Raw genomic sequence first — 230,686 nt, forward strand, 5'->3', positions numbered from 1 at the left:
CCGGGAATTGCTTCTTTAATTTAAAAGCAATTTCCAGCTGTTTTTCTATGCTGTCAGAATCTAAAAACTTAAAGCTAGAATAAATCAGTTTCAGACTGAACTGAGGATCTGACTGACGCATTTGCTTTACAATATCCTGCAGATCTGTAATGGATTTTTCCAATGGATATTTTCCATGCTCAAAATCATAAAGTTCATCAAAAACATACCTGATCTCCACATGCTGCACATGATCTTTGGCCAAATCCTGAAACCCTTTCAGATAATATTCCTTAAAGAAAGGGCGATAAGGTAATAGCAGGTTGATCCGTTGGAAACGCTTTTCAAATTCAATCCAATAATTGTTATAGGAACAAAGATTATCACGTTTCAAAAGGAGAAGTTCATGCAGTTTCTTTTCAAAACCGGCATCTGAATTCAGCTTTTGATCAAGACTGACAAATCCTGCCGGAACTTTTCCGTTTTCAAAAAAGCCCAGTTGCCCAAAAATAAATTTATCACTGTCTTTTTGATCATATACATAGCATTCTTTATATTTTCTAGCCGTTGCTATCAGCCATTCGGCATTAGCCAGACCGCCACTGTGTGTATGCAGCAGGCCACCTTTGGGCATTGTCTGAATAATTTTAAACAGCTTACTGGATTCTATTAATGGCTTTATTTCATTAAAAGAACTGTTATATAAAGGAATCTGCTGTTTTTCAGTTTCACTCAGAAACTGTTTTCTTATCTGGAATAATTTTTTGTCTAAAGCAATCTCGGCATCAGATAATTTTACATCGGCATCAAAGGCCATGGCTGCATTTTCTCTCTCCAGCGATGTCCAGTTCTCCTGATAAGTGGATTTTTCAGCCACTTTAGTTTGGGCTCCCAACAGAGGAAACCCCAACATTAATATATAGGTAAGGTATTTTCTCATAATAATAGTAACCTGCATTATGACAAAAAAGACTTTGCCAATACAGTATTCAAAAATATAATTATTTTTTTTGTAAAAGAGTTTCGATCTGAAAAAAAACAAATGATCAACCTTTTAACGACATATTTTTCATCTTCATAATCCTTCCCTCGCTCCGGTGTGAGGAGTATGAGTGGATAGTGGGATAAGGCTCCCTGAAAAGAAATCGGGCGTAAAATACACAAAAAGTCTACAAAAACAATAGACTTTATGTGTTAAATATTATTCATCAGCTAAAATGATTCTTTTTTGATTTGACATTCATATTTTTAAATCAAAATAACAATCTGTTTTTCAATACATTAAGATCAAATCAAGATCATTTATTCAATTACCCTACTTAATTAGTAGACTAATATGATTTTTCTCATACTTTCTTTTAACAAAGTTTTATGAATTATTAGATAATTTTGACCCAGTTAAAAAAATAAAACTCTATTCTCATGAATAAGAATGACTTTAATTCTTACCTATACACTATCATGGCTATAGTTTCTGTTCAACATAAGGGTTGTACAGGAAAAGGCCTTTCACAGCACAATATTACTTCTAAGAGCATGTGCTTTGAATCTATGATGTGTAAAATGATGATGCCATAAATTCCTGAAGAAATATGCACATTATTGTAGGAATTAAAGCCCGATAAGCTCAAAGCCGATTTAATCCGGGTACACCTCCTCTATTTTAACATTTTCTTTCTGACACCTCCTTACAAAAGGGAGGCAGGGATCTCTTTTTTTCCTAAACGGAAGATAAAGCGTACTACACACATTCAATTTTTTTAAACCTAAGATTAATATAATGAGAAAAAAACAATGCAAACTTGGTGTATTGGCCGTACTCTTATTCGCTGAATATGGCTTTGCACAGAAAAAAGACAGTCTTTCGCAGGAGACTTCCATCAAAGAGGTGGTGGTAGTTGCCTTCGGAAAGCAAAAAAAGGAAGAAATTACAGGATCGGTACAGTCATTAAAGGCAAAAGATCTGGGGAATCTTCAAAACGGAAACGTTCTTCAGGGAATTGGTGGTAAAGTTGCCGGTGTACAGGTAATTTCTTCAGGTCAGCCGGGTTCTCAGCCTACGATAAGAATGAGAGGTATTGGTTCTATCAATGCATCCAGTGATCCTTTAATTGTATTGGACGGGATTCCCTACAGCGGTGACCTGAACAGTATTTCTTCAGCAGATATTGAGAGTATTTCCTTTCTGGAAGATGCTTCTTCCAATGCTTTATATGGCTCAAGAGGAGCCAATGGAGTCATCATCGTGAATACCAAAAGAGGAAAAAACAAAAAACTGAGTGTTGATATTGATGTAAAAACCGGGGTTAACTTCAGGTCTATTGAGGATTACTCAGTATATACTTCACCACAGGAATATTATACTGCCTACTATAACAGAGGAAGAATCGGGGAAATTGCAAAATCACTGCAACCAGGTGCTATTCCTTCCGGGAATACTCCTCATGCAGCAGGAATCACTGCTCTGAACGGACTGGGATATAATGTTTACAATGTTCCCTTTAATGAACTCATAGCACAGGACGGCTCTTTTAATTCTAAAGCTAAACTACTTTATCAGGATAATTGGAAAAAACTACTTTTTAAACCTGCTCTCAGAAGAGAAGCTACTGTGGGGATTAACGCCAGTGGGGATCAGGTAAAATCATATACTTCTTTAAATTATCTGGATGATAAGGGATATCTTATTTCATCCGGTTTTGAAAGATTCGGAGTCAGATCCAATGTGGACTACTCTATCACTCCAAAGTTGAAATTAACAACGGCGCTTTCTTATACATACAGCAAGCAGAACTTCGGAGAAACGGGAGGTTTTTCCAATCCATTTCAGTTTGCCAGAAATATAGCTCCTTTTTATCCGGTTTTTCTTAGAAACGATAACTACCAACAGCTCTATGATAACCACGGAAATGCTTTATATGATTATGGTGACGGACAAGGCCCTAATGGCTCTACAAGATCCTACGCTGTTTTTGAGAATCCAGTGGGAAATCTTCAACAGGATAAATCTCAAAGGGTCAGTAATATCACCAATGCCAATCTGGGATTAAATTATGAAATCATCAAAGGATTGGATTTCACTTACAATTTCGGGGCTTATCTTGAAAATTTAAAAAACCTTCAGTTCGGGAATACACTGGGGGGAACGTCTTCATCTGTGGGTGGAACAATTTCTCATGAATCTATATTTAATTATACGCTGAATCATCAGCAATTGCTTACCTACCAGAAGAAATTTGATAAACACAACTTCAATATTCTTGTTGGTCATGAACTGAATAAAACGAAGAACGAAGGATTTTCAGGAACCAAACAACAGCTTTTATTACCGGATTCATCATCTTTTGATAATGCCGTAAAGATCACAGAACTGTCAGGAAACGGATATGAATATGCTGTAGAAGGTTATTTCTCAAGATTACTGTACAACTATGACAATAAGTATTTCTTTAACGCGAATGTTCGTAGAGATGGTTCTTCAGTCTTCGCTCCGGAAAGCAGATGGGGTACATTTTACGGATTAGGAGCTGCATGGAATGTTGCCAAGGAAGATTTCCTTAAAGACAACAGCATCATTAATGCTTTGAAGTTAAAAGCTTCTTACGGACAACAGGGCAATGACAACATCCTTCTGAATAACACTACAAGAGATTACTACGCTTATCAGGACATCTACGGAATCAATGATTTTGGTGATGGAAAACCTGTACTTTCTCTGAAGAAACAAGGAAACAGAGACTTAAAATGGGAAACATCCAAAAACCTGAATGCCGGTTTTGAAATTGCTTTGTTCAGTAACAGAGTGAATCTGAATGCGGATTATTTTGAACGAAAGGTATCGGATATGATCTATACTCTTCCACTGCCTATATCCAATTCTGGTTCCTATGTGAAATATGGAAATATCGGAGATATGTACAACAAAGGAGTTCAGGCTAACATTAGTGTAGATATTCTCCGTACAGATGACGTTCAGTGGAATTTCTATGCCAATGCTACCCATTATAAAAACAAGATTACAAAATTGCCTGCCGAACAAAGAGCTACAGGACTGGTTTCAGGATTGTTTATCTTAACTGAGGGTGGTGACCGATATAATTATTATCTGAAAGAATTTGCAGGAGTAAATCCTGTAAACGGTGATGCATTATGGTATAAAAATTCTATTGACCCAGCCACTCAGCAAGTTGTAAAAACAGTTACAAATAATTTTAAGGAAGCCAGTGATTACAACACAGGAAAATCTGCTATCCCTAAAGTATATGGTGGATTTGGAACAGATATTACCTATAAAAGGCTCAATCTTTCTCTTAATTTCGCTTATCAGTTTGGCGGATACGGGTATGACAACATCTACAGAAGTTTATTCCACTCTGATGCTTATGCTTCCAATTATTCAACGGATCTTGATAAGACATGGACTCCGGAAAATCCCAATGCTGATTTACCGCGTGTAGATCTTACTTCGACCAGTCAGAATGAAAATTCTACACTTTATCTGATCAAATCCGATTATATCAGTCTTCAGGATGTGACTTTATCCTATCAGCTATCTGAAACTTTCATAAAACAGATTGGTTTATCAGCATTAAAGATTTATGCTACAGGAAACAACCTGTACTTATGGTCCAAAAGAAAGGGATATGATCCGAGAGCTGCATTAACAGGGGTATCTGATGCCTATAAATACTCTTTACTATCCAGTGTTTCACTTGGTTTTAAACTAACATTTTAAAAGAAATTATGAAAGCAATAAAATACTTTATATCAGCTTTAGCCGTAGGTCTTATCACAACCGGCTGTGCTAATGATCTCAATACATTACCGGAGGGTGATATTTCCGGTGAGCAGCTGAATGATGATCAGTCGAAGCCGGAAAAGATCCTTGGCGGAATTTACCTTGATCTTCGCAGTAATGGTGCCGGAGGAAACATCTCATCTCATTCAGATTTCGGTATTATGGGAATAAAGGCAGGTGCCGATTTAATGTCTAATGATGTGATCCAGGCAAAAAATCAGCATTTGGGAATGTTTTATAATTATGAAGCTACCAATGCGAGTAATTTGGCTTCAGAAATCGTATGGACCACTTTTTATGCAAGAATATTCATTATCAATAAGCTTCTTAATGACTTGAAAGATGATACAAACCCTAAGAACAAAGCTATTAAAGGACAGCTGCTTGCCCTAAGAGCTTATTCTTATTTTCATCTGATTCGCTTTTATGCTAAAGATTTTAAAAGCCATCCATCTGACCTTGGCCTTCCATTAGTTCTTACTACTAATAATCCCAGCCAGGGACTTTCAAGATCAACGATAGCAGAAGTCTATGCTCAGATTGGTCAGGACATTGAAGAATCTATTGTTCTTTTGGAAAGTTTTGCCCGCCCATCCAGAGCTCAGATCGATCAAAGAACCGCTAAAGCCATCGCGGCTGATATATTCCTGCAAACAGGAGATTATACAAAAGCCGGAAAATATGCTGCAGACAGTAAGCAAGGTATTGCCCTGATGACAGAAAACGATTATACCACGACTGGATTTTCCAATCTCAGTAATCCTGAGGTAATCTGGGGATTCCATAATACGATTTCTACGATGAGTACCGGAAACTATTATGCGTCTTTCTTCTCTATGTTTGATAATACCAATGAAGGGTATGCAGGAGCTGCTCAGATCTATAAGCTTATTGATAAGCGTCTGTATGAAGCGATTCCTGATACAGATTACCGTAAAAAAGTATTCAACGGCAGCCAGCCTTCCAAATATAGCTTTAACGGGAAAACAAAAAATTATCCTGCCTATGTAAGCTGGAAGTTTAAAGACCCTAGCATGTTTGAAGGAGATTATATCTACATCAGAGCTTCTTCATTGTATTATATTGAAGCTGAAGCCCTGGCAAGACAAGGCAGAGAAGCTGAAGCCAGACAAGTTTTGTTCGAAATCGCATCCAAAAGAGATAACGCCTATGTCCTTTCCACAAAAACAGGACCTGAACTGATCAATGAAATTATTATGCAAAAAAGAATTGAACTGTGGGGCGAAGGATATGCATGGTTTGATATGAAGAGATTAAATACTCCGTTGGAAAGAGTATACACCGGAACAAACCACACCTTTGGAAGGTTTAACCTGACAACAGATAAATTCATATTCCAGATTCCGAATAAAGAGATTAATAATAACCCACAAATCAAACAGAACTAGCAGACAGAACACAGCAAAAAACAATTTTAATATATTTCAAGTGAGGCATCGTTTATTTTAGACGGTGCCTTTTTATTGTATATTCAGAATTATTTGAATCACCAAATCTCCTCAAAAGAAAAGACAGATTTGCAGAACATTTTTTATCAAACTTTTTATTGAAATTCATAGTTGCTTTTAATTGTAAATGATGTTACCTGCTGATGCATTATACAGAGAAACTATTCATTTACTTTTCTGTAATAAATTTATACCTGACGACCAGAATATCAAGAATTCCGACACAGAGATAATAGATTCCCCCTGCCAGCATACTTGCCGGGAGATCGGAATACAACGTATGAAAAGATAATGATACCAGTAAAATGAAAAACCAAAGGATCAGCTTTGCAGAAAAAACCCCGGCAACCCTGGAGATCATCTCATCATCCTTTACTATTTTGGACTGAACCAGACACTGCACGAGCGTAATCAGGTATCCGTAAAGCAGTTCTTTCTCTTTCATTAAATCAAAGAACCAAAAATAAAGAACAGGCATAGCAGCCACTAACAGCCAAACCAAAAGTTTCAGAAAAAACCCGGCTTTAAACTCTTTTGTAAGAATAAGTGTTGAAATAATGAACAAAGGAAAAACAAAAAACACTGAATACAGCATATATTTATAAGTCAAAAGCAACTCTGTTTTCACTTCATCTGAAATCCAGAACATCCGGAAATATAAAACTGACAGGTAAAATGAATTCAGCCCAAAAGCAATTGGCAATACTCTGTGTTTCATAGAAAATGGTTTATCAGCCTGTTTATAATGATCATTAATTTTTCCTTTTTCAGTGATGGACAATTTATAAAAAAAGTATGAATCTGCTGCAAAATTTACAACAGCTTCTCATCAAAGAAATAGCACCATTTATTTTAAATGATGCTATTCATACAATTTGATGACCAATAGAATTAATCTTTTCTTCTTATTTATCTTTTTCCAGTTCCTGAAGCTTACGTTTCATCAGCTTATTTCCTCTGTCTGGGTGTCAAGAATATTTTTTTGCAGCTTTATCAATTCCGGATCGGTGAGCTTTGCTCCCTCAGACATCATCAGAGCGGCTGCATGGTGGGGAATCATTCCTTTTACAAACTGCTCGTCTCCAACACTTACCTGTTTTCTGATCCCAATCCACGAAAAAATGCCAATTATAAGTGCTATAATAACAATAAACCAGTTGAGCTTGGAATTGGTGTACATTTTTTTCATAATCCATATCTCAATCAACAGCATTACAGACACCATTAATGAAGTCATGTATTGAGATTTGGAATAAGGTTCCGCAGGTTGTCTATCATCGCAAACATCATCAGATACATCGTGATGAACATGGCCAGCGCCATCAATACAAAACGCCCCTACATTGAGTATTTTTGAACATCCTGTAATTCATTCAAATGTTGATTATAAAAATACAAACATATGTTTAATGGATCTTATGCTTACAATCATAAAGCTTATGAATGCTAAACGGGTATTATTCCTAAAAATTATGTGTGAAAGAATGAAAGTTTATATTTAATATACCTTTGGTTCAATTTCTTATTACACAGAAATAGTTTGTTCCCCCAAGAAAACACATCACGAGTCTTATTAATTAAAAATATTGCACAGATCAAAAAACGGATAAATGAAATCCATATATTTGGAGATCAAAAATCTATTTAATAACCATTTGAATAAATGAAATCAAAGAAAATTATTCTTACTCCATTCTTTGTATTTTTAAGCCTGACGCTTTTTTCACAGAATACATCCGGTCTGCAATTAAAAAAAACTCTTGAATCTATCATTACCAATAAAAAGGCAGATATAGGAGTGGCCGTTTTAGCCACAGACTCCCCAAAAAAAGAGATTGTCGAGATCAACGGGAACAAACTGTTCCCTATGTTAAGTACCTTTAAGTTTCATATTGCCTTAGCTATTCTTAATAAGGTAGAAAAAGGTGACCTTTCCTTACAGCAAAAAATTTACATTAAGAAAGAAGAGCTTCTGGAAGATACCTATAGTCCTTTTAAAGAAAAATATCCGGAGGGAAACATGGAACTTACTTTAGAAGAGTGTATAAAATGGATGGTTGCACAAAGTGATAATAATTTAACAGATATCCTTCTCAGACTGATTGGAGGGCCTGAGTATGTTGAAAGATTCCTTAATAGTAAGGATGTGATCATTAAAAACGATGAAGAAGGCATGCACAAAGATTGGGATTCTCAATTTATCAATAAAACAACTCCTAATGAGACCATCAGGCTATTAGGCCAGTTCTATAATGGAAAAATATTGAATAAGGAACTTACAAAGTGGCTGTATACCACTATGCTGGGTAATGTTTCAGGGGCTAAAAGACTTAAAGGCCATCTTCCAAAAGAGGTTAAAACAGCCCATCGTACTGGAACCTCATTTACCAATAAAGCAGGGATGACAGGGGCTATCAATGATTTTGGAATCATTGAACTTTCAGATAAAAAAAGAATCTATATTGCTGTTTTTGTACATGATACTTATGAAACATTTGAAAATTCAGAAGCCATTATTGCAGCTATTGCCAAAGCAGCTTATGACCACTACAACAAAAAATAAACCTATGATCAAAACGAAATTACTTTTCATTTTTGCAGCCTTCACATTACAGTCTGTTTCTGTAAAAGCACAAAAAGTAACTCCGTATTCAAAAAAGATCGACAGTATCATAACGGCTTCTACTCCACTGACATTTAATGGAGTGGTTTTGGTTACTCAAAACGGAAAAACAAAATATCTGAAAGCCAATGGATATAAAGATGTTGAAAAAAAAGTGGCTTTAAAAACCGATGATCAGTTTGAAATCATGTCGAATTCAAAACAGGTTACCGCTGTTTTAATTTTACAGGCTGCTGAACAGGGTAAACTTGATCTTCAGACTCCGATAAAAAAATATCTGCCTTCACTTACCCAGCCATGGGCAGATACCATAACAGTCCATCATCTTCTGAATCATACTCATGGGATTACCGATCTTGATAAACCGACAGCTTTTAAAGCGGGCTCACAGTTTAAATACGGAAACCTTTCTTATATTCTTTTGGGTGAAATTCTTCAAAACACAACTGGTAAAACCTTTACAGACCAGGCTGATTCTCTTTTCAAAAAGCTGAATATGAAGAAGACATTTGTATATAACAGTAAAAATAACCAGGCATTGGTTCCAGGCTACAGAAGCGATAATAACCAATTTGAAAAGGTCGAAAATTCCTTTTTAAATGATGATATCGTATCTGCGGCCGGAGTTATTTCCACCGTAGAAGATCTTGCAAAATGGGATCAGGCATTGTTCAAGGGAAAACTGCTTTCCTCAACATTTCAAAAGCTGATACTGACTCCTTCTACATCATCTCAACATAATGTTTTCGGGAAAGAGAATATGGGATTTGGATATAATATCAGATTCATCAGGGAAGCCGGGCTCGATTACTATGCTGTGACTGGCCTTGGAGATGGATTTACCTGTCTTAATGTATACTTCCCGTCTACAGATATGAGCCTGATCATTCTTGAAAATCAGATGCCCAGAAACAGTGAACATTGGAGTTTTCAGGAAGCTGCCATCAAGAATGCTGTACTGAAAAGTATTACTTCAAAATAGTTTTGCTTCACAATAATACTGAATCTATAAAAAGCGGTCTCTCTTATGAAAGCCGCTTTTTGTTTTCCTCTCGCAGATCCAACTAACAGAGCAGTTACTGTTGCTCAAAGAGCTGTAAAATCTACAGGAAATATTCGTTGAAGTCCTAAGAACTTTACTTACTCTTCCGATAAAAAATAGGGCCTGTCTCCTGAAAAATTTTTAGCATTCAATAAATCATTCAATTTTTTTGAAATCACCTTAACCTGTATTTCTGCAGTCCCGATCAGGCTTATATAATATTCAAATGCTTTTGCGACCTCTTTTGAACCTGTGGCCTCCTGTTTTATGCCATAAAGCTCTTCAGGAATACTGATTAAAATTCTTATAATTTCGTTACTGTTAGTCATTGTAACTCCGAATGTAGAGGCAATTCCTACAACATCATCTTTTGTTTGTGCTATTTCGGGAGCTCCTATCGCAATAATATCTGCATTAGGATATTTTGATTGTATAGATCTGAATATGGATTGAATTGTTTTCTTATCTGAACGTTCTCTGCCAACCATCCAGGCATCTGTTCTGCTTCCATCCTGATTTGTCACTAATTTAAACGTCGGAAAATCAATCGTCCCGATTCTAGCGGCTATTCGGCTTACTTGATCCGCATTCACTAATTCATACTGACGGTAATTATACTTTTCCTGTCCTACTTTAAATGATTCGGAAGAAGATAATGTCTGTATCCCTTTTACCTGACACAAATCTTCCGCCAGTTGAATAGGGTTCAGCAGATTAATATTGATATCCGGTTTGAAATATTCAGGAATACTGATGGATACTCCCAATCCGGAAACATCAGCAGGTTTTATCATCTCCAGCACCCTCTTTTTCTCATTCTTCAGGATTTCCGTTTCTTTAATATAGCTTGCTTTATCTGTTCTGACAAGGTTAAGTGAGAAGCGGTTATCTTTGGAAGCCGTTCCGATATAATAAAATTTAATCTTCAGCTGATCTCCTTCTACCCTTACATCATATACGCTGTCTAATAATTTCCCACCGTCTTTCAATCTGCATCCGGTGAGAGATTTTAATTCAGAAACCTTTATTTTTTTCTCATAAGGATAAGTAAAAACCAGAGAATCATCATTTTTAGAAAGATGAATCCGCATTTCTGCAATCATTTCCATATACGCCAATGTTACTCCATGAAACGGCTCTTTGCTTTCCTTCGTGACCTCCTGCCCTTTCCAATAGGATTCTTTTCCCTGCCCGTTGCAGGAAATTACAAACATCAGAATACCCAGCAGTGATATTATTTTTTTCATAGAGTAAGAAGTTAACTTTTAACGTATTAAATCTATCAATTTATTTCAACTGCAAAAATATTATCATTTACTTTTTTGTATCTTTTCAAAATATAGCTGGAAAAATGGGAATATTATTACTTGTTTTTATATTCATTGCACTGGGTATTTTCTTTATATCCAGATTAAATGTTTCAAGGCTTCAAAAAACAATCTGGTCTGTACTGCTCTTTATTATCACCTTCTCTCTAATTGCCTGTTTCTTTATTCAGGGGTTTGAAAGAGGAAGAAATCCCAGACCTGCAACAGAAAGACTTATGCAGCCTGTAAAGTAAATACATCATTTTATTTTCCTGATTTTAAAATCCTTTGCTTAATATCAGCAAAAGGCTTTTCAATAACAATCCTATACAGCAAACTTCCAATAAGACATCCGGACAAACAAACAATCAGGCATACCATATCCGAAGTTTCAAGGTTGAACTGTTCAAAAACAGCCTGAATCATATGAATAATTCCTTTATGGGAAAGATAGACTGCATACGACAAAGCTGCCAGTTCAGCAGTAATACCGGATCTCCATCCTGAAAGAAATGATGATTCTGAAACAGCAGCCATAACCATCAACCCATAGCTTATCGCTACCAATGTAAACCCCAATACAGAAGCAATTTCTGAAGCCTGTTCATTACAAACCCAAAATGTAAAACCCAATAACAGTACTCCTGCAAGAAAAAGTTTGTTTCCATTGTGGTGAACCATTCTTTTAAAACCGGATGAATACTGCATCAGATAACTGATAAGTATGCCTATACTGAGACCATCCAATCTTGTATAGGTAGGATAATATATTTTCATATACCATGAACGCCAGAATTCCAGAGCACTATGATCCATTCCGGCAATAGAAACATTCCAGATGATAAGCCGGAGGATTAGAGAAAATATAATAAAAGATACAATCAAAACAGCAAAATATCTGAATAGCTTCGAAGGCATTATCATTAAAAGAAACAAGGGAAGAATAAAGTAAAACTGTTCTTCGATACATAATGACCAGGCATGGGAAAATGTTCCCTGATCAATCACATCCAGTCCGTAATTCTGTGTGAACGTCACAAACTTCCATAAAGGCGGCAAAACCTCCCGTTCTCTGAAAAAAGGAATGCTAAAATAGAGAAAAAGAGTAAAGAAATAAGCCGGAATAATCCTGAAAAAACGTTTCATATAAAATGTTTTTAAACAAATTGCCCCCTTATTCCCCATCTCTTTAAACAGTTGTCCTGAGATCAGGAAACCGCTTAATACAAAGAAGAGATCAACTCCGGTCCAGCCAAATTTCCCAATAGTGTCAATCCATTCCGGATGCTTAAATGCCCGGTAATGAAAGAGTAAAACCAGTACAATAGCCAATGCTCTCAGATGATCCAATCCGTAAAGCCTTTCTGAACGCTCTGTTGTCATATTTTTTTAATGCAAATCTTGTTAAAATCAGGAATACGTTTAAGCCGTATATTCAGAAACCCAGAATTACGGTACCAATCACACAATAAGCTGTCTGCCCTTTAAATGATATTGTTTATCCTTATTTTATCAGATTTCACATTAGTTCTGCCAGACGTATCTTAAGTTTTTTTATTTTTGACGATGATGAGGATCGGAACAACCAGCTACAACCGGCAAAATATATACTTCCAGCTATTTTTCTGGATCGCTTTGTTTTTGTTTGGAATAGCAAGAACTTATGACGATTACAACGGTGAAATGTTTAAGCAGTTGGTGATGTATAATTTTTGTCATTGGATCTTTCAGATACTGGGAGCCAATTTTATTTATTATGGACTGATCCGGCGTTTTTATGACCAGAAAAAATATGTTGAATTTTCTTTGTACCTTATTCTAAGCCTTTATATTATTTCTGTAATCAACAGGCTCTTTATTGTTTACCTTGCAGAACCCTTTTTTACCAACGAAGCTAAAGACAGTTTTATCAGCATTGTTACCGATATCCGGTATCTTTTGTTCCATTATACATTTCCGATTATCAGTGGGGCTTTTATCTTTATTTCAATCATGTTCTTTATGCGGTATAAAGATGAAAAAGCAAATGCCCTTCAACTGAAAAAAGAAAAGACCGAACTAGAACTGAAATCACTCAAATCTCAGCTTAATCCACATTTTCTGTTTAACACCCTGAACAATATCTATTCGCTTTCTATCAGTAATTCAGAGAAAACCTCCCAATCTATCAGCCAGCTCTCTGATATCCTGGATTATATTCTTTACAAAGGACAGAAAAAATGGATTTCGGTTGCAGAAGAACTTAGTATTATTGATGATTATATTGCCCTGGAGAGCCTTCGTTATCATGATGAAAGATTAAAAATCACCAGAAATATTACACTGAATTCTGCCAGTGCTATTCCACCATTGTTATATCTTACACTGGTTGAAAATGCTTTTAAACATGGAGCTAGTGGAAGCTCAGATCAAACAGAAATAAAGATAAATCTGGAAACCACTGAAAAGCATTCTGTTTTCAGTGTTGAAAATACCTTTAGAAAGATTTCTCATCCTAATGAAAAAGGAATTGGTCTTAAGAACATTAAAAGACAGCTGGAACATTATTATCATGGAAACTTCACCTTCCGTATCTCACAGGAAAACAATACTTTTACCATTGAAATAACCACTCCATCACACTATGATTAACTGTATTATTGTAGATGACGAACCATTAGCAGCCACATTACTGGAAAATCATATTTCCAAAATCGATCATCTGAAACTGACAGGAAAAGCAGAGAATGCTCTTGAAGCCTATAAACTCCTTCAGAATCAGCCGGTAGACCTTATGTTTCTGGATATTCAGATGCCTCACTTCAATGGAATTGATTTTTTGAAATCACTCTCTCAAAAACCTAAAACCGTATTTACAACGGCTTATAGAGATTTTGCAATTGAAGGATTTGAACTGGAAGCCGTAGATTACCTTTTGAAACCTATCACTTTTGAGCGATTTTTCAGATCTGTAGAACGGGTACTGAGGCATGTCAATCCTCCAAAAGAGGATTTCATCCTGTTTAAAACCGAAGGAATGTATCGGAAAATTTCCCTTGCAGATATTGCTTATATTGAAAGCCAGGGAAATGATATCAAAGTAACTTTATCTACAACTGAAAATTTTATTTCAAAAAGTAAGATCACAGATCTGGAATCTACTCTTGCATCCAAGGGGTTTATAAGAATTCACAGGTCCTTCATTATCAATACAGAATTCGTTACCGCTTTCAACAATAACGAAGTGCATCTTGGTGACTATAAAGTCCCTGTAGGAAGAAGTTACAAAATTGAATTTGATACTTTTATAACGATTATTTCTAAACGCTCCATTAATAAATAGAAAAATCTATCTTTTCATAACCCACAAAGGATTAATTGATTACCTTTAACTGAAGATAGATATGATATGCTTTTGAAGTATATTCAATTATAAACCTCTCCATATGAAACATAGATTCTTTGTTCCGTTACTTTTAATCATATTATCCTGTTTACCATGTACAAGCTTTCTTTCACAATCAAAGGGCTACACACCGGTCTCTCAGGAATTATATACTACCATAATGAAGAGAGACAGTATCCTTTTTAGTGCAGCCAATTCAGGAAATATTGAAAAACTAAAAACTTTTTTCACTAAAGATCTTGAGTTTTTCCATGATGTCGGCGGTTTGGCAAACTATGAGGAAACTATTGATAACTTCGATAGAGTAGCCAAAAACTATGCATATACCCGAAGAGTTTTAGTTCCAGGATCTATGGAGGTATATCCTATCAAAGACTATGGAGCCATACAAACAGGAACCCATCAGTTCTGCCGTTTGGAAAATGGGTCCTTAATTAATTGTGGAACATTCAAATTCGTTCATATCTGGAAGCAAACTCCTGATGGCTGGAAAATTTCAAGAGTTGTAAGCTATGGGCATTAAATTGATTATTTTTTTCCCACTCTTAATTTACCCACTAAATATCAATGAATTACCACAGTAAAAAAGACTTCCTTGATTAATTTTAACGTTTCATAGATCACCCACTCAAAATAAATCTAAAACACTGAAAATCAACAAATTAAAACAGGATTAAACCAATACAAAATGGATAACATTCTTCTATCATCCCGTATGGATATTAAAAAAAAGTATTACTTTTGTCTCAACGAATAAAATTGTTTTTTAGCCGTTTTATTTGTAAGTTTATGTGCACCAATATCTAAAACATTAAAATTTCATTCTATGAGAAAAATAATTCTACTTATTACATGTATGTTCGGTATTTCAGTTTTCTCTCAGATTAAAGTGTTGAAAAATGAAAGTTTGGTGGAAATCGGCAAAGACAACTCTGTTGGTTTATATAAAAAAGAAGACAAGTTTACAGTCAATTATCAGGATCTGAATACCAGCAACCTGAATACAATCCGCGCTTTTTCATTCCAAAATCTGAATGGAGACGTTTCAGGACTTTATAAACTGATTTTAGATGGCTTTATCTCTCCACCTGAAGAAAATATCGTATTGGAACTTCCCAACGATATCATCGAACTTCATTATGAGAAAAACTATGGCCAGCCCACTGTACAGTTTATCCAATACATCAACAAAAACAGAAAGTATGTGGGTAAATCACAGTTTTTAACTCAGAAGCAGGTTGAAAAAGTATTCGGAAGAACAAACGGTAAATATACCATGTATGATAAGCCTGCCGGTACTAACCAGGATATGATGAGAAAAGGAGGAGCAAGTACAGCTTCCGGCACAACTCCGGCTTCCGGTGCAAAGAAAAAAGCAAAAAAATAATTATAATTTATAAATATTGCGAAACTCATTCCATCGAATGAGTTTTTTTATTTTATTTTTGCAGAAAGACATTAAAAATTATGCCGCTTCAGATAAATAATTTAACCAAAAAATTTGGTGAACAGACTGCCTTAAACAATATCAACATATCTATTGATAAAAACGAGATCATCGGTCTTCTGGGGCCTAATGGTGCCGGAAAATCAACCCTGATGAAATCTATCGTTGGCGCATTGAGGATTGATGAAGGTCAGATTATTTTTAATGGACTGAACATTTCTGAACATGAGATCGAAAGCAAGAAAAAAATAGGGTTTCTCCCGGAAAACAATCCGCTTTATCTGGAGATGTATGTAAAAGAATACCTTCAGTTTATTGCCAATATCCATAAAATCCCTGCATCTAAAGTAGATGAAGTCATCGAACTGGTAGGCATTACTCCTGAAAAATCAAAAAGAATCAGCCAACTTTCAAAAGGATACAAACAGCGTGTAGGATTAGCCCAGGCTATTATTCACCAACCTGACCTATTAATTCTTGATGAACCTACCAACGGACTGGATCCTAACCAGATTCTTGAAATAAGAAATGTAATCAAGGAAATCGGGCAACAGAAAACCGTTCTGCTCTCTACACACATCATGCAGGAGGTAGAAGCGCTTTGTTCCAGAGTAATTCTTATCCATAAAGGGAATATTCTGCAGGATTGTCCTATTGATGAGTTTAAAGGGAAATTTGACAGCCTGGAAGAGGCTTTTGCAAGCTATACCGCTGTTACCAAATAAAGATACCGATTCAGAAAAGTACCATAGAAACACTTTTATTAGATATAGATTTCTGCGGAATGATAAAGTATATATTGTACTTGTCATTCCATAGGAACCCAAACTATATTATTCTAAAATATAAGAAAGACGATATATTCATCCGGTCCGGAGAGGTGGATTCAAGAGTTATAAATTTTTGGACACAAGTGGTTTTACAATTCCTAAAAGTACAATCAACAACTTAAAAATTCTCTCCTCATCAAAAAACAATGGCTTTATATTTGATGGTGTTTGAGAAGTTAACCAATAACCATTACAAAATGATTAAGTACTTCTTATTAGGAGCTTTCTCTTTAGCTCAATTTTCTTTTGTCTATGCTAAAGAAACTCCGGATATTCCAAAAAACAGAATAGTTTCACATACTGCTTTTCAGCAGGTGCCTAAAACCGTTATCATTAAGACTAAAAAATTTAAGATCAGAATTGATAAGCAACCTAATGGCAACTATCTGTATCAATCCTGGAACGCCAATGCAAAGATTACAGCTAAACCCAGTATGATCATCAGTGACGGAGAACTGATTCCTGATGGCAGTGGTGGCAATTATTATTTCAATTTTAATAACCAAGGGCACAGTTATCAGGTCTGGAGAAACTATCTGACCGATTCTGCCAAGAAAGCACCTTATACTCTGGTAGTCTATGATACGAATGATAATGAAATCGTACGTCAGGATGCACAGATAGTTAAGAATTAATATAATTTTTTGGACAGGAAGCTGGAAGGAGAAGGCTGGTATTCAGTTTTTTTTTTAAGTCTGAAGTTTATTTCTTCCTGCTTCCTTTTTTTATGTAATGCTAAGTTCCGGCCTGTTTCAGCTCTGTCAGAAAACGACTGCCGTCATAGCTTTCTTTAGCGGCTTGATATCCGATATCAAAAATCTGCTCTAACCGATCTTTTCCACGTTCAAAAGTTCCGTAAGCTGCTAGTTTCTGAGAAGAAATAAACCAGTCACAGTAATCAAATTTAACCTTTTCGATCCTGTAGGAAAGGAGATCATATGAGCGGGAAACAATGGCTTTGATTGAATTCAGGTCTTTAATTTTAGCTTCATTGGGTGGGGAAACAAAAACTCCGATCAGTTTATCACAATCGTCTCTGATGATATCTGCCGGAAAATTGTTCAGGACTCCGCCATCACAATACATTTCATCCCCGATGATATATGGAGTGGTAATTCCAGGAATAGAACAGGAAGCAATGATAGCATCTACAATCTCAAAATCTTTATCAAAGATTTTCTGAGTTCCGCCCACCAGTTCTGTTGCCACAATTTTCACGTCAATATCCAGATCACCCAATTTCATCTCATGAAAAATGGGTTTAAGATAATTTCTGAAAATAACTGAGGAAACCAATCCCGGCTGATTGAATGCAAAATGTTTCCAGTTGAAAAAATATACGGAATTAAAAAATTCCAGAATTTCTTCCGGAGTTTTTCCTATAGCATGAAGACATCCTACGATAGACCCTGCACTACAGCAGGAAAGGATATCTGTTTCTATATTTTTTTCTTTCAAGAATTTCAATACTCCTGCATGCGCAATTCCTTTGGTACCGCCGCCTGACAAAACAAGTCCTACTTTCTCAAAATTCATTGAATAAATGTAAGAAAACAGGTTGATATAATCAGGTTAATTTTTATAAATATGCTTATTTTAAAATTATTTTAACATAAAACTATTAAATAGTGAGTAAGATATTATCTGGATACTCCTAAATATAGGCAATTAAAAACCTAACAAAAAATGAAGGCAAAACAAAAAATTGCTAATAAAAATTATTTTCTTCATCGTTAATTATAAAAAAAGCTCAGATTACTCTGAGCTTTCTTTATATAAATTTCTGTATATCAAATTAAATGTGGATCACTTCTCCGTAAGCTGCTGCTGCTGCTTCCATGATCGCTTCAGAAACTGTTGGGTGCGGGTGGATTGATTTGATGATCTCGTGACCTGTAGTTTCCAATTTTCTAGCTACTACAGCTTCAGCAACCATATCAGTTACTCCTTCACCAATCATATGACATCCTAACCACTCACCATATTTAGCATCAAAGATTACTTTGATAAATCCGTCTGTATTTCCGTTAGCAGTAGCTTTACCACTTGCAGAAAGAGGGAATTTACCTACTTTGATTTCATATCCTTTTTCTTTAGCCTGCTTTTCAGTAAGACCTACAGAAGCTACTTCAGGGTGGCAGTAAGTACATCCAGGGATATTGCCATAGTCGATTTTCTCAACGTGCATTCCTTTGATTTTCTCAACACAAGTGATTCCTTCTGCAGATGCAACGTGAGCAAGAGCCTGAGTTGGGATAATATCACCGATTGCATAGTAACCAGGTACTGAAGTTTCATACCATTCGTTTACTAAAACTCTACCTTTATCTGTCTGGATACCTACTTCTTCTAAACCGATGTTCTCGATGTTAGCAGCGATACCTACAGCAGATAATAATACATCAGCTTCAAGGGTAATGTTTCCGTTAGCAGTCTTAACGTTAGCTTTTACTCCTTCACCAGTTGTATCTACACTTTCTACAGAAGCGTTTGTCATAATTTCGATTCCTGATTTTTTCAGAGATTTCTCTAAGTGTTTAGAAATTTCTTCATCTTCTACAGGAACGATGTTTGGCATAAATTCAACAACAGTTACTTTAGTTCCCATTGTATTATAGAAATCAGCAAATTCTACTCCGATAGCTCCAGAACCTACAACGATCATAGATTTTGGCTGCTCAGGAAGAGATAATGCCTGTCTGTATCCGATTACTTTTTTACCATCCTGCGGTAAGTTTGGTAATTCTCTTGAACGAGCTCCTGTAGCAATGATAATGTTGTTAGCAGTATATTCTACTACTTTACCGTCTTTATCTGTTACAGAAACCTTTTTACCTTTCTGTACTTTTGCAGTACCAAGAATTACGTCAATCTTGTTCTTTTTCATCAAGAACTCGATTCCTTTGCTCATTTTGCTGGCAACGCCACGGCTTCTCTGAATCACATTCGGGAATTCGAAGCTTGCTTCTACTTTATTTAATCCGTAGTCTTCAGCATGGTTGATATAATGAAAAACCTGAGCAGATTTCAATAAAGCTTTTGTTGGAATACATCCCCAGTTAAGGCAAATTCCTCCTAAGTTTTCTTTTTCGATAATTGCGGTTTTGAAACCCAATTGTGCTGCTCTGATTGCAGTAACATATCCACCAGGACCACTTCCAATGACAATAATATCGTAATTCATTACTTTAAAAATTTTTATGCGAATTTAAGGAAAAATATTGGATGTTTCACGTTTCCTCCAATTGATCTTAAAATGCACCAATAAGCCATTTTCGTTTAATTTTAAACAAAAAAAGAGAACACTAAAAGCATTCTCTTTCAACAAAAATTATTTTAAACTACAAACTTCGTAAAATTTCCTCTATAAAATTTTACGTATCAAATTTTAATAAGTGCAAGAAATCCGTATTATTTTACTTGTTTAAGCAATCGTTTTTCTGTCTGATATCTTTTATTTAAAGCCTTCATCTGATCCCTTTTCATCTGTTTGGTCGCTAAAGGATGATTCAGTATCAGTTTCTTTTCTGTATTGTATTTTTTATCCAGTTCTTTCATCTTAAGACTGACCAATTCATTTTTTGAAGGGTGTGGTGGTGCCGGCGGATGTTTCTGACCGAAAACATTCATCGATAAACCAAATACTAACAGGGTTGAAATCAATAACTTTTTCATGATGCTTATATTTTTGAATGAATTCAATCACTTACTCAAATTCATTCAGGTTTACATTTTAATCTTACATATATCGTACCAATATTTTCTTCTAAAAAGCAGTATATCTATAGCTTAACAATATTTTTCCTGTTTGAATCTATTCTAAGTAAAATGACAAAATATTATCATTACTCTAAAAATATCGAAATAGAAAATTATACAACAACAAAAAACAATTTAATCAATAAAAACAAAAACAACACACTATCAATTAGTTACAAATAAAAGAAGAACGAATGTAAAAATTACAAAATATCACAGTGTAGAGATTTATGTTAAATAACATTAAAATTCATTAACAAAAAAACACAAATGTAATTATTTTCTATATTTTTGTAAAAACATTTAAAAAAATCAACATGAAAAAATACATTTTACTTTTTTTATTTGGAGCTGCAGTATTAAATGCACAGGTTGGCATCAATACCCCAAATGCCAATAGTACTTTAGCTGTTAACGGATCTTTAAGAGCAGGTTATAAAGAAGTGTCGGTAACGAGTTACGCTGTTCTGGCTACAGACCATTATATTACTTACAATGGATCAGCTAATACAACATTTACCCTTCCCGTTATTGGAACCGGAACAGCAAGTTATACCGGAAGAATTTACAAGATCAAAAATATTTCTTCTTCTACGATTACGCTTCAGGCTTCCAGCGGCAATACTCTTAGAATTGACAATACTCCGGTTGCTTCATTTGTTATTCCTGTAGGGGCTTATGCTGAAGTAGTGAACAATGGTAATACTACAGGCGGAACATGGGATTTGTCTTTCACAGTTCTTCCTAAGCCAAGTAATGTGGAGATTTATGGGGCGCAGCTTACCATACCTCCTCATAGTGGGTCAAGTGCACCGATTGCAGACTGGACAAACCACACCAATACATCCTTTGATACAGGAACAGGAGCTGATGCTTGGTGGATTATCAGCAAATCCTCTGTAAGTTCTGCATTTGGTGCAACTAATGCTACTACGGGCTATACGAACAGTAGCAGAATGACTCTTGTATATGAATATCAGGGCGCATCATTCAACGTAAACAATATGTATCCTATCCTTACAGCAGGGAATAATTCAAGTTATCCTGATGTATTTACAGCATCCTTTGTAAGTCTTGCCAATGTAGGTGGAAAAACCAGGCTTACAGTATCTGTGGCTCGTGTAGATTTTATGGGAACTAACGCAGGGAATAGCAGTAACTGGGCTGGTACATTCCTGTTGAATGTTTTGTTAGCAAGAAAATATTAAAATTATGGCACAGGCAATTGTAAAACCAATGGTTTGCCTTCCAAAATTTCTACTCCTTCAATGATATCATTGAAGGAGTTTTTGTTTTTGAGTCATAAATTCTGTCTGAAAATCATTGATCTTAAGTCACTGGTTGTGAAGTTTTTTATACCTTTAATGACCATTTAGCCACCATTCAAAAAAAATCTATGAAAAAAAATACACTCACCAGAGACAGCCTTTGGATGAAGGAGCCTGAAGATCATGATTTTCCTGCAGCTGCAGATTATCTGGAACTTCTTTTTCCCCCTGATGAAGTTCGGAAAATTGTAGAAAAATTAAAAGAAGCAACAACTGTTACCAAAAAATCTAAGGATATTCTCAGAGCCAGCAAACTTGCTCTGCTTCCGGATACCAATATCCATGTTAAGGAGAACCTGAAAAAGGTAGAAAAGAATAAAAAGCTCTCTCCTATTCTGCTGGTAAGAGGAGAACATGAACTGATCATTGCTGACGGTTATCACCGCTTATGCTGCAGCTATTATCTGACAGAGGATCTGGAAGTTCCCTGCAGGCTTGTGTAGACTTACTCTGTCACTAAAATTTATAACTTCAGCAAATTAAGGATTGCTTCGTCAAAGGTTGGATAAGAGAAGTGAAATCCACTTTCCATTAACTTTTGGGGATAAACGTTACGGCTTTTCAATAAGAGTTCGGTTTCTGTATTCAGGAATACAGAGGCAATTTCTAACTGCCAGACGGGTGCATTCAATCCAAATGGTGCTTTGAATTGTTTTCTCAGTTTTTTCATCATGGCTTCATTGGATAATGGGGCGGGTGCTGTTATGTTTACCGCTCCATCCCTATTTTCATTTTGAATGATCCAATCTACAGCCTTACAAAAATCTTCAATATGAATCCAGCTTACCATTTGATTTCCTTTTCCCTGTTTTCCGCCCAAGCCTAGCTTTGTAATCATTTTTAGTTTTGGAAATGCACCTCCATTATTTCCCAATACAATAGAAGTACGGAGCGCCACTTTTCTTATTCCACTATTTTTGGTTTTAAAAAATTCTTCTTCCCAGCTTTTGCAGATATTCATTGAAAAATCATCGCCAATAATTCCGTTTTCTTCTGTATTTAAATGTTTTTCTGAATGTACATAGATCGTTGCAGAGCTTGCATTGAGCCAGATTTTAGGTTTTAGGATACAATGATCAATAGCTTCCTGTAATACTCTTGTACTCTCGATTCTTGAATTATAAATTTCTGCTCTGTTCTTTTCATGGTAACGGCAATCAACAGATTTCCCTGTAAGATTGATGAGTACATCTGCCTGCTCAAGAGTCTTTCTCCACTCTCCTATTGTTTTAGCATCCCAATAGATTTCGTTTTTACGTTTAGGATTGCGGGTAAGGATATAGACCTGATCTCCTTTTCCCGTAAAATATTTTTCTAAATTTTTCCCGAGGAATCCTGTTCCTGCTGCTATGATTATTTTCATTTTTATATTTTAAAGATTCATTAGGTGTATTGATACAAGTTACAAATTATTGAAAATCATTATTTTTCAAATAATATATCTCTTGGTTTTTACCTGGATTTCAGAACCTTCTGCCAACATCACTGAAATAGGTTCTTTATTATTAAGACATTTAAAATCACTTCCATACATCTTCTGAAAATCAATTTCCAACTGATAGTCTCTCACCTGATAACAATCCCATTTGGGGTGGCAGACTTCATATTCTGAGGTTTTATTTTCTTTCCTGGTAAAACCGTAATAATGTTCTGTAATGAATTCAAATTCTGAATCAGTTTCCATAGGCTGTGCCTTGTTCTCTGCTGTAATCTGAATAGAATGCCAAATTTTGTCTTTCCATGAATATCGGATCAGCAATTCATCTTCTTTATGATGAATCAGATTTTTCATCGGCAGGGTATGATAGTTTTCCTTGTAGAGAGAATTCGCTACAAAACTTAAGGCTGGCTTCGGAACAATCTCCTTAATAAAGACAACTCCTCTTTTCCACTCTCCATTTTCGTATTTCTTTACATAGAATCTGAGATTTACCTCTTCAAAATTTCGGTGAAAAGGAATAGGCAAGCCCAGTAATTTTGTATTTAAAAACATAAAACCGACAACACTTACATAACATTTACCTTTATAAAAATCCAGTTCCGTACCTTTCGGAAGGTATTTTAATAGTATATCCGGATTTATTTCGTAATTGATGATGGCTAACTTTCGCCATTCTGCTTTTAAAAAATTCATGATGGTGTTTTCTTGTTTGATTAATTTGTTTGTATTACTGTCTGTGTTTTGATTCTGCAATCGTTTTAATTAGTCGGTTTCTTTCCATCAGAAATTTTTTGAGGTAATTTCTGAGGAAAAGCTTATTGAATATTTTTCCTATTATTCCCAGTGGAGATTCGAAATCAAAGATATCTGTCATCATTGTTTTATCATTTACTATTTTAAAAATATGCTGATGATGTAGGGATTTGAAAGCACCTTTCTGCATTTCATCGGTAAACTGATTGGGTTTTTCCATACTGATGATCTTTGTGGTAAGGGTTTGGTACACTCCCAAATGTTTTGCTCTCCAGGTTACGGTTTCATTTTCTTCAATCAGACCGGATGTGCGACCTGCTATTGCTTTTTCGTGGGTTCTTGAGGTTGACTGCTGGTGTAAATCTATATTTCTTGCTAAATCAAAAACAGTTTGAATATCAGCTTCAATAAGGGTTTCTAAATAAATTCTTGACATATCAATAATTTTTAAATGGTGGTCAAAATGATGATGGTCAGTGCCGTTAATCTGAACAACATCCATGAAATAGTAGGAAAGTAATTCAGTTTTAAAATTCTGCATCTTCTCAAATGTTCAATAAACATGATGAATACTACAACTCCGAAATAGATGAGATAGAAAACCGACGTAAAACTGACAAGCAAAGCCGGAATTAAGAGCAAGGTTCCCAGTAAGGAAACGGTCATCATATTTCCAAGGTAGTCCCAAATCTTATCTTTTAAATAGCTTTTTAAAAATAAGGTTTGCCAAAGGATCTGACCTAAGCATACGGTTAATTCTCTTAAGAGATTCGGCGTTAGATTGACACCAAGCTTTCCTGAATATAAACTTAAAATATACGCTGAAAATATGGCCACAAAAGCGATATAAGACAATCTGTATTTCAGATTAAAAGTCGGAACACATGACTTTTCTGTATAATCATTTTTGGATGGAATGATCTGTTTACGGTTATAGGATACAAAGGAATATAACTTCCTAAAGAACCAATAAAGAGGTTGCAATTTTGCAATCTTTACTAATAACGGAAATGAATTTCCAATGATCAGCAACAGGCTATCCAGGCCATAAATCACTTTATTATTTTCATGGTCTACCAGAGCAATCTCGTTTTTTGCCCGGTGAAAATCCACCTGAATTTTGTTTCTATCTGACATCTCCGTAAAGGCTTCTCTTCCATTTTCATCTAGCATACCACATTTTGTAAACCCTCTGGAATAGATACTGCACATGGGACATTCATTATCGTAGATGAGGGTATGATTTTTGAGTGTTTTCATGATATTTATTTTAAAGATTTATACAGATTATGGCTTTCAAAAACATATAATAATGCCATAAAAGGGCTGTAGAAAAATGCTGCTATTACAATACATCTGGGAATAGCTGTAATTTTATAATCAATCCCACTTGTTCTCAGTATTAATATTATTACTATAGAAATCCACACAGGCAGTATTACCATTCCATAGATCAGAAAGAGCGGTGATATTTTGACTTTAAGAAAAATTTTAACTAGAAAACTTACTAACTGAGGGAGCCCTACAATAAAGTAAAAGAATATCCATCCGTTCCAACCTTTAATGATCGTAACAAGAACTCCGGTTATCATGAAGAATATCTGTATATAAACGTCATATTTTATAAACTTTTTCATCGTGTTTTATTTTAAAGGTTAAGAAAATCTCCCCGGGTTCGTTTGTGTTTTGATCTGAAAGTAAGATACATCCAGATCCTAAAGATCAATGTTTTCATTTTTAATCTGGTTTTCTTTATTTAATGCGTGTTTACGGCCTTTCAGGAATAATAGTAAGTTTAAAAGCATCATTATTCCAAGATAAATGGAGAAACCGCCAATCTTTTTGCTCAGGGCAACCACTAATCTTTCAATACTTTCAATTTGAAAAAACTCGATAATACATAATGCAAAACCTATATTCAGAAGGTAAAAACCAATCTTAAAAAGGGAATTTGTTGCCATAGCGATGTCTTTTTTCTGATGAAAAATATCAATCATAAATGCTTTTGAATTTTTGAACAGAAACTGTGATACCAAAACTGTAAGGCTTATTACAATAGGTAAATAGATCATGTAAACTGAAAAATTATACGTGGTAGTTAAAACTGTAAGTGCCATAATAGTATTATTTAAATGTTAGTTTTTTTCTCAAAAAATACAAGGTGAAAATATTCGTATAATGCAATCCACATAAGATTAAGATAATTCCCCCAATGCGTACAGCAGTTATTTTTATCATCTCTTCTATATTGTCTATTCTTTCCCAGTTTGTAAGGCTTATAGCGATATAACCTAAATTCAACAGATAATAACATCCAAGAAGAATTCTATTAATAGTCAGGCAGAGATTTTCATCATGAAGCAAATATTTTAAATAGTCTTTTCCTGCCTCATAACATCTTCTTCCTACGTCAATCGTAATATAGGAACTGATGCTAAGGAAAATCAGATATGAAATAATATTGAACATTTTAAAAATATTATATTTTCAATAATTTTTGAAAGCTTAATTGAAATAAAAAAGGATCTTCATCCCTTTCTATTTTATTTCAACAGGTTGGTAATTTTGCCTACCAGCCAGTGATCATCACTTTTAATCGCCAGATCCATAATATTATTGATCTTACCGGTTACAGAGCTGAAATCATCCATTAACTTGATGAATTCCTTTGCTTCCTCCGAATCGTTATCTTCAATATTCCTTAATTCTTCCAGAAAAGAAATGACCGGCTCAATCTCTCTTTTTCTTCTTTCTTTGGTGATTTGTTTGAAAAGATACCATACATCTTTCTCCGCAACGAAGTATTCTTTACGATCTCCTTTTATAAATTCTTTTCTTACAATGCCCCAGTCTATCAAAGCACGAAGGTTCATATTGGCGTTCCCTCTTGAAATTTCCAGTTCTTGCATCACCTCATCGGTAGACAATGGTTTACCACTCGCCAAAAGCAATGCATGCACCTGTGCCATCGTTCTGTTGATTCCCCAGTTGGTTGCAAAAGTTCCCCAGGTCTGAATGTATTTTTCTTTGGCTTCTGAAAGTTGCATTTTGTCTGTACTTTAAATTTCTGATACAAATGTAATTATATTTTTTGAATTTTCAATAATTATTGAAAATAAAATATAAAAAACCGCCTCACATTACTTAACAAACTGTTTTACAGTGTAGTTTTATTTCTAAGCATTAAATTTTCAGAAATGCTTAGAAGTAAAAATCCGCTTCATAAAGAATGAAACGGATTTTAAGATCAAAGTAAAGATCATTGAATAAATTAAAAATCTATCCCTTAGTAAATATATTATTGCTTAATTGCTTTATAGCTTTCAACCAATCTTATAAATTCTGCTCTGTACCCTTCTGTATCTATACTTCTTCCCTCTTTTGCCAGGTTTCCAATCTCTTTCAGATCTTTATTTTTAATGAATTTAGACTCTCTTAAAACCAACCCGAACCATGCCACAGAAGAAGCAAATTTAAAATCCGGACTTACTTTTGATTCAGATAAAGACTCTTTTTCAATAACTTTGGTTATTTCCTGACTTTTATCTTCATTCGGTTTTTTATAACGAAATTTAACAGTTGCCAATTCATTGTCGAAGTTTTTTGCACTAGAAGAAGATGAATATTTCAGTTTTGTATCTTTTGGAAGAAACTCAGACTGCGCGCCAATCGGTATAATCTCGTATAAAGCAGTAACGGTATGCCCGCTTCCTAATTCTCCAGCATCTATTTTATCATCTATAAAATCTTCATTCCTTAACTTTCTGTTTTCATACCCAATCAAACGGTAAGACTGTACAAATTCCGGATTAAACTCTATCTGGATCTTTACATCTTTTGCTATAGTGTATATACTTCCTGCAAACTCACGCCCCAAAAATTTATTGGCTTCCTGCATATTATCAATATAGGCGTAATTTCCATTACCCTTGTCTGCCAAGGTCTCCATTTTATTGTCTTTATAATTCCCCATTCCATACCCTAAGCAGGTAAGAAAAATTCCAGTTTTTCTTTTTTCTTCAATCAACGTCTCAAGTCCTCCTGTAGAAGATACTCCCACGTTAAAATCACCATCTGTTGCCAATACTACTCTATTATTTCCATCTTTTATAAAGTTTTCCTGGGCTAGTTTGTAAGCAAGTTCAATTCCCTGTCCGCCTGCTGTACTTCCACCTGCCTGAAGATTATCTAAGGCTTTAATGATTTGGGCTTTTTCTCCGGCTGAAGTAGAGGGTAATACTACTCCTGCACTTCCCGCATATACCACAATTCCTACTTTGTCCTGAGGCCGTAACTGATCCAATAAAACTTTAAGAGAGGATTTTAATAATGGTAATTTATTGGCTTCATCCATAGATCCTGAAACATCAATCAGAAAAACGATGTTGGATGCAGGCAAGTCATCCATCGGAATATTTTCTCCCTGTAATCCTATTTTAAGTAATTTATGTTTAGAATTCCATGGAGCGTTTCCATATTCAGTATTAATAGAAAATGGCTGGTTCTTTTGAGGCTGTGGATAATCATATTTAAAATAATTGAGCATTTCTTCTACTCTTACTGCATCTTTATCTACTTTATCTCCATAATTAATCATTCTCCTGATATTGGAATAAGAGGCATTGTCTACATCTATAGAAAAAGTTGATAATGGCTGCTTCTTTGTTAATTCGAATGGATTTTCCACTAATTTGCCATATTCTTCATCATTATAATTAACAGGCTTTAGGGTCTTTGTGCCAGGCTTTTTAATTTCTTTTATTACAGCATGAGTATTGTAGGCCTTTTGGGGAGCAGTATACGGTCTTCGACCTGTTGAAGATACTACTTCAGATGCTATCAAACTTTTAGGTTTTGGGCATCCATTATATTCTGGTGCTCCCGGAACAGTAGGACATGCATCATCTTTATCCAGAACTCCATCTCCATCTGTATCAGGCCATGGGCAGCCATTATTCTCAGGAGGTCCAATTACAGTTGGGCAGGCATCATCTTTATCAATGACTCCGTCCCCATCAGCATCAGGCCACGGACAGCCATTATTTTCAATTGGCCCTGCCACATTCGGACAAGCATCCTCTTTATCAGTCATTCCATCTCCATCAGTATCAGGACAGCCCTTAAATTCAGCTAACCCTGCTATTTCAGGACATTGATCTTCCTTATTAGGAATACCATCCTGATCTTTATCTTTTCTGATACTGTATGTTTTGTTTTCTTTTGACGGGTCCGAAGCCTGTTGAGTTTTACAGCTTAGCAATAAAGAAAATCCTAATATGGTTATAATCGTTTTTTTCATGTGTTATCAATTTCTGTGGGAAATTATTAAAATTATTTCAAATGGAGAGGAGTAAAGGCTGGAAGATGGGAAGAGGGAGGTTACTTTAAGGTTGGATGAACATTGGAAGTCATAAAAGTCACTTTAAAAAGTGGCAAATAAACATAATAGTCATTCTTTATGATCTCCATAACTTCCAGCCCTCTGCCTCTCCTTCTACGGCAGAACTTCAGCCTTTATTCCCTGGTTCCAGTATTTTGCTTCCGGCATATAATAGAGGTATACATTGCTTGATTTTCCTGTATAGGTTCCTGCAAATTCTACTTTCAGATCAAGGTTGATGGTTTTCGTTTCTTCTGCACCGAAATGCTCCCAATACAATACCAGATAATTATCAAAAATCTCATAATAAGAAATCTGTTTTTTATCTATTAAATCCTTCATTAAAGCACTTTGCAGAGTCAGTCCTGCAGGAATACCAATTTTAGCAACGGTCATCGGTAACTGATTATTTATTTTATTTTTAATTGTAATGGTCATCCGACTGGTTTCTCCTACCCTGGAATTTTCAGACTTTAATTTTGTATCCATCATTAAAGGTATATCAACATTTTTCGGAGCCTGTAAGGTATAATATTGATATTCTAAGTTATAGAAGAGTCCTGCTTGTGCCGGGTAACTGATACTGATCTTATTATTTCCGGTTTTATAAGCTGATGAAACGTTTATACCGGATGATACTGATGCATTATTTACTTTAATAACAGGAACATCATTGCTATATAGTTGTTCGTTTTTTATAAAAACCTGAGACAGGGCCTGCAGTGCCAGACTTGTTGCCTGAGTAGAACCAAATCCATAAACTCCATTATAGCTCATCAGCATATCTGCTACTTTTACAATGGCTTTCTGATTATGCTTTTCATCTTTCTGAAGCGCCATTATATACAGGGAAAGTGCTTCTGCATCAGCAGAAATTCCTCCGGAGCCGGTAAAGGTTGTTTCAGCTTTAAATTTCAGATCTTCAAATTGCTTATTTAAAGTAAATACCAAAGTATCATATTCTTTAGATTTTCCGAGATTAGCAGATATATTTGCCAGTAAAGCTAATTGATATGCGTCGTTTTTCAATAAAGCTCTGTTCAGCAATACCTGGTAGGAATCCTCAATTTCTGTTTTAAAACCTAACTTAGACAATGCATAGAGAACATACATATTTCTGGACCAGTAGTATTCTGAATATGTTGCTGATTTTGATTCGTAAAATTTCCTTACTTCAAAAAGTCCGTTTCCGCTTTTCTTTGATAAAATAAATGATGAAAGTTCCTGGATCAATTTAGGATCTACAGCGATATGCTTTTTAAGATCTGTAAACTCCAGTAAGGCAAATGCAGAAAGAGATACATCTGATTCAGTGGTGTTAAAATATCCTACTCCACCATCTTTATTTTTATAGCTCAGCATTTTCTGAAAGCCTTTTTTCAGGTTTCTGATGACCAGACTTTCTGTAGAGCTGTCTATCCTTTGGCTTGATTTTAAATAATCCAGGATAAAAATATTGGGATACACCGTTGAAGAAAGCTGTTCAAAGCATCCGTGAGGTTCCTTCTTCAGCCTTTCAAGATCATTAAACATCTTCAGTGCTGTATTTTCAAAAAGATTATAAGATGAAAACAGACTGCCATTGATATATTCAGGAATATCCAACTGAATTTCCTGTGCTTTATTATCTATTACGGAAAACTGATGCAGAAATCCTTTTTCTTCAACTTTAAAAGGTAGAATCATTGTTTCCCTGAAATCTCCTGATCTTATAATGAACTGAATATTTGAATTCACAACCTCATCAGTTTGTATTTTAGCATATAATCTCCCCGACTCCAGCGGCTTTAAAGTAATCAGGCTGTCAGAAGAAATGAGTTTTACGTGATTAGGAACAATAACATCCATAGTCATTTTCCTGATCTCCTTTGAATTGTTTTTAATCACCACAGGAATAAGCATTTCATCTGTTCTTGTCAGATACTGTGGAATCTTAGCATCAATGGAGATCAGACTTTGCGCTGCATACGTGGTTTCATCTCTTCCTATAAGTCCGGAAGCTGAAATACCTTCTGTTATTGCTCTGAATGTGGAAGTGGCATCAGAATTATAAAACTCTATTTTTGCTTTTCCGTTTTTATCTGTTTCTACTACAGGATTCCAGTAAAGCGCTTCTCTATAATCAAATCTATAAGGAGTATTAGTTGTTTTATATTCGGGATAAGCAAAATGTTTACTTTCAGAATAATGGGTAAGAGCTGTACTAGGAATAGTCATCACTGCAAAATAAGACTGAGGGGTAATATCAAACTTATTCTGGGTAGTACTACCAGTATAAGAATTAATAATAACGACACCATTAGCAGCTCTGCTCCCATAAATAGCAGTTGCTGCGGCATCTTTAAGTACAGTGATACTGTTAGCATCGTTTGGATTAATTGCTGTATTAAAATTTTCTACCGGAACTCCGTCTACCACAAACAAAGGGCTTTTGTTTGGGATGGAAGAGGCTCCTCTGATTACTATATTTCCTTTCTGCTGGTCTCCTGCCGGGATAACGTACAATCCTGCTACTTTTCCCTGCAATACTGATCCATAATTAGAATCTTTAATTTCAGAATTGGCTGTAATGCTTACTGAGGAAGTATTTGTCTTTTTATTCATTGTTGTTCCATATCCTACAAGAATAACTTCTTCAATGTTCTTATTACTTTTACTGCCATCAGATGAAATAAAATCTTCAGGCCTTACGGATTGTGTTACAGGTGTTGTCTTTTTCGGTGTTTCTTTGATTTCAGACTCCTTTATGATCTCTTCTACGTCTATATTCTTTAATTTTTGCTCAGCCAGCGGATTAATCTCCAGTTTATAGGCCAAAACTCTGATCTTTACTTTATGTCTTGGTTTAAGGGATTTTGCAATGACTCTGTATGAAGCGCTGTATTTCATTCCTGAAAAATAAAACTTTCCGTTTTCTGCTGTTGTTTGCTTAAGAATCTGCATATCATTTATTTCGACCAGAAAAACATCGGCTTTTACGGGATTTTTATTCTCATCTTCTACCACACCGTATATGGTACCTTTCTTTTCCGGAAGGTACTTATATTTACCTGTTTTAATAATCTCCGGAATGGGTTCAAAATACCGGTATCCGTTGGTCAGCATCACAAGATCCAGACTTTTATCTGCTTTTTCTTCTTTTGTGTCGAAATAAAACTGAGGCTTTTCAATCTTTCCTTTCAGTTCAGAATCCATCAGGAGCCATGAAATGATATGGTTCTGTTTATCATCAGCATAAGTCCAAAGTTTATCATCCACAACACTTATTGCCAGGTTCGCCGGTATAGGATTATTGTACCTGTTGGTAGTTTCAATATTCAGGACTACTTTTTCTCTGGGCTGGTAGTAATCTTTCACAGACTTTACCTTTATATTCAGCTGCTGATCTTTATTGGTAAAAACAATACGTTCTGCAATGGGAACATTATTTTCAAACAGTGTAAACCGACAGATTCCAACCGGGAAGTTTTTTTCCGGCAGTTCAAATAGGCTGATCCCGTTTTTCAAAGAGAGCTCTTTGCTGTATATTTCTTTTTCACGGAAAAAGCCTTTCAAAATGATATCCCTTTCCTGGGTGGAAGCTGTTTTAAATGAAAGCTTTTCATTTTCTTTTTTGATATTCAGCACCAACCCTTCATTTTTAGGGACTGGCAGATGATAAATCCGGGTAATTTTTTCCGGCTTTACTACTTTTGCATAGTACGTTTCTCCTGTTTTCGGGGTGAAAAGGAAGCTTCCCATTCCGAAATTATACGCGGAAACTTCAGTTATTTTTTCATCTCTCTGATTGTAAATATTCAAAACTGCGTCTACAGGTTTTTCATATTCATCCAGTATTTTAAAAGCAATATTCTGCTCTACTCCACTGATAAAAGTTCCTCCTTCCGGCAAAAATTTCACATCCAGATGATTCAGAACAATAGGAATATTCCGGGAAATAGATTCTGTAAACCCATCAAAATTCACTTTGATATTCAAAAGGGCATCAGAGGATTTCAAAATCTGCGGTAGCCTGAACTTCAAAAGTTTTTTTCCTTCTTTATCTGTTGCAAGTTTGCCTTCTGTAACAGTCTCTCCGTTATGGGTCACCACATAATCAGCTTCATAAAAAGGAATGGGCAAGTTACCCAGGCTTCTCATAGAAAAATCAGCAGTTACCTCATCGCCTGGACCATATCCTTTCTTAGGAAAATCAAGCTTCATTAAAATTCTCGGAGATACTATTTTCTGCAGGGTAATTTCTTTTTCAAAGGCATTTTTTCCTTCTTCATTCTGCATCCAGTTGGTGTAGGCTCTGATCTTGTAAATACCCCCCTTCATGTCATTAGCAAAGAAAAAATACCCCTCCGCATAGCCATTGTTCACTTCATATTTTGATTTTGTAAGGACACTTCCTGCGGGATCTATAATTTCCCAATTGACCACTTTACTGTCCTCAGCCGGAAGGTTATTTTTTCCCTGTACTACATATATTTTAAAATACATTTCCTCTCCCGGTTTATAGAAAATATGGTTGGTCTGTATATACGTTTTTTCTTTTCCAAAATCCGGAAATGTGTTCTGTGCCTTCAGAAATACGGAGGAAAACAACAGGGTCAGCAGTATGATATATGATGTAAATTTAAAATTCATGGGTTAAAATTTGAATGAAACAATACAGCCAAATGTTTTAAAAGACGGAAGATTAAAGAAATCCAGCCCTCTTCCATTATTGGTATCATAGAAATTCTGATTGGGATCTACTCCTTTATTAGCCTGCCAAAGCATTATATTATTTACATAGAAGGTAAGTTTCACAGACCGCTGACTATCATTCAGTGGGAAATAGGTAGATAGTGAAATATTATTGATCCTTATATGATCTGCTTTCTGAACATAATTCTCTGCGACGCCGAGATATCCATATCTCGACCATCTGTTCTCCTGGACATTTTGAGAAGGATTATAAAAATCAACAGGAGTCTGATTGCTATTACCATTAGCTAATACTCCCTGAAAAACATAATTTTTAATATTCCGTTCTTCTCCTGAGTCATAGGAACGTCCATAATAATCCAAAACAGCCTGAGTTCCATTCCAGATCTGACCGCCTTTTTTCCATTCCCAATTGATATCCAGAGTCCATCTGTTATAGGTTAAGTTATGATTGAATTTCATAACAAAATCAGGAGTTGGATCCGCAATGATCTTCATACCATCAGCTTTTTCAGGAAAACCTGAATCATCAATAATCAACTGTCCATCGGCATTCCTTTCAAAATAACTTCCCATTACTGCTCCTAGAACTTGCCCTTCCGTCAAAGTTTTATAAACATCCTGAAATCCAGCGACAGCACTGTTGTTATAACTTGGTATCACACGATCCACAATATCTTTATATTTGAAAAACGACACTCTGTTTGTAGTCAAAAAATCACGTCCCAGATAAAGTCTTTCGTAGGCAAAATTAACTTCATACCCGCTATAGGTATGATCTGCCATATTTTTTAGCTTTAGCTGGTTGTTCTCAAATACCGGAAAAATATCATTTTCGCTTTTTCTGTTAAAATATTCCCCTTCAAGACTAATGTTATATCCATAATTTATCCTCCCACCTATTTTCCATTCTTTTGTATTGATATTGGATAAACCTTTGAAGCCTTCAACTTCATGTACGGGAAAATATCTATAATAATTTTCTGCCTTCAGTAAAGTAGTAGCATAGGAAGCATAAGATCTGGTAATTTCAGGTTCTGAACTCAGATGGCTGTAGCTTCCTGAAACTTTAAAATCATAATTATCCCAGTCAAAAATATCTCTAAACCGAAGATACCCCGTGGCTTTTGGAAGCCAATAGCTGTTTTTAGCGGATGTATTGGAGATATAAAATGAATTTCCAAGATTAAAATCACCCTCAAAATCACCAGACTGGATTTCCATATTATAATTAAAAATATAATCCTGAGAGGTTCTTTGATAGGTATACTTTTTATCTACCAGGCTATTGTAAACATCAGATTTTATATCATTCAGAATAAAATTAAGACTAAAAACATTCTTAAATCTATACTCCCCCAATTGATACTTCCCCTGAATATTAGAATGGTACAATCTGTTATTTTGTTCTCTTTCATTCGTTATCCCGTCCTTGAAACCATTAGTAGATGGCAGATATTGATCCCGGTTCCAAAGGAAATTATTCTCGTAAGACTGAACGATATTGAGTTTAAAATCCCCAAATGCTTTATCTGCACTAAAACCCAATTGTCTCTGACGACTCTGGTAACGGTACTTTTCATCCTGTACGAAAAGGAATTCAGGATTATCAGCATACTGGCTGTAGCTTCGTTGATTTCCATTATCCAAAAAGGTCTGCTGAGCATTCGAAAATGAAATGGGAGTCAATAGGGAATTTTGATAGGCTCTATTAAAAAGTCCAATTCTATTGGTATTGGTGGCTTTGTCTTCTTCATAATTAAATGAAAACTTCACCAGATATCCACCCAGATCTGTAGTCAGCTTTGCTTTGATAGCATTGTTAAGATTAAACTGATCGATAAAGTACAATTGATTTTTCTGCTGTTTCAGATCCAGTGAGAGACGAAACCGGTCTTTATATCCCTGTCTTATCACCGTATTGATGTTAAGCTGATTATTGTAGCCAAACATAGTTTTAAACAGACTGTTATTATAAGCTTTTGCCTGCTTAAATCCTCCTGCTGACGGAACCAGTCTGCCATTCTCATCATACTGATAAGGCTGACCATCAAAAGCCAATGTAGAAATATCCGGTCCGAAACTGAACATTTCATTGGTTTCAGGACCGTTCCATATCAGGTTTCCCCCATTTGATCTTCCCTGTACGTATTTGCTTTGAGTAGCAGGAAGGGCGTTATGGCTTTTCACATCCAAAGAAGTACTAAAGTTACCATTCAACAGCAATGTCCAAGTGCTTTGATCCTTCAGAATATAAGTACTATCTTTTTTCTGTTTCAGCTTTCTTACCCTGCTAAAATATCTGTCAGAAATAATCTTTAGATTGGTTTGTACATTATCTATGCTGAAATTATTTTTCCCAGAAATTAAACTGTCATAAGCCTTACTGTAAATCTCCTGCACATATTTTTTCTCTACCTGCTCCTCCATAATCTTTTTCAGTTCTTTGAGTTCAAAAGATCTAACTACAGCCCTGTTTTTCCCCTGATTCCACACTAAGGTATCATAAGGCTTAGCTGCAATGACAGCTGTTCCTTCAGCATCTGTCAGTTCGTAGATACCATTATTTTTATTGTATACTTTTAAGAAATTCTGTGGTTTATCTTTATGATTTAAAAATTTTCCCGAATAATATAGGCTTGAATCCTGTGCCTTCAGTACCGTAACAGTAAGCGGCAACAGCAGCAGTAAATAGTTTTTTCTCATCTTCATGGTAATAGGTACTAAAATAAAGAAAAAGAAATTTCCGGGGAAATTCCTTTTTACAAATTATTTTTGAATTGTTTTATAACTCTCTATCAATCTTATAAACTCTGACCGATAGCCTTCTTCATCTTTATTTTTACCCTGTTTGGCCAGATTTTCAATATCAGAAAGATCTTTTTTCGTGATCAGCCCGGAGTTTCTCACCACTAAACCAAACCAGGCCACTGAAGAGGCAAATTTAAAATCCGGACTGGCAGAAGATATTCTGTCATCAACGTTTTTAACAATTTGACTGATTTCACGGCTGGTATCTCCATCCGGTCTTTTATATCTGAATTTTATAGTAGCCAGCTCATCACCAAATTCTTTTGAAGATCTACTATTGGTGTACTTCAGATCATTTTCTTTGGGAATAAAGTCTGATTTTACATCTGCAGGAATTATCTCGTACAAAGCTGTAACGGTATGTCCGCTTCCCAATTCTCCAGCATCTATCTTATCGTTGACAAAGTCCTCATTTTTCAGTTTTCTATTCTCATAACCAATAAGGCGGTATGATTTTACATATTCCGGGTTAAATTCAATCTGGATTTTCACATCTTTGGCTATGGCATACATACTTCCTGCAAATTCTTTCCCCAGAAACTTATTGGCTTCCTGCATATTATCAATATAGGCGTAATTTCCATTTCCTTTATCTGCAAGAGTTTCCAGGGTATTGTCTTTATAATTCCCCATTCCGAAACCTAAACAGGTCAGGAAAACACCGGATTTTCTTTTATCTTCAATCAATGTTTTAAGATCTGAGGTGGAAGATATTCCTACGTTGAAATCACCATCTGTTGCAATAATAACACGGTTGTTACCCTCTTTTACAAAATTTTCCTGTGCCAATTTATAAGCCAGTTCAATTCCTGCTCCTCCTGCTGTACTTCCTCCTGCCTGAAGATGATCCAGTGCCTCAATAATTTTATCCTTTTCGAATGCAGATGTAGGAGGTAAAACCATTCCTGCACTACCCGCATACACTACGATTCCTACTTTATCTACAGGCCTCAGCTGATTCAGCAGAACCTTGAAGGAAGACTTCAATAATGGCAATTTATTTTCAGCATCCATTGAACCCGAAACATCAATAAGAAAAACGAGGTTTGAAGCAGGTAACTGATCCATCGGAAGATTTTTTCCCTGAAGTCCTATTCTAAGCAACTTGTGCTTCGGATTCCATGGGGAGTCATTGTATTCGGTATTTATTGAAAAAGGTTCCCCATTTTTAGGTTGTGGATAGTCATATTTAAAATAGTTGACCATTTCTTCGATTCTTACTGCATTTTTATCAACCACCTGTCCATTATTAACCATCCTTCTTACATTGGAATACGAGGCATTATCAACATCAATTGAAAAAGTAGATAAGGGTTGGCTGTGGGTCAGTTCAAAAGGATTTTCAACAAAGGCATCATAACTTTCATCATAATGAGTAACTGGTGAAATCTGTTTTTGTTTATCAATTTCTTTCTGAAGTTTCTTCAATTTTCTTTTTTCCTTTCCTGAAAGACTTTTCGTAGTCACCACAATCACTCCATTGGCAGCCTTATTTCCATACATTGCTACAGCTGAATTCCCTTTTAAAACATTCATACTTTCAATTTTGTTTGGATCTAAACTTTTGAACACTTCCTCTTCCGCCACTACTCCATTAATAACATACAATGCTTTATTCTCTGCTGTAACAGATGATATTCCTCTGATCATGATCTTATTCTCATTAAGATACCCCACACTATTGTTATTCATTATATTGTTCCCCTGATTTCTTACCGATCCACTTCCGGAAGCAGTGATTTGTAACCCTTGGACAGTTCCCTGCAATGAAGAATAAACCGTAGACTGCGGCAAACTATTTAAAGTTGTAGTTGTAATTGTATTTGAAGAAGACACCGATTTTTCAATCCTTTTAATCCCTAATGCTGTGACAACAATTTCCTCAATTTCCTTAGTGGACTCACTAGTATCTTTCTTTTTAATAAAATTAATATCCGTTTGATGACCTGCTTTTCTACTACTAAATATAGCATCGTTTTTGTCCTTCTCCGATTGATATTCAGAAATTACCGGTTGATGTATCTGATCAGAAGACTTAGCAGGTTCAGGTGTTACATTGGCAGCCAGTTTTTCTATTGGTTTAACAGTATTTTTCTCTTTTTTGATATTATTTGTTATTGTACTGTCTATTTTTGCAATATCCGTTTTGCTTACCGGACCTCTTAAATTTGTATCCTCTGCGATTACAGGTTTAAAGGAGTCCACGGATTCTTTTTTATTCATGAAGTAAAAAGCCCCCATGCTAATCACCAGACTTGCAGCGATACTATAAGGCAGCCAAAGAGGAATCATTCTCTTTTTTTCTTTTTTCAGATCCAGTTTTTCTTCAACTTTTGTCCATACTTTTTCAAAACCAGGAAAAACCGTTGGTTCTTCTGAAAGCCTGGAAGCTTCATTGAATTGTTGATCTATATGATTATTTTCCATTGTTGTAAAAGTTTAAATGTTTTGATTCACCAAAAGTTCCTGAAGTTTTTTTCTTGCAAAATTGAGCTGGGATTTTGAGGTTCCTTCACTGATAGAAAGCATGGAAGCTATTTCTTTATGCGGATATCCTTCAATCACAAAAAGATTAAAAATAGCCCTGCAACCTTCAGGAAGAAAGCTCAGCAGGTTCAGAATGTCTTTTTCGAAGGAAAGATGTTCCTCAGATCCTTTTGAAGGTTCCACCAGGGTTTCTTCCAGGGAAATAAAAAGAGCTTTATCAGTTCTTAATTTCTGAAGGCATTCATTCACCGCAATTTTTTTAGCCCATGCTTCAAAGGTATCGGGGTTCTGGAGCTGGCTGATCTTCGTAAAAATCTTATAGAAGGTATCAGCCAATACTTCTTCTATATCTTCATCGTTTTTCAAATAGCGTCTGCAGACAGAGTACAGCCTGCCCGCCATTTTCTCGTAAATCTGCCGCTGTGCATTGCGGCTGTTACGCTGGCATTCCAATAATAATTCTCGTTCCATAGTCAGGAGTTATATTAGTATAGATGCAGGAACTTTAGCTGGGGTTGGAAACATGATCAACTTTTTTGGAGGTAAAAAGGTAAATTATCTTATTTACGTTCTATTTCTGTATTATTTTTAATTTCAAATTTAACTTTTCCCTTTGTAACAAATCTCTATTATTAACGACTATTAATGTAAATAATCTTTTTATAGTAATGAAAAATGCCAAAATTGCATCATTACTTTTTGTTTTGTCTGCAGGAAGTATGATGTTTGCCCAAGATGACTTAATCAATAAGTTAAAAAACAACCACTCACAAAATGCTAATTTTCAGTTTACAACGTTAAAAGACGTTGGAGCTACTTCTGTAAAGAACCAGGGTTCGTCAGGAACCTGCTGGAGCTACTCAGGAAACTCTTTCCTTGAATCTGAAATGCAGAGAATGGGCAAAAAACCTGTAGATCTTGCTGAAATCTTTACAGCCAGAAACTCTTATCATGATAAAGCGAAGTTATATGTTTTAAATAACGGTGCGATCAGCTGGGGTGACGGTGGAGAACTTCACGATGTAATCAATATGTACAAAAAGTACGGAGCTGTTCCACAGGATGTTTATTCAGGATTAAAAGCCGGACAGACGACCAACAATTTCAAGGAAATGCAGGGAAAATTAAAGCCGGTTCTTGACAGCCTTGTTCAGGCTTCTTCTAAAGGAAAGCTTACGGACAACTGGATGGATTCTGTAGATACTATTCTTGATGAATATTTAGGAAAAGTACCTGCGAACTTCACGTATGAAGGGAAGAACTACACCCCTAAAACTTTTGCTTCAGAAGTAGTGGGAATCAATGCTGAGGATTATGTAGAATTATCTTCTTACAAAGATTATCCTTACTACCAGAAATTTGTAGTTCCGATTCCTGATAACTGGAGCCACGATTCTGACTGGAATGTTCCGATGAAAGATCTTACAACAATCATCGATAATGCTGTAACAAAAGGATATTCTGTAGGTTGGGCTACTGATGTTTCCGAGCCTTATTTCTCTTATAAAAATGGAGTGGCTTATGTTCCGGACATGGAATTAGGTCAGATTACTGCAGAGAACAAACAGACTTTGTTTACAGAGCCTAAAAAGGATAAGGCCATCACTGAGGATATGCGTCAGAAAGCACTTAACAATCTTTCTACAACGGATGACCACGGTATGCATATCGTAGGATTGGCAAAAGACCAGACCGGTAAGGAATATTATATGGTGAAGAACTCTTGGGGAGTAACGAATGACTTCGCAGGATATCTTTATGTAACAAGACCTTATGTTGAATATAAATCGACTGCTATTTTGGTTCACAAAAAAGCAATTCCAAAGAATATCTTAAAGCAGTTGAAACCTACTAAAAACATTGGTTTATAAGAAATCACTTCTGTCATTTTGATATGACGGTTTTAGATATTTAAATCTGTTAAAAAACGCGCTCCCATCATGATGGGAGTGCGTTTATCTTTTATCTATCTAAGGATTATTTTTCAGTTATATGACGATAATAATCTACCAATGAATATATTTTAGGTTGAGAACCTGCTTTATAATCAATGACCAGCCATTTATCTTCAGATTTATTTTTATCAAATACATAATTTTCTTTGGGAAAACCGATGATTCTATAACCTGTATAAATGGTTGCAGGCGCAGCTTCAAATATTTCTGCTGAATAATAATTAGCATCATCAGCAATGGTATAGAAATTATCTTCCCCCTGTCTTTTTTTAATTTCGTCTATCTCCTCTTCATCAGGTCCCAGCAGTAATATCGTCGATTTTGTAATAACAGTATCTGCCTTTGTTTTCTGATGCTGATCCGACGTTTGCTCAGCAGGTTTATCTTCTCCTTTTGTACATGAGTATATACTCATTAGCACTGCAAAAGAGAATATTCCTACCCATTTAACGGCTTTCATTTTTAATAACATAATTTCAGTTTTTCTTTATCTTTACTTCTCTTGCCTGATCAGGGTTCATAAAATCATACAGGACAATCTTTTTGCCTTCTCTTTTCAATCTGAAAAAATGATCTTCACAGACATTTTCATCTCCGGCATACCTCAGTTCTGCTTCATCTTTATTACCTTTGATGCTGTAAGTTCCTATACAAAGAAGAGTATTTCCATCAACGGTAACTTCATTTTTAGATATGGAAATTTCAAAGCAAGTCACTGACTTGAATTCATCAGATCTTTCATCCGGCTTACAATAGCCGTATACTCCTTCCCATTCAGCATAGAGATTGAAAGGAATTGCTTTCTGTTCTGTTACTTCTTTGCGAAGTGAATCCAGGGCTGCTTTTTCCTGTTCCAGAATATGGCTATCCATAACTTTGGATTCGGATTTTATTGTTTCCTGTTTGCAGGAAAGAAACAGAAACGCTATTGTGGGTAATAAATATTTATATGACACAGTGCTTTTTTAAAGTCCTTATTGTAAGGATAAATAGATTGGCAAAGAAAAGAAAAAATGAAACAACAAATATGAATTTATATTTATTTCACAACTTAAAGAAAAACCTTGCGGTATTCATAAAAAATATTACATTTGCAACCATCAACAAATTATTACCTATGAAAAATTTAAGAAAATTAGCAAAAGTAGAGTTAAAAAAAATTAATGGTGGAAATGCTCCGAACTGTCCTCCGGATACCACTCCTTGTTTATATTTTTCTGACGGACGTGCCCGCTGGAGATGTATTTTAGTGACTGAGGAATGTGATTAATTCATTCTGTATTTCTCACAAAACAAAATCAGTTCAATACTAATCAACACATTACACTATGAAAAATTTAAAAAAATTAGCAAAATCAGAATTAAAGAAAATCAATGGAGGAAATGCTCCTGTCTGCGAGCCTGGAGCAAGACCTTGCCGTTATAAGGCAGAAAATGGACATCCGGCCTACTGGAGCTGTGTAGGAGATGAATATGCATGTTGATTTTATGAAATATAATAAAACCGGCTTTCAGAAGATTCTGAAAGCCGGTTTCTTTAATAAATAGGTGAAATTAAATATAAAATAAAGTGAATTATGATGATTAATATGAATAGTGAACCATTAATTTTGCTTCGCAAGTGAATAAAATATGCTGTTAAAAAATTGACAGCGAAGCTTATTAACTATCCACCATACTTATTAAAATAATACGCTCATACTTTCTGCTGTAAAGTCCAGAATTTCTTCTGTATTTCCGTCTTTGATCTTCTTTACCCACTGGTAATCCTGTAAGATAGCACGCCCTACTGCCACAAGATCAAATTCTTCATTGTCTAACCTTCTTATCAGTTCTGTAAGATCAGTTTTTTCCGTTCCCTGTCCTGCAAATGCATTCATGAAATCTCCGTTTAGGCCTACAGAACCTACAGTAATTGTTGGTTGCCCTGTAATCTTTTTTGCCCAGCCTGCAAAGTTCAAATCTGATCCATCAAATTCCGGTTCCCAGAAACGGCGTTGTGAGCAATGGAAAATATCTACTCCGGCTTCTTTTAGCGGTAATAGCCAATCTTCCATTTCGTTGGGAGTAAGGGCTAATTTGGTTTTATAATCCTGCTGCTTCCATTGAGATAGGCGAAGAATTATTGTAAAATCCTCTCCCACTGCCAATCTTATGGCTTTCACCACTTCAATGGCAAATCTGCTTCTTTCCTTTAAGGTCTTACCACCATACTCGTCTGTTCTTGTATTGGTTACTTCCCAGAAAAACTGATCGATAAGATAGCCATGTGCTCCATGAATTTCAAGACAGTCGAAGCCAAGATCTTTCGCTGATTTTGCAGAAGCAGCAAACTGTGCAATAGTATCCTGAATATCTTCAATGGTCATTGTAGATACTTTTTCCATTGGCAATAGCGGATAATCTTCAGACATTCTGGTATCTCCTACATGCCAGATCTGAGGTCCCATTTTACCGCCATTCTGATGTACGGTATCGATTACGTTTTTCCAGCCGCTCAAAGCTTCACTTCCATAAAAATCCGGAATATTCTGCACGTTTTTCGATGCAGGTCTGTTGATAACAGTTCCTTCTGAAAGAATCAGTCCTACTTCTGAAGCGGCTCTTCTTCCATAATAATCAGCTATTTTTTGCGTAGGAACTCCATTGTCGGATTGTGCTCTGGTCATTGGAGCCATTACGATTCTATTTTTAAGCTGTAAATTTTTGTATTGAAACGGTTTAAATAATGATGATGTACTCATATTTAAAATCTTGTTTTATAATTGTTACACAAAGTAACTAATAATAGTTCGTTTTTGTATCTTTCATTAAAAAAATAGTGGTAACTTCGCAGTAACTTACATTAGTAACATTAAAGTAACGTATGAAAAAGAATGAATTAATGCAGTACAGCTGTCCTTTAGGTAAAGCAATGGCTGCTTTGGGAAGCAAATGGAAACCAATTATTGTATTGGTAATTAAAGACCGAAAGCTACGTTTTGGAGAACTTGCTGTGCGTATTAATGTGATCTCCAGAAAGGTATTGACTGATCAGCTGCGTGAAATGGAAACTGATGGTTTGGTGATTCGTGAAGAGTTTAAAGAACTTCCTCCAAGAGTAGAATATTCGCTTACCGAAAAAGGGTTAGCCCTATTACCTATTTTATATCTTTTGGAAGAATGGGAAGCGAAATATCAGGTGAAAGGAACCTATTCGGAAGACTGTATCGAATTGATTCAAGAAAAGAAAAATACCGTTAAGATTTAAACAGGCAGCTATATTTCAATAACCTTAGTCTTTGTACTGTACTCTTTCCGATATTTATTATAAGCAGAATAGCACAGCAACATTCTTCCATCATTCATGATAAGAGTCTTATTCAGATAAATTTTATGGGTATCTAGATCCCGAAGTGGCTGCAGATCGTGTTTCTTAAAGCTTCTGATTTTCCGTGAAGAGAAAATAACAAGATCATTTGAATGATTAAAACGGGCTGCTTTTATAAAACCTTTATATTCTGTATTTAATAGGACCTCTATTCCGTTGTCTGTGGATTTCAGCACGATCAGGTTTCTGCGGAAACTCAATATAACCTCTCCCAAAGCGTTGATATCCTGAATAATATAATGATCATTTTTTAAAAGAAATTTTGTGATACTTCCTTTTTTAATATCAACTACAAAAAGTCTGTCATTTATTTTCCCTGAAAATATATTCTCACAACAAACATAGTTATGTAAATAAGGTATTTCAATATTTTCACCGTTGGTAATATCCTGTATGAGAATCTCTTTAACTGTTTCTCCTGTATAAGAATGAAGAACTATTTTTAATTGATCATTTCCTGTATAAGTATTTTGGGTAATATTCCTACATTGCCATTTTTGCTGGAAAGAAACAAAGTATTCACCATATATCCAAAGGGTCTGAATCAAATATTCTCTCAGATGATTGTCATCATATTTCAGTTTTTTCTGATCAATACGACGTTGCAGATGAAGTCTGAACATATCCGGAGGGGCAACCACATTAATATTTTCAGATTTTAAGAAATTAATAGTTTCTTCACTCATTGAGTTAATAAAAATTCTATTACCGTCAAGTTTCTGCAAAAACCGTATTGAATTAACTGCTATTATATTTTCCCAGTCATCCAGATCAATACTTCTTATGTATCCCTTAAAATCGGTTACAATGATTCTATATTTATCGTGATGATACAGATTGTTCACTAAAACAAACTTGTCATCTACATCTATGATACTATAAATGTATTTATTTTCATCAAAAACACTTATTTCCATATAATAATGTCAGTTATGGGAGAATTAGAAGCATTGATGGTACTTCAATGATTCAGTATATTAATATTTACATTCAGTCTTTCCGTACAATCAGCATATTAGCAAAAGGAGTTATCTTTTTATTTCTGATTATTTTCAGTCCGGAGGGAGCAATAGAACTTTTCCATTGTTTCCAGCTTAAAAAATGGAATGCTCCGATATTAAAGAAAATAAAATTGGTAGTATCTCTGAACTGTTCTGAAATAATAATTATGCCTCCTTTCTTTAAAATCCTTTTAGCCTCTTTAAAAAACAAAACTCTTTTTTCATGATCTAAAATTTCGTGAAGGGCTGTCACTGCGAGAATTACATCTTGAGAATGATCATCAAAAGGCAACTTATCAGGAGATATTTTAATTTCTTTAGGGTTGGGAGGAAACATCTTTTTTGATACTTCAATACCACTTTCGTGCTCATGGCGGTTTCCGTAAATATCACAGACTGTTAAGTCCAAATGAGGGTATTTTTCCTCTAACCTCAGGGACAGTGGATCAAAACTGGCGTGAATGAGAACAGCATTTTCAATTTTACTCCAATCTATATCTTCTTTTGAATCATTCAGCTCATAAAGATCAGAAGTATCATAAAGGATATAAGAGGCCAAAAGAGACGCAATGATATTCAAAATAATAAGAACACCCCATACCCTCAAAAACACAGCAAAAACAGCTGAATCAAGCTGAAATGACAGTATAAAAAGAAAAAGTGACACCCCTATTCCCAGCAGGATCTTTTTATAATTGAAAAGAATGACTAATTTGGTAATTTTCATGATAATTTCTGATGTTCCTTACTTCAAATATACAAATTCCAGTCCCGGTATTTTCATCACCTACTTTCAAAAAGGTTAGTATAGCACGAAAAAGTAAGTATATAGTTTCTCAACTATTTCTAATGCAAATTTGCAGAAAATATTTCATTATGAATTACAAAGAAATAGCAAAAGAAACCATTGGTTACCTGTATAAAGCCCACTCCAGCATCCGAAAGTCTGGTATTGATGAAAAACTGATTGCACTGGCAGAATTACGTGTATCTCAAATCAATGGCTGCGCTTACTGCTGCAGTTATCATGCTAAAGAACTTCTTAATTTTGGCTTTGAACAGGATATCATTAACCGATTACCAGGCTGGAGACATACCCAAGTTTTTGATGTAAAGCAGAAGCTTGTTTTGAGCTGGGCAGAAGCCGTAACTTATAACAATAATGACTGGCAAGAAGCCAGGGAAAAAATATTTCAGCATTTTACAGAAAGAGAAATTATTGAACTGACATCGAGTATTACTTTAATGAATACTTTGAATAAGCTGCGCATTACTTTGGCTGAAGAGGATTAAACTGAAAAACAAATTAACAAGAGGTATCAATTATTAATTCAAGGTCATATTTACAGCATCAAAACAAAAAAACCGCTTTCAGATAATGAAAGCGGTTTAATTTATCTTTAATCCTAATTAGAATATCGCAGGATATTTCTGAGGATTGGTTTCATTAAACATAGCGTAGATCTTTTCTACCATATCGTCTGTAGACGGCTTACTGAAATAATCACCATCACTTGCATATGCTGGTCTGTGATCATTTGCAGAGATCGTCAACGGATCTGAATCCAGGTATCTGAAAGCTTTCTGCTTTTCTAAGATCTGCTGTAGGATAAATCCTGTAGTTCCACCTTCAACATCTTCATCGATTACTACTAACCTGTTAGTTTTCTTAACACTTTCAGCAATCTCGTGAGATAAATCAAAAGGAATTAACGACTGGATATCGATCACTTCTGCAGAGATTCCTAATTTTTCTAACTCGTTAGCTGCTTCTGTTACAATTCTCCATGTAGAACCGTAAGTTACCAGAGTAACGTCTTTACCTTCTTTCGTTACTTCAATTTTACCTACAGGAACACTGAATTCTCCTAAGTTATCTGGTTGCTTTTCTTTTAATCTGTATCCGTTCAGGCATTCTACGATAATCGCAGGTTCGTCCGCCTGAAGCATTGTATTGTAGAATCCGGCAGCTTTAGTAAGGTTTCTTGGTACCAATACTAAAATACCTTTTGAAAGGTTAAGAATTCCCGCCATCGGAGAACCTGAATGCCAGATTCCTTCCAATCTGTGACCTCTAGTTCTGATGATTAGTGGAGCCTTCTGACCACCTTTGGTTCTGTAATGTACTGTTGCGAGATCATCACTCATTCCCTGTAAACAGTAAAGAACATAGTCTAAGTACTGAATTTCAGCGATTGGTCTTAAACCTCTCATTGCCATACCAATTCCCTGTCCAAGAATGGTAGCTTCACGAATTCCTGTATCAGCGATACGTAATGCTCCGTATTTCTCCTGCATCCCTTCCAATCCCTGATTTACGTCACCGATGTTTCCGGTATCTTCCCCAAAGATTAGGGTTTCAGGATATTTTTCAAAGATTTTATCAAAATTATTTCTGATCACTACTCTTCCGTCAACGTCTTCAGAGCTGTCTGAGTAAACAGGCTTAATTTCCTGGATGTTTTCAGCCTTCCATTCAGACTGAGAATATAAGTGAGATGAATAATTGTCTTTTTCAATTTCAGACACTTCATTGTACTTCTGCATCAATTGATTTCTTTCAGCAGAGTTGGTTCCTCTTGTTGCCAGTAACGTTTTTCTTGCTAAATGGAATACATCTTTCTTAGCTTTTGAAACCAATTTATTGAAGTGAGTAAGTGCTGCTTCTACTTCAGCATTCTGACCTTTAATATTTTCTACCAAAGGAACAACAGACTGAATTAATTCTTTGATGGCAGTCTGGTAGCTATCCCAAGCTGTTTTTTGCCCTGCTTTAGCTGTTTTTTTAGCATCTTCATCAATCGCTTCCAATTCTTCAGCAGTTGCAATTACTTCTTCTTTTCCATCAATTTCGATAGAATAGTTCAGAATCCACTCTTTGAATTTCACCAATCCGTCAAACTCAGCTTCCCAGGCTAAACGCTCTTCGTTTTTATATCTTTCGTGAGATCCTGATGTAGAGTGCCCTTGAGGCTGGGTAACATCTACCACATGTACTACTACAGGAACACTTTCTGTTCTCGCAAAATGCTCTGCTTTAGCATAAGCATCCAATAATGCTGCATAATCCCAAGCTTTCACCTGAATGATTTCACAACCTTGATTTTCTCCTTCTTTTCTTTGGAAACCGCTTAGCATTTCACTGATATCAGCTTTTGCTCTCTGGTTTTTGGTAGGAACTGAAATTCCATATCCGTCATCCCAGATTGATACGATCATAGGAACCTGAAGTGCACATGCAGCGTTCAGTGTTTCCCAGAAGTGACCTTCAGCGGTAGAAGCATCACCAATTGTTCCGAAAGCAATCTCATTTCCTTCTCTTGAAAACTTCTCAGAACCGTCAAATTTTACATTTTTATATATAGTAGAAGCTTGAGCCAATCCTAATAGTCTTGGCATTTGTCCTGCTGTAGGTGAAATATCCGAAGAAATATTCTTCTGTGCTGTTAAATCTTTCCAGCTTCCGTCTTCATTTAAACTTCTTGTTGCAAAGTGTCCGTTCATCTGTCTTCCTGCTGAAGCCGGCTCTCTTTCTACGCTTGTATCCGCGTACATCTGTGCAAAGAAACTTTCTGCCGTTAAAGCATTTATTGCCAATGCAAAAGTCTGATCTCTATAATACCCTGAACGGAAGTCTCCATTTCTGAAAACCTTCGCCATTGCAAGCTGAGGAAGTTCCTTACCATCCCCAAAAATTCCGAATTTAGCTTTTCCGGTAAGTACTTCTCTCCTTCCGAGATAAGACATTTCACGAGAAATCCTCCCTAACCTGTAGTCTTCAAGTATCTGATTTTTAAAATCTTGAAAGGATATTTGCTGTGTTTCAATATAGGTTGTTTGCATAGCTAAGTAAAAAAGTTTTTGTTCTTCAAGTATTCCGCTAATATACACTTTTTAAATTAATTTTAATTTTTATTAATCTTTTTTAAAAATTTGATAATAAAAAAAATTGTGCTTTATTTTGAAAAAAATTGTAAAGATGGAAAAAAAATCACCCCACATTCTGAATGCATCGAGCAATCTTCTAGGGTTTTCATTGATTATTATTACTTCTCTGAAAATCGCTAAGATCAGTCACAATACATATTTAGACGAATTTGCAGGCTTTGCCTGTATTCTTTTTGCCTGTAGCTGCTTCTTTTCCTTTCTGGCCATCAGAACGGGAAATAAAAAGAGGGAATACACGTTTGAGAGTATTGCGGATTATTTATTTTTAATCGCTTTATTTTGTATAGTTCTAGCTGTTATTATTGTAACTATGAAAATAATTTAATTAATATTATCCTATTAATCGCTTTAAAAACTATTTAAAATTACAGATTAAACAAATAAATATTAAAATTAACAAATAAAAAATACTTAAATAAACAAATAAATCACAAATGAGTGAAATATTTGTTCGTTCGCTGTCATAGTTGTAATTTTACCCTTACATATCTCAAAAAAAAAACAGATGAAAATTAAATTATTGGCGGTGGTAAATGCTTTGGCATTTCCTATGTTTACAATCGCACAGGTAGGGATAAACACGAGTAATCCCCTAGCTGCATTCCACGTTGATGCAGCAAAAGATAATCCAACAACCGGAATCCCTTCCGTATTGCAACAGGCTAATGATTTTGTTGTAACGGGAACAGGAAATATGGGCATTGGAACTACTGTACCTACGGACAAACTGGATATTAGTTCAGGAAATGTTAGAATTCGAAATATTAACTCAAATATTGGGGTAGGAGGAAATGACAGAGTTGTGGTAGCTGATGCAAACGGAGTACTAAAGACCATTAATTTTACAGATTATTCGTTATTTCATGCCCGTCTTACAGCCAGTCAAAATCTTACGACTATTTCTATTACCACATTACTGTTTTCTACTCCATTAGCAACTTCGCCATTTTATTCCTATAATACAAGTACGGGAATTTTGACGTTCAACCAGCCGGGAAACTACCTGATTACCCTGCAAGCCAGTTTCTCAAATGCGGCAGCCGGAACCCAGCTACTTCTGGGAATACGTCCTGTTCCTGATGCCAATTATCTGGGAAGGGGAAGTCATTATAATGCTACAGCAACTTCCGGAACCGTAGGAGAACTTATGAATTATAGCACCATGCTGGTCATTCCTACTGCCGGTTATCAAATCCGTTTTACAGCCGCACCAAATCAAAACTGTACAGTTCTTGCGACAGAAACCGGAAGTACCGGAAGCGGAAATGTAACCAATGTAACAATTCAGAAAATTTAAAAGAAAAAATCGGAATGCTTATAGTATTCCGATTTTTATTATGTTTTATTCTTAAAATTTCCTTTCAATAACATAGCTCAGCATACTATGTAAAGAGCTTCGCACTTCAGAGTCTGGAAATTCATTAAGAATATCTTTGGCTTTTTGCAGGAAGTCTTTCATCACAGTGATCGAGTATTCCAATCCACCGGAATTTTTAACGAACTCAATAAGTTCTTTTACTCTCTTGGGATTGTTATTATAGCGCTTGATGGTATCGAAATAGTATTTTCTGTCCTTTTCATTTGCTATTTTCAGGGTATGAATTAAAGGCAGGGTCATTTTCTGTTCTTTAATATCAATTCCTACCGGCTTACCGATTACATTGGAGCTTAAATAATCAAAAAGGTCATCTTTGATCTGGAACGCCATTCCTGTATAAGTACCGAAGTCCTGCATTTTCTTGGCCAGCACTTCATCCGTACTGTTAGACAATACTCCAATCTCACAGCAGGCAGCTATTAAAGTGGCTGTTTTCTGACGGATAATTTCGTAATAAACATCTTCTGTAATATCCAGTTTTCTGGCTTTCTCCAATTGAAGAAGCTCACCCTCAGACATTTCTCGGATTGTTCTAGAAATCACTCCCAATAGATCATAATCTTTATGGTCTGTAGATAATAATACTGATTTTGACAGCAGATAATCCCCTACCAAAACAGCAATTTTATTCTTCCATAACGCATTAATAGAAAAGAAATTACGACGTTTAAAACTTTCATCCACCACATCATCATGTACCAAAGTAGCCGTATGAATCAGCTCAATCATGGAGGCTCCACGATAGGTTTTTTCGGTAACATTTCCTACCAGCTTGGCACAAAGAAAGACAAACATAGGACGCATCTGCTTTCCTTTGGTAGTAACAATAAAACGGGTTACTTTATCCAATAAAGCCACTTTACTCTGCATTGATTCATAAAACTTCTGTTCAAAAAGCTTCATTTCATCATTGATCGGTCGTTTAATTTCTTCTACTGTATTTGCCAAAATCTGCGAATGCTGGGTGAATAATCATTAATTCTCACAAAGATAATTTTTTTCGCTCAATTTTAAGCGAAAATTAATCTCTGAGTTGGTCTTTTGGGATAAAATAAAGAGAAGGCTTGGTCTTTCCCAATGGAGATTTAAATTTTTCTCCTGAAATAGAAATCCCTGTTTCGTCTACTGCGATCCCTTCAATCTGCCCTACAGATAAAGCACTTCCTAAATAATAGTGTTTCGGGCTTTCTTTAAAAAATATTCCCGGTTCAGTTTCTGTAAAAACATCCAAAAACACTTCTGTTTTCTTACTGTACCCTACCAAATAAAGCTTTTTATCAAAGTAGGCAGCATCGGTTACCATAAAATTGGTTTTATAGCTTTCTGCCTTTACAGCATCCTGTTTTTCATTTTTTTCAGGATCAATGACATAATGGACTGTTGATTTTGACACCCATTCTTTGGTAAAGACATGAAGCTTTCCATGAGCATACACCATCGCTTCTGCATCAAAATCTGTCTTAAAATAGCTCGATATATAATCAGTCTGCTCAGGATAATGGAATTTAATTTCCTTTACCTGATTATTTTGCAGACTATCTCCCTGAAAAGGAACTTTATAAATGGTAAGATGCCTTCTGCTCCCGTCATTGTTCCCAAAATCACCAATATAAAAATGATCACCATCATTTGTAAGCGCTTCCCAATCCGTATTTCTGGCATTTACCTTTAAGGTTTTCACCACTTCTCCTGAGGTTTTATTGATTTCAAACAATTCCGGAGCATTTCCGCTGTCATTAAAAGTGTACAGCTTTCCATTAAAAAAATTCAGTCCGGAAGTCTCCTGGATCTTATTATCCAAATAATTGATTCTATACTTTTTAATTTTCAGGAAATCTGTCTGTTGAGAAAATGCTGTTTGAAAGGCAAGAAAAGCCAATAGCAGAAGTGTTCTTTTCATAAGGACAAAATTATGGGTTTTATCTTTAACCTGAAAGTTCCACTCTACTAAAATCATTCGAATACTTTCTAAAAAATGGGCAACACTCAGTTTTTCTTGTGTTGCCCTGTTTTATATTTTATATCAGAATAATATCAACTTTATTATACTGTTAATTTAGAATTGTCTATAACAAAAATACTGTTAACGACCGTTCCTTCTGACAATAGTACAGGATCAGCGGAATTGATAGGATTTCCGTTCATATCGGTTAATGTACACCAACTTCCTGTTGCATCTACAACTCCCTTTACTAAGTATCTGCTTAGAGATTTTGAGATCACTGCATCACAGATAGTCTGTGAGTTAGAAGCTGCTCCGTTTACTTTAAAAGCGATTGGATATCCGTCAAAAGATGTTGTGGAGCCTATCCTTAATTCAGCGTTGACAGTCAGATGATTTTTTGATGAACTTATATTACTTTTAAAACTTCCATCTTCAAGAGATACACCACTTAATGACATATTGTTATATTGAAAACTAAAATCACCAGAAATAACAGCCCTATTATTGTTATCCGAGTAAAATGACTTGATATTGCTTACCTTTAGGTCTAGTATTTTGCCTTGTTGTGATTTAACGTTTCCGTAGCAACTAATATCAAAACCAAAATTGTTTTTATATTCAAAAGAATTATTTAAAATGTGAATCATTCCTAAATCCATAATTTTACCCCAGTAAAACACGCATCCAATATCCAAATTGACACCAGAGTTATTGTTGATAAAAATACGATCCATACCGTTAATCTGATTTTCATCACAAATACCTGAAAAGAAAGAACATGGTTTATCATAAGATTCATTTATAAGTGTATTGTTTTCAACAAAAACATTAGATGGTGCTTTTTTAGCATTGATTCTTATCAATTGCTTTACTTCATCTTTTACCTTTCTATTGGTTATAGTTCCTACATTAGATTTTATAAAGACATTCTCTATATCAACCGGAAAAGAAGAATCACCTTCTAAATTTCCGTTGTAAAAATCAACAAAAACACAACCCAAACTAAATACGTTATCATGGATATAAATATTTTGGATCTTATCCTCAGAATTATTAATACCTACCCAAAGTCCCTGATAATAGTTTTCAATCGTATTATTGAAAAAATTCTGATTGCTTCCATGTACTTCATAAGCTACCCTTCCCCCTACAGGTTCAGGCATAACATCATTGTAAAAAGTATTGTTATAACAGTTAACATCTGTTGCCCATCCGAAAATAGAAGAATGATCTGTTGAATCTAAACCATTATTTTTAAATAGGTTATTCCGGATAATCCAATTTCTCCCTAATTTTACTCCCACTTTATTGGACTGGCACATTGAAATACAAGTTACCCCTGCTGTATTAATAAAACTACAATTTTCAATCAAAACGTTATCTGCCCCGCAGGCAACTCCATCTTTTGTTCCTGAAAAGCCAAAATGAAACTGAGTCAGCAGACTATACATGATCTCACAAACTTCTTCTCCTTTTTCATTCTTCCGATATGTCACTATCTTTGGGGTAATTAAGTTGTTCAAACCATTCATATCCAGAACTAGTCCAGACATGCTGATGTCATGTAAAAAATCATTGGAAAAAAACATTCTTATAGCTTTGGGTGCCGCTTCAGAAGAAATCCCATCTTTTAATTTTAAAACGGCTCCATCTGAAAAAACATCCATATTACTTTGTATAAGCATTCCAACATGGATATCAGGTGAACCAACAGTTGACTCATCAAATGTTAATATCTGCGGATCAATCATGTAAAAATGATCCGTTTTAGGAATAAAAAGTCTCATTTTCAATCTCGATGTTACTTCTATCGCATAATTGATTATTAGAGAATCATTATTAATTCCATCCCCTTTAGCGCCAAACTGTTTCACGTTAACATATTCCCCGGAAATATAATTGCTTAAAACATACCATTCACTTCCTTTTGCCCTAAAAATGACACCATCATCAATTATAGATCCTGCTCCGGTATATTTTACATAATTGACATTTTCCTTAGTATAGCTATCAACAAGTTGTACTAAATTATCAGCAGGATAATTACTTCCTTGTAAAAAAAAATCTTCAGTATAAATCATAATAATAAATTGTTAAATTTTGGTAACCAACCGGCTGGCATTATTTCCTTAACCAGCTCTGATTACAAATTTAAATTGCTGCCACGACAAAAGTTGTCGTATAAAAAATCTATAATTAAATTACTATGTTCTGGTCTTCAAATTCCCTATAAATAAAAAGACGGACTAAAAGCCCGTCTTTCTTTATAGATTTCTATTGATAATTAAGCAGATTTCTGCTGCTCCTGATTCTTTGCCTGCTCTTTTTGTGTCTGCTTGGCAAAGTATTCTTTCTGATATTGTCTTACTGTTTTCCCGGTTCCGTCATGTCTCCATCCCGGTGAGTTGAAAATATAATTGATCCTGTCTGTAAATGTTAATCCTGGCTGCTTAAGGTCTTTCCAAATTTTTCTCCATTCATAGAAGAGTACTGTATCAGGCCTGTTGTCAGGCATTTTTGGATAGATTCCATATTTTACAGGAATATTCGGGTCCTCTTTCTGGAAGGTTCCAAATATTTTATCCCAGATAATGAGACACATTCCCATGTTTTTATCCAGATACTTTATATTACAGGCATGGTGTACACGGTGGTGAGAAGGGGTTACCAGAATATATTCTAAGAATCCCATACTTTTTACCGTCTGTGTGTGCACCCATGTTCCATATACCTGACCAATAGCATAAGCTACCATAATATGCCACGGATTGAACCCTAAGAATGCCAGTGGTGAAAAATATAAGTATCTGTAAAGCGGCTGTAAAACCGGGCTTCTGAAACCGGTTGTAAGGTTGAAAAATTCTGAACTATGGTGTGTAATGTGAACTGCCCAGAATGCTCTGGAACGGTGATCCACATAATGCAGGACATAGTAAGCAAAATCTGTAATTATAAAGCAGGCCAGCAAATACCAGATGCTAAGATCCCATGAAAGAAGTTTGTGGTTGTAAAAGAAAAACATTACCCCCATTGCAAACGCCTTCATAATCAGGTCAAGACCAAAGTTCATCAAAGCAAGATAAACATTTGTAGCAAGGTCTTTTCCACTGTATAACTTCGCCTCCGAAACGTGGCTGTAAATCATCTCAGCTAAAATAACAGTGGCGTGCAAAGGAATTGACCACGCATATACATTTTCTAGCCCATTCTCGCTCATAAAATACTCCATCATCACAAAATAATTTTATGCAAAGGTAGGATTTTAGGCGATGATTTAAGAAAATTTTAAGATTTTTTCAGGAAAATTTTAATCAGCATTTTTATTGGCTAATTGCCCACAGGCAGCATCAATATCCCCTCCACGGCTTCTTCTTACCATTACAGTTATGCCAGCATTTTCAAGCTGACGGATATAATTTTCTTCAGCCTGCTTGTTACATTGGTCATATTTTCCGTCCCCGATTGGGTTGTATTGAATAAGGTTTACTTTTGAAGGAACCTGCTTACAGTATTTGATTAAAGCTTTGATATCCTCGTCACCGTCATTAATTCCTTTCCATACACAGTATTCGAAAGTGATTACTGAACCCGTTTTCTGATACCAGTACTGAAGTGCCTCCATAATATCCGTTAACGGGAATTTATCTGAGAAAGGCATAATTTCATTACGCTTTGCTTCAATCGCTGAGTGAAGAGAAAGTGCTAATTTCACACGCAATTCATCATCAGCAAGCATTTTGATCATCTTTGGAATTCCTGACGTAGAAACAGTGATTCTTCTTGGAGACATTCCTAATCCTTCCGGTTGGGTAATCTTTCTGATGGCTTCCACTACGTTTTTGTAGTTCATCATTGGTTCTCCCATTCCCATGAATACGATATTGGAAAGCGGTCTGTCAAAATACATTCTGCTTTGGCTGTCAATAAGGGCAACCTGGTCTACAATTTCCGCCACTTCAAGGTTTCTCATCCTTTTCAGTTTTGCAGTAGCACAGAATTCGCAGTTTAATGAGCAGCCTACCTGTGAAGAGACACAGGCTGTTGTTCTTGTTTCTGTTGGAATAAGAACAGATTCTACCAATAATCCATCATGAAGTTTCACTCCGTTTTTGATAGTCCCGTCGGTACTTTTCTGAAGAAGATCTACGGAAACAGGATTAATGGTATATTCTTCTGAAATTTTTTCACGAAGAGATTTCGAAAGATTCGTCATTTCATCAATCGAATGGAGGTTTTTACTCCATAGCCAGTCATAGACCTGTTTCGCACGAAACGGCTTCTCCCCTAAAGATACAAAGTATTCTTTAAGCTGGTCTAGTGATAATATACGGATATCTTTCATTGTAAGGTTGTAGATTTTAGGCTTTAGGTCGCAGGTAACTCCTACCTGCAACCTATTACCTAATATCTTTTTATAGAATTAACATTGCGTCACCGTAAGAATAGAACTTGTACTTTTCTTTTACAGCTTCTTCATAAGCCTGCATGATGAAATCTCTTCCAGCAAATGCAGCAATCATCATAATCAATGTAGACTTCGGTGTGTGGAAGTTCGTGATCATTGAATTAGCCACTCCGAAATCGTGAGGTGGATAAATGAATTTATTCGTCCAACCGTTGAAAGCGGAGATTTTTTTGTTTGAAGAAACAGAAGTTTCCAATGCTCTCATGGTAGTAGTTCCTACTGCACAAACTCTTCTGTGAGATTCTACTGCCTTGTTGATGATATCAGCATTTTTTTCGTCAATGATGATCTCTTCAGATTCCATTTTGTGCTTAGAAAGATCTTCTACCTCAATTGGGTTAAAAGTTCCCAATCCTACGTGAAGTGTAACTTCAGCAAAATCGATTCCTTTAATCTCTAATCTTTTCATTAAATGCTTAGAGAAGTGAAGACCTGCTGTAGGGGCAGCTACTGCTCCTTCTATTTTAGCATAAATCGTCTGATATCTTTCTGCATCTTCCGGTTCTACTGCTCTTTTGATATATTTTGGAAGTGGAGTTTCTCCTAATTCCTTCAATTTCGTTCTGAATTCATCGTAAGAACCATCGAATAAGAATCTTAATGTTCTTCCTCTTGATGTAGTATTATCAATAACCTCAGCTACCAAAGACTCATCTTCTGTGAAGAATAATTTGTTACCAATTCTGATTTTTCTTGCCGGATCTACCAAAACATCCCAAACTCTTGTTTCCTTATCAAGCTCTCTTAAAAGGAAAACTTCAATTTTAGCACCTGTTTTTTCTTTATTTCCATAAAGACGAGCAGGGAAAACCTTAGTATTGTTGAAGATAAATAAATCTTTCTCATCAAAATAATCCACTACATCTTTGAATAATTTGTGCTCGATAGTTTGTGTTTTTCTATCAAGAACCATTAATCTAGCTTCGTCTCTGTGCTCTGATGGGTGTTCTGCCAATAATTCCGCAGGAAGATCAAAATTAAAATCTGATGTTTTCATTTTTTAAATTACGGTTTAAAAATTATTGAAATTACAAGGTGTAATTTTCGGAGTGCAAATATACGACATTGAATACCCCTTTGTCAAGTATTATTTTCAATCAAATGTAAAACCGTGATTAGATGGGAGTTTTTCTAGTAAAAAAAGTTTATTTTAGTCAAAAATAAAATAGATTAATGGAATCCGTTAACAAAATTCACTTTCTGAACAGCCCTTATCCTAATGGGCACCAACTTACAGCATTTATCTGGAGAGGGAGAATTGACGAAGATGAATCTGTTTGGTTTGATTTTCATTTAAAATCTGAAAATTATTATGCAGAAGAAGAGGAAGAAGAGAATAATGATGACTTCGATGAGAGTGAAAATGAAGATATCTCCAGTTGGGATTCCAAAATAGTATGGGACAATTACCTAGCCTGTACACTGTCATCAATCTATTGGGGTGAAGGAGGCGGAATCAGAATTGATAATTCGGGTGAAAAAATAGATCTGGACAAGGTGATTCAAAATGATCTGTATACCAATGATCTTCCCTCTGAAAATGATTTTGATGAAGATGATCTTGCTTTTGGTATTTATCTGCTTGGCCACGACAGCTGTGCCAATCATAGAATAAAGTTTTCAAAAAAGGAGAACCATTCATATGATATTGAATGGACCGGTAAAATTGCTTTAACTTATTCCGGTGATGATGAGTTTTCCCATGAGTTTACAGCATCTATTAAAAATGCAGAATTTGATGGCTTTCATTATCCTAAAACCTGGTCTGTAGAAAAAGCAACCGAAGTATTTCAATCCAAACTTGCTTATTTTGAAGACTATGAGTTTGTAGATCTTAATCCTAAAAGCAATAAGCGAGAATATAAATTAAATAAAATCAACAAATAACATTAGAACAAATCTAAAAACTATCCAATATGAGCAAATATTCAATTGAAGCATTTATCAATGAAACAAAAGAGAATCCACAGAAAAGGGACTATTTTGAACTGGAAACCAAGCACCTTTTAGAAATTAATCTTAACAATCAGGCAGTATGGACTAAAAAAGGAAGCATGGTGAGCTACGTGGGAAATATTAATTTTGAAAGACAGGGGATGCTGGCCGGCGGTATCGGAAATCTTCTGAAAAAAGCCATCAGTGGAGAAGGAAGCAAACTGATGAAAGCTGAAGGAACCGGAAAATTATACGTTGCAGATTCTGGTAAGAAAGTTCGTATTCTTTACCTGAATAATGAATCGGTTTGTGTGAACGGTAATGATGTTCTGGCTCATGAACAAAGTGTAAAAAGTGATATTACCATGCTGAAAAGTATTGCTGGAATGATGTCCGGAGGTCTTTTCCAGGTAAAACTTTCAGGAACAGGCCATATTGCAATTACCACTCATGGTGATCCTTTAACCCTGCTTGTAACTCCTGACACTCCGGTTTTCACAGATCCGAATGCTACCGTTGCCTGGTCCGGAAACCTGAGCCCGGAACTGAAGACCAACGTTTCATTTAAAAGCCTTATCGGAAGAGGAAGTGGTGAAGAATTCCAGATGAAATTTTCAGGACACGGATGGGTTTTGATTCAGCCTTATGAAGAAGTATATTTTATGGAAAAATAAAAAACTTAAGCTTGGGCAATTTTTGTAATTTAGTACTAACTAAAATAAAAGCAGATGAATAACCTGATCAAATTAGTTTTTGTACTGTTTATATTTCCAAATACAATTATTGCCCAAGTCTCAAAGAAATCTTATCAATATAATATAGACCTTCTTCACCTGTCCGGTGACGAAGTTAAAGTTTCTTTTACGCCACCCAAAAACAATCTTAAACAAGGAAAATTCATTATTCCCAAGCTAGTTCCCGGCTTTTATCAACCTATGAATTTCGGGCAGTATGTTTCAAATCTTGTTGCCACTGATAAAAACGGAAAAAAAGTTACCATCGAACGTCTGGATCAAAACAGCTGGATGGTACATGATCTTAAGCATGTCAGCTCAATATCATATCAGGTAGCTGATGGCTGGGATTCTTTAGAAAAAGACAGTCATGAGGCCAAATCTGCCGGAAGTATGTTTAATAAAGACAGTGTTTTTGTCATCAACTATAATTCGTTAGTGGGGTATTTTCAAGAAATGCAGGATATTCCTTATCAGATTAAAGTTACAAAAAATAAAGATTTTTATGCTTCTTCTGCCTTAGATTACAAACAGAAGGACCAAAACACAGATGTTGTCTGGGCAAAAGATTACCGTCAATTGGTAGATTCTCCGGTTTTATACTGTATTCCCGATACAACCTCGTTAAAAATCGGACATACTGAGGTTCTCGTATCATTTTACAATAAAAAAGAACGACATTATTCCAAAAAAATAGCACTTGAAATTGAAAGTATTTTAAAGAATCAGCAAGCTTATCTGGGTGGAACTTTACCGGTAAACAAATATGCTTTTTTGATTTATTACGAGGATTCAAATGAAAAGGGATTTATGGGAGACGGACTGGAGCATTCACAATCAACAGTCTGCCTGTACTATTCCGGAAGTATGGATTATCTCTCCAATGCCTTAAACAGAGTGGCTTCCCACGAGTTTTTCCATATTGTTACTCCTCTTAATATTCACTCGGAGGAAATTCAGCATTATGATTTTCTGAACCCTTCAATGTCTCAGCATCTGTGGCTCTATGAAGGAATGACGGAGTACGCCACCATTCATATGCCCATAAAACAAAAAATGATAAGCCTGGAGGATTTCGAAAAAAGCCTGGAAGAAAAAATACAAGGGATGCAGGAATTTGACAATAAACTATCCTTTACAGAGATCAGTAAAAATGCGATGGAGAGACAGGATCAGTATATGAACTTTTACCAAAAAGGACCATTACTGGGAATGTGCCTGGATATCAGATTAAGAGAACTTTCCGGAGGAAAAACCGGCACTCAGAATCTGATGCTGGAGCTGATGAAAAAATATGGATCCGGTAAGTATTTTAATGACCTTGATTTATTTGATGAAATTACAAAATTGACTTTCCCGGAAATACGTACATTTTTCAGTGATTATATTGAAGGTACACAGCCCGTTCCTTTGAAAGAATATCTGGCAAAAGTTGGTTTTACTTATGATGAAAATACTGGAAAAATAAGTCTTTTGCCCAATCCTGATTCAAAACAAATAGCTTTAAGGAAAGCCTGGATTGGCCAGTAACTTTGATTAAAATTATCCTTACCTCAATATCCATAATAAAATTGTTACTATGAAAATAAAACTTTCAGGATTGTTTATGATCATGATTCATTTTGCTTATCCGCAAGTACAGAAGGTGGAACAAGTGATTCATTCATGCATAAAAAAAGATAATTTCAACGGTGCCGTCTTAGTTGCTCAAAATGGCAAGACCGAATTACTTACTTATACAGGTTTATCCAACAGGCATTATAATATTCCATTTTCAGATGAAACCCGGTTTCATATTTTCTCTCTCACCAAAACATTTACTGCAGTATTGATTATGCAGCTTTATGAAAAAGGGAAAATTAATCTGGACGCCCCTATTTCCACTTATTATCCGGAATATAAAGGCGAAGCTGCAAAAAAAGCAACTATAAGAAATCTTCTTACTTACAGCAGTGGCCGTGAAAACAAGGATATCAGTTCCCCGGAACTCATTCATGAGGCTTATGACAACACCATCTGGAACCTGGATGATTTCATTACCACTTTTCTTTCTGAAAAACTGATAGATGTACCCGGAACAAAGTTCAGTTATAACAATGGTGATTTTATACTATTGGGAAAGATCATTGAGAAAATATATCATCAACCTTTTGAAGAGGTATTAAAAGAACAGATCTTAGTTCCTCTCAAAATGGAGAACACCGGATTTCTTCATCACAATGATATCATTCAAAACATAGATGAAGGGTATTCAGCTGATCCTTCTGATCCATTTGCTCTTCACACGCCTACCAATACTTATATTGATAATTTCTACTCTGCCGGAGCTATGTATTCTACTCCTAAAGACCTTCTTATTTTTGATCAGGCCGTATTTAATCATAAGCTGTTTAATAAGGCTACATTGGAGACTATGCTTACACCGGATAAAAAACTTGAAGATACTGCACTTGGTTTTTGGGTTTATCCTAAAAAATTCGGAACGGTTAATACGTTATTTGCAGAACGTCAGGGAGAAGGTTACGGACACAGTGCCAATTGGGTACATCTGGTTGATAAAAATCTTAGTATTATCATATTATCCAATACCAAAGACATCAAATACCTGAATAAAATGAGAGAAAGATTAATTACAGCTTATTATGGGCAATGATTTTTGTGAAATTTGATCTTAATAATGAAGTAAGACTTGAAGATAATAGATGGATAGATAATAGACGGATAGATGATAGACTGAGAAATGTAAGCATTTAACTTCTTACACCTACATCCCGAAACCCACACACTCCAAAACTCTCAAACCCTCAAACCTAACAACTCCCACTCCATCGCCGTTTGCAAAAGTTTTAATATATTTAGAAAAAAAATAAATGGACAATAGCACTTCCCGCAGAAATTTTATCAAAACAGCAGCTTTGGCAAGTTTTGGTGCATTGGTTGTACCCAATTCCTTATTTGCCTATTCAAGTGATTTTAAAACAGATAAGAAAGTCCGTGTAGGATTTATTGGTGTAGGACTTCGTGGTCAGGAACATGTGAAACTATTGGCCAAACGCAGTGATGTAGAAATCGTTGCTTTTGCTGATCCTGATAAAAGAATGCTGGCAGCCTCTCAAAAGATATTAAAAGAAAACAATAAAGCAGCAGCTCAGGAGTTTTCCAACGGCGAGTATGATTACCGAAATCTTTTAAAATTGAAAACGATAGATGCTGTAGTCATTGCAACTCCATGGGAATGGCATCTTCCTCAAGGGGTAGAAGCCATGCGTGCTAAAAAGATTGTAGGGATGGAAGTTTCCGGAGCGATAAAGCTTCAGGACTGCTGGGAATTTGTGAAAGTATATGAGGAAACAAAAGTTCCTATTTTCATGATGGAAAATGTATGCTACCGAAGAGATGTGATGGCTATTCTGAATATGGTCCGTAAGGGGATGTTTGGAGAATTGGTTCACGGAAGAGGTGGTTATCAGCATGACCTGAGAGGCGTACTTTTCAATGATGGGGTTACTCCTTACAATTCAGGAGCTGAGTTTGGTGAAAAAGGCTTCAGTGAGGCTAAATGGAGAACAGAACATTATGTAAAACGCAATGGAGAGCTGTACCCTACCCATGGATTAGGCCCAATTGCCATGATGATGGACATCAACCGTGGAAACCGTTTAACGAGACTTTCTTCATTCTCATCCAAATCTGTAGGACTGCATAAATATATTACAGAACATGCAAAAGGTGGAGAAAATCACCCGAATGCTAAAGTAAAGTTCAATCAGGGAGATGTTGTGACCACACAAATTGCCTGTGAAAACGGAGAAACCATTCTTTTAACCCATGATACCAGCCTACAGAGACCTTATGACCTTGGATTCCGTGTACAGGGAACTGAGGGATTATGGCAGGACTTTGGTTGGGGAGATTTCAACCAGGGACACATTTATTTTGAAAAAACAATGAATCACACCCACCGTTGGGATAACACGGAAAAGTGGATGAAAGAATATGATCATCCGATGTGGAAGAAATTTGAAAGCACTGCTGCAGGAGCAGGACATGGAGGAATGGACTTCTTTGTGATGAATACTTTTATTGAATGTATCAAACGAAATATAGAATTCCCAATGGATGTTTATGATCTGGCCTTATGGTATTCGATCACACCATTGAGTGAAGAGTCTATTGCTAAAGGAGGTCAGGCAGTTGATATTCCTGATTTCACCAACGGTAAATGGAAAACCCGTAAACCTGTATTCGGAATGACTGATGAATTCTAAGAAAACATTACTCATCCTGGCAGGTGGATTAGGAAGCCGTTACAAAGGACTTAAGCAAGTGGATGGAATACTTGACAATGGTTCTCCCATTCTGGAGTATTCTGTCTATGATGCTCTGGCAGCCGATTTTTCCAAAGTGGTTATTATCGTTAACCGATTGATTCCTCAAAGTTATATTGAGCGCCTCAATGCAGTTTCTGAAGCCAAAGGTTTTGAACTCCATTGGGTATATCAGGAAATGGATAGTATTTCTATCTCTGATTTTGATTATTCAGAACGTCAAAAGCCTTGGGGAACGGGACATGCTGTGCTTTGTGCTAAAGATGTTATTCAGGAACCTTTTGTTATGATTAATGCAGATGATTTCTATGGAAAAGAGGTTTATCAACTGACCGCAGAAGGATTCGCACCCTATATCTCAGAAACAAAGTTTGGGCTGGCCGCTTATCCTGTGGATACAACATTAAGCGGTAACGGAACTGTTGCAAGAGGAATCTGTACATTAGACTCAGAAAATTATCTGGTTCATGTGGAAGAGCAAACTTCAATACAAAAGATAAATGACACTATTATTTATACTGAAAATGGGGGAAATATAGAAATAGCACCAGACACCTTGGTTTCCATGAATTTTTTCATTTTTCATCCCAGTATTTTTAATTCGTTAGAGAAATATTTTTATGATTTTATCGCATCAAAACCTGGATCTACTCAGGAATTTTATATTCCTTCTGCTGTTCAGAGAATGATTGATGAAAAAAAGGTAAAAGTAATGGTAAAAGCATCCCCTTCTCAGTGGATGGGTGTAACCTATGCTGATGATAAAAACAATATTAAGGACTTTCTGATGTCAGAAATTCAAAAGAACAGATACCCGGAAGATTTATGGAAATAAACGATATCGTGATGCAGTTCATCGGTACAGAGAATTACAATCTTTCCCCTATTACAGATGGACTGATTAATACAACTTATCTTTTGGAAGATAGGGACCGGAATGAAAAGTTTATTCTGCAAAAGATCAATCATCATGTCTTCAGACAGCCGGAAGTTATTGTCAACAATCATTTAATGATTAATGAACTTCTCAGGTCCAATAATTATCAATTTCAAATTATAGAACCTATTCCTTCTCTTACCCATAAACTTCTGGTAAAAGATGCAAATGATGAACCATGGCGGATGCTAAGCTTTGTAGAAAACAGCATTACCTTTCTTACCGCTCCATCTTTACAGACGGCTTTTGAGGCAGCTAAAACCTTCAGTTATTTCCTTAGTATTGTAAATACTGAAAAGCTGCCAGCTATTGAAGACACTCTTCCTAATTTCCTCAATTTCGAAAAAAGAATTGCAGATTATAAAAAGGCATTAGAAAATGCAGCTCCACAGTTAAAGGAAAATGCAAAGGCTGAAATAGAAATCACCAACCAGCTTATTTCCTTACCTGATCAATGGATAGAAATGGAGAAAACCAATCAGATTCCTAAAAGAATCATCCATGCTGATGTAAAAATCAGCAATATCCTCTTTGATCAAAATCATCTTCCGTTAGCTGTAATCGATCTGGATACCATGATGATTTCCACTATTTTATATGATTTCGGAACGATGATTCAGTCCTATACCAATACAACCCATGAAGATGACGGAAGTGCTAAAAACAATTTCAATCCTGAAATGTATAAGGTTGTAAAAGAAGGATTTCTTTTCTATCTAAAGGAAAAACTGACTCAGGAAGAGGCTTCTCACCTTGATTATGCTGCACAAGTCGCCATTTATATTCAGGAGGTTCGTTTTTTAACTGATTACCTCAATGGAAGTGTTTATTATTCTACGAAATATCCTGACCATAATCTGGACAGAACGAGAAATCAACTGGAATTACTGAAAGGCTTGAGAGCTTATTTGGAATGTTAATTTTATTCTTTTCTTACTAAAAAAGTAAAATACAATATTGAGATTCCCTGCGGAATGACAAACAGAGCATTTTAGTCATTCATACACTTTGTCATTCCGTAGAAATCTCTGTTTTATCAGGTAAATATAATATAGTTTCACAAAAAAATTAGAAGCACTTTTCCCTTCTATAATGCTCAGCCTCTCCCACTCAAAAACTCCAGAACCTTCTTCCATTCTTCAAACTTCTTTTCAAAGGAAATGGTATGAAGCGGACTTGTGGATGGCATTAATAAAATGGGAAGCTTATAGTTTTTTCCTAAAAGCTTCTGCAAGTTTTTATACGATTTCCCACCGTTACAGAAGATGGCTTTCACATTCGGATACCCTTCCAGCAGTTCAGCAATCTGATTGGCTTCTTCGTTTTTAATCTCTGAATCCAGACTCCCTTTTCTTTCACAGGAATCGATGACATCCCAAAGGGCAATGTGATGTTTCTTTAAGGTTTCAATTCTTTTGGAATAATCTTCGGTAAATTCTTCATTCAGCAATTCAAGGATGATTTTCCAGAATTTGTTTTGCGGATGGGCATAATACTGCTGCATTTCCAGGGATTTTACTCCAGGAATAGAACCCAGAATTAAAATTTCAGACTGATCATCAATGAGTGGTGGGAAAGAAGAAATACGGTTTTGCATATTCAAATATATACATTTTGGCTAAAGCCGTTGGAATTAACCATTATCAATAAAGCGGGCTTCTATTGATTTTTTCATTATTAAAAAAGCCGGAAAAACCGGCTGTTAAATATTTTTACACCATTACTGAAGGAGATCTGCTTTTGCATTTCGTTTTACTGGTGGAGTCAGAAGACCTATAAATTGAACATCATCTTTCAGTTTATACTGTGGTCCTACAAAATAAGATTTGGCCTCACCGTCATTATAGCCCATATATTTTAACCATGCTACAGAAATACCCGCAAATTCATTCTTTGCAATATCCATCGTTGGACTGAAATGGGTGGCTGTAGTGGCTGTAGCCGACCAGGCTGGTACATTTTTAATCAAATTACTTTGCCAAAGATTTGGCCAGGTATCTGCCGGAACTACAAAATCCAGTCTTCCTGTAAGCGTAAAAGTGGGAACTCTCACTGTTGACCCTATAGCCACAGGCCCCGGCTCAATAGGTAAAGCAGCTACAATTTTCAGATCAGGATCAATCAGTTTCACAGCCGTTTCTGAAATACTGGATGTTAAAAGAGTAGCTCCTCCTCCTGCAGAATGACCTGCAATAATCATTTTTGAGAGGTCTGCTTTTCCGAAAAGGGGAGATTGTGGATCTTTGTTTAATTTAGCAACATTAGCCGCTCCCAAAATATGCATATCCGGCATACTATTGATAAAATTGGAAGAGATCACAACAATAAAACCATAGCTCGCCCATAATCTGACCATCTGGTCATAATTCCCCTGACTGGAAAGAATACCGCCTACAAAATTGACAACGGGAAGCTTATTCATATTTGCAATATCTGACGGATAATAAACAGCGGTAGAAATTGGACTTTCGAAACCATACGGAAAATTGTTACTGCATTTAATACTCTGATCCAATATCCCTATCGTCTGTAAGATAGGAATCACAAGACCTGCAAGCTGATTACAGTCTCCTACAACAGCATTCGTACTTACCTGATGAGGCCCAGGCTTTCCATATTGGATATTGGCAGTGCCTTTGGAAGGGAAAAGGACAGATTTATCTGCTGAAACTTCACTGATCTTTCCGGCTGGATCACTTTTAAACACTTCCTCTTCTCTTTGGCAGGAAGCCATAAGTAAAGAGATCAATACTGTAGTTACAATACTTTTTTTCATATTTTTTTGGATTTAAATTCAATGTATTGATTTTAAACACCAACGGAACAATCTTTTCAAATATAAAGAAAAAAGAAACGCATTATGTTTTATTTATTATGGGTTTCATAATGAGTTCATTACTATAATCATTTGCCAATCAGGCATAAAAAAAACGGAACAAGTCCGTTTTTTTATATTGAGAAATAATTCTGTATTACAAGGTTTCCTTTAACCAGTCAAAGAATTCTCTCTGCCATACCAATCCGTTTTGTGGATGAAGTACCCAGTGGTTTTCATTCGGGAAGTAAACCATTTTAGATTTTAATCCTCTTAATTTTGCTGCCTGGAAGGCTTCCTGCCCCTGCTCATAAGGTACACGGAAATCAATTCCTCCCTGAATGATCATGATTGGCTTGTTCCATTTTTCTACGAAGTTGCTTGGATTGAACTCTGTATATGCTTTTGGCAATGGTTTTTCCCATGGAGAACCAAGATCCCAGTTCGCAAACCAAAGTTCTTCAGTCGTCAGATACCATGATTTCATATCGAATAATCCGTCATGAGCAATGAATGTTTTGAATCTGTTTTCGTGGATTCCAGCCAGCATAAATACACTGTATCCCCCATAACTTGCTCCAACCGCTCCAACTCTTTCCCCATCTACATACGGTAATGTTTTGGCATAATCTGTAGCTGCAAGATAATCTCTCATTGGTTGTCCACCCCAGTCTCTTGAGATGTCTTCATTCCATTTTGTTCCCCAGCCCGGCATACCTCTTCTGTTTGGAGCTACTACGATATAATCGTTGGCTGTCATCAGGGCAAAGTTCCATCTTACGCTGAAATATTGTGTTAATGCAGATTGTGGTCCTCCCTGACAGTATACCAGTGTCGGATATTTTTTATTGGGATCAAAGTTCGGTGGATAGTGGAACCATACGCCCATTTCTTTACCATCCGAAGTTTTTACCATTTTAAGTTCAGATTTTCCTTGTGCTAGCTTAGCATAGGTATCTTTATTTGCTTCAGTAACCTGCTTCATTTCCCCGTTTTTAAGGTTTACAGAGAATAATTCTGTAGCATGGTTTACATCTGTTCTTCCTACTAATACTGAAGTTTTGTTGTCTGTGAAAATTTCATTCACATCAAAATCTCCTTTGGTGATCTGCTGTACTTTTGCAGACTTTGAATCTAAAGAGAACAACTGTTTTGTACCTCTGTAAGCCGCTGTGAAATAGATTGTTTTTGAATCTGCACCCCAAAGTACATCTCCGGAAACGCTGTCATCCCAACCTGCTGTAAGGTTTGTAGTCTTTCCTGATTTCCAGTCCAGGATTTTCACATCATTTTTATCCGCTTCATATCCGTCTCTGGCCATACTCTGCCAGATCAAAGATTTCCCATCCGGGCTGAATTTTGGATTGACATCATATCCTTTGTTTGATTCTGTAAGGTTTTTAGTAGTTCCTGTAGCTAAATCATAAGCAAAGATATCTGTATTGGTACTGGTAGAGTACTCTTTACCGCTTTTCGGTTTGGTAACATATAAAAGCTGTGCAGAATCCGGGCTCCATACAAAGTCTTCGGCACCTCCGAAAGGTCTTTGAGGAGAATCCCATGTTTTTCCTTCCAATAAATCTTTAGCTGCTTCTACTTTATCTGAAGTATTCACTACAAATACGTGGTTGTATTTCCCTTCGTTGAAATAATCCCAGTGTCTGTGGTTTAGGTCTGTATATACCTGAGCGGTAGTTTTAGGAGTATCACTGTATTTGTCTTTCCCCATTAATTTTTCTACCAAAACCTGCTTACTGAAAGCAATTCTCTTCCCATCAGGAGAAATAACGATATTGTCAGCCTCTCCAATGGTATAGAATTCTGCCCATGTTTTCCCGGCGTCTTTTGAAAGATAAATTTTATCTCCTTCCTGAGCATAGATCCCGTTTTTATCCCACTGGATTAATGCTTTTTTACCGAAATCGATTTTGGAAGCCTGGTGATTAAGAACATTCAGAAAGTAGTTCTCGTTTTTTGTTTTTTCTGTTTTCAGATCTACCTGTCCTACTTTATAAATAAGGGATGCCTGATCCGGTGAAATTGCCTGTACTCCTACTTTTTTCAAAGTCCAAAGAATTTCAGGCGTCATTAATTGTTGTGCATTCATTAAAAGCGGAGCTGCCAGAGCCAGCAGACTGTACTTAAGTTTCATATGTTCATTCTTTTTTAGCAGATCTAAGAAACCATAGTGATTTCATCAAATCCTTTCATTAAATTCAAAGATTCCCAAAGTTAGTATTTAAAATAAAAATTAACGAAAGAATTAACATTAAAATTGAAGCTTTAAAACAAAATATTGAAAAGCAGAGAAGGTTGATCACAAAATAAAGAGTACTTCACTCCAGTCCCTAAAACATTCTTTCTTTCAAACCCAATAAAAAAGTCCGTCAGCATAACACCAACGGACTTTTCAATTTTTATTTTTATCGATTAATCTCCATCAGAGAACATTGAGTTCGCCAGAGATGTCACGATTGATAGTAATATACTGAAGATAAATGCCCACCAGAAGCCGTCTACCACCATACTGTCTATAAAATAATCAGCAATCAGGATAATACCTGCATTAATCACCAATGCAAAGAATCCTAACGTAAGAATGGTAAGCGGAAGCCCGAACAGGCTTAAAATAGGCTTTACAAATATGTTTAAAACTCCAAGTACAATGGCAAAGATAATTGCTGTAGAAAAACCTTCAAACTGTACTCCCGGTAAAATTTTAGTCAAAAGATACGCCACTATTGCTGTGACGAACAAACGGATAATTAAGTTCATTTCGTTATTTTTTAATAGTTATGGGGTGTAAGGAGCAAAAGCCATTCCATTTTTGGGAATAAAATTTCTTTAAACCCTTTATTCAGGGAAGATTTTACTCAATCGCTTCAAAAAATATGTTATTTAATCTTCATCATGGTTACTAATGAAGTCGCTACGTGGCTTTCTGATCCCGAGCCTTCATTCTGAACATAGATTTCTACTCTGATGACGCTGATCTTGGAACCTCCTTTAATAACATAAGCTTTTGAAACCAACGCATCTCCCATGGCCGGGCGAAGATAGTTCACTTTTAATTCAACCGTCACCACATAACAGTCTTCCGGATAATGGCTCACTGCAGCATACCCTGCGGAAACATCTACCAGGGAAGCAATCATCGCCCCATTGAACATTCCTGCTTTTCTGGTCATCATTTCCATTTTGGGAATTTTAATGGAAACAAAGTCCGTTTCAACTTCCAATAGTTCTGCTTTATAGAATTTCAGGGTTTCCGAACGGCCGAAGCTATCGGTCATGAGTTTCTTTTTCTCTGGGATCATGAATTTTATTTTAAACAAAGATAAGAGATTGTTGTACTCAGCCATGGATACACGGATAATTTTCACCAGATTAATCTACTGTATTCATTCACATCTTTCAACAGAAAAGAAAACAGCCACTTCAACATTGAAGAAGTGACTGTTTCTGAGTTTCAAACTCTATTTAAACGAACGATAACTTTCCTTCTACTCCTGATTCTTTCATATGATGATCTTCTTTAATCATATCTGCTGCTTTTTCGCCGATCATGATAGTAGGAGCATTGGTATTTCCGGAAACTACATCCGGCATGATGGAAGCATCTGCTACACGAAGACCTTTTATTCCATATACTCTTAATCTTGGATCAACCACAGAAAGGCTGTCTATTCCCATTTTACAGGTTCCCGTCATGTGATGATAAGTGGAGCATGATTTTTTGATATAATCTATCACTTCTTCTTTTGTTTTCCCTTCACCTGGATAGATTTCGCCATCATTCCATTCTTTCATTGCTTCTGTACGGCCCATTTCACGGCAAATTTCCACACATTTATACAGCGCTTCCAAATCAGATTCTTCGGATAAATATCTTGGATTGATTTCCAGCGGTGAAGCCGGATCTGAAGCTGTTAATTTGATATACCCCTTACTCTGAGGTCTGATAAATCCAGCACAGAATGTGAATGCATTTTCGGGACCTGTAAATCCTGGACTGTAATAAGGAAGCCCCATAAATAAAGGTTGTAAATCAGGGAAAACCATTTCTTCTTTACTTTTCCAGAAAAGCTGTGCTTCCAATAAGTTGGCTTGGGGTGCTGGAATTTCTTTTTTCGCTTTAAAAATAACACTTGTCAAAAGATGATCCTGAAGGTTTTTCCCTACTCCTTTCAGGTCTTTTATCACTGAAATCCCCACAGATTCCAGTTCTTCTTTATCCCCAATTCCGGAAATCATCAGAAGTTTCGCAGATTCTATAGTTCCGCAGGATACAATCACTTCTTTGCCTGCTCTGACTTCTAATAATTCTCCATTCTTTACATACTGAACCCCTACACATTGATCTCCTTCAAAAATTAGCTTCTGAGCTAGCGCATCTGTTTGTATATGCAGATTGGAACGTGATGAGACAGGATCTAAAAATGCTTTGGCAGTAGAACATCTTTTACCATCCTTACCTACACTAAGGTGATTCAGACCCGCACCCCAAATTTCCTTGTTAAAGTCATCTGTCAATGGATATCCTAATTCTTTACATGCTTCAATAGCACTTGCTGAAATGGCATTCGGACGCTTAATACTGCTTACAAAAAGGGGACCTTCTCCTCCATGCATATCATCCTCTCCATCTTCATGAGTCTCGGATTTCTTAAAGTAAGGCAGAATGCTTTCCCAGTCCCAGCCCACACATCCATTATAAGCCCAATGATCATAATCCTGCTGATGCCCTCTGATATAGATCATCCCATTGATGGAGCTTGAACCTCCTAATGTTTTTCCACGAGGCCAATATCGTGTATTTCCGCCCGCATTTTCCTGAGCAACGGTATGATAAGCCCAATCTCTTTCAGTATTCCATATGGCTGGCCAGCCGGCTTGTTCCTGTACTTCATTAACTTTATCATCCGGTCCTGCTTCTAACAGGAGAACACTTATATTATTATTTTCACTTAATCTGTTGGCAATAACAGCTCCTGCAGAGCCAGACCCAACTATTATAAAATCGTATTTCATAAGTTTTAATTTAAGATGTTTGCTTTTTGATACTGATTACTTTAGGTGTGGTTACTGCTTTCAACCCTTCGATACCGAATTCTACACCATACCCGGATTGTTTTGCACCGCCAAAAGGAACGAACGGATGAATAGCTCCATGTTGATTGATCCAAACGGTTCCTGCCTCCAACTGTACAGCTACTTTTTCTGCCTCATCAGAATTATCACTCCATACTGAAGCACCCAGTCCGTTTTCTGAATTGTTAGCTTTCCAGATAGCTTCTTCCACTGTTTTATATTTAATAATAGGTAAGACAGGTCCAAACTGTTCTTCGTCAACAATTCTATCACCGTTATCAACATTTCCGATAAGGGTTACGGGAATAAAGTATCCTTTCAGATCAGGCTTTTGTCCTTTGAATAGAAATTCTGCTCCAGTATTTTCAGCATCATGAATCAGATCCTGAATTTTATCGTATTGCATTTTATTCTGTATAGGTCCCAGGACAACAGTTTCATCAGCTCCGTTCCCCATTGGAATATTCGAGGAATATCCAGCCAAAGCCTGAACTACTTTTTCGTAATCATCTTCATGTACATATAATCTTTTCAAACAGGCACAGGTTTGTCCCATATTCAGAAAAGCGCCCCAGAAAATGTTTTCTATGTGTTTGGCAACATCTAAGCCAGGTAAAATGATTCCGGCATCATTTCCACCACATTCCAGTGTCAGACGTGCCATATTGTTAGCAGAAGCTTCAATGACTTTTTTTCCTGTTGCAATGGAGCCTGTAAACATAATTTTTCCTATTTCCGGATGGCCTGTAAGATAAGCTCCTACTTCTCCTTTTCCTGTAACTACCTGCAAAATATCCTCAGGAAGTACACTATTGATTACTTTTATCATCTCCAGGCTACAGAAAGTTGTATATTCTGAAGGTTTCATGACAACAGCATTTCCCATTCTCAATGATGGAATAATCTGCCAGATAGCAATCATTAATGGCCAGTTCCAGGGGGCAATTGCAGCAACCACTCCAATCGGACTTCTGTACAGGATATCTTTTCTGGTTTCATCTTCAAAGACTATTTCTTCAGGCAGATCCAGTGATGCCGGCACTTGGGTCCAACCAACACAAGCCTGCATTTCAAAATGAGCACCCGGCCCGTTAAGTGGCTTTCCCTGTTCTTTGGTAATCCATTCTGCAAGATGTTTTGAATGAGCCTGCAAAGCTTCTGCTACTTTCAATAAAATTTCTTTTCTTTCAGCATCGGGTCTTGCTGCCCATAATTTTTGGGCTTTTTTTGCTTTCACAATGATAGCGTCTATTTCTTCACTGGATGTATTTTCTACTTTGCCAATAACCTCTAATGTAGAGGGATTCAGAGATAAAAAATCAGTATTTAGCGTGTTGTTTTCTTTTTCTAACGATGTTCTTTCCATTATTTTAAATATTTTGTATTTTACACAATTCGAAAATGACGAAAACATGATGTAATTCATTTACCTATTCTCTATTTTTTTTAACCTAAACTCTATCTTATGGAAAAGATCGAAGAAAGAACCGTTTTCAGCATTCCTTTTGGTGAACTGAATGTATTTGAAACGAATGTAGTGTGCCATGATTTTCCTTTCTTTTTTGAAAAGCCTGTCATCACCCTTATGCTGAGTGGCAATAAAATCATCCGAAGTGAGGAGGAAACTTTTGAGTTTAATGAAAGAAGTGTATTCATTCCACCCTGCAACAAAGAATTGAGTATTGACATCCATCCTGTTTTCCGGGAACCTACCAAATGCCTGGTCTTGAATATAGAACAGGAATATATCGACAGCGTTTTCCATGAAGTTATTGAAAACTGGCACCCTGACTGGGACAGAACAGGAATCATGATGAAGGAAAATACTGTGAAAAAGTTTGTAAGCTCTGATGAATCTTTATGGAGATGCCTCACCAATCTTTACAACAGAAGAGTGGATGAAAGTATTTATAATACGTCAGATTTTCTTTTGAGTTTAAGCCTTAAGGAATTGATTTACGAACTGATGAAAACCAACGCAAAGCATATCCTGCTCCATTCTGATAAGACAGATGATCCACAAAACGGACTTCAGGAAGTGGTTTATTTTATCAAACACAACTACAGAGAACCCATTACCATAAAGAAACTGTCAACCTTAGCAGGAATGAGTGAAGCCAATCTGTTTAAAAAGTTTAAGCATTCTTACCACTGTACTCCGGTGGAATATATTATTCAGTTAAGGATAGAACATGCCAAACAGCTCTTGATCAACAATCCGGAAATCGGAATTAAAAATATATGTTTTGAATCCGGATTTAATACCCTGGAATATTTTTACAGAAAGTTTACCCAGATCACCGGAAAATCTCCGAAGAAGTTTACCATAAATTAATACCTTTGAGAGCTGAATATTACTTTATAAGGTAGCGCGTTTGACTGGCAGTCAAAAGGTCACGGGTTCGAATCCCGTATTCTCCACTGAGTAGATTTGAAAAGTCTTCAAAACTGTACTGTAGGTGTATCTTTGTTACCTATTAATAACAGATAATTATTGTGTTTGTTATATTCCATACTAAATCTATATCTCAAATATCAGTACCAACTAATCTAAGCCTGATATTATAATAAATACTGATTATAATGAAAATAATTTTCTGTTTTTTATATATATAATTGTAAAAAAATAACTTTATGGAGGATTTTAAAATTGAACCCTTTTTGCATAGTGAAAACAGTCCTCATTTTATCACAACAAAAGGAATATCTGATCTTCTATTGACCAGACCTACTCAACTTTTTCAGCCACATAAAATATTATTTAACTGTATTCATCTTTTTTGTGAAGGTGAAGGAACAATTAATATTGATTTTAAAACAATAAACATTAAGGAAAAACATATTTTATTTGTCTCCCCGAATCAAATCTGCCAATTTGATACTCCTGTTAATTATAAAAGCAGGATAATGATTTTTACTGAAGATTTTCTTTGCAAGAACAGTACTCAAACTCAATTTTATAGTGAAACCAGTTTGTTTAATGATCCCTTGAATTTACGATATTTCGATTTAGAAGATAGATTTGAAGAAGTATTAGCTCTATTCAATTATATAAAAAATGAATTGGCCAGACCATACAGAGATGTACAGAGCACTATATTAAATAACTATTTGTTTAACATACTCCTGATTGCGGAGGAGATATCCATAAATTCTAAAATTAACCTTGACTTTTGTGGAGACAAACTGCTGGTTGCTAGATTTAAATCACTGGTAAATAAAAATCTAGATCGACATTTAAGTCTTGACAACTATTGTGATGAATTGAATATAACTCTCCGAACACTTCAGAAAGCTTTTCTTAAAGCGGAAAAGGAAACCCCAAAACAGTGGTTAATTAACAGGATGATATTAGAAATTAAAAGAAATCTGATGTACAATCAATTAAATGTCAGTGAGATTTCTTACAATTTGGGATTCAAAGAGCTTACCAATTTTACTAAATTTTTTAAGTCAAAAACAGGGGTAACTCCAACCCAATTTAGGAAGTCCATAGAAAAATAGTTTTTATCAAATGAACCTCATCTGATTAGCTATTCATTTTGGTGTTTAGCTATACAACCGAAAAGTACAGTAAATTCAATGCAGTATGAACACATCCAGAAGAAGCTTATTCTATTCAGAATATGATCTAATTGTTTGAAATCTAATTGTGAAAATATGCCACGTGAAAATATGCCACGTGAAATTTTCTGGAATTTAAAGGTTATTAATTTTGTCAGATTTCACACCCGAACAAGTGTTAAACCTGATCATCCCTTGTTAACGAAAACCTGTTGGGGAATTTATTATCATTTTTTTACGCTTTTCTATCATAATATGTGTAGTAATATATCTAATTTTGCGACTCGAAATAATTTTTTTTCATCATTTGTGTTTTTATCTCCGGCTCTCCCGGAGATTTTGTTTTTTTGGAAATGGTAAATGGATTAGGAGTATCATGAACTACTCCTCTTCAAAAATTTAGATTTTCTTTGAATTCACCTATCCGAAAAAGAGTAAATTATTACTTCTCCAATTGATATATTGGAGAAAGTTGTTGGGGTAAAGTTATATGACCTTATTAGTGTAATGATTAGCCAAGCTGTACCTGGAAATCATCAGGTAAAGAAAGAACCCCTTCTGTAAGTCCTTCCGGATGAGCGCTAAAACCTTTCAGTTTAGAAGTTTTCCCTTTTAAAACAAGATCTAACAGCTGTTTATCAGATATTTTTTTTCCGAAGATTTCAAAAGTGATTTTAAACCCACAATTTTTGAAATCAGAACACCCTACAGCTGTTTTCCCTTTGATGAGATTATGTTCCTTACATTTCGGGCACTTGGTTTCTTCCCAGGACTGGAGTTCTTTTTTCTGTGCAGGCTCTCTTTTTTTCTTTTCCTTCACCTCTTCTTTTTCTTCATCCTGAAGGGTAATGACCTTTCCTTTTCCGTAAACTACTTTATCAGTAAGTTCTGTTACCATCTGGATGAGTTCTTCTTTGAAAAGGTTGGCTTCATACTCCCCTTTTTCAATTCTACGAAGTTTAGATTCCCATTCACCTGTCAGTTCCGGGCTCTTTAGAAGCTCATCTTCAATGGTATCGATCAGCTGAATTCCTGTTTGAGTGGCAATCAGATTTTTCCGCTTTTTTTCAATGTATTTTCTTTTGAACAGCGTTTCGATGATGTTCGCACGGGTAGATGGTCTTCCGATCCCGTTATTCTTCAGCATTTCACGCAGTTCTTCATCTTCAACCTGTTTTCCGGCTGTTTCCATTGCTCTCAGCAATGTTGCTTCCGTATAAGGCTTTGGAGGAGTTGTTTTCCCCTGGTGAATCATTGGGTCGTGAGGTCCGGTTTCCCCTGCTACAAACTCAGGAATGGTTTGTTCTTCTTCTTTCTCTTTTTCTTTATCAGTAGATTCTTCTTTCGGTTCTTTTGCATAAACGGCTCTCCATCCCGGTTCCAGAATCTGTCTTCCGCTCGTTTTGAAAGGAATAGTTCCTACTTTACCTTCAACCAATGTATTGGAAATTTTACATTCAGGATAGAAAACAGCAATGAAGCGTTTCGCGATCAGATCATAGATCAGTTTTTCTTCCCTGCTCAGATTTTGAGAAGGGGGAACTTCCGTAGGAATGATCGCATGGTGATCGGTTACTTTGGTATCATCAAATACTGCTTTTGATTTTGGAATCGGGGCTTCCAGTAATGGAGCAATCAATTCCTGATACGGATACATTTTTCTGAGAATCCCTTCTATTTTCGGATATAAACTATCTGATAAATACGTGGTATCAACACGCGGATAGGTTACATGCTTCTTTTCGTAAAGGCTCTGAACATAGTTCAATGTATTTTCTGCAGAATACCCATATTTTTTATTGGCCTCAACCTGTAATCCTGTTAAGTCAAAAAGCCTTGGATTCTTTTCTTTTCCTTCTTTTATTTCGAAAGAAACAATTTCAAACGGATTTACTTTAAGATATTCCAGTCCTTTTTCTGCGCGTTCTAATGTCTTTAAACGATCAATTGCAGCATTGAAAACCACATCACGGTATTTGGTTTTCAGTTCCCAATATTCTTCTGTGGTAAAGGCATCAATTTCTTTTTGACGCTGAACCAGCATCGCTAATGTAGGAGTCTGTACCCTTCCAATGGAAAGAACGGCTTTATTTCCGCCAAATTTCTTGGTAAAAAGTCTTGTTGCATTGATTCCCAATAACCAGTCTCCTATTGCTCTTGCATTTCCTGCCAGATAAAGATTTTTATAATCTTCTGCCGGCTTAAGGCTTGAAAATCCTTCTTTGATGGCATCTTCCGTCAATGAGGAAATCCATAAACGCTGAACAGGCTTGTTGCATTTTGCTTTTTGCAGTACCCAACGTTGTATGAGTTCACCTTCTTGCCCGGCATCCCCACAGTTAATGACCTCATCACATTCTTCCACCAATCTTTCAATCACTTTAAACTGATTTTCAACGCCTTTATTCGGGATCAGCTTTATTCCAAAACTGCTTGGAATAATCGGTAGTGAAAATAAATTCCAGGATTTGAATTGTGGACCGTAATCGTGAGGTTCCTTAAGGGTACAAAGATGCCCGAACGTCCATGTTACGCAATAGCCGTTCCCTTCCATATAGCCCTGTTTAGATGCGGTAGCACCTAATACTTTGGCGATATCTCTGGCAACACTTGGTTTTTCGGCAATACATAATTTCATGAACTCAGGTTTATTGAAGGAGGCAAAAATCGGGATTTTTTTTGACTTTCACTAATTAAAAAAATTAAACCCCGGAACCTCTGAACATCAAAGTGTTTCAATTTTTCAGCCGGTCAGTTGTATTAAAGCCCACTTCTTCCTTGTACAATATTTGCCCCTGTTTCCATTCCCTTTCTTTTATAGCTCTTCCCTACTTTTTGCTTTTATCAGTTTCATAATTTATATTATCAACCCCCATTTTTCATATTTACACAATTCACAAAAAACTCAATTTATTTTATCTTTTTTACAACATAAAAAACCAACAAATTCAATTAAAAATGAATTAAAAAATAAAAATTAAAGTTTTAACAATATTAAAATCAAAAAAATATCAATTTTAAAACACTGAAAACAAGTGATATAAAACATTAACAACAATTTAATATTCAAAAACCCTACTTTTTTAGTGGACTAATAAAATTTATATTATATATTTGCAAACGTATTCAGGAAATAAAATAAAATGAGCACAAAAACAAGAAATACCGCAACCAATAAATACATCATTAAAAACATGATGAAGGATATGTGTATGCATGTGCATCAAGAATACTGTGGGTGACCTTACTTTTAATATGACATACTTTCAAAGGCCCTACCGAGTTGTAGGGCCTTTTTTATTTAAAAAACCAAAACATTAAAAAAATAAAAATGAGCAATTCTAAAAACAAATGGCTGGTTCCATTGGCATTTACAAACATCTATGTAATATGGGGGATTACGTTTTTAGCTATTTCATTTGGCTTGAAAGGTTTTCCGCCGTTCATTCTTTCGGGATTGAGATTTCTGGTAGCAGGGATTCTGATGATCGGATATCTCCTGTCTAAAGGAGAAAAAGCAAACTCACTGATCAACTGGAAGAAGAACGCGATCACCGGAGTTCTTATCCTTACCGGAGGAACAGGTCTTGTAGCCTGGGGGGAACAATATGTAACAGCTTCTGAAGCTGCAATTTCTATAGCAACAGGACCCTTCTGGTTCATTGCCATCGACAGAAAAAACTGGAAATATTATTTCTCGGATAAGTTTATTCCAATAGGATTAGCCATTGGTTTTGTAGGATTGATCTTTTTCTTAAAAGGAAGTGTAAATTCAACGGCTGTACATGCCGCTGCTGATCCCCAACTTCGTATTACTGCTTTTGTCGTATTAGGATTAAGCTCTATTGCATGGGTTTTAGGATCTTTATATTCCAAGAAAAATCCGGCTTCACAATCTACATTTATGAATATTGCCCAACAACTTATTGTAGCCGGAATAGCCGCTTTTCTTATTGCTTTATTCAGAGGGGAATGGAATGATTTTTCGGTCTCAAACGTCCCTGTATCCGCATGGGCAGGTGTTCTGTTTTTGATCTTCTTTGGATCTATAGTCGCTTATTTGTCGTACATTTGGCTGCTGTCTGTGAAGCCTGCTGCGTTGGTAAGTACCCATACCTATATTAACCCTATTATTACGGTTATTGCGGGATGGGTTGTAGCCAATCAAAGTATCAATGGAGGCCAGTTATATGGTTTGGCAATCATATTGCTGGGAGTATTGCTGACCAATGTTACCAAATATTTCAAGCTTTCAAAACGATCTAAGGTGAAAATCAGAAGAGTTAAAAGATTTTTTAACAGGGCAGGTAGTAGACGCTATCAGCCAATTTAAACAGTATACAACATCAGAATGATAGAAATCAAAAACATATCAAAAACATTTTACCAGAAGAAACAGGCCTTTAAGGCATTGGATCAGGTGAGCCTCAATATAGATAAAGGAGATATCGTAGGAATCATAGGATTCTCCGGTGCAGGAAAAAGTACACTGATCCGTACAGTTAATCTCCTGGAAAGGCCAGATGAAGGGCAGGTAATTATTAATGGAAAGAATTTTACCCAATTAAGCTCAAAGCAGCTTGCTGAAGAGCGTAAGAAAATAGGAATGATCTTCCAGCATTTTAACCTTCTTTCTTCAAGAACCGTTTTTGATAATATAGCACTTCCGTTGGAACTGGATCACAGCAGCAAAGATCAAATCCATAAAAAGGTCAACGAATTACTGAAAACTGTAGGCCTTGAAGATAAAGCCAATGATTATCCAAGAAGTCTTTCGGGAGGACAAAAGCAGAGGGTAGCTATTGCAAGGGCACTGGCCAATGATCCTCACCTCCTCCTTTGCGATGAAGCAACCAGTGCGCTGGATCCGGTAACCACTCAATCTATTTTACAGTTGCTAAAGGATATTAACCTGAGATTAGGAATTACCATCCTTCTGATTACCCACGAAATGGAAGTGATTAAATCGGTTTGTAACCATGTTGCTGTGATAGACAAAGGAAAACTATTAGCTAAAGGAACTTTAAGTGAGATCATTTCAAACCGGGAAAATCCGGTGATCCAACAATTTATAAATTCAGATGTCATGACCCTGCCACAGGAACTCAATAACAGACTACAAAAAGAACCACAGGATGGTTTATTTCCGCTGGTCGAAATAGAACTTAACGAAAACATAAGTGTTGAACAGATTCTTTCAGCACTATATAACGAGCATAAAATCCCTTACAAACTTTTGAAAGCGGATGTAGAATATTTTGGGAATTCTAATTTTGGTAAACTACTTTTGCAACTTCAAGGAGAGGCTGAGGAAAACCAAAAAGCCATCTATTATTTTAATCAGAATAAAATTCAAAATACAGTAAAAGGATATGCTTAGTGATGCAGTACTTGCCCTTTTGGCAAAAGGAACCTGGGAAACGGTTTATATGACATTTGTGTCAGGATTTTTTGGTTTTGTTCTGGGACTTCCGGTTGGTATTCTGTTATTTTTAACAAGAAAAGGACAACTGCTGGAAAATGCAGTATATTATAGAACGTTATCCATTATTGTAAATATTTTCCGTGCCATTCCGTTCATTATTTTAATTGTTTGGATGATTCCTTTTACAAGGATTTTGGCAGGAACATCTATTGGAGTGAATGCAGCTCTGGTTCCGTTAAGCGTTGGAGCAGCACCGTTTATTGCAAGATTGGTAGAAAACAGCCTTATTGAAGTTCCTCATGGATTAATAGAAACTGCGAGAGCATTGGGAGCTTCTCCTTTGCAGATTATCAGAAAGGTTTTACTTCCGGAAGCGCTTCCTTCATTAATCAATAATGCTGCGATCACTTTAATTACACTGGTGGGTTATTCTGCAATGGGTGGAGCTGTAGGAGCAGGTGGTCTTGGTCAGGTTGGTTACCAATATGGATATATTGGTTATGATATTGTCATTATGAATACGGTATTGGTATTACTTGTGCTTTTGGTATTTATCATCCAGTTTATGGGAGATAGATTATCTAAGAAATTTGACCATAGATAAGTTTGAGGGTTTTAGAGTTTTAGAGCAAGAGAGATAATTTTGATTTTGTGATTTTACTGTTGGAACTTCTTTACAATTTAAAAAGAATAGAATGAAAAAAATAAAGATTTTAGGTTTAATCACTGCTGGAATATTACTTTTCAGTGCCTGTTCGGGAAGAAAAGATGATCCGAATTTTATCAGAGTTGGAATTACCTACGGACCGGAACAGGAAGTGGCTGAAGTCGCTAAAAAGGTAGCAAAGGAAAAGTATAATCTTGAAGTAGAACTTATTCCTTTCAATGATTATGTTGTTCCCAATGAAGCTCTGATGAACGGAGATATTGATGCCAATGCTTTTCAGCATGCTCCTTATTTAGCTGAACAGTCAAAACAAAGAGGATATAATCTTGCTATTGTAGGAAATACATTTGTCTATCCTATCATAGCTTATTCAAAGAAGATCCAAAATCTTAGTCAGTTGCAGAATGAGAGCACTATTGTTATTCCCAATGATCCTACCAATGGTGGGCGTTCTTTACTTCTATTGCAAAAAAATGGTTTGCTGAAACTAAGAGCAGGAGTTGGATTACTTCCAAAGGTTACCGACATCACAGAAAATCCGAAACAGTTGAAAATTATGGAAATTGAAGGGGCACAAATCCCAAGGGTTTTGGATGACAGAGATGTTGTAGTAGGAATTATCAATAATAACTTTGCAGCACAGGCCGGATTGGATTCGGAAAAGCAAGGGATATTTAAAGAAGATAAAGATTCTCCTTACGTTAACCTTGTCGTGACAAGACAGGATAATAAGAATAGTCAGAAGGTAAAAAACTTTGTTAAAGCTTATCAATCGGACGAAGTGGAAAAGAAAGCCCTTGAAGTGTTTAAAGGAGGAGCCGTAAAAGGATGGTAATGCGGTTCAGGATGCGAAGTTCAGGGTTTATAGTTTAAGGTTGTTATCCTTTCACTAATCATTGACAATTCACTTACGAAGCAATATTGACTATTGACCTCAAATCTCACATTACCCAGCCTATCCGCCTATAATCTCTTTCCCTTCTAAAAAAATTCTGTCAGCAATTTTGTAGGCAGTTTTTTTATGCTTTAAAATTTATTTTCTCAATTTGAGATAATATAAAAATTTTGTTTATTTTTGCTTCAATCCAATAATAAGGCAATATGTTAAAGAAAACCGCCATTGTAAGTTTATTCACCTTTATTTCTGTTTCTTATATGGCCCAGAACACTACTCCCGTTTATTTAGATGAATCGAAACCTGTAGAACAGCGTATTCAGGATGCTCTTTCCAGAATGACGCTGGAAGAGAAAGTAGCCATGCTTCACGCACAGTCAAAATTCAGTTCTCCTGGTGTTCCAAGATTAGGAATTCCTGAATTCTGGACGACTGACGGACCTCATGGGGTACGTCCTGAAGTAATGTGGGACGAATGGGATCAGGCCGGATGGACCAACGACTCCATTATCGCCTACCCTGCCCTAACCGCTTTATCTGCTACCTGGAATAAGAAAATGTCCTGGAACTATGGTAAAGCTTTGGGAGAAGAAGCCCGTTACAGAAAAAAAGATATTCTGCTGGGACCTGGTGTCAATATTTACAGAACTCCTCTGAATGGAAGAAATTTTGAATACATGGGTGAAGATCCTTATCTGACCTCAAAAATGGTGGTCCCTTACATCAAAGGGGTACAATCTAATGGTGTGGCAACTTCTGTAAAACATTTTGCTCTGAATAATCAGGAAATGTTCCGCCATACCAGTAATGTAAATGTGGATGACAGAACATTATATGAAATCTACCTTCCGCCTTTCAAAGCAGCAGTGACCGAAGGAGACTCCTGGACGATTATGGGTGCTTACGACTTGTATAAAGGTCAATATGCCAGCCAGAATCAATATCTTTTAAATGATATTCTAAAGAAAGAATGGAATTATAAAGGGGTAGTAGTTTCTGACTGGGGCGCTGTTAACAATACCGAACAGGCCATCCATAACGGATTAGATCTTGAGTTTGGTTCATGGACGAATGGTCTTTCTGCCGGAACCAAAAATGCCTATGATAATTATTATCTGGCAAAACCTTATCTGGATCTGATTAAAGCACGAAAAGTGGGAACTCAAGAATTAGATGACAAAGTAACCCGTTTACTTCGCCTTGCTTATAAAACCACCATGAATAGGAATAAACCTTTCGGGAATATCGCTTCTGAAGAGCATAAAGCTATAGCCAAGGAAATTGGAGAAGAAGGAATTGTTCTGTTAAAAAATCAGGGGAATGTACTTCCTATTGACATCAACAAGGCCAAGAAAATTGCAGTTATTGGTGAAAATGCCATTAAAATCATGACCGTTGGTGGTGGTTCATCTTCATTAAAAGTAAAATATGAAACCCTTCCTTTAGACGGGATAAAATCAAGATTTGGAAAACAGTCCGATGTCCAGTATGCCAGAGGATATGTAGGAGATATTGGTGGTGAATACAATGGGGTAAAATCCGGGCAGGACTTAAAAGATACCCGTTCTGAAGCTGAACTTCTAAATGAAGCTGTAGCATTAGCCAAAAAATCTGACTATGTAATTTTTGTTGGCGGACTGAATAAAGCAGACTTTCAGGACAGTGAAGGAAACGACAGAAAAAGCTATGGATTGCCATATAATCAGGATAATGTAATTGCTGCTTTAGCCAAAGCAAATAAAAACCTGGCTGTAGTTTTAGTTTCGGGAAATGCTGTTGCCATGCCTTGGATTAAAGAAGTTCCAACTGTTTTACAGTCGTGGTATTTAGGTTCTGAAGCTGGAAATTCCATCGCTTCTATTTTAGCTGGTGATGCCAACCCATCAGGAAAGCTTCCGTTTACCTTCCCTGTAAAGCTTGAAGATAATTCAGCACATCAGCTTGGAGAATATCCCGGTCAGAAAGATGAATTGGCTGCAGGAAAAGGAAAAGATCAGAAAAACCCGATCAATATCACTTACAACGAAGGCATATTGGTAGGATACCGTTGGCATGATACCAAAAACATCAAACCTCTTTTCAGCTTCGGACATGGATTAAGTTATACCACTTTTGAGTTTGGAAAAGCTACAGCAGATAAAAACACCCTATCACTAAACGATACCATCACTTTTACGGTAACGGTTAAAAATACAGGAAAGAAAGCCGGAGCAGAAGTTGCCCAGCTTTACATCAGTGATTCAAAATCATCTGTTCCACGTCCTGCCAAAGAATTGAAAGGCTTTGAAAAGGTGTATTTAAATCCTGGAGAGCAAAAAGATGTGACTTTCACCATTGACAAATCTGCTTTAAGTTTCTTTGATGCTCAGAAGCACGACTGGGTAGCTGAACCTGGAGATTTTGAAGCTCAAATCGGAAATTCTTCAGATGCTATTAAAACGAAGGTGAAGTTTACACTGAAGTAACCTTACTTATATATTTCTAAAACGAATGCCCGACTAAACTCGGGCATTTTTTATATCAAATTTTAATGTATTTTCTTGAAACTATTTACGAATAAAACTTAGCTCACTCCCCATAATAGTATATGTCAGAGTAGTTTTTGTGACTTTATATTCACAACAAGAAAAATCGTCTCCCACTTCATTCACACAAAGTTTTCCGTTTTCCATTTTCCATTTTGTTTTTTTGCTAGCACGCCCTTGTTTGCTAATCATTACACCACCAGGAGCAAATGTCTTTGTTAAATCATTTTCAACTTTCTGGCCATCTATTTTATGGATTTTCCAGGTACCTTCAATACCGCTACCTGTATTATTTTCAGCTAAATGAATGGAGTTTTCAGTCATTACGTCAGATGGTTTCTGACCGAATAGAGCAGCTGTCCCTAAAATTAATCCAGCTGCAACAATAAAGCTTAATGTTGTTTTTTTCATGGTTATTTTTCACAAACTTAAGTATATGTAATGATATAGCCAAGAAAAATCATACCCTGTCATCAATAAAAAAACAGATTCCAAAACTGAAACCTGCTTTTATATTGAACTAACTTTTTTTATTTTGCACCTCCTGCATTTTTCTCAACATCTGTTTTGGTATTTTCTTTCACCTTCTGGTTTCCGAAACGCTTTACAAAAGTAATATTCACTCCATACCAATCCCATAATTCATATCTTCTCACTGTTCCGCCCTGATTGTAAGTGATGTCATCAGAATAAGGTCTTTTAAAGATATTCATCAGCTGTATACTGGCTTCCATCTGGGTTTTAGGAAATATTTTTGTAATGGAAATATTGTGGAATACGTTGGTATTATTGGCTTGAGTATTTCCATTATTCTGATTGGAGATTTCCATCCAGGCACTCAGGTTAATATTTTTATTGAAAAGGTTCGTATAAGAAAGATTGGCAGAACCACCCCAATAATTGATATATGCTCTTCCTCCGATATCATTCTTCAAATTGAAATCATGATTATCAATATAATACCAACCGAATCCAACATTCAGATTCAGCTTATTTTTAAGAAAATTCTGATTGGTATTGGCAAAAATATAATATTTCTCAACTTTCCCATTGAAATTTCCAGGGAAAGATACATTTCTTCCTCCTTCGCTGGAATAAGTGGTCCAGTAATCCTGATTGGTATGCATATATCTTGCAGAAATAAAATACTTTTTCAGGATTCCAAACTTCAGATAAAGCCTGTCATTAGGATTAGGATTCAGGTCCATATTTCCTCTGGAATAGGTTCCGTCAATAGATGGAGTTAAAAAAGGATTGAATTCCGAATACCAGGGTCTCCATATTTTGCGGTCGTAGGTAAGACTCAGATCATATTTATCTGAAAAATTATATTTCAGCAATAAATTAGGAAGAAAAGTACCATAGCCGTCTTTTCTTTCGGTTCCTGCTACATCTTGCCTTACTTTAAAATCAATATATTCATATCGAAGCCCTATCCTGGTTTCCAATTTCTTGAAAAATGTTTTGCTATAGTTGGCATATGCAGAAGTAATATTATCCTCATAATGGAATTTATCCCTTGTCGAGAGCCCTGCATATTCAGAAGTTCCCAAACTGTATCCATAAAGGTTATTAGGAATTACATGATTGTTGAATTCCGTTTTTGCCCCTACTTCAATCGTTCCCCAGGATTTACCTAATGGCTGGGTATAATCTACTTTCAGATAATAATTACGCATCTGTCCATTATTTATTGATCCTATTTCTTTAATATTCGGATCGTTCAATATTGTTTTATTGATGAGTTCATTATTATTATTTCCGGAATAATTGGTTCCTAGATTAATGTCCAGAATTCTGTTTTTTTCTTTATCGTAATATTTATAAAAAGCATTCGTGCCCAGATTACGGTAAAAAGTATTCGCATTTTGAGCCTGATGATAATCAACAAAATCCTTTTTCAGATTATTATATTCTCTCCCCTCTGTATCTGATGAGGATAAACCCCTGCTTTGATAATATTCAAGAACAAGCCCTATATTATTTTTATCATTAAGCTCAAATTCGGAAGTAGAGGAAAGGGATGGCGTTTCACTTCTGGATATGGTTTGATAGTTTAAATCTCTATTCAGCTTGTTGTCCGCATAAAACACAATATTACTGGACCCTTTTTGTACATAATTATTATTAGAATAACTTCCAATCAGGGTTTGCGTAAATTTCTTCTTATGATAATTGAGGTTGAAATTGGAATATTGAGAATTCTTTGTACTATGTCTGTTACTTAATGAGATACTCCCTTTTAATCCTTCATCATCACGTTTCTTCAACACAATATTGATAACAGAACCGGAAGCTTCATATCTTGAAGACGGACTTGTAATCACTTCAATCTTCAGTAGATTATCTGCCGGAATCGTTTTAAGATATTCCTTCAATTCCTTTCCTGTAAACACTGATTTTCGGTCATTGATATAAACTGTCACCGTCTGACCTTCGGCTTTTACGGCATCATTATTATCAATACTTACCAGAGGGGTCATTCTCAGAACATCCCAAGTTGTATTTCCTGCTACAATAGCGCTGTTGGCCACATTAAAAACAGTTCGGTCTACTTTAGACTCTACGGTTGGTTTTCTTGCCACAATGGTAACTGCCTCTATCTCTTTTGCATTTCCCTTTGCAGTATCCTTAGCAACCGGATCTGGGGCCTGTGTCTGAGCCAACGCCAGAGAACCTGTTAATGCTGCTATAGAAAGTAATATTCTTTTCATGTGAAATCTTAGTTTTATCTATAAGACCACTATACTCTAGCATTTGTTACATCAAAAAAATTAGAGAACGAAATAAACCACTAGTTTTTAACAGTTTACAAAACTCAATTTTGAAAATAATTTAAAAAAATAACAGTTATTAAGACAAAACAAACAATTAAAAACCCTTATTAATAATATATAGTCAAAAAAATTAGAATTGCGATAATTTCCATTAACCAAACTTTAACATATATATATTCATTTTACCCATAAAAAAAGCCCGGATCTCACCCGGGCCGCTAGCAATAGCAAATTTACAAGGATTAAAAAATAAAAAATATGCTAGTTTATTGTTTCAAAATAATGGATCATGCCCACTTCCGGCAGATGATGCTGATCTTCATTAAAACCAGCTTCCTGATTATTGGTATTTTCTAAAAAAGAATTACTGAATAAAGCATAGGAAGGTTTTTCTGCCCAGCCATTTTTCAACAACTGATGGGCTTCTACAATCGGTTTGCCATACAGTTTTCTGAAGTTTCCGATATTATATTGCGAAAAGACACCATAATGAACGATAAATTTCAAAGACAAATCTATCGTAGTGCTTAAGCTCTTACTCAATTCTTTTATTTTTCTGTTGAATGCATTACGCATTTTCCAAAGCATCTTTGAAATATTCTGATAAGACGGATTTTCATCATACCGATAAAATAAAATGGCATCGCCTTCAATTTCAGAAATTTCAAAATACTGATCATTCATATCAATCAGCGTAGATAGTAGTTGTCTTACAATATATTCTCCTGTATAAAGTTTAGTATTGAACACAAATTCGGTAAATCCGCTGAAATCCGGAATTAAAATGATTCCCTCCTGTATATTTGTATCCTTCATAATGATTTTAGATTAAAAACCTGCTGCATCATTAAAGACGAAGCAGGTTTCATTTTACTTTATTGCCATCCACCTCCTACAGAGCGGTACAGCGCTGTGATTGCATTCAATCGTTGAGCTTTCAGAGAAGCCAGTTCCAATTCAGCATTAAGCTTATTGGTTTGGGTCATAATCACCTCTACATACGTTGCCGAATTGTATTTAAATAATACATCTGCCTTTTTTACAGCTTCATTAGATTTTACTACTAATCCTTCAGCAATTTTCTGCTGTTCTTCCAGCTTCTGAATCTGCACCAATGCATCGGAAACCTCTCCTACCGCACTTAAAACAGACTGTTTAAAGCTTATTTCAGCCTGATCTGCCAATACTTTAGACTGTTCGTACTGGGTTTTCAACTGTTTACCATTCAAAATAGGCTGAGCAATAGCTCCTGCAGCCATTCCGAAAAGAGATCCCGGAATACTGAACCATTTGCTGATCTGAAAAGCATTTACTCCGCCCTGAGCTGTAATATTCAATGACGGATACATACTCATTCTGGCCACATGAATAGCTGCAGCACTCTTTCTTACTTCCAGCTCTGCTGTTTTTACATCAGGTCTGTAGCTTAATAATTCTGACGGAATTCCCGCTGAAATATGATCCGGAGACTGAACAGTATTCAGACTTGAGCTTCTTTCAATTTTCCCAGGCATAGAGCCGGTTAACAGGCTTAAAGCATTTTCTTGCGTAGCTACAGAACTTTCAATAGCCGGAATTGTTTTCAGGATCTGATCCTTTACAATTTCCTGCTGTTGAACTGCTAAAGCCGTAATCAATCCTAGCTCCTGCTGTTTCACTAAAAACTTCAGGGTATTACCAGCATAGGTGAGATTAGATTTTGTGATTTCCAACTGAGTATCCAGCATCAGAAGATTGTAATACCCCTGAACTACAGCAGCCACCACTTGTGTTTTTACCGCTTTTGCTGCTTCCTGGGTTTTAAGATAATCAGCCAACGCCTGCTCCTTTCTTCCTTTGATCTTCCCCCAGATATCAGCTTCCCACGAAAAATTGAGTGCTGTAGTATAGTCTTCCGTATACCTTTTCCCTGTAAACTGTCTGCCCATCATTCCGTTCATACTATTGTCTGAAGCACGGTTGATACTGCCGTTTGCAGTAGCATTGATGGTAGGAACATTCCCCCATTTGCTTTGCGTATATGCTAATGAAGCAAATTCTATCTGCTTTAAAGCTACCTGAAGATCATTATTCTGAATCATCGCTTTATCAATCAATCCTACTAAAACCGGATCTTTGAAAAAGTCTTTGTAACCGATTTTTGCGATGTTTTCATTCTGCTCAACCACGATACTGTCAGCTCTGAAAGCTTCAGGCATCTTCACTTCAGGCTGTTCATACTTTTGAACCCCACAAGAAACTGCTGTTCCTGAAATGAATGCGATATATGCTATATTTTTAATTTTCATTGTTAAAATCATTTGAATTAATATTCCCAATCCGCATCTGTTACCACTTTTCCGTTGATTTTTTCATGCAAAGCCTGGAACATCACGAAAAGTACCGGAACTAAAAAAATTCCTAAGATTGTTCCGAAAAGCATCCCTGAAATAGCAGCATATCCAATGGAATGGTTACCCATTGCAGACGGACCTACTACAAAAATCAATGGAAGCAATCCGGTAATGAATGCCAAAGAGGTCATCAGAATCGGACGTAAACGCGCTTTTGCTCCTTCTACTGCTGAAGCAATAAGGCTTTTTCCCGCTCTTCGTCTCTGAATGGCAAATTCCACAATCAGAATACCATTCTTTGCCAGAAGCCCGATCAACATGACCAGAGCAATCTGAACATAAATATTATTAGACAATTCTGCGAAAGTAATTCCCACAAAAACTCCAGACAACCCTACCGGAATAGCAATCAGTACAGCAAATGGAAGAATATAACTTTCATATTGTGCTGATAAAAGGAAGAATACAAACACAATACACAACCCGAAAATCATCACTGATTGCGAACTGGACCCTGCTTCTTCACGGCTCATCCCTTTATAATCATAGGTATATCCCGGTGGAAGTACCTGCTTGCTTACTTCTTCCACAGCAGCCATTGCCTGACCAGTACTATAACCCGGAGCTGCCATTACTGTTAAATTGGATGAATTGAAAAGATTGAAACGGTCTACCACCTCAGCTCCTGTTGTCTGTTTTAAGCTCACCAAAGTATTGATAGGAACCATTTGTCCAAGATTATTTTTAACGAAAACACCATTCAGAGATTCTTTATCCTGTCTCATTTCCGGAGTAGACTGCACCAAAACTCTGTAATATTTTCCGAATCTGTTGAAATCTGAAGCCTGAATACTTCCATAATATCCCTGCATCACTCCCAATACATCAGAAACATTCACACCAAGCTGAGCCGATTTCACTTCATCTACAAGCACTTCAAACTGAGGATAGGTAACATCAAAAGTGGTAAATGCTACTGCCACTTCCGGTCTCTGCATCAAAGCACCCATCATTCCGTAGGAAATATTTCCAAGGTTCTGAAGTTCTCCATTGGTACGGTCCTGAAGCACAAGCTCCATACCACTCGTATTCCCGAAACCATCAACCGTTGGCGTATTGATCACAAGGAAATTCGCTCTTTTATCCTTAGAAAGCATTCCCTGTGTCTGCCCGATAATATCATTGATATTGTCGACCGCACCTCTTTTTCCTGAGTTTTTTAATTTAACAAAGATAGAAGCTGCTGAAGAAGACATTGAACCACTGAATAAGTTGAGCCCATCTACTGAAATCACTTTATCTACCGCCGGATTTTTCATCAAAAGATCTTCCGTATCAGAAACCACCTTGGAGGTTCTGTCTTTAGAAGCTCCCGGAGCCAGATTAGCAGTTACAATGATAAAACTCTGATCTTCATCAGGAATAAATCCTTTTGGAGTTGTCATAGACATCCACGCAAACAATCCTCCAAAAGCAACAATCATTGCCACTGCAATCCATTTTTTCTTTAAAAGGAATAATACCGCTTTTCCGTAACGGAATGTCAGCTTATTGAAACTAGCATTAAACCCAGCAAAAAACCGGTCTTTAAAATTCATTTTTTCATGAGCACCTCCATGATGCTGTTTCAGGAATAACGCACACAAAGCCGGACTCAAAGTCAATGCATTGATCGCAGAAATCACAATGGCAATGGCTAACGTTAAGGCAAACTGCTGATAGAATAATCCTGTGGAACCACTCATAAATGCCACCGGAACGAATACCGCAGACATAATCAGGGTAATAGAAACAATTGCTCCTGTAATCTCACTCATCGCCGACATGGTTGCTGCCCTTGGGTTCAGTTTTTTATGCTCCATTTTAGCATGAACTGCTTCCACCACAACAATTGCATCATCTACCACAATACCAATCGCGAGCACTAAGGCAAACAATGTCAGGATATTAATTGAGAATCCAAAGATTTTCATGAAGAAGAATGTTCCTACAATCGAAACCGGTACTGCAATAGCCGGGATTAATGTTGATCTAAAATCCTGAAGGAAAATATATACTACGATGAACACAAGAATAAATGCTTCTATCAAGGTATGAATTACCTGTTCTATAGACTGATCCAAAGCTTCTTTGGTAGCATACGGAATTTCGTAAGCCATTCCTGCGGGAAATGATTTCTCCAGTTCCTTCATTCTTTCCTGAAGAGCAATCTGCACTTCATTCGCATTTGATCCGGCCATCTGGAAGATCGCCATCGTTACGGAAGCCTTCTTATTAAAATTAGAAGAAACCGTATAGCTGTAGGCTCCAAATTCTACTTTGGCAACATCTTTCAGTTTTAAAACAGAACCGTCGCTTAACGCTTTAATGGTAATATTTTCATACTGTTCCGGCTCTGTAAATTTCCCTTTATATCGAAGGACATATTCCATCACTTCTTTACTTCTCTCTCCTAATCTTCCGGGTGCTGCTTCAAGGTTTTGGGTCTGAATCGCACGGGAAACATCGGATGGAGTAAGATTATAGGAAGCAAGCCTATTCGGATCAAGCCAAACACGCATAGAGTAATCTTTATTACCATATACCATAGCATCTCCCACTCCTTTTACCCTTTTCAGTTCCGGTACAATATTGATTTTCGCATAGTTCTCAAGAAAAAGATCATTCATAGAACCATCTTTACTCGTCAGGGAAACCATCGCAATCATACTGTTCTGCCTCTTCACAGTGGTAATTCCGGCCTGGATCACCTCAGCAGGAAGCTGGTTCGTTACCTGTGCTACCCTATTCTGAACGTTGATGGCTGCCTGATCAGGATCTGTTCCCAATTTAAAGATAACAGTAATACTTAATGTCCCGTCATTACTTGCTGTAGAAGTAATGTAATCCATATTTTCCACTCCATTGATGGCATTTTCCAATGGCGGAGCCACAGATCTTGCAATCGTTTCAGCATTAGCTCCGGGATATGCTGCCGTTACCATTACAGTAGGTGGTGCAATGTCTGGAAATTTTGTAATCGGCAGACTGACCATACCGACGATCCCGAGAATAACAAGCAACACGGATATAACCGTGGCCAGTACGGGTCTTTTTATAATTTTCTTTAACATGATTTCTTCTTACGATTTTTTCTGTTGAGCATTTTTCTTTTGTGCCACGACAGGCGTTCCCGGCTGCAGTCTGTCGAAACCGGAAACGATGTACTGATCTCCAGCTTTCAGGCCTTTGGAAACGATGAAATGATCCCCCGTTTTTCCATTCACTTCTACCGGAAGCATTTCTGCTTTTCCATTTTTGATTGTGAATACAAAAACTTTATCCTGAATCGTTCTGGTAGAAGCGATCGGAAGTAATACAACATTGCTGTAAAACTGATCTAATAAGATCTTCCCGGTATTTCCGCTTCTCAAAAGATGATTCGGATTATTGAATTTTGCTCTTAAGGTAATAGAACCCGTAGTTTTGTTAAACTGCCCTTCAACGGCATCTATCCTTCCTGTTTCAGCGTACTTTTCACCCCCGGAAAGCAATAGAGATACTGCCGGAGTATTTTTAATAACCTCCTCAATGCTGCTTCCTACATATTGTTTCTGGAAATTATTAAAGTCATTTTCACTCAAACTGAAATACGTATATACCTGATGAATATCAGACAAAAGGGTAATGGGCTCCTGATTGCCAGGGGTCATCAAACTTCCCAAACGATAGTTGAATCTTCCGATAAATCCACTTACCGGAGCTTTAATTGTAGAAAAATTAAGATTGATCTTTGCAGATTCAATAGAAGATGTTGTTTGGCTTACCGCTCCTCTTGCCGCATTATAAGCTGCTTCTGCTTCTTTCACCTGGATTTCGGAAACCATTTTATTTTTGAAAAGTTCCTTTTTCCTGTCCAGATCAATTTTAGAACTGGAAAGATTTGCCTGTGCCGTAATCAGTGCTGCCTGTGCACTTTTCATCTGCTCAGCGAATATCTTATCTTCAATTTTGAACAATGGCTGGCCCGCTCTTACATAATCTCCTTCATCTACAAAAATTTTACTTAGGTATCCTGTTACCTGAGGTCTGATCTCTACATTGGAAACTCCTTCAACTGCTGCTGCATATTCTCTGGAGACAGAAGCATCTCCTTGTTTTACTATTTCTACAGGAAGTTCTGGTGCCTGTTGCTGATAAGCTTGGTTTTGGTTACTTTTCTTACATCCCGTCAAAGCGATGAGCGCAAGAAAAAGCATTGTCGATTTTTGAACAAAAAATCTTTGCATAACTATAGTCATTTAAATTTTCGCCACAAAATTCGAACGAAAAAAATTCAATAGATTTATTCAAAAAACTCCTTGTTTTGTCAAAAAGACTCCTTATTTTAAAAAACATGAGATATATCATTCATAGACAAATTAAATAATATATTTTTAAAATTTAAATCAAAAAAAGGCCTTATTTTATCAAAAAGACACCTAAAACACAACTAATTGATTATCAATACAAATCATCTTTCCTGTATTCTAATGGAGCTCTCCCAGTGTGCTTTTTGAAAAATTTACTGAAAGACGCCTGATCTGAGAACCTAAGCTTTGCAGCCACTTCATTCACGTTAAGATTTGGGTTCTTGAGCAATAACCTTGCTTCTACCGCCAATACCTGATGAATAATATCCCGTGGCGTTTTAAACATGGTTTTATTGATAACTTTGGTAAGATACTTCCGACTGATAAACAACTTGTCTGCATAGAACTGAACATTATGTTCCTCTTTGAAATGCTCCTGAACAAGTTTAAAAAAACTGGTAGTAAGTTCATCTTCACGAGGAGTCACCGAATGTGGTTTTTCTATTTTTTTGAAATAATTATCAATCTCATAAATAACCAGCGAGAAGTGATGCCAGATCATTTCATTAAAATAATAATTATCTTTCTCTTTGTTATTCAGCATCTTTAATTCATCAAAATAGAACTGTAACCTTTTGTAAAGCTCCGGTTCATTCCTTACGATATGGGTAGGATCTGACGACAAACTCTTCAGTACATTATTGGATTTATAGTTAAAACCAGCCTCAGAAATAAAATCCAACGAAAAGAAAATATATTTAGCATTATAATCAATAGCAATATTATCTACCCAGAAAGTCTCAGCCATAGGACAAAAAACAATATCTCCTTTATAGACCATGTAATTTTTATCATCCAGTCTAAAACCTACACTTCCTTCCTGTACAAGAAAAATACAGAAATAATCTGAACGGTATGGGATATTAGGCTTTATGATATAATTCGCCCGGTCAATTTCCATAACAACAAACTCTTTGACTCTGAGATCAAATTCTACCTGCTGTAATAATTCATCAAAAGCCAATTGTGAAACAAAATCAGGTTTCTGGAGAAGTTCTTTATGGGATTTTTTAGCCATAGGAAATGGGTTATGAGGTACGAAGGTAGTGAAAAGAGGGAAAAAAGCAAAGGGCACAAGAATGCTGGAAAAACAAGAAAGCCAGCGGGTAAATCCCATCTTTAGCCTATTTGATAAACCCAGCCTTCCCCATATTATATTTCCACAATTAGTTCTTTCTCATAACCATTGTACTTTTCATCAATATAACCATGAGGGTTACAAATCACTTCTGTTTTCCCAATACTATATCTGCAGGGTGTGTGAATATGACCATGAATCCAGTATAATGGCTGATATTCAAGAATTACGTCTTCCAGGCTGGAAGCATAAGCTGAAGTTAATGGATCTTCTTTATAATGTTCCGGTACAGACTGAATACTGGGAGCATGGTGAGTAACAACAATATTTTTAAGCTCTTTTGAAACTTCAAGACTCTCCCGCAGCCATACTTTTGAAAGCTGATGAATTTTGAAAGTGTCTATGGTTCTCATTTTTGAATAAGATGGATCGCGTCTGATTTTTTTATAATCATTCATCTTCGGCTGACAGATCATTCCATATTTCACAGGGTTTCCAAAGATGGAAAAATCGGTCCATAAGGTAGTTCCATGAAAACGGACACCTTCAATATCCACAAAAGAATTTTCGAGTACAAAAACATTGGAACCTTCTGCTTCATCTTTTATTTTATGAAGAGTCTTCGGATATGAGCCTTTATAATATTCATGGTTTCCCAGAATATAAATCACCGGCTTACCAGGAATTGTTTCTTTAATCCATTCAATTCCTTTAGTTCCCAAATTAACATCACCAGCCAAAACAATAACATCTGCATTATCAAAACATAATTCAGTTCGTCCAAATTCCTGATGAAGATCACTAATGATTTGTATTTTCATGATGCAAAAGTAATAAAGAAGAGCGGAATCTTGAAAAAAACCATTGCAGCTTATTCTTAAAAAGAAAAAAGGAACCAATGCCTAAACACCGATTCCTTACTCATATAGTTTGTGTAATTTTAAGGCCGCTTATGATGAAACAGCCATTTCCGCCTGTTTCACTTTTAAGCTTTTCAATATAAAATAGAATAACATTCCAAGGGCTAAAAGAGCATAGCTAACCAGTACAATCAAATTCAGGCTTCCAACCGCAAATTCTGAAGGAAAAACCTGACTCATTAAAGTCATGAACGACAGCCCGATCCCAGCTCCAAGGAAGTAACTTGTAGAACTCAAACTTGATGCCAATCCGTAGTTGGAAGGCTCAACATCCTGAATTCCCATCACAGAAAGTGCTGTAAAACAGAACGTCATTCCTATTCCCGAAATACACGCAGCTCCTAATAGAACCATCGCTAACGGATGCCCTGCATACACTGAAATTAACAACAGTAATCCACCAGCCAGCATAAAACCCCATCCTAATACGCCCATTTGAGATGAACTCAACCGTTTGGAAACATGAGGCAGTACAAACTTAGCTGTTAAAGCCGATAGAACACTAAACGGAACCAACATTAACCCTGCTGAAGCCGCACTATAGCTCATATCTTTCTGAAGCATTAATGAAATCAGGAATAAAAACCCGATGAAAAATGCTCCCAGCATGAAGAAAGCTGCATTGGAAACAACCAATGAACCATGTCTGAATAATTTCAGGTCAAATAAGGGCTCTGCAACAGTTCTCAATCTGAAGAATACCATCACTAAAAGCAATACTGCAACTATTAATGAACCTATTACAAGAAAAGGCTGTTCTTTAATATGAACCAATTCATGGGTTCCGTATGTTAAACTCAAAAGCCCTACAACCATTAAAATCCCGGAAATAAGATCTGTTTTTTGTGCAGTTTCATTTTTCTCATCTGTTGGTAAATAATAATAGGATAAGATTAACGTAATTAAAAGAATTGGAACATTAATAAGGAAAACCCAATGCCAGCTCAGGTAGGTACTGATAATCCCACCCACGGAAAGACCACTTCCTGAACCAATTGCAGCAAAAGAACTGAAAATTCCAATCGCACGATTTCTTTCCTGTTCTTCCCTGAAAGTATTAGTTACAATAGACAATGCTGCCGGCATCACAAGCGCTGCTCCCAATCCCTGCAGAGCACGGAATATAGCCAGCATATTGAAGCTTTCTGAAAGACCTGCCCCCAATGAGGTCAGCATAAAAATCAGTGCTCCCAATAAGAATATTTTCTTTCTTCCAATCTGATCGGAAAGTTTCCCTCCAATAATCAGAAAGCCACCAAAAAACAATACATACAGCGTCTGCAACCACTGAACGGTTCCCGCACTGATGTTAAACTGTTCCTGAATAGAAGGAATGGTTAAATTAATAATTGCAATATCCAAAGCCTCCACAAAAGTTCCCACCGATGCTAAAATTAATATTAAATTTTTCCTTGTATCCATATATTCAAATTTCCTGCAAAATTAAAATTAACAGAACGTAATTAAAAATTTTACATTAAATTTGGAACAATAAAACTAAATAAACATAATAAAAAGAACAAAACAACTGAAACAAAGAAATTAACCCTATAAAACAGAACAAATGCCAACAGAAAATTATACTCCCGATGAAAAAGACCTTTCGATTCTGCGAATTCTCCAGAAAGATGCGAAGATGAGCATCCGTGATATTTCCGCCAGGATCAACCTCAGCCCCACTCCTACTCATGAGCGTATTAAACGTATGGAAAAACTAGGGATCATCAAGGAATATACGACTGTAGTAGACCGTAAAAAAGTGAATAAAGGAATGATGGTTATCTGTATGATTGCCTTGAATCTCCACAATAAAAAAACGGCTGGCAAATTCATTGAAGAAGTCGGTAAACTCAAAGAAGTGGTCGAGTTTTACAACATCAGTGGGGATTTTGATTTTATGCTAAAAATTCTGGCACCGAATATGGATGAGTTTCATGAGTTTTTTATTAATAAACTATCGGAAATTGAGGGAATCGGTCAGACGAAAAGTATATTTGTGATGAGCAGCATTAAAGAAAGCGCTCAGATTTTATAAGATATTCCCAAAAAGCCATAAGATGAATTCTCATTAAAATTATTTTCAATTTCATAGGTAAAATACACTTCCACCAGCACAACCAACCGATAAAACACTGATATTCACATATTTTAAAAATCCACAAAACTTATTATTCTTCAATAATTAATGTCTCTATCAACCAAGTAGGTATTGGATCATTGTTTATTTTTCACTACTTTAGTAGTTTAAATTTATCTGCATGGATAGATTTATTAAGCAACAAAAAGATGATGAACATTACATTTATTAATTCAGGCTACTGCAATAAGTGGTCCGGTATACCATTACCGATCAATCTATATAATAGGTATCCGTACGGTTTTACAACAACTAAAACTGAAATGACAGACTTCTGAAAAACACAACAATGAAACTTTCAGAAAAAAGTATTGAGACTGAAATTGTGAAATAATTTCATCATTAGACAAATGAGTATAAAATCACAGAATTCATGAACAGCATAAGTGATACCCCTTTCAAAAGTCACAGAATGTATTTATATCTTTTTATTGCAATCTCCTTGTGTAGCTGCAGTAAAAAGATCAATATTCCTGAAATAGACAACGCACTGCTGCAAAAAAATGAAAAATTAAGACTTGAAGGAAAAGACAGGGAACTTATCATTCTGAATACTGAAATCATCAGACAATCAAAGGAAGGCGGCTACCCAAAAGGAGAAGCTTTAGGCTATATTAACCTGGCCAATACTTATGGGATGATGGGAAGTTACAAAACCAGCCATGAATACCTGAAGTCTGCGAACAACATTATCACCCGTCTTCATGACAATTTTCTTTACGCTAAACTCTACCACGAATATGGCCAGATCAATTATGTTACAGGATTAGTAAATACAGCCTTAAGCTATAATGCAAAAGCTATTTATTATGGTAAAAAACTGAACGAAAAAAGCTGGCTGCTGGGAAATATGTATGAGCAAAGAGCCGATTTTATTGCTGCCATGGATAAAGATTCAGCATTGATCTATCGCCACAAAGGCTTCAACATAGATCCTTCTGCTCTTAATGCTTCCCTGATTGGTTATCATCATTTACAGCAAACCAAAAACCTAGATTCAGCCACTATTTATATTGACAAAGGACTATCACTTCTTAAAAGTTCTGAATATGGAACGGTAAGACAAGGCATCATCTATTCTTTTTATGCTGATCTTCTTTCTGAAAAAAAGGAATATGAAAAAGCATTAGATTTTTATAAAAAATCATCAGATATTTTAGTTAAAACAAAAAGAATCAACAAATTACCGAGCCTCTACCGCCAGATCAGCTTTGTTTACCAAAACCTCAACAACAGGAAAATGGAAGAAGCTTACGCTTTGAAAGCGGAGGAATTGGACCAGAAACTGAAAATATCCGGAAATGAAGCCATTGATCTCTCTCTGAGCGAGGTAATTGAACAAAAAAATAAGGATCAAATTAATCTTATCTTTATTTCCATTGGTGTGTTTATTCTCATCGCAGGAACAATTTTATTTTTACTGATCAGAAACAGGAGACATCAGAAAGAGAGTAAAAGTTCTGAAAAATCAAATACGATAGCTTATCCTTCTAAAGAAAGAATTTCAAAAGAAGATTTCACAGAATTATTGGACCTGGCGAAGGGTAATGATCTTAAATTCATCAAGAGATTTGAGGAGATCAACCCAGGCCTGTTTCAGAATATTTTAAAGATTAACCCACAGCTTACCAAATCAGAGTTGTCTTTGTGTGCAATGATATGGCTCGGCTTTTCCTCAAAAGACATTGCTGATTTCACTTTTATACAACACAGATCTGTACAGACTAAAAAAGGCAGGCTCAGAAAAAAACTTAATATTTCTTCCGAAACAGATCTTTACAGCTTTTTCACGTCCTTATAGTAATGAAAATTTTACTCAACAGGGAGTCTTTATAAAACTTTAAAACATTTCAATTAACAGATATCTGTTCAGATTAAGAAAATCCTGTTCCAGGCAAGTTCAAAACCGGGAGACAGAACCAAGTGATGAAGTTAAAAATGACAATCACATATATTTTGCTCTTTTTAAAAAGCCATTTTTATTATCCCAGTTCCAATATTTAATTTCAGGTCCTTATCCGAACTCAGGCCAATAAGAATCTATAATTCATAAAAATTCCACCCTCTTTTAATAATATTCACTACATAACATATAGTATAAAATTTACACTGTAAGGATATTTTTTATTAAAAACAAACAATACTTAAGTAAGAAAAACGGTCTTTTCAATAAAAAAAACTAAAATTTATTTTACAAAAAACAACACCTATATCTTTATTTATTAAAACTTATTTAACTGAAAATCAAATTATTGAACTATAAGTAGTACCCATAGTGTAGCTGTGTCGTATGCTGTTTTTTGGAAATGTTTACCATTATTGAATATGTTTGTCATGTTAAAAATATAAACCTTTAATTTTTTTAAACACTCCACAAAAAGAATACACATAAATTATTTACAGAATCTTAAGAATAATTATAAAACCCTCCCCTCTGCAACCACTTTAAATTTAATCTAATAAAAAGTATTAAGAACAACACAAATGATAAACACAAATGATGAAAATCCAGAGGGGTGTTTTTTTAATAAACTAAACAAATAATATAAGCTAAAAACACAAACAAAAAAAAGAGGCCTATTAACACAACATTCTATGATGAAACAATATCTCACAATACTATAAAAACATTTATAGAAAACTGAGACTATTACAATCTATATTATTTGTTTAACTGAGAGATTACACTTTAAAACTGTAATCTCTTTTTTAATATACGCCTAAAAAAAGCAGCAGTATATCTCAATATACCACTGCTTCAATATCCATTATAAACTTATTTAAACCGGTTTCCCGGAAAATTATCTTATTTCTTATTGTAAGGTTATTTCCAGTAATTCCAGACTGAACCATCAAATACGGCGAGTGTTTTACTGGATGTGTCATAACATATCATTCCAGGATATGGATTCTTTACATTACTATGAGGAGTTGCAATCTGAGGAAGAATCATTGCTTTATCCGGAGACTCCAATACCAATACTCCGTCTGCAGTACTGGTTGTCGCTCCAATAATAACCCCCTTCCCAAGCTCTGCAGAATTATTTACAACAATGGCGCTTGAGCTTCCTGCATCAGATAAAAGCTTCCATGTATCATTTTCGTAAACCTTTATTTTATTGTCAGTTATATCAAAAACAAATGTTCCATTTACCAGAGATCCGGTTGGAAGACCAGAAATTGCCGGAAGGATCAATCCTTTTGTATTTCCGGATATATTATTGAAATCCAGGACCGTACTATTTCCGTCTACAGCTTGCTTTCCAATTGCTACCTGAGCAACAGAAAGGTTAAAAACAACAAGGGCGGCTGCTATGCTTATATTTTTTATGTTTTTCATCCTTTTATTAATTTTTAGATTAATCATTACAGCTTCTTACTACACATTTCCATTCTGTACCGTTATACAACTTCACACATTTATCCAGAAGATCGTATACGAGCATCCCCTCTTTTGGATCTGCAATAGCATCTCCTGACTGTGGAGTCTGGCTCACATGCTGAACTCTGGTAATAACGAAGCCTTTATCTTTTGCTTCCATTGCAAGAAAACCGTTAGGAATATTTTCCGGCCATTCACTCTTTTTTTGCTGAACGGTAATTCCGAATTTCGTAAACCCATCAGGTGTTCCTGTTGCTCCCGGTTTTGTACAAAAAGCATCCATATCATCAATAATGGTAGGTGCATTACCACAAGTTGATTTATCATCAGACAATCCTTTTGGCCAAAGAGATGGACATGTAGCAGAAGTAGCATTAGGACCACAGAAACTTGCATTCCCCATACCAAGCCCTACCACGTTTCCCATAGCAATAGCAACAATTTGGCTGTCATTACTGATTACAGCTGCGCCACCACCACCACTTACATCAGCTTTCGCAATACAATAAGCTTTACCGGTAGGAATTCCAATATATCTAACAGATGGATATGTTGTAGACTGTTGGGTAAATGTTCCACAAATCTCTACAACACTGTTTGTCCCCATGTCTATGGTAGAGGTTGATCCCGGGAAAGCGCCAAAAAAAGTAGGATCTTCCTGAACGACTGATCCAACAAGAGACAGGAATGATTTGGTTCCTAATTTAATTCTTGAATCCTTCTGAGAATTAAATGCTCCAACTGTAACGGTACCTGTAGATTTCACACTTGCACCATCACCAATCTCCAGAACTCCACTCACCTGAATACTATTAGATTGTAACTGACCAGACTGAACAATAAGTGTTGCTCCATATGGAATGCTGATATTGGTTACTACATTAAGATTCCCATTAAGACAGTAAGTAGTCCCGCTTACCATTGTCTGCCCAGTATAAGGTGTACACGTTTGGGCATAAGTTACACCATAGAAGGCTATCATTAATAAAAAAATCAATTTTTTATTAAAACCTAAAAAAATTAAATTATTCATATATCTTCATCCTAAATTAACAAATTATTCATATTTTAATGACAAATATGTGTTTTTTTTACATCATCGAATCCCTACTCAACAATTAACATACCAAACATCATTATTATTTTAAATAATAATAGAATACTGTGAGAAATTTATTCTTATTAAAAATATTTCTTTATAGTATTTAATTTTGAAATAAAAACAACTTATTAGTAAACAAAGATTTACATAAATCAAAACTACATATATTTAAAAATTCAATATTATCGTATGTATATATTGATTTATGATCTCCAAAAAAGCAAATCCAAGAAAACATAAAACAATATGTATCAATATTGTACGATTTGGAATACTTTCTCAATACATTGATGCAGATTCTTTCTACATCCCTTAAATACTCCAGATTTTTGATGCTCAGACAACGGAAAATGATATAATAAAATTTATCTATTAAAATAGTTATGATTTGTATAAACATAGCCTTTTTTTCACCTCCTAATATGCGGACATTGTCTCTGAAAACTATAGTAACAGGATTCCTATAGCTATAACTTCCACTAATTTAAAATGCACAGCAACTGCGTTCTCTATATTTAAAAAAATCCAGAGGGGAGCGTGAATATTTCTGAACCTTCTCATTCCAATAGGAAGTATAGACAATACATATAGCCTCTCTATAAAATTTGTATTAAAAAGCTTAAATTTGCACCATGAATAACGATACTATTTGTGCACTGGCTACAGCCAATGGAATAGGTGCTTTAGGCATTATCAGAGTTTCCGGAAATGATGTTTTACCCATTGTTCAGAAAAGTTTTCCTGCAAAAAAACTGGAGAAACAGAAATCTCATACCATCCATTACGGTTATTTTATGGATGGTGAAGAAGCTATTGATGAAATCATGCTATCCATTTTTTTGGCTCCGAAAAGTTTTACTACTGAAAACTCAGTAGAAATTGCTTTCCACGGTTCACCTCATATCGGAAAACGTATTCTCGAAACTTTGATTAAAAACGGCGCAAGAATGGCAAAAGCCGGAGAGTTCACTCTTCGTGCATTTATCAATGGAAGAATTGATCTTTCTCAGGCAGAAGCGATTGCTGATGTGATTGCGTCTGAAAATGAAGCTTCCAGAAAAGTAGCCATTAACCAGCTAAAGGGAGGAATTACTAATGAAATATCGTTATTGAGAACAGATCTTCTGAACTTTGTATCATTGATAGAACTGGAACTGGATTTTGCTGAGGAAGACGTAGAATTCGCAGACAGAACTGCATTAAGCGGTCTATTGGATAAAATTGAATTAAAATTAAATTCCCTTATTGAAAGTTTCCAGTATGGAAATGCAATCAAAAATGGTACTGCCGTTGCTATTATCGGAAAACCCAATGCAGGAAAATCTACTCTACTCAATGCTTTATTGAAGGAAGAGAGAGCTATCGTCAGCAATATTGCAGGAACAACCAGAGATACAATTGAAGAAGTACTTCATATCAAAGGACACGCTTTCCGTCTTATTGATACTGCCGGACTTCGTGACACGGTGGATGAAATTGAAGCAATTGGGGTAAAAAAGGCTAAGGAAAAGGTTGAAAACGCTAACATTCTGGTTTATCTGACAGATGCAGCTACCGAAAGTTTTTCCGAAGATATTGAAATGATACAATCTTTATTGAGGGAAGATTTAAAGCTCATCATTTGTGCTACAAAAATTGATGAAGTCACTCCTACAAAATATGAAGGTGTTGAAGATATTTTCAGAAATGCAATTACCCAAGAATTTGATTTTATAAAGATCTCAGCGGTTGAAAATCAGAATATTCAGGATCTTAAAAATGAATTATCATCGTATGTTGAACATTTAAAAACTGAAGAAAGCAATGTTGTGATTACCAACCAGCGTCACTTTGAAGCTTTACGAAAGTCACTGGATGCAGTACATCAGGTAAAAGAAGCTATTACTTTCCGAATTTCTACGGAGCTTTTAGCATATGAATTAAGAAATGCCCTGGAGCACCTTGGAACCATTTCTGGTGAAGTCACAAATGACGAAATACTAGGTAATATCTTCTCGAAATTCTGTATTGGAAAATAACCAAGTTATTAAAAATCAATTAAATACAAAGTAAACTATTAAACAAAGCGCTGTTTTTGCAGTGCTTTGTTTATTTAATAGAAGAAAATCAATATTATATTACAAATAGATTAGATTAGCCATCCAGTAAAATCCGTTTAACTCCAAATCTGTTATTTTACATCCCACGAAATACTTTGGCAAACCCTAACTCAAAACCCTCTAATTTAACACCCTCTTCCTCCTTTCTATGGATATCAAAGTCTTCCCATAATGTAATACTTCCCCCATTTATCATTCTGCTATTTTTTAAGGAGCCGACTGTTTCATTCTTATTACCACTAACAACCATAACCAATTGAACTCCAGAAGACAATATTCCTAACAGCGCCTTTCCTATATCTCCAAGTGAACCTTTGAGGGCAATTTTCATACTTTTTCAATTTTAATTTGAAGGAATAACTTTTTATTAAAGACAATGATATTCTCACAATCTTTTGTTATTCAATTTATTTCACAAATCAATACAGAAAATAAATGATAGATATACTCAAGAGGAAACATCATCTTATACATAGCCAAAAGTTAGAAACGTTTTATTTACAGCCACAACGTTTTATTATACAGAATTATCAGGGCAGTTAAAACATACACAAATAGTAGAATCAATCATTTTCGACAAATTCCCTGATGTAAAAATATTCCTTATTTTATAAAAAAAATATACCATTACTCTCTGTTTGACCAATTAAATAATAAGCAAACTACAACTCATGGTGTAGGCAATCAATTCTGATGATGTCTTGGTATTGGTTTTCTTTCTGAGATTACTTTTATGATTCTCTACCGTATGATAAGAAATGAAAAGTTTTTCTGCTATTTCAGGGGTATTGAGTCCCTGTGCCATAAGCTTCAGAATTTCTTTTTCCCTTTTGGTAATGGCAGGCTTATCTACCTCTACTTTCTCATGAACATACTGATCAACATGCTTGAAGTACTGTACTTCATCATTCGTAAAATCTATTACGGAAAGCAGCGGCCGATTCTGAATCTGAAAATGAGAAAGATCATAAACCATCACTAACGAGGATTCTACCTCAAAATTCTGATTAACACGTTGCTGTGGTGAATGCAACAATATCCAACGATACTCACCCTCCCTATCAATCATTCTTCCATAATAATTAAACCGGACCCCGGTTTTTCCGGATTTCAAAAAATTCTGACGCATCGTTGCACCAAAAATAAGAGCTCCCATAATGTGGATTTTATCTTCCGGATGAAAAAGATTAATAAAAAAATCGGTATCCGAATTAAGCCATTCTTTTTTGCTGTAAGGAGTAAATTTTTCTATGTTATCACTAATAATCTCTGTCCGCATTTTTGTATTGTTAGTGATGAACCAAAAATAAGGACCTATCGCAAAACTTCCTGCAGTCTTAATAGCACCTGTAAAGTAGCCTTCATAGTCTTCAGGTAATTCACCATTTTTTGAAAAATATTCATAAAACTCATCAACTTCTACTGGAAAAATCTTTTTTTTCATAATATGATTAAATAAAACATAAAGAATAATCAAATTTGTTTTTATATTCTCATATTCCAAAACCATACCAATGAAAATTGATAATAAATAAAATCAACGTAAATCCATAAAAGAACTCAACCAAATAAACACCTGATTTATAAACAATTAAAAGAAGCGATCATATCAGTAAAAGATTATATCTGATTACAAAAGCAATTAAAGCAGAGGATGTCTTAGTTCCTGTTTTTTTCCTGAGATTGCTTTTATGGTTTTCCACTGTAGAATAAGAAATAAAAAGTTTTTTTGCTATTTCCGGAGTTGTAAAGCCTTGTGATATCAGTCTCAAAATCTCTTTTTCACGTTTGGTAATATAAGGTACCTCCAGTTCCATTTCATTCTTTTCAATACTGTTATTCTTCCCTTTGTAGTACTGGGTTTCTTTAATATCAGGAGTAATGATTGATATCAGGGGTAATTGTTCAAACTTAAAGTTCTGAAGATCAAAAATAACATTCAATGTGCTATCAATCTGATCATATTGGTTAATGCAAAGCTGTGGACTTTGAAGCAATATCCATCGATAATCATTATCCTTGTTAAGCATCCTGCCATAAATGTTTACTGTAGTGGCATTTCGGGTATCTTCATCAATCCCAAAATACTTATCAACTGCAAATTCAAATGCAGCCAATAAAAAACTTCGATCTTCCGGATGAAATAAATTTATGAAGAAATCAAATTCAGAAGAAATCCAATCACTTTTTGGAAAGGGTGTGAAGTCACCAATATTATCACTCACCAATTGGGTTTTCTGCTCCCTGTTACTTATGATGATCCAAAAAAAGGGAGATATAGCAAAACGGCGGATATTTTCTATAGTATTAGAATACAAACCAAGGTAGTCTATATTTTCAGTAGAATTTGTCTTTAATTTGAGAAATTTGTTAGAAGTTATCGTATTTAACTTATCCATAAAGTGGGCTTGTGTTTTTGCAATAATAACTAAAGTAATAGAACATTATTACTCCACTGAATGAAAATGATGGATATCCACTATATTCATATAAATCCCTTACAATAAGCTTTATTCATCATATATCAACAAGGTAATTGATTGAAAAACGAAGCTTTCAAAGAGTTAAAATAATGGATATCTACTATATGTATTCACCCTGGTCCTAATTAACTTTGCCACCATCAACATCGCATAGATGATTTGAAAAGTAATCAACATCAAAAAAACACATATCAATCCAAGATGAAAAAAACAGTAATTCAAACAGGAACCATATCATTCAGAAGCTATAATCCTAAAGATTGATTTAGCATACGGACAAACATTATAACCCATTCAAGTTATTATAGACAATCAAATTTTTTATCCCCCAAAAAAACACAATAGATAATAGATTATCTGCTCTTAAAGACATAATCATAAACTGGTCTGTGATATACTAAATGGGTTATTCTTTCAAATATTCCATCACTTCGCTGAACTTAAACTCATTCATTAATAATGGATTTCAAAAACATACATATAGGACAGATGATAAAGGAAAGGGTATCAGAATCTGATATTGATATTCTCCGTATCTGTAAATTCTTTACTACTTCAGAACATGAGATTGAGAAAATGTATTCTTTCAAAAGCATTGACTCAGAAGTATTATTGAGGTGGTGCAAACTCCTGGATTATGATTTCTTTAGAATCTATTCCCAGCATCTTATTTTATATTCTCCGATGATACCCAGCCAATATTCCAGGGAATCTGCATTACCAAGATTTAAAAAAAACATTTATACAAAAGAAATAATATGTTTCATCATCAATATGATAGAAGTAGGGGAAAAAACCAAGACTCAGGTTATTGAAGAGTACAGGATACCCAAAACTACTTTACACAGATGGATCAGCAAATATAAGCCCTGATTTTTTAAGCTTCAATATAGTAACGAAAAACACAAAGACATCATGATCAATACAGAACCCAATTATATCAAAATATTTTCAGACATCATTTCAAAGAGGTTTCCTCAAAAATTATCCCATTGTCAACATTTCTTACAAAAGGAAAGATTATCCTCATTGGATATCATTACCCTCAACAGTATTTTATTTTCCGAATCGGATACGAATAATGATCACAAATCCTATGATAAGGAAAGTATTGCAGAAATATTAAACTATCAAAAAAAGACCAAAATGAACAACTCTGAGGTCGCCTCAATTTTTAAAATAAGTAGAAATACCTTGGCAATATGGAAGAAAACAATGGTAAAGAAATAGCCATAAAATATTACAATTATTGACAAAAATAACGGACTCCTATAATTTTCTACAATGAATAATAAAAACCACTACTTCCATGATGAAAATCAAAACATCCAAATATCAGAAGGTGAACTTCCAGGAAAAACATTGGATGAATTATATGATTTTTTAGGAAATTATGAAATGCAAAAGATACACCCGAATGAATGTATTTTTATTATTAAAAAATATTTTTGGGGAATAGTAAGTCTAAAACTACATCTCTACCTTAGTGAAGGTGTCGTACTCAGCTATTGCATCAAGTATTGATGATTTTCCCATAAAAATCTATTCTTCCTTTAGTTTTTTACAAGTTAATACATACCTTTTTCCATCAATTTTATATCCAACCGACGATCCGGCTGGATTTTTTTATTACCGAATATAAGAATCTGTTTATTTTTCAATTTGAATATATCTACATGTAAATCAACTATATATAATCACAGCCAGTAAAATAAAGTATTCTTAGCTTACATTTTATATACATGCAGAAATTAATCGTTTAAACACCCATTAAAACCAGCAATTCTTAACTCATCTTTATTTCTAATAACAATATAAGTACTTTTATATATAAAAGTACTTATATTTGAATAAGCTTTAATTGTTATGAATAACTTATTCCGTTTTTTTTCCACCTCTTTATGTTTAGTTTTATCCAATTGGGTATACACACAAACCTTAATAAAAGGGAAAGTAACTGATAAAAGTAGTATTCCGCTTACTGGTGTTAATGTTTTTATCAAAGGAACAATTGAAGGTACCTCAACCAACGATAAAGGAGAATTCAATATGACGACCAATCTTACTGGTGATACTATCATTATTTTCCGACATATTTCAATGCAAGAATTGCAATTGCCGATAGATATCCAAAGAGACTTAACTGAGCTTTCTGTTCAAATGGAAGTAAAAGCAACCGAACTTGAAGGAGTTGTCATAACGACAGGTAATTTCAGTGTGGGCGACAAAAACAAAGCGACGGTAATGAATACTATGGATGTGGAAACCACTGCCGGAGCAGATGGAGACATTACAGGTGCTTTACGTACCTTGCCCGGTACACAGCAAGTAGGTGAAAGTGGCCAATTGTTTGTACGGGGTGGTAGTGGTGACGAGACCAAGATTACAATTGACGGGTTGGATATTCCCAATCCATTCTTTTCGGGTATTCCCGATGTGGCACAGCGAAACCGTTTTTCACCACATCTTTTCAAGGGTATTGTGTTCAATACAGGCGGGTACTCTGCCCAATATGGTGGTGCATTATCTTCGGTACTAGCTTTGGAAACCAAAGACCATCCGTCAAAACCATCAACGGTTATTGCACTGATTCCCTATGGTGTGCAAGTAGGCCACGATTTTTTGAGTAAAAAACAAGACATGTCAGGTGATATTGATGTGGGATATTCCAACTTCGCCCCATACTATAAGGTAATTCCTCAAAAAACAGATTGGTTGAAAGCCCCTGAAAGCGGAACGATAACAGCCAACTTCCGTAAAAACACAAGTGGAAATGGTATGATAAAATGGTATGGCTACGGAAATTTGTTACAGCAGTCCATCAACTATCCCGATGTGGAACAGCAGGGCAAGCCATTTCCATATGAAGTAAAAAATGCCAGCTTTATATCTTTACTGACTTATACAAGAGATTTTTCTGATCAATGGAAAATGTATGCCGGTTATGGATTTAATTTCAATCGGGACGATATTGTTCAACAAAGTATTGCTACCAGAGCAAACTCATTTCAACATCAATTAAGAATGTCTCTCACCGGGAGGCTTAACAACTGGGCGAAGCTACATATTGGCATGGAAGGCTTTCATTTTAATACTTCTACTGACAGCTTACAAATAGAACAATTTTCAAAATTCAGAGACAACGAAATAGCCTTATGGATGGAAACTGATTTAAACATCAATCACAATTTCATCATCCGTCCGGGAATACGAACAGAACATAGCGAAGCTATAGGTACTTCTATTTTTTTACCACGTTTATCAATGGCTTATCGTATAAACCAACACAGTCAGATAAATCTTTCGGTAGGAAAATATGCGCAAAAACCCAACTATTTTTTCATCGCTGAAAATCCAGAGTTGACATATACTAAAGCTACCCATTACATCGCCAATTTTCAATATGGAAGTCAGAAGCGAATTTTCCGGGCAGAAGCTTATTATAAAGATTATCATAAATTGTTGACAACGGTACCGTACGCTGAAAACAAGGGCAACGGCTATGCAGGTGGCATAGATCTTTTTTGGAGAGACAGCAAATCGCTTAAAGGTTTTGATTATTGGGTTTCCTATACCTGGTTACAGACAGAAAGGAAATTTATGGATTATCCTGTCATGGCAAGACCAACCTTTGGATCTCCACATACGGCTCATTTTGTAGCGAAATATTTTTTTGAACAGATAGGTCTTTTCGCAGGAAGTTCGTATTCTGTTGCAGCTGGCCGTCCATATTACAACCCCAATAACCCGAATTTTTTGGGAGACAAAACACCCGTTTATCACAACCTCAATTTTAATATCGCTTTGTTGCGCAAGTGGGGGAACTCTTTTAATACGTTTGTGTTTGCGGTGAACAATCTTTTGGGAAACGAGCAGATTTTTAATTACCGGTACGCCACAGACGGCAGCTTTCGAGCACCGATAAGTCTACCATACAAACGCAGCTTTATGTTAGGCTGGTTTATTAGTATTGGTAAAGATCGGTCGGGAGAAATTTTAGAACAATTACCATAATTTATAAAAATGTAACAACATGATTAAAAAAACAATTTTTACAACAATTTTATTTTTTGGCTTAACCATGACATACAGCCAAAGTACCTATGACGGAATAATGACTGAACGCATTATCGAATTGGACTCCGCACAATCGCACAATACCCTACGACGTATTGCCAACGATTTTGAACGTATTGCCCTGGCAGACGAGACTAATTGGTTGGCACATTATTATACTGCTTATGCCTACCTACAGATGGCGTACACAGCACAGAGTGAGCAGGTTGATGGATATTGCAATCAGGCAGAAAATCACCTGAAAAATGCTGAGAAAATCCACCCGAAAAATTCAGAAATTTATGCACTGTATGCCTATCTTTACGGTGCAAAGGTAAACGTTGACCCTATGGCAAGAGGTGCCGAAATGGGTAAGAAAAGTGCCAGCTATATAAATCTTTCCATAAAAGCAAACCCTGAAAACCCACGCCCGTACCTACTGCGTGCCATGGGTATTTATTATACACCCAAAGCTTTTGGAGGCGGTCCCGAAAAAGCCATTCCTTATTTGGAAAAAGCACTGGAAAAATACAAAGTCTTTACGCCTGCATTCACCAATGCACCACAATGGGGAAAATCCCTTACAGAACAATTGTTGAGTACAAGTATTAAAAGTAAGTAGATGATTTTGTAAATTTGACAATTATTCTATCAAAACCAACGTAGTATCTTGATAAAGCAAAAAAAAAGGAAGCTATATATTCAAAAAAAACTATGGAAAAAAACATAAAGAACGAAGCAGAGGACAAAATAAATTTTATATATCAAGTAATCAATCAAATTAGTAATGCTGAGCGCAAAAGTGGTTTTCATTATATTGTTTGGGGTACTGCAATTGCTTTGGCAATGATGGTTCATTATTTACTTCTTGTTAGCTTAAAATCACATATAGCCACCTATTCCTGGATTGCTATTACGGCTATTGCAACGGTATTGTCTTTAATATATTTCTTAAATGAACGAAGAAATTTACAAACAGAAAGCAACGAGAAAAGGATCACTCAGACCATTTCCGTTGTATTCCATTTCTTTTTATTTTTACTACTTATCGTGATTCAGCAAACAGGAATACCTGCTGTGCCTATAATATTCATGGTATATGGAACCTGGCTGTTGATTACAGGAAGTATTATTAAGTTCCGCCCTTTTACCTGGGGTGGAATTTTAAATTGGGTAATGGCATTAAGTGCTATTTATATTCCACTACCTTATCAGCTTCTTTTGGGCACTCTGGTTTGCCTGCTAAGTTATGCACTACCAGGTTATTTACTGATCAGGAGAACTACTGCAAATGCTTAAAGAACTTGACCCATTGCTACATAATTCGCAATTGCGATTAGGCATCGTTTCCATTCTCATCACCGTGCAGGAAGCGGAGTTTGGATATTTGTGTGCACAAACCAAAGCAAGCGAAGGAAATTTGAGTATTCAGTTAAAGAAATTAAAAGAAGCGGGTTACATAGATATCATTAAAGGTTACAAAGGAAACTTCCCATTAACTACCTGTAAAATATCTGAATTAGGTGTGCAAAAATTTAAAGATTATATCAATGCTCTAAAAAGTTATATTGATTTTAAAGGGGATTGAGTTCATTAAAAAATGCTATGAATTCTGTTTTGAAGGATCAATGAAGAGGGAGGAAATTGTGGTAAAAAAACATATTCTTTCAAAAGCATTGACTCAGAAGTATTATTGAGGTGGTGCAAACTTCTGGATTATGATTTCTTTAGAATCTATTCCCAGCATCTTATTTTATATCCTCCGATGATACCCAGCCAATATTATATGATTTTTTAGGAAATTATTAAATGCAAAAGATACACCCAAATGAATGTATTTTTATTATTAAAAAATATTTTTGGGGAATAGTGAGTCTAAAACTACATCTCTACCTTAGTGAAGGTGTCGTACTCAGCTATTGCATCAAGCATTGACACCCTTACCTGAAATAGAGAAAATTTTATATTGTTATTTGTTAAGCAAAAAAATATCCGGAATAATTCCGGATATTTTCATGAGGACTCAAGGATTGATATTCCTTCCCGTAATACTTAATGCAGACCTGCAGCTATCTACTCTTACATTAGATAATTAAGCTATTGGATGGAGCCAGCCATACAATATTCACATCACATCCACAGAAAGTAGCGGATGTTCTTTAAGACATCCAAATAATCTAACAAAACAGTCATCACTACTTCGAATATTGCTAACAGTAGTACCCGATATTAAAATCGGGCATTTTTCTGCAAAATTTAGCTGATACATTTAAGTATATCATCTTTTTTATTGACAAACCGGTAAATCTCGTTCACCCTATTCTTCTGATCCTGTCATTGTTTTCCTATCAGATCATTATTTGAATCGATAGCCAATACTCAGTCCGAATTTTGTAACCACATTATGATCTGTTTTGCCTGCATTGAACAAAAGTTTTCCGTACCCTGCGTTGGCTTCAAAAACAAATCCTTTTTTTGTAACCAGCTTCCAGCCAAGACCAGCACCAAGCGCAACATCATAAACATCTTTATTTTCAGTGAATGCCAGATGGTCTGCTGAGTATATTTTTTTCCCATCAATGGAAGTAAACATTCCAAATCCTTCAACAAAAAAACCGGAAGCATATTTTTTTCCAAAATAATATCTGTAATATGGGGAGATATTGTAATTCATATCCTTTTCTTTTGTATGATCATAAACAATAAATGAAGAAATCCCCAGTGATGAATTTTTGTTTAAATGTCGTTCATAACCTACTTCAACGGCACCCGATAACGGAGAAATTAGATTCAGTTTAATTTCATTGTTTTTCTGATAAGGATCTACATCAGTTTCACTTTGAGCATAGACAGAATAAAAAGCAAACAAAATGATGAGTAGTGAAAAGTTTTTTTTCATAAAAATTTAATTTGAATTATTTAAATGCAAACTTCAAATAATTCAAATTACAACAGGTTTCAAAAGCTTAAAAATGTATAAAATGGTACTTATTTGCTGGTATTCTTATATTCATTTGGGGTCTGACCAGTCACTTTTTTAAAGGCTTTATAGAAAGTCGTTTTTGAAGTAAACCCAGCCTCCAGCCCCATGGTCAACAAAGTATAGTTTTCATATTCCGAATCTGATATCATCTGCTTGACGGCTTCCACCCGATATTGATTGATGTAATGAGCGAAGTTGTCCCCAGTTATTGTGTTGACAATTTGTGAAACATATCCTGCACTTATACCTAATTTTTCAGCTACTTTTTCTCTGTTTAATGTACTGTCGGTATAAATGTGCTGATCTTTGCAAAGAAGTTCCAGTTTTTGGAAATAAAGATTATCCGCCGTGATAGATTCCTTATATTCCTGTGGGATACTTGTGCTATTTTGTACAATTTGCAAATCAGTAGACGGAATAACTGAATCTTGATTTAAAAAATTGTGGACAGCATCCCTGTTTTTAGCAAGCTTATATTTGTAAATGCCTACATAAGCTGTCCAATGAATGATGAATGTTGCAAATAAAGCCAAGGCACTCATCGTAGAAGAAATGTCATAGTCAAAAAGTAAGCCGGCCAGAGCGGTAATAAGCCAGACTAATAGAACTGAAGATACCATTGTTAATAAGGCAAGTATCCATTTTTTTTCCTGCGAATCTTTTAAATGTCTTATCATGAAATAACAATAAACCGGCAGGAATGGGATAAAGGTAACGGCTAAAAAAAGTTGAATCAAACCAAGTATCTGGATGATAGTGTTGCCTGATTCAGAAAAAGTATAAATTCCCGCAACATGGTCAAGATCGTTTATAATGTTAAGGACAGCGGAATAAGCAAATGGAATAAAACACAGATAATTTCTTTGTTTGCTTTTTCCAGTATGATCAATCCTGTTCATAATAAACAGGAACATGAAAGCCGGTATCAGAAATACCCACTCTATGTTGTCCAGAATACGTAGAAGAGGATAGGATATTAATACCTTTTGTATATCAAAAACATGATTCAGTAATTTAATGGAAATTGTAAATAGTAAGTAAGCTAAATATTTATTTGAATTGCTGTTGAATAAGGAAGATTTTAAAATAACGAAACCTAAAACTATTCCCTGGAAGATAGCAATATTTAAAAGTGTTGTATAAATCAATTTTTTATAAAAGTTGTTTTAAAAATTTGTTTTTGAATACCATGACAATTCTTACAAAGATAAGCTTTATAAGAATCTTCCCATTCAATAATAAAACTTTCCAACTCTTTCAAATTAAAATGAACCAGTTTATTGCTCTTTTAAAATTTACTCTGAAAAGAATGGTGAAGATATTTATAAAAACAATGCAATTCTCCAATTGATTTGTCTATTCGACCCTAAAAATCCGTTTCTTTTTCTTTACTACGGAAGTCATCAATTGTTTGGGTAAATCAGATCATTGAGTCAGAGATGAGGCACTAAAAAAGTAAGTCAGACCACCTCATAATATTACCTGAGAAAGCTTTTTATGAAATATTAGATTGGTTTTTTAATTCTTATACAGCAACAATCAAAAAAAAACATTTTATAAATGCAATGCAAATGTACGATAAAATGACTGTCCAATAATTAATTTAATAAATTGATTATCAAAAACATATTCGTAAATTAGAGCTATAAACTGAATTGTTTGCCTGTGCGGATGATTTTTAAAATTTAATCCTATGCAAACATCATTTCCTATACCCCACCCCCATTCTCAACCTTCAGACCTCAAATCAGATCAACAGGTAAGAATTGCTTATTTTATAATGATACATCATAAACCTGATGTATTTAAAGAAATGTTTCAGAAGATTTACACGAAAGATCAGTTTTATCTTATTCATATTGACCGGAAAGCCAAAGTAGAATTAACCGAAGAAATACAATTATATCTAGTGCATTTTCCTAATGTCTATATTTTAGAAAGTATGAACATAGTATCCGGAGGGTTCAGTATGATCCAGGCTGAACTTAATGCAATGGAATATCTTTTGAATGCAAACCAGCATTGGGATTATTTTATCAATTTAAGTGGTGAAGATTATCCTCTCAAGTCACAAAATACCATACGTAATTTTCTTACGATCAATAATGGAAAAAACTATCTTTTTTATTATGATCAGAAATTTTACAGACCGGATACACTTCAAAGGATACAAAATCATTTTACAGAGCTCACCCATAAAATCTCATCATTAATTTATAAAAGAGAATTTATGAAAGGAGTTACACCTTATATCGGTGGGAAATGGTTTATTCTTACAAGAGAAACATGTGTCTTTCTGACCCATAATAAGAGGGTGATGGATTTTGAAGATTATTACCTTCATACTCTTTTACCAGCTGAATCATTTTTCCAGACTGTTCTTCTCAATACAGTTTTTAATGATATTATTGTGAATGATGATAAAAGAGCTGTTATTGAAAGTCCCTTTTTTAATAAGGAGCAATACGCTGATAATTTTATTGAAATTTTAAAATCTTCTAATCATCTTTTCATCAGACAAGTAAATGATAAAACAAATAAAAATATTCTAAAATATATAAATGACAATTATCTCCTTCCTCTACGGGAAGTTGACGAGATTGAAAGAGAACTCAGAAGAAATAACCGTCAAAATAATTGATAATACCACATAATTATACACCTCATCAGTTCCCAAAATTCACAAAATGGGGCACCTCTGTAGCAAAACTGTTCATTGGCAGAAGGTTGTTTCGGTTGCTGTTAAAATCAAAAACCGAATTATTATCAAAAGGAACACGCGGATAATAGGTGAAAGAAATCTGAATCCTGTTGAATACCAAAAACGGATTATTAATTAAAACTCCCACTCCTATTTTGGTGTTCGCCTTGGTTTTCAGGAGTTTATCATCAGGCATACCCAGCCACCCTACTGCCATTGTCAAATAGGGACTGAAATGAAAATTCTTCCATGTTTTGTTGATAAACATTTGAAGCTGATACCTTAAAACCATTTTTTTAGTTCCGATATAATCTGAATTGTAAACAGGAAACTCATCGGATGAAGAAAGGGTAATCCTGTCTTTGTAAGAATAATTATGCTGTGGATTTCCTAATGCGACAGTTGGTGAAAAGAAATGCCTTACTTTAGCAAACTTCCAATCCATAAGGTTCGTAAAATAAGTTCCATCCACCCGGAAGGACTCGCGGTTTTGACTGTCTTCATTAAAAAATCTTCCAAACTGGGCTTTAAGAGTAAAATATCCCAATTTTGTAAAGCTTCCATAAGATGCTGAAATTCCTACGTAAGGATTCATTTCTTTGTTTCTTGACAAGCCACCTGCAATTACACTTACAGAGTTTCCATAAGCGATATCCTCCGGCAGATCATACTGGAAAATATTCTTCTGAACGGAGAATCTTCTGTTGATAAGCCCCACAGACATCAGAAAGCTGTTGTAAGAGCTGAAATATTTATACTGATCAATCCCGGGACTATCTTTATACTGGTAATTCTGAAAGCGTCCTATAACAGCAATATTACTGGCAACTTTTTCGCTGGCATCAGATGAAACCGGTATCTGATAACCTCCCCATACATCCTGACTATAGACTTTGATCTGAACTTCCGGATATGCAGTATCTGTTCCTATCGGAAGCAAAACATTCCTCATAAAATACTCAAATGTAAAACCACCTGCCCATTTCGTTAAAGGGGAAAAGAAATCTCTTCTGACATTGAAATTGATTCTTTCATTTCTAAAAAAATCCCGCTCTCCCAGAATTTGAGCATTGATATAAGAACCCAAAAGATTATAAGCTGTATAGCTTCCTAAAACATAATCCTGCTTTTCTTTGGAATCATTTCTGTAAAGGAAATCAAAGGTATGCCCTAAGCCCAATACATTTTCTTCGGTTACTCCCAAACCAATCTTACTCCCCGAATAACTGACTCTTGGCTTTAAACTCCAGGAATCAAGTACTTTGACAACAACATCAATAGAATCTTTACCGGAAGTATCATCGGAAACGCTGATATTTACCCTATTGATAAAAGGCATTGTCCTCAACAAACGTTCGGATTCATAAAGTTTCTGGGCATTATATTCTTCTCCTTCCTTAAAAAGTAAATAGTTATTAACAGTAGAAATTCTTGTCGTGGAATGAAGATGATCTGCCAGCCAATCATACCATTTCAGTTTTTCCTTCTCATCCTGGGAACCATATCCAAAAGGGTCAATGGTTTCTACTCTGATATTTCTGATATACCTTTTATTATAAGCCTCCTGGGGAAGTTTTTCAATTCTGGATTTCACAGAGGTAGAATCTGCCTCCCTACGGAATATGAAACGATGAAGAAATTTAGTGACTTTTCTTTTATCTGAAAACTCTTCTATTTTATAATAAAGCGAATCTTTTTTCTCCTGTGCATTTAAAAAGAAAAAACCACTTAAAAAGAAAATTAAAGTTACAATCGATCTAGTCATTAGTCATCAAATTCAATACAGTTTGTAGCGTTAATTTACAGGTCAACAGACCGTAAATACGGGATAATATCTTTAAAGGTACTACTTTTTAAACGAAAAGTCAAACTATAATCTACAGTAATAAATGATCAAAATAATTTAGCAAATCAAAAGCAGGCGATATTCACCCTCATTTTCAACAGGAGCTCTATGTACACAGGGTAAAACTTTTTGTTTCGGATGATCTACTGCCAATCGCCAAAGATGTCCCAATCCCAGATTGGTAGGCTCTGCATTGCGTTTAGCCTGATAATGCAGATCGAAGAAACAGTCTTTCAGAAAGTCTTCAAACCCCTCCTCAGGACCATCATGTAATTCCTTAAGCTTTTTCCGTATCTCAGGATCCTGTATTTTTTGTATGGCCTGTTCATTGGGTAAAACATCACTTGCAGCACCATAATAAGTGCATAAAAAAGTATCTGTTCCAATGGGTGAACGATCTACATGATATGAATATACATCCGTTGATATAAAATCAAATTCTTCGTCCCGCTCATAATTTTTAAGCAAATTAAGAGAAGGTAAAGCCCCGAAATCAGTTAATAACTGTAAATCATTAAGGATAATTTCCCTGGCAACATTTCCCTTTTCTGAAAGCTGTAACGTCAAAAGATCTTCGGCAGAAACCTCTGTAATATTCTCTTTTAACTGAAGCTTAGAAACAATTTCTTTAAAATCTCCGCCTAAATTTCTGTACCAGCACATGGCATTGACAGTTCCCTGAAAATCGGTATTGACTAGTTCGGAGAAAGTAGAAACTATTCCTATTTGATTGTTTTCAGAAAATGGATCGTTCATATTTTGGGATAAACAGTTTTGCAGTTTATGCTTTGCAAAAATAAGGAATAGCTTTTATTATGAATCCTGTTCCCCATAAACTCTTAAAAACACTTTATAAAAAATGTTTCGGTTTTTTTCCCTGTGCCGCATTTTCTACGATCTCATCAATACGTTTCTTCCGGGTTTCCGGCCGCTTGGCAAGAACAATCCACTGAAGCATCATCTTTTTCATAGATTTACTTAAACTTTGGAAATATTCTTCAGAACCTGTGTAGTTTTTAAAAGCTTTACTTAAGTCTTCCGGCACCATCAGATCTTCCACTGTATCAAGGATTGTCCAGGAGTTATTTTCCTTTGCAATTCTTATACTCTCATAGCCAGCTTCCGTCATCAGCTGATCATCAATTAACTTCTGTACTTTTTCTTTATTAATTCTGGACCATGTACTATTCTTTTTCCGTTTGCTGAACAGTTGTTTGAATGACCCTTCATCAATGGTTTTTCTCGTACTGTCTATCCAACCGAAGCAAAGTGCCTCTTCCACCAGTTCACTCCAACCCACGACAGGTAATCCTGACTTCCTGGTATTGCAAATAACCCAGACTGATGGCCGGGACTGATGAAATTCGGCCAGCCACTGTCGCCAATCTTCTCTTGTACTGATATGGATATCCTGTCTTTTGTCGGGTTCCTTCATCCTTATTTTTTTGAAATTAAAACTGTATTGTTATACACGAAAATACGCAATATCTGGCAGTTAAACCTATTGATTAAAGTCTGACATTAAAGGATGATATCATTTTACGCTTTTCCGTAAAACAGAGAATAAAAAGAAACGTAAATTTGGTGCCTGAAGTTCAAACTTTGACTTCGCTTCCAGTAGTTCCGAAAGTAGCAGATCCGGAAACATGATAATTTCAAGACCAAATAAGAATAAAGGTGTATTATAAGGAAAAGAAAAAATATTATTTTAAAATTGATACAGAAAACAGTGAAGGTGTTGAAGTCTTTGTCGGACAAAATGCAGGCACTCAATTAAATAATGACATTCTGAATGCAAAGGCGGAAGTATTGATCATTTCTCCTTATATAGACGAGGTAAAGCTGGATGATCTTATTATGCTGAAGAACAGGAATATTAATGTGAGATTAGCATTCAGTGATCTGAGACCTGAACAATCCGGAAACATATTGCGAAAACTTATCCATCAGAACCGGGTGACAGATGTAAAGAAAAAAGAAAAAAGGGAAAGTCTAAAAAATTTATTCTTCCTTTCTTCTATTGTATTGTTTTGCCTGGGAATCTTTGCCCTCATCTATTTCGGGATCCATCTTGTTGATGACCTTACCAATTCGAATAATTTCGTTGCGCTTTTGGTTGCGGTTGCTTCCCTGTATGGATTTTTCAGATGCTGGGAAAAGAAAACTGAAGTGGAAAAAATGGAGATCTATACCTATCATTATTCTGAAAATCTGAATTTCAAATACATTCGAAATAATCGTTATGACAATAAGTTTCTGCATTCAAAGATTTATGTGATTGATAGAAAAGTGGCTTATCTCGGATCATTGAATTATACTAAGAGCGGATTTACTTCTAATTTTGAATCCCGGATCAGAATTACACAACGCGAAAAGGTAAATGAGCTTGTTCGCTTTGTTCATGATATTTTTGAAGATAATGTGAACCTGAAAAAACATGAGCTTTTCTATCTTGGAAAAAAAGTATACAGTGAAGATATGTATTAATATTCATCCATAAAAAACAGTGGTATTGATGAATACCACTGTAATACTAAAGACCTGTACAAACCGTATTACCGGCATATTTTTATCAATTATTTCCAATAATTCCAGACTGATCCATCAAATATGGCTAATGATTTGCTGGTAAAACCATAGCAGCTCATTCCCGGATATAGCCTTTTAACGTTCGTATGAGGAGTCGTTATCTGGGGAAGAATCATCGCTTTACCAAGGGATTCCAGAATCAATTGCTACCTGGGCAAATGAAACATTAAAGTCAATAATCAATTAAATTAATCATTGGAGCTTCTTTGTATACAATTTTACATTTCTGTCATTCTGACGAAGGAAGAATCTAAACTATATATGAAATTTTTCCTTCGTCGGAAGGACAAAACAAATGCTTTATCCAAAATTGTATAGAGCTACCATCATTAAAACCAGTAATCATCATTTATTTTAAACGGTATTATAGATTTAATTCAGTGATCACATGGCATAAAAAAACAGTGCCCTCCGAGGAGAGCACTGCTTATTGAATGAAGTATGGATTAATTTTTAATCAATTTGCCTTGCAGCGAGGTTTCTCCCGCTTGTACAATGACAATATAAGTACTTTGCAACCAGTGTGAGATGTCTACATTGATCTCTCCTGAAGCTGCTTTAAGTTCTTTCTGGAATTTAATATTACCCATAGTATCAAAAACCTTGATCTGTGTTGCCAATAATTTCTCATTGCCTGTATTATAGGAAACTTTCACTATTTCCTTCGCAGGATTCGGTGCCAGCTTCAGAGAAGAAGCCGTAGTAAGGCTCAGGCCTTTTCCTGTTTTGTCTGAAATAGATTTACCTATAACATGTGGCTCAGCAACAAACTTACAATCGTCTTGTCCTAAGAATAAAATTGCATCATTTCCTCCAGGATAACTAGCATTTGGATAGAACATCAATGGATTGGCATTCATATCATATGTTCCTCCTGCCGGAATCGTAATCATAGATGGGAAATAAGTTCCATATCCATAAAGACTTGAAACGTTAAGCATCACCGGAAGGCTTCCGCTGTTGTATATAGTTCCATGAACATTATAATGATCTCCTGCCCATTTGAAAGATTCGATTTTGACATCAAAGTTACATTGTGTTTCTATACCACAATCTTTCCCTGGATAATAATTCATTGCTCCTGAATAATATCTGCAATACATTCCGCCTGCAGTCTGATCAATTCTCAGTCTGTAAGTTCCCGGAGTATCCCCAAAGCTAAATGAATCAATGAAGGTATTGCTTCCGCTTTGCAGATTAACTCCAAATCTCTCCCATTGATGATAGTCAAAGGTTCCTTTTGGCCCAAGAATACGACGATATTTATCTCTACAGTAACTGTAACAACCTGTAGGGAATACCCACATCAGACTTTCGATACTCATTGGTACATCTATCTGAGCATATACTTTACAGCCACTTGGTGCAGTGTAGAATACTCTATACATTCCGCCTTCATCTACTGTAATGGTTTGTCCACTCATTCCATTACTCCAGTTGTATTCTCCATTTGCAGGTCCGGATACTGTAAGTTGAATTTTGTAAGGCTGGCAACCAACCTGAGTATATGTTACTGTAGGAACTGCCGGTGGATTGCTCACTGTAACAACAAAATCTTTATATCCTGAACAATCTGTAGTTCCTGGTACACGAGCTTCCAGAGTGAAGGTATAAGTACCTGCCGATAATCCGCTTACAGTATAGGCAACTGGCTGAGCAGTAAGCCATCCTGCAGATAAAGGAACTCCATTTCTCTTCCATCTGTACTCCAGAGTATTGTCTGTTAAAATACCTTTAAGTACTCCATAGCTATTCTGACAGATGTTTGCTTGTCCTGATATATTTACATACGGCGGCTTTTTAAATGCAACACCTACCGCTTTAACACTCATTACATTAGTAGTACAACCGTCTGCTGAAATCAATACCGGCCAGTAACTTCCTGATTGTGTCGGTATAAAGTTCATTGAGTTAGGAGCTCCCGGCACCTGAACATTTCCATTCATCCAGATATAACCTGAAGGTACCGTACCTGAAGGTACAAATGAAATAAGCGGTGAGCTTCCTTCACATGCAACGGCATTGGGAGGGGTAAGATTTCCATCTAAATTAGCTGCATAAACCGTAATATTACGTACAATAGAATTATACTCACAACCCTGCGGAGTCTTAATCATTAAGCTTACACTCTTAGGTCCGGCAGTATTGAATGTTACATTCATATTCTGTTGTGAAGTCACAAAAGCTGTTCCGTCAAAAGACCATGTATAGATATTTCCAGGAGTGTATGAACTAGGTGAAAGAGTAATCACCTCTCCTTTACATGCTTTAAATGGAAGTAAGAAATTCGTACTTGGAACAGGTGCCAACGTGATCGTTTTCGTGATCGTACATGCCGGCAATGACGGCTGTGATGGGATAGACATCTTCATGGTAAAGGTATAAGTACCCGGCGCCAAATTATTATAAGTAGCTGTCTGGCCCACCTGATCTGGCTGTCCTGCCATACTGAATCTATATTCTATAGAACTAGCAGGATTAACTTCAAATATTGTAGATGAATTATATAAAGTAACATTATATCCGTTCCCACTACAAACCTGACCAATATTGAATTTAGGCTCATATAGTTTTCGAACTTCAAAACTTGTTGAATACCAACATGAACCATATCTTAAACGTACACTTACAATGTGTGCACCGGCAAGATTAGTTTGGAAAGTAGCCGTAGGCTGTCCCTGAGGGCTTACCAGCGTCAGCACGTTATTAGTCACCCACTGGATTTCATCCGGAGCAACACTTACATTTAAATTATTTACAGTAATTGTATTACAACCAGTCCATTTTGGAGTAAAACTCACCATAGGAGGCGTTGTACAGTTACTAGCTGTTGGACAAGAATTGATTACTTTGATCTCCTGTGAATATACATAACACTCATTAACATCCTTAGCTCTTACCTGATAGGTTCCTGCAAGACCTGTTCCTGATAAAGTATATGCATTGGTATTAAATCCTGGTAATGCAACACCATTTTTAAACCATTGCCACTCTACAATATTCGTAAGACCTGTAGAGCTGTTAGCTGTAAGGGTATAAGGCTGTAAAGGAAAGTCATCACAAACCATAAGATTATATACCGGAGAAACTGTAATAATTGTTTCAGGAAGAATGATAAAGCTCGCACTTGCTGTTGGCTTATATGCACATCCATTGGTTCCGCTATAAGTTACCGTTACGATCTGATTAACATTTCCACCTGTAGCATTCTGAATGTACCCATTATTTGGGAAATCATATACTCCAGACGGATTGAATGTTGTGGTATAGGTATCTCCATTGGCAAAAGTAAATGTTACATTTGTTGCTGAAGTAATCACTCCCTGATTAACAGTAAAATGAAGATTCGAACCTAAGCACACTTTTCCAACGTTCGTAAAGTTGACTACCGGAAGAGCTAGTTTACTTATAGGCATTATTATTATCTTTTTCTGCCCACATACAACAACTTCCAGTTTCAGGTTAGTTGAATATACACTACCAGCAACCTCGTTGATGTTTACAGTGATCGAAGAAGTCCCCTGCCCGGATATAACACTTCCGAAATTAGGAGTATCAAAACTCCATTCCATAGAATCAGGAACAATACCACCTAAATTAGCTGAAAAATTTTGTGTACTGCTTGGGCAGAAAGGTCCTGAATTCTGATAAATATAAACCTTATCAATATTCATCGGTTTTATCGCCAATGAAAGTGGTTTAGACAGACAAGCTGCAGTGCCTTCCGTCCTGTAAGCAACCGATACTGAGTATGAAGATGCTCCAGGATTAAAAATAACAGTAGCACTGTTACCGGCATTACTTCCCTGAATGGTACCATTTGTAACACTCCATACCGGAATAACCCCAGGTTGCACTGGTGATGAAAGTGAATATACGTAAGGCTTATTTGGGCATACTACAATATCCCCCGTAATAGGCCCTCTTGGGGGTCTTGGAATACTTACCACCCTAATCAATATTGGATTACTTTCACATCCACCTCTGATTGCTGTAATCACATAATTTCCTGGTGTTAAAAAAGGATAATCAAGAGGAGCAGTAGTGGGTTGTGGCGACGTATGTACTGTGTCACCATTTAAAGTAACATTCCAGATAACAGGAACATTAGGTGAAGCCGTAAATGTCTGTGGTGTTCCCACACAGATTTCCTCTTTCCCTCCTGATATTGTTACAGGAGCTTCTACAACAATCGTTTTTTGTGCAGTACCCCCACATAGCAATAAAGTATTTGTATATGAAGCCGTAAGTGTATAAGTACCCGGCACACTTCCAGTGAAAAGAACTTCATTTCTTTGCTGGTTATACGTCAGCTGACCTGGTCCAGGTCCTGTTACATCCCAATCAATATGGGTAGTAGGCCACTGCGGAAGTGAATAGGTGTATTGCTTTCCTGAGCATACTATTGATTCTCCTTTAATTCTTGCTGTTTTTAAAATCACAGGAATCTTAACAGTAGTCCATACCGGGCAGCCACATTCAGATCTATACATCACATAGCCAAAACCGTCTTCAGGATCTACACTGTCCCATTTTACTTCGATTTCGTTTTCTGAGATATTCTGCCAAGATCCTCCAATCACTTTCCATTCTCCTTTGCAGCCATTCTTCACGCTGTACCTTTCAGCACTACCTTCACACACCACTGAAGCACAGCTGATCTGTACTGGTGGGGCTTCTGCTATTTCTAATTTTTGATAGGTCGTTTCTGAGCATCCACATTTGTTGGTTACCGTTAAAGAAACAGTAACTCCTCCACCCTGAGTATAGGTATGAGAAGGTTCAAAAGCTGTAGATGTTGTTCCGTCCCCAAAATCCCAGAAATAATTAACAATATCAGTACCGCCATTTGCATGGGATAAATTGTCAAAATGAACCTCAGTATTTTTACATACGATGTCTTTCAGGTTAACGAGAGTGAATTCTGCAGTAGGCTTATTTATTTTCTCAATGCAGATGTTTTGGGTTTCAGTAGTTCCATTCGTAAATGTAATAGTTGCCTGTAAAGAACCTGACCCCGCATTTCCCCATAAAATTTCAGCTTCAATATTGGCTCCTCCTGAAGTAGTTTGTAACACTCCTCCAGTAGGTATCCATGCTACAAAACTGATGTTTGAGCCATGAGCTGTATATTTCACTTTACTGCCTTCACAGACCCGGACACATGCGCCGGAATCAATGTCAGAAGCTCCGACGAGATTTTCTCCGGATCCTTTTTCGCCCCGGACGATTTGGCATCCCACCTGGGAATCCCAGGTAATATGACTTAATGATTGTGCTTGTAGCCCCCAAGGCACCAGGAGCCAACATAGCAGGAGCCATCTGAAGATGTGCTGCCTACTAAAGTAAGTAGTGTTTTTCATGGTTAATAAAAATGTATTAATTTTCATTTGGAAATTAATGAAAATTTTAACACTAAAATCATTTATTAGTGAAAAATATTACATTTACACACGCTAAAAATCAATAATATTCCGGAATTACTGATCAAAACTTAATTCATGACCGATAATTATTTAGAGAAAAATTAATTTATTTTCATTTTAAAAGCATTAAAAATGAATTTTTCACTGATTTTATTAATATTTAAAAGTAAAAAATTAACCAAAAACCAATATCAATATGTATTAATTACATCAATAAAGAAAAAAACCATAAAATAAAACACATATTTTAAACACACTTAAACTAATGACAACGGTGTAAAACCGCATATAGTTACCTTATTTTTATAATTCAGCAGGAACTGTTTCAATTCATTTAAAATATTTCTCTGAATACGCATACGTAAACCGGAAGACCTGATACGGAAATGACTCATATAACGAATTTCCTTCATTGAACGAGTTTCCTTTTTCAAAATTCTCCTTTGACTCCTGAAACAAAACTTTAGCTTCCTCATTCTTATTCATTTTGAGCAATGACATTGCTTTATAATACTTTGCATCTGCAAAATCTTTATAATATTTCATCGAAACATCAAAATATGCTGCTGCCTTCGAATAGTTATCAGTTTCATATTCTATCACCCCCAGATAAAACATTTCATATGGATTTACAAAATCACGTTTTCTTCCAAAGGCAACTGCTTTTTCCATATACTGTCTGGAAAGATCAAACCTGTTCATCTGCAGATAGCACAGGGCCATCCAAAAACTATAAGGATGATCCATCACTGTTCCGGATTCATATTTCTTCGTTAATTCTTCAAATTCAGACAAAGCACCGGTATAATTTTTTTGAAATAAACATTTTATAAATGCCCGGTATTCTTTATAATGATCAGTTGTATCCAATTCAACAGCTTTATTCAGATACTCCATGCCCAGTTCATACTTTCTCTGCTTGAATAAAGGCATTGCCTTCTGCTGCCAAAAGAAAGCTTCTTTCGGTACAATAGTAATGATTGAATCCAGATAGAGCTGATGCTGGACAGAAAAAACAGAAACCTTCGCGTCTTCTTTCAGCAAATTCATAAAAATCTTCTTCTGGACATCATTCAGATCTTTAGTCATGGTTCTGCTCTGCGAAAATATGATTATAGGGAATAAAAGAAATACTATTTTCATCGGTAATGAGTCTTTGATAATAATGTCTGTTCTCAAATATACACAATTAGCCAAGCGCTGTACAAAGCATTTCTGTTTTAATTTCTCACTCAATCTGTATCCTTTGTACAATAAAAAGAACTTATTTTGCAACAAAAATAAAGCAACAGAAAAATGAAAAGATATTTCAGGGAAATAATGATTCTTTTGATAGTAGTACTGTCAAGATTACCTTTCATTTTTAATAGTCTCGGTTCAGATCTGGATGCCTGGAGAGAAGTCTATACAGGAAAAATATTGTATGAAGATCATATTTACAATGTTTCCCGTTTTCCCGGATATCCGTTTCCTGAATTTTTATATGCTTTAGTCTATGACAAGCCTTACTGGTACATCAATTTACTTTCGGTTTTATTTACTTTCGGATGTTCCTTATATCTTTTTAAGACTTTGAATCTTCTTAAAATACAGTCAGCCTTCCTCATTAGTATCGCATTCTCTTTTGTACCGGTTATTTATCTGAACAGTACAATCGCCATGGAATACAACTGGTCTTTGTTCTTTCTGCTGGGCAGCGTATATTATCTTCTGAAGAAAAACCTTTGGATAGCTGCATTGTTTTTTGGATTGATGGTAAGTGCCAGGTTCAATAATATTATTTTTCTGCCGGCCTTTCTTTTTCTTACGTATTTCTATACGGGAAAAGAAGTAAAAAAAAGTATTCTATTTTCAGTTCTGGCTTTTCTTTTTGCCGGTATTTTTTTCTCGCCTGTTTTCCTGAAATATGGATTTAATTTTTTCCAGAGTTCCGGAGATTCAGAATTCAACCTCACAAGTCTGTTGAGCCTGAGTACATTATATATCTATGGAGCCTTAGGAATTACCTCCATTATTTCAGGCTTAGGAATCCAACTCTTTACAGGAGGTTATCAGAAAATAAAAGAGGTACCCAGGAACCATTTTGCCTTATTCAGTATTCTAATCATCATTTTTAATCTGGTATTCTTTATTAAGTATCCACTGGAAGCAGGATATCTGATCCCTTCAGTTCCTTTTATCCTGATCCTCTTACAATACATCCTGAATGAAAAGCTACTGAAACCAGTATTATGCGTAATAGTTTTTTCTTCATTTTTAGTTCATATAACAGCCAATAAAATACAGATTAAAGGAAGTGTATTCAGCAATGAAGATTATGAAGATCAGCAATTAAAATATTGTAAAGATCTCATCGGGGAAATTCAGGTACATTCCGCCAATCAGCCTGCAGTTTTTCATTTAGGAAATTTTTCCGAACAGGTTTTATTCGTAGGAAATTTTGATAAAAAAAGCAATATAAAGATTGTTAAAAACCTTAGTCCCAAAGATGAGGAAGATATCATAAATAAAAAAATCCCCTTATACTATATCAATACAGGAGATGGAAAAATTGAAAATAACAAAACCCATATCCTGGACAAATATGGCACATTGTTTTATAAAGATTTTGAATTAAAAAGGTAAAAACCTTACTTCTCCAAGGGCATAATCAAAAACATACCATTCCCTTCTCCATCATTGCAACCCTCCCTAAACCTTGCATAAAAAATGAAATATATTATCTTTGTTTTTTCGAGGCTTATCTTAAACTTTTATTCGAAAATATTCTACATGAAAAAAAATAGCTTTTTATTTTCCGCTAAAGGAATTCTTATCGCAGGTTTTTTATCCTTAAATACAGTGATGTATGCTCAGAAAACAGCAGATCTTTCAACGATTTCAGAAAAAACTTTAAGCAGCATACTGGAGAAAAACAGAAATTATTATACACAGGGTAAAGTAGCGGATTATATTCCTGAACTGGGTAAAATGGACGCTAAAGCTATCGCCTTTTCTGTAGTGGATAAAACCGGTAAGGTATTCAGCACAGGAGACGTTCAAAAGAAATTCACCATGCAGAGCATTTCCAAAATCATTGCTTTAATGGTTGCCGTAAAAGAAAGAGGAGAAGCCAATGTCTTCGATAAAATGGGATATTTCGGATCAGACAGACCATTCAATCACTTTTCTAACCTGGAAACAACGGGTAAACCGCTTAATCCGATGATGAATGCGGGAGCAATCCTTACCACCTCTTTAATTTCCGGTGATGGGGAGAAACCATTCCTTAAAGTGTTGGATATGGTTCGGTACATCACGAAAAACACGACGATTGATTACAGCAAATCCGTCTATGAATCCGAAAAATCCACCGGACACCGTAACCGGGGCATGTTCTATATCATGAAAAACAGCGGACTGATTTCAGGAAACGAAGATCAGCTGGATAATTATTTCAAGCAGTGCTCTATTGAAGTTACCGCTGAAGACTTAGCCAAAATCGGATATTTCTTTGCCAATCAATGTGTGCGTTTCGATGGTGACACCCAATATAAAAATGCTGATGTTGCCCAACTGATAGAATCTCAAATGCTAACTGCCGGAATGTATGAATTCAGTGGAGAATACTCCCGAATGGTAGGCTTACCAAGCAAATCAGGAGTAGGTGGCGGAATTACCGTAAGTGTTCCCGGAAAAATGGGAATTGGCGTATTCAGCCCTGCTTTGGATCAACATGGAAACTCATTGGTTGGTTATCACATCATTTTAGACCTGGCCAAGCAATACAATTTGAGCATATTCTAAGAAGATAAAGATTATTTTTGATTATATAAAAATTGAAAGTAAACAATTTGCTACTATAATTAAACATTATCTTAACAAATCAAAACCTATAATTAATTCATGTAAATAAATCAAAAACATTAAAGAACAGGAATATTTATTACAGAATAATCAAATCGTCATTAAAATATACAAAGAGGACTCATTAATTGCAGTCCTCTTTTATTTTTAAATGAACCTGATAAAAAAAATCTATAATGATTAAAATTATCATTTCCTTAATCTTATACGTTAAATAATTCACAAAATACATTCTTCACTTTACCTCATATAGTATTCCAATTCAACCCCATGCAACACTAACTAATATTTTTGCGATATTTTCAAATTTACTTTTTGTAGATTTCATCGTAAAATCCGCATGTTATCTTTTTGTAATATAACAAAAACAAATCTCTTCTTTTTGAAATATCTTATTTTTTATTTCTATATTTGCTTAACATTTCTTTAACTATAATTATTTATTTTTATAGTTACACAGATTGTGCCGGCTTGTTTATAACGAATAAGAAAATAAACCATATACTTTTATAACATTTGAACAATTAACATTTGTTTGTTAAAAAATTATTATCGAATTTCATTTATGATTAAAAACATATCATAAATTTAATATTTTTATTCATGTATTACGAACAATTAATCTATACAACCATTAGATTGATGTTTTAATACAAAATCGCATATTATTATTTTAATACTAAGTGCAATGAAAAACTTGACCATTTTTAGGCTAATGCCTTTTGAAAAGCCGGACACCTACCTTCACTCTAATTACCTTAGGGAAAGCTATAATTTGTTGAATTATTTTCAACAATCAAGCCATACTTTTAAAAATATAACAAATACCAATTTTATGATTTTGTCATAAGCATCTCTCTTTGTATCAAAGACTTATGCACTATCACAAAATCCTTACTAACATATCACGCCATGAAAAACCTAACCATTATTGGACTAACGCCTTTTGAAAAGCCAGACGTCAACCTTATGCCTAAATTGCATCAGGCAGGTGTATTTCCTGTTCTCAGCTTAGGCCAAGAGTTAACGACCGCCCAGGCAGTACTTAGTCAACTGGAAGAAACAACCCTACCCTCTTATGGTATTTATGTTTCTAATGAAAAATTTTCAGATCTTCCGCTTCCTGAAAATGTAAGGTTTGCGATCTTACCATTCGGGATGAAGGTTACTCAAAATCCGGAACTGGATATTATCTATCAGGTAACCAGCTTAGAAGAAGCTAAACAAGCTGAACAATCAGGAGCCAAAGGAATCATCATCAAAGGAAATGAAGCCGGAGGTCAAATCGGCTACGAATCTACATTTGTATTGTTCCAGCGTATTATTAATGAAATCAAAAGCATTCCGGTGTGGGTACAGGGGGGAATAGGACTCCATACTGCCGCAGCCGTGAAAGCTTTGGGTGCCACAGGAATTGTACTGGATAGCCAACTGGCTTTATTCCCTGAAAGTTCTGTTCCAAAGGACATAAAAGAATTGTGTTCAAAACTTAACGGAACTGAGACTAAGATCATTGCCAATCACCGTGTATTGGTAAGACCCAACTCACCTTCATTACCGGACAATATTACAGCTGAAGACCTTAAACAGCATTTTAAAGATCTTGATATCAGCAAGAGCTACATCCCAATGGGACAGGATATTTCCCTTGCAACTGATCTTTATGAAGAGTTCAGAACACTGAAAAAACTTGCATTTGGTTTAAAAGAGGCTATGTATGGTCACCTGAAACAAGCTAAAGCTCTTCAGGTTATTGATCAGAACAACCCGTTAGCACAGGATCTTGGATTAACATATCCCATTGCACAGGGACCAATGACCCGTGTAAGTGATGTTCCCGGATTTGCCAATGCTGTTGCAGAAGCAGGAGCTTTGCCATTTGTTGCCTTATCATTACTGAAAGGAAACTCAGCCAAGTCTTTGGTTATGGAAACTAAAGAACTGGCAGGTAACAAAACCTGGGGTGTAGGTATTTTAGGATTTGCCCCTCAGGAATTAAGAGACGAACAAACCTCTTATATCCTTGAAGCCCAGCCACCAGTAGTCCTGATCGCAGGTGGAAGACCGGCACAGGCCAAAGTATTTGAAAAAGCAGGAATAAAGACATTCCTTCACGTTCCATCTCCTGCCCTGTTGGATATTTTCCTTAAAGAAGGAGCAAAGAGTTTTATTTTCGAAGGCCGTGAATGCGGTGGGCACGTAGGTCCGTTATCCAGCACAGTTCTTTGGGAAAAGCAAATTGAACGTATATTAAAAGAAGACCATCCGGAAAATATTACCGTATTTTTTGCTGGTGGAATCCATAATGATTTCTCAACAGCATTCGTTTCTATCATGGCTGCTCCATTAGCTGCCAGAGGGGTAAAAGTGGGTGTATTGATGGGAACTGCTTACCTGTATACTCAGGAAGCCGTACAAACCGGAGCCATTCAGGAAGAATTCCAGTTACAGGCAATGCAGGCTAAAGATACTGTCTTATTAGAAACAGCTCCGGGACACGAAACCCGTTGTTTAAATACATCATTTGCTGACCACTTCAATACCGAGAAAGCTAAACTTTTAGCAGCCGGAACAGATAAAAAAGAAGTTTGGGAAAAGCTGGAAAAACTTAACGTAGGCCGTTTAAGAATTGCTGCTAAAGGAATAGAACGCCAGGGAGATCAATTAGTAAACATTCCTAAAGATGATCAGTTAGATCTTGGAATGTACATGATTGGTCAGATTGCAACGATGCAAAACAAAGTGCTTACTCTGGAAGAACTTCACCAAAACGTAAGTATTGGCAATTACGAATATATTCAAAATGCTGAGTTATCTGAACCACCAACATCAAGCGAAAAACCATTAGACATTGCCATTGTCGGAATGGAATGTATTTTCCCTGGCGCTAAAAATCTGGATGAATTCTGGAGAAATATTATCTTAGGAAAAGACAGTGTTACCGAAGTTCCGGACGAAAGATGGAATAAAGATCTTTACTATAAACCGGATTCAGACGAATCCGATGTATCCCATTCAAAATGGGGTGGTTTTATTCCGAAAATTGATTTTGATCCGCTTACATTTGGCATTCCGCCACAATCTCTTGCTGCTATTGAACCTACCCAATTGCTTACGTTATTGGTAGCAAAACGCGCGATGGAAGATGCTGGATATGGTGAAAAACATATTAATAGAGAAAACATCTCTGTAATTATCGGTGCCGAAGGTGGTAACGATCTTGCTAACAGCTATAGTTTCAGAGGCTTTTATAAACAAGTCTTTGGAGAACTTCACGAAGAAGTAAAAGAGGCATTCCCACATACCACAGAGGATTCTTTCCCTGGTATTTTGGCCAATGTGATCGCAGGTAGGATTACGAATCGCCTGGATCTTGGAGGAAGAAACTTTACTGTAGATGCAGCATGTGCTTCTTCTTTGGCTGCCCTCGATTTAGCCTGTCAGGAACTTGCACTGGGTAAATCAGATATGGTTCTTGCCGGAGGTGCAGACTTACACAACGGTATCAACGATTACCTGATGTTCTCCAGTACTCACGCTCTTTCCAGAAAAGGAAGATGTGCTACATTCGACAGTGAAGCAGACGGGATTGCCCTTGGAGAAGGAATTGCTATCCTTGTTTTAAAAAGATATGAAGACGCTATCAACGATGGCGACCGTATTTACTCTGTAATCAAAGGAGTGGGCGGATCCAGTGACGGTAAAGCGTTAGGTCTTACTGCACCAAGAAAAATTGGCCAGGTAAGAGCCTTAGAACGTGCCTATACTCAGGCAGGAATTAGTGCTGCCTCTGTAGGATTGGTAGAAGCTCACGGTACAGGAACTGTGGTTGGAGATAAAACAGAATTAAGTGCTTTAACGAATCTATTCAGTCGTTCAGGTGCTTTACCGGGACAGACGCATTTAGGTTCTGTGAAGACCCAAATTGGGCATACCAAATGTGCTGCAGGATTAGCAGGTTTAATCAAAGCTTCTTTAGCGGTTTACCATGGAGTGAAACCTCCTACCCTTCACCTTAAACAGCCTAATGCTTATTATAACGCAGCAACCAGCCCATTCTCTTTCCATGCTGAAACAGGATTATGGACTGAAAAGAACCGTTATGCAGGAGTCAGTGCCTTTGGATTCGGAGGGACAAACTTCCACACAGTAATTGCTAACCATCCGAAGAAGGATGATTCTATTGCAATGCAGTCATGGCCTTCAGAATTATTTGTATTCCGCGGGGATACTTATGAAGAAGCAAAAGGACAGTCAGCTCAAATCAAAACATTATTGGAAATCAATGATGAAATTCCATTAAAAGATATCGCGTACAGTTTAAGTATCACTTCAGAAAAGCCAATTCAGTTCAGTATTGTTGCGGACACTGCAGTTGACCTGATGATGAAAATTGAATTAGTATTGCTGGGGATAGAGACTAAAGATACTTTCACTGTCAGTAAAAAAGAAGGTAAAGTAGCGTTCACATTCCCTGGACAAGGAAGCCAGAGAATCAACATGGCCCGTGATCTGTTCGTAGTATTCCCGGCTATGCGTAAAGTGATTGATAACTATCCTGAACTTGAAAAAGTAGTTTTCCCTTCAACAACATTCAATGAAGCGGATTTAAAACAACAGAAAGAAACTATAAAAGACACCCGTTTAGCACAACCGCTTTTAGGAATTGTTGATCTTGCATTGGCTAAATTCTTAGAATCACTAGGAATTGTTCCTGATATGTTAGCCGGTCATAGCTACGGAGAATTGCCAGCCCTATGCTTCTCAGGAGTATTTGCTGAAGATAAACTGGTTGACTTAAGTATTCAAAGAGCACAATCTATTTTAAATTCAGTAGAAGGCGGAGATCCGGGTTCAATGTTAGCTGCAAGCGCTACTCACGAACGTTTACAGCCGATCATTGCCAAAGTGGAAGGATGCTATCCTGTTAACTTCAATGCTCCTACTCAATGTGTGATTGCAGGAAGTACACCAGCCATCAATACGTTATTGGAAGTCCTTAAACAGGAAGGTATTTCTGCTAAAAAACTGGAGGTTGCGTGTGCATTCCACAGCCCGTTATTGGCAAAATCAAAAGATTTATATGCTGATGTATTAAAAGACGTTCCTTTTGAAGAAATGCAGATTCCTGTATGGTCTAATACAACAGCACAAGTATATCCATCGAATCCTTCGAACATCAAAGAAAGATTGACTGACCACCTGGTACAGCCAGTAAGATTCGTGGAGCAGATGCAGGCGATGTATAACGATGGAGCAAGAATCTTCATCGAGGTAGGACCAGGAAAGGTTCTTACAGGATTGGCGAAATCATGTATTGAAAAAGATCAGTTAACCTTATATGTTGAAGACAGCAGCCGTAATAAATTCACCCATCTATTATGCATGTTAGCTCAGTATTTAGGAACCGGACGCAACTTCAATATTGAAAAACTTTTCGATGGCCGCTTCGTTCAGCTTGTTGATATCAATCAGCCTGAACTGTACAAGAAAAGCCCAGCCATCTGGCGTGTTAACGGACAAGCTGCACATCCGACAACAGGTTCACTGCCTGCTAATGGTGCGCTCCCTATCATAAACCCTATTCCTATGAACAATTTTACGACTCATAATACGCAACCTCCTGCACCGGAAGGCCTATCTACGGCAGAACGTATGCTGCAGGAATATTTAAACAGCATGAAATTAATGATACAGGCACAACGTGATGTGATGCTTTCCTTTATGGGACAGAATCCTCAGGTGAACCCAATGCCTGTTTATAATACACCACCGCCGGCTCATGCTCCTGAACGTACAATACCTGTACAACAGGTTCAACAAGCGACAACAGTTGCAGCTACTGCTGTTGTTGTAAAAGCTGCTCCAACAAGAGATATCAAAGCTTTATTACTTCAGGTTGTAAGTGATAAAACAGGATATCCTCAGGAAATGCTGGGCATGGAAATGGATCTTGAAGCTGATTTAAGTATCGACTCTATCAAAAGAGTGGAAATCATCGGAACGCTTCGTAACGAACTGGGAACATTGGCTAAAGGCAATACCAATGAAGATATGGTGATGGAACAACTGGCAGGAATCAAAACCCTGAGCGGATTAGTTTCATGGCTTACTGAATTCTCAGGAGCAGATACAACACCAGCAGCTCCTGAAACAAACGGAACTTCAGCTGAAGCAGCTTCAACACCACAAGCAAAAGCGACTTTATCATTAGAAGACCTTCAAAATGCTATCCTAAATATCGTAAGCGAAAAAACAGGATATCCGAAAGAAATGCTAGGTCTAGATTTAGATTTAGAAGCAGACCTTAGTATCGATTCTATCAAGCGTATGGAAATCATCGCTGATCTTAAAAACAAGATCGGTTTTGGTGAAAACCTTGAACAGGCTGATGATGTAATGGAAAAACTGGCAGCGATCAAAACACTTCGTGGATTGGCTAGCTGGATCAGTGAAATGAGCGGTGATACTAGTGAAATAAAAAATGAAGTAAAGCAAGAAGTAACTTCTGAAGCTACAAACAATGTATTATCACGTCTTCGTTTTGATATCACTCCTACAGATGCATCTTCAGTACAAAATACAGAGGTTCTGCAAGGAAAACGTTTTGCAATCACTCAGGATGACAGCCAACAAACCTCAGCGATTAAAGCTGAATTGGAAAAACATGGAGCTATCGTAGAATTGGTAGATGCAGATAAAGATCTTTCCAATGTTGATGGACTAATCATGTTAGACTTATTCTCAGCTACGGATAAACCAAGCATTATTGATCATGTTGATTTAATTAAAAAACTTGATTTTGATAAAGTAAAATGGGTATATCTTATTTCTGATATCCCTGCCCATATTCAGGAAATCAATGATGTAAGCGTATTGCGTCATCACCAGGGTTACCCAGGACTTTTCAAAAGTTTAGCTAGAGAATTTGATAACACAACTTGCAGATTAATCAGCTTGAGCAGTCCTCAGGAAGTAGATCAGATCGCTGAAATCACTTTAAAGGAAATCCTTACCAATGATAAACCTGCTGAAGTAATTTATAAAAACGAAAAAAGACATAAGGTAGATATTATCCCTTCCCCATTGTCAACAAGCTTAAGTGAAGCCCACATTCAGCTAGATCAGAAATCTGTAGTACTGGTACTGGGAGGAGCGCAAGGAATCACTGCAGAATTGGTGAAACATATGTCTCAGGCTTATCCATGTACTTATATTTTAGTTGGAAGATCAGCAGACCCAAGAAATGAGGCTTCTGCAAAAGAATTCGAAGGAATGAAGACGAAAGAAGAAATCAGAGCATTCCTGATTAAATCTGGAAAATTCACTTCTCCTGCTGAAATCGAAAAAGAAACAACAAAAGTGTTCAAAAACAATCAGATCCTACGCACGATCCGTGATATGGAAGCACTTGGAAACACTATTATTTATCAGTCATTAGACCTTTGTGACGAAGAAGGATTAAGCAACCTGATCAGCGGTATTTATGAAAAATACAACCGTTTAGATGGGGTGATTCACGGAGCAGGGCTTTTAGAAGATAAATTGTTCAAACAAAAAACAACTTCATCTTTCGGACGTGTATTTGATACCAAAGTAAAACCACTTCGTGTATTGGCTGAACAGCTTCGTACGGACTGTCAGTTTGTAGTATTATTCTCAAGTATCGCATCGGTATATGGTAATAAAGGACAGACAGATTATGCGGCTGCCAACAGTGTATTAGATGATTACGCTAACGCTCTGAATAAAAGATTAAAAGGAAAAGTAATCTCCATCAATTGGGGCCCTTGGAAAGGTGCCGGAATGGTTTCTTCCACCCTTGAATCTGAATACGAACGTAGAGGAATCTCTATGATCCCATTGGATGAAGGAAAAGAAATTTTCCTTAACGAAATAAAATACGGAACTGAAAGCCAAGTGCTGATCATGTCAGGAAATAATTGGTAAACTCTGTATTAAACTAAGTATGAAAAAAACAGATGTTGCTGTAGTTGGACTATCCTGCGTCTTTCCCGGGGCGCAGGATGCCCATACTTTTTGGCAGAATATTGTCAATAAAGTAGACTCTACCCAATCCGCTCCGGCTGATCGGATAGATCCGGTGCATTTTAGTGATGCCACCAACCCTGTCGATCGTTTCTATTGCAAACGAGGCGGGTTTATTCCTGATTATGAGTTTGATCCTACCAGCTTTGGTATTTTACCCCTTGCGGTAGAAGGAACAGAACCCGATCATTTACTGACCCTTGATTTAGTTCAGAAAGCTTTGGAAGATGCCGGAGTATTTCAAAAGAATACTTCCCTTGAAAAAGCAGGAATTATCATCGGAAAAGGAAATTATACCGGGCCGGGAGCTACCCGTGCCATTGAAATTGTAAGAACCGGAGAACAGATTTCCTCTTTATTGCAGGAATTGCTGCCTCAGGTATCTTCTGCTGATATCGAAAAAGTAAAACATGCGTTCCAGGAAAGAAAAGGACGTTTCGCTGCTGATACTGCCATGGGATTGATTCCTAATCTGGTAGCTTCATTGGTCGCCAACCGCTTTGATCTTGGAGGCGTTGCTTTTACTGTGGATGCCGCTTGTGCCAGTGCTTTAATCGCTGTAGATCATGCAGTACAGGAACTTCAGAGAGGGCGTTCCGACATGATGATCGCAGGAGGAGTTCACACCGGACAAAATGCTGCGTTCTGGAGTATTTTCGCTCAATTGGGAGCAATGTCTCGCCAGGAACAGATCAAACCTTTCAGTATGGATGCTGATGGATTGCTGATTGGAGAAGGTTGTGGTTTCGTCGTGTTAAAACGACTGGAAGACGCTGTTCGCGATCAGGATAAAATCTATGCAGTGATCAAAGGGGTGGGTGTCAGTAGTGATGGTAATGGAACCAGCGTGATGAGCCCATCCGTAAAAGGACAGTTAAAAGCATTAGAACAAGCCTGGATCAATGCTGATCTGGATAAAAATAAAGTAGGTTACCTGGAAGCCCATGGTACTGGAACTCCGCTTGGAGATAAAACAGAACTTCAGACCTTAGCACAGTTCTTTGGGAAAGAAGAAGCGGCCCCGGTAGCAGGAATCGGTTCTGTAAAATCCAATATCGGGCATGCCATGCCGGCTGCAGGAATCGCAGGATTAATTAAAACCTGTCTGGCTTTACACCACGATACTTTACCGCCAACCTTATACTGTGAAAATCCTACTGCAGACATGCAGAGCACAAGATTTGAGCCTGTACAGGAAGCCAAAAACTGGTCAAAAACCGGACTGCCAAAAGTAGCAGCAGTCAACGCTTTCGGATTTGGAGGAATCAATGCACACGTTGTTCTGGAAGGCTATGATATGCCAAAAAAAGACAAAGTATTGCTATTGGCAAGACCTACTCACGCAGAACTCGTTGCTGCATTAAAAAATAATCAAACAACAACAGGAGAAGGAGATTTCAGAGTAGCCATATTCGATCCCACACCTGCAAGAATAGAAAAAGCCCTTAAAATTGTTTCTAAAAACCTGATCTGGAAAAATAAACAGGACATTTGGTACACTTCTACCCCATTATTAAAAGATGGTGGTAAAGTAGCCTTTGTATTCCCTGGTTTGGATGGTCTGGCAAAAGGTGAAGTGGAAAGTGTAAGTCGTTATTTCGGATTAACAGCGCCTATAGAAACAGAAGGCGAAGGCCTTTTAACCGATGCTTTAAACATCTTCAATACCTGTAGTATCCTTGATAATTCATTGAAAAAACTGGGAATTATCCCGGATATGAATGCAGGACACAGTTTAGGAGAATGGCTGGCAGGATATTCATCTGAGCTGGCAGAAGCCAATTCTGTAAAAGCACTAATTGATGTATTGAATCCGGAAACTTTCGAATTAAAAGATTCCAAATTCATTGCCATTGGAGCCGGAATTGATGTCGTACAGCCTTTTATTGCTGAAATTTCAGACCTGTATGTTTCCAATGACAATTGTCCTAATCAGGTGATTCTTTGCGGAAGCAATGCGGCATTGGATGAATTGGTTCCGCAATTAAAATCAAAACAGATCTTCCATCAGGTACTGCCCTTCCAATCCGGATTCCACTCTCCTTTTATCGCTGATAAACTAGATGTGATCCTTGCCGGAATGGAAAAAGCACAATTCCAGAAAACGAAGATCCCGTTATGGTCTGCCACTACATTAGAACCTTATCCGGCAGATCAGGCAGCCATCAGAAAACTGAGTGCAGAGCATTTGGTAGAACCTGTTCGTTTCCGTGAACTGACGGATAAACTATATGAAGAAGGCGCAAGAGTATTCATTCAGGTGGGTACCGGCGGTCTGATCGGATTTATTGATGATACCTTGAAAGGAAAAGCATTCAGTACGATTGCTTCCAGTGTTCCTGCCCGTTCTGCATTGGCACAGTTACAACGTGTTGTCGCTTCGTTATTTGTAGAAGGTAAAACCGTTGCACTTGACTTTCTAGAGCTTCAGCAGCATTCAAAAAAATCATCAGGTAAAGGGATAAAGCTGGAATTAGGCTCCCCTATTATCCGAAATTTTAAAGAAGTAAAAGCATTAGCTCCATCCTTTGAAACACCAAAACAATATACAGCAACAGCTTCAGCTATTGCTACAAAATCAGGACATCCGCTTGTACAGGCATTCCAGGACAACGTTACGGATATGATCCGCATGCAGGAAGAAGTCCTGACTTTATTCCAGAACCGTCCGGAAATCACCATTCCACGTCCGGCTCCTGTAGGACAGCAGGTTGTGCCAAAAGCACCAAAAAGCACAACCTTCTCAAAAGATCTGTATGTGACACTTGAAAGTCATCCATACCTGATCGATCACAGCTTATTGAGACAGCCTAAAGGATGGGCTCATGTAGCCGATATGGAACCGGTCATTCCGATGACTATGATCTTTGAACAACTTGCTGAAATTGCAGAAGCGGAAATCCCGGGGACACAGGTTCATAAAATCATGAATGTAAGCGTATTCCAATGGATGAACGTAGCTCAACCTTTTGAGAAAACCGTAAAAGGACAATGGCGTGGCGAAAACCATGCATATCTGGATATTGAAAACTTCGCCAATGCTGAAGTGATCTTAAAATCTTCACCTGTCCCTACTCCAACGTTCAACCTTTCTGTTGGTGATCTTTTACCGATTGAAAGAACGCCTGAAGAAATCTATGATGCTCACATGTTCCATGGCGATAAATACCAGGGAATTACGGAAGTTTCAGCGGTTGGAAATAAAGGAATCGTTGGAAAGATCAAAGGAAATGGCGGAAAAGGATCTCTGTTAGACAATGCCGGACAGTTATTCGGGCTTTGGTTACAGCTTACCTTGGTGAAAGACCGTATCGCCTTCCCGGTGAAGATCAGAGACATTGAATTCTTTGGTGATATGCACGATCAGGAAGGTATTTTTGAATGTACCTGTATGCTGACCGAGCTTAATGATGAATTTGCCATTGCAGATATCATCCTGAAAAGAGACGGAAAAGTATGGTGTGCGATCACAGGCTGGCAGAACAGAAGACTGGAAATTGATGCCGCTTTATGGAATGTTTCCATGTCGCCATTACACAACCGTCTTTCTGAAGAGATTGCTCCTGAAGTATTCTTCTTCCACCAGGCCTATACCAGAGTCGCTTCATGGGATTTTATCCTGAAAAGATATTTCAACCAAACGGAAAAACAGCATCACCAGCAATTATTACCCAACAAGAAGAAAAACTGGATGGTAAGCCGTGTTGCGGTGAAAGATGCCGTTAGAAACCTTCTTCGTCAGGAAAAAAATCATGCGTGCTTCCCTATCACCTTTGAAATCCGCTCTGATGAAGTAGGAAAACCTTACCTCATCAGTGATTTCACAGAAGACATTCATATTTCACTCGCTCACAAAGGAAAAGAAGCTGTGGGTATTGCGAGATATGGCCAATCTGTAGGAATCGATATGGAACTCATAGAAGAACGCAGCGAAGGATTCTATGATCTGGTATTTACAGACCATGAATTAGCTTTATTAAAAGGAAAAGATCAGGCAGAATGGACGACTCGTTTCTGGGTCGCCAAAGAAGCCTACGGAAAGTTCTTAGGAACCGGACTGAAAGGGAATCCAAAAGCCTTCGAAATCGAACTTATAAAAGATGATCACTTGTGGATCAACAATATTGAAATCAAAACTGTTAAACATAAAAATTATATTATCGGATGGACACTGTAAACGCAACATTAAAAATGAACCACGAAGAACTTTTTACTTTATTAAAAGGTTTTATTACTGAAGTGATAGGTGCTGAATTTGTAGAGGAGATGGACATTACTCCGGAAAGTTCATTCACCAAAGATCTTGAAATGGACAGCATCGAGATTGTCTCTTTCTCTGAAAAGATCAAGGCGCATTTTGGCGATCAGATCGACTTTACAGGTTGGTTATCTTCTATGGATCTTGACCAGCTTATTAATCTTGACCTTAGTATGATCATCAATTATATCTACGAATGCCAATAATCACTGTCAATAATAAACAAGTTCATATACAGGAACTCAACAAAGGAGCCGAACAAACCGTGGTACTGATCCACGGTATGTTCAGTAACCTGTCCATTTATTATTTTAATATTGCCCCTATTCTGGCAAAACATTTCCATGTGGTGATGTACGATCTGAAAAGTCACGGGATGAGTGAACGCTTTTTGGATGGGTACGACCTTGATAACATGTCATCCGATCTGATGGGTTTAATGGATCACCTTCAACTGGAAAAAGTACATCTTACAGGCTATAGCTTCGGTGGTCTTATTGCTTTGAAAACAGCATTAACATACCCTGAACGTGTCAATCAACTCGTAGTGATGGAAGCTCCGGATCCTCAGGACGAAAAAGCAAGGAATATCATTGATGAATACAGCAAGGAATTTCTTGAGCATTATGTAGCCAATTTTACAGATACTACCAAAGTCCAGATGGGTAAAAGACAAATGGAAAAGAACCATCGTATGTATGAGTTTCTGTTTAACCAAACCAGCATCAAAGCAGATATGATTAAAGAAAAGCATTTCCTTGGTGAAGCGGAGTTCAATCAACTGAAAGCTTCTACTTTACTGCTTTACGGTGTAGATTCCAACTGTAGACCTACAGGAGAATGGTTGCAGTCTCAAATCGGTTCAGCCGAACTTGAATTAATTTCCGGCGATCACAATATTCCCATCCAGGAACCTCAGCTCATCGCAGAGACGATCGCTCAGTTTTTATCTAATATCTTAACGAAGAACCATGGCTAAATTTGCATTTATAGTTCCCCCCTTGACAGGACATGTCAATCCTACCCTAAGCATCGGTGCTACACTGTTGGAAAGAGGGCATGAAGTAGCCTGGATCAGCCTTGACCCAACTTTAGAGGCTAAACTTCCCGAGGGCGGAAAATTATTACTGATCCAATACGATCAGACCGACGAAGAAAAGAAAGAAAGCGAACAATATCTTGATATTATTTCCAAAAAAGTAGTGTATGGAATCGACAGTGTGAAGTTCCTTTACGAAGAGGTGCTTATCCCGCTGAACAGACATTGCTATAATGGAATTGTTTCTTTATTAAAAACATACCAACCCGATTTAATCATCGGTGACCATCAGTTATTTGCGGCGCCGATAGCTGCCAAAGCATTAGGAATTCCTTGTGCGACTTCCGTTACCGCTCCGGCTGCCATTAAGATCATGAATGAGCTGCCAAAAGTACACGAATGGGAAGTGAATCAAATCATCGATTTACAAAAAGAACTAGGCTTCAACGAGGAACGCTCTCTGGCGACTTCAGATCTGTTGACCCTTGTTTTAACTTCAACTTATTTCTTTGGTGAAATGGATGATCTAGCCCCTCAATATCAATTCACAGGGCCAGTTCTTACAGAACGTCGTATCTCATGTGAATTTGATTGGGACAGACTAAAAAGTGCCACCAATAAAAAGATTTTAGTAAGCATTGGAACTACTTTTGATCACGATCATAAAAAAGCATTCTTCCAAAAGGTAATGGATGCTTTTAAAGATGAAGATTTAACGGTTGTGGTGGTTTCTGATCCACAACTTTTCGAGCAGTGGCCGGACAACTTTATGGTGTATCAGCAGGTTCCACAATTGGATCTGTTACCTCATCTTGATGGTGTGGTTTGCCATGGCGGTCACAATACCGTTTCTGAAACCTTATCCAACGGAATTCCTTTGGTAGTCATTCCTATCGCGTATGACCAGTCGCATGTTGCAGGACGTGTGGTGCGTACAGAAGCAGGTGAAAGACTTAATTTCAACCGATTTAAAGCCAATCATCTGAGAGAGGCAGTACAGCAAATTTTAAATAACCCGAGCTACCGTGAGGCCGCTCAAAAAGTAGGACAATCTTTTATGGAAGCAGGAGGAGCATCTACAGCAGCTAATTTATTGGAGACGGCTATTACTAAAGCCTCAAAACACGAAAAACCATCTAAATTTTTATTCGTTGTTCCGCCGTTTTTCGGACATGTAAGCCCTACTTTAAGTGTGGGAGCCAGTCTGATTGCCCGTGGCCACGAAGTAAAATGGTTCGGAATTACTCCCTTAGACAACAAACATATTCCTGAAGGTGGTTCTTATTACTATCCGGAAGAAGACCTTTTTCCTTATCAGGATGAAATTGCCCGTATTTTAAAAAGACAGGATGACGGACCAGCGTGTTCAGGTCCTGAAGTCATGAAACTGGCATTGGAAGAAACCTATGTTCCTTTCGCTAAAATGATGATGCCAGGATTAACAAGATTAACAGAAAGCTGGATGCCTGATGTGATCGTGAACGACTGTATCACTTTCGGAGGTGCGCTTTTCGCACACAAACATAATATTCCTTGTGTAACCACAACACCCGTTCCGCCGGATGTAATGGGAGATACTGAAAAAAGTGCCCCTAAAATCTGGGAATGGCAGCAAAACTTAATCAAAGACTTACAAAAAGAAGTAGGCATTCACGAAGAAGGAATTTATATTCATTCTCATAAACTGAATATGGTCTTTACTTCACAGGCTTTTGCAGGTTTTGATACGGTGCCATCACATATGAAATTTGTAGGCCCGGTAAAAGGACGTCCAAACGATGCTCCATTTGACTGGGATAAATTAAATGCCTCTACCACTCCAAAGATCTTCGTATCCCTGGGAACTTTATTGGTAGACATCAGAAAAGCATTCTTCGAAAAGATCATCGCTGCATTTAAAGATCAACCAGTAACAGTGATTGCTGCTACTCCACCGGAAATCTTTGAAGAATGGCCGGAGAATTTCATCGTAAACAGCTTTGTTCCTCAATCTGCGGTAATGCAAAGAATGGATATGGTAATCTGCCACGGTGGTTTCAATACCGTAAACGACACCTTCCGTAATGGTTTACCGATGTTAATTACTCCTATTGCTTACGATCATTTCCATATTGCGAAATTAATTGAGCAGGCAGGTTGCGGAATCAGCATCCGATACAAAAGACTTCGTGTAGATGCCCTTCGTGAAACTGTTTTCGAATTACTGGAAAACCCTAAATACAGAACTGCTGCCCAAGAGGTTCAGAATACCTTTAATCTTGCCGGAGGTAATGATAAAGCGGTAGAATTGCTGGAAAACTTTGTACAGGAACATTCCACATTAGCTTCTGTATAGCCTATGAAATCGCCATGATTTACAGGCTCAACACCGATAAAAACGATGCGATTGCATATGACCTTATAAAAAAGATAGACATCTACATATGAAAAGAAGATTGTTATTTGGTGAGCGAATGTTACTGGGAGACGGAACAGAACCGTTCAATGCGGTAATCCCTTTCAGACTCAGAGGTACCTTTGTATTGAAGGATATCCAGCAGGCTTTGGCTCAGATCCAGAAAAAACATCCGTGGTTAAAAGCGTTGATCGCTCATGACGAGAAAAATATTCCCTGGTTTGATGTTCCTGAGAATCCCATCTCCATTCCGGTACGCATTGTAGCCCGAAAAGGAGACGATCACTGGCAGGAAGAATCCAAAAGGGAATGGAATACTTTATTCGATCCTAAAAAATTGCCTCTTATCCGGTTTGTCTGGATAAAGGGGGAAGACGTGTCTGACATGCTGTTTGCGTTCCATCATTGTTTATGTGATGGTGGTTCTGCAATGGCTTTTCTTTACGAATTTTTAAAAGTGCTGGATAATCCTTCAGCAGATATTGGGATAGAAAGTCCTATTTTAGGGATTCAGGATGTAGTTCCCGCCAATATTTTAAACAACCGAAAGCAAAAACTAAAGGCTAAATTCATCGGAAGATTGGCTGCTACAGCTATCAAGGTTATTCCTACCGGTAAAAAATCCATTGACCGCCAAAATGATTATTTAATCAGTTGGAAAGTAGATGAAACCGTAAGTCAGCAACTGATTTCCTATTGTAAATCCAATGGTGCTACGGTGAATACATTCTTAAGTGCTGCTTTACTTCAGGCTTTCAAAAAAGTAAAAGGAAGCGGAGCTTTCAATAAAGTATCCTGTCCTGTAGACATCAGACGTTTTGCTACCCAGGTGAAAAACGATCATATTTTTGCTTTTGGACTGATGATCGTAGTTTCTGCCAATGAAAAGCTGAGCTTTATAGAAAATTTACATGCCATGCAGGCTTCCGTAGAACGTAAAACTTCTAAGCTAGATCCTTATATTACCATGATGGTGATGGAATCCGGGCATGATGCATTGAACAACTTCACCAGGCTTTTAAAGAACGGAAAATCCTCTAATGACTGTATGTTTTCCAATCTGGGGCGCATTCAGATTCCTCATGAGTATAAAGAATTCTCTGTGGATACTATTTTCAGTCCGTCTGTAATTGGTCCGCTGGGGAATACCACCACAATGGTAGTTTCTACCTATCGAGGAAAAATGGATTTTTCTTTTGTCGGCAGTGAAGGCTATTTACCCTATACCGATGCCCTGGCCATCCGCGATGAAGTCATGAAGATCATTAAATTACAACTGGAATATATCGCTGTATCATGATCAAAAGAAAACTAATGATGGTGGAAAGGATCATGTATGTAGATCCTGAAACCCCTGTAAACTGTGTATTTGCAGCCAAAATAAAAGGAGGACTTCCGGAGCAGAATTTTAAAACTGCTCTGGAAAAAATCCAGCAGAAACATGCGTTATTAAGAGTGGTTATTGATTCTAAAAGTGAAAAATATCCTTTTTTTAAAGAGGAAAAAGACATCGCTCCTATCCCACTTCGCATTGTAGAAAGAAAAACAGAGGAAGACTGGCTGACAGAATCTCAAAAAGAATGGAAAATCTTATTTGAGGAAGAAAAGACTCCTTTAGCCCGTGTAGTATGGGTAAGAGGACAGCATGTTTCTGAAGTCTTTTGGGCCATCCCGCACTGCATTTCAGACGGAACCACCGGAGTTACCTTAATGAAAGAGCTGCTTCAGCTTTTGGATGATCCCGCTTTAGAGTTAGAACCTTATGAACCTTTCATTTCAGTAGATGAATTTTTACCTTCCAACTTTAATGTAAAAACTAAGAAATTCAAGGCTAATCTTTACCGGATGTTTGCCAAGCTCTTCTTTCTTTTACAACCAAAAAGCAAAAAGAGAAATCTCGGAAACGATTACGTTCTTCACCAGAAACTGGATCCGGCAGCCACAGCCCAAATTATGGAGCGATGCAAAGCTAACGGAGTTTCCGTACATGCTTTATTGTGTTCTGCATTTATGCAGGCCTTTCAGGAGATAAAAGGGAAAGATGCCAAAGGTAAAGTGATCAGTCCGGTAGATGTCCGTCATTTTATTCCTGAGATCAAAGAAGATCATTTATTTGCTTTTGCACCAACGGTTGATCTAGCCATAAAAAAAGGGACTTCAGATCTACTGAACAACGCCAAACATATCAAAGAAGATCTTACCCAGAAAATTGGAAAGATGGAAGCCCGTGAACTCCTGTGGATGGGTGAACAGATGCACCCGATTGTAGACCGTATGATCTCCATGCTAAAATCAAGCAATGGCGGGCATGATGTGACCCTTTCCAATATGGGAAAAATCAACATCCCAAGTGAGTATAAAAACTTCAGTGTAGAAACCATCTTCAGTCCAACCGTAGCATTTCCCTGGTTGAACTCAAACACTTTGGTGACGAGTACCTACAACCATCAAATGGATTTTATATTTTTGTCCAACGAAGACTTCCTGCCCAAGGCAGAAGCCGCTAAAATAAAAGAGAAAGCCATAGCGCTAATGACCACCTCCGTATGAAATTGAAATTTAAGCCGAAGCCGCCTAAAAAGCTCAAAAAAACCACCCTTAAACGCTTTCTCATCAAGCGTACAATTTACTATGTCCTTCCGAATGTATTTTTCAATTTCATCATCGCCTATGCCAGCTTCAAAGAATTAGGCTACACCCATTTTTTCTCCGGCGAACAGAATCTGGCCCGCCTTACCTTACCCATGGCCCTATTTCTCCCCGTTGTCCTCACCATAGACATCATCAAAAGAGTAAACGATGCCGCCGGACAAGGCGCCATTGAGTTTACCGTAGATGAAGCGTTGAATATTAAAAAGCTAATGACTAAACTAAGTATTCTGCATGGTGTGATTACCTGTTCTTTGGTATTAGCGATGCTTTTCTTAGGGCAGTATAATTTTTCTAAGGATTATAGGCTGGATGCTACGGCGATGGCTGTTGTGGTGGGGATATTGGCTGGGGTGCTGTCTGTGGTATTTGTGTATTTGCCGGTGTGGAGGTTGAGGAGGTGGATGTGTAGGAGGAGTATATCTATATGAAATATATTTTATAGATAAGTCATCATTATAGTCTTGGTTCTAAGCATTTTTAATAAAATTTAGAAAAGAAGCTTCTACTGTGTTTTAAAGCGAAAAGTGTTTTATTTATAGTAGGTTTTTAGTAAGTTTGTCTTTTACCAGTGATTTTTTTAAAGACAATAACCTATACTATTAAAAACACCTAATGCCATCAAAATTTTTATTTCTAAAGGATCTTTATCCTGAGCTTTTTAATTGTTCAAGATTAGCTGAAACTTTATATTATATAGATGCCAGTTCATCGATCTCAAAATCAAGATTATTCTGTGAAAAATTGGTTGGTTTAATTGCTGGTTTTGAATCAGAAGATATCTCTAATTTAAATCAACACGATGCTATACAGTATCTAAATCATCACGAAATCTTACCTGATACAATAACTGATATTTTTCATGTTATTAGAAAATCAGGTAACAGAGCCTCTCATAATGGCTCTAATAAATCTGATGAAGCTTTATTTATTTTAAAAAAAATATTTAGTCTTGCTAAGTGGTTTTTTGAAACTTACGAAGAAGATACTATTGAAAATCTTGTCTATGAATTACCACCCAATAAATCTGATGAGGAAATAGCATCTTTAACAGATAAAGTTGATGAATTAACCATTCAATTAAAGAGATATGAATTAAAAATTCAATCACTGAATGTTTCAGAAAGTGGTATCAAAAAGAGAAGAGAGAAAGCTCAATTCTATGCTGATAAAATTAATCTCAATGAATATGATACAAGAATCCAACTTATCGATGTTCACTTGAGAGCCGCTGGATGGGAATGTGATACAGAAAATATTAATTACAAGAATAAAAAAATATTACCCGAAAAAGGAAAAAATAAAGCAATTGCAGAATGGCCATGTGGAGGAAAGTATGCTGACTATGCTTTATTTATTGGTACTGAACTCTACGGTTTAGTTGAGGCTAAGAAATATAATACTGATATTTCTACCAACCTTCGGCAGTCTAAGGTATATTCAGAAAATATCAACCCACAGGATGAGATTGTTTTACTCGGGCAATGGGATGCTTATAAGGTTCCATTCTTATATTCCACCAACGGGAAAAAATATTTGGAACAACTGAAAACCAAAAGTGGAATTTGGTTTCAGGATATAAGAAAATCTACCAATCGTCCGTATGCTTTAAAAGGCTGGTATTCACCGGAAGGGCTAAAAGAGCTATACAATAGAGACTCAGATACCGCTAAAGAAAAGCTTTTAGAAAGTGATTATGAATATTTAGCCTCTCCAAGCGGATTAAGTCTTCGTGACTATCAGATAGAAGCCATACAATCCGTTGAAAATAAACTGGCTGAAGCTCCCTTTGATAAAAGAGCTCTACTTGTTATGGCTACAGGAACTGGAAAAACCAGAACCATTAATGGTTTAATATATAGATTGATAAAAGCCAACAGGTTTAAACGAATTCTATTTTTAACAGACAGAAAACTTTTAGCAACCCAGGCTCGTGATAGTATTAAAGAAAATAAAGTTGAAGCTCAACAGTCTTTTGGAGGAATTTATCAATTTGATGACCTTGGAATAACCATTCCGGACTCAGAATCTCGCCTACATTTTGCTACTGTTCAGAGCATGGTAAAAAGACTCTTCTATAATGAAGGGGAATCATTAACTGTAGACACTTATGATTGTATTATTGTTGATGAGGCACACCGTGGTTATCAGCTGGATAAAGAGATGAATGAAGATGATTTTGGTATCCGAAATGAAGATGACTATGTCGCACAGTACCGCAAAGTTCTTGATTATTTTGATGCTTTTAAAATAGGGATGACGGCTACACCTGCTCTTCATACAACAGAAATTTTTGGAGAATCTGTTTATAATTATTCCTATCGAAAAGCTGTGATAGATGGCAACCTGGTAGATCATGAACCTCCATTTAATATTAAAACTCTTCTAAATACCGAGGGCATTACATGGGAAAAGGGAGAAAAACCTCAGGTATATGATGGTGAAACCGGAGAAATAACGGATTTAGATGAACTGGAAGATGAATTGAAATTTGATGTAGAACATTTTAATAAACAAGTTCTTAATGATAATTTCAACAGAGCTGTAGTTCAGGAGCTTGTTAAAAACCTGGATCCCGAAGGCAATGAAAAAACAATCATCTTCGCAGCAAGAGATAGCCATGCAGATACCATAATCAACATGTTGGGCGAAGAGTTTGAAAAAATTGGCGTTGATGTTCATGAAAAAGCTATTCAGAAAATTACAGGTAGTGTTTATGATAATGCACAACTAACCAGAGATTTTAAGAATGAGAGATATCCTAATATTGTTGTTACAGTAGACTTATTAACTACCGGAATTGATGTTCCGTCTATATGTAATGTTGTATTTATGCGTCGTGTACGTTCCCGTATATTATACGAACAAATGTTGGGAAGAGCCACACGTCTTTGTCCAGAAATAGGAAAAGAATCTTTTAAAATATTTGACGCAGTTAGATTATACGAAGCACTGAAAGACTATACTCAGATACAGACCGTAGGAAACGCTTCTTATACCTTCCAACAACTGGTAGAGGAAACTGAGAGAATTTCTGATGAGCAGCGTTTATATAAACAGGTTGAACAAATCATTGCAAAATTGCAAAGAAAGTCCAGAAACCTAACAGCTGAACAAAAAGAGCATATTTCTTATCATACAGATGGCAATACTATTGAAGAATTAATACAATCTTTGAAGAATACAACCAGCTCTGAAATAAAAAATACAGTAGAGCAATTAAGCTCACTTTGGAATTATCTTGATACAAAAGTATACAAGAAATATTCTCAGTTTGTCTCTACACACGAAGACTCTGTAATGGAAGTTACCCGTGGATATGGAAATGCAGATAAGCCTGAAGATTATATAGAAGGTTTCAAAAAATTCTTGCAAGAAAATAGCAATACTATAGCAGCAATAAATATCATTTGCAACAAACCTCAGGAGCTAGACCGTAAGTCATTAAAAGAATTAAAGTTACTTTTAGATGAAAAAGGTTTTAATGAAACTTCTCTGAATACCGCTTGGAAATCCACAAAAAATGTGGATATTGCGGCCGATATTATAGCTTATATCAGAACACTTTCTATGGGAATTGACTTAATCACCCCTCAGGAGCGTGTTCAGAGAGCCATTAGCAAGTTAAAATCAAAACATCAGTGGACTGCTGTACAATTAAGATGGATAGACCGTTTTGAAAAACAATTGATGGCAGAAACCATTCTTACAAAACATGACTTAGACTTAAGACCTTTTGTAGATGAAGGTGGTTTTACAAGACTGAATAAGATATTTAATAACGAATTAGAAGAATTGATAACAGAGCTGAATAATGAACTGTATTCAGCATAGAGATGTAAAATGAGCGCACAGGAAATAGCCAATAAACTTTGGAATTTATGTAATGTGTTGCGCGATGACGGCGTAACGTACCACCAATATCTTAACGAACTTACTTTTATCCTTTTCCTTAAATTATCTGAGGTAAAAGGATTTTCAGATCAAATCCCTGAAGATTACAGATGGAATAAATTTGTAGAGGAAACAGATAATGTTGAAGCTTTTAGATTATACCGTGATTTTTTAGCGAATGTAAGTAGCAAAACAGACAGCCCATCTATCAAAGACATCTACACTAATGCTTCTACTACACTTACTAAGCCTGCAAACTTTAATACTTTGGTTCAGGCTATCGATAAGCTTGATTGGTACGAAGAATCTGATCGTGATGTCATGGGAGATATTTATGAAAGTTTATTGGAGAAAAATGCAGGAGAAAAGAAAAGTGGTGCCGGGCAATATTTTACTCCACGTCCATTAATTAATGTAATGGTAAAACTAATGGCTCCGAAATTAGGAGAAAGATGGAATGATCCTGCCTGCGGAACCTTTGGCTTTATGATTTCTGCAGATCATTATCTGAAAGAAAAATATGATTACCGTTACGTTCTGTCTTCTGAAAAAATAAAATTTCAGGAAGAAGAAGCCTTTTCAGGAGTAGAACTTGTTGCTGATGCCCATCGTTTGGCTCTCATGAACGCCAGATTACACCAAATGGAAAGCAATATTCTTTTAGGAGATACCTTAACCGGTTTAGGTGAAAACCTAAAAGGCTTTAATGGCGTACTAGCAAACCCTCCATTTGGCACGAAGAAAGGAGGAGAAAAACCTACCAGAACAGACTTAAAATATATATCTAGTAACAAACAGCTTAACTTCTTACAACATATTTACAGAAGTCTTATTACTGATGGGACTGGACGTGCTGCTGCAGTATTACCAGATAACGTTCTGTTTGAAGATGGTGATGGACAACGCATCCGAAAAGATCTGATGGAAAAATGTAATCTGCATACTATTTTACGTTTACCAACAGGTATTTTCTATGCTGCAGGGGTAAAAACCAATGTACTTTTCTTTACAAGGGGTAAAAAAGAAGAAGCAAATACCAAAAATGTATGGTTCTATGATATGAGAACCAATATGCCAAACTTTGGAAAAAGAACACCTTTTACAGAAAAAGCATTTGAAGATTTTATCAAAGCTTATACCGGAGGATTAACTGCTGAAAACGTAGTAAAAGAGTATGAAGGAGCAATAGATGAAGGAAAAAGAAAGCAGATAAAAGACAAACGTTGGCAATGCATTTCCCGTGAAGAAATTGCAAAGAAAAATGATTCTTTGGACTTAGGATTGATTGCAGATGAAAGTTTGACTAAATCATCCGATATAGGTGAACCTTTAGATATTGCTAAGTATGCTTTAAAAGAACTTAATGCTATTCAGAAAGAATTAGAAAATTTGATAAGAGAATTAGGTAATGGAAAATAATTTACCCAAAAATTGGATTGAAGTCAACTTAAAAGATTCAGTAAATTTTAGAAAAGGAAAAAAACCTAAAATTTTATCTGAAGAAAATTTTGACAATTCATTACCTTATAGAGATATTCAAGCTTTGGAATCTGAAGTAGTTAGATATTATGCTGATAAAGATTCATCAAAGCATTTTAAGGAAAATGATATTGTAATCGTTTGGGATGGATCAAGAAGCGGTCTAATATTAAAGTCCAAAAAAGGAGCAATTGGCTCAACTCTAGGAGCATTAAACCCATATATTTATAAAAGTGAATACTTATATTACTTTTTACTAAGCCAATATGAAATAATAAATTCTAAAGCTAGAGGAGTTGGTATACCTCATGTAGATCCAACATATTTATGGGGACTATCACTCCCCCTTCCCCCATTACCAGAACAAGAACGTATTGTAGCAAAGTTAGATGCTTTATTTGCACAACATGAAGCAATGAAAAAAGCATTGGAGCGTATTCCTCAATTGCTTAAAGATTTTCGGCAGCAGGTTTTAACGCATGCTGTTACAGGAAAATTAACTGAAAAATGGCGAGAAAAAACAAATAATCTTGTTGAATGGGAACTCAAAAAACTCAATGAAATTTCACTTTCAATTACTGATGGAGATCATCAAGCACCCCCAAAATCTGAATCGGGTGTTCCTTTTTTAGTAATTTCCAATATATCAGATGGAAAATTAAATTTCAATCATATTTCTAGATATGTACCGATAAATTACTATGAAAAATTAAAGGATATTAGAAAACCTAATACTGGAGATATTTTATATACTGTTACAGGGTCTTATGGCATCCCCGTTTTGGTAAACGAAAAGATAGACTTTTGCTTTCAAAGGCACATTGCAATTATAAAGCCTGACCCTCAAAAAGTATATAATATTTTTTTATATTATTACTTAAAATCTCAAAATATTTTGGAACAAGCAAAAGAATGTGCAACTGGTACGGCGCAATTAACAGTTCCACTTTCCGGATTACGAAAATTTATTTTAAAAGTCCCTACAATTTTAGAACAACATGAAATAATCAATAGAATTGAAAATTTATTTTCAAAAGCAGATATTATAGAAGAGCGATACAAAAATTTAAAAGAAAAAATAGACAGTCTTCCACAAGCAATTCTACACAAGGCCTTCAAAGGAGAATTAGTTCCCCAGCTTCCTACCGATGGAGATGCAAAAGACTTATTAGAAGAAATTCTAAAACTGAAAAAAGAAGTAAAGAAGAAATAAAACTGAAAAAAGGTTCAGCACGTGCTGAACCTTTTTTTATATTTTAAACAAATTATCCCTTCTCAATCAACCTCTCCAGCCTCTCCATCATCTCATCCTTCTCCTTCAGCATCCTTTCATAAAGAGCAATCTTTTCATCATTTAATTTCTTGATTTCTTCTAGTGCTTCCAGCCATTTTTCAGAAGTGTTAATAGTAGGATTTATCTGAAATACTTGACCTGTTGCATTATCATTGACAGTAGTCACTGTATTCGCTATAATATTCACCGCCTGCTCCTCATCAAAATTCTGAAACGCTTCCACCGGAATTTTCAATACTTCAGAAATTCTTTTCAGTAAAGGATCTTCAATAATTTCTTTCTGTTCCAGCAGAGAAACTTTCTTCTGGTTCCAGTCATCCCCAAGGTCAAGAGCCAATGCTTCCTGCTTGATGCCCAGCATTTCCCTGAATCGTTTTACATTGCGTCCCTGATGTATTTTATGTTCCATGATAAATCAACATTTATGAGGTTTAAATATAGAAAAATATTTGTGAAAATTGGCTCTTAAACCAATATAATTACAATCTTCATTCTCCGCTTTTCATCTTTAAATCCACTCATAAAAGACCTAAAAATTTTTTCAATCCATATTTATAGTTTGTTTTTAGAAAATTTACGTTTTCCTGTAAGCAAAAACTAAAGATTTTTCTTATCATTGCTACTTTCAAATCAATATTCCTGAATCACCCATGATTCAAAATAATAAAACTAACTATGAATACCTTCGGAAAAACCATACGCCTATTCTTTGTAGATGGTACCCCAAACAGTCTCACCACTGCAGAACTCAGTAACTGGACAGGAATAGGCATTAGAGTTCCCCGTATTAAAGTAAGAGAATTCAGCAATCGTACAGAATTTAGAAAACCTGGGGTCTATATCCTGATTGGTAAAGGAGACAATAATGAAGATGCTGCCTATATTGGCGAAGCAGAAGTCATTGCCGACCGCCTTGTGAGCCATATAGCCAATAAAGAATTTTGGAATGAAGTGTTATTCTTTGGAAGTAAGGATCAGTATCTGAACAAAGCGGGTGTTAAATACCTGGAAAACCGTTTGTATGAACTGGCCATTCATGCAGAGCGCTACTCTATTAATCAGAATATCCCTACCCGACCGGAACTCTCTGAAGCAGAACAGGCAGAATTGGAAGAATTTTTATCTAATGTCAAAATACTGACTGCCTCATTAGGCCATAAAATATTTGAGTCTCTGGAAGAAACTGTTGAACAGGATGAGACAAATCAACTTATCTTATTCTGTAAAAATGGAGCTGGAGCAGATGCTAAAGGGAGCCCATCTACTGAAGGCTTTGTTGTATACAAAGATTCTCTTTTAATGATATCAGAACAAACTTCATTACCTAATAGTATAGTAGCAGAGAGAAGAAAAATGTTAGAAGAAGGAATTTTACAGAAAGAAGAAGGCTTTTATAAACTTTCTAAAGATTACATCTTTACATCATCTTCAAGAGCAGCAGCAGCTATACTGGCAAGATCCTCAAGCGGTCCTGTAGAATGGAAAACCGAAGCAGGAGTCCAACTTAAATATTTAGAAATATAGTTTGAATAATAGTGTTGAGATTCCTACGGAATGACAAAGTGTATGGATAGATAAGCGTAATATTTGTCATTCTGAAGGAATCTAACCTCGCCTATTTGATGCGCTATTTTAACCCGTTAAGAAGAGATTAAGAGGATCAAGAATATTAAGACAAGCTTTGTTTTATTTGTAAATCTCAAGAAAATTTTTGATTTTCTTCTTATGTGAACTCATTATACAGTATCCTTCTAAAATAACTTAAGTGAACTAAAATATTTCAAATAAAACTTTTGTGCCTTTTGTGGTTTAAATATAATGGAACAAACTATAAAGCTTCATCCGGTTTACCAGATAAATTTTCTAATTCCTACGCCCATCATAATACTTTAACAACCTTTATACCCTATCCCCAGATAAATTTTCGTTCTTTTGCAAAAAGTTTTAATTTTTACCATAACATGTCGAAGTTTGATGAAATTCGTTATTTTCATGATCAGGAAGTGAATAAAAGATTACAGAGCATAGCCCGTGATCCGATGATGAAAGCACTGATGAACTTTACTTTTCCCGGAGAGGATGAGCAGGTTTGGCTGGAACAGTTTAAAAACGTTCATTCCATAAGTGATTTTCAGCATCAGTTTGTAGCGTATGCCGTTCGTCAGATTCTTGCCAAAAGTTCTGAAGGATTAACGACTTCTGGCTTCGATAAGCTTGATAAGAACGCTTCGTATCTTTACATTTCGAATCACAGGGATATTGTACTGGATACTTCCCTTCTTAACCTTGTTTTGTTGGAAAGCGGCCACGTTATGACCGCTTCAGCCATTGGTGATAATCTTGTAAAAAGAAACTTTCTGAATGTTTTAGCCAAACTGAACCGTAACTTTTTAGTTCAAAGAGGATTGTCAATTCGTGATCAGCTTAAAAGTTCACAGACCATGTCTGAGTATATTGATATGCTGTTACATGAAGAAAACCGCTCCGTATGGATTGCTCAGCGCGAAGGCCGTGCTAAAGACGGAAATGATGCGACTCAGCAAGGTGTTTTAAAAATGTTGGCCATGGCCGCAGGAGATCAGTCACTGATAGATTATTTTAAAACATTAAAGATCGTTCCTATCTCTATTTCCTATGAGTATGATCCTACCGATTCCTTAAAAATGCCTCAATTATTGGCACAACACAGAGAAGAGGCATACATCAAAGGAAAAAATGAAGATTTTAACACCATACTCAGCGGAATTTTAGGACAAAAGAAAAGAATTCATATCCATGCTGGTGATGTTATTGATACAGAATTGGATCATATTGCCGCTACCATTGAGAATAAAAACAAACAGTTGCAGGCTATTGTACAGCTAATTGATGATTCTATCATTAAGAATTACAAGCTTTGGCCTACTAAATATATAGCCTACGACCTAATCAACAATACAGACACCTATGCTTCTCAATATACAGAGCAGGAAAAACAATTGTTTATCCGAAGATCAGAGATGCGTATAGATCCGTCTGATCCTGTTTCTAAGGAGTATTTCCTGGCGATGTACGCCAATCCTCTGGTAAATAAATTAAAAGCAGAAGAAAAATAATTTCTTTACCCACAGATCTGTACAGATATTCCTTCCTATTTTAGGAGGAACACCTCAAAATACTTGAATTTTTTTTGGGCCACGAATGCACGAATGAATAAAGAATTCGTGCATTCGTGGCTAAAATTATACATACACTTAGAAGGATCAATGAAATTGATTCAACTCTTTGCTAGCTTAAAAATATAGCAGAAACCTACTGAAAACTTTGCGTCTGAAAAACAAAAGAATTTTAAAACATTAAGGATACTTTACAGCTCCTATTATTTTATAACCACAGATTTTCTCAGATCTACACAGATATTATCGCTTCTTTTTAATAGGAATCCCTCGAAATAATTAAAGATTTTTTTGGCCACGAATGCACGAATGAATAAAGAATTCGTGCATTCGTGGCTAAAATTATACATACACTTAGAAAGAATCAATGAAATTGATTCAACTCTTTGCTTCCTAAAATACTCCAGCCTTATTTTAGAAATCTTTGCGTAAAAAATTTAAATATTAAGAAAAGTGAAGATTCATCAAAGATGAAATTATAAGGTTGTACAATCAATAGCTTCAGCCATTCCCTTACCTATTTTTATCCTCTCTACCCTTTTAATGGTTCAAATATCTTGAATCATATTCATAAAATCACTATTCAGGCTGAATCCGGAGCACTACCCTTTACGGGATTCCGTAATTTTCTTTACTCTGTTGTTTGTAGTTTCGGGCATTATAAAACAAAATGTTTTTTTATAACCTCATTCAAAAAACAACAGATACATTATGAATAAAAAAATGACTCCTGCAGATCTCTTTTTGGGAATTCTTGCAATCTTACTGATCAGTGTAAGCTTTTACCAGACATGGCTTGGGCTGCAGCAGATCTTTGGCCCTGCATCATTTGTCATTGCCTTGGTTTTATCATTGCTCCTCCTTTTCCTGTGCTGGATGCTGAGAAGTGCCAAACTGGAAGGTAAACCTACCGGAAGTCTGGTGGGAATTTACATCTTTATTGCCTCATTCTGCTTTATAGCCAATTTTAATGCATTGTACACAAGGTTTATGAAAACGGATATTTATACCGATGAGCTTCGTGATATTAATAAAAATTTCACAGCTCTTGAAAACGATGTGGAATCGAAATTAAGCTATAAGTACAATAAAGCAACCACTCAAAATATCGAGATCAAGAAAAAACAATTGATGGAACAGATCAAAGACCCTGGAAATAAAGGCATCGGAACCCGTGCCCAGCTTTTGATTAAAGATATCGAAAGATTAACCGGTCAAAAAGTAGATCTTCTGACACCTGTTGGTGAAGATTACGAAGATCTTGCTGAAAGAATGGGAAAACAGATCGATAATATCGTTTCAGACCTTTCTCCTGAAGAAAGAGCCCTTAAAAACGACATCAATAACACCGCTTTTAAATGGAATAAAAATATTCAGGAACTTCTTCTTTTATCTAAAAAAGATAAAGACGGACTGTCTCAGGGATTAATTGATGAATCTCTTTCAGATTATAATAAACTGGGAAGCCGCGCACAAACGGTTCTTGGAAATGATAAAATACATTTTGAGCCCATAGTTTCAAAAACCCAGCAGGTTGGGAAAATAGGTTTTGCGTTTGAACATGCCATTAAAAACTTCGGAATGTACCAGTTTGTGGTATTGGCTGGCTGCATTTTACTCGATTTTGTGATTGTTATTATCATTTTACTGGTCACAGATTCAGGAAACTACAATGGAAACAACAGAAGTGTATTTACCAATAAAAGAAGCGGTAAAACCATCATCCCTAATAACTAAACTATGGAAACCAACGATCAATTAAAACCACTTTCTTTTGAAACCGAGGAAACCTTAAAGCCTCTTTCTTTTGATTTTCAAAATGACACCAAAGAAGATTTTGTTCCGATTGCCAAAACAATTTCCAATGATATTAAAAATAAGGAAAGTAACTTCGTTTTTTTCTTTGGAACAGCAGAATCCGGGAAATCTGTTATCCTTTCTTCTATGCTTTATTATCTCCGGTCATATGCCGGAGTTTTGAGACCGAAGCTAGGAACTCCCAACTCTAAGGAAGCTAATGTTCTGCTTTCCGATTTTTTTGAAAATATCAGACAGGGTGTCCTTCCCAACAGAACAACAAGGGATCAGGTAACCCGTCTGGATCTTGTTTTTGAACCGAATAACCGGTCTAAAAGAGTGGTTCCTATAGATCTTACCTTTCTGGAAACTTCCGGGGAAAACCACAATGATATCCGAAGAGGCGGAAGCTATCACAGCAGCATAGAAACTTTTCTGAATGCCAATATTCCGCTTACATTCGTCATTGTTACCAGCTATGAAACGGCATATAAAGACGATTCTTTAATCAATGAATTTCTGGATGAGCTGGAAAGAAAGGGTAAAAATTTAAAATCGGTGAATGCTATTCTCGTTATTTCCAAATGGGATAAATCCGGAAGAATGGATGTGGAAAGTGCCGAAGCTCTTGATGCTTTTATCTCTGAACATCTTCCTATGGCCTCACAGCGTATCGATACATACGGTTTAAGTAAAACCTATTACACTATAGGTAGTATTCAGAATACCACCGGAAGTGAGAAAATTGATCTGTTGAATCTTTCTACGGCTGAAGTGCTTGCAAAATGGCTCTACAGAAGTATTACAGCCTATGATCTGGATTATGAAGGAACATTCTGGGAACGTATAAAATTTAGTTTTACAAATTAATGGACAATACCTATTTTTTCTCCGCATTCGGGACTTTTGGGAACCCGAATGGCTTCAGACAAACCTTTTTTCTGGGTGGAAATCAAAGCATTGCTAAGGAAATAAGAACCTTTGATCTAAAAACGGATGCTATTAAGCTGTTTCCTCAAAGCAATATCTATTCTATCCGGAAGGATTACGCCGGTGGGTGTAACCTTATCTCCTATTCTGTTTATACTTTTGCAAAAGAACAGAACTCAGACAGGGGTGGAACTTTTATAGGTTCAAGCTTACTTTTCGTTAATAAAATTGCTTCTGAAGGACTTATCATTAATGCCCTAAACGACTTTCAGAACAGTCTCGAGAAAAATAATCTTTCAGAAGATACGATTACCATCAGTCATTCCGATCAGTTTTCTATCCGGAAACCTAAGGATTTTGATAAAATAGGATTCAATGTCCGGGAAGTGGATGAGCTGGATTTTACCCGATCCAATAATAATTACCTTGTGGTATACTGTGAGACCAATGCTGCCCAACTGCAGATCTTTTTCAGCAAGGCCATTGATCTTCTGAACGTTTACGACACCATTTATTTTACCCAAAGTCATGAGATTGGAGAATTTGTAAAGCAAAAAAGGATTTTTAAAATTGTAGATGCTGATGGTTTTAAAAAGGAACTTGATTACCTTGAGGAAGAAAGACTCCGAACCCTTCAAAACGCTATCGCTGAGCTGGAAAAGGAAAAAGTGGCTTTACAGGATGAAAAGACGAAGTTGCTTGAGGACCTCAACAGACAAATCATGCAAAATGAAAAGCGGCATCAGGAAAATGAAGCTAAAATAAAAGAATCCAAAAACGGAATTGAAGTCATTAGCAAAGAATATGATCAATATTCAGGAAAAATAGAGACCCTGATCCGGGATCTTACAGCTGACGGAAAGGTAGAATCGGCTAAAAAAAGACATCTGGAAAATAAACGGTCATTCAACCATACTATTCAACAAAACAGGAATATAGAATCATTACCTTCTCTATCATCTTCATCCAATGGAAGAACGCAGACCACAAAAGAGAACCCTTATCCTAAAGGTCTCTCCGGTTTTCACAGCTCAGGCAGAAATCAGGAAAAAGAATTCAGGCTGGATGGTTTTAAGGTCGCTACTTTGGCTTTATCACTGCTATTGATCGGAACTTTAATCTTATGTTTCATGTGGATGCCAAAAGAATATTTAAAGATGCTCTCTCTATAAACAGATATTTCTGTAAGCTTTACAGTTTTAAAAAGTTTCGGGCCATTTTCTTCGAAAATGGCCCGAAACTGATTTATAAAGCGCTATAAAACTCACTGTTTATAAACTATTCATTTATTTCTTCACTGAATCCAGATGTTTTCTCATCATTTCAGAGGCTTTCTCCAGATCATTTTTTCCGAAACGTTTCATAAGAGTTCCTTCCAGCATGTGTCTTCTTGATCTGTCCGGATCAAAAAAGTCTTTAAAGATCGTAAAACGTAGATTTTGGCTGCTATCAAAGCTATCACTCAAATTTTCATTGAGGATCAGCAATGTGATATATTCGTATTGTTTATCGCCTTCATCCCTGATATCCTTATTGAACTGAATCATTTTTCCATCCCTGATCCACATATCATATACCAATGGATAATGCATTGGTCCGCCTTCGTCATCACTGAAACCATCATAAGTATATTGAGGTTTGCCTAGTTCTTTACGTGCCAAATCCATGCTTTTCTGATAATAATTGCCCTCCGAATGCGGAATGGTACTGAAAATGCACCCCACAACCTTCCTGCTTTTCTGATCCAGAATGAAATGGGCATAATTGAATTTAATATTCCTGAAAAAAGCAATTTCCGGTACAGGAATTCCCTCCATTATTCCTTCTTCTTTGATCTCTTTTTCAGTTATATGATCAAACATTTCACTGTTTTGGCTGTAATAGGTATAATCCGGATAGAAAACATAGTTTTTGGGATCAATATCAAAGGCATTTATTTGATATGCTCCTGTTAATACACCTTTATTATAAGCATTCAGGGAGTCTACATTCACCTTTGCTGAATTGAGAATATTGTGGCTTTGATAAAATTCTTCCGGTGAAAAGTTTTCAAATTTTATCTGCTCAATATCTGTAAGGTTTTTCGTTCCGTTTTTTTTACACGCCACAATGACAGGCAGAACGACCAATAGCAATAATAATCCTACAATAAAATGCTTCATTAGTTTTTTATTTGAAACCATAAATGTAATATAACCCTAAACAGGAATGAAATGTTTTCCTGTTTTTATTCAGCTTTTGAAGCCGGAAGAAAAAGACTCTGAAAATCTCCAGGAATAACAATACCTCTGTTTTCACCCTTTTTAAAATCACTTTTATATGGACAATCAGTAATTAATAATTAAAAGTACCTTCCAGCCTCACTCTTCCAGCTTCCAACCCTCCTATTTCACAATCTTCACCCTCATCCCCTCAGAATGCGCACTCATAGCCGGTGCATACATATTCTGGAATGAAGTAATTCCGTTGGAAAAATCTCCGGCATTATTGGCTTTTAATTCATACTCAAAGACATAAGTTCCCTTTGGCAGGGAATCAAAAAAGAAGTGAGTCGCCGCATCCCGGGTACTTTCATAATAACCGGCTCCGTTTTGCCATTTATAGGCAGAAAGGACATTGACAGGTTCAAAACCGCTTGCCCGCATATCTTTTAAATGAATATATTCCATATCTTTTCCGGTACGGATTACCAGTCTTACCGTTACCAGATCTCCCAACTTAACAGGATTTTCCGGAGTTACTTCCTTAAGTTTGCTTTCGTTCCCTTCAAATACCTTCAGGAAGAGCTTTTTCTCAAGAGATACATCAGATGAGTTGTGAGCGATTACCTTATCCATATCTTCATAATACAGGTAATACATACCGCCCCAAGCTACTCCCGGACTGTTTTTCTGAACTTCAAGGGTTGCTTTTTCACGGGTAACCTCTTTCCAGGAATAGGATTTTTTGAAGAACCCTGCTTCTGAAGTTTTGGAAAGTTCATTGGCAGGAAAAATGGTTTCGTTTCCTAGCTTCATGGTGATTCCTTTTTCTACATCCAGCCACGATTTTCCATAGTTAAGTAGGGCATATACAGCTTCAGTTGTAGATTTTGTAGTTCCCCAGCCTTCTGTCTGCCTGTTTTTCAATAGCCATACCTTCATTTCTTCTACACTTTTTGCATCTTCCGGATTGGTTTCTGAAAAGGCTTCTATCAGCATAGCCTGTGTTTCTATAGGAGCCTGGTACCAGTACCATCCTGAGATATTATTGTCCCAGTACATCCCATTTTCTTCAGAATTTTTTGCTCCTTTTTTCAGATCAGCAACGCATTTTTTAGCAAAGTCATTATATCCGTATCGCTTTAAAAGGGTAACAATCATAGCCTGATGGTAAAGACTGTATTCATCAAAGGTCTTCACATACGTATTGGCTAATGTATTGAGTACTTTTTTCAGTTCGGATGGAATTTCTGTGTCATTCCAATAGCTTCTGTAGTAGAAATAGGAGGCATAATCGCCTACATCCAGTTTATCACTTGTTTTTCGGTCATTGATCAGTTTGTCATAATATTCTTTATCCAGATAATTGATGCTGTTTTTGATCACATGTTTGATTTCACTGGTAAAATATTCATCGGATTTTCCTTTCAGCATTTTATTCAGCTTTCCGAATCCGCCGAGGATATGTCCGGAAATGGTTTTGTCTTTTCCACCACCAGGAAACCAGGAAAAGCTTCCATCGGGATTTTGACGGTCAACAAGGTCGCGTTGTGCTTTTTTAAGGTCACGCTGCATTTTATTCAGGTTAAAGAAAACAGCTAGCTGCTCCATCTGTTCTTTCTGGTCTTTAATCCTGCTCAGCCATGGAGTTTCCCCAATAAGAATTGTTTTCAGTTTCTCATTAGCTTCTAAAGGATTGGATGGTGTTTCTTTGGCATTCCATTCATCAAAAACCTTCCTGATCTTTGGCGAGGAATTCATGACATAAGTGGAAAGCATATTCCCATACAGCCTGCTGAACAGCTGTTCTGAACATTCATGCGGAAAGGTTCTCAGATAAGGAATTGACATTACCGCAAACCATAACGGATTGGATGTAAGCTCTACACTCAGATTGAAATTGACAGCCGAAGTAGATGTATTATTCAGTAATCCATTCATGGTATAGGTCTTAGTCTGCCCTTCTTTGATAGAAACCGGAACAGTTTCCGTTACCAGCATCCTGTCCGAAAGTATAGGAAGAATATTCTCTTCACCATCGGAATAATTCTTTGTTTTTGCCAGTATTTTATAGCCTACATGATCCAATACATAAGGAATTTTAATATCCCAGCTTGCCTGTGCAGAGCCTTTAGCAGTAATATTGATCTTCTTCAGGGAATTGGTGTTTACAAAGGCTGAATCTAAAGGTTTGGAGGTTGACGGATCAAAGAGATACAGCATAACGTCTCCTTCTGCTTCTTTATCCGACAGATTATCTATTTTAGCTGAAAGCTGAATTTTATCGCCCTGTCTTAAAAATCTTGGCGGGTTGGGCGTTACCATTAATTCCTTTTGTGTTCTGGTAAAAAATTCGGCAGACCCTGTTTTGAGATCTTTGGTATGGGCAAACAGAATAAGCTTCCATTGCGTAAGGGCTTCCGGGGAAGTAAATTCCAGCTTTACGTTACCTTCTGAATCTGTGTAAAGATTAGGAAGGAAAAATGCGGTCTCATCCAGATTGGTTCTTGCTTTTACATTTTTCAGCAATTCTTCTTTCATAGCTTTTTTAGAAGTGACCACAATAGCTCCTCCTTCAGCACTGTTTCCATATAAAGCTACAGCTTCAGTTGGGTTGAGTTTTTTGGTTTCTGCAATATCCTCCTCTGGGATATTTTTATCCGCCAGTTTTCCATCAATAATATAAACAGGGTTTTTATTTTCTGCTTTCCGCTTATATCCTGATGCAACCACAACAACCTCATCCCGTGATGCTTCTGATATATACATTGCAGAGTTTGACGTAGGATTTGATAAATCCAGAACCCTGATAGAAGTATTCTGAAAATAAGGGGCCTTGGGAGAAGGATAGAACTGATCTGACTCTAAGGAATATCTTTCACTGCTTCTGTTAAAATTCATCGAGCTGGAAGAGGTCAGTTCCCTGAGGAAGTCATTAAGGGACCTATTATACGGGTCGTAATCTCTGTATTCATTGGAAAGATTAGGGTTATAAGGATTGAAACGGTATTCATTCTTCACAAACTGATCCAAAGAGGCATCGTACATAGAAGCCAGCACCTCAGCATTAATTTTCTCCTTATCTTTTCCTTTAATGGTTAATACCCATTTTTCGGGTACTCCGGGTTGAATTTTATCCCGGAAAACCTGAGTGGTAATTTCAAGTTTCCGGTTTATATTTTCTTTAATCTCTAATTTTAAAGTTCCTTTGGCAAAATCGTTATCGTGAATAAAGTCATATTCAATGTACAAAATTCCCTTCAGATCAGCATCAGTAATGGTAACAGGAATATTTACAGATCCATTCTTCATAGCCACCTGTTGATAATTATCTTTCTTTTCATCATGAACAAAACGGTAATTCATAAAGCCTTCTTCAAAATCTGAATAAAAGGTAATGATTGCTTTATCTCCCACTATATACGACTCTTTATCTGTACGAACCCCGAAATAAGACTGCTTTCCGTTTCTGAAAGTAACATTGTCGAATACTTCAATAACCTTGAATGTTTTGATGGTATCATGCCCGATGACAGATTCTGCCTCTAAAAGATATTTTCCAGGTTCGGGATTCTTATGGAGACTTACCGTTTCAGTTTCTGAAGTATTGAATTCCTTTGAAAATACAGGCTCTCCTTTTTCAGGCTTAACTCCACCCCCATTCGACGGATAACTTATGTATGGGAAATAGGTATCAAAAAGTTCTTTATCATAACTGGAATGTACCAATACCTTATCTTCAGAATCTTCGGAATTATACCTGTTGTACCCTGATTTTTTGATGAATTTAGGAAGCAGGATCTTGTTCTCCTCTTTCAATGGAGTAATGGTTAGCTTTCCTTTAGCTTGTATTTTCTGATCGTTGAGATTAGTCAAAGATATTTTTACAGACTCCCACTCTTTCTGAAGCATTTGCTCTGAACCTTCAATACTGATTTTAGCTTTTGTATCACCAATATTGATGATTGATTGGCTGCTTTGTGATTCTCCGTTAATATCAGTTACATAGAAAGAAACAGAATACTGATAGTTTCTTATTTTACTTTTACGATCCAGTTCATCTGCTTCTGCTTTAAATGAAATACTGAAATTTCCATTATTGTCGGCAGTTATTTCTCCATGAGTAATTTCAGTTTCTTTTTCGTTATAAGCTGGGAAATAATAATCTTCAAAATAGTTTCTTGAGAAATAGATTCCCTTTCTTTTCACTGCATATTTTACTTTGGCTCCGGAAATATCAGCTCCTGAAAAAGCTTCTGCTTTCCCACTTACTTTTACCTCATCTCCCAACTTATATGCTTCTTTTGCAGGATTGATGTTTACCCGGAATTTCGGTCTTTTGTATTCTTCAACCCTCACATATTTATTCTCATAAATGACATTCTCTTCCTTTTCCCCTGAAATTTCTCCCAGATCAGCGGTCATCACCAGAGAATAATTTCCTGTGATTCCTTCGGATGGAAGCGTAAATACTCCATTAATACTTCCAAACTCATTAGTAATAGCTTGTGTTTTAGCAATTTCTTTATAGTTAACATCTACCAATCTTACTTCCACTTTCTGCTTAGGAAGGATCTTTGTTTTTTCATAATATTCCTGCGCCAGAATTCCTTTGTAAAAGATTTTCTGCCCGGGACGGTAGATTGCACGGTCTGTAAAAATGATTAAGTTCTTCTTCACAGGTTCCTTTTTGGTCTTCTCTTCTTCTCGGCCTCTTGTTTCACGATAATCTCTATCAATGACAAAATATTTTTTCGTCTGTGGAAAATAAATAATACTGGCATCATATTCCCGATTCTTAGATTTTTGCAATGAAAACATCCCTGACGCATCAGTGACTCCGTTGCCGGTTTTTATCAGTTTATTTTCTCTTTTCTCCGAATATTTCTGTTCATATTCATTAATATTCTGATACATGATGTATTCAGCATTGTTAATACTTTTCCCTGTCTTGGTGTTCAGAGCCTGTAAAGTTACCTTGGTATTATCTTCAAATCTTTTTATATAAAAAAGGTCTGAAACGGCAAACATCTTATTGTTATGATTATTTCCCAAAGAGCTTCTGATCTCATACAATCCTTCTTCCAGGGGTGGAATGGCCAAAAGTGTCTCATGAAGCCTGTAATCCCCAAATTCTTTCACCGGAAATATATCAGTACGGAAATTTTGATAACTATAGGTAGAATTGATAGAGGAAATCAGCTTTTCATTTACAGAATATCCGCTCCAGACAGGTTCTTTATCAAAATCTATTTTACCTGATCTCTTGCTCAGTTCTATTTTTACTTCATCTGTATTTCTATAGGTTGTCTTCATCGGAATATATTCTCCTGGAAGATTCCTTTCCGGAAATTCGATGGCCAGATCTGAACGTTCAAAGTAATTAATCAAACCTTTACAGTAACTGTTCCAGTTAGAAGCGGGAATATCATCAATAGCCCTTTGGCAGAGCTGATGGGCAGTCAGAAAATTGTTATCCGAGGTTTCCTCCCTTTCAAGAATGGCTGCCTGATAAAGAAGATAGGCTGAAAAAGACTCTTTGGGAAAAGTATCTGCCAATGCAATCAATTGGTTTGACTGCTCTTTTGCATCGCCTTCAATCTCCGTGCTTTTAAGGTAGATCAAAGCTGTTTTATCTGAGTCTTTGGTGTGAAGCTGCTGCAGCTCCTCTTTAATTTCTGTGATCTTTTTCTTTGCAATCTGATCATAATCAAAGGGTAGATTCTGTAAAAATCTCAGATAATCTGTTGCTACAAGATCATAAAGAGTCGGTTTATACTTTGTGAATTCTTCATTTTCTATAAGCTGTTTCCAAAGTTCTGTTTTTTCATCCTGCAATTTTTGTTTATTGGAAAATACCTGGCTGTACAACTGCTCTGCTTCCCTGTAGAAATCATTTAAAGCCCAGGTTTTATAATCGTCTGAGAGTTCGCTAAGCGGTGTACTATCTTTTTGCTTCATCCTTGAGCTGTAATCACTGATATAGGATGTGTAGATATTGGCCAGATAATACTCATAGAGGGTTTTACGTAGCCCTTTTGACTCTTTTATTTTTTTGCGGAGAACGAAAATCTGATCGGTTTCATGATCAGTATTCTCATCACTCCAGTCATAATACCTGCCCATGAGTGTTTTGACTTCATGCTGAATAGAATCGCGTGAAGACATTTTAGATTTAGGATATAAAATAGGATCTGGTATTGAAACTCCTGGTTTTATAATTCTGGGAACAGGTTTGGGAGGTCGAATCTGGGAAAACAGGCAGGCTGAAGCCAAAAGTGGTAAAATAAAATATATTCTGAATGAAAGTTTCATGATCTTTAAGTTTTAATAGGGAAAATTATTCCTGAACGTAGTTGGGAATCTCAATCACATCACCGGTGCTTTTGGGGATGAAATATCCGCCGGTTCTACGGAGAACCATGTATTTCCCGGGAGCCAGGCTAATGTAAATGAGCTGGGATTCTTTTTCATTGATCTCTGTTTTTCCGGTAGAAGAATACCGTGTTCTTTTTCCCATAAAATTGAAGGATGAAAAATAGAGCTGCTCAGAAACAGGTTTATTTTTAAAATACGGATTCGTCCATGCCATTTTGGAAAATCTCTTAAAGATCGCCTCCTTGGATAAGGCTTCCACATCAGAAACGGAAATAAATACAACTTCATCATCTTTGTACTTTTCTATCGGTTTCCAGCTTGTATCGTCATAATTTCTTTCTAACCGGATAAAATCGGCTCCATTATCTTTAAAGAAATTGTATTTTACTTCCCTGTACAGATCATCAACAGGATGTTTTTCCAAAAACCTGAGGGCTCCACGATATTGAACAATATAACTCACCTGCTCCATATTCACTCCTGAAAAAGGAAAGCTTTTATATTCAATATAGGAAGGAGGCTCGGCTATAGCGCTTTTTTGAGTATAGTAATAGAAATATTTTCCGTTCTTCAGCTCTTTTTCCGGATAAAAATAAGAAGTACTGTCTATCTGCTGAATGAGATTTCCGCTCTCATCAAAATGTCTTGACTTAACTACCCTATCGTTACGATAGGAGTATTCTACGGCTGTTTTAAGATTTTTTTTCCAATAATAGACCTTTTTATATTCCCGGGTTCCTGCTTGGGGTGGTATACTGATAAATTCGTCAGAATCGGTTTTTGTATTATATCTCTTATAATCGGAAACGGAATGTACATATCCTACCGTTCCGGACTCAATATAACCGTCTTTATAAATGACTTCGCCCAAAATACTTCCGTCCGGCTTATATTCTATAGTTTTGCCTGATTTTAAACTGTCTCCGTATTCTACAGTTTTCCAGATTTTGCCGTCATCAAAGTAATAGGTCAGCTTTTTCTGTTTGGTTTTATTGATGTAAGAAGATCCGGAATGATCATATTGATCAGAACTATACCAAAAGACATCTCCTACCAGATTTTTTGTTTTTCCTCCAGCAAAGTATCCCTGCATCTGAAGCACATCTCCTTTCACATAATAGTCCCTGAGCAATTCTAAAGTCCCTGATTTCAAAAACGGAAGCGGGCGGTAATACATCGCATTTGATTTCTGGGTTTCCTTCCAGCCGGAATCAAAATACATGGTCTTTGTCTGGGTCAAAAACAGTGTTGGAATGTATAGAAAACAGAGAAGTAAATAATTTTTTTTGAGCATATGTGGTTATTGAGCATTTATTGTTTTATAATTCATCATCGTCTTTTCTGAGCACTCACGGATACTACTTTTCCCCGACTGTCATAAGTGGTCACTTTTCCTTCACAATTACTGTTCAGCGTTGAAACGGATTTGTTTACTATTTTCCCATCAGCAATAACAGTAAAGACCTGTTTTCCATCTATGATTTGAGATGTATTTTCTGAAATTGTTTTCCCTTCTTTTCCTTTGATGGTCAGCTTTGAGTACATTCTTTTGGTATCAGAATCATATTGATAGGTATTGGTGACAGGGTTTTCACCATCATAAATACAATCTTCCACCAGTATTCTCCCGAGGTTGTCGTAGGTATAATAGGTTTCTTTTGTAATCTTATCTTTTTTATTGAAGTTGTATTGTACCTCTACCTGCCCTTTGCCATTCAAATGAAATTCTTCCCTGGTTCCCCAACTGGAATGAATGATAAATTGATCCGGCAGGTATTTGAAAGTAAGCTTCATTTCCCTTTTCCCATTCTCGGAATTCACTATCGAATCCAATAGTCCTACTTTATTAAGATAATGCTTCTGTATACTTTCAATGCCATCCCGTAAATACACATTCTCCAATACTCTCCCGTTCCTGTAAGTAATATTGGTGGTATAGCTTATTTTTTGCTGTTTTTCATCCAGATAAATGATGTTTATGAAGCGTCCGTTACAGTTTCCGCTGTCTTCAAAAGAAGTCAGAGGATAATAGGTGGTATTGCTGTGATTAATAATCCGGTCTGCATATTTCTGATCCGGAGTAAAAGAAACAGCATCTATGGAGTTCCAGACATTTGAGACTTTTTTTTCAGCAGCCTGATTTTGTTTATCAGTTTCCGATCTCTTTTTCAGATCTTCGGATAAATATTTTTTCACCAAACGTTCATAATTTTTGGTATTGTATTCAATGATGGGTTCATTTTTTCCATCAAATAAAATCATCGCTGTACGTTTTGGAAAATCCTGAACATTTACAAACCATGTGGTGGCTCCATTTGAAAATTTAAAGGCTTTAGCATTGGTTCTGCCCACCATTACCCGTTCTGTAGCACCTCCAAACTGTCTGTAGAGATGGTCTGCAACTGCTTTATGATTGCTGATATGTTCTTCTGATGCAATAATGCTTTCATTTTCTACAAAAAACAGTGCTTTGGAAGGATTGGAGATTCCGAAATCTGCTTTATCTTCCGGAACAGCCAGCCTGGTCACCTTGGGAGAGCAGGCGCATACCAACAGAAACAGCAGTATAAAAGGGAATATTTTCATCATTATTAATCTTATTTTTAAAAGTACAAAAAATAGGATGAACAGAATATCCCTGATAATGTGTAATTTTAAGAAGTGACAAAAAATCAGAACCCGGATGAAAAAAATAACATCTTCCTTACTTTTATCTGCTTCCTTCCTTATGCTTAATGCTCAAAAGTATGATGAGCTGTATCCTATTTCTAAGTCCAATGGCTATATAGGGTATTATCTTTCAGACGGAACTAATGTTGTCCCGCCTCAATTTTGCTCAGCAACTTATAATACAGACGGCTATTATCTGGTTTCAAAAGCTGATCATGAATATGATCAATCCGGAAGAAGAAAGGAAGAACATGTTCCAGGTACAGAAAAGTATGGGATTCTCAACAGTAAGGGAGAATGGGTCATAGGTTTAGATAATACTTACAGCTCAATAGGTTTATCAAATGGTTTTATAAAGGTCACTAAAAATGACCTCGACGGTATTGTTAATGATAAAAATGAAATCTTGGTTCCCATAGAATACGAAGATCTTGATCCTATGTACAGTACGCTTATTGAGGCAAAAAAGAATGGTAAAAAGGGAATCATAGATATTCAAAATAAGACTCTTGTTCCGTTTCTATATGATGAGATTCATGGGTTTCATTTTATGAACGATAAAAACCAGTATTATTCTATCGTCAGAATCGGAGACCAGTACGGAGTAATTGATAAAAACGGAAAATACATCATTAAACTAAGTGATATTGAACTGGTATCTTTAACTGATACTGCCATCATCATCCGGAAAAATGGTTTATTTGGCTTATCGGATTTCCAGATGAAAACCATTCTCCCTTTAGAATATAATGATGCCTATCTTTATGGTCAGGAATTATTTTTCCAGAAAAATGATGTAAATTATTATTTCAGCCCCACAGGGAAATTGCTTAGAAAGGAAAAAACGGAAACAGAACCGGAAAAGAAAACTGATTAATTCAATTCAATGAAAATCAATCTATTATTATTTATCGCCTTAAATTCAGGAATATCCATGTTTTCTGCACAGACTCTAACATCTTCTGAGGTATGGTATAAGCTTTTTTCTAAAAAGGTTAATACAGACAGTCTCTTAACCCAAAAGGGATTTAAGATGAAATATTCCGGCCCGAAAAAGCTCGGCGGTAATCTCTCCTGCTATTTTAATAAAAAGGCAGATGAATGGCTGTTCATTCATGATAATGAGCAATGGCAGACAACGGGTGTTTCTTATCTGCTGCCTACGCTAAAAAAATATCAGAGTAATCAGGTTGAAAAAAAGCTGTTATTACAGGGAGAAAGTGTTACGCCAATGGGAAAAACGTATCAGGAAAACAAACTATATTACCATCTTGTGTATGGTTTTGAAAAATACAATGCTCCTCCTGTAAAGGAATAAATAAGCAGAATATCATGCGGGTAAAATTAATAACAGCCATCATCTTCTTATCAGCAATCCTTTTGAACAGCTGTAATAAGAACAATCGTGTTTCCGGAACTTATGCTGCCCAATCTGTTATGCTTCCTATATTCAATGGCTGCTGTACTTCTACTGAAGTACTGCAGTTAAATAATGACCATACATTTAATATTTATCACCAGAATGACCAGGGAGATTATCTCACCAAGGAATTTACATCGGGAAATTATAATCTGAAACAGGATGTTATCTCTTTTAAGCCAGATACTTTGAATAAGCATTATGATTATTCCAAAGTAAAGTATAAGATACCAGCCTCCAATGACCCGGTATTTTTTTTGATCAAGCAAGATCATGAGCCCCAAAAGTTCTATAAAATTGATTTTAAAAAAGCAGATTCTCTATACATTGGTCGTTATAATCTTAACGACTGGGACCGGGAAAGTATAACCATAAAAAAGGATGGTACCGTTCACTACGTCCGACATTCACAGGACAAAAACATGAATCCTATTGATATTTCCAAACGTAAAAAACTCACTCAGAAGCAATTCCAACACTACATTGAAACCCTGTCACAGAGTAACCTTTTTCAGCCGGAAAAAACCTCCAAAACATATAGTATTACCTTCTCATTGGCCTTCAAAGAATATAATATAGGGATTCACGATCAAAATAATATTGACAAAAAGCTGTATGATTTTTTCTTTGAAACAGTAAAAACTTGGGTAAAGTAAACAAACCTAGATCTACGATACTATTGTAATTCCCCGTTGTCTGCATTCGGCTTCGAGTGTATTCAACATTGTATGGTCCGATATCGTAAAAAAATATAATTTCCCTCTTACCTTCATCCTTATGAAATAGCCTCCACGTGGCGCACTGGTCATTTTAAACTCAGTGACATCTGCCCATAAAAAAGCAAGTACCCTGCCCAATTTAAATACATGCAGCCCATACTGGCTAAGAATAAAAGGAGGTGACATTGTAAATCGGTCTACTCCGTTCATCGATTGGTTTATATCAAGCATTTTTTCAAAATCTTTCTGGCTCAGACTTAATATCACACTCTTATAGCCTTGTATCATCTTTCTTTTCACCAGTGAAATCATAAAGAAAAACAATACGCACATTCCCAGCATTCCGCCCATCATCAGATTGTTATCCCGAATGCGGATATCATAGCTTTCTTTATCTAATATTCCTTTATAATGCAGCGTATCAAACCAGGCATACACAACAGGACTGGAAAAAGCAATAACCATGAAGACCAGAAGAACGATACTTATCGTACGATGTCTTGAATCCATCTTGGTAAGATAATCCTCTCTTTTTTGAAGGGCAGACTGATCTAAAAGCTCAGTCCGGAAATCTATCCCGGAAAATGTATTGACCTGCTGTGGCCTGGAAAGCATCCCAACGAACAATACCGCAAAAACGATGAAAATAATGATGAGAACTACAGTGATAGTCATATGGTTATTATTTCTTAACAAACGAACTTATGAAAAAAATCTGGGAATTGGAAAGTTGGAAGTCAGAAGATGGAGGCTGGAAGTTACTATTCAACCAGTTTTGGCTTCCGGTTTACAATACTAACTAACCAATAGAATTTTAAATTAGAAGGAGGGAAGCCGGAAGAGGGAGGCTGGAAGTTACCATTCAACCAATCTTGTCTTTTAGTTTACAATACAAGCTGGCCAACAAAGTTTAAATTAGAAGGAGGGAAGCCAGAAGAGGGAGGCTGGAAGTTACCATTCAACCAATCTTGTCTTTTAGTTTACAATACTAACTGACCAATAGAATTTTAAATTAGAAGAAAGGAAGATGGAAGAAGGAGGCTGGAAGTTACCATTCAACCAATCTTGTCTTTTAGTTTACAATACAAGCTGGCCAACAAAGTTTAAATTAGAAGAAAGGAAGCCGGAAGGCTGAAAGTTACTATTCAACCGACATTGTCTTTTAGTTTACAATACTAACTGACCAATAGAATTTTAAATTAGAAGGAGGGAAGCCAGAAGATGGAAGTTATCATTCAACCAATCTTGTCTTTTAGTTTACAATACAAGCTGGCCAACAAAGTTTAAATTAGAAGAAAGGAAGCCGGAAGATGGAAGAAGGAAGTTACCATTCAACCCGCCTTGTTTTTTGTTTACAATATAACCAAGCAAGTGAGTTTAAGAAAACAGAACAGTTATTGATTGCACTTCAATATCCTCCAGCCTCCCTCTTCCAGCTCTCAGCCACTACTTCCTATTCATCAAAATATTGCCAGCAAATTAAAAAACAGAACCACCCATTAATTGCACTTCAATATCCTCCAGCCTCCCTCTTCCAGCTTCCGTCCTTTACCCCACCTTCATAAAAAAAGCTGCCCAGCAAATTAAAAAACAGAACCACCTATTAATTGCTCTTCAATAACCTCCAGCCTCCCTCTCCCAGCTCCCAGCCTCTACTCCCCCATTAAACATAAAGCCTTATCTTCGTAAAAAATTTGACAATATGAAAAAAATGATATTTCTGGCTTCGGCTGTTCTGGTATTGAATTCCTGCGTGGTAAGAACGGCTACTAAAGTGGTTTCTGGAGCTGTAAATATAGGCTACAAGGCAGTAAAAGGAACAGTTAACGGGATTAGCTGGGCGGTAAGCAAAGCAAAGGGCAAAATAGATGAAGACCGTTTAGATGGAACCTGGAAGGTAGTAGGTGTTTATAAAGGTTCTTTCGAAGATTTTACCAAAGACCAGAATCCTGAAAGCACATTTTCTTCGGAATGTACAGGAGGTTTTGATCAGATGATTTTTAAAGCTAAAAAATCTAAATTCAAGCCGGTACATTGTAATTCTGATGAAGAAGATTGGGTAAAATACTCGTTGGAATTCGGGAAAAATCCTATCACCAAGGAAAAAGAAAACTATATTGAATACAATTCTAATAATTATATATCCGTAATTGATGTCAACAGTAAAACGATGGTGCTAGAAGGTAATCTGATGCCTAAGCTGGCATTTTCCGGTGCAAAATTATATCTTTTGGAAAAGGTGAAATAATACTTATAAAGCCTGTCTTTTCTTTTGAAGACAGGCTTTTTTATATTATATATGGAATGGTTATTAGTTTTTTCTAAAATATTATGTTTTTGAAACGCAAAGCCTTATATTCAAGCTGTTATATTTCTAAGCGGATGGATAATTTTACGTTTAATTTTATCTCATGCAGATTTCGCTGATGAAGCGGATCTAAAAAATCTGCGGAATTTGTTTGATCTGCGAGAAAAAAATTATCTATTCTCTATATCAGCGATTTTCCTTCCTTCTTCACCCAGATAATGAAGAACCAGCTTTTCATAGATTTTAGTACCATTATCTGTATTGGTAAAGATGATAATTCCTTTCCCTGATTTTGGTAATACAAAAGTAATGCATCTTGTACCCGGATCAGATCCACTATGAGATAGAGCATAGTTACCATTTCCCAAATCATAAATTCCAAAACCTAATCCAAAGTATATACCGTCCTTTATCTTGATTTGTTTTTTGATCATTTCCTGGAAAACTTCCGGTTTCAAATTTTTTCCATTCATTACATTAACCATAAAATTTCCGTAATCCCCGATTGTTGTATGCAAATCATCAGCGGCATTGGCCGTTTTATTTTTTTCTGTCGGATAAGGTTTCCCTTCTTCATTATATCCGATTGCAAATCTGGATTCGTCAGTATTCTGATCCCAGATATAGTTAGTATCGTTCATTTGAAGTGGTTGAAAAATCAACTCTCTGCCAAGCTGATCCAATGTTTTTCCGAATTTCTTTTCCAAAGCGTTCCTTAGATATTCAAAGCCTTCTCCTGAATATTGATATTGGGTACCCGGATCAAAATGAAAGCTTAATTTTTTGTCAGTATTCATCCATCTCCAGTTCGGAAATCCGGTCTGATGGGAAAGAATGAGCCTTGTTGTGAGCTTTTTATGCCTTAGATCATTCGCAATATCCGAGTCTATCCAATACGCATCGAGAGACTCATCCAGCTTCCATTTTCCAAGACTTACCAGACGTAATGCCACCATTGCCGTAACAGGTTTGGTAAGGGAAGCTACATTGAAGTAGGTATTAAAAGGAGCTGAAATTCCATTTTTAATATCCCCAAAAACCTTTACCTGCTTCAATTCTCCGCCTTCAATAATTCCCAATCCCAGAGTTGGAATGTTATTTTCCTTCAACCAATTTTCTATTTCCTGATCGTTATTAAAAACCGTTCCCTGATCGATTGTTTCTTTAGCATGATGATCGAAACTCAATGATCTTGACAATTTCCAGTCGCTGTTTTCCAACTGCCAGAAATTAGTAAACTTAGCTTCCCCTACCAGTTTTTCAGCCTTATTGCCTTCTTTTTCATAAAACAGATGTTCCCCGTTCTGAACAGCACCATAGACTCTTCCATCTTTATACATAGGATAAATATGAGTATTTTTATCAACCAAAACTCTTTTATAGCGATATATGCTGGAAGCTTTACAAAGTCCGTTTTTAAAGTCAGTCATGAATTTCTTCTTATCTGAAAAGCCATCTTTATCATGATAAAATTCAAAATTTTCACTGAGCACAGCCTCTGCCTGTTTACTGTTACAGGTATTAAATCCTACCGAAAAAAGGAGACTGTCCTTTGACATAATTGTCCTGTAAAGAGGATCTGTTTTTTGCAGTTGCGCATGAATAGGATTAAAAAACAGAAAGAAAAAAAGAAGACTCAATAAAGCTGTCTTTGTCATGATTAATTTTTTGACAAAGATTATATTTTCATTTATTTTATCCCTAAAAAAGAACCCGACAAAAACCCGACAAAGTACTGACAGGATTTATATCATATTGAAATTCAACCGGAAATACAATTTCTTATTCCTGTCAATTTCCATAGCGTTGCGAAGGATTGTAAAGATATTAGAGAGCACAATGACGATAATAAGAACCAGAGTAAACTGTCTTCCAAGCTTTAAAAAGATCCCCAACATAAATACAACAGGCGCCATCACCGTCCATATTATCTGAACAGATATGATCTGTCTCACCAGATTATTTCTCTGCTTCATGGTAAACATCAGAAGAAGTGGAACAAAAATATTCAGTGGGGGCAATAAGGTAAATAATAGTGAAGAAAGATTAATGATTTTGACAAGAGAATAATTGATCTCAGGCTGTAGTTCTTCCTTCACCTCGGGAGCAATCTCATGGGTTATCTCATCACTGGGTTTGGTTTCAGGAATTACAAAAGTTTCCTGTAATGAAGTTTCTTCAATTTCCAATGCCTGCGCTAATGCTCTTAAAGTATGTCCTTTCGGTTCTGTGCCTGCTTCAATCCGCTGGATGGTTCTGACAGAAATTTTTGATTTTTCTGAAAGTTCTTCCTGAGTAAGGTTCTTCTGTTCTCTTGTAGCTTTTAATTTCGACATTTGTCTGGAAAGAATTCATTGATTGATTCGGCTAATTTACGCTTTTTTAGGATTTGAAAAGGTTGGAAGCTGGATGAATGAAGCTGGGAGTGACTCTTAGCTATATTTTATCCCAGACTAATATAAAGTATGATGATTTTCTTGTCTCTTATTACAAGAAACAAGACATTTGCATAAAAATTAATGATCCCACTTCAAGACCTTTCATTCTTTATTCTGGCAGCACTTATCCTGGTGATCAGCCCGGGACCAAATATGATTTACCTGATTTCAAAATCGATAACACAGGGTAAAAAGTCTGGCTTTATATCATTAATGGGCGTGATATGTGGATTTATGTTTCACATCATCATGGTTTCTTTTGGCTTAACGGCTGTATTATTAGCTGTTCCGCTTGCCTACACAGTTCTTAAAACCATCGGAACGGTATATCTTCTGTATCTGGCGTATCAGGCCATTAAACCGAAGTCAAAAAACATTTTTGAAATCGATCAGAATGGTACTCATGACGGTCCTAAAAAGCTTTTTACCATTGGATTTTTAACAAATGTTCTCAATCCGAAAGTAGCTGTTTTCTATCTGTCATTTTTTCCACAGTTCATCAAGCCGGAATATGGTTCTATTTTAACCCAAAGTCTGGAACTTGGAGTAATTCAGGTACTGGTAAGTTTTACTGTGAATTTTTTAATTGTTTTGACAGCTGCAAGAGTTGCTCTATTTTTCAATAATAATCCTGCATGGATTAAAGTTCAAAAGTGGTTTATGGCCAGTGTACTTACTTATCTGGCGGTGAAAATGGCATTTTCAAAAGCAAAATAATAGCTTCCTCAAATTAAAAAAAACGTTCCTTGCTACCGATGCACGTTTTTTTATTACACTCGTAGACAAAATAAAACTTAATGAAGCAAAAAATACAGCAATCATCCTGTATTTCGTAGATTTGTGAAACCAGTTTAAAAGATGAAGCAGGCAATTCCTACCTATGATCTAAATGATATTTCCCAACACGGTATTCTTGTTGAGAGAATGGAACAACGTGATCATAAGTCTGAAGATATGCTACTGGATAAAGGAATACACCGGGACAATAATTATATTTTTACCTGCATGGAAAGTGGTCATGTAAAAATGATGGTGGATTTTAAAACTGTTGAATCACAGGACCCAGCCATTTTCTGTGTATTACCGGGCCAGGTACATCAGGGACTAATGATGAAAGACGTTTCAGGATGGTTTGTAGCAGTGAAAGCAGAATTGATTCCGGAAACTGTGCGTTCTGTATTTGAAGAGCTATTGGTAGAAATCCAGCCTCTATCCGTCAGTAAAAGCTGGAGAGAAAAGATAAATACTTCTGCCAGCCTTCTCAAGTTCTTTTTATCGGATGAAATACTTGGATCTAAAGAAGGATCTCTGATTGTTCAGTCACAGCTTCATGCTTTAACAGGAATGTTTGCCTTTATTTACAAGCATGAAAACAGAGTGAAAACGGCTCATGAACCCCGTGCTCTACAGTTAACCAGAGCCTTCAGAACTTTGGTGAGAGCAGAATTCAAAACCATGAAAAGTCCATCAGCATATGCAGCGCTATTAAATATTTCCAGAGGATATTTAACAGAAGTTATTCGTGAAGTGACAGGAAAATCAGCTCAGCACTGGATCCATCAGGAAATTTTGATAGAATCAAAAAGATTACTGGTCTTTACCCATCTTACCATAAAGGAGATTGCTTATGAAATTGGCTATAATGACCATACTTATTTCAGCCGTTTATTTTCTAAGCTGGAAGGCCAGCCTCCTTCAGAGTTCCGTGATAAGAACAGATAATATTTAATATTTAGTTCTTTCCATCCAAATAATATCATAAAAAACAACGAATAGTCCAATCATTTCCTTGAAACGGCTATCGGATGATCTTAATTTTGATGCTTCCTTTGCAATAAAAAAATAGTATGCCAAGCTTGCCAAAATGGATCAATGATACTGTAGAAAGTGTATTGTCCTCAAAGTTTAAAGAATGTACAGTTACAGATATAGAATCTGTAACGGCTGATCTCCGCCGTATACGCTTCTCTACAGATTTACAGGATGTTGAGTTTGAGCCGGCTTATGCCATAGGAATCAGGATCAATGACAGGGATTACCGTAATTATTCACCTTTCAACTTCAATAAAGATTCCGGAACTTTTGATGTCTTATTCCACATGCATGATCCGGTGGCAGCAGGAAGTCATTTTATCAGCAGCCTTACCATTGGGGATTCTTTAAAAATATTAATGCCGAGAGGAAAACGTTTTTTTGATCCCGATGCAGCGATCCATTTTTCCATAGGTGATGAAACATCACTGGGAAGTTCCCTCTCCATCAAAGAAGCTGTAGAAGGACCTGCCCAGCAATTTATATGCCTTCATGAACTCAACGATTCATCTGCATTGGAAGCCCTCAACTTATATGGCTACCACATTCCTAAAAATAATACTATAGATATTATCGAAGCGTTAACCGACTTTCTGAAGGAAGAAAAGCAGGCTATTGACAATAATAATGTAGTTTTTTATCTTACCGGAAACGGTACTACCATGTCCCTGATCAAAAGATTTCTTAAAGCTAAAGGAATTTCCTCCCAATGTATCAGATCACAGGCATATTGGTTAGATGGAAAAAAGGGACTGTAAAAATAAAAATCAAGGAAACCGGAAGATTCTGTTATTCAAAATTGTTAGATACAATAAGATTAAAAATGCTATCCGGGAAATATTCTTTTTTCCGGTTTCCTGTCAAAACTTTCATATATAAATTTGTAAAAGCTGATTCCTATAGTAAAGTGGAAGTTTTACCGTTGTTTTCTTCCTAATTCTGCTACTTTATCCAACCATTTTCTGCGCTGTTCTTCATTGGAAGTCCGGATTATCCCCAGATAGGTTACCTTTACAGGCTTTATTCCGCAAAACTCCAACGTTGACTTTTTAAGCTGATTAACACTTGGTCTTCCATACATAAGACGGTAATACCAACCCGGCTGATCGATTGTTGTGATAATATGGGCTGTTTTCCCGGCTAAAAGCTTGTCCCACCATAAAGAGTTTTCTCTGTATTTATAGGCAAATCCCGGAAGAAACAATCGGTCTATAAAACCTTTCATAAGGGCTGGCAAACCTCCCCACCAGACAGGGTGTACCCAAACCAGATGATCTGCCCACTGTATAATCTCCCATGCATTTAATAAGTCCGGCTCCAGTTCCATTCTTTTTTGATACCCAAACTGCAGATTGGGATTAAATTTTAATTCTGCAATGGTAATTTCTTTTATTTCAGCTCCGGCCTCTATGGCTCCGTTTTTATACGCTTCTGCAACTCCGAAATTGAAAGATTTTTTATTGGGATGACCGTTAATAATGGCTATTTTTTTCATTGTGTTATATTAGTATTAATCGTTTCATAAGCGTTAAGCTGAGCCAGCAATGATAAAGGCTCATGCAATTGATGTCCGAAATACACATTGTTTTCATGCGGATTTCTGAACAGTTCTTCTGTATGCAGAACTGCTGACAAGGCCGTTAATTCAGCCTGTCCTTTGGTACTCTGCAGACTTAGTTTTTTATCACCGTTTTTATCTTTTACAACAATTTCGAATACTGCCTGATCACCATTTCCGCTTGATCCGAAAATCATTTTTCTTTCTTTTAATGATAAAATATCAAAGATTCTGAGATATTGAAAACTCCCCAGCAGCCAGGTAATAAACTTAGAATTATAAGTCATTTTTACACTTACATTCGGAATTCTTTCAACCCTGTTCAGGATATACAAATCGGGAACATCAAAATTATAGGCACTTCTCTTTCCAATTCCAAAAGAAAAATCAAAGCGTTCAGTATTTAAAAAGTGTCTGATAGAAACGGGCTGATCATTCTTATAATCATGAAAGGGTACAGCAACATTTTCTGCCATAAAATGAGCTGAGCTCTCCCCTGCCAAATCCTTAACAGAATAGTAAACAAAGAGCTTTACTCCCTGAATATCATTAGCATCTTTTGACAGAATACTAACCAATCCGGGTACTATTCCCCCCATCCAGCCTGAACTGAAAACAATCCGGCTGTTAATGTCTTCCTTTCCGGCAATATCATAAGCTTTTACCAGAGCTGGTGTAGGTTTCGTGATATCCAGATAATCAATATGATGAGCGATAGCATATTTGAGAACGTTATCAGATTTATCATTCACGGAAAGAATAATAAGGTTTATTTTTTTATCAGCGATACCTTTAAAAGAAGCGGGATCGGTAACATCAATTTTCAGATGTCTTTCTGTATTTCCGTCTTTACGTCCGCCAATAAAAATATTAATATGCGGATTTCTCGCCTGTAAAATACGGGCAATTGTTTTACCCACCAGTCCGTTTCCTCCAATAATCAGAATATTATACTCCATCTATTTTTTTTGACAAAATTAGAGAGCTTGGAAACGAATAAACAGGACAAATGTCTAAAAAGAAATCTCTTTCCTGATGCGGCTTAAATGCCGTTGTGTAATGCCGAGGTAAGAAGCAAGATACTGTAAAGGAATTTTCTGAATATAATCCGGATAGTTTTTAAGAAGTGCCACATACCGTTGGCTGGCACTGTCTCTCTGAAGCTGGAAAAATCTTTTTTCAAGCTCAAGATACTCCTGTTCAGCAATGGTTTTTAAAAACCTGGTCCAATTGAGGTCATCCTGTATCAGGGCATCCATCTTTTCCTTTTTTAATACCAGCAACTCTGCATCAGTAATTGCCTGCATACTTTCTTTACTGAGGCAATCCGAAATTAATGAAGAATATGCGGCCATCATCGTATTGGGAAACCTGAAACAATAGGTCATATCTTTTCCATCATCAGAAAGATAAAAGGACCGGAAAATCCCCGATTGTATAAATGCCACTTCCCTGCATTTTTCACCTTCCTGAATAAAATACTCATTCTTACTGACTTTTCTGACTTCAAAAAGCTTTAAAAACTCTTCAATCTCATTTTCTGAAAACAGATTAAAACTCCGAAAAAAATCATGTACCATTGACCTGGGTTTTCTTAATACGGCGAAAATAACTAAAACTTATTAGAAAATTAAATCCGGAGGAAGGAAGTTAGAGGGAAATAGCTGGAAGATGGAGGTTGGGAACTGGAAGCTACTGTTAGAGATACAATTACTCTTAGCTACTATAAATTAGTTGAAATAAAAAAAGGATATCTTATTCTTTTGACTTTCGTAATCTCCGGTTTCAAAACTATAAAATTGCATTTTTTATCCCTAACTCATAAAAAAAAGAAAATCATCCCAGGTCGGGATGATCTACCGTTTTGAATAACTAAGTTATTATATGAAGATATGAATGATGTTTTGTTGATACAAAGATAAACAGACCTGTATTTCCCGTCATCAGGAGAATCCCTACAATTTTATCCGTAAAAATACGGTTGCGTAAATAAAAAAGCCCTGCAAGCAACAACTTACAGGACTTTTACTGATCTAACAATTATTTTGTTTAGTATAAAGTTCAATGTTTAAGGTTATCCCAATCTTGACTTTAGTTTTTATTACAATGGACTTACGAGTTGTAAGAACCATTCTTTCACTTCTCCTTCCAAATAAGGAGCCAGTTTCTCTTCACATGTTTTGTGGTAACTGTTCAGCCATGCGATTTCGCTTTCTGAAAGAATTTCTTTTATCACTGTATCTTTAAAGAACGGACAGAACGTCAATGTTTCAAATTCATAGAATGTTCCGTGAATCGTTTTCTCTGCTTCTTTTACAGCGATAAGGTTTTCATGACGGATTCCATAGTGGCCTTCAAGATAATATCCAGGTTCGTTGGAACAAACCATTCCAGGAAGAAGATCCTGAGGATTTAAATCTTTTCTGATATTTTGAGGCCCTTCATGAACGTTCATGAAACTTCCTACTCCATGTCCTGTTCCATGGTTGAAGTCTTTACCTTCCATCCATAACGGAAGCCTTGCAATAGCATCAAGATGTACACCTTTTGTTCCTTTAGGGAATTTTACCATGGATAAACGGATCAATCCCTGTAATACCAGTGTTGAATTTTTTTTGAACTCTTCAGAAGGGATTCCCAGCGCAAAAGTTCTTGTAATATCTGTAGTTCCTTCAAGATACTGACCTCCTGAATCTACCAGGATTGTATCTTCATTGGTTACTTCTTTACTTCCTTCTTTCTTGGCAGAATAGTGCATAATTGCTCCATTGTCTTTATATCCCACAATAGAACCGAAACTTTCTCCCACAAAGTTTTCGCCAGCAGCACGGAATCCTCTCAGTTTTTCACCGATAGAATACTCGTTCATCGCTTCTTTTCCTGCATTGTGAGTCAGCCAGTAAAGGAATTTTACCATCGCAACACCGTCTCTTACCATTACTTTTCTGAAACCTTCCAACTCAGTTTCATTTTTCTGAGCTTTCATCAGATTTCCTGGTACCGGAGCTTTGATAAATTGGTTATCTGCCTTCAATGTTTCAAAAATCTGCTGGTTGCTGTTTGGAGAAACCAGTATTTTTTCATTTTTGAATGCTTTCAGATAGTTATAAAATTCTTCGTAAGGCATCATTTTTACGAAAGAATCGTCCATTTGTTTTCTTGCTTCTACTTCAAGTTTTTCAAGACCAGTGAATAGAACAGCATCATTTTTAGTGATCACAATATATCCTAAAAATACAGGATTGCTCTGTACATCACTTCCTCTCAGGTTGGAGGTCCATGCCACATCGTCAAGACTTGAAATAATATGAACAGTAGCTTCCTGATCTTCCATTTTCTGACGGATAGCAGACAGTTTATCTACTACAGATTTACCAGCTCTTTCTACAGGGTGTACAAAGATTGGATTTACAGATGGTGTTCCTCTTTCTTTCCAAACCTCCTTTAAAAGGGGGATATCGGTAAGGGTAATATTTTTTGAATTAAATTTTTGAGAAAGCAGTTCCCAATTGGCATTGGAAGCAGCTAAGGCATTTACAGCGACTTTACCTCCGGCTGGAATTTCAGAAATAATCCAATCTATATAATTAGGAGTTCCTTCTATTCCGTCTTTGAAAAGGTCGATTCCTGAACCGTCCAGTTCAATGGCAGCCTGTGTAAAGTATCTTCCGTCTGTCCAAAGCCCAGCCTTGTCCTTCGTAACTACTACAAAACCGGCTGAACCTAAAAATCCTGACAGCCAAGCTCTTTCCTGCCATTCTTCAGGAAGGTACTCACTCATGTGAGGATCTGCAGAATATACTATAAATGCATCAACATTATTTTTCTGCATTTCTTCTCGAAGTGCAGCAACTTTTTCCTTTGAAGTCATTCTTTTCATTTTTAAACACCGAAAGTTACGAAAAATTTGAAGTCGAAAAGCCAAATAAAGGCCCTATTTTCCTAATGATATATTATTTTTTCATGAATTTTTATTGGGAATACAGATAACCTTGTTTTTTATGGCCACTAATGCACGAATGATTCTTTATTCGTGCATTAATGGCTAAAAATATATAGTTTTTAAAGTTTGAATAACCTTATAAATATCTGTTTTTATCAATCCAATCTGCGATTAAACCCTTATCTTAAAACACTTTAACCAATACCCCTATGTGGTTTAATCAATTTTTTCAACCGCATAGATCCATCGATGATAAGGTTAGAGTTTATTTGTAAACTTCCCTCAAAAAAAAATAAAATTCATACCATAAAATGTATTTTTTTATTAAAATAATAAATTTTTGGAAGGATTATTGCTACATTACATCCTATGAAACAGCAGAACTATAATAACCACAGAAAATTTTATCCACCTCATCACTTTATTTATCTTCCTTTATTAATTATACTGGAGATTTTAGGAATCTATAAAATTTGGGGTGATCCCGGTAATCAGTTGATCTGGATTTTATTTTCAATCGTGATTTTTCTGCTTTTTTATCTGGCATTTATGACCAGACAGCATTATGCTTTAGGACTTCAGAACCGTATGGTGATCCTTGAATTTAAGCAGCGGTATTTTGAGATTTTTAATAAAAGGTCTGATGAAACAGTTGACAAGTTAAAATTTGACCAGATTGCAGCCCTGAGGTTTACGTATGATGATGAGTTTAAAGAGCTTTTATATAAAGCTTTGCATGAAAACATTTCCGGAGATGAGATCAAAAGATCGATCAAAAACTGGAAAGCTGACCGGCTCAGAATTTAATAAACACCAAAAATATTACCTATGAAAAAGTGGAACTTTTACAGTATAATGATATTAAGTTTGTTAACACTAACAAGTTGTGAAGCAGTAGGAACAATTTTTAAGGCCGGAATGTGGTGGGGAATTTTCTTAGTCTGTATAATTGTAGTGATTCTTTTACTGATTTTTTCGAAGGGTAAAAACTCTTAACCATTTTCCATGGAGAAGAATACAGATTTAGAGATTATTTCTCACCTTAAGCCATCAAAGATTGTTAAAATCATGAAGGATCCGGAAGCTTCTGCAAAGGCGGTACATCTTATTTATACCACCGATGCAGAAACCGCCGGAATCACACGTAAGAAAACTGGAAAGAAATATTCTTATTATAAGGATGGAGAAAAGATCCGCAATAAGGATGAAATAATCCGAATCAATAAGCTTGTCATCCCTCCGGCATGGGAAAATGTATGGATCTGTGCTTTAGAAAATGGTCATCTTCAGGCGACCGGTTTTGATATAAAAAAGAGAAAGCAGTATCGCTATCACTCTTTATGGAGTGCTTTAAGAAACCATACAAAATTCTACAGAATGCTTCAGTTCGGGTATGCTTTACCCAATATCAGACTTCATATAGAGCAGGATCTTGCTTTGAGGAATTTTGAAAAACGGAAAATACTCGCCCTTATTGTCAGTCTTATGCAGAGAACCAATATCCGTATTGGCAATACAATCTATGAAAAACTGTATGGTTCGTTCGGGTTAACCACCTTGAAGGGGAAACATGTTGAAATCAGGGGACAAAAAATAACTTTTTCATTTAAAGGGAAAAAAGGCATTATGCATCATGTTGATCTCAGAAGTAAGAGGTTGGCAAAACTGGTACAAAAATGCAAGGAGATTCCCGGCAGGGAGCTTTTCCAGTATCTTGATGATGAAGGAACCCGGCATTCTATTGACTCCGGGATGGTGAATGATTATATAAAAGAAATAAGCGGAGAAGATTTTACAGCCAAGGATTTCAGAACATGGTCCGGAACAGTTAATGCCCTGATTGCTTTTAAAGAGATCGGATATGCTGAAAATGATACTCAATATAAAAAGAATGTAAAAGAAGCCCTGGACATTGTTGCCCAACACCTTGGAAATACAACTACAGTCTGCAGAAAATATTACGTTCACCCTTTAGTAATCAATCTTTACGAAAACAATACCATCAAAAAATATCTTGACGAACTGGAAATCATCGAAGAAAATGATGGAAAGGCCGATCTGACAAAAGAGGAAAAGCTGGTGATTAAGATTTTGGAGAATGAGAAGTTGTAGGGTTTTTGGACTGGAAGATGGAGGCTGGGAGGTGGAAGTTATTGATGGCTGAAAAATCAATTGTTGACTTTTTATCTGAATTAAACTTAATTAAAATATCTTTCATAACAATATCATCCCACAGTACCTCCAGCATCCCTCTTCCAGCTTCCAGCCTATCCTGTAACTCTATTACTCAAAAACTGAGTCCTGTAATCCTTCGGCGTAATTCCTGCAATTTTTTTGAAAAGTTGGGTAAAATGGGACGCTGTATGGAAATTCAGTTCATAGGCAATTTCTGCAATATCTTTACTGGAATGCAGTAATGCTTTACTGTAATTGATATCAATCTCATTGATCCATTGTTTTGGTGACTTTTGGGTCACACTTTTAACACATTTATTCAGATAACTTTCTGTTACAGACAATTTATCAGCATAAAATGCTACTCTTTTTTCACCCACATGATACTTGAATAAAAGATCCCTGAACTGGAGTGATAACTCCATCGGCCTTGTGGCAGATTTATGATGGGTATCTGAATCTGTGCTCAGCATTTTGATCAGAATCAGATGAAGCATAGTGACTACAACATCGTTAATATTCAGATTACTCAGCCATAGTTCCTGCTCCATGATCGGCAGAAGCTGGGTAATCGTTCCATAGGTCAGGCTATCCAGATTCAGGAAAGGAGTCATGAAGAAAATACTGCTTTTATGCTTGGGCAGTTCCTGCTCGGAGAGGATATTATTTTCGTAGGCAAGAAAGAAACCTTCAATATCATCAGAAAGTTCTACGGTAGCGGTAATGGTTCCCTGTTTAATAAAGATCACTCCGCCTTTTTCAGCGTGATATTCTTTATTTTCAAGATACTGCTTGATATGTCCGTTCGTAACGAAAATAATAAAGTTAAACGTGGTACGGTACGGAATGACAGGCATCAAGATCCCCTTAAGGTAATTTTCTATCCGGTAAAGCTGTATATCTGCGTTATTAGCTAATATTTTCTCCGTGATATTAGGTAGAAAAAGCTTTTTATATTGAAAATTGGATAAAACTTCCATTCTGATATTATGATAAATTAAAGTTAGACAAAATTTATAAAGTAGAACCAGGAGAATTTGAAAATTTGAGAATGTGTTAATTTGAAAATGCTTTAGTCCATCAATTTCAAAATTCTCAACTCCTCTTATACTCCTCTTCTATTTGTTTAGAACTTATAATAGACTCCTACTCTTACTCCAAATGGACTTCCCGGAGTATAGGTAAGGTCTGTAATAGGTTCTGCTTCGCCTTTCAGTTGAGTTTCTGTGGCGAACTGGGCTTCATTCCATTTTACATTGAACAGGTTATTGACCTGAATATTCGCGCCCCATTTCTGACGGTTGTAAGAAAGTACCAGATCATTCACGAAATAAGCCTTTGTCTTAATACTGTTGTCTTCTACTGCCGGTCTTTCCCCAAGATAACGGTATTGAAGACCTAAAGAAAACCCATTCAGGAAATCCCAGTTTACAGATCCTGTACTGGTTACTACCGGAGCCAGCGGAATATAATCCTGTCCTTTTTCCTCTTCCATAAATCTAGCATGAGAATAATTGATGTCTGCATTCAGGTAAAAGTTCTCCAATGGCTGGAAACGGATTCCCAGATCGGCACCGAAACGTCTTGATTTTCCGGAGGGTTCTACTACCGCATCATCTCCTACATATACAAATTCCTGCTGAAGATCCATATACCACACGGCAGGGGTAATGATCAGTGATTTGAACGGGTGTAATCTTACTCCGAAATCAGCTCCGATAGAATATGGAAGAGTATTTTCGTTTTTATTGGTCACTACTACCCTCATATCATTGGAATGGAATCCCATCCCTGTTTTCAGGAACCACATTACATTATCGCTCTGCGCATAGGAGAAGTTCAGTTTAGGGCTCACTCTGGTTGCTTCTTTGGACTGTCCGGAAGGCAGTTGTTCAGGATCCAGCAGATTATGCATATTGAAGATAAAATGATCTACCCTTACCGCCGGATTGATCGTCCATTTTCCTGTTTTCCAAACCAACCCTGAATAGGCATGAAGATTCGTTTCTGTTCCGTCCACATCAGACAGTCTGTCAAGAAGCATATCTCTGTGATAAACATGATTCAGCTGTAAGGTATTGATATCATCATTTCTTAATCCAATTCCTGATGTCCAGTTTAATGAACTGTTGGGAAGAGAGAAACTTTTGGTATATTTTACCTCGGCTCCATAGATGTTTCTTCCGTCGGTCTGCTGGATTTCATCTCCGTGATCTTTATCTTTTAAGAAAAATGTAAAATCAGAATACAGGTTGAAGTTATATTTTGAATAGAAAGCCATTGCATCAATCTGTTCAGATGGAGAAATGATATGCTTAAAATTCATCTGAAGGTTTGTTCTGGAAGTTTTTCCGCCCTCAGTAGGATCTATACTGCCCCATCTTCCGATGATTCCTTCATCCACTGCACGTTCCGGAACCTGACCGAAAGCATTCCAGGAGGAATTGAAGGTTGAAAACTGAATATTGAAATAATCGTTATCAGTAATCCATTGGTTATACTTTCCGAAAATATTAACTCTGTTGAAGTTTTGTTTTACATCAAAAGGTCCATCGGTATAATTGTATTCAGCAGCGATATAAGCATTCTTCCTTCCCAGATCATCATGCAGAATATTGAACATTCCCAATACTCTTTTTGAATTGAATGATCCCCCTTCAAGTTTAATCATACTATTTTTCAATCCGTTATACGTTTGAAAATCGACATATCCGGCAGTATTGAAATCTCCACGGTCCATATAATAAGCTCCTTTTCCAAAATCTATATTATTTACCGTTTCAGGAATCACAAAGTGAAGATCAGAATACCCTTGTCCATGGGCATGGGAGACAATATTCACCGGCATTCCGTCTACATTTACACTTACATCGGTTCCGTGATCAGCATCAAATCCTCTTAAAAAAAGCTGTTCAGCCTTTCCTCCTCCAGCGTGTTGCGCAATAAATAAACCCGGTACTTTTCTCAATAAATCCTGTGCTGAATTCACCGGAAATTTATTCAGATCCACCTTTGTAATGGCCGATAAAAAGGAGCTGTGATTAATGGCTACTTCGGAGATCTGAAATGGCTTATGCTGTAAAAAAATAACTTTATTTTTATCATCTTCATTGGTAACCACCCATTTTACCTCATCATATCCCTGACGGCTGATCACCAATGTATCAGGAAGTGATTTCACAGGAACTGCAAAAGTACCATCTGTTCCTGTATGTGTGTGGGTATTTCCGTGATCATATTTTACCAATGCATCTGCAATAGGAAATTTGTCATCTGCATCTTTGATCTGCAACTGCTTTTCTGCTTCCTGCGCCATCATTTTTCCACTGAATGCCATGACAAGAAAAGCGGCTGCTATTTTAGTTATTTTCATTTTTTGTTTTGTTACGTTTATAAATTAGAGGGAGATGACATATAATAGACGAAGAGATGATAGATGTTTTAGTCTTAAAATTCAATGGTCAATTTTGCTTCGCAAGTGAATGGTGAATTGCCAATTACCAGGGAAAGGATGACAACCTTGAACTTTAAACCCTCTTACTCTCAAACCCTAAAATTCTCAAACTCTAGAACCTTCAGACCCTCAAACCCAAGCCTATGCTTTTGTTTTAAGAAATACCTTCTGAATTAAAAGAGTGATCCATGTTCCTGCTACGAATGGGAATGTGAATACTCCACCCACAGCATCCAGACAATGATTATCGATAAGAAGATCATCAATAACAATCGTTAAAAAAACGGCGATAAGCACCCATAAACCATCTCTTTTTTTCACTCCTGCAAATACGATAGCTGAAAGAACGGCATTGAATCCGAATAATCCCATGTGGATTTCTTTGATAGGTTCACCATTCAACTGTGACAGCCCTGCACCCAAAATAGATGCCGCCAATCCATATAAAGCAGCAATGGGTGAACTGATGAAAACTGCCAGAAAGAAAATCATTCCTGAAAGTACTCCACCCTGGAATATTACCTCTCCAAAACCATTGGTACAGGTAAGAAAGTCATCATATTTTGATGGGATTACCTCAGCACTCAACATTGCTGATGGCGGAATATGAGTGAAATGATGTAAAGCAAATACCAATATCCATGTAATGATAATAAAAGGAAAAGTAAACACCGGTATTTTCTTTTGGATAAAGAAATGCTGAATAACAGCTGCTAATGCTCCTCCCAATAAGATAAGTATCCAAATTAAAATTGTTGTTTCGAATAAAAAAGCCAATGCCACTCCCACAAGTGCAGCACTGAAACCGTATAATCCGGCATTGATTTCAGATTGATTATATTTCAGCTTCATGGCTGTAAAGGTTCCCGCTGCTGTTGAAAGCAATACTGCAACTCCGCACTGCCAGCTTCCCATAAAGATTCCTATCAGAAACAGAAGTCCGGTCCATCTGTTTTCCTGAAGCATAATTTGCCCGATTCCTTTTAAAACATTGTCTAAAAAGGGTATTTTTTTGAAAAATTCGTCCATAGTTTTTTTAATTGTATTATTGATTGGAAATAAATTGGAGATTATGGATAGAGATGAAAGATAATAGACGAAGAGATGAGAGACATTTTAGTTTTAGATTTCAATAGTCAATTTTGATTCGCAAGTGAATAATGAATGGGAAATCATCAGTGAAAGGATGGTCACCTTAAACTTCAAACCTTGAACTTTAAACATTCTTACTCTCCTACTCTAAAACCCTCAAACCTCTTTACCAGCCCAGAAAGACCATCCCAACTCCGCATACTGTTACCACAGCGCCACTTACCACTCCCATATATCTTTCCAGTTTTTCGGTATTGAATAAGGTTGAATAGCCATAACGTCCTAAAAGCACCATTCCAAGCATTGTTAAAACAGTAGTGACAGTAAATGAGGTTACCAGAACTGCGATTTCAGGCATAGAATGTTTAACTCCTGAATAGAATAATAAAGGAATTAATGGTTCACTTGGCCCCATTACAAAGATCATAAAAAGGACAAGCGGGGTTACTTTTATTCGGGTCTGCGGCATTACGACTTCACCGTGATTATGTTCATACACATAAACATCATCTCCCATCACATCAAAATGCTTGTGAGGTTTGTTTCTGATCGCCTGAATCAAACCATAGATTAAGTAAACTCCACCAAAGATCAGCAATGCCCATCCTGAGAAATTCCCTCTGATGTCCTGGAACCAGGAGATTTTATTCAGCTGCCAACCCAGAAACACTCCGATAAAACCAAGTACCAGAGAACTCAGGACGTGTCCAAGCCCACAAACCATTGTTAATACTGCGGTTTTCATTCCGCTCCATTTTTTGGATTTTGAAATCACAATGAAGGGCAGGTAATGATCCGGTCCTGAGGCCGTGTGTATAAAACTTATTGAAACGGCACTTAAAAGTAATGCCCAAACTGTACTGTCCATTTTCTATTAATTCTGTTATTTCAGATTCTTATTACGTTTTGGCTAAAGCCAGTGGAAGATTTCTTTTTATTTACGCGGGCTAAAGCCCGCTTCTATTGAATGGTGACAATGTCCGTTAAAACAATATTATTTTCTTCCAATTCCAGCCTTGTCAAGATTTTAAACCTTGACAAGGCTCTCAAAGCTACCTTTTTACTCCAGTGACCAAAGGATTTCCTGAACATGCAGGAAGAAGTTGTACATCAATTCTCCCCCATGCCCTAAGGCTCTTACTACAAATCCGTTATCTTCCATAGCTGAAACTCCTACTTCCATCTCTTCAATATGTTGTGCTGCGGCTTCAACGATCTCTTCAATCAATCCGTTTTTATCTACATTTTCCTTTGTGCTGTAGAAAATCAGAGTTCCCTGATGGGTATATTTCTCCAGGTTACCAATACTACTTATCGGAATCAAGTCAGGCTGAATTACTACGTTATCCTTTACTACCAGTTTGTTATTATGATAGATCTCCATAAGATTCTGAAAACGTTTCAGCTTAAAAACCTCTCCATAATGCTTCCTTCCGCAGGTAATAATCTCACTGATGATGATCTGGCTGTTTTTCCCGATATGAACATTGGCTTTACTCTTAAAATTAGAATCTTCATGCGGAACAATAGGATGCGGAACGTAAGCGAAAGAGGTTTCATCCTCCATGGTTACATTCAGTTCCTGAACAGCCTTGTCTTCCATATTGAACAGTCTCTGATATGACTGCGACTGCAATTGAAGGGAAGATCCTTTTTCAAGGGCTACATCCAAATGGTAATGGTCACCATCCAGAATTCCCGGGGAGGAGCTCATCACCATCTGATAGAGCTTTTTGTCACTTTTTCTCTGCCCTACAGAAACTACTCTGAAAGGAAGCGAGACATAAAGATCTTTCACATAAGATTCTCCACCCTTGAATCCTGCAATAATATTTAAACGACTATCCATTTATCTTACTAAGTTCGGTTCTTCAATTTCTTCTAAAAGAGCGTATTTTTTAATCCATCCGATCACTTTATCCAACCCTTCATCTGTTTTAAGATTGGTAAAAACAAAAGGATTTCCTTTTCTCATTCTTCTGGCATCGTTCTCCATAACTTCAAGGCTGGCTCCTACATACGGGGCAAGGTCAATTTTATTGATGATTAACAAGTCTGATCTTGTAATACCAGGACCTCCTTTTCTAGGGATTTTCTCTCCTTCCGCAACGTCAATAATGAAAATAGTAACGTCTGCAAGGTCAGGGCTGAATGTTGCTGAAAGGTTATCTCCTCCACTTTCGATAAGAACCAGTTCAATTTCAGGGAAACGGGCTGCCAGTTCATCTACTGCTTCAAGGTTCATGCTGGCATCTTCACGGATCGCCGTGTGAGGACAGCCTCCTGTTTCAACTCCGATAATTCTGTCATGAGGAAGAAGACTGTTTTTAGCCATAAACTCAGCATCTTCTTTAGTGTAAATATCATTGGTAATTACTCCAAGATCATATTTCCCGAATAATTTTCTGCTTAAACGTTCCAGTAATGCAGTTTTTCCTGACCCTACAGGTCCTGCTACTCCTACTTTTATATATTTTCTGTTTTCCATTTTTTCTAAATTTTTGCTTTGTTTTTATTTTTCTAACGCTGAGAGCGCTAAGATTTTTTTGATTGTGAATATTTTAAGATCGCAAGGGCGCTTCACTCAGCAAATGTTATTTACATTCAATTCATTTTCCCTTTTTATCTTTTCGTATTACGACATATAAAGTCTTGAATACAACCTTTCGTGCTGCATACATCTGATATCAAAGGCTGTATTGCAAAGTCCTACCATATCTCTGTCCAGTTCCATAGTTTCCCAAACAGTTTTTTCCATGACAGGATATAGAGCGAATAAGATATCTTGCCCATCAAGCTGTCCCAGCGGTACCAGCTTTACGGCATTAGTAATCATTCCGGCAACAGAAGTGTAGTAGAATCCAAGCAATGCTTCGTATAAAGGAATTTTCATTAAATAAGCATAGACTCCAAAGACAATACAGTAATGAGAATTAGCTTCTTTATTTTGAACTGCTTTTTCAAATGCCTCCATAAAAGGGAAACTTTCTCTCCTTTTGAATATTTTTATTAATCTCAACCCCAGTTTCTGACTGGCCTGACGGATTTCTCTAGGACATTTTATGGCATTACACTCATTGTCGAGATCCAAAAGTGCTTGTAAATCTCCTTTTTCTACGGCTTTATAAGCGAGTTTTGCAAAAGCCCCGTCATTGAATTTAAGGTTATACTGAAGCATATTCTGTACAAACTCTTTTGCTGTTTCCGCATTATGAACGATTCTTTCCTGTACATAGGTTTCAAGTCCGTTGGAATGGGTATACCCCCCGATAGGAAGCGTAGGATCAGCCAGATGAAGCAGTCCTGATAAAAAGTTTATGTTTATATTATTCATCTTTCGGAGCAGCCATTTTTAAGATTTTGGTGAAAATTGTAGAGCCAAGACTTCCGTGTCCGTGAGGTTCTACATTGGATTTAAGGAGATTCAGCAGTTTTACGGATTGCTTTTCCGGTTTAAAGCCGCTTGCTTCCAGCCATCTGAACATCGGCATTTCAAAAGGAAGCAATACTTTATCATCCTGAATGAAAAGCGGAATATGTTTGTTCCCTATTTCGTAGCATACTGTTCCCATTTCCAGTAAAGATCCGGGAACCATTACGATCGCTTCTGTTTCCAGGACATTGATCGCGATTACTTTTTCTGCATCCTCAAAAAGAATATCTCCTTCACGCAAACGCTGCCCTTCTTTAAGAAACTTGATGGCAACATCTACTTCATTTCTGGTTTTTTTGCGTTGGATTCTTTTTGTGGTTTCAAACCATTCCAGATCCAGATAATCTATGGTTTTTTCTGTAGGATTTTCGGTGAGATTGCCTATGGTCTGATTAATTATCATCTTTAGCCGATTTTTTTCTGAAGTCAAAGTTTTTAGAAATGCCCACCCCGAATGTTGAACCACTAAGTCCCGCTACATAGCTCTTCGTCCAGCCTTCTTCTTTCGTTTTAGTCTGAAGCATTGAAAGCTCAGCAAACTTGAATTTCAAGGCCCAACCGCCACCTAATAAGATTCCGATCAAAGGGTAAGCACGGAGGCGGAATCCATTAAAGTTCTGCATTGCATCCGCTGTTGTTGCCTGCTGTTGTCCCCAAACATAATGTGCATCTATCTGCCCGATCAGTACAAAGTATTTTCCAAGCATTAGTGAAGGGCTATACCAAATTCCTGCTTCATTTTGCTTATACACCACATTATGATTAACAGAATTTTGAGAGTAAACATAATTAACCCCGACAAGATCATTATTATTGATAAAGTATCCTACTCCCAATGGTGCACTGGAAACGGTACTGCTGCTATTCGTAGGGGTAGTAACCTTTGAGTAATCCAATGAACCATACATCATAAATTGACCTTTTGGTCCATCTTCATCGCTCTTCAGCCTGTGTCCACCCAAAAACTGAGCATTTACATGACCCGAAAGCAAAGACATCCCGGCTACAGCAAGAGAAAAAACTGTTTTATTTAAATATTTCATTCTAAACTTAGTTCTATAATTGTTTTAAAATATTGCCTGATAAATCTTTTTTTGTCGTTGAATAAACCTAACAGGTTATTGAAACCTGTTAGGTTATATTAATAGAATTTATCTTAGAACAAGTAATACAACTGAGTTAAAGGAAGTGTTTCTGCCGGTTCACAAGTGATATATTCACCATCTACCGTTACTTTATAGTTTTCAGGATTCACTTCAATTAAAGGAGTCTTATCGTTGTGGATAAGGTCTTTCTTTCCAATATTTCTACAGTTTTTCACCGGAAGGATCATTTTTTCTAATCCATAAGAAGCGATTGTTCCGTTATCAATAGAGATTTGAGAAACAAAGTTGGCACAAATACCGTATTTTGCTTTTCCATGAGCCCCAAACATATTTCTATAGATCACCGGTTGTGGTGTTGGAATAGAAGCATTCGGATCTCCCATTTTAGCAGCGATTACAAATCCTCCTTTGACAATCATTTCCGGTTTAACTCCAAATAATGCTGGTTTCCAGATCACCAAATCCGCTAATTTCCCTTCTTCAAGAGACCCTACATATTCAGAAATACCGTGTGCAATTGCTGGGTTGATCGTGTATTTAGCTACATATCTTTTTGCACGATAGTTATCGTTTCCGCTATTCTGATCTTCCGCTAAATCACCTCTCTGCTCCTTCATTTTGCTTGCTGTCTGCCAGGTTCTTGTGATGACTTCTCCTGGTCTTCCCATTGCCTGAGAATCCGAACTCATAATACTGAAAACTCCCATATCATGAAGGATATCTTCTGCGGCAATGGTTTCAGGACGGATACGTGAGTCTGCGAATGCCACATCTTCAGGGATGTTTTTGCTTAAGTGGTGGCAAACCATCAGCATATCTAAGTGCTCATCAATTGTATTGATCGTGTAAGGACGCGTAGGGTTTGTAGAAGCAGGTAATACGTTTGGATACATCGCCGCTTTGATGATGTCCGGTGCGTGTCCTCCACCTGCTCCTTCTGTGTGGAACGTGTGAATGACTCTTCCGTTGATCGCTCTCATTGTATCTTCCAAGAAACCTCCTTCATTTAAAGTATCGGTGTGGATGGCTACCTGAACGTCATATTTATCAGCTACTTTTAATGCAGCATCAATCGTTGCAGGCGTTGCTCCCCAGTCTTCGTGGATTTTTACGCCTAATGCCCCTGCTTCCACCTGCTCTTCAATAGGCTCTTCTGCAGAACAGTTTCCTTTTCCGAAAAACCCTAAGTTCATTGGATACTCTTCTGCTGCTTCAAGCATTTTCTGCATATTGAATTTACCAGGAGTTACTGTTGTAGCATTGGTTCCGTCATTCGGTCCTGTTCCCCCTCCGATCATAGTAGTGATTCCACTGTACAGAGACGTTTCAATTTGTTGTGGGCAGATATAGTGAATGTGGGTATCAATACCTCCGGCAGTCACAATATATCCTTTTCCACCGTGAACTTCAGTAGAAGCACCGATGATCATGTTCGGAGATACACCGTCCATTGTATCAGGGTTTCCAGCTTTACCGATTCCTACGATTTTACCGTCTTTAATCCCGATATCCCCTTTTACGATTCCCCAGTGATCGATGATAACGGCACCTGTGATACAAAGATCAAGAACTCCTTCATCTCTTTTAGCAGTAACATTCTGCCCCATACCGTCCCGTACGGTTTTACCACCTCCGAAAACAGCTTCGTCTCCGTAATGGGTGAAATCTTTTTCAATTTCAATAATGATTTCAGTATCCCCCAGTCTGATTTTATCTCCGGCAGTAGGACCTAATATATTGGCGTATTGTTTTCTGTCTACGTGTAAGCTCATCTTAGTGATTTTTAAAGTTTAACTCTTCAATTTTTGCAAGGCTTGCTTTTTTCTGATCTTCAGAATCTACCTGCCCGTCAACAAGGTTATTGAAGCCCATTGCTTTTTTGGTTCCTCCTATTTCTACCAATTCCACTTCTTTTTCTTCTCCCGGTTCGAAACGTACGGCTGTACTGGCTACAATATTCAGTCTCTTTCCGAAAGCCTTTTCACGGTCAAAGCTCATCGCCTTGTTTACTTCGAAAAAGTGGAAGTGTGAACCTACCTGAATAGGACGGTCTCCTGTATTGGTCACTTTTATTTTTACGGTTTCTCTGCCTTCATTGCAGATGATCGTACCTTCTTTTACAAAAATTTCTCCTGGTATCATAATAAATAGGATTAACGGATTGGGTTGTGTACGGTTACCAGCTTGGTTCCATCAGGGAATGTAGCTTCAATCTGAACATCGTGGATCATTTCTGACACACCTGGCATCACATCATCTTTAGTTAAAAGATTTGCGCCTTCCTGCATCAGTTCGGCTACTTTTTTACCATCTCTTGCTCCTTCAAGCAAAAAGTGGCTGATCAGTGCGATTGATTCTGGATAGTTTAATTTAAGGCCTCTAGCCTTTCTTTTTAGAGCCAGCTCTCCTGCCAGAAATAGCATAAGCTTCTCCGTTTCTCTCGGTGTTAAGTGCATAGTATTTTTATTTAAAATTGAACAAACACTATCCTGTTCACCTTTTTCAAAAGGCAAATAAATAGGTTCAAAAATGTAAAAAGGGAAAATGATGTTTACGGATCTGTATTATGAAATACAAACCATAACGAAACATTAAAAACTGTAAAATGAAATTAGCAGCCCGCTATCTGCAGGGCATGATACAGAATGTACCTTGGTGCTGTAATACAAATACGGTTTTGAACGGCCGTAACCGGAGTATTAAAGGTATACTTTGCAAAGAAATAGTTGAACCACTGCTGTGCCAGTACTGAATAATCAAATTTTACTTTCTCCCAATCATTGGAATCCTGCACATCCTGCGCGTCTGAAAAACTGTATATTTCAGGCTGGGTCTGCTGATCTGATTTTTGCTGAAGAAGATGAATTTTTGAAAGAAGATCAGAATATGATTTAGTTTTTCCCGTATGCGTAAGAAGACCTACACATAAAGCTGAGAAAAATAATACAAAAGAGAAAAACAGGACTCTTTTTTTCATGTCTGATAATAATGGTGTAAAATTAGAGTAATCTTAATTCACAGGCTATCAAAAAAATTATTTAAAATGTTCAAAATCGCAACAAACACGATTTTATATAAAATTAACATTTCTTTATAAATCCTTTATTTACAACACTTAAAGGCACTTTATGAACTATGACAACTATTTCATTGTCACAATTCCAACAATTCCAACAGACGACTCTATATTTTTCTTCTCTACAAAGGATTAAATAAATCTATTAAATATTTTTAAAATTTAAGCTAAAAAAAATAATATATACTAATGATTATTGGCCAATAAAGTTTATCTCACAAAAACAGACAGGATTTTTTTCTTTCCTTATAATTATCGTAAATTTGTATACAACTTACTTGTTTAATTTAATAAAATAATAAAACGTAATATGTCAAAAGCAATTTCGCAAGTACCATTAGCGGTAAACGAACCGGTAAATTCTTATGAACCGGGATCTCCGGAGGTTAAAAGCCTTATCAGCACTTATAAAAAAATGTGGGCTGAGAAGATAGAGGTTCCAATGGTCATCAATGGAAAGGAAGTAAAAACTGATACCAAGGTACAGCTTCAGTCTCCTCAGGATCATGCTCATGACTTCGGATTCTATTACCAAGGTGGTATGCAGCATGTGGATGACGCTATCAACGCGGCATTGGCAGCTAAAGAAGCATGGAATGGACTAGGTTGGGAACAACGTGCAGCCATTTTCTTAAAGGCAGCTGATCTATTAGCAGGTCCTTACAGAGATGTAATTAATGCAGCTACTATGATCGGGCAGTCTAAAAACGTACACCAGGCTGAAATTGATGCTGCATGTGAATTCATTGACTTCTTAAGATTCAACGTAGAGTTCATGACAGAAATGTATTCTGAGCAGCCAGTTTCTGACAACGGAATCTGGAACCGTGTAGAGTACAGACCATTAGAAGGATTTTGTTTTGCAGTAACTCCATTCAACTTTACGGCTATTTCCGGAAACCTTCCAACTTGTATGGCGATGTTAGGAAACGTTGTAGTATGGAAGCCTTCTGATAAGCAGGTTTATTCTGCAAAAGTAATCATGGATGTATTAATTGAGGCTGGTCTTCCTGCCGGGGTTATCAACATGATCTTTACAGATGGTAAAGAAACTGCTGAGAAAGTATTGGCTCACAAAGATTTTGCAGGTCTTCACTTCACAGGGTCTACAAAAGTATTCCAGGGAATGTGGAAAATGATCGGTGACAACATCCACAACTACAGAACATATCCAAGAATCGTTGGAGAAACAGGTGGTAAAGACTTTGTAATCGCTCACCCATCTGCTAACGTAGAAGCAGTAGCTACTGCTTTAGTAAGAGGTGCTTTCGAATACCAAGGACAGAAATGTTCTGCTGCTTCAAGAGCTTATGTTCCTAAGTCCCTTTGGGCTGATGTGAAAAAAGTAATGGAAGCTCAGATGGCTACGATTAAAGTGGGTTCTCCTGAAGACACTTCTAACTTCGTAAATGCTGTAATCGACAAAAATTCTTTTGAAAAATGTAAAGGGTATATCACCAGAGCTAATGAATCTTCTGAGGCTACAGTAGCTATTGGTGGAACATGTGACGATTCAAAAGGATGGTTTGTACACCCAACAGTAATCGAAACTACAAACTCTCAATACGAAAGTATGGTAGAAGAGATCTTCGGCCCAATTCTTTCTGTATTTGTGTATGAAGATCAGGACTGGAAAGAGACTCTTAAAGTAGTGGATTCTTCTTCTCCTTATTCATTAACAGGTTCTGTATTTTCTCAAGACCGTTATGCAATTGCTGAAGCTTACAAAGCTTTAGAAAACGCATCCGGTAACTTCTATATCAACGACAAACCTACAGGAGCTGTAGTAGGACAGCAGCCTTTCGGTGGCGGTAGAGCTTCAGGAACTAACGATAAAGCTGGTTCTAAAATGAATCTTCTTAGATGGACGTCTGTAAGAAGCGTAAAAGAAACTTTTGTTTCTCCAAAAGACTATAAATATCCATACTTAGGGTAATCATAAGTAATGAGTAATAGACAATGAGTAATTTTTGTCTGTTCTTTCAATATAGCCTCGGAATTTCGGTTTCGGGGCTTTTTTATCGGGATATGATAAAGTTTGAGAATCAGAGAGTATTAGCGTTTGAGAGTGAGAATGCCAATGTTTAAATTTCAAGATTCTGATTCTGCTTGTCATCAACCCCTTTATTCAATCCCATTCTCATACTCTCTGACTCTCAAACCCTCCAACTCAAGTTTATCTAACATCTTTTAACAAAGTTTACCTATATTTTACGATTTATCAACCCTCGTTAGGAATAATAGTTGTTTTTTCATTATTACACCCCAAAATAAAATTGTATGAAAAAGTTATTGCTAACAGCCATCGGAATAGGATTATTTGCAGTGAGCTGTGGAACCAAGGAGTCATCAATGTCTACCAGTAATAGTGATTCGGCTAATACACGGGCTGCAGCACCCATTGCTACAGATACAATGACTACAAAAATGACGAATCCGGACAGCATTAAGATGAAAAAGGATTCGATGGCAACATCTCCTGCCAAATAGTATTATATACGTTTAATTTAAAATGTAAAATCTGCAGATGAAAGCCCTGCAGATTTTTTTTGTTAGTATCTTCCAACTGTTATTTTGTTTTTTTAAATATTGTGCCACCTTGTATATCCATGGTGACACCGTTTACATTTCCCTTATCATCCAGTATGAAGTTAAAGTCAAAATCAGGATTCATTTGCTGTGGCACCTCCTCTATTATTTTTGATGAAAATAATTCATATCGCTGATGAACCAAAATAAATTTAAATGTCGGAAAAGTGATGTACAAATTATTCTTTTCTTTTGAAATAGTAAAAGTTCCATATCCTTTATTTGAATATTCCCCGCAATATGCCTCTAAATCATGAGTGGGCTTTTTCTTTTCATTAATAGAAGAGCTTATATTTTTTTTAGGTTTCAGAATGTCATTCACTTCCATTTCATAGGAATAAGGTGTGTTGTTATCCAACCCCAGCATCCGGATTGCTATCATATTACCAATCGTACTTGCAATATCTGAGTTATGTTGATTACTTAATACAACAAGACCAAATTTTTCTGCAGGAAACAATAAAACAGCCGAACTAAAACCGGATACCCCTCCTGAATGCCATACTTTATAATGTCCTTTTAAAATCTGTGTAAACCAACCATATCCATAACCCAGCAAAAAATTTTTCTGATCTGAAGTTACAGGAGGTACTCCATCAATCACAGTTTTAGTACTCATAGCACCTGTAGTATATTTCTTTGAAAGCACAACCTGATTTTCAAAAGTCCCGTAGCTGAGCCAAAGCCTGATCCAATTTGCCATATCTGTTGCAGAACTATTGATCGCAGCTCCCGGCTTATCATTATCAGGTTTTTGAAATAATACTCTTTCAATGCTTTTTTGATACATTCCATAGGGATAGGAAAAGTCTTTTTGTTTAATCATTTCATTGATCGATGTACTGCTGCTATTCATTTTTAGAGGAACAAATATCTTTTCTTTGATCAGCTCATCCCAATCTTTATGATTAAGCTGTTCTGCAATGGTTCCTAAAATAATGTATCCGAAATTGCTGTACCTCCAACTATTTTTAGGCTCACCGTTTTCTTTTAAAAAAGGAAGCTTTTGCATTAAATCTACTCGCTTTTCTGAAGGGAAAAATATATAAGCTCCATCTACACTTCCCAGCCCGCTTCTATGTTCCAACAGATCTTCAATAGTGATCAAATTATTCATTCTATCCGTAGAAAATGTGAGATATGGAATATGTTGGGAAGGTTTGTCCTGAACTGACAGCTTTTTTCCATCTTCCAGCATACCAATCAAGGCAGATGTAAATGATTTGGTATTGCTTCCGATACCAAAAAGAGTATTGGAAGTTACCGGAAGTTTATTTTCATAGTCTCTGTAACCGAACCCTTTAGAATAAATCATGCTGTCATTTTTCACAATGGCAACAGATAATCCCACAGCTTTGTAATTATCCAGAATGTCATTGATTTCCTGATCAAGCCCTTTCAAGTTTTCTTTTGGTTTCTGGCTTAACATTAAACTGAAAGACAACAGGCTTACTAAATACAATACTTTTTCCATATTTTTATTTTTAAAGTAAAATAGAGATTCACTGAATAATAGATTTCAGGTCATTTTCATTTGTTATTGATATTGGTATTTCTATAATAAGTAACAATATCCTCCTTTTAATTACACTAAAAATAATTTTATTTAAAGATTCTATCTATTATTGATAAAAATATCAATATTTTACTATATTTGATATTAATAACACCAAAAAGTATTATATGAAAAAATTATGGGTCGGAGCAGTTCTTGGACTTCTTTTCCTTGGAAGTTGTGCTCAGAATAAAGAAAAAAGGGAAGAATTTAAAGAGGCTCACAACAAAGACTCCTTAAGAAACAGAATGGGTGATTCTGCAGTGGCCAATTCTATTCCATCACCAACAGATACTTCAAAAACAAAAACCGACAGTACCAAAACTAAATAAAATCGCAAATCCACAGAATATCTGTGGATTTGCACTTAAAAAAACTTGACTGAAAAAAAACCGGGCAATCAACCCCGATTATATTGTATAATCATATTCTAATCGAATATTTTCTTATTAGGCAGATAAAAAGAGGAACCGTGACTATTTCATCAAAAGAAATATACACGTGTTCCATATCTGAAGTTTCATGGTTTGACTTGTTGTGGGGGAATCATATTTATTTCAAAAAAAAGACTGTTCTTTTAAAGAATAAAATAGATGAGATGTAATTGTAGTCATTCCCGTAACACTGTCGCAAAGATAGGACTGCAGCTGTCTTACAAAAAACAATAGGTTATCCATTTTCGTGAAAATGGTAAGACAGAATATAGAACGTTATTTATTTTTTATTGTTTTCATGAAAATAGACATTTTTATCTGACTGATTTTCAGCATCAAGATGTTTAATATAAGCCGATGGTGAAAAATCTGTAACAGCCTTGAATACTGCTGCAAATTTACTGTGTGAAGAAAAGCCACATTCATCAGCAAGGATACTGATTTTATATTGCCTGTACTTTTCATCATTGATAAGTTTATCTACAATATAGTTGATTCTTAACCGGTTGATATAAGTTTTAAAATCTGCACTTTTGTGCTGATTAATGACATAGGAAAGATACTTGGTATTGGTATTAAGCTCTCCTGCCAGAAAAGAAAGAGACATTCCCTTATTGTTATAAAGATTACCTTTTTCAAATTCTTCAAGCAGCTCAAGCAATTTAGCTTCAGTTTCAGAAGTCATTAGTGAATCATTTCTTTTTCGGTCTGTTTCGCTGTCTTTTTCATCTATTTCTTCTACAGAAATATTTGAAAATTCTGAATTCAAGGGTTGTCTTAGTAATGGTATTCTGTATTCATTAGCCATATTTCCCTGGGTTCTTATAATAGTTCTCAGTTTTGAAAGCTGTCTTTTCTGCCTTGTTCTGAAAAAGATGATCAGCCCGACTAAGGAAACAAACAATATGATGATTGCAGTATTTTTAGCCATATTCAAGTGGCCATTGTTGCTCATTTTACCAGAAACCTCTTTAGATTTTACAGAAAACCCCTGGTTACGGGCAGCAATACTGTCATAGGCTCTTACATATTTCACAGCATATAAAGATGCCTTAAAGTTATCACCTATTCCTTCGTAATAATCATTAATATTGGAATAAACAGCTTTTTTAAGCTTCAGACTTCGGGAAGTGTCAGCTATTTTTTCGGCCTTTTTCAGGTATAGTTCTGCATCTTTCCAGTTCTTCTGCTTTACACGAATTCCTCCCAATCCGTTATACACCAATCCCAATGTACAGCTGCCGGCTCTGAGTAAATCTTCAGCTTTTCTGTAATAATTTTCAGAAACTTCATAATCATTAAGTTTAAAATAAATATCTCCCAATAACTGATAAGAAGCGGCTTCAGTTCTGTCTTCATTCTGACTGTTTATTTTTTCAAAATTCTTCAGGGAAAATTCAACATACTGTATGGCATTCATATAGTTACCAGCCTCCATTTCATAAAAAGCCATCTCCTGATTCAGCAGTCCTTCCACCTCATTACTTTCCTGAAAACCGGAAATTTTTCTGGAAGCCTGAAGCCCTTTGATAATGTATTTTTTTGCTCTTTCGTATAACCCTACCTGTCTATATTGTCTCGCCAGTAATCTGCATGCACGGGACATCCATTCCGTATCGTCAGTCTGTTCAATCAGTGAATGGGCATTTTCGCTATAGCATATTGCTTTTTTTAGATCTCCGCCATGATGATACAATTCTGAAGACAACATAAGACTTTTTACTTTCTCTGATGGTTTATGAGCAGCCAGGTAAAGAGAATCGGCAGTTTTGATTGCTTTGGGCAGATCTTTATAGGCCATGATAGCGGAAGTCCTTTCGCATGCCTGATCGAAGTCGTTTTTTTTTTGGGCAGATATGAAGATTGCTGTGGTCAGCAAAAACAAAAGTTTCAATAGATTATTAGACATAAAAAAACAAATTATTATTCTTATAATAATTCATCATTTTCTCAAGGGTGTCTTTTTGTTTTTTACAAAATTAGTAATATTTTACTTTTTATTAAAATATTCTGCTGAAATTTAAACATTTAACTAAATTTAGCATTTACATTAATTTTAATAATAAGCTCAAAACAATAGATGGTTTTCTTTTATATAAGTCTATATCTGTATTAAAAATAAGGTTCTTCAATAATTATTTTCAATGTGACTAACTTAAATGTCATCATATTTATTACATTTGCAGGGAACAAAACGTTTTTTATGAAAAAAATAGCAATACTTTCTGCTCTATTTATAGGTGCAATAGCATGGGCACAGGGTATCAAATTTGAAGAGGGCAACTTTGCTTCTATTCTTGCCAAAGCCAAAAAAGAAAACAAACTGGTTTTTGTAGATGCTTATGCATCATGGTGCGGGCCATGTAAACTGATGGTAAAAAATATTTTCCCACTGAAAAATGTAGGTGATTATTATAATAGCCATTTTATCAATGCTAAAATTGATATGGAAAAAGGAGAAGGTATTGATCTTGCTAAAAAATACAATGTAAAGGCATTCCCAACCTATTTATTTATTGATGGAAATGGTGAAGCGGTACACAGAACATTAGGGTACGTTGAAGAGAAAGACTTCATACAGTTTGCCATGGATGCCGGAGATCCCAACAAAAGACTGACTTCTTTAAAGCAACAATTTGAAAAAGGAGAAAAAGATCCTGCATTTTTAAAAAATCTGGCAGAGCTTACCATTTATAATGATTCAGAATTTGCAGCTAAAGTCCTGACCCGTTATTTTCAGGAGAAACCTACCATGGATGAGGATGATGCACAATTGCTTATTTCCGGTATACAGACTACAGAAAGCCCATTATATAAGGTTTTTCAGGAGAAAAAAACAGAACTTTTAAAATTTCTCCCTGAGGATAAGTATGAAAAATTAAATCAGAACATCCAAATAAATACCATCTCAAAAAAGGCCTATAACGCTGATACTAAAACCTGGAATGACCAATACTTTATTACTGAAGCCCAGAAATTGGTAAGCAAAGAAAATGCGGAAAAATTATTAAAAAAACTAAAAGCCAGCAGAGCTTTAAAAAACAAAGATATTGCACTTTATGAGAAATTAACTTTAGATATATACCAAGACTATTCTAAGGCTAATTCTTCAGAACTCAATTCTGCTGCGTGGAACTTTTTTGAAAATGTAAACAATAAAGCATCTTTGGAGCAGGCTATAGCATGGGGCCAGGAATCTATAAAGAAAGATCAGAGTTATGCCAATACAGATACACTGGCTAATCTTTACAATAAAATTGGTGACAAAAAAAATGCAAAGATGTGGGCAGAAAAATCCATTGAATTGGCAAAAAGTGAAGGTCAGGATTCTTCCGATACTGAGAAGTTATTGAAAAGCCTTTAATATACAGGGAAAATATACAATAAAAACCGCAGAAATTTCTGCGGTTTTTTTATGGTTTTAAGAGTAGCTGTTCTTTCGCTCAATTAATATTCAAAAAGGACACTTCCCCATGTAAATCCGCTTCCGAAAGCTGAAAGAAGTACAAGGTCACCTCTTTTGATCTTTCCCTGTTCAATCGCTTCACTTAACGCAATTGGAATAGAAGCTGCTGTTGTATTTCCGTATTTCTGAATATTGTTGAAGATTTTCTCATCCGGCAATCCGAATTTCTGCTGAACAAACTGTGCAATTCTAAGGTTAGCCTGGTGAGGAATAAACATGTCAAGATCCTCTACTGTTTTTCCCGCTTTGTTCAAAGCCTCCATCATCGTTTCCGGGAATCTTGTTACCGCATGTTTGAATACGAAGTTTCCGTTCATAATAGGATAAACTTCTTTATCTGTTACATTTTCCGGTTCTTTTCTCATCCTGTCGCTCCATCCAAACTTAGAACCTGGAAACTGGGTACATAATTCATCTGCATATTTACCTTCAGAATGCATATTCGTGGCCAGAATATCTCCAGAATTTTCATCTTCCGTTGCACAAAGAACTACAGCTCCTGCCCCGTCTCCGAAAATAACTGAAACTCCTCTTCCTTCATCAGAAAAATCTAATCCGAAAGAATGAACTTCCGCTCCTACCACAAGAATATTTTTATAGGTCCCTGATTTAATAAAAGCGTTGGCAACACTCATAGAATATACAAATCCTGAGCACTGGTTTCTTACGTCTAATGCTCCGATGGTATCACATCCAAGCATTTCCTGAAGTAAAACTCCACAGCCAGGAAAATAATAATCCGGAGAAAGCGTTGCAAAAACAATATAATCGATATCTTTAGCTGTTAGACCAGCTTTTTCAATGGCTTTTTCTGATGCTTTGAATCCAAGGTATGCAGTTGTTTCCTGAGAATCATTTCTGTTTTTTCTGTGTCTTCGCTCCTTAATGCCTGTTCTCTCTGTAATCCATTCATCATTGGTAGTCATTAGTTTGGCTAGATCATCATTGGTAACAACGTTATCTGGAACATAAAATCCCACACCTTTTATTGTACTTTTAATCATATAGTTTTATAATTTTGGCAAAGATAAACTTATTTAAAACATAGTATTTCAAAATATTAGTATTTTTACTTTATGCCAATTGATACAATATACAGAAGCACCCACTGCGAATGGGTAGATGTAGAGGCTCCTACAGCAGAAGACCTGAAATTTCTTCATGAACGATACGAAATCAACAATCTTCTTCTGGAAGACACTATAGATCCCAATCACCTTCCCAAATATGAAGAAGATGGGAATGTAAAGTTTTTTCTTCTCCGTGAAAGTACAGAACTGGAAAGGAAAAATCTGAACACCATTAGCGATATCAGTACAAAAATTGCAATTTTCATTCTGGATAAAACCATTATCACCATCCACAGAATGAAAACCAGAAGTATTTCTGAAACGAAAAAAAAGCTTACACTCACGCAGGAAGAAGTAACTCCCCAGAAAGTAGCTTTAATGATCGCGATATTGATTATGAAAAGCTTTGATGATGAATCTATAAGTTTATTGGAAACCATGGACAATATTGAGAATGAAATTTTCCTTAAGAATACAAATCATACCAGCCAGATCCGAAGACTATACAAACTGAAACGAAAATCAGGGTTGAATTCACGGGTTTTGGTTATTTCCACAGATGCTATTGATAAATTTAAGCTATTGAACCTTCAGGATTCTGAAATTGTAGATTTAAAAGATAAACATAAAGATGTAGTGGCCGATTTTGATCATCTGAACATTCAGATTACCAACCTTATTTCAATGTTTCTGGCACTTTCTGACCAGAAAGCCAATCAGGTGATGAAAGTTTTGGCTATTTATTCAGTCTATTTCTTACCAATCACCTTTATTGCAGGAGTTTATGGGATGAACTTTGATAACATGCCTGAGCTTCACCATAAATATGGGTATTATTTTACCATAGGAGGTATGGCATTAGTTGTTATCAGTACGTTTATCTATGTAAGACGCAGACAGTGGTAAACAGGATGCTGCTGAATTTTATCTCCCGCAGATTTCACAGATTATGCAGATGATTGTGAAAATATGTTTCATCCGTGAAACCTGAGAGAATGTAACCTGGTAATATTTTTATGCTATTCTTTGATTTTTATGTTCCAGTTATAAATCTAAGGTATTACCAATCTTTGCCATAAAGCAGTATTAGGGTTTCCAAATTAATAGTAATTTAGAGATTGCTTCACCTGCAAAAAAACCAGAGCCTATGAAAACTGAAAACCTTAATAAAATTCTGCAAGATAATTCTCTTTCACAGGCGTCTAAAGACAGACTTGCTGCTTTGCACGGAAATATTTCTGCCAAGGAGTTTTCTGACCTGTTGGATGCAGAAGGCAATCAGTATATAGAATTTGTACAGGAAGGCGGTGGTGTTTGGGGAAGTGCATTGGTAGGTTACCTTTATGGACTGGAGATCTTCGGAATCCGTTTTTTAAAAGTGGCAGGAACCAGTGCCGGAGCGATCAATACCATGCTTATTGCAGCCTGCAAAACAAAAGAAGAACCCAAAAGTGAATTGATCAAAGATATTCTGTTCAACTGGGATTTTGCAGATTTTATGGATGGGAAAACCTATGTAAAAACAACCCTGCACGGAATGTTGAATAATAAGAATTTCTTTAAAATCAATGCTATCATTGCTGCTATTTTATTCATTATTCTTGTCAGTATTCCTTTTGCAGTATCTCCGGGAAGTATCCTGAGTGCCAAATTAATGTTTTTAATCCCTTTGATTCCTGCAATTATCCTTTTTTTCTGTATCAAAAAATTATATAACAACTTCAGAAAAGAAAACAGTGGGCTTAATCCTGGAAATGTTTTCCAAAATACCATGAAAAATGCTCTGGAAGACTTTGGAATTAAAACGGTAGCCAATCTCAATGATAAGTTTGTACAAAAGGAGCGCGATCTCAACCTCAACTACCGTTATGGAAACGGACAGGAATATTATAACATTACATTGGAAAGCATTGAAAAAATCAGGGCAAAAAACCTTGAACATATTGACCACACCCGATATAAAATTTTCTATGACAGCGCTCTCAATAATGATTATTATAAAAACAATCCATTTTACCTGCTTCGGTCTGATTATGTTGTTATTACCACAGATATCAATGCTAAAATAAAGGTAGAACTTCCTACCATGGCCAATTTATACTGGTCTGAGGAGGAACTGAAGCACATCAGTCCGGCAGAGTTTGTGAGAGCTTCCATGTCTGTTCCTTTTTTCTTTGAACCTTTTCAGAAGAGAATCAATAAGGATGACAGTTCTGTAAAATATGCCTGGAAATTCTGGATGAATACCAGACAGGAAGATATAAATCCTGTAGGAGTCTTCATTGATGGTGGGAGTATTTCCAATTTTCCTATTGACCTGTTTCACGCAGATGAAGTTTTTTATCCAAGGATGCCTCTTTTTGGAGTGCAGCTCACCAGTGATTCTGATCTTCTTTCTGAAAGAGGAAAAACGAGTGAGGAAATTCTCAAAACTCCGTTCAGCTATGCAGGAAATATCATCAGTACTTTGCAGGGGTTTAATGACAAAGTTTTTCTTACCAAACATAGTTTCTATCGTCTGTACAGCATACAGACCGTTAATTGCGGAACCAGCAGCTGGCTGAATTTCTTCATGAAAAAGGAAGAGAAAGAAGATCTTTTCAACAGAGGCTTTCAGGCTGCTCTTGATTTCCTGAACCAATTTGACTGGGAGAAATATAAGTATGAACGCATGATGCTCACCATTAAAGAGAAAAAAATACTGAAGGAAGAGGATACACCGACGGTGGGATAAGGATTTTTAGGTATTTTAGCTTTTTAAATTTCCATGAAAAAAAAATATTTCTTTATACTTGGGGTCATCATGATCTTTATTTTCATTTCTATTCCTATTATTCATGTCCTTAAAACGAAATGGAACGAATCTGATTTCAAAAATGAAATTCCAAAAGGATATACTAATGATGCAAGCCAATTGAATTTAACAAAGATTGACACCCTCATTAAAGTTCCGGCTTCTAAACAGGAAATTGAAAGCCAGCTTCGTCAGATCTTGAAATATGCAAAAGAAAAGAATTTAAAAATATCTATCGCTGGTGCACAACACAGTATGGGCGGACATACCATTTATCCGGACGGTATCCTGATTAACATGCTTCCTTATAAACACATGGAACTGGATAAAAAGAACAACATTCTTACGGTTGGCTCAGGAGCTCTGTGGGAAGATGCTATAAAATATTTGGACAAAAATGACAAATCTATTGCGGTAATGCAGGCTTTCAGTTCTTTTTCTGTAGGAGGATCAATCAGTGTAAATGGGCATGGATGGCAAAAGAATCTTCCTCCTATATCTTCCAGTGTAGTATCATTTTCATTGATGAATCAAGATGGTAAGATCATCAACTGCAGCAGAGAAGAAAATCCTGAGCTTTTCGGGCTGGTCATTGGCGGATATGGACTTTTCGGGATAATTCTTGATGTTAAATTAAAAGTGGTTGACAATATTGCTCTTCAATATAAATACATTCGATTGAGTGCTGATCAATATCCTTATTACTATAAAAAATTCGTTTCTGAAAACCCAAATGTCAATCTGGTTTTTGGAAGATTAAAAATTTCTGACAAGCATTTTCTTGAAGACGCCACTATTAATTATTTCGAAAAAGTAAATGAAAAACCATTACCGCTTCCGCTACAAAATGCAAAAAATGAAGAAACAAAACGTCTTGTCTTCAGAAGTACGGTTAACAGTGAATATGGTAAAAGATTAAGATGGGATTTGGAAACCGGAATGAATACAATGACGAAAAATGCAGTGTACTCCAGAAATGAACTTCTTAATGATCATGTTTCACTTATAGAAAATAAAAATCCGAATTCTACAGATCTCCTACAGGAATATTTTATTCCAGAGAAAAACTTTAATCAGTTTATTAAAGATATGAAACCTGTTTTGAAAACCTCGGAACTAGATTTACTTAATATTACCATTCGGGCAGTGAATAAAGATGATGATAGCTTTATGAATTATGCCAGGGAAAATGTATTTGGATTTGTATTTCTGTTTAATCAAAAGAAAACAGTAGAACAGGAAGATGCAATGAAAATCTTAAACAATAAACTCGTAGATATCGCTTTGAAAAATAACGGAACTTTTTATCTTCCTTATCGTCTTCATATTGACAAAGAAAAAATGAGGAGGGTATATCCGCAGACAGAGGCATTTTTTCAGCTTAAAAGAAAGTATGATCCTTCTGAACTCTTTGACAATAAGTTTTATCAACATTATAAATAAAATAGTATCATGAAATACATCTGTGAATGCTGTGGTGAAGAAAAAGAAGACTGGCCGGCTCTGGCTTATAATGCTCCTTATTTTTACTATTGCCTTTCTGACGAAGAAATGAAAAATGCAAAGCTCACTCGGGACCTTTGTACTGTTGAGAGCACTGAAGAAACCAATAGATTCATTCGGGCTGTTTTGATACAGGAAGTTACTGATGACTGTAGAGATCTTGATTATGGAGTCTGGGTTTCATTAAGTGAGAAGAGCTATATTGAATATGTTGAAAATTATGATAATAAAGAATTCAAAGCTGAATATTTCGGATGGCTTAATACCTATCTTCCCGACTATGATTTTTCAGAAAGCATTCCTACCACAGTTGTGGTAGACAATACCATCGGGCGTCCGTTTGTTTTCCCGCATCAAAGCTATGAACATCCTTTTGTAGATGATTTCTATAATGGAATTACGAAAGATGAGGCGGAGAAAAGGATTAACAGGGTTTTAAATCCAGAATAAATAACTGATATTTTTTCATATTAAACTTATAATTTAACAGGTTCTATCTACTAAAAATCCATGGTAAAATATATTAAAGATAAGTTTCACATTATTCTACTGATAATAACTGCTTCATTTATCTTATATGGAATGATTGATGAGAATTTATGGGTAAAAAAAATGCTTAAAAATCCTAAATATACAATAGGAGAAGCTACCACAGACTGGCATCAAAAAAATAACAACGGTGTGGGAACAGATTATAAATATTGGGTTAACAACAAAGTCTACTTTAAAACCACAAATTTTTCTTACAAAAAAGGAGATAAATTCCTTATCATTTTCGATTCCATAAAACCTAAAAATGTAAAAGTTCTTGGCATCTACTCTATAGAAAACTATCTTATAGATTTAAAGGTTCCTGAAAAAGGATGGAAATATCAGGACGTTCCTTTTAATATTGACAGTGCTACTATAAAAAAATATTTGCAGGACTGGAATGTTGAGCCTTTTGAATACATACAAAAGTAAGTTGAACTTATTTTAAATCAAATCCAACTTTACTTTAGAACTTATTACAAGTTATCCAAAAACTCCAGATACATGGGAATACTCTTTTCAATCCACTCATCTGAAGAATCACGCTCGATACCATAATAAACGAATGGGTCCTCATACTGTGCCTTAATATAATCAAAGGTTAGTTCATAAGGTCTGAGCAATTCTTTCATTGTATATTTATATTTTCCCGAAGCAGAATATTCTTCATCGTCAATTCCAGCAGTAACGGCCAAAGTCATTTTCTTCCCTGCCAGTTTATATCCACTGTTACTTCCGTAAGCCCAACCGTGTAAAATAACCTCATCCAGCCATTGTTTAAAGAGTGGCGGACTGCTGAACCAGTAAAAAGGAAACTGAAATACGATTTTATCATAAGACTCCATAAGTTCCTGCTCTCTGGCAACATTAATTTTACCATCGGGGTAAGCCTCATATAATTGATGAACAGTATATTTTTCAGGATATTTTTTTAATTCTTCAATCCATCTTTTATTGATGACTGATTTTTCAATTTCAGGATGGGTAACGATTACTAATGTCTTCATTATGTTTAAATTTCTACTGCAAAATTACTACACATTACTTACATTTCGTACATTAGCAACCTATTGTAGGGTACTATAAAAAATGTAAGTAATGACTAAAATAAAGGAAACCTCAACCAATTTTGCCAATAAAAAAGCCCTTGCAGATGAATGTCCGGAGATTTATGCATCGAATATCGTCGGTGGACAATGGGCACTGGCTATCTGCTGTTATCTCATTAATGGTAAGATGAGATTTGGTGAATTGAAGAAAAGTCTTCAGAACATTACAGAACGTATGCTTACGCTACAACTTCGAAGGCTGGAAGAAGATAAGATCATCACAAGAACCGTGTATGCTGAAGTTCCGCCACGGGTTGAATATGAATTAACAGAAATTGGTTATAAGCTGAAACCTATTATTCTTGAGTTTGAGAAATGGGGAATAGAACATAAAGAACTGATAGCAAAAGACATCCATAACAAGGAATAATATTCTACACCACAAATCGAAGATTATCTCCTGTTAGTTGATGAATGTTATTTCGACGAAGTCAAAAGCCACAAAAGCTTTACGCTTAAACACTTTAGAACTTTTATATACAAAGCTTCTCACTTCAAATTACTTAAGTGATTAGTTCTTTTGTGACTTTTGTGTTAAATTTTATAGTACAAAACCTTTTAATCCTTCTCCGCTACTTTCCACAAAGGTTTCTCTTCTAATACTTTTGCATGAATCGGACAGGTTTCATGATGTGCCCCTTTCAAATATCCTGTACTCATCAGAAATTCATTTACAATCTCTCCTCCTGTAAACTTGAAGGTTTTTTTGAAAATCTTCATCCATTCCGGTAATGTTTTAGGATGATGATGCTCCAGCCATTTTTCAAAGGAACCGAAGTCTTTTTGCAACTCTATAATGGTCTTTGCATTTTCAATAGCCGCATTTACCTTCAGCTTATTTCTGATAATTCCACTGTCGCTCAAAAGTCTTTCACGGTCATCCTCTGTATAAGCTGCTATTTTTTGAATATTAAAGTCATCGTAAGCTTTTCTGAAACTTTCTTCTTTCTTTAAAACCGTTTCCCAGCTTAACCCTGCCTGATTGATTTCGAGAATCAATCTTCCAAACAATTCATTATCATCGTGAATCGGAAATCCATAATAGTTATCGTGGTAGTTTTTGTGCAGCTCCTTTCTGCTTTCAGGCTGCATTCCGTCTATGGCTAAGCAATAACTCATTGAAGTATCTTTTTTAGTTTAATGGGATAAAGATAAGACAAGGTTGTGACAACTGTTAGTCAGTAGGGAGGATTTTTTAGGAAAGGAAGATGGAGGCTGGAAGATGGAAGTTTCTTAAGTGCGAAAGAACTTCTCAAAAGCTTTTTAATTAATGGATTATTTTTTCCAATGATTCTGAAAATCTCAATTGAAGATACAAAATTCCACTCCTCTGGAGCGGGGTGGTTGGCAACATTCCCCAACCAACAACTTTTCATTCGACGCCTCAATAATATTAACTAGATTAGCAATCCCAAAGTATCAGCCATGAAATCATTGTTTTCCCTTCTCCTTTCTTTGTTCTTAATTTCCATACATGCTCAGAATATTTATTCAAAAGCTTATGGAAACAAAAAGAATCCACCAGTCATTTTTATCCACGGCGGACCAAGCGGCAATGCCACTCTATTCGAAGGAACGACAGCTCAGAAACTTGCGGATAAAGGATTTTATGTTATTGTCTATGACAGACGTGGTGAAGGTCGCTCGAAAGATGAAAAAGCTACAATGACCTTCAAAGAAAGTTTTGAAGATCTAAATCAGATTTATCATACTTATCATATCCCAAAAGCCCATATTCTAGCTCATAGTTTTGGGGGGATCATCGGTACACTTTTTACCAATCAGTTTCCGGAAAAAGTACAAACGTTGACACTAGCAGGCGCTTTATTTACCCAACAGGAAACCTACGATCATATTCTGAAACAGGCCAAAGAGCATTTTAAAAATGATCCTGCCCAGCTAAAAGAGATCTCCGAAATAGAAAACCTGGATAAAAATTCCGCTATTTATCGAAAAAGATGCTACGAAATTGCCGGCAGACTTAATTTCTTCAGCATGCCTAATCCTACCCCGGAAAGTAAAGTTTTGAGAAAAGAATATGAAGCCGGTGTGTTCTATAAAAACAACATCAGAAATACCAATTCACCTATCAGATTCTACCAGAATGAACCATTGAATAACCTCGATAATACAGCAGTTTTAAAAGAGATCAAAAGAAAAGGTATCCCTCTTTTTGCGGTGTATGGAAAGAATGACGGAATATTCTCTGAAAAACAACTGAACACCCTTAAAAATATTGTTGGAAAGAAGAATTTTAAACTTATAGATAACTGTTCGCACTATTTATTTGTAGATCAGCAGGATGAATTTTTAAAATTTATTGAACTTACATTAAGATAAAGTGTAGTTTTGCAGGAATGTCAGATAACAAAATCCATATGAAGACCTATAAAGCCATCATTACGATGCTTATTCTTGTGTTTTCATTGTCACCATGTTCTGTTAAAAGAGATGTTCTTGATATTTTTGACATTCAATATATCAGTGGTTTAAACAAAGTAAAGATAACAGCCGGACCTTCTTTAAACTGTGATACTTCCACTACTTCCTCAAAGATTTCCATTTCAAAAGCTAAAGCAAAATACAAATGTAAAGGGCCTCTTTTAGATTTTAATGCTATAGTAAACAATACAGAGGGAGACACTATTTTTTTTAATAAATATTCAGGGTACACCACAGGAAACAGCCCGCCGAAGTATATTTTATTTAAAAGACTGAAATTGAATCTGGTTTAAAAATTTATTTAAGCCATCAAAATCAGTTTTTTACAATACAATATTAACTTCAATGAAACATACTACAAACAGCCAGTCTTATGACCTGGCCGGATTATATACTTTATCACTCCGAATGGTTATCGGATGGACCTATTTTTCAGCCTTCTGGCGCAGACTTGTCCTCGAAAACAAGCTTATTCCCGATGAAAAGGGATATATCGGAGAAAAATTCAATCATTTTTTGCCCAATGCCCTGGGAATTAAACCTATTATAGAATATCTGGTTACCCATCCGGATGCCTTACAAAGATCTATGATGACTTTTACAATCATCGAAGCTATCGTAGGATTATTTATCATTCTCGGTCTCTTTACCCGATTAATGAGTATAGGAATTTTCAGCCTTGCACTGGGAATTTTATTAGGTTCGGGATGGCTGGGAACAACCTGTGTGGATGAATGGCAAATTGGTGTTCTTGGTGTAGCAGGTGGTTTTGTCCTGTTCCTTACGGGAAGTGGTGCATATTCTCTGGATGATTATTTTATAAAGAAAAATAAACCTTTCACTCAAACAAAATGGTTTCAGTGGCTGGGTTCCGGAATTCTTCCTATTGCTCAGCCAAAGGTATTTGTACTTGCCGGATCTCTATTGATCTTTGGGCTTACCCTTTATACCAATCAGTATTTCCATGGCGGTGTTTGGGGAACCCTGCATAATAAATCTGTAAAACCTAAACTTGAAATTTCCAATATTTCCCATAATAATTCGGAGTTAACATTCGAGGTTTTCAGAACAGAAGGAGCCGATGTATATGGATCTTTCCTCATTGGCATTCATATTCTGGATAAAAACGGAAATATTTTAAAGGAAATCGATCATAAAGAGCTTTCAAAATTTTCTAAAGGCCGTATTAAAAACCATTATGTAGCCAAAGTAAAACCGGGAAAACATAGTCTTATTATTCCATTAGGTGCCAAGGCAGATGTCAATATTGGGATTGATGATATTCTTCAGAAAGATGAAATTCATACTTTAAAACTGATTGACATCAGTGGGATTGAGTGGATAGAAAATGTAAATTAAATTTAGGCTTCACGAATGGAATGATGTATCGTTTTCTCCTGTACTGATTCCGTTTAATTTTCGCCAAATAGGAATATAGATACAATATCCTTTCCTATTGAAAATCTATGAAGGTATAGCTGAATGAATATATTCAAATATTCTTAGGTTTTGGCTAAAGCCAAATGAATAAGGATTTATAATGAGAGCGGGCTTTAGCCCGCTCCTATTGATGTTGAGATCCGTGTATGGGGATTTGTTGTTTAACGACAAGATCTTTGATCTTAACAAAATCTATTTCTCCGTCACAATTACCTTGTAGGCACATGAGCTGTCAGGATTCAGTTTCAGTACTTTCATCTCAAATAAAACATCCAGTCCCATAGTATCGCATGCTCCCTGTATAAAAGGTTCTATAACCGGCCACTTCAGCAGTCCTGCGATCTGGAGACTTTGTGTGATTTTGTGGTAGCGGTCTACTCCTTTAATCAGTAGTTCAACTCTGTGGTCATTTAATTCTTTGAAATCAAAATTATATTCGGGACTGGATGTAAAAACTGCTCCTATCAATATTTTTGCTATTGCCACAATGCCTGGCTGCAAACCTGGTTTTGTTTCCAGATTTCTCAAAGCCATTTTTGATCCGAGATCATACATAAAGGCGGTAGAAAGTTCATTAACTGCCTCTTCACCGTAAAGCTTACCTGCCTGTTTCAATAATCCACCATAAAATGCTCCTGTAATATCCGAAAGGCGCTGGGTAAGTTCTGTAAATGTTGCGGGAAAGAAATCTGAAATGATCTGATCCTGATCCATTTCAGGAAGATACACATCGTTTTTTCTGAAATCTGATAATGCCATAAAAGTTTCCGGCAGTTGTATTGAATTCATACTTAAATTTTATAAAGTTCTGGTCATCAGTAGATAAAATTATTTTTAAATCATGAAATACAGTATTGATTTAAAATAATTAATGAATACATAAAACATGTATGCTCTATTTCTTTGTTGAATTTCAGAAATAGGAATTTCAGCCTTTACTTTAGTAACAAAAGATGCCTGAAAGTAATGGAAAACTATGTATTAAGTATTGGATCACAAATAAGACTGTACTATTTTGCTCCAATCTGGACCTTTTGAAAAGGTTTTATAGGGATGAGGGACTCTGTTCATATTTTTTCATTTGGTATTGTAAAGCTAAAAAAAATATACAAATTCTCCAATAAGTGATATTATTTTTATAAATAAATTTGGAAAGAAAGCAGGGGGCTGGAAGATGGAAGTTATTGAAGTCTGAATAATCAATGTGAGCAACCTTAATCCACTGTCATTTTAAACAAAAAAACCTCCGGAAATTCCGAAGGTTTTAATTAAAATTTAGTGCATGGCTTCACTCAAATCTATCTTTTCTTTACTTTTTCTTTCTTTTATAAATAAGATAAACGGAATACATATTAAAAATATTACGCCGAGGTAAAGAAATACATCCATATAAGATAATACTGTTGCCTGTTTGGTAACAGAGAGGTCAAGCATTTTATAAGCAGCATTCATTGCAGCATCAGGAGTCATTCCTTTTGCAATGAAACTGGCCTTCAAGGCTGCCAGTCTTTGCTGAACATCAAAACTGTTGACATCTAAATGGGAAATCAGGTTATTTCTGTAGGTCTGGCCTGCATTAGCAATGAAAGTAGTGATGGCTGCAATACCAAAGGATCCACCCAATTGTCTCATCATACCGGTAAAAGCAGCACCCTGACCAATTTCCTGCCCCTTCAGAGTACTTAATGAAAGAGATGTAATTGGAATAAACAATAATCCCAAACCTGCTCCCCTCACAATCAGCATCCAGAAGAAGGCATCTTTACTCGTATCCGGAGTTAGAATTTTGTATCCCCAGAAACTATAGACAAAGAAGATAAATAGCCCTAATGAAACCAGGATCTGTTGTTTGGCTCCTTTTGCCAATAATCTACCAATGATAGGCATCATAAAGGCCGTTGTCAGTGCAGCCGGAATCATCAATGCTCCTGACTGAAGTGCCGTCCAGCCCAAAATACTCTGAGTATACAGCGGAACAATGAATGTGGAGCCATAAAGCCCAAATCCGAGTACAAATGACATCATTGTTCCAATTCTTAAATTACTGTTTTTAAGCACTCTAAGCTCCACAATCGGATACTTAAAGGTAAGTTCCCGCCAAAGGAATAATATAAATCCTAAAACTGCCGCTATGGTAAACGCTACAATCATTCCACTGGCAAACCAGTCTTCTTCATGTCCTCTTTCCAGAATGAATTGTAACGAACCTACTGTTACTGCCAGTAAAGCAATACCTATCCAGTCAACATCCGAAATTTTACGTTTTTCAGCATATTTCGGGCTTCTCACAAACTGCAGCGTCATCAAAGTTGCCGCAATTCCAATCGGGATATTAATATAGAAAATATAGGGCCAGCTGAAATTATCAACAATATACCCTCCAAGAGGCGGGCCCAGTGTAGGACCAATAATTACTCCAAGACCATAAATGGCCTGTGCCATACTTCTCTTTTCAATCGGATAAGATTCCGTAATGATCGTCTGCGAGGTTACCAATAAGGCTCCTCCACCAATTCCCTGCATCAGTCTGAAAAATACCAGTTCCCAGATATTCGTTGCATTTCCGCAGAGGAATGAAAATATGGTAAATATGATAATGGAAGCTGCAAAGTAATTTCTACGCCCAAACTGCTGAGAAAGCCAGCTGGTCATCGGTACGATAATTACATTTCCGATGGCATAGGCCGTAATCACCCAGCCCACTTCTGAAAGTGTAGCTCCCAGGTTACCCTTCATTTCATTAAGGGCAACATTCACAATCGTGGAGTCCACAATTTCAAGCAGAGCACAAAGAATAGCTGTGATGGTAATAATCACTCTTCGGGCTCCATATTCTACTAATGAATCTTGCATAAGTTTTTTTCGATGTTAAAAAGTCAATGGTCAATTTTGCTACGTAAGTGAATAGTAAATTTTAAAATGATTTACTATTGATCTCTCACTTAATTGACTTTTAACAATTTTAGATATTATTTCAATGAAACCTCAGCCTTCACATTCATTCCCGTTCTTAATCTTTTTGCAATATTCTTATCAAGATTTGTAAAATCGATTTTTACAGGAAGTCTCTGAACTACTTTTACGAAGTTTCCACTCGCGTTATCCGGAGGAAGAATAGAGAATGTAGCACCAGTAGCCGGAGAGAATGAGCTTACTACTCCATCAAATTCCTTATCAGGGAAAGCATCAATCTCAATTTTTACTTTCTGACCTTCTACCATCTTGTCTACCTGCGTTTCTTTAAAATTCGCCACTACCCATTTCTGGTCATTTTTAACCAAAGCAAATAGCTGGGCACCTGCCTGAAGATACTGTCCTGCCTGTGTAGATACTTTTCCAACATATCCGTCTTCAGGAGCTAAAATTACAGTATATGATAAGTTTAGTTTAGCATTTTCTACATCCACTTCTCTTTGTTTTGCCACTGAACTCGCTACACTGATCTGTTGAGAGCTTGCCGCCGTTTGAGAAGAAGCGATAGTAGTCTGCTGAGCAATCTGATTTCTTTGCACTACCAATACCTGAAGCTGTTTATCTGCAGACTGTTTTGCAGCCAGAGCCTGCTCATACTGCTGTTCTGTAATAGAATGGTCTTTTACAAGATTTGCATATCTTTTTAAATCCTGAGATGTCTTCCAAACGTTTACTTTTGCAGCTTCAATCTGTGCATTGGCTGTTGCTACAGCGGCTTCAGAGCTGTTGATATTCTTAGAAGTAGCAGTAGTAGTAGCTTCTGCTGTAAAAATATTACTTTTTGCTGTTGTTAATGCAGCCTGTGACTGTTCAAGAGCCATTTTCTGATCTCTGTTATCTAAAATCACAAGCGTGTCCCCTTTCTTTACGAACTGGTTATCTTTTACTTTTACCTCAGCTACATATCCTGAGATTTTGGAAATTACCGGTGCCATATTGGAAGTAATCTGAGCATCATCAGTTTCTTCATGATACTGTCCGTAGCTGTATGCTCTGTAACCGTAGATTCCTCCTCCGATTACGACAGCTGCTAAAATAATAGGAAAAACTAAACTTTTTTTCTTTTTAGGTTCAACGTCCTGTGTATTTTTATTTTCCATTTTGGTTTCGATCTGATTATTTAATTGTTAAAGTTCCTGTTGTTTGCAATAGTTTTCTGTAAGCTAAAGCGGCGTCTGCCTTTGCATTGATTACGCCAACGTTAGCTGCAATCTGAGCAGCATCTGCATCCAGTAATTCTGTCATGGTTGCAAGACCGTTGTCATATTTGTTTTTTGTAATTCTGTAGTTTTCATTAGCCTGCTCAGCTGATTTTTCAAAAACAGAAATTCTCTTTTTAGAAAAGTCTGTATTCTGATACTCCCTGTTCACATCAAGCTTAATGTTATCATTCAGTAATTCGTCGGTAGCTGCCAATTGCTTTTCTCTTGCCTGTGACTGTCTTAATGATGAGTTTTCTTTCCAGATATTGGATAAGTTGTAAGAAATTCCGATTCCTACATTTAATGCATTATATACGGTAAGAAACTTAGGAATATCTGCTGCTACATAACCGCCAGTGAATGCCAATGAAGGTAGGTTTTCTGCCTTAGCAGCTTTTGTTCCCAATTCTGCTGCTTTTCTTTGTTGAACTAAAGCCTGAAGGTCCTTACGGTTTTCTCTGGCTTCGTTTACATAAAAGTCAACAGCTTTTACCTCCAAGCCTTCTTCAATATAATTCTGATCCACTTCAAGTTCTGTATTATCAGGAAGTCCTAATAGCAAATCCATATTGATGTTTGCAATATTGTAGTTGTTTTTAGCTTCAAGTAACTGAAGCTCAACATTAGAAGTCTGAAGATTGGCTTTTAACCTGTCGTTTCTGGCAATCAATCCGTTGTTTTCCATTTTAAGGAAAGTTTCGTCTCTCTTCTGGGAAGCGGCAAGATTTTCTTCAAAAACTTTGATTGACTGATTGGCTTTAAACAGGTTATTATAAGCCTGGGCAACATTATAAGCAATAGCAGTCTTATTATTTTCAGTGCTTAACTTTGATGCTTCTACCAGATATTTTGCTGACTGAATCCCATATTTGATTCTTCCGCCACTGTAAATAGGAACACTAAGATTAGCAGAACCATACAATACCTGATGAATCTCCGGACCACCCGCTCCACCTGAAGCTCCTCCAAGTTTCATATCTACTGTCGGTTTCATCGGAAGGTACATATAACTTCCTGAAATCTTCAGTTCCGGAAGCTGTCTGTTTTTAGCTTCCAAAAGATCAGCGGTAGCCTCCTCGATCTTGGCTGCGTCGATCTTGAGATTCTTGCTGTTCTGGATTCCCAGCTGCACAGCTTCGTCAAGAGAAAGGGTCTTTTTCTCCTGAGCATTTGCATTTGCTATTCCTACGAATAGTGATAATGCAATCACTGAGTTATTTATTCTCTTCATAACCTAAAAGGTCTTTTAGTAAATGTTTTATATGTTTGTTAAGTTCTGTATAGTATTTTTCGTCAAAAACACTCTCTTCTTCTGTATTATTCAGGAATTCCTTATACATTGGCTTGGCATTAAGGGCATAGAATAAGGTTCCACTTACCGTGGAATGAAGAAGGTAAATAGGAGGATTCTTTGTGAAAATTCCTTTTTTCAAACCCCGCTCCAACAATTGAGAATACATGGAAATGAATCCTATTTTTGTTTCCTTTAAAAATTCTAAAATCTGAGGGTTTTCGGCGTGTAACTGTTCTCTCTGCATAATCCTGTAAAAACATTTGTGATTTTTGATTCTGTTAGAGAACTGATCTATTATTTTTACAATTTTCTCCCACTCATTGATATCAGTCCGTTCCAGGATTTCATTTGAAAAAAACTGTCCTTCCTTCATTCTATACTCCACCAGTTTCTCATAAAGCTTTTCCTTAGAACCAAAATAATACGAAATCATAGAGATATTTACATTAGCCGCTTTTGCAATTTCCCGGGTTGAAGTTCCTTCAAAACCCTTCTCTGCAAAGAGCTTTTCTGCTGCGAATAATATATTTTCTTCTTTTGAAACCATGTTAGTGTTCATTTTTCAGGGTGCAAATTTACACAAGTTTTGAAATAAATCAAACGATTGATTGATTTTTTAATATAGATTTAATTTATATTTACAAAAAACAAACTCTATGGGCTTATTCGATTTCCTTTTTAAGATATTTAAGAGAGAGAAAAAACAACAGACAGATGAAGGAACTTTTAAGAATGACTTTACGCATGAGGTGATCACCACTCCACTCACCGAAGAGATATCTGTTCCATTAGAAGAAATAACTATTCCATTTACCGAAGAGACGAATACCAAATCTATTGAAGAAACACCAGTAGAATTAGGAGAAACCGCTTTTCCGCTAAATGAAGAAGGAAATCGTTTCGATCTTGAAATCATAGAAGCTTTCAGAAGATATCATTGTAATCCAAATCTTGATGTCAGTTTTCCTCTCGATGATGACAGAGGTAATAGCATTTCTCCCCATCAAGCCTATGGAACTCTTTTCAAGGAATGGGCAGGTATTCAGTCAAAATGGGACCGTATATCATTATTTTACCAATTCTGGGATCAGTCTCAATTTGAAAAACTTGAGCAGTGGCAAGTGATTGAAAGGTTTGTAAAAGATCGTTATTCAAAAAAGGCACTTCAGTATTTTGAAGAAAGTATGTCAGATAAAAGACAGTTGACAGGCGAAGAGCTTGTTTCGCTTTCAAAACTTCATCGTGTATTACTGAATAATCATGCAGCAAAAGAATATATTGAAACAGCTTATCAAAACTATCCGGAAGATGATGCTGTAAAAGTAGAATATGCCACAGTACTTCATATCATAGGAAACCACTCTGAAAAAGAAAGTTCTCATGCGTTGTTTCATGAAGTGCTGGATAAAAAAATACAACAGAGTGATACGGAATCTGTCTTCGAATGTTTCAAATTCTCAGAAGGCTATACAGACTCTTCTATTTTCGCAATGCTGTATCTTATAAACACTGAGGCAGATAATGAGACATGGGACTATGTCGCAGAAGAATATTATTATTGCCCTGTCTTCAGATATGAACATGCGGTACAATTAGCTCAAACAGATCAGTCTTTGAGAGCTCTGGCAAAGCTTACTTCTTTAAGCCAGGAATTCCCCTGGTTCAGAACAGCTCTTGAAAGTACCATTGGTAATATTAAATCAATGCGAAAGCAGCTCAACGATCCGGATTTCATGGAGAAAGAACTTCAGGAATTCCAAGCTTCATTAAAAAATTTATAGAGTAAACAAAAAAGTATTACATTTAGCCACTTAAAAAATTTTAAAATCATGAAAAAAATAATCTCAATTCTTGCTATCGGTTTATTTGCATTCAGCTATGCTCAGGAAAAACCTAAAGAAGGAGGCTGCTGTGCCGGAAAAGATAAAAAAGAATGTTCTGTAAAGGATAAAAAAGCATGTTCGGATGCTCACCATAAAGGTTGTGATGCAAAAGCAAAAACAGCTGATAACGCTTCAAAAAAGGGGTCAAAAGAAAAGAAAGCAGCTTAAATTGCACTACTGCTTAAAAAACAAACTCCGGAAAATTTCCGGAGTTTTATTTTATGTACTTTTATGAATATATCTCGATAATTTTATCCCAAGATCGGTCCAAACAATTTTAGGATTTCCGTTCCTTGTAAGATGCAGATCTGCAGTATTGATCTCCTCCAGAATGTTTTCAATATTGGCACCACTGATAAATTTTGAAAAACCTGCCCAGTTAAATCCATTAGCATCAATCTTTTTATAGACCAGATTCTCCGACTGATAATTCTGAAGAAGCGCCAATCTGAAAATTTCAGAACAGTAATTTAAAAAATTCTTCTGCTTTTCCCTGTTCCAGCCTGCTATTTCCCTTGCCCAGATAATAATACTTCTGAGGTACTCCGGTTTTTTCTTCACCATAAAGGCATCACGAACCCATTGTACAAAGAGCTTTTCAAATTCATTACTTTTGTCGCCTGAATTAAGAAGTTTTATAGCATCATTAAGGTTTCCCTGCGCTTCATGAATAATTTCTCTTGATTTTTCTTCAGAAACAGAGAATTTCTTTTTTAAATAGATTCCAAGATCTTCATCATGAATTCTTGGAACTTCTACGACCTGAGTACGGGAAAGTATGGTAGGAAGAATATCATTCGTACTCTCTGCAGTAAGAAGAATTATGGTTTTTGCCGGCGGTTCTTCAAGAAACTTCAGAAACTTGTTGGATGCTGCTATGTTCATTTTATCAGCTCTCCAGACAATCAGGATTTTAGTTCCCCCTTCAAAGCTTTTTAAAGCAAATTTCTGATTTTGGTCATCAATTTCATCTGCGGAAATGAAAAGCTGTTTATTTTCTGATTCCAAAAAAGCAGTC

The 230,686-nt window shown here is 36.3% G+C and carries 186 protein-coding genes and 1 pseudogene (2 of these 187 only partly in view); 89 read left to right on the forward strand and 98 right to left on the reverse strand.

Features of this window, described 5'->3' with window-relative positions; translation table 11 throughout:
• Window positions 1-919: the 5' portion of an adenosine kinase gene (locus M2372_RS02490; protein WP_228455644.1), read on the reverse strand. 587 nt of this gene lie to the left of the window's left edge; only the first 919 of its 1,506 coding nucleotides appear in the window; the start codon lies at window positions 917-919; the stop codon falls past the left edge of the window.
• 840 nt (window positions 920-1,759) lie between these two features.
• Between M2372_RS02490 and M2372_RS02495 the strand changes: the two genes are divergently transcribed.
• On the forward strand, window positions 1,760-4,714 hold the full coding sequence (locus tag M2372_RS02495) for a SusC/RagA family TonB-linked outer membrane protein (RefSeq protein ID WP_123318487.1): 2,955 nt from the start codon (window positions 1,760-1,762) through the stop codon (window positions 4,712-4,714).
• An 8-nt stretch (window positions 4,715-4,722) separates the two neighbouring features.
• Entirely contained in the window at window positions 4,723-6,186 is a 1,464-nt protein-coding gene (locus M2372_RS02500; RefSeq protein WP_123318486.1) for a RagB/SusD family nutrient uptake outer membrane protein, read from the forward strand.
• Between the two features lie 229 nt (window positions 6,187-6,415).
• Here the strand turns inward: M2372_RS02500 and M2372_RS02505 are convergent, their stop codons facing one another.
• Window positions 6,416-6,964, reverse strand: coding sequence for a hypothetical protein (locus M2372_RS02505; RefSeq protein WP_148060721.1), 549 nt, complete (start codon window positions 6,962-6,964; stop codon window positions 6,416-6,418).
• Between the two features lie 225 nt (window positions 6,965-7,189).
• Window positions 7,190-7,483 carry a DUF305 domain-containing protein gene (locus M2372_RS02510; protein WP_228455643.1) on the reverse strand — a complete coding sequence of 98 codons (294 nt, stop codon included), beginning with the start codon at window positions 7,481-7,483 and terminating at the stop codon, window positions 7,190-7,192.
• Window positions 7,484-7,909: 426 nt separating this feature from the next.
• Here M2372_RS02510 and bla point away from each other — a divergent pair, with 426 nt between their 5' ends.
• Both bla and M2372_RS02520 read left to right on the forward strand, forming a co-directional pair.
• A complete protein-coding gene (gene bla / locus M2372_RS02515; RefSeq protein WP_123318484.1) occupies window positions 7,910-8,809 on the forward strand; it encodes a class A beta-lactamase in 900 nt (299 codons plus the stop codon).
• 4 nt (window positions 8,810-8,813) lie between these two features.
• A complete protein-coding gene (locus M2372_RS02520) occupies window positions 8,814-9,851 on the forward strand; it encodes a serine hydrolase (RefSeq protein ID WP_185018701.1) in 1,038 nt (345 codons plus the stop codon).
• Window positions 9,852-10,009: 158 nt separating this feature from the next.
• Here the strand turns inward: M2372_RS02520 and M2372_RS02525 are convergent, their stop codons facing one another.
• Window positions 10,010-11,158 carry a hypothetical protein gene (locus tag M2372_RS02525; protein ID WP_123318482.1) on the reverse strand — a complete coding sequence of 383 codons (1,149 nt, stop codon included), beginning with the start codon at window positions 11,156-11,158 and terminating at the stop codon, window positions 10,010-10,012.
• Window positions 11,159-11,262: 104 nt separating this feature from the next.
• Between M2372_RS02525 and M2372_RS02530 the strand changes: the two genes are divergently transcribed.
• Window positions 11,263-11,472, forward strand: a complete 210-nt coding sequence (locus M2372_RS02530) for a hypothetical protein (protein WP_123318481.1) — start codon at window positions 11,263-11,265, stop codon at window positions 11,470-11,472.
• 10 nt (window positions 11,473-11,482) lie between these two features.
• On the opposite strand, the gene M2372_RS02535 is transcribed toward M2372_RS02530, so the two are convergent.
• Complete coding sequence (locus M2372_RS02535; RefSeq protein ID WP_123318480.1) at window positions 11,483-12,601, reverse strand: acyltransferase; 1,119 nt, start codon at window positions 12,599-12,601, stop codon at window positions 11,483-11,485.
• A gap of 183 nt (window positions 12,602-12,784) precedes the next feature.
• On the opposite strand from M2372_RS02535, the gene M2372_RS02540 reads away from it, so the two are divergent.
• From M2372_RS02540 to M2372_RS02565, 6 genes are all read left to right on the forward strand, one after another.
• On the forward strand, window positions 12,785-13,849 hold the full coding sequence (locus M2372_RS02540; RefSeq protein WP_123318479.1) for a sensor histidine kinase: 1,065 nt from the start codon (window positions 12,785-12,787) through the stop codon (window positions 13,847-13,849).
• Complete coding sequence (locus M2372_RS02545; RefSeq protein ID WP_123318478.1) at window positions 13,842-14,540, forward strand: LytTR family DNA-binding domain-containing protein; 699 nt, start codon at window positions 13,842-13,844, stop codon at window positions 14,538-14,540. Before M2372_RS02540 ends, M2372_RS02545 begins: the two co-directional genes overlap by 8 nt.
• A gap of 103 nt (window positions 14,541-14,643) precedes the next feature.
• Window positions 14,644-15,126, forward strand: a complete 483-nt coding sequence (locus M2372_RS02550; RefSeq protein ID WP_115970643.1) for a nuclear transport factor 2 family protein — start codon at window positions 14,644-14,646, stop codon at window positions 15,124-15,126.
• A 303-nt stretch (window positions 15,127-15,429) separates the two neighbouring features.
• Window positions 15,430-15,990, forward strand: a complete 561-nt coding sequence (locus M2372_RS02555) for a hypothetical protein (protein ID WP_123318477.1) — start codon at window positions 15,430-15,432, stop codon at window positions 15,988-15,990.
• An 80-nt stretch (window positions 15,991-16,070) separates the two neighbouring features.
• The gene (locus M2372_RS02560; protein ID WP_123318476.1) at window positions 16,071-16,775 is read left to right on the forward strand and encodes an ABC transporter ATP-binding protein; all 705 of its coding nucleotides are present in this window, start codon (window positions 16,071-16,073) and stop codon (window positions 16,773-16,775) included.
• 302 nt (window positions 16,776-17,077) lie between these two features.
• Window positions 17,078-17,515: a hypothetical protein gene (locus M2372_RS02565; RefSeq protein ID WP_115970640.1), complete on the forward strand. Its 438-nt coding sequence runs from the start codon at window positions 17,078-17,080 to the stop codon at window positions 17,513-17,515.
• A gap of 100 nt (window positions 17,516-17,615) precedes the next feature.
• On the opposite strand, the gene M2372_RS02570 is transcribed toward M2372_RS02565, so the two are convergent.
• The 3 genes from M2372_RS02570 to M2372_RS02580 form a co-directional block, all read right to left on the reverse strand.
• Window positions 17,616-18,416 carry a patatin-like phospholipase family protein gene (locus tag M2372_RS02570; protein WP_115970639.1) on the reverse strand — a complete coding sequence of 267 codons (801 nt, stop codon included), beginning with the start codon at window positions 18,414-18,416 and terminating at the stop codon, window positions 17,616-17,618.
• 259 nt (window positions 18,417-18,675) lie between these two features.
• Window positions 18,676-20,064, reverse strand: a complete 1,389-nt coding sequence (gene lpdA / locus M2372_RS02575; RefSeq protein ID WP_115970638.1) for a dihydrolipoyl dehydrogenase — start codon at window positions 20,062-20,064, stop codon at window positions 18,676-18,678.
• 227 nt (window positions 20,065-20,291) lie between these two features.
• Window positions 20,292-20,555, reverse strand: a complete 264-nt coding sequence (locus M2372_RS02580) for a hypothetical protein (RefSeq protein ID WP_228438611.1) — start codon at window positions 20,553-20,555, stop codon at window positions 20,292-20,294.
• A 401-nt stretch (window positions 20,556-20,956) separates the two neighbouring features.
• On the opposite strand from M2372_RS02580, the gene M2372_RS02585 reads away from it, so the two are divergent.
• Complete coding sequence (locus M2372_RS02585) at window positions 20,957-21,847, forward strand: hypothetical protein (RefSeq protein ID WP_123318475.1); 891 nt, start codon at window positions 20,957-20,959, stop codon at window positions 21,845-21,847.
• A gap of 188 nt (window positions 21,848-22,035) precedes the next feature.
• Window positions 22,036-22,410, forward strand: a complete 375-nt coding sequence (locus M2372_RS02590; RefSeq protein ID WP_123318474.1) for a hypothetical protein — start codon at window positions 22,036-22,038, stop codon at window positions 22,408-22,410.
• Between the two features lie 20 nt (window positions 22,411-22,430).
• Here the strand turns inward: M2372_RS02590 and M2372_RS02595 are convergent, their stop codons facing one another.
• The 13 genes from M2372_RS02595 to M2372_RS02655 all read right to left on the reverse strand — a co-directional run bounded on the left by M2372_RS02595 (window position 22,431) and on the right by M2372_RS02655 (window position 40,005).
• Complete coding sequence (locus M2372_RS02595; protein ID WP_123318473.1) at window positions 22,431-23,330, reverse strand: TIGR01777 family oxidoreductase; 900 nt, start codon at window positions 23,328-23,330, stop codon at window positions 22,431-22,433.
• Between the two features lie 66 nt (window positions 23,331-23,396).
• A complete protein-coding gene (locus M2372_RS02600; protein ID WP_123319087.1) occupies window positions 23,397-24,101 on the reverse strand; it encodes a YqjF family protein in 705 nt (234 codons plus the stop codon).
• 34 nt (window positions 24,102-24,135) lie between these two features.
• The gene (locus tag M2372_RS02605) at window positions 24,136-24,597 is read right to left on the reverse strand and encodes an SRPBCC family protein (RefSeq protein ID WP_123318472.1); all 462 of its coding nucleotides are present in this window, start codon (window positions 24,595-24,597) and stop codon (window positions 24,136-24,138) included.
• Window positions 24,598-24,608: 11 nt separating this feature from the next.
• Complete coding sequence (locus M2372_RS02610) at window positions 24,609-25,421, reverse strand: DCC1-like thiol-disulfide oxidoreductase family protein (protein ID WP_123318471.1); 813 nt, start codon at window positions 25,419-25,421, stop codon at window positions 24,609-24,611.
• A 5-nt stretch (window positions 25,422-25,426) separates the two neighbouring features.
• The gene (locus M2372_RS02615) at window positions 25,427-25,798 is read right to left on the reverse strand and encodes a hypothetical protein (RefSeq protein WP_123318470.1); all 372 of its coding nucleotides are present in this window, start codon (window positions 25,796-25,798) and stop codon (window positions 25,427-25,429) included.
• A 78-nt stretch (window positions 25,799-25,876) separates the two neighbouring features.
• Window positions 25,877-26,278 (reverse strand): hypothetical protein, encoded by a 402-nt coding sequence (locus tag M2372_RS02620; RefSeq protein ID WP_123318469.1) that lies wholly within the window; start codon window positions 26,276-26,278, stop codon window positions 25,877-25,879.
• A gap of 7 nt (window positions 26,279-26,285) precedes the next feature.
• A complete protein-coding gene (locus M2372_RS02625; RefSeq protein WP_123318468.1) occupies window positions 26,286-26,630 on the reverse strand; it encodes a hypothetical protein in 345 nt (114 codons plus the stop codon).
• A gap of 74 nt (window positions 26,631-26,704) precedes the next feature.
• Window positions 26,705-27,208 (reverse strand): GbsR/MarR family transcriptional regulator, encoded by a 504-nt coding sequence (locus M2372_RS02630; RefSeq protein WP_115970629.1) that lies wholly within the window; start codon window positions 27,206-27,208, stop codon window positions 26,705-26,707.
• A gap of 251 nt (window positions 27,209-27,459) precedes the next feature.
• Window positions 27,460-29,460, reverse strand: a complete 2,001-nt coding sequence (locus tag M2372_RS02635) for a von Willebrand factor type A domain-containing protein (RefSeq protein ID WP_123318467.1) — start codon at window positions 29,458-29,460, stop codon at window positions 27,460-27,462.
• A 195-nt stretch (window positions 29,461-29,655) separates the two neighbouring features.
• Window positions 29,656-34,173 (reverse strand): TonB-dependent receptor plug domain-containing protein, encoded by a 4,518-nt coding sequence (locus M2372_RS02640; RefSeq protein ID WP_123318466.1) that lies wholly within the window; start codon window positions 34,171-34,173, stop codon window positions 29,656-29,658.
• A gap of 3 nt (window positions 34,174-34,176) precedes the next feature.
• Complete coding sequence (locus M2372_RS02645) at window positions 34,177-36,942, reverse strand: hypothetical protein (protein WP_148060720.1); 2,766 nt, start codon at window positions 36,940-36,942, stop codon at window positions 34,177-34,179.
• Between the two features lie 63 nt (window positions 36,943-37,005).
• Window positions 37,006-39,474 carry a VWA domain-containing protein gene (locus M2372_RS02650; protein ID WP_123318464.1) on the reverse strand — a complete coding sequence of 823 codons (2,469 nt, stop codon included), beginning with the start codon at window positions 39,472-39,474 and terminating at the stop codon, window positions 37,006-37,008.
• Window positions 39,475-39,486: 12 nt separating this feature from the next.
• Complete coding sequence (locus tag M2372_RS02655) at window positions 39,487-40,005, reverse strand: RNA polymerase sigma factor (protein WP_123318463.1); 519 nt, start codon at window positions 40,003-40,005, stop codon at window positions 39,487-39,489.
• 197 nt (window positions 40,006-40,202) lie between these two features.
• Here M2372_RS02655 and M2372_RS02660 point away from each other — a divergent pair, with 197 nt between their 5' ends.
• Entirely contained in the window at window positions 40,203-41,405 is a 1,203-nt protein-coding gene (locus M2372_RS02660) for an aminopeptidase C (RefSeq protein WP_123318462.1), read from the forward strand.
• A gap of 106 nt (window positions 41,406-41,511) precedes the next feature.
• On the opposite strand, the gene M2372_RS02665 is transcribed toward M2372_RS02660, so the two are convergent.
• Window positions 41,512-41,961 carry a hypothetical protein gene (locus M2372_RS02665; RefSeq protein WP_259080570.1) on the reverse strand — a complete coding sequence of 150 codons (450 nt, stop codon included), beginning with the start codon at window positions 41,959-41,961 and terminating at the stop codon, window positions 41,512-41,514.
• A gap of 4 nt (window positions 41,962-41,965) precedes the next feature.
• Complete coding sequence (locus tag M2372_RS02670; protein WP_123318460.1) at window positions 41,966-42,361, reverse strand: hypothetical protein; 396 nt, start codon at window positions 42,359-42,361, stop codon at window positions 41,966-41,968.
• Window positions 42,362-42,483: 122 nt separating this feature from the next.
• Between M2372_RS02670 and M2372_RS02675 the strand changes: the two genes are divergently transcribed.
• Together M2372_RS02675 and M2372_RS02680 are read left to right on the forward strand one after the other, a co-directional pair.
• Entirely contained in the window at window positions 42,484-42,759 is a 276-nt protein-coding gene (locus M2372_RS02675) for a bacteriocin-like protein (RefSeq protein ID WP_123318459.1), read from the forward strand.
• A gap of 58 nt (window positions 42,760-42,817) precedes the next feature.
• The gene (locus M2372_RS02680) at window positions 42,818-42,973 is read left to right on the forward strand and encodes a bacteriocin-like protein (protein WP_165852200.1); all 156 of its coding nucleotides are present in this window, start codon (window positions 42,818-42,820) and stop codon (window positions 42,971-42,973) included.
• Window positions 42,974-43,171: 198 nt separating this feature from the next.
• On the opposite strand, the gene M2372_RS02685 is transcribed toward M2372_RS02680, so the two are convergent.
• Window positions 43,172-44,233, reverse strand: coding sequence for an NADH:flavin oxidoreductase (locus tag M2372_RS02685; protein ID WP_123318458.1), 1,062 nt, complete (start codon window positions 44,231-44,233; stop codon window positions 43,172-43,174).
• Between the two features lie 122 nt (window positions 44,234-44,355).
• Here M2372_RS02685 and M2372_RS02690 point away from each other — a divergent pair, with 122 nt between their 5' ends.
• Window positions 44,356-44,739 carry a helix-turn-helix domain-containing protein gene (locus M2372_RS02690; RefSeq protein ID WP_123318457.1) on the forward strand — a complete coding sequence of 128 codons (384 nt, stop codon included), beginning with the start codon at window positions 44,356-44,358 and terminating at the stop codon, window positions 44,737-44,739.
• An 8-nt stretch (window positions 44,740-44,747) separates the two neighbouring features.
• Here M2372_RS02690 and M2372_RS02695 read toward each other — a convergent pair whose 3' ends face one another.
• Both M2372_RS02695 and M2372_RS02700 read right to left on the reverse strand, forming a co-directional pair.
• Complete coding sequence (locus tag M2372_RS02695; protein WP_123318456.1) at window positions 44,748-45,776, reverse strand: hypothetical protein; 1,029 nt, start codon at window positions 45,774-45,776, stop codon at window positions 44,748-44,750.
• Window positions 45,777-45,849: 73 nt separating this feature from the next.
• The gene (locus M2372_RS02700) at window positions 45,850-46,587 is read right to left on the reverse strand and encodes a class I SAM-dependent methyltransferase (protein WP_123318455.1); all 738 of its coding nucleotides are present in this window, start codon (window positions 46,585-46,587) and stop codon (window positions 45,850-45,852) included.
• Window positions 46,588-46,736: 149 nt separating this feature from the next.
• Between M2372_RS02700 and M2372_RS02705 the strand changes: the two genes are divergently transcribed.
• The gene (locus tag M2372_RS02705; RefSeq protein WP_123318454.1) at window positions 46,737-47,153 is read left to right on the forward strand and encodes a carboxymuconolactone decarboxylase family protein; all 417 of its coding nucleotides are present in this window, start codon (window positions 46,737-46,739) and stop codon (window positions 47,151-47,153) included.
• A gap of 117 nt (window positions 47,154-47,270) precedes the next feature.
• On the opposite strand, the gene M2372_RS02710 is transcribed toward M2372_RS02705, so the two are convergent.
• Complete coding sequence (locus M2372_RS02710; protein ID WP_123319086.1) at window positions 47,271-49,703, reverse strand: thiamine pyrophosphate-dependent enzyme; 2,433 nt, start codon at window positions 49,701-49,703, stop codon at window positions 47,271-47,273.
• A gap of 136 nt (window positions 49,704-49,839) precedes the next feature.
• Between M2372_RS02710 and M2372_RS02715 the strand changes: the two genes are divergently transcribed.
• Together M2372_RS02715 and M2372_RS02720 are read left to right on the forward strand one after the other, a co-directional pair.
• Window positions 49,840-50,133: a hypothetical protein gene (locus M2372_RS02715; protein WP_115970767.1), complete on the forward strand. Its 294-nt coding sequence runs from the start codon at window positions 49,840-49,842 to the stop codon at window positions 50,131-50,133.
• Window positions 50,134-50,313: 180 nt separating this feature from the next.
• Entirely contained in the window at window positions 50,314-51,105 is a 792-nt protein-coding gene (locus M2372_RS02720) for a hypothetical protein (RefSeq protein WP_123318453.1), read from the forward strand.
• Window positions 51,106-51,156: 51 nt separating this feature from the next.
• Here the strand turns inward: M2372_RS02720 and M2372_RS02725 are convergent, their stop codons facing one another.
• The 6 genes from M2372_RS02725 to queA all read right to left on the reverse strand — a co-directional run bounded on the left by M2372_RS02725 (window position 51,157) and on the right by queA (window position 58,593).
• Window positions 51,157-52,134 (reverse strand): polyprenyl synthetase family protein, encoded by a 978-nt coding sequence (locus tag M2372_RS02725; protein ID WP_115970613.1) that lies wholly within the window; start codon window positions 52,132-52,134, stop codon window positions 51,157-51,159.
• Window positions 52,135-52,207: 73 nt separating this feature from the next.
• On the reverse strand, window positions 52,208-53,086 hold the full coding sequence (locus tag M2372_RS02730) for a hypothetical protein (protein WP_123319085.1): 879 nt from the start codon (window positions 53,084-53,086) through the stop codon (window positions 52,208-52,210).
• A gap of 143 nt (window positions 53,087-53,229) precedes the next feature.
• Complete coding sequence (locus tag M2372_RS02735) at window positions 53,230-55,212, reverse strand: hypothetical protein (RefSeq protein WP_123318452.1); 1,983 nt, start codon at window positions 55,210-55,212, stop codon at window positions 53,230-53,232.
• A gap of 203 nt (window positions 55,213-55,415) precedes the next feature.
• Window positions 55,416-56,363 carry a sterol desaturase family protein gene (locus tag M2372_RS02740; RefSeq protein ID WP_123318451.1) on the reverse strand — a complete coding sequence of 316 codons (948 nt, stop codon included), beginning with the start codon at window positions 56,361-56,363 and terminating at the stop codon, window positions 55,416-55,418.
• A gap of 75 nt (window positions 56,364-56,438) precedes the next feature.
• Complete coding sequence (gene rlmN, locus M2372_RS02745; RefSeq protein ID WP_115970610.1) at window positions 56,439-57,473, reverse strand: 23S rRNA (adenine(2503)-C(2))-methyltransferase RlmN; 1,035 nt, start codon at window positions 57,471-57,473, stop codon at window positions 56,439-56,441.
• 70 nt (window positions 57,474-57,543) lie between these two features.
• A complete protein-coding gene (gene queA / locus M2372_RS02750) occupies window positions 57,544-58,593 on the reverse strand; it encodes a tRNA preQ1(34) S-adenosylmethionine ribosyltransferase-isomerase QueA (protein ID WP_115970608.1) in 1,050 nt (349 codons plus the stop codon).
• Between the two features lie 176 nt (window positions 58,594-58,769).
• Between queA and M2372_RS02755 the strand changes: the two genes are divergently transcribed.
• From M2372_RS02755 to M2372_RS02785, 7 genes are all read left to right on the forward strand, one after another.
• Complete coding sequence (locus M2372_RS02755) at window positions 58,770-59,483, forward strand: hypothetical protein (RefSeq protein WP_123318450.1); 714 nt, start codon at window positions 58,770-58,772, stop codon at window positions 59,481-59,483.
• Between the two features lie 29 nt (window positions 59,484-59,512).
• Window positions 59,513-60,205, forward strand: coding sequence for an AIM24 family protein (locus tag M2372_RS02760; RefSeq protein WP_115970606.1), 693 nt, complete (start codon window positions 59,513-59,515; stop codon window positions 60,203-60,205).
• A gap of 54 nt (window positions 60,206-60,259) precedes the next feature.
• A complete protein-coding gene (locus tag M2372_RS02765) occupies window positions 60,260-61,795 on the forward strand; it encodes a peptidase M61 (protein WP_123318449.1) in 1,536 nt (511 codons plus the stop codon).
• Window positions 61,796-61,844: 49 nt separating this feature from the next.
• Window positions 61,845-62,918 carry a serine hydrolase gene (locus M2372_RS02770; protein ID WP_185018699.1) on the forward strand — a complete coding sequence of 358 codons (1,074 nt, stop codon included), beginning with the start codon at window positions 61,845-61,847 and terminating at the stop codon, window positions 62,916-62,918.
• Window positions 62,919-63,135: 217 nt separating this feature from the next.
• Window positions 63,136-64,533 (forward strand): Gfo/Idh/MocA family protein, encoded by a 1,398-nt coding sequence (locus M2372_RS02775; RefSeq protein ID WP_115970604.1) that lies wholly within the window; start codon window positions 63,136-63,138, stop codon window positions 64,531-64,533.
• Window positions 64,523-65,428 carry a sugar phosphate nucleotidyltransferase gene (locus tag M2372_RS02780; RefSeq protein ID WP_123318448.1) on the forward strand — a complete coding sequence of 302 codons (906 nt, stop codon included), beginning with the start codon at window positions 64,523-64,525 and terminating at the stop codon, window positions 65,426-65,428. The genes M2372_RS02775 and M2372_RS02780 overlap by 11 nt, the downstream gene beginning before the upstream one ends.
• A complete protein-coding gene (locus M2372_RS02785) occupies window positions 65,419-66,450 on the forward strand; it encodes a phosphotransferase enzyme family protein (RefSeq protein ID WP_123318447.1) in 1,032 nt (343 codons plus the stop codon). The genes M2372_RS02780 and M2372_RS02785 overlap by 10 nt, the downstream gene beginning before the upstream one ends.
• A gap of 176 nt (window positions 66,451-66,626) precedes the next feature.
• Here the strand turns inward: M2372_RS02785 and M2372_RS02790 are convergent, their stop codons facing one another.
• The 7 genes from M2372_RS02790 to M2372_RS02820 all read right to left on the reverse strand — a co-directional run bounded on the left by M2372_RS02790 (window position 66,627) and on the right by M2372_RS02820 (window position 74,802).
• Window positions 66,627-67,127, reverse strand: coding sequence for a DNA-deoxyinosine glycosylase (locus M2372_RS02790; RefSeq protein WP_123318446.1), 501 nt, complete (start codon window positions 67,125-67,127; stop codon window positions 66,627-66,629).
• A gap of 123 nt (window positions 67,128-67,250) precedes the next feature.
• On the reverse strand, window positions 67,251-68,306 hold the full coding sequence (locus tag M2372_RS02795) for a chlorophyllase/cutinase-like alpha/beta fold protein (RefSeq protein ID WP_228455642.1): 1,056 nt from the start codon (window positions 68,304-68,306) through the stop codon (window positions 67,251-67,253).
• A 196-nt stretch (window positions 68,307-68,502) separates the two neighbouring features.
• Window positions 68,503-70,497, reverse strand: a complete 1,995-nt coding sequence (locus M2372_RS02800) for a S9 family peptidase (RefSeq protein WP_123318445.1) — start codon at window positions 70,495-70,497, stop codon at window positions 68,503-68,505.
• A 278-nt stretch (window positions 70,498-70,775) separates the two neighbouring features.
• Window positions 70,776-71,120 carry a phage holin family protein gene (locus M2372_RS02805; protein ID WP_123318444.1) on the reverse strand — a complete coding sequence of 115 codons (345 nt, stop codon included), beginning with the start codon at window positions 71,118-71,120 and terminating at the stop codon, window positions 70,776-70,778.
• Between the two features lie 119 nt (window positions 71,121-71,239).
• Entirely contained in the window at window positions 71,240-71,662 is a 423-nt protein-coding gene (locus tag M2372_RS02810; RefSeq protein WP_123318443.1) for a PaaI family thioesterase, read from the reverse strand.
• A 163-nt stretch (window positions 71,663-71,825) separates the two neighbouring features.
• The gene (locus M2372_RS02815) at window positions 71,826-73,376 is read right to left on the reverse strand and encodes a GMC family oxidoreductase (protein ID WP_123318442.1); all 1,551 of its coding nucleotides are present in this window, start codon (window positions 73,374-73,376) and stop codon (window positions 71,826-71,828) included.
• 10 nt (window positions 73,377-73,386) lie between these two features.
• Window positions 73,387-74,802, reverse strand: coding sequence for an aldehyde dehydrogenase family protein (locus M2372_RS02820; RefSeq protein WP_123318441.1), 1,416 nt, complete (start codon window positions 74,800-74,802; stop codon window positions 73,387-73,389).
• Between the two features lie 99 nt (window positions 74,803-74,901).
• Between M2372_RS02820 and M2372_RS02825 the strand changes: the two genes are divergently transcribed.
• Together M2372_RS02825 and M2372_RS02830 are read left to right on the forward strand one after the other, a co-directional pair.
• Window positions 74,902-75,771, forward strand: a complete 870-nt coding sequence (locus tag M2372_RS02825; RefSeq protein ID WP_115970596.1) for a helix-turn-helix domain-containing protein — start codon at window positions 74,902-74,904, stop codon at window positions 75,769-75,771.
• 299 nt (window positions 75,772-76,070) lie between these two features.
• Entirely contained in the window at window positions 76,071-76,940 is an 870-nt protein-coding gene (locus M2372_RS02830; RefSeq protein ID WP_123318440.1) for an AraC family transcriptional regulator, read from the forward strand.
• A gap of 571 nt (window positions 76,941-77,511) precedes the next feature.
• Here M2372_RS02830 and M2372_RS02835 read toward each other — a convergent pair.
• Window positions 77,512-79,638: a type IA DNA topoisomerase gene (locus M2372_RS02835; RefSeq protein ID WP_123318439.1), complete on the reverse strand. Its 2,127-nt coding sequence runs from the start codon at window positions 79,636-79,638 to the stop codon at window positions 77,512-77,514.
• A gap of 693 nt (window positions 79,639-80,331) precedes the next feature.
• Here M2372_RS02835 and M2372_RS02840 point away from each other — a divergent pair.
• The 5 genes from M2372_RS02840 (at window position 80,332) to M2372_RS02860 (ending at window position 86,452) form a co-directional block, all read left to right on the forward strand.
• Window positions 80,332-81,333 (forward strand): EamA family transporter, encoded by a 1,002-nt coding sequence (locus M2372_RS02840; RefSeq protein WP_123318438.1) that lies wholly within the window; start codon window positions 80,332-80,334, stop codon window positions 81,331-81,333.
• 18 nt (window positions 81,334-81,351) lie between these two features.
• Window positions 81,352-82,380 carry a methionine ABC transporter ATP-binding protein gene (locus tag M2372_RS02845; protein WP_123318437.1) on the forward strand — a complete coding sequence of 343 codons (1,029 nt, stop codon included), beginning with the start codon at window positions 81,352-81,354 and terminating at the stop codon, window positions 82,378-82,380.
• On the forward strand, window positions 82,373-83,029 hold the full coding sequence (metI, locus tag M2372_RS02850) for a methionine ABC transporter permease MetI (protein ID WP_115971267.1): 657 nt from the start codon (window positions 82,373-82,375) through the stop codon (window positions 83,027-83,029). Before M2372_RS02845 ends, metI begins: the two co-directional genes overlap by 8 nt.
• 91 nt (window positions 83,030-83,120) lie before the next feature.
• Window positions 83,121-83,927 (forward strand): methionine ABC transporter substrate-binding lipoprotein MetQ, encoded by an 807-nt coding sequence (gene metQ, locus M2372_RS02855; RefSeq protein ID WP_123318436.1) that lies wholly within the window; start codon window positions 83,121-83,123, stop codon window positions 83,925-83,927.
• A 266-nt stretch (window positions 83,928-84,193) separates the two neighbouring features.
• A complete protein-coding gene (locus M2372_RS02860; RefSeq protein WP_123318435.1) occupies window positions 84,194-86,452 on the forward strand; it encodes a glycoside hydrolase family 3 C-terminal domain-containing protein in 2,259 nt (752 codons plus the stop codon).
• Between the two features lie 81 nt (window positions 86,453-86,533).
• Here the strand turns inward: M2372_RS02860 and M2372_RS02865 are convergent, their stop codons facing one another.
• From M2372_RS02865 to M2372_RS02905, 9 genes are all read right to left on the reverse strand, one after another.
• On the reverse strand, window positions 86,534-86,923 hold the full coding sequence (locus M2372_RS02865; protein WP_115971264.1) for a hypothetical protein: 390 nt from the start codon (window positions 86,921-86,923) through the stop codon (window positions 86,534-86,536).
• A gap of 119 nt (window positions 86,924-87,042) precedes the next feature.
• Window positions 87,043-89,226 (reverse strand): outer membrane beta-barrel family protein, encoded by a 2,184-nt coding sequence (locus M2372_RS02870; protein WP_123318434.1) that lies wholly within the window; start codon window positions 89,224-89,226, stop codon window positions 87,043-87,045.
• Between the two features lie 324 nt (window positions 89,227-89,550).
• On the reverse strand, window positions 89,551-90,105 hold the full coding sequence (locus tag M2372_RS02875; protein WP_123318433.1) for a DUF2652 domain-containing protein: 555 nt from the start codon (window positions 90,103-90,105) through the stop codon (window positions 89,551-89,553).
• Window positions 90,106-90,164: 59 nt separating this feature from the next.
• Complete coding sequence (locus tag M2372_RS02880; protein WP_228455641.1) at window positions 90,165-91,577, reverse strand: efflux transporter outer membrane subunit; 1,413 nt, start codon at window positions 91,575-91,577, stop codon at window positions 90,165-90,167.
• Between the two features lie 17 nt (window positions 91,578-91,594).
• Entirely contained in the window at window positions 91,595-94,735 is a 3,141-nt protein-coding gene (locus M2372_RS02885; RefSeq protein ID WP_123318431.1) for an efflux RND transporter permease subunit, read from the reverse strand.
• Window positions 94,736-94,744: 9 nt separating this feature from the next.
• Complete coding sequence (locus tag M2372_RS02890; protein ID WP_228455640.1) at window positions 94,745-95,860, reverse strand: efflux RND transporter periplasmic adaptor subunit; 1,116 nt, start codon at window positions 95,858-95,860, stop codon at window positions 94,745-94,747.
• A gap of 244 nt (window positions 95,861-96,104) precedes the next feature.
• Window positions 96,105-97,031, reverse strand: a complete 927-nt coding sequence (locus M2372_RS02895; protein WP_165852223.1) for an AraC family transcriptional regulator — start codon at window positions 97,029-97,031, stop codon at window positions 96,105-96,107.
• 134 nt (window positions 97,032-97,165) lie between these two features.
• Window positions 97,166-97,912, reverse strand: a complete 747-nt coding sequence (locus M2372_RS02900; protein WP_123318428.1) for a metallophosphoesterase — start codon at window positions 97,910-97,912, stop codon at window positions 97,166-97,168.
• A gap of 129 nt (window positions 97,913-98,041) precedes the next feature.
• Window positions 98,042-99,433: an MFS transporter gene (locus tag M2372_RS02905; protein WP_123318427.1), complete on the reverse strand. Its 1,392-nt coding sequence runs from the start codon at window positions 99,431-99,433 to the stop codon at window positions 98,042-98,044.
• Between the two features lie 142 nt (window positions 99,434-99,575).
• Here M2372_RS02905 and M2372_RS02910 point away from each other — a divergent pair, with 142 nt between their 5' ends.
• Both M2372_RS02910 and M2372_RS02915 read left to right on the forward strand, forming a co-directional pair.
• Complete coding sequence (locus tag M2372_RS02910) at window positions 99,576-100,046, forward strand: Lrp/AsnC family transcriptional regulator (protein ID WP_115971255.1); 471 nt, start codon at window positions 99,576-99,578, stop codon at window positions 100,044-100,046.
• A gap of 475 nt (window positions 100,047-100,521) precedes the next feature.
• On the forward strand, window positions 100,522-101,949 hold the full coding sequence (locus M2372_RS02915; protein WP_123318426.1) for a LuxR C-terminal-related transcriptional regulator: 1,428 nt from the start codon (window positions 100,522-100,524) through the stop codon (window positions 101,947-101,949).
• Between the two features lie 1,023 nt (window positions 101,950-102,972).
• Here M2372_RS02915 and M2372_RS02920 read toward each other — a convergent pair.
• Window positions 102,973-103,488: a hypothetical protein gene (locus tag M2372_RS02920; protein ID WP_228455639.1), complete on the reverse strand. Its 516-nt coding sequence runs from the start codon at window positions 103,486-103,488 to the stop codon at window positions 102,973-102,975.
• A 19-nt stretch (window positions 103,489-103,507) separates the two neighbouring features.
• Window positions 103,508-104,512: a hypothetical protein gene (locus tag M2372_RS02925; protein ID WP_148060718.1), complete on the reverse strand. Its 1,005-nt coding sequence runs from the start codon at window positions 104,510-104,512 to the stop codon at window positions 103,508-103,510.
• A 752-nt stretch (window positions 104,513-105,264) separates the two neighbouring features.
• Between M2372_RS02925 and mnmE the strand changes: the two genes are divergently transcribed.
• Entirely contained in the window at window positions 105,265-106,650 is a 1,386-nt protein-coding gene (mnmE, locus tag M2372_RS02930) for a tRNA uridine-5-carboxymethylaminomethyl(34) synthesis GTPase MnmE (protein WP_115971251.1), read from the forward strand.
• A 157-nt stretch (window positions 106,651-106,807) separates the two neighbouring features.
• Here mnmE and M2372_RS02935 read toward each other — a convergent pair whose 3' ends face one another.
• From M2372_RS02935 to M2372_RS02945, 3 genes are all read right to left on the reverse strand, one after another.
• Window positions 106,808-107,062, reverse strand: a complete 255-nt coding sequence (locus tag M2372_RS02935) for a hypothetical protein (protein ID WP_123318423.1) — start codon at window positions 107,060-107,062, stop codon at window positions 106,808-106,810.
• Between the two features lie 315 nt (window positions 107,063-107,377).
• Complete coding sequence (locus M2372_RS02940) at window positions 107,378-108,175, reverse strand: LuxR C-terminal-related transcriptional regulator (RefSeq protein ID WP_123319083.1); 798 nt, start codon at window positions 108,173-108,175, stop codon at window positions 107,378-107,380.
• A gap of 160 nt (window positions 108,176-108,335) precedes the next feature.
• The gene (locus tag M2372_RS02945) at window positions 108,336-109,130 is read right to left on the reverse strand and encodes a LuxR C-terminal-related transcriptional regulator (RefSeq protein ID WP_123318422.1); all 795 of its coding nucleotides are present in this window, start codon (window positions 109,128-109,130) and stop codon (window positions 108,336-108,338) included.
• A gap of 543 nt (window positions 109,131-109,673) precedes the next feature.
• On the opposite strand from M2372_RS02945, the gene M2372_RS02950 reads away from it, so the two are divergent.
• From M2372_RS02950 to M2372_RS02985, 8 genes and pseudogenes are all read left to right on the forward strand, one after another.
• The gene (locus M2372_RS02950) at window positions 109,674-110,087 is read left to right on the forward strand and encodes a transposase (RefSeq protein ID WP_115971248.1); all 414 of its coding nucleotides are present in this window, start codon (window positions 109,674-109,676) and stop codon (window positions 110,085-110,087) included.
• Between the two features lie 42 nt (window positions 110,088-110,129).
• Window positions 110,130-110,444: a helix-turn-helix domain-containing protein gene (locus M2372_RS02955; protein ID WP_123318421.1), complete on the forward strand. Its 315-nt coding sequence runs from the start codon at window positions 110,130-110,132 to the stop codon at window positions 110,442-110,444.
• A 54-nt stretch (window positions 110,445-110,498) separates the two neighbouring features.
• Window positions 110,499-110,738 (forward strand): hypothetical protein, encoded by a 240-nt coding sequence (locus tag M2372_RS02960; protein WP_123318420.1) that lies wholly within the window; start codon window positions 110,499-110,501, stop codon window positions 110,736-110,738.
• Between the two features lie 342 nt (window positions 110,739-111,080).
• Complete coding sequence (locus tag M2372_RS02965) at window positions 111,081-113,228, forward strand: TonB-dependent receptor (protein WP_123318419.1); 2,148 nt, start codon at window positions 111,081-111,083, stop codon at window positions 113,226-113,228.
• 19 nt (window positions 113,229-113,247) lie between these two features.
• The gene (locus tag M2372_RS02970) at window positions 113,248-113,892 is read left to right on the forward strand and encodes a M48 family metallopeptidase (protein ID WP_123318418.1); all 645 of its coding nucleotides are present in this window, start codon (window positions 113,248-113,250) and stop codon (window positions 113,890-113,892) included.
• A 92-nt stretch (window positions 113,893-113,984) separates the two neighbouring features.
• Complete coding sequence (locus M2372_RS02975; RefSeq protein WP_123318417.1) at window positions 113,985-114,569, forward strand: hypothetical protein; 585 nt, start codon at window positions 113,985-113,987, stop codon at window positions 114,567-114,569.
• On the forward strand, window positions 114,562-114,858 hold the full coding sequence (locus M2372_RS02980; protein ID WP_123318416.1) for a transcriptional regulator: 297 nt from the start codon (window positions 114,562-114,564) through the stop codon (window positions 114,856-114,858). Before M2372_RS02975 ends, M2372_RS02980 begins: the two co-directional genes overlap by 8 nt.
• Before the next feature lie 72 nt (window positions 114,859-114,930).
• Window positions 114,931-115,038 (forward strand): annotated as a pseudogene (locus M2372_RS02985) (transposase); the annotation flags it as partial.
• A 588-nt stretch (window positions 115,039-115,626) separates the two neighbouring features.
• Here M2372_RS02985 and M2372_RS02990 read toward each other — a convergent pair.
• Both M2372_RS02990 and M2372_RS02995 read right to left on the reverse strand, forming a co-directional pair.
• A complete protein-coding gene (locus M2372_RS02990; protein WP_123318415.1) occupies window positions 115,627-116,169 on the reverse strand; it encodes a DUF3575 domain-containing protein in 543 nt (180 codons plus the stop codon).
• A gap of 89 nt (window positions 116,170-116,258) precedes the next feature.
• Window positions 116,259-117,152 carry an AraC family transcriptional regulator gene (locus M2372_RS02995; RefSeq protein WP_228455638.1) on the reverse strand — a complete coding sequence of 298 codons (894 nt, stop codon included), beginning with the start codon at window positions 117,150-117,152 and terminating at the stop codon, window positions 116,259-116,261.
• A 794-nt stretch (window positions 117,153-117,946) separates the two neighbouring features.
• Between M2372_RS02995 and M2372_RS03000 the strand changes: the two genes are divergently transcribed.
• Window positions 117,947-118,894, forward strand: a complete 948-nt coding sequence (locus M2372_RS03000; protein WP_123318413.1) for a beta-1,6-N-acetylglucosaminyltransferase — start codon at window positions 117,947-117,949, stop codon at window positions 118,892-118,894.
• Between the two features lie 25 nt (window positions 118,895-118,919).
• On the opposite strand, the gene M2372_RS03005 is transcribed toward M2372_RS03000, so the two are convergent.
• From M2372_RS03005 to M2372_RS03015, 3 genes are all read right to left on the reverse strand, one after another.
• Window positions 118,920-120,719, reverse strand: a complete 1,800-nt coding sequence (locus tag M2372_RS03005) for a hypothetical protein (RefSeq protein ID WP_123318412.1) — start codon at window positions 120,717-120,719, stop codon at window positions 118,920-118,922.
• Window positions 120,720-120,857: 138 nt separating this feature from the next.
• Window positions 120,858-121,556 (reverse strand): DUF1826 domain-containing protein, encoded by a 699-nt coding sequence (locus tag M2372_RS03010; protein ID WP_123318411.1) that lies wholly within the window; start codon window positions 121,554-121,556, stop codon window positions 120,858-120,860.
• 94 nt (window positions 121,557-121,650) lie between these two features.
• Complete coding sequence (locus M2372_RS03015; protein ID WP_123318410.1) at window positions 121,651-122,235, reverse strand: YdeI family protein; 585 nt, start codon at window positions 122,233-122,235, stop codon at window positions 121,651-121,653.
• 242 nt (window positions 122,236-122,477) lie between these two features.
• Between M2372_RS03015 and M2372_RS03020 the strand changes: the two genes are divergently transcribed.
• Complete coding sequence (locus M2372_RS03020; RefSeq protein WP_185018697.1) at window positions 122,478-123,287, forward strand: phospholipase D-like domain-containing protein; 810 nt, start codon at window positions 122,478-122,480, stop codon at window positions 123,285-123,287.
• Between the two features lie 548 nt (window positions 123,288-123,835).
• Here M2372_RS03020 and M2372_RS03025 read toward each other — a convergent pair.
• The gene (locus M2372_RS03025) at window positions 123,836-128,752 is read right to left on the reverse strand and encodes a PKD domain-containing protein (protein ID WP_228455637.1); all 4,917 of its coding nucleotides are present in this window, start codon (window positions 128,750-128,752) and stop codon (window positions 123,836-123,838) included.
• A gap of 393 nt (window positions 128,753-129,145) precedes the next feature.
• Window positions 129,146-129,958: a tetratricopeptide repeat protein gene (locus M2372_RS03030; protein WP_148060717.1), complete on the reverse strand. Its 813-nt coding sequence runs from the start codon at window positions 129,956-129,958 to the stop codon at window positions 129,146-129,148.
• Window positions 129,959-130,111: 153 nt separating this feature from the next.
• Here M2372_RS03030 and M2372_RS03035 point away from each other — a divergent pair, with 153 nt between their 5' ends.
• The 13 genes from M2372_RS03035 (at window position 130,112) to M2372_RS03095 (ending at window position 157,637) form a co-directional block, all read left to right on the forward strand.
• On the forward strand, window positions 130,112-131,440 hold the full coding sequence (locus M2372_RS03035) for a hypothetical protein (protein WP_123318406.1): 1,329 nt from the start codon (window positions 130,112-130,114) through the stop codon (window positions 131,438-131,440).
• A 147-nt stretch (window positions 131,441-131,587) separates the two neighbouring features.
• Window positions 131,588-132,601: a glutaminase A gene (gene glsA, locus M2372_RS03040; protein WP_123318405.1), complete on the forward strand. Its 1,014-nt coding sequence runs from the start codon at window positions 131,588-131,590 to the stop codon at window positions 132,599-132,601.
• A gap of 972 nt (window positions 132,602-133,573) precedes the next feature.
• Window positions 133,574-140,611, forward strand: a complete 7,038-nt coding sequence (locus tag M2372_RS03045) for a type I polyketide synthase (protein ID WP_123318404.1) — start codon at window positions 133,574-133,576, stop codon at window positions 140,609-140,611.
• 19 nt (window positions 140,612-140,630) lie between these two features.
• A complete protein-coding gene (locus M2372_RS03050; protein WP_123318403.1) occupies window positions 140,631-144,887 on the forward strand; it encodes a type I polyketide synthase in 4,257 nt (1,418 codons plus the stop codon).
• The gene (locus M2372_RS03055; protein ID WP_002977699.1) at window positions 144,875-145,174 is read left to right on the forward strand and encodes an acyl carrier protein; all 300 of its coding nucleotides are present in this window, start codon (window positions 144,875-144,877) and stop codon (window positions 145,172-145,174) included. Before M2372_RS03050 ends, M2372_RS03055 begins: the two co-directional genes overlap by 13 nt.
• Window positions 145,165-145,947 (forward strand): alpha/beta fold hydrolase, encoded by a 783-nt coding sequence (locus M2372_RS03060; RefSeq protein ID WP_123318402.1) that lies wholly within the window; start codon window positions 145,165-145,167, stop codon window positions 145,945-145,947. The genes M2372_RS03055 and M2372_RS03060 overlap by 10 nt, the downstream gene beginning before the upstream one ends.
• Window positions 145,940-148,342 (forward strand): glycosyltransferase, encoded by a 2,403-nt coding sequence (locus M2372_RS03065; RefSeq protein WP_123318401.1) that lies wholly within the window; start codon window positions 145,940-145,942, stop codon window positions 148,340-148,342. Before M2372_RS03060 ends, M2372_RS03065 begins: the two co-directional genes overlap by 8 nt.
• 88 nt (window positions 148,343-148,430) lie before the next feature.
• On the forward strand, window positions 148,431-149,702 hold the full coding sequence (locus tag M2372_RS03070) for a condensation domain-containing protein (protein WP_123318400.1): 1,272 nt from the start codon (window positions 148,431-148,433) through the stop codon (window positions 149,700-149,702).
• Window positions 149,699-150,952 (forward strand): condensation domain-containing protein, encoded by a 1,254-nt coding sequence (locus M2372_RS03075; protein ID WP_123318399.1) that lies wholly within the window; start codon window positions 149,699-149,701, stop codon window positions 150,950-150,952. The genes M2372_RS03070 and M2372_RS03075 overlap by 4 nt, the downstream gene beginning before the upstream one ends.
• A complete protein-coding gene (locus M2372_RS03080) occupies window positions 150,949-151,482 on the forward strand; it encodes a hypothetical protein (protein ID WP_123318398.1) in 534 nt (177 codons plus the stop codon). The genes M2372_RS03075 and M2372_RS03080 overlap by 4 nt, the downstream gene beginning before the upstream one ends.
• A gap of 184 nt (window positions 151,483-151,666) precedes the next feature.
• Window positions 151,667-154,885, forward strand: a complete 3,219-nt coding sequence (gene hsdR / locus M2372_RS03085) for a type I restriction-modification system endonuclease (protein ID WP_123318397.1) — start codon at window positions 151,667-151,669, stop codon at window positions 154,883-154,885.
• Between the two features lie 9 nt (window positions 154,886-154,894).
• Window positions 154,895-156,364, forward strand: coding sequence for an N-6 DNA methylase (locus M2372_RS03090; RefSeq protein ID WP_123318396.1), 1,470 nt, complete (start codon window positions 154,895-154,897; stop codon window positions 156,362-156,364).
• A complete protein-coding gene (locus tag M2372_RS03095; protein WP_123318395.1) occupies window positions 156,354-157,637 on the forward strand; it encodes a restriction endonuclease subunit S in 1,284 nt (427 codons plus the stop codon). The genes M2372_RS03090 and M2372_RS03095 overlap by 11 nt, the downstream gene beginning before the upstream one ends.
• Before the next feature lie 52 nt (window positions 157,638-157,689).
• Here M2372_RS03095 and M2372_RS03100 read toward each other — a convergent pair whose 3' ends face one another.
• The gene (locus M2372_RS03100; protein ID WP_123318394.1) at window positions 157,690-158,127 is read right to left on the reverse strand and encodes a helix-turn-helix domain-containing protein; all 438 of its coding nucleotides are present in this window, start codon (window positions 158,125-158,127) and stop codon (window positions 157,690-157,692) included.
• Between the two features lie 266 nt (window positions 158,128-158,393).
• On the opposite strand from M2372_RS03100, the gene M2372_RS03105 reads away from it, so the two are divergent.
• The 5 genes from M2372_RS03105 (at window position 158,394) to M2372_RS03125 (ending at window position 164,772) form a co-directional block, all read left to right on the forward strand.
• Complete coding sequence (locus M2372_RS03105; protein WP_123318393.1) at window positions 158,394-159,242, forward strand: GIY-YIG nuclease family protein; 849 nt, start codon at window positions 158,394-158,396, stop codon at window positions 159,240-159,242.
• A 437-nt stretch (window positions 159,243-159,679) separates the two neighbouring features.
• Complete coding sequence (locus M2372_RS03110) at window positions 159,680-160,813, forward strand: 1-acyl-sn-glycerol-3-phosphate acyltransferase (RefSeq protein ID WP_123318392.1); 1,134 nt, start codon at window positions 159,680-159,682, stop codon at window positions 160,811-160,813.
• 771 nt (window positions 160,814-161,584) lie between these two features.
• Window positions 161,585-162,610 carry a hypothetical protein gene (locus M2372_RS03115; RefSeq protein WP_123318391.1) on the forward strand — a complete coding sequence of 342 codons (1,026 nt, stop codon included), beginning with the start codon at window positions 161,585-161,587 and terminating at the stop codon, window positions 162,608-162,610.
• A gap of 3 nt (window positions 162,611-162,613) precedes the next feature.
• A complete protein-coding gene (locus tag M2372_RS03120; protein WP_123318390.1) occupies window positions 162,614-163,540 on the forward strand; it encodes a hypothetical protein in 927 nt (308 codons plus the stop codon).
• Window positions 163,540-164,772, forward strand: a complete 1,233-nt coding sequence (locus tag M2372_RS03125; protein ID WP_123318389.1) for a hypothetical protein — start codon at window positions 163,540-163,542, stop codon at window positions 164,770-164,772. Before M2372_RS03120 ends, M2372_RS03125 begins: the two co-directional genes overlap by 1 nt.
• A 114-nt stretch (window positions 164,773-164,886) precedes the next feature.
• On the opposite strand, the gene M2372_RS03130 is transcribed toward M2372_RS03125, so the two are convergent.
• From M2372_RS03130 to M2372_RS03145, 4 genes are all read right to left on the reverse strand, one after another.
• A complete protein-coding gene (locus tag M2372_RS03130) occupies window positions 164,887-165,762 on the reverse strand; it encodes a hypothetical protein (RefSeq protein ID WP_148060716.1) in 876 nt (291 codons plus the stop codon).
• Window positions 165,763-165,984: 222 nt separating this feature from the next.
• A complete protein-coding gene (locus M2372_RS03135) occupies window positions 165,985-172,116 on the reverse strand; it encodes an alpha-2-macroglobulin (RefSeq protein ID WP_123318387.1) in 6,132 nt (2,043 codons plus the stop codon).
• A 25-nt stretch (window positions 172,117-172,141) separates the two neighbouring features.
• Window positions 172,142-173,419 carry a hypothetical protein gene (locus M2372_RS03140; RefSeq protein WP_148060715.1) on the reverse strand — a complete coding sequence of 426 codons (1,278 nt, stop codon included), beginning with the start codon at window positions 173,417-173,419 and terminating at the stop codon, window positions 172,142-172,144.
• An 89-nt stretch (window positions 173,420-173,508) separates the two neighbouring features.
• Entirely contained in the window at window positions 173,509-174,768 is a 1,260-nt protein-coding gene (locus M2372_RS03145) for a hypothetical protein (protein ID WP_123318385.1), read from the reverse strand.
• Between the two features lie 94 nt (window positions 174,769-174,862).
• On the opposite strand from M2372_RS03145, the gene M2372_RS03150 reads away from it, so the two are divergent.
• Genes M2372_RS03150 through M2372_RS03160 form a run of 3 tightly spaced genes read left to right on the forward strand, consistent with a single transcriptional unit; the run spans window position 174,863 to window position 176,925 of the window.
• Window positions 174,863-175,726: a WG repeat-containing protein gene (locus M2372_RS03150; RefSeq protein ID WP_123318384.1), complete on the forward strand. Its 864-nt coding sequence runs from the start codon at window positions 174,863-174,865 to the stop codon at window positions 175,724-175,726.
• 9 nt (window positions 175,727-175,735) lie between these two features.
• On the forward strand, window positions 175,736-176,167 hold the full coding sequence (locus M2372_RS03155) for a hypothetical protein (protein WP_123318383.1): 432 nt from the start codon (window positions 175,736-175,738) through the stop codon (window positions 176,165-176,167).
• Between the two features lie 14 nt (window positions 176,168-176,181).
• Window positions 176,182-176,925 carry a hypothetical protein gene (locus M2372_RS03160; protein ID WP_123318382.1) on the forward strand — a complete coding sequence of 248 codons (744 nt, stop codon included), beginning with the start codon at window positions 176,182-176,184 and terminating at the stop codon, window positions 176,923-176,925.
• Between the two features lie 12 nt (window positions 176,926-176,937).
• On the opposite strand, the gene M2372_RS03165 is transcribed toward M2372_RS03160, so the two are convergent.
• Complete coding sequence (locus tag M2372_RS03165) at window positions 176,938-177,663, reverse strand: hypothetical protein (RefSeq protein WP_123318381.1); 726 nt, start codon at window positions 177,661-177,663, stop codon at window positions 176,938-176,940.
• Between the two features lie 1,027 nt (window positions 177,664-178,690).
• Here M2372_RS03165 and M2372_RS03170 point away from each other — a divergent pair.
• Window positions 178,691-179,236 carry a hypothetical protein gene (locus M2372_RS03170; protein WP_115971207.1) on the forward strand — a complete coding sequence of 182 codons (546 nt, stop codon included), beginning with the start codon at window positions 178,691-178,693 and terminating at the stop codon, window positions 179,234-179,236.
• 230 nt (window positions 179,237-179,466) lie between these two features.
• On the opposite strand, the gene M2372_RS03175 is transcribed toward M2372_RS03170, so the two are convergent.
• Together M2372_RS03175 and M2372_RS03180 are read right to left on the reverse strand one after the other, a co-directional pair.
• Window positions 179,467-180,954: a serine hydrolase gene (locus tag M2372_RS03175; RefSeq protein ID WP_123318379.1), complete on the reverse strand. Its 1,488-nt coding sequence runs from the start codon at window positions 180,952-180,954 to the stop codon at window positions 179,467-179,469.
• An 87-nt stretch (window positions 180,955-181,041) separates the two neighbouring features.
• Window positions 181,042-181,632 (reverse strand): helix-turn-helix domain-containing protein, encoded by a 591-nt coding sequence (locus tag M2372_RS03180; RefSeq protein WP_123318378.1) that lies wholly within the window; start codon window positions 181,630-181,632, stop codon window positions 181,042-181,044.
• A 183-nt stretch (window positions 181,633-181,815) separates the two neighbouring features.
• Between M2372_RS03180 and M2372_RS03185 the strand changes: the two genes are divergently transcribed.
• The 3 genes from M2372_RS03185 (at window position 181,816) to M2372_RS03195 (ending at window position 184,304) form a co-directional block, all read left to right on the forward strand.
• Window positions 181,816-182,451 carry a LysE family translocator gene (locus tag M2372_RS03185; protein ID WP_123318377.1) on the forward strand — a complete coding sequence of 212 codons (636 nt, stop codon included), beginning with the start codon at window positions 181,816-181,818 and terminating at the stop codon, window positions 182,449-182,451.
• 141 nt (window positions 182,452-182,592) lie between these two features.
• Window positions 182,593-183,456 (forward strand): AraC family transcriptional regulator, encoded by an 864-nt coding sequence (locus M2372_RS03190; RefSeq protein ID WP_123318376.1) that lies wholly within the window; start codon window positions 182,593-182,595, stop codon window positions 183,454-183,456.
• Window positions 183,457-183,581: 125 nt separating this feature from the next.
• Complete coding sequence (locus M2372_RS03195) at window positions 183,582-184,304, forward strand: siderophore-interacting protein (RefSeq protein ID WP_123318375.1); 723 nt, start codon at window positions 183,582-183,584, stop codon at window positions 184,302-184,304.
• A gap of 158 nt (window positions 184,305-184,462) precedes the next feature.
• Here M2372_RS03195 and M2372_RS03200 read toward each other — a convergent pair whose 3' ends face one another.
• The 4 genes from M2372_RS03200 to M2372_RS03215 form a co-directional block, all read right to left on the reverse strand.
• Window positions 184,463-185,041, reverse strand: a complete 579-nt coding sequence (locus M2372_RS03200) for an NAD(P)H-dependent oxidoreductase (RefSeq protein ID WP_123318374.1) — start codon at window positions 185,039-185,041, stop codon at window positions 184,463-184,465.
• Window positions 185,038-186,063: a saccharopine dehydrogenase gene (locus tag M2372_RS03205; protein WP_123318373.1), complete on the reverse strand. Its 1,026-nt coding sequence runs from the start codon at window positions 186,061-186,063 to the stop codon at window positions 185,038-185,040. The genes M2372_RS03200 and M2372_RS03205 overlap by 4 nt, the downstream gene beginning before the upstream one ends.
• Before the next feature lie 54 nt (window positions 186,064-186,117).
• Entirely contained in the window at window positions 186,118-186,684 is a 567-nt protein-coding gene (locus tag M2372_RS03210; protein WP_123318372.1) for a Crp/Fnr family transcriptional regulator, read from the reverse strand.
• Window positions 186,685-187,205: 521 nt separating this feature from the next.
• Complete coding sequence (locus tag M2372_RS03215; RefSeq protein WP_123319082.1) at window positions 187,206-188,975, reverse strand: aminopeptidase P family protein; 1,770 nt, start codon at window positions 188,973-188,975, stop codon at window positions 187,206-187,208.
• 441 nt (window positions 188,976-189,416) lie between these two features.
• On the opposite strand from M2372_RS03215, the gene M2372_RS03220 reads away from it, so the two are divergent.
• Complete coding sequence (locus M2372_RS03220; protein ID WP_123318371.1) at window positions 189,417-189,854, forward strand: DUF6526 family protein; 438 nt, start codon at window positions 189,417-189,419, stop codon at window positions 189,852-189,854.
• A 198-nt stretch (window positions 189,855-190,052) separates the two neighbouring features.
• On the forward strand, window positions 190,053-191,159 hold the full coding sequence (locus M2372_RS03225; protein ID WP_123318369.1) for a DNA topoisomerase IB: 1,107 nt from the start codon (window positions 190,053-190,055) through the stop codon (window positions 191,157-191,159).
• Between the two features lie 155 nt (window positions 191,160-191,314).
• On the opposite strand, the gene M2372_RS03230 is transcribed toward M2372_RS03225, so the two are convergent.
• The 13 genes from M2372_RS03230 to M2372_RS03290 form a co-directional block, all read right to left on the reverse strand.
• A complete protein-coding gene (locus M2372_RS03230; protein ID WP_123318368.1) occupies window positions 191,315-192,202 on the reverse strand; it encodes an AraC family transcriptional regulator in 888 nt (295 codons plus the stop codon).
• Window positions 192,203-192,348: 146 nt separating this feature from the next.
• Complete coding sequence (locus tag M2372_RS03235; RefSeq protein ID WP_123318367.1) at window positions 192,349-194,595, reverse strand: TonB-dependent receptor; 2,247 nt, start codon at window positions 194,593-194,595, stop codon at window positions 192,349-192,351.
• A 222-nt stretch (window positions 194,596-194,817) separates the two neighbouring features.
• Entirely contained in the window at window positions 194,818-195,705 is an 888-nt protein-coding gene (locus M2372_RS03240; protein WP_123318366.1) for an urea transporter, read from the reverse strand.
• A gap of 229 nt (window positions 195,706-195,934) precedes the next feature.
• Window positions 195,935-196,636, reverse strand: a complete 702-nt coding sequence (locus tag M2372_RS03245) for a hypothetical protein (protein ID WP_123318365.1) — start codon at window positions 196,634-196,636, stop codon at window positions 195,935-195,937.
• A 192-nt stretch (window positions 196,637-196,828) separates the two neighbouring features.
• Window positions 196,829-197,617, reverse strand: coding sequence for an urease accessory protein UreD (locus tag M2372_RS03250; RefSeq protein WP_123318364.1), 789 nt, complete (start codon window positions 197,615-197,617; stop codon window positions 196,829-196,831).
• Complete coding sequence (gene ureG / locus M2372_RS03255; protein ID WP_045499433.1) at window positions 197,618-198,256, reverse strand: urease accessory protein UreG; 639 nt, start codon at window positions 198,254-198,256, stop codon at window positions 197,618-197,620. It lies immediately after the preceding gene.
• Between the two features lie 147 nt (window positions 198,257-198,403).
• Window positions 198,404-199,102: an urease accessory protein UreF gene (locus M2372_RS03260; RefSeq protein WP_228455636.1), complete on the reverse strand. Its 699-nt coding sequence runs from the start codon at window positions 199,100-199,102 to the stop codon at window positions 198,404-198,406.
• Window positions 199,095-199,604: an urease accessory protein UreE gene (gene ureE, locus M2372_RS03265; protein WP_123318363.1), complete on the reverse strand. Its 510-nt coding sequence runs from the start codon at window positions 199,602-199,604 to the stop codon at window positions 199,095-199,097. Before ureE ends, M2372_RS03260 begins: the two co-directional genes overlap by 8 nt.
• Window positions 199,594-200,244 (reverse strand): hypothetical protein, encoded by a 651-nt coding sequence (locus tag M2372_RS03270; RefSeq protein ID WP_123318362.1) that lies wholly within the window; start codon window positions 200,242-200,244, stop codon window positions 199,594-199,596. The genes ureE and M2372_RS03270 overlap by 11 nt, the downstream gene beginning before the upstream one ends.
• 113 nt (window positions 200,245-200,357) lie before the next feature.
• Complete coding sequence (gene ureC, locus M2372_RS03275) at window positions 200,358-202,079, reverse strand: urease subunit alpha (RefSeq protein ID WP_115971186.1); 1,722 nt, start codon at window positions 202,077-202,079, stop codon at window positions 200,358-200,360.
• 1 nt (window position 202,080) lies between these two features.
• On the reverse strand, window positions 202,081-202,449 hold the full coding sequence (ureB, locus tag M2372_RS03280; RefSeq protein WP_115971185.1) for an urease subunit beta: 369 nt from the start codon (window positions 202,447-202,449) through the stop codon (window positions 202,081-202,083).
• 11 nt (window positions 202,450-202,460) lie between these two features.
• Window positions 202,461-202,763, reverse strand: a complete 303-nt coding sequence (gene ureA / locus M2372_RS03285) for an urease subunit gamma (protein ID WP_047387758.1) — start codon at window positions 202,761-202,763, stop codon at window positions 202,461-202,463.
• Between the two features lie 155 nt (window positions 202,764-202,918).
• The gene (locus M2372_RS03290) at window positions 202,919-203,284 is read right to left on the reverse strand and encodes a hypothetical protein (RefSeq protein ID WP_115971184.1); all 366 of its coding nucleotides are present in this window, start codon (window positions 203,282-203,284) and stop codon (window positions 202,919-202,921) included.
• A gap of 409 nt (window positions 203,285-203,693) precedes the next feature.
• On the opposite strand from M2372_RS03290, the gene pruA reads away from it, so the two are divergent.
• Both pruA and M2372_RS03300 read left to right on the forward strand, forming a co-directional pair.
• The gene (gene pruA, locus M2372_RS03295; RefSeq protein ID WP_123318361.1) at window positions 203,694-205,319 is read left to right on the forward strand and encodes an L-glutamate gamma-semialdehyde dehydrogenase; all 1,626 of its coding nucleotides are present in this window, start codon (window positions 203,694-203,696) and stop codon (window positions 205,317-205,319) included.
• Between the two features lie 344 nt (window positions 205,320-205,663).
• A complete protein-coding gene (locus M2372_RS03300; protein WP_115971182.1) occupies window positions 205,664-205,873 on the forward strand; it encodes a cytochrome C551 in 210 nt (69 codons plus the stop codon).
• Window positions 205,874-205,952: 79 nt separating this feature from the next.
• Here M2372_RS03300 and M2372_RS03305 read toward each other — a convergent pair whose 3' ends face one another.
• On the reverse strand, window positions 205,953-207,446 hold the full coding sequence (locus tag M2372_RS03305) for a serine hydrolase (protein WP_123318360.1): 1,494 nt from the start codon (window positions 207,444-207,446) through the stop codon (window positions 205,953-205,955).
• A gap of 209 nt (window positions 207,447-207,655) precedes the next feature.
• On the opposite strand from M2372_RS03305, the gene M2372_RS03310 reads away from it, so the two are divergent.
• Window positions 207,656-207,859: a hypothetical protein gene (locus M2372_RS03310; protein ID WP_123318359.1), complete on the forward strand. Its 204-nt coding sequence runs from the start codon at window positions 207,656-207,658 to the stop codon at window positions 207,857-207,859.
• A 382-nt stretch (window positions 207,860-208,241) separates the two neighbouring features.
• Here M2372_RS03310 and M2372_RS03315 read toward each other — a convergent pair whose 3' ends face one another.
• The gene (locus M2372_RS03315) at window positions 208,242-209,870 is read right to left on the reverse strand and encodes a tetratricopeptide repeat protein (RefSeq protein ID WP_123318358.1); all 1,629 of its coding nucleotides are present in this window, start codon (window positions 209,868-209,870) and stop codon (window positions 208,242-208,244) included.
• Window positions 209,871-210,164: 294 nt separating this feature from the next.
• Here M2372_RS03315 and M2372_RS03320 point away from each other — a divergent pair, with 294 nt between their 5' ends.
• Window positions 210,165-211,325: a thioredoxin family protein gene (locus tag M2372_RS03320; RefSeq protein ID WP_123318357.1), complete on the forward strand. Its 1,161-nt coding sequence runs from the start codon at window positions 210,165-210,167 to the stop codon at window positions 211,323-211,325.
• 83 nt (window positions 211,326-211,408) lie between these two features.
• On the opposite strand, the gene M2372_RS03325 is transcribed toward M2372_RS03320, so the two are convergent.
• Complete coding sequence (locus M2372_RS03325; RefSeq protein ID WP_123318356.1) at window positions 211,409-212,431, reverse strand: 3-oxoacyl-ACP synthase III family protein; 1,023 nt, start codon at window positions 212,429-212,431, stop codon at window positions 211,409-211,411.
• Window positions 212,432-212,503: 72 nt separating this feature from the next.
• On the opposite strand from M2372_RS03325, the gene M2372_RS03330 reads away from it, so the two are divergent.
• From M2372_RS03330 to M2372_RS03350, 5 genes are all read left to right on the forward strand, one after another.
• Window positions 212,504-213,403, forward strand: a complete 900-nt coding sequence (locus M2372_RS03330) for a CorA family divalent cation transporter (RefSeq protein WP_123318355.1) — start codon at window positions 212,504-212,506, stop codon at window positions 213,401-213,403.
• A 241-nt stretch (window positions 213,404-213,644) separates the two neighbouring features.
• Window positions 213,645-215,231, forward strand: a complete 1,587-nt coding sequence (locus M2372_RS03335; RefSeq protein WP_123318354.1) for a patatin-like phospholipase family protein — start codon at window positions 213,645-213,647, stop codon at window positions 215,229-215,231.
• A gap of 33 nt (window positions 215,232-215,264) precedes the next feature.
• The gene (locus M2372_RS03340; protein ID WP_123318353.1) at window positions 215,265-216,734 is read left to right on the forward strand and encodes an FAD-binding oxidoreductase; all 1,470 of its coding nucleotides are present in this window, start codon (window positions 215,265-215,267) and stop codon (window positions 216,732-216,734) included.
• Window positions 216,735-216,743: 9 nt separating this feature from the next.
• Complete coding sequence (locus M2372_RS03345) at window positions 216,744-217,244, forward strand: DUF2199 domain-containing protein (protein WP_123318352.1); 501 nt, start codon at window positions 216,744-216,746, stop codon at window positions 217,242-217,244.
• Window positions 217,245-217,304: 60 nt separating this feature from the next.
• Window positions 217,305-217,757: a hypothetical protein gene (locus tag M2372_RS03350; protein WP_123318351.1), complete on the forward strand. Its 453-nt coding sequence runs from the start codon at window positions 217,305-217,307 to the stop codon at window positions 217,755-217,757.
• A gap of 44 nt (window positions 217,758-217,801) precedes the next feature.
• Here the strand turns inward: M2372_RS03350 and M2372_RS03355 are convergent, their stop codons facing one another.
• Window positions 217,802-218,332 (reverse strand): NAD(P)H-dependent oxidoreductase, encoded by a 531-nt coding sequence (locus M2372_RS03355; protein ID WP_123318350.1) that lies wholly within the window; start codon window positions 218,330-218,332, stop codon window positions 217,802-217,804.
• A 91-nt stretch (window positions 218,333-218,423) separates the two neighbouring features.
• Between M2372_RS03355 and M2372_RS03360 the strand changes: the two genes are divergently transcribed.
• The gene (locus M2372_RS03360; RefSeq protein ID WP_123318349.1) at window positions 218,424-218,804 is read left to right on the forward strand and encodes a helix-turn-helix domain-containing protein; all 381 of its coding nucleotides are present in this window, start codon (window positions 218,424-218,426) and stop codon (window positions 218,802-218,804) included.
• Between the two features lie 188 nt (window positions 218,805-218,992).
• Here M2372_RS03360 and M2372_RS03365 read toward each other — a convergent pair whose 3' ends face one another.
• On the reverse strand, window positions 218,993-219,553 hold the full coding sequence (locus tag M2372_RS03365; protein WP_123318348.1) for a DNA-3-methyladenine glycosylase I: 561 nt from the start codon (window positions 219,551-219,553) through the stop codon (window positions 218,993-218,995).
• Between the two features lie 306 nt (window positions 219,554-219,859).
• Between M2372_RS03365 and M2372_RS03370 the strand changes: the two genes are divergently transcribed.
• The 3 genes from M2372_RS03370 to M2372_RS03380 are packed head-to-tail and all read left to right on the forward strand — an operon-like array spanning window position 219,860 to window position 222,235.
• On the forward strand, window positions 219,860-220,774 hold the full coding sequence (locus tag M2372_RS03370) for an alpha/beta hydrolase (protein ID WP_123318346.1): 915 nt from the start codon (window positions 219,860-219,862) through the stop codon (window positions 220,772-220,774).
• A gap of 17 nt (window positions 220,775-220,791) precedes the next feature.
• Entirely contained in the window at window positions 220,792-221,169 is a 378-nt protein-coding gene (locus M2372_RS03375; RefSeq protein WP_123318345.1) for a hypothetical protein, read from the forward strand.
• Window positions 221,170-221,221: 52 nt separating this feature from the next.
• Entirely contained in the window at window positions 221,222-222,235 is a 1,014-nt protein-coding gene (locus M2372_RS03380; protein WP_123318344.1) for a TQO small subunit DoxD, read from the forward strand.
• A 273-nt stretch (window positions 222,236-222,508) separates the two neighbouring features.
• Here the strand turns inward: M2372_RS03380 and M2372_RS03385 are convergent, their stop codons facing one another.
• From M2372_RS03385 to M2372_RS03405, 5 genes are all read right to left on the reverse strand, one after another.
• Window positions 222,509-223,105, reverse strand: coding sequence for a hypothetical protein (locus M2372_RS03385; RefSeq protein WP_123318343.1), 597 nt, complete (start codon window positions 223,103-223,105; stop codon window positions 222,509-222,511).
• Window positions 223,106-223,591: 486 nt separating this feature from the next.
• On the reverse strand, window positions 223,592-225,169 hold the full coding sequence (locus M2372_RS03390) for a DHA2 family efflux MFS transporter permease subunit (RefSeq protein WP_123318342.1): 1,578 nt from the start codon (window positions 225,167-225,169) through the stop codon (window positions 223,592-223,594).
• Between the two features lie 116 nt (window positions 225,170-225,285).
• Entirely contained in the window at window positions 225,286-226,389 is a 1,104-nt protein-coding gene (locus M2372_RS03395; protein ID WP_123318341.1) for an HlyD family secretion protein, read from the reverse strand.
• A gap of 16 nt (window positions 226,390-226,405) precedes the next feature.
• Window positions 226,406-227,722, reverse strand: a complete 1,317-nt coding sequence (locus M2372_RS03400) for a TolC family protein (protein ID WP_123318340.1) — start codon at window positions 227,720-227,722, stop codon at window positions 226,406-226,408.
• A complete protein-coding gene (locus tag M2372_RS03405; RefSeq protein WP_165852219.1) occupies window positions 227,706-228,344 on the reverse strand; it encodes a TetR/AcrR family transcriptional regulator in 639 nt (212 codons plus the stop codon). Before M2372_RS03405 ends, M2372_RS03400 begins: the two co-directional genes overlap by 17 nt.
• A 97-nt stretch (window positions 228,345-228,441) precedes the next feature.
• On the opposite strand from M2372_RS03405, the gene M2372_RS03410 reads away from it, so the two are divergent.
• Together M2372_RS03410 and M2372_RS03415 are read left to right on the forward strand one after the other, a co-directional pair.
• Window positions 228,442-229,566 carry a hypothetical protein gene (locus M2372_RS03410; protein ID WP_123318339.1) on the forward strand — a complete coding sequence of 375 codons (1,125 nt, stop codon included), beginning with the start codon at window positions 228,442-228,444 and terminating at the stop codon, window positions 229,564-229,566.
• A 48-nt stretch (window positions 229,567-229,614) separates the two neighbouring features.
• Complete coding sequence (locus M2372_RS03415) at window positions 229,615-229,836, forward strand: hypothetical protein (RefSeq protein ID WP_123318338.1); 222 nt, start codon at window positions 229,615-229,617, stop codon at window positions 229,834-229,836.
• A gap of 51 nt (window positions 229,837-229,887) precedes the next feature.
• Here M2372_RS03415 and M2372_RS03420 read toward each other — a convergent pair whose 3' ends face one another.
• Window positions 229,888-230,686: the 3' portion of a DNA polymerase III subunit delta' gene (locus M2372_RS03420; RefSeq protein ID WP_115971157.1), read on the reverse strand. It continues 320 nt past the right edge of the window; 799 of the gene's 1,119 nt are visible here — the last part of the coding sequence; its start codon lies off the right edge, out of view — the gene reads right to left on this strand; its stop codon occupies window positions 229,888-229,890.

This window comes from Chryseobacterium sp. BIGb0232 (assembly GCF_024810195.1).
In the GTDB taxonomy this organism is placed as follows: Bacteria; Bacteroidota; Bacteroidia; order Flavobacteriales; family Weeksellaceae; genus Chryseobacterium; species Chryseobacterium pennae.

What these genes read in the sequence shown, in the direction of transcription:
- glsA (WP_123318405.1), top strand. Translation starts at nt 131,588, where the DNA reads ATGAAAAAAAATAGCTTTTTATTTTCCGCTAAAGGAATTCTTATCGCA.
- M2372_RS03025 (WP_228455637.1), bottom strand. Translation starts at nt 128,752, where the DNA reads ATGAAAAACACTACTTACTTTAGTAGGCAGCACATCTTCAGATGGCTC.
- M2372_RS02705 (WP_123318454.1), top strand. Translation starts at nt 46,737, where the DNA reads ATGAATTACAAAGAAATAGCAAAAGAAACCATTGGTTACCTGTATAAA.
- M2372_RS02955 (WP_123318421.1), top strand. Translation starts at nt 110,130, where the DNA reads ATGATCAATACAGAACCCAATTATATCAAAATATTTTCAGACATCATT.
- M2372_RS03130 (WP_148060716.1), bottom strand. Translation starts at nt 165,762, where the DNA reads ATGAAGCATTTTATTGTAGGATTATTATTGCTATTGGTCGTTCTGCCT.
- M2372_RS02715 (WP_115970767.1), top strand. Translation starts at nt 49,840, where the DNA reads ATGGAAAAAAAATCACCCCACATTCTGAATGCATCGAGCAATCTTCTA.
- M2372_RS03190 (WP_123318376.1), top strand. Translation starts at nt 182,593, where the DNA reads ATGAAGCAGGCAATTCCTACCTATGATCTAAATGATATTTCCCAACAC.
- M2372_RS03165 (WP_123318381.1), bottom strand. Translation starts at nt 177,663, where the DNA reads ATGACTATCACTGTAGTTCTCATCATTATTTTCATCGTTTTTGCGGTA.
- M2372_RS02995 (WP_228455638.1), bottom strand. Translation starts at nt 117,152, where the DNA reads ATGAACAGGATTGATCATACTGGAAAAAGCAAACAAAGAAATTATCTG.
- M2372_RS03045 (WP_123318404.1), top strand. Translation starts at nt 133,574, where the DNA reads ATGAAAAACCTAACCATTATTGGACTAACGCCTTTTGAAAAGCCAGAC.
- M2372_RS03100 (WP_123318394.1), bottom strand. Translation starts at nt 158,127, where the DNA reads ATGGAACATAAAATACATCAGGGACGCAATGTAAAACGATTCAGGGAA.
- M2372_RS02805 (WP_123318444.1), bottom strand. Translation starts at nt 71,120, where the DNA reads ATGAACTTAATTATCCGTTTGTTCGTCACAGCAATAGTGGCGTATCTT.
- M2372_RS02830 (WP_123318440.1), top strand. Translation starts at nt 76,071, where the DNA reads ATGGAGGATTTTAAAATTGAACCCTTTTTGCATAGTGAAAACAGTCCT.
- M2372_RS02610 (WP_123318471.1), bottom strand. Translation starts at nt 25,421, where the DNA reads ATGAAAACACTCAAAAATCATACCCTCATCTACGATAATGAATGTCCC.
- M2372_RS03145 (WP_123318385.1), bottom strand. Translation starts at nt 174,768, where the DNA reads ATGATGAAAATATTCCCTTTTATACTGCTGTTTCTGTTGGTATGCGCC.
- M2372_RS03355 (WP_123318350.1), bottom strand. Translation starts at nt 218,332, where the DNA reads ATGAAGACATTAGTAATCGTTACCCATCCTGAAATTGAAAAATCAGTC.
- metQ (WP_123318436.1), top strand. Translation starts at nt 83,121, where the DNA reads ATGAAAAAAATAAAGATTTTAGGTTTAATCACTGCTGGAATATTACTT.
- M2372_RS03325 (WP_123318356.1), bottom strand. Translation starts at nt 212,431, where the DNA reads ATGATTAAAAGTACAATAAAAGGTGTGGGATTTTATGTTCCAGATAAC.
- lpdA (WP_115970638.1), bottom strand. Translation starts at nt 20,064, where the DNA reads ATGAATTACGATATTATTGTCATTGGAAGTGGTCCTGGTGGATATGTT.
- M2372_RS02905 (WP_123318427.1), bottom strand. Translation starts at nt 99,433, where the DNA reads ATGGATACAAGGAAAAATTTAATATTAATTTTAGCATCGGTGGGAACT.
- M2372_RS02650 (WP_123318464.1), bottom strand. Translation starts at nt 39,474, where the DNA reads ATGGAAAATAATCATATAGATCAACAATTCAATGAAGCTTCCAGGCTT.
- M2372_RS02880 (WP_228455641.1), bottom strand. Translation starts at nt 91,577, where the DNA reads ATGAAAATTAAAAATATAGCATATATCGCATTCATTTCAGGAACAGCA.
- M2372_RS03105 (WP_123318393.1), top strand. Translation starts at nt 158,394, where the DNA reads ATGAATACCTTCGGAAAAACCATACGCCTATTCTTTGTAGATGGTACC.
- M2372_RS02795 (WP_228455642.1), bottom strand. Translation starts at nt 68,306, where the DNA reads ATGAAAAAAAGTATTGTAACTACAGTATTGATCTCTTTACTTATGGCT.
- M2372_RS03395 (WP_123318341.1), bottom strand. Translation starts at nt 226,389, where the DNA reads ATGGAAAATAAAAATACACAGGACGTTGAACCTAAAAAGAAAAAAAGT.
- M2372_RS02645 (WP_148060720.1), bottom strand. Translation starts at nt 36,942, where the DNA reads ATGAGAAAAAACTATTTACTGCTGCTGTTGCCGCTTACTGTTACGGTA.
- M2372_RS03175 (WP_123318379.1), bottom strand. Translation starts at nt 180,954, where the DNA reads ATGACAAAGACAGCTTTATTGAGTCTTCTTTTTTTCTTTCTGTTTTTT.
- M2372_RS03310 (WP_123318359.1), top strand. Translation starts at nt 207,656, where the DNA reads ATGAAAAAATTATGGGTCGGAGCAGTTCTTGGACTTCTTTTCCTTGGA.
- M2372_RS02635 (WP_123318467.1), bottom strand. Translation starts at nt 29,460, where the DNA reads ATGAAAAAAACGATTATAACCATATTAGGATTTTCTTTATTGCTAAGC.
- M2372_RS03095 (WP_123318395.1), top strand. Translation starts at nt 156,354, where the DNA reads ATGGAAAATAATTTACCCAAAAATTGGATTGAAGTCAACTTAAAAGAT.
- M2372_RS02520 (WP_185018701.1), top strand. Translation starts at nt 8,814, where the DNA reads ATGATCAAAACGAAATTACTTTTCATTTTTGCAGCCTTCACATTACAG.
- M2372_RS02535 (WP_123318480.1), bottom strand. Translation starts at nt 12,601, where the DNA reads ATGACAACAGAGCGTTCAGAAAGGCTTTACGGATTGGATCATCTGAGA.
- M2372_RS02565 (WP_115970640.1), top strand. Translation starts at nt 17,078, where the DNA reads ATGATTAAGTACTTCTTATTAGGAGCTTTCTCTTTAGCTCAATTTTCT.
- M2372_RS02615 (WP_123318470.1), bottom strand. Translation starts at nt 25,798, where the DNA reads ATGAAAAAGTTTATAAAATATGACGTTTATATACAGATATTCTTCATG.
- M2372_RS02810 (WP_123318443.1), bottom strand. Translation starts at nt 71,662, where the DNA reads ATGATCCCAGAGAAAAAGAAACTCATGACCGATAGCTTCGGCCGTTCG.
- M2372_RS03015 (WP_123318410.1), bottom strand. Translation starts at nt 122,235, where the DNA reads ATGAAGGAACCCGACAAAAGACAGGATATCCATATCAGTACAAGAGAA.
- M2372_RS02845 (WP_123318437.1), top strand. Translation starts at nt 81,352, where the DNA reads ATGATAGAAATCAAAAACATATCAAAAACATTTTACCAGAAGAAACAG.
- M2372_RS03050 (WP_123318403.1), top strand. Translation starts at nt 140,631, where the DNA reads ATGAAAAAAACAGATGTTGCTGTAGTTGGACTATCCTGCGTCTTTCCC.
- M2372_RS03195 (WP_123318375.1), top strand. Translation starts at nt 183,582, where the DNA reads ATGCCAAGCTTGCCAAAATGGATCAATGATACTGTAGAAAGTGTATTG.
- M2372_RS02570 (WP_115970639.1), bottom strand. Translation starts at nt 18,416, where the DNA reads ATGAATTTTGAGAAAGTAGGACTTGTTTTGTCAGGCGGCGGTACCAAA.
- M2372_RS03415 (WP_123318338.1), top strand. Translation starts at nt 229,615, where the DNA reads ATGAAAAAAATAATCTCAATTCTTGCTATCGGTTTATTTGCATTCAGC.
- M2372_RS03200 (WP_123318374.1), bottom strand. Translation starts at nt 185,041, where the DNA reads ATGAAAAAAATAGCCATTATTAACGGTCATCCCAATAAAAAATCTTTC.
- M2372_RS02935 (WP_123318423.1), bottom strand. Translation starts at nt 107,062, where the DNA reads ATGAAAATTGCCCTCAAAGGTTCACTTGGAGATATAGGAAAGGCGCTG.
- M2372_RS02655 (WP_123318463.1), bottom strand. Translation starts at nt 40,005, where the DNA reads ATGGAACGAGAATTATTATTGGAATGCCAGCGTAACAGCCGCAATGCA.
- ureC (WP_115971186.1), bottom strand. Translation starts at nt 202,079, where the DNA reads ATGAGCTTACACGTAGACAGAAAACAATACGCCAATATATTAGGTCCT.
- M2372_RS03320 (WP_123318357.1), top strand. Translation starts at nt 210,165, where the DNA reads ATGAAAAAAATAGCAATACTTTCTGCTCTATTTATAGGTGCAATAGCA.
- M2372_RS02580 (WP_228438611.1), bottom strand. Translation starts at nt 20,555, where the DNA reads ATGAAAAAGTTATTGATTTCAACCCTGTTAGTATTTGGTTTATCGATG.
- M2372_RS03380 (WP_123318344.1), top strand. Translation starts at nt 221,222, where the DNA reads ATGAAACATACTACAAACAGCCAGTCTTATGACCTGGCCGGATTATAT.
- M2372_RS02530 (WP_123318481.1), top strand. Translation starts at nt 11,263, where the DNA reads ATGGGAATATTATTACTTGTTTTTATATTCATTGCACTGGGTATTTTC.
- M2372_RS02680 (WP_165852200.1), top strand. Translation starts at nt 42,818, where the DNA reads ATGAAAAATTTAAAAAAATTAGCAAAATCAGAATTAAAGAAAATCAAT.
- M2372_RS03290 (WP_115971184.1), bottom strand. Translation starts at nt 203,284, where the DNA reads ATGAAAAAAAGAGTCCTGTTTTTCTCTTTTGTATTATTTTTCTCAGCT.
- M2372_RS03250 (WP_123318364.1), bottom strand. Translation starts at nt 197,617, where the DNA reads ATGGATAGTCGTTTAAATATTATTGCAGGATTCAAGGGTGGAGAATCT.
- M2372_RS02590 (WP_123318474.1), top strand. Translation starts at nt 22,036, where the DNA reads ATGAAAAAAAATACACTCACCAGAGACAGCCTTTGGATGAAGGAGCCT.
- M2372_RS03245 (WP_123318365.1), bottom strand. Translation starts at nt 196,636, where the DNA reads ATGGACAGTACAGTTTGGGCATTACTTTTAAGTGCCGTTTCAATAAGT.
- M2372_RS02710 (WP_123319086.1), bottom strand. Translation starts at nt 49,703, where the DNA reads ATGCAAACAACCTATATTGAAACACAGCAAATATCCTTTCAAGATTTT.
- M2372_RS02660 (WP_123318462.1), top strand. Translation starts at nt 40,203, where the DNA reads ATGAAAAATGCCAAAATTGCATCATTACTTTTTGTTTTGTCTGCAGGA.
- M2372_RS02760 (WP_115970606.1), top strand. Translation starts at nt 59,513, where the DNA reads ATGAGCAAATATTCAATTGAAGCATTTATCAATGAAACAAAAGAGAAT.
- M2372_RS03335 (WP_123318354.1), top strand. Translation starts at nt 213,645, where the DNA reads ATGAAAACTGAAAACCTTAATAAAATTCTGCAAGATAATTCTCTTTCA.
- M2372_RS02775 (WP_115970604.1), top strand. Translation starts at nt 63,136, where the DNA reads ATGGACAATAGCACTTCCCGCAGAAATTTTATCAAAACAGCAGCTTTG.
- rlmN (WP_115970610.1), bottom strand. Translation starts at nt 57,473, where the DNA reads ATGAAAGATATCCGTATATTATCACTAGACCAGCTTAAAGAATACTTT.
- M2372_RS02550 (WP_115970643.1), top strand. Translation starts at nt 14,644, where the DNA reads ATGAAACATAGATTCTTTGTTCCGTTACTTTTAATCATATTATCCTGT.
- M2372_RS02555 (WP_123318477.1), top strand. Translation starts at nt 15,430, where the DNA reads ATGAGAAAAATAATTCTACTTATTACATGTATGTTCGGTATTTCAGTT.
- M2372_RS02825 (WP_115970596.1), top strand. Translation starts at nt 74,902, where the DNA reads ATGGAAAAGATCGAAGAAAGAACCGTTTTCAGCATTCCTTTTGGTGAA.
- mnmE (WP_115971251.1), top strand. Translation starts at nt 105,265, where the DNA reads ATGAATAACGATACTATTTGTGCACTGGCTACAGCCAATGGAATAGGT.
- M2372_RS03210 (WP_123318372.1), bottom strand. Translation starts at nt 186,684, where the DNA reads ATGGTACATGATTTTTTTCGGAGTTTTAATCTGTTTTCAGAAAATGAG.
- M2372_RS02970 (WP_123318418.1), top strand. Translation starts at nt 113,248, where the DNA reads ATGATTAAAAAAACAATTTTTACAACAATTTTATTTTTTGGCTTAACC.
- M2372_RS02835 (WP_123318439.1), bottom strand. Translation starts at nt 79,638, where the DNA reads ATGAAATTATGTATTGCCGAAAAACCAAGTGTTGCCAGAGATATCGCC.
- M2372_RS02740 (WP_123318451.1), bottom strand. Translation starts at nt 56,363, where the DNA reads ATGATGGAGTATTTTATGAGCGAGAATGGGCTAGAAAATGTATATGCG.
- M2372_RS03150 (WP_123318384.1), top strand. Translation starts at nt 174,863, where the DNA reads ATGAAAAAAATAACATCTTCCTTACTTTTATCTGCTTCCTTCCTTATG.
- M2372_RS03090 (WP_123318396.1), top strand. Translation starts at nt 154,895, where the DNA reads ATGAGCGCACAGGAAATAGCCAATAAACTTTGGAATTTATGTAATGTG.
- M2372_RS02940 (WP_123319083.1), bottom strand. Translation starts at nt 108,175, where the DNA reads ATGAAAAAAAAGATTTTTCCAGTAGAAGTTGATGAGTTTTATGAATAT.
- M2372_RS02600 (WP_123319087.1), bottom strand. Translation starts at nt 24,101, where the DNA reads ATGAATTTTTTAAAAGCAGAATGGCGAAAGTTAGCCATCATCAATTAC.
- M2372_RS02925 (WP_148060718.1), bottom strand. Translation starts at nt 104,512, where the DNA reads ATGATAGCCTTCTATGGTGTAACTTATGCCCAAACGTGTACACCTTAT.
- M2372_RS03300 (WP_115971182.1), top strand. Translation starts at nt 205,664, where the DNA reads ATGAAAAAGTTATTGCTAACAGCCATCGGAATAGGATTATTTGCAGTG.
- M2372_RS02540 (WP_123318479.1), top strand. Translation starts at nt 12,785, where the DNA reads ATGATGAGGATCGGAACAACCAGCTACAACCGGCAAAATATATACTTC.
- queA (WP_115970608.1), bottom strand. Translation starts at nt 58,593, where the DNA reads ATGAAAACATCAGATTTTAATTTTGATCTTCCTGCGGAATTATTGGCA.
- M2372_RS03010 (WP_123318411.1), bottom strand. Translation starts at nt 121,556, where the DNA reads ATGAACGATCCATTTTCTGAAAACAATCAAATAGGAATAGTTTCTACT.
- M2372_RS02695 (WP_123318456.1), bottom strand. Translation starts at nt 45,776, where the DNA reads ATGGAAATAAGTGTTTTTGATGAAAATAAATACATTTATAGTATCATA.
- M2372_RS02665 (WP_259080570.1), bottom strand. Translation starts at nt 41,961, where the DNA reads ATGTTATTAAAAATGAAAGCCGTTAAATGGGTAGGAATATTCTCTTTT.
- M2372_RS02735 (WP_123318452.1), bottom strand. Translation starts at nt 55,212, where the DNA reads ATGATTTATACTGAAGATTTTTTTTTACAAGGAAGTAATTATCCTGCT.
- M2372_RS03390 (WP_123318342.1), bottom strand. Translation starts at nt 225,169, where the DNA reads ATGCAAGATTCATTAGTAGAATATGGAGCCCGAAGAGTGATTATTACC.
- M2372_RS02700 (WP_123318455.1), bottom strand. Translation starts at nt 46,587, where the DNA reads ATGAAAATTACCAAATTAGTCATTCTTTTCAATTATAAAAAGATCCTG.
- M2372_RS02730 (WP_123319085.1), bottom strand. Translation starts at nt 53,086, where the DNA reads ATGAAAAGAACACTTCTGCTATTGGCTTTTCTTGCCTTTCAAACAGCA.
- M2372_RS03160 (WP_123318382.1), top strand. Translation starts at nt 176,182, where the DNA reads ATGCGGGTAAAATTAATAACAGCCATCATCTTCTTATCAGCAATCCTT.
- metI (WP_115971267.1), top strand. Translation starts at nt 82,373, where the DNA reads ATGCTTAGTGATGCAGTACTTGCCCTTTTGGCAAAAGGAACCTGGGAA.
- M2372_RS02865 (WP_115971264.1), bottom strand. Translation starts at nt 86,923, where the DNA reads ATGAAAAAAACAACATTAAGCTTTATTGTTGCAGCTGGATTAATTTTA.
- M2372_RS03410 (WP_123318339.1), top strand. Translation starts at nt 228,442, where the DNA reads ATGGGCTTATTCGATTTCCTTTTTAAGATATTTAAGAGAGAGAAAAAA.
- M2372_RS02545 (WP_123318478.1), top strand. Translation starts at nt 13,842, where the DNA reads ATGATTAACTGTATTATTGTAGATGACGAACCATTAGCAGCCACATTA.
- M2372_RS03205 (WP_123318373.1), bottom strand. Translation starts at nt 186,063, where the DNA reads ATGGAGTATAATATTCTGATTATTGGAGGAAACGGACTGGTGGGTAAA.
- M2372_RS03185 (WP_123318377.1), top strand. Translation starts at nt 181,816, where the DNA reads ATGATCCCACTTCAAGACCTTTCATTCTTTATTCTGGCAGCACTTATC.
- M2372_RS02920 (WP_228455639.1), bottom strand. Translation starts at nt 103,488, where the DNA reads ATGAAAAACATAAAAAATATAAGCATAGCAGCCGCCCTTGTTGTTTTT.
- M2372_RS03225 (WP_123318369.1), top strand. Translation starts at nt 190,053, where the DNA reads ATGGAGAAGAATACAGATTTAGAGATTATTTCTCACCTTAAGCCATCA.
- M2372_RS03305 (WP_123318360.1), bottom strand. Translation starts at nt 207,446, where the DNA reads ATGGAAAAAGTATTGTATTTAGTAAGCCTGTTGTCTTTCAGTTTAATG.
- M2372_RS03405 (WP_165852219.1), bottom strand. Translation starts at nt 228,344, where the DNA reads ATGAACACTAACATGGTTTCAAAAGAAGAAAATATATTATTCGCAGCA.
- pruA (WP_123318361.1), top strand. Translation starts at nt 203,694, where the DNA reads ATGTCAAAAGCAATTTCGCAAGTACCATTAGCGGTAAACGAACCGGTA.
- M2372_RS02860 (WP_123318435.1), top strand. Translation starts at nt 84,194, where the DNA reads ATGTTAAAGAAAACCGCCATTGTAAGTTTATTCACCTTTATTTCTGTT.
- M2372_RS02765 (WP_123318449.1), top strand. Translation starts at nt 60,260, where the DNA reads ATGAATAACCTGATCAAATTAGTTTTTGTACTGTTTATATTTCCAAAT.
- M2372_RS02505 (WP_148060721.1), bottom strand. Translation starts at nt 6,964, where the DNA reads ATGAAACACAGAGTATTGCCAATTGCTTTTGGGCTGAATTCATTTTAC.
- M2372_RS03375 (WP_123318345.1), top strand. Translation starts at nt 220,792, where the DNA reads ATGTCAGATAACAAAATCCATATGAAGACCTATAAAGCCATCATTACG.
- M2372_RS02690 (WP_123318457.1), top strand. Translation starts at nt 44,356, where the DNA reads ATGAAAAAGAATGAATTAATGCAGTACAGCTGTCCTTTAGGTAAAGCA.
- M2372_RS02495 (WP_123318487.1), top strand. Translation starts at nt 1,760, where the DNA reads ATGAGAAAAAAACAATGCAAACTTGGTGTATTGGCCGTACTCTTATTC.
- M2372_RS02560 (WP_123318476.1), top strand. Translation starts at nt 16,071, where the DNA reads ATGCCGCTTCAGATAAATAATTTAACCAAAAAATTTGGTGAACAGACT.
- M2372_RS03030 (WP_148060717.1), bottom strand. Translation starts at nt 129,958, where the DNA reads ATGAAAATAGTATTTCTTTTATTCCCTATAATCATATTTTCGCAGAGC.
- hsdR (WP_123318397.1), top strand. Translation starts at nt 151,667, where the DNA reads ATGCCATCAAAATTTTTATTTCTAAAGGATCTTTATCCTGAGCTTTTT.
- M2372_RS02770 (WP_185018699.1), top strand. Translation starts at nt 61,845, where the DNA reads ATGAAAATAAAACTTTCAGGATTGTTTATGATCATGATTCATTTTGCT.
- M2372_RS03070 (WP_123318400.1), top strand. Translation starts at nt 148,431, where the DNA reads ATGAAAAGAAGATTGTTATTTGGTGAGCGAATGTTACTGGGAGACGGA.
- M2372_RS03270 (WP_123318362.1), bottom strand. Translation starts at nt 200,244, where the DNA reads ATGAAATATTTAAATAAAACAGTTTTTTCTCTTGCTGTAGCCGGGATG.
- M2372_RS02890 (WP_228455640.1), bottom strand. Translation starts at nt 95,860, where the DNA reads ATGCTTTTTCTTGCGCTCATCGCTTTGACGGGATGTAAGAAAAGTAAC.
- M2372_RS03180 (WP_123318378.1), bottom strand. Translation starts at nt 181,632, where the DNA reads ATGTCGAAATTAAAAGCTACAAGAGAACAGAAGAACCTTACTCAGGAA.
- M2372_RS02885 (WP_123318431.1), bottom strand. Translation starts at nt 94,735, where the DNA reads ATGTTAAAGAAAATTATAAAAAGACCCGTACTGGCCACGGTTATATCC.
- ureB (WP_115971185.1), bottom strand. Translation starts at nt 202,449, where the DNA reads ATGATACCAGGAGAAATTTTTGTAAAAGAAGGTACGATCATCTGCAAT.
- M2372_RS03260 (WP_228455636.1), bottom strand. Translation starts at nt 199,102, where the DNA reads ATGAATAATATAAACATAAACTTTTTATCAGGACTGCTTCATCTGGCT.
- M2372_RS02510 (WP_228455643.1), bottom strand. Translation starts at nt 7,483, where the DNA reads ATGACTTCATTAATGGTGTCTGTAATGCTGTTGATTGAGATATGGATT.
- M2372_RS03215 (WP_123319082.1), bottom strand. Translation starts at nt 188,975, where the DNA reads ATGACTTCAAAGGAAAAAGTTGCTGCACTTCGAGAAGAAATGCAGAAA.
- M2372_RS03155 (WP_123318383.1), top strand. Translation starts at nt 175,736, where the DNA reads ATGAAAATCAATCTATTATTATTTATCGCCTTAAATTCAGGAATATCC.
- M2372_RS03345 (WP_123318352.1), top strand. Translation starts at nt 216,744, where the DNA reads ATGAAATACATCTGTGAATGCTGTGGTGAAGAAAAAGAAGACTGGCCG.
- M2372_RS03385 (WP_123318343.1), bottom strand. Translation starts at nt 223,105, where the DNA reads ATGAATTCAATACAACTGCCGGAAACTTTTATGGCATTATCAGATTTC.
- M2372_RS03235 (WP_123318367.1), bottom strand. Translation starts at nt 194,595, where the DNA reads ATGAAAATAACTAAAATAGCAGCCGCTTTTCTTGTCATGGCATTCAGT.
- M2372_RS02840 (WP_123318438.1), top strand. Translation starts at nt 80,332, where the DNA reads ATGAGCAATTCTAAAAACAAATGGCTGGTTCCATTGGCATTTACAAAC.
- M2372_RS02875 (WP_123318433.1), bottom strand. Translation starts at nt 90,105, where the DNA reads ATGAAGGATACAAATATACAGGAGGGAATCATTTTAATTCCGGATTTC.
- M2372_RS02965 (WP_123318419.1), top strand. Translation starts at nt 111,081, where the DNA reads ATGAATAACTTATTCCGTTTTTTTTCCACCTCTTTATGTTTAGTTTTA.
- M2372_RS02820 (WP_123318441.1), bottom strand. Translation starts at nt 74,802, where the DNA reads ATGGAAAGAACATCGTTAGAAAAAGAAAACAACACGCTAAATACTGAT.
- M2372_RS02815 (WP_123318442.1), bottom strand. Translation starts at nt 73,376, where the DNA reads ATGAAATACGATTTTATAATAGTTGGGTCTGGCTCTGCAGGAGCTGTT.
- M2372_RS02800 (WP_123318445.1), bottom strand. Translation starts at nt 70,497, where the DNA reads ATGAAACTTAAGTACAGTCTGCTGGCTCTGGCAGCTCCGCTTTTAATG.
- M2372_RS03170 (WP_115971207.1), top strand. Translation starts at nt 178,691, where the DNA reads ATGAAAAAAATGATATTTCTGGCTTCGGCTGTTCTGGTATTGAATTCC.
- M2372_RS02525 (WP_123318482.1), bottom strand. Translation starts at nt 11,158, where the DNA reads ATGAAAAAAATAATATCACTGCTGGGTATTCTGATGTTTGTAATTTCC.
- M2372_RS03315 (WP_123318358.1), bottom strand. Translation starts at nt 209,870, where the DNA reads ATGTCTAATAATCTATTGAAACTTTTGTTTTTGCTGACCACAGCAATC.
- M2372_RS02500 (WP_123318486.1), top strand. Translation starts at nt 4,723, where the DNA reads ATGAAAGCAATAAAATACTTTATATCAGCTTTAGCCGTAGGTCTTATC.
- M2372_RS03135 (WP_123318387.1), bottom strand. Translation starts at nt 172,116, where the DNA reads ATGAAACTTTCATTCAGAATATATTTTATTTTACCACTTTTGGCTTCA.
- M2372_RS03220 (WP_123318371.1), top strand. Translation starts at nt 189,417, where the DNA reads ATGAAACAGCAGAACTATAATAACCACAGAAAATTTTATCCACCTCAT.
- M2372_RS03370 (WP_123318346.1), top strand. Translation starts at nt 219,860, where the DNA reads ATGAAATCATTGTTTTCCCTTCTCCTTTCTTTGTTCTTAATTTCCATA.
- M2372_RS03340 (WP_123318353.1), top strand. Translation starts at nt 215,265, where the DNA reads ATGAAAAAAAAATATTTCTTTATACTTGGGGTCATCATGATCTTTATT.
- M2372_RS02790 (WP_123318446.1), bottom strand. Translation starts at nt 67,127, where the DNA reads ATGCAAAACCGTATTTCTTCTTTCCCACCACTCATTGATGATCAGTCT.
- M2372_RS02630 (WP_115970629.1), bottom strand. Translation starts at nt 27,208, where the DNA reads ATGCAACTTTCAGAAGCCAAAGAAAAATACATTCAGACCTGGGGAACT.
- M2372_RS03350 (WP_123318351.1), top strand. Translation starts at nt 217,305, where the DNA reads ATGGTAAAATATATTAAAGATAAGTTTCACATTATTCTACTGATAATA.
- M2372_RS03060 (WP_123318402.1), top strand. Translation starts at nt 145,165, where the DNA reads ATGCCAATAATCACTGTCAATAATAAACAAGTTCATATACAGGAACTC.
- M2372_RS02780 (WP_123318448.1), top strand. Translation starts at nt 64,523, where the DNA reads ATGAATTCTAAGAAAACATTACTCATCCTGGCAGGTGGATTAGGAAGC.
- M2372_RS02990 (WP_123318415.1), bottom strand. Translation starts at nt 116,169, where the DNA reads ATGAAAAAAAACTTTTCACTACTCATCATTTTGTTTGCTTTTTATTCT.
- M2372_RS03000 (WP_123318413.1), top strand. Translation starts at nt 117,947, where the DNA reads ATGCAAACATCATTTCCTATACCCCACCCCCATTCTCAACCTTCAGAC.
- M2372_RS03005 (WP_123318412.1), bottom strand. Translation starts at nt 120,719, where the DNA reads ATGACTAGATCGATTGTAACTTTAATTTTCTTTTTAAGTGGTTTTTTC.
- M2372_RS02785 (WP_123318447.1), top strand. Translation starts at nt 65,419, where the DNA reads ATGGAAATAAACGATATCGTGATGCAGTTCATCGGTACAGAGAATTAC.
- M2372_RS03080 (WP_123318398.1), top strand. Translation starts at nt 150,949, where the DNA reads ATGAAATTGAAATTTAAGCCGAAGCCGCCTAAAAAGCTCAAAAAAACC.
- M2372_RS02950 (WP_115971248.1), top strand. Translation starts at nt 109,674, where the DNA reads ATGGATTTCAAAAACATACATATAGGACAGATGATAAAGGAAAGGGTA.
- M2372_RS02595 (WP_123318473.1), bottom strand. Translation starts at nt 23,330, where the DNA reads ATGAAAATAATCATAGCAGCAGGAACAGGATTCCTCGGGAAAAATTTA.
- M2372_RS02945 (WP_123318422.1), bottom strand. Translation starts at nt 109,130, where the DNA reads ATGGATAAGTTAAATACGATAACTTCTAACAAATTTCTCAAATTAAAG.
- M2372_RS02620 (WP_123318469.1), bottom strand. Translation starts at nt 26,278, where the DNA reads ATGGCACTTACAGTTTTAACTACCACGTATAATTTTTCAGTTTACATG.
- M2372_RS02900 (WP_123318428.1), bottom strand. Translation starts at nt 97,912, where the DNA reads ATGAAAATACAAATCATTAGTGATCTTCATCAGGAATTTGGACGAACT.
- M2372_RS02910 (WP_115971255.1), top strand. Translation starts at nt 99,576, where the DNA reads ATGCCAACAGAAAATTATACTCCCGATGAAAAAGACCTTTCGATTCTG.
- M2372_RS03230 (WP_123318368.1), bottom strand. Translation starts at nt 192,202, where the DNA reads ATGGAAGTTTTATCCAATTTTCAATATAAAAAGCTTTTTCTACCTAAT.
- M2372_RS03065 (WP_123318401.1), top strand. Translation starts at nt 145,940, where the DNA reads ATGGCTAAATTTGCATTTATAGTTCCCCCCTTGACAGGACATGTCAAT.
- M2372_RS02915 (WP_123318426.1), top strand. Translation starts at nt 100,522, where the DNA reads ATGAACAGCATAAGTGATACCCCTTTCAAAAGTCACAGAATGTATTTA.
- M2372_RS02720 (WP_123318453.1), top strand. Translation starts at nt 50,314, where the DNA reads ATGAAAATTAAATTATTGGCGGTGGTAAATGCTTTGGCATTTCCTATG.
- ureA (WP_047387758.1), bottom strand. Translation starts at nt 202,763, where the DNA reads ATGCACTTAACACCGAGAGAAACGGAGAAGCTTATGCTATTTCTGGCA.
- M2372_RS03330 (WP_123318355.1), top strand. Translation starts at nt 212,504, where the DNA reads ATGCCAATTGATACAATATACAGAAGCACCCACTGCGAATGGGTAGAT.
- M2372_RS02975 (WP_123318417.1), top strand. Translation starts at nt 113,985, where the DNA reads ATGGAAAAAAACATAAAGAACGAAGCAGAGGACAAAATAAATTTTATA.
- M2372_RS02670 (WP_123318460.1), bottom strand. Translation starts at nt 42,361, where the DNA reads ATGGATAGCCATATTCTGGAACAGGAAAAAGCAGCCCTGGATTCACTT.
- M2372_RS02870 (WP_123318434.1), bottom strand. Translation starts at nt 89,226, where the DNA reads ATGAAAAGAATATTACTTTCTATAGCAGCATTAACAGGTTCTCTGGCG.
- M2372_RS02960 (WP_123318420.1), top strand. Translation starts at nt 110,499, where the DNA reads ATGAATAATAAAAACCACTACTTCCATGATGAAAATCAAAACATCCAA.
- M2372_RS02640 (WP_123318466.1), bottom strand. Translation starts at nt 34,173, where the DNA reads ATGAATTTTAAATTTACATCATATATCATACTGCTGACCCTGTTGTTT.
- M2372_RS03365 (WP_123318348.1), bottom strand. Translation starts at nt 219,553, where the DNA reads ATGAGTTATTGCTTAGCCATAGACGGAATGCAGCCTGAAAGCAGAAAG.
- M2372_RS02895 (WP_165852223.1), bottom strand. Translation starts at nt 97,031, where the DNA reads ATGGCTAAAAAATCCCATAAAGAACTTCTCCAGAAACCTGATTTTGTT.
- M2372_RS02585 (WP_123318475.1), top strand. Translation starts at nt 20,957, where the DNA reads ATGAAAAAATACATTTTACTTTTTTTATTTGGAGCTGCAGTATTAAAT.
- M2372_RS02625 (WP_123318468.1), bottom strand. Translation starts at nt 26,630, where the DNA reads ATGTTCAATATTATTTCATATCTGATTTTCCTTAGCATCAGTTCCTAT.
- M2372_RS03240 (WP_123318366.1), bottom strand. Translation starts at nt 195,705, where the DNA reads ATGGACGAATTTTTCAAAAAAATACCCTTTTTAGACAATGTTTTAAAA.
- M2372_RS02755 (WP_123318450.1), top strand. Translation starts at nt 58,770, where the DNA reads ATGGAATCCGTTAACAAAATTCACTTTCTGAACAGCCCTTATCCTAAT.
- M2372_RS03360 (WP_123318349.1), top strand. Translation starts at nt 218,424, where the DNA reads ATGACTAAAATAAAGGAAACCTCAACCAATTTTGCCAATAAAAAAGCC.
- M2372_RS02605 (WP_123318472.1), bottom strand. Translation starts at nt 24,597, where the DNA reads ATGTCAAGAATTTATTTAGAAACCCTTATTGAAGCTGATATTCAAACT.
- M2372_RS03055 (WP_002977699.1), top strand. Translation starts at nt 144,875, where the DNA reads ATGGACACTGTAAACGCAACATTAAAAATGAACCACGAAGAACTTTTT.
- M2372_RS03075 (WP_123318399.1), top strand. Translation starts at nt 149,699, where the DNA reads ATGATCAAAAGAAAACTAATGATGGTGGAAAGGATCATGTATGTAGAT.
- M2372_RS03400 (WP_123318340.1), bottom strand. Translation starts at nt 227,722, where the DNA reads ATGAAGAGAATAAATAACTCAGTGATTGCATTATCACTATTCGTAGGA.
- M2372_RS02685 (WP_123318458.1), bottom strand. Translation starts at nt 44,233, where the DNA reads ATGAGTACATCATCATTATTTAAACCGTTTCAATACAAAAATTTACAG.
- M2372_RS03125 (WP_123318389.1), top strand. Translation starts at nt 163,540, where the DNA reads ATGGACAATACCTATTTTTTCTCCGCATTCGGGACTTTTGGGAACCCG.
- M2372_RS03035 (WP_123318406.1), top strand. Translation starts at nt 130,112, where the DNA reads ATGAAAAGATATTTCAGGGAAATAATGATTCTTTTGATAGTAGTACTG.
- M2372_RS03115 (WP_123318391.1), top strand. Translation starts at nt 161,585, where the DNA reads ATGAATAAAAAAATGACTCCTGCAGATCTCTTTTTGGGAATTCTTGCA.
- M2372_RS03120 (WP_123318390.1), top strand. Translation starts at nt 162,614, where the DNA reads ATGGAAACCAACGATCAATTAAAACCACTTTCTTTTGAAACCGAGGAA.
- ureE (WP_123318363.1), bottom strand. Translation starts at nt 199,604, where the DNA reads ATGATAATTAATCAGACCATAGGCAATCTCACCGAAAATCCTACAGAA.
- M2372_RS03110 (WP_123318392.1), top strand. Translation starts at nt 159,680, where the DNA reads ATGTCGAAGTTTGATGAAATTCGTTATTTTCATGATCAGGAAGTGAAT.
- M2372_RS02980 (WP_123318416.1), top strand. Translation starts at nt 114,562, where the DNA reads ATGCTTAAAGAACTTGACCCATTGCTACATAATTCGCAATTGCGATTA.
- ureG (WP_045499433.1), bottom strand. Translation starts at nt 198,256, where the DNA reads ATGGAAAACAGAAAATATATAAAAGTAGGAGTAGCAGGACCTGTAGGG.
- bla (WP_123318484.1), top strand. Translation starts at nt 7,910, where the DNA reads ATGAAATCAAAGAAAATTATTCTTACTCCATTCTTTGTATTTTTAAGC.